Origin of the sequence: Halobacillus salinarum (assembly GCF_022919095.1) — a bacterium.
GTDB lineage: Bacteria > Bacillota > Bacilli > Bacillales > Halobacillaceae > Halobacillus_B > Halobacillus_B salinarum.
The window spans coordinates 115,343-346,028 of sequence record NZ_CP095073.1 but is presented as its reverse complement, the minus strand read 5'-3'; the positions used below and the strand labels follow the sequence as shown (position 1 = coordinate 346,028).

At 43.9% G+C, this 230,686-nt stretch carries 227 protein-coding genes, 25 tRNA genes, 12 rRNA genes, 1 other RNA gene, 12 pseudogenes and 3 other annotated features (2 of these 280 cut by a window edge); of the genes and pseudogenes, 235 read left to right on the top strand and 42 right to left on the bottom strand.

The window, feature by feature from the left end; genetic code table 11:
• The 5 genes from mnmE to rpmH all read right to left on the bottom strand — a co-directional run.
• Positions 1-466, bottom strand: the 5' portion of a protein-coding gene (gene mnmE, locus MUN89_RS01955; protein ID WP_244710948.1) for a tRNA uridine-5-carboxymethylaminomethyl(34) synthesis GTPase MnmE. Its footprint begins 911 nt before the window's first position; only the first 466 of its 1,377 coding nucleotides appear in the window; its start codon is at positions 464-466; its stop codon lies off the left edge, out of view.
• Positions 467-701: 235 nt separating this feature from the next.
• Positions 702-1,316 (bottom strand): RNA-binding cell elongation regulator Jag/EloR, encoded by a 615-nt coding sequence (jag, locus tag MUN89_RS01950; protein WP_244710946.1) that lies wholly within the window; start codon positions 1,314-1,316, stop codon positions 702-704.
• Positions 1,313-2,074, bottom strand: a complete 762-nt coding sequence (spoIIIJ, locus tag MUN89_RS01945; protein ID WP_244710944.1) for a YidC family membrane integrase SpoIIIJ — start codon at positions 2,072-2,074, stop codon at positions 1,313-1,315. Before spoIIIJ ends, jag begins: the two co-directional genes overlap by 4 nt.
• Before the next feature lie 87 nt (positions 2,075-2,161).
• Entirely contained in the window at positions 2,162-2,509 is a 348-nt protein-coding gene (gene rnpA, locus MUN89_RS01940) for a ribonuclease P protein component (RefSeq protein ID WP_244710943.1), read from the bottom strand.
• Positions 2,510-2,588: 79 nt separating this feature from the next.
• Positions 2,589-2,723 (bottom strand): 50S ribosomal protein L34, encoded by a 135-nt coding sequence (gene rpmH, locus MUN89_RS01935; protein WP_244710941.1) that lies wholly within the window; start codon positions 2,721-2,723, stop codon positions 2,589-2,591.
• Between the two features lie 684 nt (positions 2,724-3,407).
• Here rpmH and dnaA point away from each other — a divergent pair.
• The 8 genes from dnaA to MUN89_RS01895 all read left to right on the top strand — a co-directional run bounded on the left by dnaA (position 3,408) and on the right by MUN89_RS01895 (position 13,928).
• Positions 3,408-4,763, top strand: a complete 1,356-nt coding sequence (gene dnaA / locus MUN89_RS01930) for a chromosomal replication initiator protein DnaA (protein ID WP_244710939.1) — start codon at positions 3,408-3,410, stop codon at positions 4,761-4,763.
• 176 nt (positions 4,764-4,939) lie between these two features.
• Positions 4,940-6,073, top strand: coding sequence for a DNA polymerase III subunit beta (gene dnaN, locus MUN89_RS01925; protein WP_244710938.1), 1,134 nt, complete (start codon positions 4,940-4,942; stop codon positions 6,071-6,073).
• Between the two features lie 393 nt (positions 6,074-6,466).
• Positions 6,467-6,688, top strand: coding sequence for a S4 domain-containing protein YaaA (gene yaaA / locus MUN89_RS01920; protein ID WP_244710936.1), 222 nt, complete (start codon positions 6,467-6,469; stop codon positions 6,686-6,688).
• 23 nt (positions 6,689-6,711) lie between these two features.
• Positions 6,712-7,830, top strand: a complete 1,119-nt coding sequence (gene recF / locus MUN89_RS01915; RefSeq protein WP_244710934.1) for a DNA replication/repair protein RecF — start codon at positions 6,712-6,714, stop codon at positions 7,828-7,830.
• Positions 7,831-7,839: 9 nt separating this feature from the next.
• Positions 7,840-8,121 (top strand): extracellular matrix regulator RemB, encoded by a 282-nt coding sequence (remB, locus tag MUN89_RS01910; RefSeq protein ID WP_244710933.1) that lies wholly within the window; start codon positions 7,840-7,842, stop codon positions 8,119-8,121.
• Positions 8,122-8,160: 39 nt separating this feature from the next.
• On the top strand, positions 8,161-10,086 hold the full coding sequence (gene gyrB, locus MUN89_RS01905; protein ID WP_396266071.1) for a DNA topoisomerase (ATP-hydrolyzing) subunit B: 1,926 nt from the start codon (positions 8,161-8,163) through the stop codon (positions 10,084-10,086).
• Positions 10,087-10,184: 98 nt separating this feature from the next.
• Positions 10,185-12,722, top strand: coding sequence for a DNA gyrase subunit A (gyrA, locus tag MUN89_RS01900; protein ID WP_244710931.1), 2,538 nt, complete (start codon positions 10,185-10,187; stop codon positions 12,720-12,722).
• A 108-nt stretch (positions 12,723-12,830) separates the two neighbouring features.
• Positions 12,831-13,928 carry an HD-GYP domain-containing protein gene (locus MUN89_RS01895; RefSeq protein WP_244710929.1) on the top strand — a complete coding sequence of 366 codons (1,098 nt, stop codon included), beginning with the start codon at positions 12,831-12,833 and terminating at the stop codon, positions 13,926-13,928.
• A gap of 8 nt (positions 13,929-13,936) precedes the next feature.
• Here MUN89_RS01895 and MUN89_RS01890 read toward each other — a convergent pair whose 3' ends face one another.
• On the bottom strand, positions 13,937-14,662 hold the full coding sequence (locus MUN89_RS01890; RefSeq protein ID WP_244710927.1) for a YaaC family protein: 726 nt from the start codon (positions 14,660-14,662) through the stop codon (positions 13,937-13,939).
• Positions 14,663-14,832: 170 nt separating this feature from the next.
• Here MUN89_RS01890 and guaB point away from each other — a divergent pair, with 170 nt between their 5' ends.
• The 8 genes and pseudogenes from guaB to MUN89_RS01850 all read left to right on the top strand — a co-directional run bounded on the left by guaB (position 14,833) and on the right by MUN89_RS01850 (position 22,078).
• Positions 14,833-16,302 carry an IMP dehydrogenase gene (gene guaB / locus MUN89_RS01885; RefSeq protein ID WP_244710925.1) on the top strand — a complete coding sequence of 490 codons (1,470 nt, stop codon included), beginning with the start codon at positions 14,833-14,835 and terminating at the stop codon, positions 16,300-16,302.
• Positions 16,303-16,408: 106 nt separating this feature from the next.
• Entirely contained in the window at positions 16,409-17,746 is a 1,338-nt protein-coding gene (locus MUN89_RS01880; RefSeq protein ID WP_305852438.1) for a serine hydrolase, read from the top strand.
• Positions 17,747-17,864: 118 nt separating this feature from the next.
• Positions 17,865-18,748: pseudogene (pdxS, locus tag MUN89_RS01875) on the top strand (pyridoxal 5'-phosphate synthase lyase subunit PdxS).
• 19 nt (positions 18,749-18,767) lie between these two features.
• Positions 18,768-19,357, top strand: a pseudogene (pdxT, locus tag MUN89_RS01870) (pyridoxal 5'-phosphate synthase glutaminase subunit PdxT).
• A gap of 40 nt (positions 19,358-19,397) precedes the next feature.
• Positions 19,398-19,619, top strand: a binding site (T-box leader).
• 50 nt (positions 19,620-19,669) lie between these two features.
• A pseudogene (gene serS / locus MUN89_RS01865) lies at positions 19,670-20,943 on the top strand (serine--tRNA ligase).
• A 171-nt stretch (positions 20,944-21,114) separates the two neighbouring features.
• Positions 21,115-21,207: transfer RNA gene (locus tag MUN89_RS01860), tRNA-Ser, on the top strand.
• A gap of 177 nt (positions 21,208-21,384) precedes the next feature.
• Positions 21,385-21,606 (top strand): hypothetical protein, encoded by a 222-nt coding sequence (locus MUN89_RS01855; protein ID WP_244710923.1) that lies wholly within the window; start codon positions 21,385-21,387, stop codon positions 21,604-21,606.
• Positions 21,578-22,078, top strand: a complete 501-nt coding sequence (locus MUN89_RS01850) for a nuclear transport factor 2 family protein (RefSeq protein ID WP_244710921.1) — start codon at positions 21,578-21,580, stop codon at positions 22,076-22,078. The genes MUN89_RS01855 and MUN89_RS01850 overlap by 29 nt, the downstream gene beginning before the upstream one ends.
• Positions 22,079-22,096: 18 nt before the next feature.
• Here the strand turns inward: MUN89_RS01850 and MUN89_RS01845 are convergent, their stop codons facing one another.
• The 3 genes from MUN89_RS01845 to MUN89_RS01835 form a co-directional block, all read right to left on the bottom strand.
• On the bottom strand, positions 22,097-22,501 hold the full coding sequence (locus MUN89_RS01845; protein ID WP_244710919.1) for a VOC family protein: 405 nt from the start codon (positions 22,499-22,501) through the stop codon (positions 22,097-22,099).
• A gap of 125 nt (positions 22,502-22,626) precedes the next feature.
• A complete protein-coding gene (locus tag MUN89_RS01840; protein ID WP_244710918.1) occupies positions 22,627-23,310 on the bottom strand; it encodes a deoxynucleoside kinase in 684 nt (227 codons plus the stop codon).
• On the bottom strand, positions 23,297-23,947 hold the full coding sequence (locus tag MUN89_RS01835; RefSeq protein WP_244710916.1) for a deoxynucleoside kinase: 651 nt from the start codon (positions 23,945-23,947) through the stop codon (positions 23,297-23,299). Before MUN89_RS01835 ends, MUN89_RS01840 begins: the two co-directional genes overlap by 14 nt.
• Positions 23,948-24,121: 174 nt before the next feature.
• Here MUN89_RS01835 and MUN89_RS01830 point away from each other — a divergent pair.
• The 4 genes from MUN89_RS01830 to MUN89_RS01815 all read left to right on the top strand — a co-directional run bounded on the left by MUN89_RS01830 (position 24,122) and on the right by MUN89_RS01815 (position 27,259).
• A tRNA-Arg gene (locus MUN89_RS01830) sits at positions 24,122-24,194 on the top strand.
• 267 nt (positions 24,195-24,461) lie between these two features.
• Complete coding sequence (locus MUN89_RS01825) at positions 24,462-25,157, top strand: response regulator transcription factor (RefSeq protein ID WP_244713524.1); 696 nt, start codon at positions 24,462-24,464, stop codon at positions 25,155-25,157.
• A complete protein-coding gene (locus MUN89_RS01820) occupies positions 25,150-26,277 on the top strand; it encodes a sensor histidine kinase (protein ID WP_244710914.1) in 1,128 nt (375 codons plus the stop codon). Before MUN89_RS01825 ends, MUN89_RS01820 begins: the two co-directional genes overlap by 8 nt.
• 82 nt (positions 26,278-26,359) lie before the next feature.
• Positions 26,360-27,259 carry a M15 family metallopeptidase gene (locus tag MUN89_RS01815; protein ID WP_244710912.1) on the top strand — a complete coding sequence of 300 codons (900 nt, stop codon included), beginning with the start codon at positions 26,360-26,362 and terminating at the stop codon, positions 27,257-27,259.
• Between the two features lie 134 nt (positions 27,260-27,393).
• Here the strand turns inward: MUN89_RS01815 and MUN89_RS01810 are convergent, their stop codons facing one another.
• The gene (locus tag MUN89_RS01810) at positions 27,394-28,266 is read right to left on the bottom strand and encodes an SDR family oxidoreductase (protein ID WP_244713522.1); all 873 of its coding nucleotides are present in this window, start codon (positions 28,264-28,266) and stop codon (positions 27,394-27,396) included.
• Positions 28,267-28,356: 90 nt separating this feature from the next.
• Here MUN89_RS01810 and MUN89_RS01805 point away from each other — a divergent pair, with 90 nt between their 5' ends.
• Positions 28,357-29,319, top strand: a complete 963-nt coding sequence (locus MUN89_RS01805) for a helix-turn-helix transcriptional regulator (RefSeq protein ID WP_244710910.1) — start codon at positions 28,357-28,359, stop codon at positions 29,317-29,319.
• 319 nt (positions 29,320-29,638) lie between these two features.
• Here MUN89_RS01805 and MUN89_RS01800 read toward each other — a convergent pair whose 3' ends face one another.
• Positions 29,639-30,271, bottom strand: a complete 633-nt coding sequence (locus MUN89_RS01800; RefSeq protein WP_244710908.1) for a DUF4352 domain-containing protein — start codon at positions 30,269-30,271, stop codon at positions 29,639-29,641.
• 36 nt (positions 30,272-30,307) lie between these two features.
• A complete protein-coding gene (locus MUN89_RS01795) occupies positions 30,308-30,709 on the bottom strand; it encodes a helix-turn-helix domain-containing protein (RefSeq protein WP_244710906.1) in 402 nt (133 codons plus the stop codon).
• Positions 30,710-30,863: 154 nt separating this feature from the next.
• Between MUN89_RS01795 and MUN89_RS01790 the strand changes: the two genes are divergently transcribed.
• Positions 30,864-31,097, top strand: coding sequence for a hypothetical protein (locus MUN89_RS01790; RefSeq protein WP_244710905.1), 234 nt, complete (start codon positions 30,864-30,866; stop codon positions 31,095-31,097).
• Between the two features lie 56 nt (positions 31,098-31,153).
• Here MUN89_RS01790 and MUN89_RS01785 read toward each other — a convergent pair.
• The 5 genes and pseudogenes from MUN89_RS01785 to modA form a co-directional block, all read right to left on the bottom strand.
• Positions 31,154-31,408, bottom strand: a pseudogene (locus MUN89_RS01785) (KGG domain-containing protein); the annotation flags it as partial.
• 118 nt (positions 31,409-31,526) lie between these two features.
• A complete protein-coding gene (locus tag MUN89_RS01780) occupies positions 31,527-31,838 on the bottom strand; it encodes a hypothetical protein (RefSeq protein WP_244710903.1) in 312 nt (103 codons plus the stop codon).
• A 49-nt stretch (positions 31,839-31,887) separates the two neighbouring features.
• Positions 31,888-32,526 (bottom strand): ATP-binding cassette domain-containing protein, encoded by a 639-nt coding sequence (locus MUN89_RS01775; protein ID WP_244710901.1) that lies wholly within the window; start codon positions 32,524-32,526, stop codon positions 31,888-31,890.
• Between the two features lie 12 nt (positions 32,527-32,538).
• Positions 32,539-33,216, bottom strand: coding sequence for a molybdate ABC transporter permease subunit (modB, locus tag MUN89_RS01770; RefSeq protein WP_244710899.1), 678 nt, complete (start codon positions 33,214-33,216; stop codon positions 32,539-32,541).
• A gap of 54 nt (positions 33,217-33,270) precedes the next feature.
• Positions 33,271-34,035: a molybdate ABC transporter substrate-binding protein gene (gene modA, locus MUN89_RS01765; RefSeq protein ID WP_244710897.1), complete on the bottom strand. Its 765-nt coding sequence runs from the start codon at positions 34,033-34,035 to the stop codon at positions 33,271-33,273.
• 73 nt (positions 34,036-34,108) lie between these two features.
• On the opposite strand from modA, the gene MUN89_RS01760 reads away from it, so the two are divergent.
• The 3 genes from MUN89_RS01760 to MUN89_RS01750 all read left to right on the top strand — a co-directional run bounded on the left by MUN89_RS01760 (position 34,109) and on the right by MUN89_RS01750 (position 35,367).
• On the top strand, positions 34,109-34,804 hold the full coding sequence (locus MUN89_RS01760; protein WP_244710895.1) for a M50 family metallopeptidase: 696 nt from the start codon (positions 34,109-34,111) through the stop codon (positions 34,802-34,804).
• A 101-nt stretch (positions 34,805-34,905) separates the two neighbouring features.
• Positions 34,906-35,004 (top strand): YjcZ family sporulation protein, encoded by a 99-nt coding sequence (locus MUN89_RS01755; protein ID WP_244710893.1) that lies wholly within the window; start codon positions 34,906-34,908, stop codon positions 35,002-35,004.
• A 111-nt stretch (positions 35,005-35,115) separates the two neighbouring features.
• On the top strand, positions 35,116-35,367 hold the full coding sequence (locus MUN89_RS01750) for a hypothetical protein (RefSeq protein WP_244710891.1): 252 nt from the start codon (positions 35,116-35,118) through the stop codon (positions 35,365-35,367).
• A 48-nt stretch (positions 35,368-35,415) separates the two neighbouring features.
• Here MUN89_RS01750 and MUN89_RS01745 read toward each other — a convergent pair whose 3' ends face one another.
• On the bottom strand, positions 35,416-35,610 hold the full coding sequence (locus tag MUN89_RS01745) for a hypothetical protein (protein WP_244710889.1): 195 nt from the start codon (positions 35,608-35,610) through the stop codon (positions 35,416-35,418).
• Positions 35,611-35,710: 100 nt separating this feature from the next.
• On the opposite strand from MUN89_RS01745, the gene aldA reads away from it, so the two are divergent.
• Positions 35,711-37,162 carry an aldehyde dehydrogenase gene (aldA, locus tag MUN89_RS01740; protein WP_244710887.1) on the top strand — a complete coding sequence of 484 codons (1,452 nt, stop codon included), beginning with the start codon at positions 35,711-35,713 and terminating at the stop codon, positions 37,160-37,162.
• 47 nt (positions 37,163-37,209) lie between these two features.
• Here the strand turns inward: aldA and MUN89_RS01735 are convergent, their stop codons facing one another.
• Both MUN89_RS01735 and queF read right to left on the bottom strand, forming a co-directional pair.
• Positions 37,210-38,010: an AAC(3) family N-acetyltransferase gene (locus tag MUN89_RS01735; protein WP_244710885.1), complete on the bottom strand. Its 801-nt coding sequence runs from the start codon at positions 38,008-38,010 to the stop codon at positions 37,210-37,212.
• 80 nt (positions 38,011-38,090) lie between these two features.
• A complete protein-coding gene (queF, locus tag MUN89_RS01730; RefSeq protein WP_244710884.1) occupies positions 38,091-38,585 on the bottom strand; it encodes a preQ(1) synthase in 495 nt (164 codons plus the stop codon).
• Positions 38,586-38,928: 343 nt separating this feature from the next.
• Here queF and acsA point away from each other — a divergent pair, with 343 nt between their 5' ends.
• The 5 genes from acsA (at position 38,929) to MUN89_RS01705 (ending at position 44,984) form a co-directional block, all read left to right on the top strand.
• Positions 38,929-40,635, top strand: a complete 1,707-nt coding sequence (acsA, locus tag MUN89_RS01725; RefSeq protein WP_244710882.1) for an acetate--CoA ligase — start codon at positions 38,929-38,931, stop codon at positions 40,633-40,635.
• A gap of 195 nt (positions 40,636-40,830) precedes the next feature.
• Positions 40,831-42,126 (top strand): purine/pyrimidine permease, encoded by a 1,296-nt coding sequence (locus MUN89_RS01720; protein WP_244710880.1) that lies wholly within the window; start codon positions 40,831-40,833, stop codon positions 42,124-42,126.
• Positions 42,127-42,137: 11 nt separating this feature from the next.
• On the top strand, positions 42,138-43,454 hold the full coding sequence (locus tag MUN89_RS01715) for a lysine N(6)-hydroxylase/L-ornithine N(5)-oxygenase family protein (protein ID WP_244710879.1): 1,317 nt from the start codon (positions 42,138-42,140) through the stop codon (positions 43,452-43,454).
• Positions 43,455-43,552: 98 nt separating this feature from the next.
• A complete protein-coding gene (locus MUN89_RS01710) occupies positions 43,553-44,065 on the top strand; it encodes a type 1 glutamine amidotransferase domain-containing protein (protein ID WP_244710877.1) in 513 nt (170 codons plus the stop codon).
• A 157-nt stretch (positions 44,066-44,222) separates the two neighbouring features.
• Positions 44,223-44,984, top strand: coding sequence for a DUF3891 family protein (locus MUN89_RS01705; RefSeq protein ID WP_244710875.1), 762 nt, complete (start codon positions 44,223-44,225; stop codon positions 44,982-44,984).
• A 36-nt stretch (positions 44,985-45,020) separates the two neighbouring features.
• On the opposite strand, the gene MUN89_RS01700 is transcribed toward MUN89_RS01705, so the two are convergent.
• A complete protein-coding gene (locus MUN89_RS01700) occupies positions 45,021-46,307 on the bottom strand; it encodes a glycoside hydrolase family 18 protein (protein WP_244710874.1) in 1,287 nt (428 codons plus the stop codon).
• An 82-nt stretch (positions 46,308-46,389) separates the two neighbouring features.
• On the opposite strand from MUN89_RS01700, the gene tadA reads away from it, so the two are divergent.
• From tadA to rsmI, 21 genes are all read left to right on the top strand, one after another.
• On the top strand, positions 46,390-46,872 hold the full coding sequence (gene tadA, locus MUN89_RS01695; protein ID WP_244710872.1) for a tRNA adenosine(34) deaminase TadA: 483 nt from the start codon (positions 46,390-46,392) through the stop codon (positions 46,870-46,872).
• A 50-nt stretch (positions 46,873-46,922) separates the two neighbouring features.
• Positions 46,923-47,188, top strand: an RNA gene (ffs, locus tag MUN89_RS01690) — signal recognition particle sRNA large type.
• Between the two features lie 158 nt (positions 47,189-47,346).
• Entirely contained in the window at positions 47,347-49,056 is a 1,710-nt protein-coding gene (dnaX, locus tag MUN89_RS01685) for a DNA polymerase III subunit gamma/tau (RefSeq protein WP_244710870.1), read from the top strand.
• A 27-nt stretch (positions 49,057-49,083) separates the two neighbouring features.
• Positions 49,084-49,401 carry a YbaB/EbfC family nucleoid-associated protein gene (locus MUN89_RS01680; protein ID WP_244710868.1) on the top strand — a complete coding sequence of 106 codons (318 nt, stop codon included), beginning with the start codon at positions 49,084-49,086 and terminating at the stop codon, positions 49,399-49,401.
• Positions 49,402-49,412: 11 nt separating this feature from the next.
• Positions 49,413-50,009: a recombination mediator RecR gene (recR, locus tag MUN89_RS01675; RefSeq protein WP_244710866.1), complete on the top strand. Its 597-nt coding sequence runs from the start codon at positions 49,413-49,415 to the stop codon at positions 50,007-50,009.
• Positions 50,010-50,015: 6 nt separating this feature from the next.
• Positions 50,016-50,240, top strand: coding sequence for a YaaL family protein (locus MUN89_RS01670; RefSeq protein ID WP_244710864.1), 225 nt, complete (start codon positions 50,016-50,018; stop codon positions 50,238-50,240).
• 76 nt (positions 50,241-50,316) lie between these two features.
• Positions 50,317-50,580, top strand: coding sequence for a pro-sigmaK processing inhibitor BofA family protein (locus MUN89_RS01665; RefSeq protein WP_244710862.1), 264 nt, complete (start codon positions 50,317-50,319; stop codon positions 50,578-50,580).
• Positions 50,581-51,187: 607 nt separating this feature from the next.
• Positions 51,188-52,753: ribosomal RNA gene (locus MUN89_RS01660) — 16S ribosomal RNA — on the top strand.
• A 275-nt stretch (positions 52,754-53,028) separates the two neighbouring features.
• A 23S ribosomal RNA gene (locus MUN89_RS01655) occupies positions 53,029-55,948 on the top strand.
• Between the two features lie 192 nt (positions 55,949-56,140).
• Positions 56,141-56,254, top strand: a 5S ribosomal RNA gene (rrf, locus tag MUN89_RS01650).
• The 16S, 23S and 5S rRNA genes sit together here, the layout of an rRNA operon.
• Positions 56,255-56,392: 138 nt before the next feature.
• Positions 56,393-56,575, top strand: coding sequence for a sigma factor G inhibitor Gin (locus MUN89_RS01645; RefSeq protein WP_244710861.1), 183 nt, complete (start codon positions 56,393-56,395; stop codon positions 56,573-56,575).
• A gap of 116 nt (positions 56,576-56,691) precedes the next feature.
• Positions 56,692-58,110 carry an aminotransferase class I/II-fold pyridoxal phosphate-dependent enzyme gene (locus tag MUN89_RS01640; protein WP_244710859.1) on the top strand — a complete coding sequence of 473 codons (1,419 nt, stop codon included), beginning with the start codon at positions 56,692-56,694 and terminating at the stop codon, positions 58,108-58,110.
• 2 nt (positions 58,111-58,112) lie between these two features.
• Positions 58,113-58,748, top strand: a complete 636-nt coding sequence (gene tmk, locus MUN89_RS01635; RefSeq protein WP_244710857.1) for a dTMP kinase — start codon at positions 58,113-58,115, stop codon at positions 58,746-58,748.
• Between the two features lie 50 nt (positions 58,749-58,798).
• Positions 58,799-59,128, top strand: a complete 330-nt coding sequence (locus tag MUN89_RS01630) for a cyclic-di-AMP receptor (RefSeq protein ID WP_244710855.1) — start codon at positions 58,799-58,801, stop codon at positions 59,126-59,128.
• A 17-nt stretch (positions 59,129-59,145) separates the two neighbouring features.
• Positions 59,146-59,586, top strand: a complete 441-nt coding sequence (locus MUN89_RS01625) for a YaaR family protein (RefSeq protein WP_244710853.1) — start codon at positions 59,146-59,148, stop codon at positions 59,584-59,586.
• A gap of 13 nt (positions 59,587-59,599) precedes the next feature.
• The gene (gene holB / locus MUN89_RS01620; protein ID WP_244710852.1) at positions 59,600-60,586 is read left to right on the top strand and encodes a DNA polymerase III subunit delta'; all 987 of its coding nucleotides are present in this window, start codon (positions 59,600-59,602) and stop codon (positions 60,584-60,586) included.
• Between the two features lie 5 nt (positions 60,587-60,591).
• Positions 60,592-61,419: a PSP1 domain-containing protein gene (locus tag MUN89_RS01615; RefSeq protein ID WP_244713520.1), complete on the top strand. Its 828-nt coding sequence runs from the start codon at positions 60,592-60,594 to the stop codon at positions 61,417-61,419.
• A gap of 16 nt (positions 61,420-61,435) precedes the next feature.
• Positions 61,436-61,774: a DNA replication initiation control protein YabA gene (gene yabA, locus MUN89_RS01610; protein WP_244710850.1), complete on the top strand. Its 339-nt coding sequence runs from the start codon at positions 61,436-61,438 to the stop codon at positions 61,772-61,774.
• A 151-nt stretch (positions 61,775-61,925) separates the two neighbouring features.
• Positions 61,926-62,669 carry a tRNA1(Val) (adenine(37)-N6)-methyltransferase gene (locus tag MUN89_RS01605; RefSeq protein WP_244710848.1) on the top strand — a complete coding sequence of 248 codons (744 nt, stop codon included), beginning with the start codon at positions 61,926-61,928 and terminating at the stop codon, positions 62,667-62,669.
• Complete coding sequence (locus MUN89_RS01600) at positions 62,659-62,952, top strand: GIY-YIG nuclease family protein (protein ID WP_244710846.1); 294 nt, start codon at positions 62,659-62,661, stop codon at positions 62,950-62,952. The genes MUN89_RS01605 and MUN89_RS01600 overlap by 11 nt, the downstream gene beginning before the upstream one ends.
• Entirely contained in the window at positions 62,924-63,799 is an 876-nt protein-coding gene (rsmI, locus tag MUN89_RS01595; protein WP_244710844.1) for a 16S rRNA (cytidine(1402)-2'-O)-methyltransferase, read from the top strand. The genes MUN89_RS01600 and rsmI overlap by 29 nt, the downstream gene beginning before the upstream one ends.
• A 102-nt stretch (positions 63,800-63,901) precedes the next feature.
• Here the strand turns inward: rsmI and MUN89_RS01590 are convergent, their stop codons facing one another.
• The gene (locus MUN89_RS01590; protein WP_244710842.1) at positions 63,902-64,180 is read right to left on the bottom strand and encodes a transition state genes transcriptional regulator AbrB; all 279 of its coding nucleotides are present in this window, start codon (positions 64,178-64,180) and stop codon (positions 63,902-63,904) included.
• Positions 64,181-64,607: 427 nt separating this feature from the next.
• On the opposite strand from MUN89_RS01590, the gene metG reads away from it, so the two are divergent.
• The 25 genes and pseudogenes from metG to MUN89_RS01465 all read left to right on the top strand — a co-directional run bounded on the left by metG (position 64,608) and on the right by MUN89_RS01465 (position 88,596).
• Positions 64,608-66,566, top strand: coding sequence for a methionine--tRNA ligase (gene metG / locus MUN89_RS01585; protein WP_244710840.1), 1,959 nt, complete (start codon positions 64,608-64,610; stop codon positions 66,564-66,566).
• 75 nt (positions 66,567-66,641) lie between these two features.
• Positions 66,642-67,411 (top strand): annotated as a pseudogene (locus tag MUN89_RS01580) (TatD family hydrolase).
• 211 nt (positions 67,412-67,622) lie between these two features.
• Positions 67,623-68,885 carry a G5 and 3D domain-containing protein gene (locus MUN89_RS01575; protein ID WP_244710838.1) on the top strand — a complete coding sequence of 421 codons (1,263 nt, stop codon included), beginning with the start codon at positions 67,623-67,625 and terminating at the stop codon, positions 68,883-68,885.
• Between the two features lie 97 nt (positions 68,886-68,982).
• A complete protein-coding gene (rnmV, locus tag MUN89_RS01570; protein WP_244710836.1) occupies positions 68,983-69,546 on the top strand; it encodes a ribonuclease M5 in 564 nt (187 codons plus the stop codon).
• A complete protein-coding gene (rsmA, locus tag MUN89_RS01565; RefSeq protein ID WP_244710834.1) occupies positions 69,536-70,408 on the top strand; it encodes a 16S rRNA (adenine(1518)-N(6)/adenine(1519)-N(6))-dimethyltransferase RsmA in 873 nt (290 codons plus the stop codon). The genes rnmV and rsmA overlap by 11 nt, the downstream gene beginning before the upstream one ends.
• Positions 70,409-70,476: 68 nt before the next feature.
• Positions 70,477-71,352 (top strand): sporulation peptidase YabG, encoded by an 876-nt coding sequence (gene yabG, locus MUN89_RS01560; protein WP_244710832.1) that lies wholly within the window; start codon positions 70,477-70,479, stop codon positions 71,350-71,352.
• Positions 71,353-71,608: 256 nt separating this feature from the next.
• Positions 71,609-71,869: a biofilm formation stimulator Veg gene (gene veg, locus MUN89_RS01555; RefSeq protein WP_244710831.1), complete on the top strand. Its 261-nt coding sequence runs from the start codon at positions 71,609-71,611 to the stop codon at positions 71,867-71,869.
• Between the two features lie 163 nt (positions 71,870-72,032).
• Positions 72,033-72,212, top strand: a complete 180-nt coding sequence (locus MUN89_RS01550; protein ID WP_244710829.1) for a small, acid-soluble spore protein, alpha/beta type — start codon at positions 72,033-72,035, stop codon at positions 72,210-72,212.
• Between the two features lie 113 nt (positions 72,213-72,325).
• On the top strand, positions 72,326-73,195 hold the full coding sequence (ispE, locus tag MUN89_RS01545) for a 4-(cytidine 5'-diphospho)-2-C-methyl-D-erythritol kinase (RefSeq protein ID WP_244710827.1): 870 nt from the start codon (positions 72,326-72,328) through the stop codon (positions 73,193-73,195).
• Between the two features lie 59 nt (positions 73,196-73,254).
• On the top strand, positions 73,255-74,073 hold the full coding sequence (purR, locus tag MUN89_RS01540; protein WP_244710825.1) for a pur operon repressor: 819 nt from the start codon (positions 73,255-73,257) through the stop codon (positions 74,071-74,073).
• A 202-nt stretch (positions 74,074-74,275) separates the two neighbouring features.
• Positions 74,276-74,572, top strand: a complete 297-nt coding sequence (spoVG, locus tag MUN89_RS01535; protein ID WP_244710823.1) for a septation regulator SpoVG — start codon at positions 74,276-74,278, stop codon at positions 74,570-74,572.
• A 165-nt stretch (positions 74,573-74,737) separates the two neighbouring features.
• Positions 74,738-76,117 (top strand): bifunctional UDP-N-acetylglucosamine diphosphorylase/glucosamine-1-phosphate N-acetyltransferase GlmU, encoded by a 1,380-nt coding sequence (gene glmU, locus MUN89_RS01530; protein ID WP_244710821.1) that lies wholly within the window; start codon positions 74,738-74,740, stop codon positions 76,115-76,117.
• Between the two features lie 17 nt (positions 76,118-76,134).
• Positions 76,135-77,085 (top strand): ribose-phosphate diphosphokinase, encoded by a 951-nt coding sequence (locus MUN89_RS01525; protein WP_244710819.1) that lies wholly within the window; start codon positions 76,135-76,137, stop codon positions 77,083-77,085.
• An 84-nt stretch (positions 77,086-77,169) separates the two neighbouring features.
• Entirely contained in the window at positions 77,170-77,823 is a 654-nt protein-coding gene (locus MUN89_RS01520) for a 50S ribosomal protein L25/general stress protein Ctc (protein ID WP_244710817.1), read from the top strand.
• Positions 77,824-77,973: 150 nt separating this feature from the next.
• Positions 77,974-78,537 carry an aminoacyl-tRNA hydrolase gene (gene pth, locus MUN89_RS01515; RefSeq protein ID WP_244710815.1) on the top strand — a complete coding sequence of 188 codons (564 nt, stop codon included), beginning with the start codon at positions 77,974-77,976 and terminating at the stop codon, positions 78,535-78,537.
• Between the two features lie 73 nt (positions 78,538-78,610).
• On the top strand, positions 78,611-78,841 hold the full coding sequence (locus MUN89_RS01510; protein WP_244710813.1) for an anti-sigma-F factor Fin: 231 nt from the start codon (positions 78,611-78,613) through the stop codon (positions 78,839-78,841).
• 45 nt (positions 78,842-78,886) lie between these two features.
• The gene (gene mfd, locus MUN89_RS01505; RefSeq protein WP_244710811.1) at positions 78,887-82,423 is read left to right on the top strand and encodes a transcription-repair coupling factor; all 3,537 of its coding nucleotides are present in this window, start codon (positions 78,887-78,889) and stop codon (positions 82,421-82,423) included.
• Positions 82,424-82,726: 303 nt separating this feature from the next.
• Positions 82,727-83,263 carry a stage V sporulation protein T gene (gene spoVT / locus MUN89_RS01500; RefSeq protein ID WP_244710809.1) on the top strand — a complete coding sequence of 179 codons (537 nt, stop codon included), beginning with the start codon at positions 82,727-82,729 and terminating at the stop codon, positions 83,261-83,263.
• A 91-nt stretch (positions 83,264-83,354) separates the two neighbouring features.
• Positions 83,355-84,944 (top strand): putative polysaccharide biosynthesis protein, encoded by a 1,590-nt coding sequence (locus tag MUN89_RS01495; RefSeq protein WP_244710807.1) that lies wholly within the window; start codon positions 83,355-83,357, stop codon positions 84,942-84,944.
• Positions 84,945-86,411 carry a bifunctional methyltransferase/pyrophosphohydrolase YabN gene (locus tag MUN89_RS01490; RefSeq protein ID WP_244710806.1) on the top strand — a complete coding sequence of 489 codons (1,467 nt, stop codon included), beginning with the start codon at positions 84,945-84,947 and terminating at the stop codon, positions 86,409-86,411. It abuts the gene before it with no gap.
• A gap of 4 nt (positions 86,412-86,415) precedes the next feature.
• Positions 86,416-86,673, top strand: coding sequence for an RNA-binding S4 domain-containing protein (locus MUN89_RS01485; protein ID WP_244710804.1), 258 nt, complete (start codon positions 86,416-86,418; stop codon positions 86,671-86,673).
• A gap of 171 nt (positions 86,674-86,844) precedes the next feature.
• Entirely contained in the window at positions 86,845-87,147 is a 303-nt protein-coding gene (yabP, locus tag MUN89_RS01480) for a sporulation protein YabP (protein ID WP_244710802.1), read from the top strand.
• The gene (yabQ, locus tag MUN89_RS01475) at positions 87,144-87,734 is read left to right on the top strand and encodes a spore cortex biosynthesis protein YabQ (protein WP_244710800.1); all 591 of its coding nucleotides are present in this window, start codon (positions 87,144-87,146) and stop codon (positions 87,732-87,734) included. The genes yabP and yabQ overlap by 4 nt, the downstream gene beginning before the upstream one ends.
• Before the next feature lie 23 nt (positions 87,735-87,757).
• A complete protein-coding gene (locus MUN89_RS01470; protein ID WP_244710798.1) occupies positions 87,758-88,135 on the top strand; it encodes an FtsB family cell division protein in 378 nt (125 codons plus the stop codon).
• A gap of 74 nt (positions 88,136-88,209) precedes the next feature.
• The gene (locus tag MUN89_RS01465; protein WP_244710796.1) at positions 88,210-88,596 is read left to right on the top strand and encodes a S1 domain-containing RNA-binding protein; all 387 of its coding nucleotides are present in this window, start codon (positions 88,210-88,212) and stop codon (positions 88,594-88,596) included.
• 159 nt (positions 88,597-88,755) lie between these two features.
• Here the strand turns inward: MUN89_RS01465 and MUN89_RS01460 are convergent.
• Both MUN89_RS01460 and MUN89_RS01455 read right to left on the bottom strand, forming a co-directional pair.
• Positions 88,756-88,827: transfer RNA gene (locus tag MUN89_RS01460), tRNA-Glu, on the bottom strand.
• A 95-nt stretch (positions 88,828-88,922) separates the two neighbouring features.
• Positions 88,923-88,996: transfer RNA gene (locus tag MUN89_RS01455), tRNA-Met, on the bottom strand.
• 273 nt (positions 88,997-89,269) lie between these two features.
• On the opposite strand from MUN89_RS01455, the pseudogene spoIIE reads away from it, so the two are divergent.
• From spoIIE to rpsI (MUN89_RS00970), 96 genes and pseudogenes are all read left to right on the top strand, one after another.
• Positions 89,270-91,713 (top strand): annotated as a pseudogene (spoIIE, locus tag MUN89_RS01445) (stage II sporulation protein E).
• Positions 91,714-91,775: 62 nt separating this feature from the next.
• A pseudogene (locus tag MUN89_RS01440) lies at positions 91,776-92,512 on the top strand (VWA domain-containing protein).
• Positions 92,493-93,413, top strand: coding sequence for a serine/threonine protein kinase (locus MUN89_RS01435; protein ID WP_244710792.1), 921 nt, complete (start codon positions 92,493-92,495; stop codon positions 93,411-93,413). Before MUN89_RS01440 ends, MUN89_RS01435 begins: the two are co-directional and overlap by 20 nt.
• A gap of 87 nt (positions 93,414-93,500) precedes the next feature.
• On the top strand, positions 93,501-94,895 hold the full coding sequence (gene tilS / locus MUN89_RS01430; RefSeq protein WP_244710790.1) for a tRNA lysidine(34) synthetase TilS: 1,395 nt from the start codon (positions 93,501-93,503) through the stop codon (positions 94,893-94,895).
• 13 nt (positions 94,896-94,908) lie between these two features.
• Entirely contained in the window at positions 94,909-95,445 is a 537-nt protein-coding gene (gene hpt / locus MUN89_RS01425; protein ID WP_244710788.1) for a hypoxanthine phosphoribosyltransferase, read from the top strand.
• Between the two features lie 119 nt (positions 95,446-95,564).
• Positions 95,565-97,595 carry an ATP-dependent zinc metalloprotease FtsH gene (gene ftsH / locus MUN89_RS01420; protein WP_244710786.1) on the top strand — a complete coding sequence of 677 codons (2,031 nt, stop codon included), beginning with the start codon at positions 95,565-95,567 and terminating at the stop codon, positions 97,593-97,595.
• Positions 97,596-97,751: 156 nt separating this feature from the next.
• Positions 97,752-98,543 carry a type III pantothenate kinase gene (locus MUN89_RS01415; RefSeq protein WP_244710785.1) on the top strand — a complete coding sequence of 264 codons (792 nt, stop codon included), beginning with the start codon at positions 97,752-97,754 and terminating at the stop codon, positions 98,541-98,543.
• Between the two features lie 6 nt (positions 98,544-98,549).
• Positions 98,550-99,428: an Hsp33 family molecular chaperone HslO gene (gene hslO / locus MUN89_RS01410; RefSeq protein WP_244710783.1), complete on the top strand. Its 879-nt coding sequence runs from the start codon at positions 98,550-98,552 to the stop codon at positions 99,426-99,428.
• Between the two features lie 133 nt (positions 99,429-99,561).
• On the top strand, positions 99,562-100,488 hold the full coding sequence (gene cysK, locus MUN89_RS01405) for a cysteine synthase A (protein ID WP_305852448.1): 927 nt from the start codon (positions 99,562-99,564) through the stop codon (positions 100,486-100,488).
• A 111-nt stretch (positions 100,489-100,599) separates the two neighbouring features.
• Positions 100,600-101,424 (top strand): dihydropteroate synthase, encoded by an 825-nt coding sequence (gene folP / locus MUN89_RS01400; protein WP_244710780.1) that lies wholly within the window; start codon positions 100,600-100,602, stop codon positions 101,422-101,424.
• On the top strand, positions 101,424-101,786 hold the full coding sequence (folB, locus tag MUN89_RS01395; protein ID WP_244710778.1) for a dihydroneopterin aldolase: 363 nt from the start codon (positions 101,424-101,426) through the stop codon (positions 101,784-101,786). Before folP ends, folB begins: the two co-directional genes overlap by 1 nt.
• Positions 101,786-102,292: a 2-amino-4-hydroxy-6-hydroxymethyldihydropteridine diphosphokinase gene (folK, locus tag MUN89_RS01390; RefSeq protein ID WP_396266070.1), complete on the top strand. Its 507-nt coding sequence runs from the start codon at positions 101,786-101,788 to the stop codon at positions 102,290-102,292. The genes folB and folK overlap by 1 nt, the downstream gene beginning before the upstream one ends.
• Positions 102,293-102,610: 318 nt before the next feature.
• On the top strand, positions 102,611-104,098 hold the full coding sequence (lysS, locus tag MUN89_RS01385) for a lysine--tRNA ligase (RefSeq protein WP_244710776.1): 1,488 nt from the start codon (positions 102,611-102,613) through the stop codon (positions 104,096-104,098).
• A 394-nt stretch (positions 104,099-104,492) separates the two neighbouring features.
• Positions 104,493-106,059: ribosomal RNA gene (locus MUN89_RS01380) — 16S ribosomal RNA — on the top strand.
• 275 nt (positions 106,060-106,334) lie between these two features.
• Positions 106,335-109,254, top strand: a 23S ribosomal RNA gene (locus tag MUN89_RS01375).
• 145 nt (positions 109,255-109,399) lie between these two features.
• Positions 109,400-109,513: ribosomal RNA gene (rrf, locus tag MUN89_RS01370) — 5S ribosomal RNA — on the top strand.
• A 13-nt stretch (positions 109,514-109,526) separates the two neighbouring features.
• Positions 109,527-109,602 (top strand) — tRNA-Val (locus MUN89_RS01365).
• 17 nt (positions 109,603-109,619) lie between these two features.
• Positions 109,620-109,695, top strand: a tRNA-Thr gene (locus MUN89_RS01360).
• 44 nt (positions 109,696-109,739) lie between these two features.
• Positions 109,740-109,815 (top strand) — tRNA-Lys (locus MUN89_RS01355).
• 7 nt (positions 109,816-109,822) lie between these two features.
• Positions 109,823-109,904: transfer RNA gene (locus MUN89_RS01350), tRNA-Leu, on the top strand.
• Between the two features lie 11 nt (positions 109,905-109,915).
• Positions 109,916-109,990, top strand: a tRNA-Gly gene (locus tag MUN89_RS01345).
• A gap of 31 nt (positions 109,991-110,021) precedes the next feature.
• Positions 110,022-110,110, top strand: a tRNA-Leu gene (locus MUN89_RS01340).
• 11 nt (positions 110,111-110,121) lie between these two features.
• A tRNA-Arg gene (locus tag MUN89_RS01335) sits at positions 110,122-110,198 on the top strand.
• A gap of 3 nt (positions 110,199-110,201) precedes the next feature.
• A tRNA-Pro gene (locus MUN89_RS01330) sits at positions 110,202-110,278 on the top strand.
• A gap of 18 nt (positions 110,279-110,296) precedes the next feature.
• A tRNA-Ala gene (locus MUN89_RS01325) sits at positions 110,297-110,372 on the top strand.
• A 166-nt stretch (positions 110,373-110,538) separates the two neighbouring features.
• A 16S ribosomal RNA gene (locus MUN89_RS01320) occupies positions 110,539-112,104 on the top strand.
• Between the two features lie 293 nt (positions 112,105-112,397).
• Positions 112,398-115,318 (top strand): 23S ribosomal RNA (locus MUN89_RS01315).
• A 192-nt stretch (positions 115,319-115,510) separates the two neighbouring features.
• A 5S ribosomal RNA gene (gene rrf / locus MUN89_RS01310) occupies positions 115,511-115,624 on the top strand.
• Between the two features lie 87 nt (positions 115,625-115,711).
• Complete coding sequence (locus MUN89_RS01305; protein ID WP_244710774.1) at positions 115,712-116,404, top strand: MgtC/SapB family protein; 693 nt, start codon at positions 115,712-115,714, stop codon at positions 116,402-116,404.
• 169 nt (positions 116,405-116,573) lie between these two features.
• Positions 116,574-117,038 carry a CtsR family transcriptional regulator gene (locus MUN89_RS01300; protein WP_244710772.1) on the top strand — a complete coding sequence of 155 codons (465 nt, stop codon included), beginning with the start codon at positions 116,574-116,576 and terminating at the stop codon, positions 117,036-117,038.
• Positions 117,039-117,058: 20 nt separating this feature from the next.
• The gene (locus tag MUN89_RS01295; RefSeq protein ID WP_244710771.1) at positions 117,059-117,604 is read left to right on the top strand and encodes a protein-arginine kinase activator protein McsA; all 546 of its coding nucleotides are present in this window, start codon (positions 117,059-117,061) and stop codon (positions 117,602-117,604) included.
• A 2-nt stretch (positions 117,605-117,606) separates the two neighbouring features.
• Positions 117,607-118,677 carry a protein-arginine kinase McsB gene (locus MUN89_RS01290; protein ID WP_244710769.1) on the top strand — a complete coding sequence of 357 codons (1,071 nt, stop codon included), beginning with the start codon at positions 117,607-117,609 and terminating at the stop codon, positions 118,675-118,677.
• Between the two features lie 18 nt (positions 118,678-118,695).
• Positions 118,696-121,167, top strand: a complete 2,472-nt coding sequence (gene clpC / locus MUN89_RS01285) for an ATP-dependent protease ATP-binding subunit ClpC (protein ID WP_244710767.1) — start codon at positions 118,696-118,698, stop codon at positions 121,165-121,167.
• Positions 121,168-121,400: 233 nt separating this feature from the next.
• Positions 121,401-122,774, top strand: a complete 1,374-nt coding sequence (gene radA, locus MUN89_RS01280; protein WP_244710766.1) for a DNA repair protein RadA — start codon at positions 121,401-121,403, stop codon at positions 122,772-122,774.
• On the top strand, positions 122,775-123,848 hold the full coding sequence (disA, locus tag MUN89_RS01275) for a DNA integrity scanning diadenylate cyclase DisA (protein WP_244710764.1): 1,074 nt from the start codon (positions 122,775-122,777) through the stop codon (positions 123,846-123,848).
• A gap of 156 nt (positions 123,849-124,004) precedes the next feature.
• A complete protein-coding gene (locus tag MUN89_RS01270; protein ID WP_244710762.1) occupies positions 124,005-125,111 on the top strand; it encodes a PIN/TRAM domain-containing protein in 1,107 nt (368 codons plus the stop codon).
• Between the two features lie 68 nt (positions 125,112-125,179).
• Positions 125,180-126,388, top strand: coding sequence for a bifunctional 2-C-methyl-D-erythritol 4-phosphate cytidylyltransferase/2-C-methyl-D-erythritol 2,4-cyclodiphosphate synthase (locus MUN89_RS01265; protein ID WP_318036112.1), 1,209 nt, complete (start codon positions 125,180-125,182; stop codon positions 126,386-126,388).
• 63 nt (positions 126,389-126,451) lie between these two features.
• Entirely contained in the window at positions 126,452-127,915 is a 1,464-nt protein-coding gene (gltX, locus tag MUN89_RS01260; protein WP_244710761.1) for a glutamate--tRNA ligase, read from the top strand.
• A gap of 50 nt (positions 127,916-127,965) precedes the next feature.
• Positions 127,966-128,182 (top strand) — a binding site (T-box leader).
• A gap of 47 nt (positions 128,183-128,229) precedes the next feature.
• Positions 128,230-128,892: a serine O-acetyltransferase gene (gene cysE, locus MUN89_RS01255; RefSeq protein WP_244710759.1), complete on the top strand. Its 663-nt coding sequence runs from the start codon at positions 128,230-128,232 to the stop codon at positions 128,890-128,892.
• Positions 128,882-130,285 (top strand): cysteine--tRNA ligase, encoded by a 1,404-nt coding sequence (gene cysS, locus MUN89_RS01250; RefSeq protein WP_244710758.1) that lies wholly within the window; start codon positions 128,882-128,884, stop codon positions 130,283-130,285. Before cysE ends, cysS begins: the two co-directional genes overlap by 11 nt.
• Positions 130,286-130,317: 32 nt before the next feature.
• Entirely contained in the window at positions 130,318-130,707 is a 390-nt protein-coding gene (locus MUN89_RS01245) for a Mini-ribonuclease 3 (RefSeq protein WP_396266069.1), read from the top strand.
• Positions 130,697-131,440: a 23S rRNA (guanosine(2251)-2'-O)-methyltransferase RlmB gene (gene rlmB / locus MUN89_RS01240; RefSeq protein ID WP_244710754.1), complete on the top strand. Its 744-nt coding sequence runs from the start codon at positions 130,697-130,699 to the stop codon at positions 131,438-131,440. The genes MUN89_RS01245 and rlmB overlap by 11 nt, the downstream gene beginning before the upstream one ends.
• Positions 131,441-131,442: 2 nt before the next feature.
• Complete coding sequence (locus MUN89_RS01235) at positions 131,443-131,952, top strand: NYN domain-containing protein (protein WP_244710753.1); 510 nt, start codon at positions 131,443-131,445, stop codon at positions 131,950-131,952.
• 80 nt (positions 131,953-132,032) lie between these two features.
• The gene (gene sigH / locus MUN89_RS01230) at positions 132,033-132,689 is read left to right on the top strand and encodes an RNA polymerase sporulation sigma factor SigH (protein WP_244710751.1); all 657 of its coding nucleotides are present in this window, start codon (positions 132,033-132,035) and stop codon (positions 132,687-132,689) included.
• Between the two features lie 79 nt (positions 132,690-132,768).
• Complete coding sequence (gene rpmG, locus MUN89_RS01225) at positions 132,769-132,918, top strand: 50S ribosomal protein L33 (RefSeq protein ID WP_244710749.1); 150 nt, start codon at positions 132,769-132,771, stop codon at positions 132,916-132,918.
• Positions 132,919-132,959: 41 nt separating this feature from the next.
• Positions 132,960-133,133, top strand: a complete 174-nt coding sequence (gene secE, locus MUN89_RS01220; RefSeq protein ID WP_244710747.1) for a preprotein translocase subunit SecE — start codon at positions 132,960-132,962, stop codon at positions 133,131-133,133.
• A 133-nt stretch (positions 133,134-133,266) separates the two neighbouring features.
• Positions 133,267-133,803: a transcription termination/antitermination protein NusG gene (gene nusG / locus MUN89_RS01215; RefSeq protein WP_244710745.1), complete on the top strand. Its 537-nt coding sequence runs from the start codon at positions 133,267-133,269 to the stop codon at positions 133,801-133,803.
• Positions 133,804-133,955: 152 nt separating this feature from the next.
• Entirely contained in the window at positions 133,956-134,381 is a 426-nt protein-coding gene (rplK, locus tag MUN89_RS01210; RefSeq protein ID WP_244710743.1) for a 50S ribosomal protein L11, read from the top strand.
• A gap of 112 nt (positions 134,382-134,493) precedes the next feature.
• Positions 134,494-135,189 (top strand): 50S ribosomal protein L1, encoded by a 696-nt coding sequence (rplA, locus tag MUN89_RS01205; protein ID WP_244710741.1) that lies wholly within the window; start codon positions 134,494-134,496, stop codon positions 135,187-135,189.
• 47 nt (positions 135,190-135,236) lie between these two features.
• Positions 135,237-135,387: a sequence feature (ribosomal protein L10 leader region), on the top strand.
• 55 nt (positions 135,388-135,442) lie between these two features.
• Entirely contained in the window at positions 135,443-135,943 is a 501-nt protein-coding gene (rplJ, locus tag MUN89_RS01200; RefSeq protein ID WP_244710739.1) for a 50S ribosomal protein L10, read from the top strand.
• Positions 135,944-135,985: 42 nt separating this feature from the next.
• A complete protein-coding gene (rplL, locus tag MUN89_RS01195; RefSeq protein WP_244710737.1) occupies positions 135,986-136,351 on the top strand; it encodes a 50S ribosomal protein L7/L12 in 366 nt (121 codons plus the stop codon).
• Between the two features lie 92 nt (positions 136,352-136,443).
• Entirely contained in the window at positions 136,444-137,049 is a 606-nt protein-coding gene (locus MUN89_RS01190) for a class I SAM-dependent methyltransferase (protein WP_244710735.1), read from the top strand.
• 314 nt (positions 137,050-137,363) lie between these two features.
• Entirely contained in the window at positions 137,364-140,894 is a 3,531-nt protein-coding gene (rpoB, locus tag MUN89_RS01185) for a DNA-directed RNA polymerase subunit beta (RefSeq protein ID WP_244710733.1), read from the top strand.
• A 68-nt stretch (positions 140,895-140,962) separates the two neighbouring features.
• Positions 140,963-144,571, top strand: coding sequence for a DNA-directed RNA polymerase subunit beta' (gene rpoC / locus MUN89_RS01180; protein ID WP_244710731.1), 3,609 nt, complete (start codon positions 140,963-140,965; stop codon positions 144,569-144,571).
• Positions 144,572-144,712: 141 nt separating this feature from the next.
• Positions 144,713-144,964, top strand: coding sequence for a 50S ribosomal protein L7ae-like protein (locus tag MUN89_RS01175; protein ID WP_244710729.1), 252 nt, complete (start codon positions 144,713-144,715; stop codon positions 144,962-144,964).
• 97 nt (positions 144,965-145,061) lie between these two features.
• Positions 145,062-145,475: a 30S ribosomal protein S12 gene (gene rpsL / locus MUN89_RS01170; protein ID WP_244710727.1), complete on the top strand. Its 414-nt coding sequence runs from the start codon at positions 145,062-145,064 to the stop codon at positions 145,473-145,475.
• A 47-nt stretch (positions 145,476-145,522) separates the two neighbouring features.
• The gene (gene rpsG, locus MUN89_RS01165) at positions 145,523-145,993 is read left to right on the top strand and encodes a 30S ribosomal protein S7 (protein ID WP_244710725.1); all 471 of its coding nucleotides are present in this window, start codon (positions 145,523-145,525) and stop codon (positions 145,991-145,993) included.
• A 41-nt stretch (positions 145,994-146,034) separates the two neighbouring features.
• Positions 146,035-148,113, top strand: a complete 2,079-nt coding sequence (gene fusA / locus MUN89_RS01160; protein ID WP_244710723.1) for an elongation factor G — start codon at positions 146,035-146,037, stop codon at positions 148,111-148,113.
• A gap of 126 nt (positions 148,114-148,239) precedes the next feature.
• The gene (gene tuf, locus MUN89_RS01155) at positions 148,240-149,430 is read left to right on the top strand and encodes an elongation factor Tu (protein ID WP_244710721.1); all 1,191 of its coding nucleotides are present in this window, start codon (positions 148,240-148,242) and stop codon (positions 149,428-149,430) included.
• 351 nt (positions 149,431-149,781) lie between these two features.
• Positions 149,782-150,090 (top strand): 30S ribosomal protein S10, encoded by a 309-nt coding sequence (rpsJ, locus tag MUN89_RS01150; protein WP_079525128.1) that lies wholly within the window; start codon positions 149,782-149,784, stop codon positions 150,088-150,090.
• A 32-nt stretch (positions 150,091-150,122) separates the two neighbouring features.
• Complete coding sequence (gene rplC, locus MUN89_RS01145) at positions 150,123-150,755, top strand: 50S ribosomal protein L3 (protein WP_244710720.1); 633 nt, start codon at positions 150,123-150,125, stop codon at positions 150,753-150,755.
• Positions 150,756-150,777: 22 nt separating this feature from the next.
• A complete protein-coding gene (rplD, locus tag MUN89_RS01140; RefSeq protein ID WP_244710718.1) occupies positions 150,778-151,401 on the top strand; it encodes a 50S ribosomal protein L4 in 624 nt (207 codons plus the stop codon).
• Positions 151,401-151,688, top strand: a complete 288-nt coding sequence (rplW, locus tag MUN89_RS01135) for a 50S ribosomal protein L23 (protein ID WP_244710716.1) — start codon at positions 151,401-151,403, stop codon at positions 151,686-151,688. The genes rplD and rplW overlap by 1 nt, the downstream gene beginning before the upstream one ends.
• Before the next feature lie 35 nt (positions 151,689-151,723).
• Positions 151,724-152,557, top strand: coding sequence for a 50S ribosomal protein L2 (gene rplB, locus MUN89_RS01130; RefSeq protein WP_244710715.1), 834 nt, complete (start codon positions 151,724-151,726; stop codon positions 152,555-152,557).
• A gap of 57 nt (positions 152,558-152,614) precedes the next feature.
• Entirely contained in the window at positions 152,615-152,893 is a 279-nt protein-coding gene (gene rpsS, locus MUN89_RS01125) for a 30S ribosomal protein S19 (RefSeq protein WP_244710714.1), read from the top strand.
• 20 nt (positions 152,894-152,913) lie between these two features.
• Positions 152,914-153,255 (top strand): 50S ribosomal protein L22, encoded by a 342-nt coding sequence (rplV, locus tag MUN89_RS01120; protein WP_244710713.1) that lies wholly within the window; start codon positions 152,914-152,916, stop codon positions 153,253-153,255.
• Between the two features lie 3 nt (positions 153,256-153,258).
• Positions 153,259-153,925, top strand: a pseudogene (rpsC, locus tag MUN89_RS01115) (30S ribosomal protein S3).
• On the top strand, positions 153,919-154,353 hold the full coding sequence (gene rplP / locus MUN89_RS01110; protein ID WP_244710711.1) for a 50S ribosomal protein L16: 435 nt from the start codon (positions 153,919-153,921) through the stop codon (positions 154,351-154,353). The pseudogene rpsC and the gene rplP overlap by 7 nt, the downstream one beginning before the upstream one ends.
• Positions 154,343-154,543: a 50S ribosomal protein L29 gene (rpmC, locus tag MUN89_RS01105; protein WP_008636054.1), complete on the top strand. Its 201-nt coding sequence runs from the start codon at positions 154,343-154,345 to the stop codon at positions 154,541-154,543. The genes rplP and rpmC overlap by 11 nt, the downstream gene beginning before the upstream one ends.
• Before the next feature lie 24 nt (positions 154,544-154,567).
• Positions 154,568-154,831, top strand: a complete 264-nt coding sequence (rpsQ, locus tag MUN89_RS01100; protein WP_244710709.1) for a 30S ribosomal protein S17 — start codon at positions 154,568-154,570, stop codon at positions 154,829-154,831.
• A 43-nt stretch (positions 154,832-154,874) separates the two neighbouring features.
• Positions 154,875-155,243, top strand: a complete 369-nt coding sequence (gene rplN / locus MUN89_RS01095; protein ID WP_244710708.1) for a 50S ribosomal protein L14 — start codon at positions 154,875-154,877, stop codon at positions 155,241-155,243.
• A gap of 40 nt (positions 155,244-155,283) precedes the next feature.
• On the top strand, positions 155,284-155,595 hold the full coding sequence (gene rplX / locus MUN89_RS01090) for a 50S ribosomal protein L24 (protein ID WP_244710706.1): 312 nt from the start codon (positions 155,284-155,286) through the stop codon (positions 155,593-155,595).
• A 26-nt stretch (positions 155,596-155,621) separates the two neighbouring features.
• Positions 155,622-156,161 (top strand): 50S ribosomal protein L5, encoded by a 540-nt coding sequence (rplE, locus tag MUN89_RS01085; RefSeq protein WP_244710704.1) that lies wholly within the window; start codon positions 155,622-155,624, stop codon positions 156,159-156,161.
• Positions 156,162-156,187: 26 nt separating this feature from the next.
• On the top strand, positions 156,188-156,373 hold the full coding sequence (locus MUN89_RS01080; protein ID WP_244710702.1) for a type Z 30S ribosomal protein S14: 186 nt from the start codon (positions 156,188-156,190) through the stop codon (positions 156,371-156,373).
• 29 nt (positions 156,374-156,402) lie between these two features.
• Entirely contained in the window at positions 156,403-156,801 is a 399-nt protein-coding gene (rpsH, locus tag MUN89_RS01075; RefSeq protein WP_244710701.1) for a 30S ribosomal protein S8, read from the top strand.
• A 32-nt stretch (positions 156,802-156,833) separates the two neighbouring features.
• Entirely contained in the window at positions 156,834-157,370 is a 537-nt protein-coding gene (gene rplF, locus MUN89_RS01070) for a 50S ribosomal protein L6 (RefSeq protein ID WP_244710699.1), read from the top strand.
• Positions 157,371-157,404: 34 nt separating this feature from the next.
• The gene (gene rplR, locus MUN89_RS01065; protein WP_244710697.1) at positions 157,405-157,767 is read left to right on the top strand and encodes a 50S ribosomal protein L18; all 363 of its coding nucleotides are present in this window, start codon (positions 157,405-157,407) and stop codon (positions 157,765-157,767) included.
• Between the two features lie 20 nt (positions 157,768-157,787).
• Entirely contained in the window at positions 157,788-158,285 is a 498-nt protein-coding gene (gene rpsE / locus MUN89_RS01060) for a 30S ribosomal protein S5 (protein ID WP_244710696.1), read from the top strand.
• Between the two features lie 19 nt (positions 158,286-158,304).
• Positions 158,305-158,487, top strand: coding sequence for a 50S ribosomal protein L30 (rpmD, locus tag MUN89_RS01055; protein WP_035543766.1), 183 nt, complete (start codon positions 158,305-158,307; stop codon positions 158,485-158,487).
• A 28-nt stretch (positions 158,488-158,515) separates the two neighbouring features.
• On the top strand, positions 158,516-158,956 hold the full coding sequence (gene rplO / locus MUN89_RS01050) for a 50S ribosomal protein L15 (protein ID WP_244710694.1): 441 nt from the start codon (positions 158,516-158,518) through the stop codon (positions 158,954-158,956).
• Positions 158,956-160,248 (top strand): preprotein translocase subunit SecY, encoded by a 1,293-nt coding sequence (secY, locus tag MUN89_RS01045; RefSeq protein ID WP_244710692.1) that lies wholly within the window; start codon positions 158,956-158,958, stop codon positions 160,246-160,248. Before rplO ends, secY begins: the two co-directional genes overlap by 1 nt.
• Before the next feature lie 30 nt (positions 160,249-160,278).
• On the top strand, positions 160,279-160,932 hold the full coding sequence (locus MUN89_RS01040) for an adenylate kinase (protein ID WP_244710690.1): 654 nt from the start codon (positions 160,279-160,281) through the stop codon (positions 160,930-160,932).
• Positions 160,929-161,675 (top strand): type I methionyl aminopeptidase, encoded by a 747-nt coding sequence (gene map, locus MUN89_RS01035; protein ID WP_244710688.1) that lies wholly within the window; start codon positions 160,929-160,931, stop codon positions 161,673-161,675. The genes MUN89_RS01040 and map overlap by 4 nt, the downstream gene beginning before the upstream one ends.
• A 16-nt stretch (positions 161,676-161,691) precedes the next feature.
• Positions 161,692-162,027, top strand: coding sequence for a KOW domain-containing RNA-binding protein (locus tag MUN89_RS01030; RefSeq protein WP_244710686.1), 336 nt, complete (start codon positions 161,692-161,694; stop codon positions 162,025-162,027).
• Positions 162,005-162,223 carry a translation initiation factor IF-1 gene (gene infA, locus MUN89_RS01025; protein ID WP_101846995.1) on the top strand — a complete coding sequence of 73 codons (219 nt, stop codon included), beginning with the start codon at positions 162,005-162,007 and terminating at the stop codon, positions 162,221-162,223. Before MUN89_RS01030 ends, infA begins: the two co-directional genes overlap by 23 nt.
• A gap of 30 nt (positions 162,224-162,253) precedes the next feature.
• Complete coding sequence (rpmJ, locus tag MUN89_RS01020; protein ID WP_244710684.1) at positions 162,254-162,367, top strand: 50S ribosomal protein L36; 114 nt, start codon at positions 162,254-162,256, stop codon at positions 162,365-162,367.
• A 23-nt stretch (positions 162,368-162,390) separates the two neighbouring features.
• Positions 162,391-162,756 carry a 30S ribosomal protein S13 gene (gene rpsM / locus MUN89_RS01015; protein WP_244710682.1) on the top strand — a complete coding sequence of 122 codons (366 nt, stop codon included), beginning with the start codon at positions 162,391-162,393 and terminating at the stop codon, positions 162,754-162,756.
• 28 nt (positions 162,757-162,784) lie between these two features.
• Positions 162,785-163,180, top strand: coding sequence for a 30S ribosomal protein S11 (gene rpsK / locus MUN89_RS01010; RefSeq protein ID WP_244710680.1), 396 nt, complete (start codon positions 162,785-162,787; stop codon positions 163,178-163,180).
• 174 nt (positions 163,181-163,354) lie between these two features.
• Complete coding sequence (locus MUN89_RS01005; protein ID WP_244710678.1) at positions 163,355-164,299, top strand: DNA-directed RNA polymerase subunit alpha; 945 nt, start codon at positions 163,355-163,357, stop codon at positions 164,297-164,299.
• Between the two features lie 39 nt (positions 164,300-164,338).
• Complete coding sequence (gene rplQ / locus MUN89_RS01000) at positions 164,339-164,698, top strand: 50S ribosomal protein L17 (RefSeq protein WP_244710677.1); 360 nt, start codon at positions 164,339-164,341, stop codon at positions 164,696-164,698.
• A 212-nt stretch (positions 164,699-164,910) separates the two neighbouring features.
• Positions 164,911-165,750 (top strand): energy-coupling factor ABC transporter ATP-binding protein, encoded by an 840-nt coding sequence (locus MUN89_RS00995; protein WP_244710675.1) that lies wholly within the window; start codon positions 164,911-164,913, stop codon positions 165,748-165,750.
• Positions 165,726-166,598 (top strand): energy-coupling factor ABC transporter ATP-binding protein, encoded by an 873-nt coding sequence (locus MUN89_RS00990; RefSeq protein WP_244710673.1) that lies wholly within the window; start codon positions 165,726-165,728, stop codon positions 166,596-166,598. Before MUN89_RS00995 ends, MUN89_RS00990 begins: the two co-directional genes overlap by 25 nt.
• On the top strand, positions 166,591-167,388 hold the full coding sequence (locus tag MUN89_RS00985; RefSeq protein ID WP_244710671.1) for an energy-coupling factor transporter transmembrane component T family protein: 798 nt from the start codon (positions 166,591-166,593) through the stop codon (positions 167,386-167,388). Before MUN89_RS00990 ends, MUN89_RS00985 begins: the two co-directional genes overlap by 8 nt.
• A gap of 25 nt (positions 167,389-167,413) precedes the next feature.
• Positions 167,414-168,148: a tRNA pseudouridine(38-40) synthase TruA gene (gene truA / locus MUN89_RS00980; RefSeq protein ID WP_318036111.1), complete on the top strand. Its 735-nt coding sequence runs from the start codon at positions 167,414-167,416 to the stop codon at positions 168,146-168,148.
• Positions 168,149-168,342: 194 nt separating this feature from the next.
• Positions 168,343-168,780 carry a 50S ribosomal protein L13 gene (rplM, locus tag MUN89_RS00975; protein ID WP_244710668.1) on the top strand — a complete coding sequence of 146 codons (438 nt, stop codon included), beginning with the start codon at positions 168,343-168,345 and terminating at the stop codon, positions 168,778-168,780.
• 20 nt (positions 168,781-168,800) lie between these two features.
• Positions 168,801-169,193, top strand: a complete 393-nt coding sequence (gene rpsI / locus MUN89_RS00970) for a 30S ribosomal protein S9 (protein ID WP_244710667.1) — start codon at positions 168,801-168,803, stop codon at positions 169,191-169,193.
• A 108-nt stretch (positions 169,194-169,301) separates the two neighbouring features.
• Here rpsI (MUN89_RS00970) and MUN89_RS00965 read toward each other — a convergent pair whose 3' ends face one another.
• Both MUN89_RS00965 and MUN89_RS00960 read right to left on the bottom strand, forming a co-directional pair.
• Positions 169,302-170,450, bottom strand: coding sequence for a tyrosine-type recombinase/integrase (locus tag MUN89_RS00965; protein ID WP_244710665.1), 1,149 nt, complete (start codon positions 170,448-170,450; stop codon positions 169,302-169,304).
• Positions 170,451-170,518: 68 nt separating this feature from the next.
• Entirely contained in the window at positions 170,519-171,460 is a 942-nt protein-coding gene (locus MUN89_RS00960) for a hypothetical protein (RefSeq protein ID WP_244710664.1), read from the bottom strand.
• Between the two features lie 115 nt (positions 171,461-171,575).
• On the opposite strand from MUN89_RS00960, the gene MUN89_RS00955 reads away from it, so the two are divergent.
• From MUN89_RS00955 to MUN89_RS00895, 13 genes and pseudogenes are all read left to right on the top strand, one after another.
• A complete protein-coding gene (locus MUN89_RS00955; RefSeq protein ID WP_244710662.1) occupies positions 171,576-171,785 on the top strand; it encodes a helix-turn-helix domain-containing protein in 210 nt (69 codons plus the stop codon).
• The gene (locus MUN89_RS00950; protein WP_244710661.1) at positions 171,786-172,064 is read left to right on the top strand and encodes an excisionase family DNA-binding protein; all 279 of its coding nucleotides are present in this window, start codon (positions 171,786-171,788) and stop codon (positions 172,062-172,064) included.
• Between the two features lie 15 nt (positions 172,065-172,079).
• On the top strand, positions 172,080-172,535 hold the full coding sequence (locus tag MUN89_RS00945) for a bifunctional DNA primase/polymerase (RefSeq protein WP_244710659.1): 456 nt from the start codon (positions 172,080-172,082) through the stop codon (positions 172,533-172,535).
• A gap of 101 nt (positions 172,536-172,636) precedes the next feature.
• Entirely contained in the window at positions 172,637-172,918 is a 282-nt protein-coding gene (locus tag MUN89_RS00940) for a primase alpha helix C-terminal domain-containing protein (RefSeq protein ID WP_244710657.1), read from the top strand.
• Positions 172,915-174,447, top strand: a complete 1,533-nt coding sequence (locus tag MUN89_RS00935) for a YfjI family protein (RefSeq protein ID WP_244710655.1) — start codon at positions 172,915-172,917, stop codon at positions 174,445-174,447. The genes MUN89_RS00940 and MUN89_RS00935 overlap by 4 nt, the downstream gene beginning before the upstream one ends.
• A gap of 208 nt (positions 174,448-174,655) precedes the next feature.
• A complete protein-coding gene (locus tag MUN89_RS00930) occupies positions 174,656-175,153 on the top strand; it encodes a hypothetical protein (protein ID WP_244710653.1) in 498 nt (165 codons plus the stop codon).
• Positions 175,154-175,558: 405 nt separating this feature from the next.
• Entirely contained in the window at positions 175,559-175,777 is a 219-nt protein-coding gene (locus MUN89_RS00925; RefSeq protein ID WP_244710651.1) for a hypothetical protein, read from the top strand.
• 428 nt (positions 175,778-176,205) lie between these two features.
• Entirely contained in the window at positions 176,206-176,631 is a 426-nt protein-coding gene (locus MUN89_RS00920) for a hypothetical protein (protein WP_244710649.1), read from the top strand.
• A gap of 10 nt (positions 176,632-176,641) precedes the next feature.
• Positions 176,642-178,066, top strand: a complete 1,425-nt coding sequence (locus MUN89_RS00915) for a hypothetical protein (RefSeq protein WP_244710647.1) — start codon at positions 176,642-176,644, stop codon at positions 178,064-178,066.
• On the top strand, positions 178,038-178,637 hold the full coding sequence (dcd, locus tag MUN89_RS00910) for a dCTP deaminase (protein WP_244710646.1): 600 nt from the start codon (positions 178,038-178,040) through the stop codon (positions 178,635-178,637). The genes MUN89_RS00915 and dcd overlap by 29 nt, the downstream gene beginning before the upstream one ends.
• Before the next feature lie 427 nt (positions 178,638-179,064).
• A pseudogene (rpsI, locus tag MUN89_RS00905) lies at positions 179,065-179,130 on the top strand (30S ribosomal protein S9); the annotation flags it as partial.
• A 147-nt stretch (positions 179,131-179,277) separates the two neighbouring features.
• Positions 179,278-179,997, top strand: coding sequence for an N-acetylmuramoyl-L-alanine amidase CwlD (gene cwlD / locus MUN89_RS00900; protein WP_244710644.1), 720 nt, complete (start codon positions 179,278-179,280; stop codon positions 179,995-179,997).
• A gap of 93 nt (positions 179,998-180,090) precedes the next feature.
• Positions 180,091-181,143 (top strand): Mrp/NBP35 family ATP-binding protein, encoded by a 1,053-nt coding sequence (locus tag MUN89_RS00895; protein WP_244710642.1) that lies wholly within the window; start codon positions 180,091-180,093, stop codon positions 181,141-181,143.
• Between the two features lie 41 nt (positions 181,144-181,184).
• Here the strand turns inward: MUN89_RS00895 and gerD are convergent, their stop codons facing one another.
• Entirely contained in the window at positions 181,185-181,835 is a 651-nt protein-coding gene (gene gerD, locus MUN89_RS00890; RefSeq protein WP_244710640.1) for a spore germination lipoprotein GerD, read from the bottom strand.
• Between the two features lie 141 nt (positions 181,836-181,976).
• Here gerD and MUN89_RS00885 point away from each other — a divergent pair, with 141 nt between their 5' ends.
• On the top strand, positions 181,977-182,594 hold the full coding sequence (locus MUN89_RS00885; protein ID WP_244710638.1) for a KinB-signaling pathway activation protein: 618 nt from the start codon (positions 181,977-181,979) through the stop codon (positions 182,592-182,594).
• A 57-nt stretch (positions 182,595-182,651) separates the two neighbouring features.
• Here MUN89_RS00885 and MUN89_RS00880 read toward each other — a convergent pair whose 3' ends face one another.
• Positions 182,652-183,416 (bottom strand): polysaccharide deacetylase family protein, encoded by a 765-nt coding sequence (locus tag MUN89_RS00880; protein WP_244710636.1) that lies wholly within the window; start codon positions 183,414-183,416, stop codon positions 182,652-182,654.
• 115 nt (positions 183,417-183,531) lie between these two features.
• Here MUN89_RS00880 and MUN89_RS00875 point away from each other — a divergent pair, with 115 nt between their 5' ends.
• The 17 genes and pseudogenes from MUN89_RS00875 (at position 183,532) to rocF (ending at position 192,039) form a co-directional block, all read left to right on the top strand.
• Complete coding sequence (locus MUN89_RS00875; RefSeq protein ID WP_244710634.1) at positions 183,532-183,753, top strand: hypothetical protein; 222 nt, start codon at positions 183,532-183,534, stop codon at positions 183,751-183,753.
• A 571-nt stretch (positions 183,754-184,324) separates the two neighbouring features.
• A 16S ribosomal RNA gene (locus tag MUN89_RS00870) occupies positions 184,325-185,890 on the top strand.
• 208 nt (positions 185,891-186,098) lie between these two features.
• A tRNA-Ile gene (locus MUN89_RS00865) sits at positions 186,099-186,175 on the top strand.
• 8 nt (positions 186,176-186,183) lie between these two features.
• Positions 186,184-186,259 (top strand) — tRNA-Ala (locus tag MUN89_RS00860).
• A gap of 273 nt (positions 186,260-186,532) precedes the next feature.
• A 23S ribosomal RNA gene (locus tag MUN89_RS00855) occupies positions 186,533-189,452 on the top strand.
• Between the two features lie 192 nt (positions 189,453-189,644).
• Positions 189,645-189,758: ribosomal RNA gene (rrf, locus tag MUN89_RS00850) — 5S ribosomal RNA — on the top strand.
• Between the two features lie 34 nt (positions 189,759-189,792).
• A tRNA-Asn gene (locus MUN89_RS00845) sits at positions 189,793-189,867 on the top strand.
• A gap of 6 nt (positions 189,868-189,873) precedes the next feature.
• Positions 189,874-189,945 (top strand) — tRNA-Thr (locus tag MUN89_RS00840).
• 20 nt (positions 189,946-189,965) lie between these two features.
• Positions 189,966-190,040, top strand: a tRNA-Glu gene (locus MUN89_RS00835).
• Between the two features lie 33 nt (positions 190,041-190,073).
• Positions 190,074-190,149, top strand: a tRNA-Val gene (locus MUN89_RS00830).
• Positions 190,150-190,167: 18 nt separating this feature from the next.
• Positions 190,168-190,243: transfer RNA gene (locus MUN89_RS00825), tRNA-Thr, on the top strand.
• A gap of 8 nt (positions 190,244-190,251) precedes the next feature.
• Positions 190,252-190,337, top strand: a tRNA-Tyr gene (locus tag MUN89_RS00820).
• Between the two features lie 87 nt (positions 190,338-190,424).
• Positions 190,425-190,499 (top strand) — tRNA-Gln (locus tag MUN89_RS00815).
• Positions 190,500-190,633: 134 nt separating this feature from the next.
• Positions 190,634-190,706: transfer RNA gene (locus MUN89_RS00810), tRNA-Lys, on the top strand.
• A gap of 57 nt (positions 190,707-190,763) precedes the next feature.
• Positions 190,764-190,838, top strand: a tRNA-Gly gene (locus MUN89_RS00805).
• 1 nt (position 190,839) lies between these two features.
• Positions 190,840-190,915, top strand: a tRNA-Ala gene (locus tag MUN89_RS00800).
• 222 nt (positions 190,916-191,137) lie between these two features.
• A pseudogene (rocF, locus tag MUN89_RS00795) lies at positions 191,138-192,039 on the top strand (arginase).
• A 7-nt stretch (positions 192,040-192,046) separates the two neighbouring features.
• On the opposite strand, the gene MUN89_RS00790 reads toward rocF, so the two are convergent.
• Positions 192,047-192,238, bottom strand: coding sequence for an aspartyl-phosphate phosphatase Spo0E family protein (locus MUN89_RS00790; RefSeq protein WP_244710632.1), 192 nt, complete (start codon positions 192,236-192,238; stop codon positions 192,047-192,049).
• 162 nt (positions 192,239-192,400) lie between these two features.
• On the opposite strand from MUN89_RS00790, the gene sigW reads away from it, so the two are divergent.
• From sigW to MUN89_RS00755, 7 genes and pseudogenes are all read left to right on the top strand, one after another.
• Complete coding sequence (sigW, locus tag MUN89_RS00785; protein WP_244710630.1) at positions 192,401-192,964, top strand: RNA polymerase sigma factor SigW; 564 nt, start codon at positions 192,401-192,403, stop codon at positions 192,962-192,964.
• Positions 192,965-192,979: 15 nt separating this feature from the next.
• Positions 192,980-193,627, top strand: a complete 648-nt coding sequence (locus MUN89_RS00780) for an anti-sigma factor family protein (RefSeq protein ID WP_244710628.1) — start codon at positions 192,980-192,982, stop codon at positions 193,625-193,627.
• 260 nt (positions 193,628-193,887) lie between these two features.
• On the top strand, positions 193,888-194,706 hold the full coding sequence (gene cdaA / locus MUN89_RS00775; RefSeq protein ID WP_244710626.1) for a diadenylate cyclase CdaA: 819 nt from the start codon (positions 193,888-193,890) through the stop codon (positions 194,704-194,706).
• On the top strand, positions 194,699-195,679 hold the full coding sequence (locus MUN89_RS00770) for a CdaR family protein (protein WP_244710624.1): 981 nt from the start codon (positions 194,699-194,701) through the stop codon (positions 195,677-195,679). Before cdaA ends, MUN89_RS00770 begins: the two co-directional genes overlap by 8 nt.
• A gap of 64 nt (positions 195,680-195,743) precedes the next feature.
• Positions 195,744-197,093, top strand: a complete 1,350-nt coding sequence (glmM, locus tag MUN89_RS00765) for a phosphoglucosamine mutase (protein WP_244710622.1) — start codon at positions 195,744-195,746, stop codon at positions 197,091-197,093.
• A 598-nt stretch (positions 197,094-197,691) separates the two neighbouring features.
• Positions 197,692-199,493, top strand: a pseudogene (glmS, locus tag MUN89_RS00760) (glutamine--fructose-6-phosphate transaminase (isomerizing)).
• A 321-nt stretch (positions 199,494-199,814) separates the two neighbouring features.
• Positions 199,815-200,069 (top strand): hypothetical protein, encoded by a 255-nt coding sequence (locus MUN89_RS00755; protein ID WP_244710620.1) that lies wholly within the window; start codon positions 199,815-199,817, stop codon positions 200,067-200,069.
• A gap of 124 nt (positions 200,070-200,193) precedes the next feature.
• On the opposite strand, the gene MUN89_RS00750 is transcribed toward MUN89_RS00755, so the two are convergent.
• The gene (locus tag MUN89_RS00750; protein ID WP_244710618.1) at positions 200,194-200,382 is read right to left on the bottom strand and encodes an H-type small acid-soluble spore protein; all 189 of its coding nucleotides are present in this window, start codon (positions 200,380-200,382) and stop codon (positions 200,194-200,196) included.
• Between the two features lie 304 nt (positions 200,383-200,686).
• Between MUN89_RS00750 and MUN89_RS00745 the strand changes: the two genes are divergently transcribed.
• From MUN89_RS00745 to MUN89_RS00675, 15 genes are all read left to right on the top strand, one after another.
• Entirely contained in the window at positions 200,687-202,354 is a 1,668-nt protein-coding gene (locus MUN89_RS00745; protein ID WP_244710616.1) for a peptide ABC transporter substrate-binding protein, read from the top strand.
• 117 nt (positions 202,355-202,471) lie between these two features.
• Positions 202,472-202,747 (top strand): hypothetical protein, encoded by a 276-nt coding sequence (locus MUN89_RS00740; protein WP_244710614.1) that lies wholly within the window; start codon positions 202,472-202,474, stop codon positions 202,745-202,747.
• The gene (locus MUN89_RS00735) at positions 202,744-203,676 is read left to right on the top strand and encodes an FAD:protein FMN transferase (protein ID WP_244710612.1); all 933 of its coding nucleotides are present in this window, start codon (positions 202,744-202,746) and stop codon (positions 203,674-203,676) included. Before MUN89_RS00740 ends, MUN89_RS00735 begins: the two co-directional genes overlap by 4 nt.
• Complete coding sequence (locus tag MUN89_RS00730; RefSeq protein WP_244710610.1) at positions 203,634-204,188, top strand: ferric reductase-like transmembrane domain-containing protein; 555 nt, start codon at positions 203,634-203,636, stop codon at positions 204,186-204,188. The genes MUN89_RS00735 and MUN89_RS00730 overlap by 43 nt, the downstream gene beginning before the upstream one ends.
• 6 nt (positions 204,189-204,194) lie before the next feature.
• A complete protein-coding gene (locus MUN89_RS00725) occupies positions 204,195-204,860 on the top strand; it encodes a response regulator transcription factor (RefSeq protein WP_244710608.1) in 666 nt (221 codons plus the stop codon).
• Positions 204,857-206,077, top strand: a complete 1,221-nt coding sequence (locus MUN89_RS00720; protein WP_244710606.1) for a sensor histidine kinase — start codon at positions 204,857-204,859, stop codon at positions 206,075-206,077. Before MUN89_RS00725 ends, MUN89_RS00720 begins: the two co-directional genes overlap by 4 nt.
• Positions 206,078-206,309: 232 nt before the next feature.
• Complete coding sequence (locus MUN89_RS00715; RefSeq protein WP_244710604.1) at positions 206,310-206,675, top strand: DUF4870 domain-containing protein; 366 nt, start codon at positions 206,310-206,312, stop codon at positions 206,673-206,675.
• Between the two features lie 149 nt (positions 206,676-206,824).
• Positions 206,825-207,085, top strand: a complete 261-nt coding sequence (locus MUN89_RS00710; RefSeq protein ID WP_244710603.1) for a metal-sensitive transcriptional regulator — start codon at positions 206,825-206,827, stop codon at positions 207,083-207,085.
• 134 nt (positions 207,086-207,219) lie between these two features.
• Complete coding sequence (locus tag MUN89_RS00705) at positions 207,220-207,699, top strand: DsrE/DsrF/DrsH-like family protein (protein WP_244710601.1); 480 nt, start codon at positions 207,220-207,222, stop codon at positions 207,697-207,699.
• Positions 207,700-207,775: 76 nt separating this feature from the next.
• On the top strand, positions 207,776-208,069 hold the full coding sequence (locus MUN89_RS00700) for a rhodanese-like domain-containing protein (protein ID WP_244710599.1): 294 nt from the start codon (positions 207,776-207,778) through the stop codon (positions 208,067-208,069).
• Positions 208,070-208,083: 14 nt separating this feature from the next.
• Positions 208,084-208,659: a sulfurtransferase TusA family protein gene (locus MUN89_RS00695; RefSeq protein ID WP_244710597.1), complete on the top strand. Its 576-nt coding sequence runs from the start codon at positions 208,084-208,086 to the stop codon at positions 208,657-208,659.
• Between the two features lie 22 nt (positions 208,660-208,681).
• Complete coding sequence (locus MUN89_RS00690) at positions 208,682-209,815, top strand: MBL fold metallo-hydrolase (RefSeq protein WP_244710595.1); 1,134 nt, start codon at positions 208,682-208,684, stop codon at positions 209,813-209,815.
• A gap of 24 nt (positions 209,816-209,839) precedes the next feature.
• Complete coding sequence (locus MUN89_RS00685) at positions 209,840-210,070, top strand: sulfurtransferase TusA family protein (protein WP_244710593.1); 231 nt, start codon at positions 209,840-209,842, stop codon at positions 210,068-210,070.
• Between the two features lie 50 nt (positions 210,071-210,120).
• Positions 210,121-210,900: a sulfite exporter TauE/SafE family protein gene (locus tag MUN89_RS00680; RefSeq protein ID WP_244710592.1), complete on the top strand. Its 780-nt coding sequence runs from the start codon at positions 210,121-210,123 to the stop codon at positions 210,898-210,900.
• A 79-nt stretch (positions 210,901-210,979) separates the two neighbouring features.
• On the top strand, positions 210,980-211,276 hold the full coding sequence (locus tag MUN89_RS00675) for a rhodanese-like domain-containing protein (protein ID WP_396266093.1): 297 nt from the start codon (positions 210,980-210,982) through the stop codon (positions 211,274-211,276).
• A gap of 160 nt (positions 211,277-211,436) precedes the next feature.
• Here MUN89_RS00675 and MUN89_RS00670 read toward each other — a convergent pair whose 3' ends face one another.
• The 7 genes from MUN89_RS00670 to MUN89_RS00640 all read right to left on the bottom strand — a co-directional run bounded on the left by MUN89_RS00670 (position 211,437) and on the right by MUN89_RS00640 (position 217,259).
• Complete coding sequence (locus MUN89_RS00670; RefSeq protein WP_244710588.1) at positions 211,437-212,312, bottom strand: SDR family oxidoreductase; 876 nt, start codon at positions 212,310-212,312, stop codon at positions 211,437-211,439.
• A 107-nt stretch (positions 212,313-212,419) separates the two neighbouring features.
• Positions 212,420-213,052 carry a class D sortase gene (locus tag MUN89_RS00665; protein ID WP_244710586.1) on the bottom strand — a complete coding sequence of 211 codons (633 nt, stop codon included), beginning with the start codon at positions 213,050-213,052 and terminating at the stop codon, positions 212,420-212,422.
• 61 nt (positions 213,053-213,113) lie between these two features.
• Positions 213,114-213,698 carry an LPXTG cell wall anchor domain-containing protein gene (locus tag MUN89_RS00660; protein WP_244710585.1) on the bottom strand — a complete coding sequence of 195 codons (585 nt, stop codon included), beginning with the start codon at positions 213,696-213,698 and terminating at the stop codon, positions 213,114-213,116.
• A 183-nt stretch (positions 213,699-213,881) separates the two neighbouring features.
• Entirely contained in the window at positions 213,882-214,691 is an 810-nt protein-coding gene (locus tag MUN89_RS00655; protein ID WP_244710583.1) for a TasA family protein, read from the bottom strand.
• 56 nt (positions 214,692-214,747) lie between these two features.
• Entirely contained in the window at positions 214,748-215,332 is a 585-nt protein-coding gene (gene sipW / locus MUN89_RS00650) for a signal peptidase I SipW (protein WP_244710581.1), read from the bottom strand.
• Between the two features lie 15 nt (positions 215,333-215,347).
• On the bottom strand, positions 215,348-216,451 hold the full coding sequence (locus tag MUN89_RS00645) for a hypothetical protein (protein ID WP_244710579.1): 1,104 nt from the start codon (positions 216,449-216,451) through the stop codon (positions 215,348-215,350).
• A 427-nt stretch (positions 216,452-216,878) separates the two neighbouring features.
• Complete coding sequence (locus MUN89_RS00640; RefSeq protein WP_244710577.1) at positions 216,879-217,259, bottom strand: carbonic anhydrase; 381 nt, start codon at positions 217,257-217,259, stop codon at positions 216,879-216,881.
• 133 nt (positions 217,260-217,392) lie between these two features.
• On the opposite strand from MUN89_RS00640, the gene MUN89_RS00635 reads away from it, so the two are divergent.
• The 5 genes from MUN89_RS00635 to glpK all read left to right on the top strand — a co-directional run bounded on the left by MUN89_RS00635 (position 217,393) and on the right by glpK (position 222,188).
• Positions 217,393-218,403: a serine hydrolase domain-containing protein gene (locus MUN89_RS00635; protein WP_244710575.1), complete on the top strand. Its 1,011-nt coding sequence runs from the start codon at positions 217,393-217,395 to the stop codon at positions 218,401-218,403.
• Between the two features lie 17 nt (positions 218,404-218,420).
• Positions 218,421-218,996, top strand: coding sequence for a GNAT family N-acetyltransferase (locus MUN89_RS00630; protein ID WP_244710573.1), 576 nt, complete (start codon positions 218,421-218,423; stop codon positions 218,994-218,996).
• A gap of 1 nt (position 218,997) precedes the next feature.
• Positions 218,998-219,675: a Dph6-related ATP pyrophosphatase gene (locus MUN89_RS00625; protein WP_244710571.1), complete on the top strand. Its 678-nt coding sequence runs from the start codon at positions 218,998-219,000 to the stop codon at positions 219,673-219,675.
• Between the two features lie 171 nt (positions 219,676-219,846).
• On the top strand, positions 219,847-220,677 hold the full coding sequence (locus MUN89_RS00620) for an MIP/aquaporin family protein (protein WP_244710569.1): 831 nt from the start codon (positions 219,847-219,849) through the stop codon (positions 220,675-220,677).
• A 17-nt stretch (positions 220,678-220,694) separates the two neighbouring features.
• Positions 220,695-222,188 (top strand): glycerol kinase GlpK, encoded by a 1,494-nt coding sequence (gene glpK, locus MUN89_RS00615; RefSeq protein ID WP_244710567.1) that lies wholly within the window; start codon positions 220,695-220,697, stop codon positions 222,186-222,188.
• 152 nt (positions 222,189-222,340) lie between these two features.
• On the opposite strand, the gene MUN89_RS00610 is transcribed toward glpK, so the two are convergent.
• Complete coding sequence (locus MUN89_RS00610) at positions 222,341-222,871, bottom strand: YceI family protein (RefSeq protein ID WP_244710565.1); 531 nt, start codon at positions 222,869-222,871, stop codon at positions 222,341-222,343.
• 311 nt (positions 222,872-223,182) lie between these two features.
• Between MUN89_RS00610 and MUN89_RS00605 the strand changes: the two genes are divergently transcribed.
• Entirely contained in the window at positions 223,183-224,895 is a 1,713-nt protein-coding gene (locus MUN89_RS00605; RefSeq protein WP_244710564.1) for a DNA-binding protein, read from the top strand.
• 109 nt (positions 224,896-225,004) lie between these two features.
• A pseudogene (locus MUN89_RS00600) lies at positions 225,005-226,131 on the top strand (NAD(P)/FAD-dependent oxidoreductase).
• 37 nt (positions 226,132-226,168) lie between these two features.
• Here the strand turns inward: MUN89_RS00600 and MUN89_RS00595 are convergent.
• On the bottom strand, positions 226,169-226,582 hold the full coding sequence (locus MUN89_RS00595; protein WP_244710562.1) for a VOC family protein: 414 nt from the start codon (positions 226,580-226,582) through the stop codon (positions 226,169-226,171).
• A 139-nt stretch (positions 226,583-226,721) separates the two neighbouring features.
• Here MUN89_RS00595 and MUN89_RS00590 point away from each other — a divergent pair, with 139 nt between their 5' ends.
• Positions 226,722-226,931 carry a hypothetical protein gene (locus MUN89_RS00590; RefSeq protein ID WP_244710560.1) on the top strand — a complete coding sequence of 70 codons (210 nt, stop codon included), beginning with the start codon at positions 226,722-226,724 and terminating at the stop codon, positions 226,929-226,931.
• A gap of 114 nt (positions 226,932-227,045) precedes the next feature.
• On the opposite strand, the gene MUN89_RS00585 is transcribed toward MUN89_RS00590, so the two are convergent.
• Genes MUN89_RS00585 through MUN89_RS00575 form a run of 3 tightly spaced genes read right to left on the bottom strand, consistent with a single transcriptional unit; the run spans position 227,046 to position 229,421 of the window.
• Positions 227,046-228,422, bottom strand: coding sequence for a nucleoside recognition domain-containing protein (locus MUN89_RS00585; protein ID WP_244710558.1), 1,377 nt, complete (start codon positions 228,420-228,422; stop codon positions 227,046-227,048).
• Between the two features lie 13 nt (positions 228,423-228,435).
• A complete protein-coding gene (locus MUN89_RS00580) occupies positions 228,436-229,167 on the bottom strand; it encodes a FeoB small GTPase domain-containing protein (RefSeq protein WP_244710556.1) in 732 nt (243 codons plus the stop codon).
• Positions 229,164-229,421, bottom strand: a complete 258-nt coding sequence (locus MUN89_RS00575; protein ID WP_244710554.1) for a FeoA family protein — start codon at positions 229,419-229,421, stop codon at positions 229,164-229,166. The genes MUN89_RS00580 and MUN89_RS00575 overlap by 4 nt, the downstream gene beginning before the upstream one ends.
• Before the next feature lie 272 nt (positions 229,422-229,693).
• Here MUN89_RS00575 and MUN89_RS00570 point away from each other — a divergent pair, with 272 nt between their 5' ends.
• On the top strand, positions 229,694-230,686 hold the beginning of the coding sequence (locus MUN89_RS00570; protein WP_244710552.1) for a heavy metal translocating P-type ATPase. 1,113 nt of this gene lie beyond the right edge of the window; only the first 993 of its 2,106 coding nucleotides appear in the window; its start codon is at positions 229,694-229,696; its stop codon lies off the right edge, out of view.

Sequence of the window (230,686 nt, the reverse complement as noted above, 5' to 3'; positions counted from 1 at the left end):
ATAAACGCCCATCCATTTGTTTTAATGCGACATTCATAGCCCGGTCCGTCTTGGCACGGATCAAGTCCATTACGGCTTCTGCCTGGGACAAATCGATCCGGCCGTTTAAGAAGGCGCGCTTCGTAAATTCTCCGGGCTCTGCCAGACGGGCACCGCTTTCGAGTGCAATTTCAAGCACACGATTCACGGACACAAGCCCGCCGTGGCAATTGATTTCAACGATGTCTTCCCTCGTAAATGTTCTAGGTGCACGCATCACGGAGACCATAACCTCTTCAGCCACTTCGTCCGTTTCAGGATCGATCAATTTCCCGTAATGCATCGTATGCGAATCGACAGCCTGCAAATCTCTCCCTTGAAACAAACGATCGGCTATGGCGACAGCTTCTGATCCGCTTAAACGGACGATCGCGATCGCTCCTTCTCCCATCGGGGTGGAAATCGCCGTAATTGTATCGGTTTCCACTCGCGCTCACCTCCCTCTTTCCAAATTGATTTATAGTTATCCACACTTGAATGTTTGACTGTAGTCACTAATTAACTAGAATACCACATGCCCGGGTGTTTTGAAAAGATATCAACAGCTTTTTTGCTGTCGTTTTTCTATTATCCATTATCCACATGTGTATAACCGCTTATTCCCTATTGGAGCACAAAAAAATACTTCTGCCTAATTCCTTAGACAGAAGTTCTTTTTCTTCTTACAACGGTTGAATGACCACGTAACGTTTCGGATCATTGCCGCTTGAGTCAGTCTTTACCTTTTCATGATCCTGCAGAGCGGTGTGAATGATTTTCCTTTCATAGGAGGGCATCGGTTCAAGCTTTACTTCGTCTCCTATGCGCACCGCTTTTTCAGCCAGGCGGTGGGCAAGAGTTTCAAGCGTTTCTTTACGCCGCTTTCTATACCCTTCCGCATCCAGCATGACGGTGTAATATTGGTCTGATTCACGATTGACTACAAGCTGAACTAAATACTGCAGTGAGTTCAAGGTTTGTCCGCGTTTCCCAATTAACAAGGCGATGCTCTCGCCCAATAACTCCATGGAAATGTCGCGATCGTGGACTTCTGATTTTACTTCTACAGGAGCCCCCATTTTTTCTGCTACGTCTAAGATGAATGTTTCAGCGTCCTGAACCGGATCTTGAATGATCGATACTTTAGCGATTGCCGGCTTTGTGCCAAAGCCTAGAAACCCTTTTTTACCTTCATCAATAATATCGACGTTCACTTTGTCCCTGGAGGTTTGTAATTGCTCCAGGGCTGACTGGATCGCCTCTTCAACTGTAGCACCAGTAGCAGTCATCTGCTTCACTTTTCAGTTCCTCCTGTCACGTCTTTCATCATAGGTTTTCGGATAAAGATGGTCTGCATAATCATGACAAAGTTACCCACGATCCAGTATAACGCAAGGGCGGATGGGAAGAAGAATGCAAACGTCCCGATCATTAACGGCATGACGTAAAGCATCATCTGCATTTGTGGGTTCTGGGCTGTGCCGCCGCCTGCCATCATTAATTTCTGCTGAAGGAACGTAGTCCCTGCAGTCAATATGGCCAGGAAGGGATCTGATTCACCAAGCTGCAGCCATAGAAAGCTGTGCTCCTGGATTTCATGGGTTCTCATGATCGCATGGTAAAACCCGATTAAAATCGGCATTTGTACAATAATCGGCAGACATCCGGCTAAAGGATTCACCCCGTTCTTTTGGAAAAGCTGCATCGTTTCCTGCTGAAGCTTTTGCTGTGTCTGGGCATCCTTTGAGCTGTATTTCGCTCTTAATTCTTTTATTTCAGGCTGAATATCCTGCATGGCTTTTGAACTTTTTAATTGCTTCACGTTTAGAGGAAGCAATAGTACACGAATAATTATAGTAACGACGATAATCGCTAATCCATAACTATTTCCAAATAAATCGGCAAAAAACATTAAGGTTTGTGATAATGGATAAACGATATATTCATTCCAAAATCCCGTACTATCCGCGGTTATGTCCTGGTTCACTTGCGAACACCCGGATAAGAACGTAAGCACCCCTGTAAACACAAGCAGTGCCAATATCTTGTTACGCAACGTCCCTTCCTCCTTATCAATCCACTCTTCGGGGTTTCTACCCAACAGTTTAGCATTATTTCACGTGATAATTCTATATAAATAAGTTCACGATCTTTTTTTTAACAATCGGGAGCGGCTCAACACATGGGTCAAGCTCTTTTTAATCTCTTGAAAATCCATTCGGCTGGCTGGATTTCTCGCGATGATCACAAAATCATAGTCTTGTAAAATCTGCCCTTCCAATTCAAGAAAGGCTTGTCTTAAGTATCTTTTCACCTGGTTACGGACGACCGCCGTCCCAATTCTTTTACTTACAGAGAGACCAAATCTGAAGTGAGGCTGATCCTTCTTCTGCCGATAATAGAGGACAAGCTGTCGATTGGCGAACGACTGACCATGCTGAAATACTTCTTGAAATTCTTTATTCTTTTTAATTCTGTAGGCTTTCTTCATGGATGATCGTCCCTCCATAATTCTCAGTCAGCACACGACTGACAATTAGAAAAAAAGACCACTGATAGTGTTCAGTGGCCTAGGCTGATAAAACTTTTCTCCCTTTGCGACGACGGCGAGCAAGGACTTTACGACCGTTCTTAGTGCTCATGCGTGCACGGAAGCCGTGTACTTTTTTACGCTTACGAGTATTTGGTTGAAATGTGCGTTTCATTATATATACACCTCCTGAGGAAAATTCCCTTAACTAAAACATTCATAACATTTAAAAGGCAGTCCCGATAATTATAAGCAAAGACCTTCCTAACTGTCAATGCTTATTTACGACCTTTTACTAAACCACCACCGTTATATAACAGTTTCTGTTACATAACACCTTGAATAATGAGCGAGAAAAAGTTATAAAAAAATAGAGTCTTTTAGCGAACATCCACAAAAGCTGTTGATAAATTTTCGACCGCTTCTGACTGTCCACAGCAAATATCGACAAGCTAACCACAAATTCTATCTATGTGGACAAAAGATGTCTACACGCTGTTGCTGCTGTGGATAAGTGAGAATGAATCATTGCAACTAAAGACTTTATCTGGTATTATATTTGTGTTTAACCGTGAAATGCTTCTGTGCATAAAATTATTTTTCCACAGTCTGTGGATAAGATGTGGACATTTATTAACACGATTGTTTATGCAGTTATTCACAGATTTGTGGATAATGAAAATAACAATCTATAACCCTATGAAATCAATTCATTTTCATCCACACCGAATTAGAAGCTATTTCTTTCGACATTCTTATACAAAGATGATACGAATGCCTTTCGATCCCTTCGAATCGTTCGAAAAAGTGAACGGAAGGCTTTTTTGTTTTCCATTTATGAAGAAAGGGGTGAAACAATTTGGAAAACATTCACGAACTTTGGGACAACACCTTGGAGAAAATAAAAGAAAAAATAAGTAAACCTAGTTTTGAAACTTGGCTCAAGGCGACAAAAGCAGACTCCCTTAATGAAAATACGTTAACCATTGTTGCACCGAATGAATTTGCCCGGGATTGGCTGGAGAATCAGTACGAAGGATTAATTACGGAAACGCTGCAGGAAGTGACAGGGGTGGGACTGGAAACAAAATTCATCATCCCGGAAACGAAAGATGACTCTTTAGAGGATGTGAAGCTTTCCTCCAAAAAAATTCCTGATGTAAAAAATAACGGCAGCGAAGAATCTCCGCAAAGTATGCTGAATTCCAAATATACGTTTGATACGTTCGTTATTGGATCTGGAAACCGTTTTGCCCACGCAGCCTCGCTCGCTGTAGCGGAAGCGCCGGCGAAAGCTTACAATCCTCTATTTATTTACGGGGGCGTAGGGCTTGGAAAAACCCACTTAATGCATGCCATCGGCCATTATGTATTGGATCATAACCCAAATGCGAAAGTGGTTTATTTGTCATCTGAAAAGTTCACTAACGAATTTATTAATTCGATTCGTGATAACAAAGCCGTCAACTTCCGCAATAAGTATCGAAGCGTAGACGTCCTGTTAATCGACGATATTCAATTCCTGGCAGGTAAAGAACAAACGCAGGAGGAATTTTTCCATACTTTCAATACGCTTCATGAAGAAAGCAAGCAGATTGTCATTTCCAGCGACCGGCCGCCGAAGGAAATTCCGACGCTTGAAGACCGGCTCCGCTCCAGGTTTGAATGGGGCTTAATTACCGACATTACGCCCCCGGATCTTGAAACAAGAATCGCCATCCTGAGGAAAAAAGCAAAAGCAGAAGGGCTCGACATTCCCAATGAAGTCATGCTTTATATCGCCAATCAAATCGACACGAATATTCGAGAGCTTGAAGGAGCGCTGATCCGCGTCGTTGCCTACTCTTCTCTGATTAACAGGGATATTAACGCATCGCTTGCCGCAGAAGCTTTAAAGGATATCATTCCAAGCTCAAAACCACGGGTGATCACGATTGAAGCAATCCAGGAGATGGTTGGAGAGAAATACAATGTAAGATTAGAAGACTTCCCAGCGAAGAAGCGTACGAAATCCATTGCATTTCCGAGACAGATCGCCATGTATTTATCTCGCGAACTGACAGATTATTCCCTGCCGAAAATTGGGGAAGAGTTCGGGGGACGTGACCATACGACCGTCATCCATGCGCATGAAAAAATTTCAAAAATGATCGGTTCGGATCAACAGCTTCAGCGTGAACTGGAAGAAATCAAAGAACAGCTGAAATCGATCTAACCTGAATACTGTGAATAACTGAACCACACGTATCAACAATTTATCCACATGTGGACAGAGTGGGTCCGATGACGTTTATGCAGTTATCCACAAATTCACAGCCTATACTATTACTATTACTAGTTTTTATAAATAAAAAATATATATAATATATGCTCAGTAGGAGGAGTGTATTCATGAAATTTATCATCCAACGGGATCAGCTTATGGAAAGTGTTCAGCATGTAATGAAGGCGATCTCTTCGAGAACCACGATTCCGATTTTGACAGGTATGAAGCTGGAAGCAACACAGGAAGGTGTTAAGCTTACAGGAAGCGATTCCGATATTTCCATCGAATCATTTATTCCTAAAGAAGAAGATGGAATTGTTTATGTAGAACATATCGATCCCGGAAGTGTCGTGCTTCAAGCGAAGTATTTCCCGGACATTGTCCGCAAGCTCCCGCAGAAAACCGTAGAAATCGAAAGTGACAATCATAGAAACGTCACGATTCGCAGTGGAAGTGCTGAGTTCCATTTAAACGGCCAGGATCCGGAAGAATATCCACAGCTGCCACAATTACATACGGAGGATAGTTTTGAACTGCCGATTGATTTGTTGAAAAATCTCATCCGTCAAACCGTATTTGCAGTCTCCACTTCGGAAACACGACCGATTTTAACGGGAGTCAATGTGAGGATTGAAGACGGGGAGCTTCACTTCATAGCGACGGACAGTCACCGGCTTGCTTCTAGAAAAATCCCAATGGATACAAGCAGCGAGCTGCCATCAGTGGTCATTCCCGGGAAGAGCCTGACGGAGCTGAATAAGATTCTCACTGATTCAGAGGATACGATCGAAATCAGCGTGACAGAAAATCAGGTCCTGTTTCGTACGAAGCACCTTTATTTCTTATCACGCCTGCTTGACGGTAATTATCCAGAAACATCAAGGCTCATCCCGGAGCAAAGCAAAACCGTCGTGAAGATTGATACAAAGGAATTGCTGCAATCCGTAGACCGGGCTTCCCTGCTTGCGAAAGAAAACCGCAACAATGTCGTCCGACTGATTACTAAAGAAGACAACCACATCGAAATCAACGGCAACTCTCCGGAAGTTGGAAATGTCACCGAAGAGGTAGTCGCCAATGCTGTTGATGGAGAAGACTTAAAGATTTCCTTTAGTGCGAAATACATGATGGATGCGCTGAAGGCTGTGGATTACGATCAAGTTAAAGTAGAATTCACAGGAGCTATGCGTCCATTTTTAATTCGACCTGTGGATGATGAACAGATTCTGCAGCTCATTCTTCCAGTCAGAACTTACTAGAATAAAAGCGGTAATGATCAGCTTGCAGAGAAACGCCTTCGTTTTTCTGCAAGCTGTTTTTATTCTGATCCGGCGAGGACCTCCGCTACTCTGCATGCGCCAGATCGTTCGATGCTGCTACAGGATGTACCTTATGGAAGCCGATCCCTTAACCAAACAGCTTCTTCGTGCAGTGAACTTGGATCCCCCGTTTTTCTTCAGAGGTCTGAATCGAAGAGTTAGCCGCTACACGGGGCAGGGTATAAACATCACATTTAATGCAAAAATCCCTCGTTTATTAAGAAAAAATCGTTTTTTCCTCCTATTTTCTGTCTTATTCTGCGCTAGACTTTTCTTACGACTCTATCTTTAGTAAAATAAGAAGAAGGCCATTTCATGAAACTAGGTGAACTTATGAGTGAACGTATAGAAATATCCACAGATTTTATTCCGCTCGGTCAATTTCTTAAATTGGCCAACGTAGTAGAATCCGGAGGCATGGTGAAAATTTTTCTATCAGAATTTGAAGTCTATGTGAACGGCGAGCTTGAGAACCGCCGTGGACGGAAGCTGTACCTGGGAGATACCGTAGAGATTGAAGAATTCGGGAGCTATGAGGTCGTCCGGGAAGAATAGCCGGATGTGTAAATTTACAAAATATGTATATTCATGAACTATCGTTACGCACTTACCGGAATTACGACCAGCTGTCCTTAACGTTCGATCACACCATCAATGTCATCATTGGTGAAAACGCCCAGGGAAAGACGAACCTGATGGAGGCTATTTATGTCCTGGCTTTTACAAAATCTCACCGGACTCCCCGCGATAAAGAATTAATACAATGGGATGCAGAGTATGGTAAAATAAAAGGGAGTGTCTATAAACGAAACCGCCGATTTCCCTTAGAAATTATCATTTCCAATAAAGGAAAAAAGGCAAAGCTGAACCATATGGAGCAAAAGCGCCTGAGTGACTATGTAGGAGCTTTGAACGTCGTTATGTTTGCACCTGAGGATTTGAACCTTGTCAAAGGGAGTCCTCAGGTGCGTCGTAGGTTTATTGACATGGAGATCGGTCAAATCCAGCCTACATATATCTTCCATTTAGGCCAATATCAAAAGGTGCTGCGCCAGCGCAACCACTTGCTGAAAGAGCTGCAGAGAAAGCCGGCTGCAGACAGGACGATGCTCGGTGTTTTAACGGACCAGCTGATCGAGCATGCAGCGACCATCGTTGAGCGGAGGTTTAAGTTTCTGCATTTGCTAAGAACGTGGGCGCTCCCCATTCATGAAGGGATCAGCCGCAGCCTTGAAACCTTGGAAATTGCCTATAATCCCAGTGTCAAAGTATCAGAGGATATGAATTTGGAAACAATAAAAGAGAGTTACTCGAATAAATTTAATGAGCTGGAAACGAAGGAAATAGAGCGAGGGACGTCGCTCGCCGGCCCCCATCGGGATGATTTAATTTTCTACGTCAACGGCAAGGACGTGCAGACGTATGGATCTCAAGGCCAGCAGAGAACGACTGCTCTATCTTTGAAACTTGCAGAAATAGAATTGATTCATAGTGAAGTGGGCGAATATCCGATTCTTCTCCTCGACGATGTATTAAGTGAGCTGGATGATCATCGCCAGTCGCATCTGCTTCACACGATTCAAGGAAAAGTACAGACCTTTGTTTCCACTACCAATATAGATGGCATTCAACATGAAGCCCTTGAAAAAGCGGAAATATTTCATGTCAAAGATGGAACGATAGAAGTTCAGAAATGAGGTGGGAGATTGTTCATCCACATTGGTGATGATCACGTCATTCGGTCTAGTGATGTCGTAGCAATTATTGACCATAGTTTAGTCTCTTCATCCTCGATTATTGAAGAGATGATTTTCAATCAACGCAAGAATAAGCAAGTGGTTGAAGCGGAAGAAAACAGTGCAAAAGCCATTGTGATTACTAATGATTTTATCTATTTCAGTCCTTTATCCGTGTACACCTTGAAAAAACGTGCCAATATGATGTCAACGTTAAACAAGCTGGAGGATTTTTCGGAGGAAACGGAATAGATCGTCTTAAAAACCACTTGAGAAATGTAGGTGAGTACCATGAAGGAAGAAATTATCCAGGAAAAAGAGACGTATGATGAAAGCCAGATACAGGTGCTTGAAGGACTTGAAGCCGTACGAAAACGTCCAGGGATGTATATCGGTTCCACAAACGAAAGAGGCCTGCACCATTTAGTGTGGGAAATCGTGGATAACAGTATTGACGAGGCAATGGCCGGTTTTTGCGATCATATTCAAGTACACATTGAAGAGGATAACAGCATTACTGTTATTGATAACGGACGGGGGATCCCTGTCGGCATTCAGGAAAAAACCGGACGGCCGGCAGTCGAGGTAATCATGACCGTGCTTCACGCCGGGGGTAAATTCGGCGGTGGAGGCTACAAAGTCTCAGGCGGTCTGCACGGCGTAGGGGCATCCGTCGTAAATGCTCTTTCCACCCAGCTTGAGGTGTTTGTCCACCGTGACGGCAAGATTCACTATCAAGAATTCAGACGCGGCATTCCTCAAGAAGACTTGAAGGTGATCGGAGAAACTGATATTACCGGAACCCGCACTCACTTTAAGCCGGACCCTGAGATCTTTACCGAAACTGAGGAATATAAATTTGAAACGCTGGCCAACCGTCTGCGTGAGCTTGCTTTTCTCAACCGCGGTTTAACGATTACGATTGAAGATAAACGAAGCGAAGAGAATGAGACGAAGGAATATTTCTATGAAGGCGGTATTGTGTCGTATGTCGAGCACATGAACCGCACGAGGGAAACCATTCATGAACCGTTCTTTGTAGAAGATGAACAAGACGATATTGCCGTAGAGATTGCGCTGCAGTACAATGATGGCTTTGCCAGCAACATCTATTCGTTTACGAACAATATCCATACGTATGAAGGCGGAACCCACGAATCCGGCTTTAAAACCGGGCTCACCCGTGTGATTAATGACTATGCCCGGAAGAATAACATGTTTAAGGAAAACGACCCTAACTTGTCCGGGGATGATGTTCGAGAAGGTTTAACAGCAATCATCTCGATTAAACACCCGAACCCTCAATTTGAAGGACAGACGAAGACGAAGCTTGGAAATAGTGAAGCGCGAACGGTTACCGATTCACTTTTCTCGGAAGCTTTTACGAAATACTTGTTTGAAAATCCGAACATGGCGAGAAATATTGTTGAAAAAGGACTGATGGCTTCAAGAGCGCGTATGGCAGCGAAAAAAGCCCGCGAGCTCACCCGCCGCAAAAGTGCACTCGAGGTGTCCAACCTGCCGGGTAAACTAGCGGACTGTTCTTCTAAGGATGCAAATATTTCTGAACTATACATCGTTGAGGGGGATTCCGCGGGCGGTTCAGCTAAACAAGGCCGTGACCGCCATTTCCAGGCGATTCTTCCCTTGCGCGGAAAAATTATTAACGTGGAGAAAGCCCGTTTGGACAAGATTCTATCCAACAATGAAGTCCGGGCCATCATTACCGCTCTAGGTACAGGGATTGGCGAGGAGTTTGATATCTCCAAGGCCCGCTACCACAAAATCGTCATTATGACGGATGCCGACGTAGACGGAGCCCACATCCGCACGCTGCTGCTCACTTTCTTTTACCGGTACATGCGTCCGTTAATCGAACATGGCTATGTGTATATCGCTCAGCCGCCTCTTTACAAGATCCAGCAAGGAAAAACGGTCTATTACACGTATAGTGATAAGCAGCTGGATAAGATGCTTGCCGAGCTTCCGCAAAACCCAAAGCCCGGCGTACAGCGTTACAAAGGTTTAGGCGAGATGAATCCGGAACAGCTGTGGGAAACAACTATGGATCCGGAGACGAGAACTTTACTACAAGTCAGTCTTGAAGATGCCATCGGTGCGGATGAAACGTTTGACATCCTCATGGGCGATAAAGTAGAGCCACGCCGTAACTTTATTCAGGAAAATGCGCAATACGTGCAGAATTTAGACGTCTAAATCGATGCAGTAACTATAAAAGAACAGGCAACAATGGGATGGAAAGCGCTGTGATAGAGTCTTTCCTTTTCCATTTAAGTAACTAGGAGGTAAAAGGAATGGTGGATCAACCCGAACGCCCACGTGTCCAGGAAGTGAATATCAGCCAGGAAATGCGGACATCTTTTCTTGACTATGCCATGAGCGTCATTGTGGCTCGAGCTCTTCCAGACGTTCGAGACGGATTGAAGCCCGTGCACCGCAGAATTCTCTATGCGATGCATGACCTGGGCATGCATGCCGATAAAGCATACAAAAAATCGGCCCGTATCGTTGGAGAAGTAATTGGTAAGTACCACCCGCACGGGGACTCTGCCGTATACGATACAATGGTGCGGATGGCTCAGGACTTCAACTACCGGTACATGCTGGTAGACGGCCATGGCAACTTCGGTTCTGTCGACGGGGATGCTGCAGCAGCCATGCGTTATACAGAGGCGAGAATGTCTAAGATTTCCATGGAAATATTGAAAGACATCAATAAAGACACCATTGATTATGATGATAACTACGATGGTACGGAAAGAGAGCCGAAAGTGCTGCCAGCGAAGTTTCCGAACCTTCTCGTTAATGGAGGCTCCGGGATCGCTGTTGGTATGGCGACCAATATTCCGCCCCACCAGCTTGGGGAAGTGATCGATGGGGTGCTTGCGCTCAGTAAAGATCCTGATATTACGATTCAGGAGCTTATGGAATCTTATATTTTCGGTCCTGACTTTCCAACAGCCGGAAAAATTCTCGGCCTGAGCGGCATTCGCAAAGCTTATGAAACGGGGAAAGGATCGATTACGGTCCGCGCGAATGTGGAAATTGAAGAATCGGAGAATAGTAAGTCCCGGATTATCGTAACCGAGCTTCCTTACCAGGTTAACAAAGCCCGGCTTGTAGAAAAAATCGCCGAGCTTGCCAGAGACAAGCGGATTGATGGGATTACGGATTTACGAGATGAATCCGACCGTAACGGCATGCGGGTCGTGATCGAATTAAGAAGAGATGCGAACCCGAATGTATTGTTAAACAATCTCTACAAAATGACGGCCCTGCAGACGACGTTCGGCATCAATATGCTGGCGCTTGTTAATGGGCACCCTAAAGTCCTTAATCTTAAACAGTGCCTTGAATTTTATCTTGAACACCAAAAAGAAATCATTCGCCGCAGAACTGCCTACGAGCTTCGCAAAGCAGAAGCACGGGCTCACATTTTGGAAGGCTTGCGGATTGCACTCGATCATTTGGACGAAGTGATCACGCTGATCCGCGAATCCCAAACGACCGATATTGCAAGAAACGGTCTGATGGAGCGGTTCGGACTTTCAGAAAAACAAGCTCAGGCGATTCTTGATATGAGGCTTCAGCGCTTAACCGGTCTGGAAAGAGAAAAGATCGAAAGCGAGTACCAGGATTTAGTCAAGCTGATTGATGAATTGAAAGCGATCCTTGCTGATGAGGAGAAAGTGCTTGAAATCATCCGCGAAGAGCTGCTTGATATTAAAGAACGCTACAACGATGAGCGTCGTACAGAAATCGTTCTTGGCGGAACCGACTTCATTGAAGATGAAGATTTAATCCCGGAAGAGACCGTGATCGTGACCCTTACCCACCAGGGCTACGTGAAGCGTCTGCCGGCGAGCACGTACCGTTCGCAGCGCCGCGGCGGCCGGGGAGTCCAGGGCATGGGCACCCACGAGGAAGATTTTGTGGAGCACCTGCTTTCTACATCGACGCATAACACGCTGCTTTTCTTCTCCAATAAAGGAAAAGTATATAAGGCGAAAGGGTATGAAGTCCCTGAATTCAGCCGGACGGCCAAAGGAATTCCGATCATTAATATGCTGAATATTGAACAGGACGAATGGATTAATGCCGTCATTACGGTCGAAGAATTCGTCGATGACTGGTACTTGATCTTTACAACTAGAAACGGGATTACGAAACGGACGACTCTTTCTCAATTTGCCAATATCCGCCGCGGCGGCCTGATTGCCTTAGGCCTGCGCGAGGATGATGAATTGATCTCTGTCCGCTTAACTGACGGAGCGAAAGACGTCATGATCGGTACGCAGAACGGTTATTTGATCCGCTTTAATGAAGATCAGATTCGAGCAATGGGCCGTACAGCAGCCGGCGTAAAAGGCATTTCCTTACGCGGGGATGATAAGGTCGTCTCTATGGAACTGATCGATGACAGTCTGCAAGTGCTGACCGTTACAGGAAAAGGATTTGGAAAACGGACTCCTGCCAGCGAATATCGAATTACCAACCGCGGCGGGAAAGGAATCATTACCTGTAACTTAACGGAGCGAAATGGACAAGTCGTGGCAACCAAAGCCGTCACCGGGGATGAAGACCTTATGATTATTACAGCGAGCGGTGTATTAATCCGCATGGCTGTGGACAGTATTTCTGAAACCGGCAGAAATACGCAGGGCGTCCGCCTCATCCGTCTTGGTGAAGGAGAAGAAGTGGCGACTGTAGCGAGAATTGAAGCAGAGAAAGTAGACGAAATAGAAGAAGAAATAGAAGAAGGACCAACGGAAATCTCTGAGGCAGAAAGCGAAACCTTAGAGGAAGATCATGAGGGTTCAGAAGAAGAATGATAGAACACTAAATGTTCTCAAACCGCCTGTCGATATAAGAACAGACAGGCGGCTTTTTTTATGCTGCCAAGGCTTTTCACAAGAGATAATAAAGTAAGGAGGCAGGGAATGATGCGGATCCATCCTTCTCAATTAGTCCCTGGCTGTATTCTTACGAAAGAAGTGATGGGCAAGACAAAACGGCCGATCATTCCAAAGAATACAGTGATTCATTCCACTCATATTCACGTATTACATAAATTCAACGTTTCTTCCGTAGAAGTAGCGAACAAGCTGACGAACGGGTCGGCCTTTACTCCAGAGAAGAATCCAGAAATCCCTGAAGAGAAGGTCGTAGAACCAGAGGAAACGGTAGACTCAGCGTCCTTCCAGGACCAGTATTTGGAAGCTGTCGAACAGTATAAGAAATGGTTCCGGAACTGGCAGTCAGGCGCACCGATCGATATTAACGCAGTCCGTACCGTTATGGTGCCTTTACTGGAGCAGGCGGTGGATCTTGACCGGGAAATTTTTTCCCTGCATCATTCATCTTCAGCGAAGGAATATCCCTACCATCACAGCGTTGCCATGGGCGCGATATCCGCGTACCTGGCTTCCAAAATGGGATATAACTACGGAGAATGGATTCAAATCGGCTTAGCCGGATTATTGAGCGACTGCGGCATGGCAAAAATTGATAAGTCTCTGCTGCTAAAAGAAGATTCCTTAACAGAGGCAGAATTTGAAGAAATAAAGAAACATGCAGCCTACTCATACCGGCTTGTAGAGTCCATTCCTTCTTTAAGTACGAATGTAAAATTAGCGATTCTTCAGCACCATGAACGACTCGATGGCAGCGGCTATCCATTGGGTCTGCAAAAAGAGAAACTGCATTCCTTTGGCCAGTTGATCGCTCTCAGCGATATCTACCACGCGATGACTTCCGAGCGGATCTACCGCCAGAAGCAGTCTCCTTTTAAAGTTCTTGAGGAATTGCTGCAGGAGCAATTCGGCCGGTATGACCACACGATGATTCAGCTGTTAGTAAAAGAAATGGCGAATCTTTCAACAGGCAGTCAAGTGGTGCTTTCCAACGGCCAGCGGGCGGAAGTGCTGTTTGTCGAATCGGCTCATCCGACCCGGCCGATGGTTCGGACGGCGGACGATGAAGAAATTATCCTGTTAAAAGAACGGATAGATTTGCATATTGAAGAAATCGTAGATTGATGAAAAGGTCAGTTTTCCAAGCCTGATTGGTGAAACTGGCCTTTTAACCATTCGGCAATCAGCAGAGGAATCCGATTAGAAGATTCTTTAAGAAATTGCGTAATGAATACATAGTCATCCCGGTCTCTCAGCTGTTCCATCTCTCCCCACCATTCTCCTTCATAGCGGACAAGCATGCTTAAATTGTAAAGAATTGCAAAATGGGCAAGCAGCTCCGGCCATGGTTCGCCGGTGGAGTCAGTCTGCAGATTTTTATATTCATAAATCCAGCTCATAAAGGGAAGCGGACGCAGCAGTTCATCCATCGATACCTTCTCCTCGGTTGTCTCAAAAGCAAAGAGGTGACGGGCAGCATAAGGAAACAGCCCGTTCGGCTGAATCCGGATATCATCTTCCAAAAATCGATAGTGCTGCCGCTTTCTTTTTCTCGTGGAAAGGCCGTGCGCCAGCACTTTCGCTGTGGCTGGATAACCGGGATCGACCGTGAGAAGCAAACTTTTTAAATAATGAGTTAAGCTGTAATATAAAAGCAGCGGCTGGACGCTTAAAGGCGTATGGAGGCTGGACTGTAAATACTCATCGCCAAGATTCAATCCATAAATAAACCGTTCCGCGTTGTTGTAGGCGTGCTGGGAGGCTCTGCGATTTTCAATTCGTTCATAACAAGAAGCAAGGAAAGGACGCGTGTGGGCAGTCACTTGTAAATAAGCAAGAATGGTTTGGTTATCTCTCACCAAAATTCAGCTCCTTTCCTTATCATTAGGGGATTTCTGCCATTTTTTTATGCTTGAAAAAGCACAATCATTGTCGTATTGTAATTAACAATAAGAATGTGTTATGGATTCGTTCCCATTTATTCTACCCACTTTTACCTAAAGTATTTTAAATAAAGGAGAGATTAAGCATGCGTGAGGACAAATTTACTAAAGAGGGATTGACGTTTGATGATGTCCTTCTACTACCGGCAAAGTCTGATGTGCTGCCACGTGATGTTTCTTTAGCGACGGAATTGTCACCGACGTTAAAATTGAACATGCCGATTATCAGTGCAGGAATGGACACGGTCACAGAAGCGGAAATGGCTGTTGGAATGGCAAGGCAAGGCGGACTTGGAGTCATTCATAAGAACATGTCGATTGAAGACCAGGCGGAACACGTCGACCGGGTGAAACGATCAGAGAGCGGTGTCATCACCAATCCATTTTTCCTTACTCCGGAGCATCAAGTGTTTGATGCCGAGCATTTAATGGGAAAATTCCGGATTTCAGGTGTGCCGATTGTCAATAATGTTGAGGAGCAGAAGCTGGTCGGAATCCTTACCAACCGCGATCTGCGTTTTATCGAAGATTACTCGATGGCGATTTCTGAAGTCATGACGAGTGAAGATCTTGTAACGGCTCCAGTAGGCACCACCCTTGATGAAGCGGAAAAGATCCTGCAGCGGTACAAAATTGAAAAACTGCCTTTAGTGGACAACCAGGGCGTGTTAAAAGGCTTAATTACGATCAAGGATATCGAAAAAGTCATTGAATTTCCAAACGCCGCCAAAGACGAACAAGGACGCCTGTTAGTGGCTGCAGCTGTCGGCGTTACAGCAGATGCGATGACAAGAATTGATAAACTGGTCGAAGCGCATGTCGATGCGTTAGTTGTCGATACGGCTCACGGCCATTCCCAAGGGGTCATTGAGCAGGTAAAACGCATCCGGGCGAAATACCCTGATATCAATATTATCGCAGGAAATGTGGCAACACCGGAAGCTACCCGCGAGCTTATCGAAGCAGGAGCCGATGTCATTAAGGTCGGGATAGGACCTGGATCGATTTGTACGACACGTGTCGTCGCTGGTGTCGGAGTGCCGCAAATAACGGCTGTGAATGACTGTGCGATGGAAGCGGAAAAAGACAACATTCCTGTCGTTGCTGATGGAGGAATCAAGTATTCGGGAGATATCGTTAAAGCGATCGCTGCCGGGGGACATGCGGTTATGCTCGGTAGTCTTTTAGCGGGGGTTACGGAAAGTCCTGGAGAAACAGAAATTTTCCAAGGACGCCGCTTCAAAGTCTATCGCGGCATGGGTTCTGTCGGCGCCATGGAAGCAGGATCCAAAGACCGTTATTTCCAAAACGAACAAGAATCCAAAAAGCTTGTGCCTGAAGGAATTGAAGGAAGGATGCCTTACAAGGGACCGCTTTCCGATTCCATTCACCAGCTGCTTGGCGGTCTGCGCTCAGGCATGGGCTATTGTGGGACTACGACCATTGAGGCACTTCGAAATGATTCCAAATTCACAAGAATCACGGGCGCGGGGTTAAGAGAAAGCCATCCTCATGACGTTCAAATTACAAAAGAAGCACCAAACTACTCCGTTTGACCCGGTTTATCCTTATAGACAGGGACTTTTCCCTGTCTATTTTTTTGCCTATGGCTGTGGTAGAATAGCAAGAGTGTATAATATTATCCGTGGAGGTTGAGAAAATTTGAAACAGCGTTTTCAAGCTGCAATAGCTGTAATGGCGGCTTTTGTTTTTAGTGTAATGGTCGTTTTTTCTAGTCCGGGCTCTACATATGCCGCTTCTTTTGACTTAGGAGCGAAGTCTGCAATTCTAGTAGATGCAAATACCGGCAAAGTATTGTTTTCGAAAGAACCGGATCTAACCTTGCCCCCAGCAAGCATGACCAAGATGATGACCGAGTACCTTGTCCTCGAGGCGATCGAGAAAGGAACCATCAGCTGGGATACAACGACTCAAATTAGTGATTACCCTTATAGTATTTCTGCAAACCCCTCTTTTTCCGGGGTAGGTTTAAAACAAAATCATGATTATACGGTTCGTGAACTATATGAAGCGATGGCGATTAACTCTGACAATGCGACGACGATCGCACTTGCTGAGTTAGTAGCTGGTTCAGAAAAAGATTTTGTAGATATGATGAATAAAAAGGCCAAGGAAATGGGCCTTCCTGATTACCAATTTGTCAATTCTACAGGCCTTTCCAACAAGGACCTGGGAGAAAATCGTCCAAAAGGAACAGAAGCAGACGCAACCAATTTGCTCTCCGCTCGTTCTACTGCCATGCTTGCCTACCACCTGATCAACGATTATCCAGAATCTCTCGAGGTGACAAGTGTTACCACTACTAAGTTTGATGGACAGACGATTCAGAACTGGAACTGGATGCTTCCCAACATGCCGGGCTATTTAAAACAATTCGGCTATGATGGCGTGGATGGTTTAAAAACAGGCTTTACCGACCTTGCCGGTTATTGCTTTACCGGAACGGCTGAAAGGGACGGACAGCGCCTCATTTCCGTTGTCATGAAAACCGACAGCAAAGAAGCTCGTTTCCAGGAAACGGCGAAGCTCTTTAACTATGGCTTCCAGCAGTTCAGCACTAAGGAACTCTATCCGGCTGGCTACCAAGTCAAGGATCAGTCTGAGCTTAAGGTGACCAAAGGGAAAGAAGACCAGGTTGAAGTCGAAACGAAAAGTGCTTTAAAAACGATGGTGAAAAACGGAGAGGAAAAGCAATACTCTGTGAAATACCATTTTGACAAAGATAAACTGACCAAAGACGGTAAAATTACTGCCCCTGTGAAAAAAGGGGATAAAGTAGGAACAGCTGAGCTGGTCTATAAAGGCGATGAGAAGTACACCAATCTATTATCAGGCAAACCGCAGAAAACGACGGTAGATTTAGTGACAACTTCCTCTGTAGAAAAAGCCAACTGGTTTATGCTTGCCTTAGGCGGCATTGGTGATTTCTTCAGTGATGTCTTCACAGGAGCTGTAGATACGGTAAAAGGCTGGTTCTAGTGATAGCCAATTTATTTAGTAGGAATTGGCCCAATCATGCGTTACAATAGAGGGTAGGAAGTTTTTAGTCAAAACTAGCGTTTTTAAATATATAGCTGAACTAGGGAGGAATTTGACCATGTCACAAACAGGTACTGAACGTGTAAAAAGAGGAATGGCGGAAATGCAAAAAGGTGGCGTCATTATGGACGTCGTCAATGCGGAACAAGCTAAAATTGCAGAAGAAGCTGGCGCGGTAGCCGTAATGGCTCTTGAACGTGTCCCAGCTGATATTCGTGCTGCCGGCGGAGTTGCCCGCATGGCTGATCCAACCATTGTTGAAGACGTGATGAATGCTGTTTCAATTCCAGTCATGGCTAAAGCTCGTATTGGCCATATCACTGAAGCGCGTGTATTGGAAGCTATGGGGTAGACTATATTGATGAAAGTGAAGTACTGACCCCTGCCGATGACATTTATCATATTAAGAAAGATGAATACACGGTACCGTTTGTATGTGGCTGCCGCGACCTTGGCGAAGCGGCCCGCCGTATTCGTGAAGGAGCTTCTATGCTTCGGACGAAAGGCGAGCCTGGTACAGGCAACATCGTGGAAGCCGTAAGTCATATGCGTAAAGTACAAGCGCAGATTCGTCAGCTTCGCGGCATGACGGAAGATGAAGTGATGGTATTTGCCAAAGACCTCGGAGCACCATTCGATCTTCTTATGGAAATCCGTGAAGAAGGACGCCTGCCAGTCGTGAACTTCGCTGCCGGCGGAATCGCCACTCCAGCGGATGCTTCATTGATGATGCAGCTCGGCGCAGACGGAGTGTTTGTTGGATCCGGTATTTTCAAATCCAATAATCCTGAGAAATTCGCACGTGCAATCGTAGAGGCAACGACCCATTACGATGATTACAAACTCATTGGCGAATTATCCAAAGGACTAGGAACAGCTATGAAAGGGATGGAAATGTCCACCCTTACTCAAGAGCAGCGCATGCAGGAGCGCAGCCAATAAGTAAAAGGAGACATGCATCATGACTACGATCGGTGTATTAGGTCTTCAAGGGCTTTCAGGGAGCATGTCCGCTCTGTAGAAGCTTCTGGAGCAAAAGCGATTGTCGTGAAACGTAAGGAACAGCTTGATGAAGTCGATGGTTTAATTATCCCTGGTGGAGAAAGTACGACCATCCGCCGGCTGATCGATAAATATGAATTCTTTGAACCGATTCAGGAATTCGGAAAACAAGGCAAGCCGATCTTTGGAACATGCGCCGGTTTAATTATTCTCGCTTCTGAAATTGATGGATCTTATGACGTCCATTTAGGACTGATGGACATTCGTGTCCGGAGGAACGCATTTGGTCGCCAGAAAGAAAGCTTTGAAGCAGATCTTGATATTGAAGGAGTGGCCGACGGGTATAATGCGGTCTTTATCCGTGCACCCTATATCGAAGGTGTAGGAAACGACACAAAGGTACTTGCTACGTATAACGGCCATATCGTAGCCGCTCAGCAAGGCCATTATCTCGCTTGTTCGTTTCATCCGGAATTAACGGATGACCACCGCATTACCAAGCATTTTGTAAAAATGGTGGAAAATTCTAAAAAATCTCTTGCATCCTAAAGCAAATTAGGCTATTGTTATTTAACAAATAAACGATTTTTAAAAAACGCTGATAGGAAGTAGTAACAGGTGCACGGCTTTTAAGAGAGTCAGTGGCTGGTGAAAACTGATAAGAATGCCCTGTGAATCCATCCTTGAGTGCTCTTCCGAACCTTTAGTAAGAGGAGCCGGCCCTCACCGTTATGAGTTAAAGCAGGAAGGCAATCGTGCCTTCAACCTGGGTGGTATCGCGGGAATCATTTACCAAGCTCTCGTCCCTTTTCATGAAAAGGGGGCGGGAGTTTTTTAATGGACAAAAAAGGAGGAATTTCCATGTTAGACATGAAGTATTTACGTACCCACTTTGATGAAATTAAAGAAAAACTGCAGCACAGAGGGGAAGACCTGTCCGAGCTTGACGCCTTTGGCGAACTGGACAGCAGACGAAGAGAATTAATTCAGGAGACAGAGGAACTGAAGGCGAAGCGGAATGAAGTGTCCAAACAGATTCCTCAGCTGAAAAAAGAAAACAAGAACGCCGATGAGAAAATTAAAGAAATGCGTGAGGTCGGCGACCGGATTAAGGAGCTGGACAGCGAGCTGAAGGACGTGGAGGAACGATTGGATACGATGCTGTTATCTATTCCGAACATCCCCCATGACAGCGTGCCGATCGGCGAGGATGAAGATGATAACGTCGTTGCCCGAACGTGGGGAGAAGCGAAGGATTTCGGCTTTGAAGCGAAGCCGCATTGGGACATTGCCACTGACCTTGATATCATCGACTTCGAACGGGCATCCAAGGTGACCGGAAGCCGCTTCAGCTTTTATAAAGGACTCGGAGCCAGGCTGGAACGTGCGCTCCTCAACTTTATGATGGATCTGCATAGTGATGACCACGGGTATCAGGAAATGCTGCCCCGCAAATGGTCAACCGCACGTCTATGACCGGAACCGGACAGCTGCCAAAATTCGAGGAAGACGCGTTTAAGATCGAGGATTGGGAGTATTTTCTCGTTCCGACTGCAGAAGTGCCTGTGACGAATTATCACCGGGATGAAATCATTTCTGCCGATGAGCTTCCGAAGAAGTTCGTTGCCTTCAGTACGAACTACCGCTCTGAGGCTGGATCTGCCGGCCGGGACACGAGAGGCTTAATCCGTCAGCACCAGTTTAACAAAGTTGAACTCGTTCAGCTGACAAAGCCGGAAGATTCTTATCAAGTTCTTGAGGAGCTCACTGGACATGCAGAAAAAGTCTTGCAGCTGCTCAAGCTCCCATACCGGGTGATGAGCATGTGTACCGGTGATTTAGGCTTCACGGCAGCAAAGAAATACGATATTGAAGTATGGATCCCAAGCTATGAAACCTACCGTGAAATCAGCTCCTGCTCTAATTTTGAAGACTTCCAGGCCCGCCGGGCGGCCATCCGCTTCCGCCGGGAAGAAAAAGGCAAGCCGGAATTTGTGCACACGTTAAACGGCTCTGGTCTTGCGATTGGAAGAACCGTGGCAGCGATTTTAGAAAATTACCAGCAGGAAGACGGCTCTGTCGTCATTCCTGAAGTGCTGCGTCCTTATATGGGCGGCAAAGAAGTGATTCAATAATACGATAAGGGGCCGCTTTATAAGCGGTCCCTTTTGTCATTTGACGAAGCACATGTTACTCGGTATAATTAGTGTTGCTGTGCCAAATGCGCTCGAATTTTGCCGAAAATTTTTTGTCGTTTTTATTGACGGACGCAGACAGGCATGGTATATTATTCATTGTCGTCACACGGAGGAGTACCCAAGTTCGGCTGAAGGGAGCGGTCTTGAAAACCGCCAGGGGGTTTACGCCCCGCGGGGGTTCGAATCCCTCCTCCTCCGCCATATTTTTCAATATTAGCGCATAAAAATTGGAGATTATAGAACATCAAACCGTTACCTTGTGTAACGGTTTTTTTCTTGCGTGCGGGTTTGTCTTAGAAGGAAGCTCGCCTGCTTCTTTTTCATATCGTGCATAATCGCAGCCTAATCACTCACATTAATAAAAAGGAGGCAGACGATATGCCAAAAGAGACAAGTCAAACGCACGCTGAGTCTTCTCCCCATCGGGATGGAGCAAAGGAAGGCTTTTACAACGATGATAAAGGCATACAGATGGGGGTTACAGCCGGGAAAGCCAAGAACCCGGAGCTGAATCTTCAGCCTGATGAAGACATGAAAGAATTCAAAGAGCATATGGAAGAGTTAACGGAGCGTGAACAGAAAGGCCGCCCTGGGAAATGACCCAGGGTTTTTTCATGCAGCGAGCAGAGGCGCAATGCTCTATAATAGAGTCATTAAAGGCGTTAATGGAAAGGGTGGAAGGATGGAGGACACACTGAAAGTGATCTGTACCGAGGATTGCGGCAATGCCCCTCGAAAACAACTGTTGAAAGATGTAAAAACAGCCTGGGCGAAAAAGGACACCTCCTTTGTGCTGGCTTATCTGGCAGAAGACATCCATTGGGAAATCCCCGGGAAAAACAGCATTCATGGCAAAGACCCGTTTGCTTTGGAATTGGAAAAACAGGATCAGAACACGATTACAGAGCTTCACCTGCAAACGATTATTACCCACGGGAAAACCGCTGCGGTCAATGGAACCATCACGGAACAGAACGGAAAGCAGTTGGCTTTTTGTGACGTGTTTCATTTTACGAGTGCAGGCAAAAAAGCACCGATTAAAGAGATAATTTCTTATGTTCTCCCGTTATAATAACCAGCTATAGTTTTTTTAACTGCTGAGCTGCCTCCCAATTTCCCAATGATGGCCAAAAGGATCTTCTATGCGCCCTACACGCCATCCATGCTCATCTTTAAGGGATGAAATTTCAATGGCCCCAGCAGTTAAAGCTCGCTCAAACATGGAGTCTGGATTTTGAACTGTTATGATCATACGAACAGATCCTTGCTTTTCTGAATCAGGACTGGAGACCGGGTCTTCTTGAATCCAAAATTCCGCTCCTCCAAAGGATAATTGGGCAATCACAGGGCTTCCATCATCCCCTCTTAACAAATATTGTTCTGATACCATAAAGGCTTCTTTATAGAAGCTCATGGCTATTGATGCATTGTCCACACTAAGCCAGGGGGCTAGTTTAATCTCATTTGGCTTTTCCATCGGATTGTTTTCAGTCATACATGAACCTCCTCGTAAAAATCAACATGAAAAAACTTTCCTTTGTTTCATTATACTGTCCCGATAGCAGGAATAAAAAGTGAATAAAAAAACTCCAAAGCTTTATGCTTTGGAGTGTAGAATCATTAAGTTAAAAGATGGCTTGAGCGCCATTTACGGGACTGCTGGATAAAGTGGCCGACTTTTTCAAGAATCGGCTCAATGCTTGTTTCATCATTTAAGATGTCATAATCGGCGATATTTAACCGGAGCACAGGACAGGAATTAAAATTGTCGATCCAGTTCTCATAACGATTGAACATTTCCTCCCAATATTCGATCGGCGTCTGCTGCTCCATCGGCCGGCCTCGTTCTTTAATCCGCTTAATAATATCTTCAAACGAACCTTCCAAATAAATAAGCAGGTCTGGGTGAGGAAAATAAGGTGTCATGACCATTGCATCAAACAAATTCCGATACGTCTGATAGTCGATCTCTGACATCGTGCCTTTCTCGTAATGCATTTGGGCGAAAATGCCGGTATCTTCATAAATGGAGCGGTCCTGGATAAAGCCTCCTCCATATTCAAAAATCTTCTTCTGCTCTTTAAAACGCTCGGCAAGAAAATAGATCTGTAAATGAAAACTCCAGCGTTCAAAGTCTTTATAAAATTTATCTAAGTACGGGTTCGTATCCACTTTTTCAAAGGAAGTACGAAACTTCAGGGCTTGTGCGAGAGCACTGGTCATCGTGGACTTGCCAACACCGACCGTCCCGGCAACAGTAATGACACTATCGTGGGGAATTCCGTATCGTTCACGTGCATTCATTAATAACTTCTCCTTTATTCAAGTGATCCTTCACTTGATCCACTATCTTTGCTAAATCATCTTGATATTTCACGAAATCAAGGCTGTCGCCATTTAAACGGATCACAGGAATATCCGGGTGGGCCGCTTCGAAATGGTTCATAAAGTCTTCATAATCCTTCGACAGCTGCTTTAAATACGACGGCTGAATATTGACCTCTGCATCACGATTCCGCATACGGATACGATCCATCAGCGTGTCGAGGCTCGCATTTAAATAGACCATCATATTCGGACGAGGCATGTCGTGGGTGAGGATATCAAAGATCTGCGAGTATTTAGTAAATTGCTCTTCCCTTAGAGTACGGCGAGCAAAGATCATGTTTTTTGAAATGTGATAATCAGCAATGACTGGCTTGCCCAGCTTTAAGTAGTTACGGTCAATGTCCTCCAGCTGCTTGTACCGGTTGCACAAGAAGAACATCTCCGTCTGGAAGCTCCATTCTTCAATGTTTTCATAAAACTTTCCTAAAAATGGATTCTCCTCAACGATTTCCTTCAGCAAATGAAAATCAAACTGGGAGGCGAGTTTCTTCGACAACGAGGTCTTCCCTACCCCGATTGGCCCTTCAACAGCAATGAAAGGTGTTTGTCCCATCCCATTTCCTCCTTATTTACAGTTAAACAGACAAAATTCGCTACGTTCAGACAGACAAATTATATTTTACCACATAAGCAGGTGGGAAGTAACATTTGTAAGCGTATTTTTGAAGATGAAACTCTTTTCAATTGGTGTAGAATTTTGTATAATATTACTCACGTGATTAATTATGCCCCCGTAGCTCAGGGGATAGAGCATCGGTTTCCTAAACCGTGTGCCGCAGGTTCGAATCCTGCCGGGGGCGCTAACTTTAATAGAGATAAGAACACTATCCTTAAGGGTAGTGTTTTTTATTTCTGGAGAAAGTATCAAGAAGATGCTGGGGTTACTGGTTAAAAGCCTTTCATTAAGATCCTTACCTCTAGTATTCGTTTATCATCCATTTTAAATCTCTGTTAATTGTTGAAATTAGCAGACAGCACTCGGGAGACAACGAGGTTGATTAAATTTAATAATCCTGTACTATTGGAATGAAACTTGGCCGAAACTGACTTACAAAGGGGGACTGATGATGAAACAGAGCCAAATTCTTGTAGTGGATGATGAAAAAGAAATTGCAGATCTTATTACGATTCATTTAGACAAGGAAGGCTATCAGGTTTTTAAAGCTTATAATGGGAAGGAAGCAGTCGAAATCGTAGAAACTCAAACCATTGATTTAGTTATTCTGGATATCATGATGCCTGAATTAGATGGCTATGAGGTTACTCGTTATGTTCGGAGTAAGTTTAATATGCCGATCATTTTTTTAAGTGCGAAGACTTCTGACTTTGATAAAGTGCAAGGCCTCGTCATAGGAGCTGATGATTACATGACGAAACCATTTACTCCTATTGAACTGGTAGCACGAGTCAATGCACATCTGAGAAGGTACAAAAAATTAAATCAGCCAAAATCTGAGGTTCAAGCTGAGTTAGAGTTTGGTCCCCTGGTGATTTCGCCGGAGCAGCGCAGAGTAATGATTTATGAAAATGATATTGAGCTCACCCCGAAAGAATTTGATATTTTATATTTGCTGGCAAGCTATCCTAATAAGGTATTCAGTGTAGAAAATATTTTTAAACAAGTGTGGGGAGAAGCTTATCTTGAGGGAACCAATACGGTTATGGTTCACATACGCACCCTAAGGAAAAAGCTTGCTGAGGGTCAAAGTACATCCAAATGGATCAAAACAGTCTGGGGAGTGGGGTATTCATTTAATGGTTAAACTTATGCGAAGCTTTCGTTCAAGAATGATCCTTCTTGTTGCCATGAGTATGATATTTTCCGCTATGATCACCTATGCTGTTTATAAAGCTCTTCAATGGTACTACCGTGCTACGGTCAGCTATGCAGACCCCCTTATGTATGTGCGCAGATGGATGTATAGAATAGGGGATATTAATTTTTTCCTGCTCCTTTTTATCCCACTGGCTATCGTATTTTTCTACTTTTTAACAAAACCGTATTCTACTTATTTTAAAGAAATTTCTACTGGAATCAGACAACTCGCCGAAGGGAATTTTAAACACCGGATAAATGTTGATTCCAATGATGAATTTAAAGAAATTGCTCGAGATATTAATATGGCTGGTGAAAAACTGGAAGAAGCAATAGAAAGAGGAGACTTTTCCGAGAGCAGTAAGGATCAGCTGATTATTAATCTTGCCCATGATTTACGGACGCCATTAACGTCAGTACTGGGATATCTGGATCTCATTCTGTATGAGAAAAACCTGACTCCAGAACAAATGAACCATTATTTAAACATTTCTTACGCAAAATCACAGCGTCTGGAAAGGTTAATTGATAAATTATTTGAAACTACACGTATGAATTATGGCATGTTGGAACTTCATAAAGGCGTGATCAATGTAAGCGACCTTCTTCTGCAAATAAACGAGGAAATGTTCCCTATGTTTGAAAAGAATCATTTGACTACTCGCCTAGACGTGGAACAGGATCTCTATATTTCTGGAGATGGAGAATTATTAGCGAGAGTATTTGAAAACTTACTGACGAATGCTAACCGATATGGCTATGATGGATATTTTATTGATGTGAAAGGGTTCAACGAAGGGAAGGAAGTTGTAGTATGTATTATTAACTATGGAGACCCAATCCCTGAAGAGGACCTCCCTTATGTCTTTGAGGTGTTTTATAAAGGAGATCATGCAAGAACCCATCAAGAAAACAGCACAGGCTTAGGACTTTTTATTGCAAAGAATATAGTTGAGCAGCATCATGGAACACTGTCAGTGGAAAGTGATGTCATCCAAACTGTCTTTAAGGTACGTTTACCTAAAGGGGATATAAATACGGAAGAGGTACCAAAAAAGAATAGTTAAGAAAAATTTTATTTTTATCCCACTCTTTTTTTAAATAGTTTTCCTTATTCTTTAAATGGAATAAAGTTGAGGAGGACTAGTAATGAAGTTGTGGGTTTCTATTTTTGGAATGATATGTGTAGTTTCAATGTTTGCATTCTTTCTTATGAAAAGTGATATCATTAGTAAAGAACCTAGTTTAGGGAGGATAGGAAATAGTTTTTCAGACGTAAAAATTCAGGAACAAGAAAAGATGTTAAAAAGTATAGGCACGTTAAGAAAAGAAGATTTTAAAAAAGCCCAAGTTTTTAAAGGAAATTTAATTTTAATCAATGAAGAGCATCCTGTTCATCAAGCAAGCGTAAAATCGGATGTCATAACTTTAACCGATTATCAAGATTTATTCGACGGGATTGGATTCTATGACAGGAATATTCAGTTATCCAGATCTATTGGGGAGAGTTTTATGGACATGGTCAGGGCAGCTGGAGAAGAAGGTTATACTCATTTTTTGATTACAAGCGGTTATCGGGGATTTGAAGAGCAGAATCAACTTTATAAGGAAATGGGCCCGGACTACGCTCTTCCGGCGGGGTATAGTGAACATAATTCAGGGCTTGCCTTAGATGTTGGCTCGCAACAAGGTGAAATGACCAATGCTCCTGAAGGTAAATGGATTGAGCACAACGCCTGGAAATATGGATTTGTCCTGCGATATCCGAAGAACAAATCCACGATTACAGGGATTGAATACGAACCATGGCATATCCGATATGTTGGGCTTCCTCATAGTGCGGTGATGCATAAGAAAAGAATGGTATTAGAGGAATATCTAGAGTACTTAAAAACAGAAAAAAATCTTGATGTAACCTACGATGGCCAGGAATACTTGATTACTTATTATCCTTTTTCCGAAGGACAACAATTGAAAGTTCCTGATCAAGGAGAATATCAAGTATCCGGAGACAACACGGATGGAGTAATTGTAACGATCCCAAAGTAATTTTGATCCTCACGTGGCGCTGCTTTGAGATTATATAAAATTTAGACATGTTTAGCACTATCCTTAAGGATAGTGCTTTTTACCTGCTAATTCAGCAGAGGGCTGTTAATCACTCATTCACAGCTCCAATCTAACTATTTTTCCACATGATTTTTGTAATAGTTCCCCCAATGCGGCTGTCTTCCATCCGCATCTTTAAAGCCGTAAATCTCTGAAAGTTCCCACGTGCTCAATGTTCTGCCATTAAATCTTTGCACGTCCTTATCGAGAGCCAGTTGTTTAAGAGCTTCGCCGATATAAAAAGGCGTTTCAGAGGCAATGAAATGTTTTTCGACTTTGGCGCCTTCCTGCCAGTTTTCCTCAGTGACTCCGAAAAGATCGAGCATGTATTCTGAACGGATGAAGCCGGGAGTTAAAGCAATGGACGTAATGTTGTATGCTTTCAAGTCTTCAGACATTGCTTTGGCCATATGAATGTTTGAGACCTTTGCTAAACTGTAATAAAAATTGCCTCTGTATTCATAATCGACACCATCCGTGATTTCAACAATTAAACCGGCGTTGTTTTGTTTCATGAGAGGAAGGGCGTAATGGGAAGTGAGGATGTGCGCTTGAACGGCTTGTTTTAGCAATTGCAAGCCTTTTTCTAACTCATGATCTGCCACGTCCTTTCCCCATTCCGTTAAAGGATCTCCTCCCCATATATCATTTACAAGGATGTCTAATTGCCCGTTTTGTTCCTCGGATACTTTGGTGATCAACCTTTTCACTTGGTCTTTGTCTGTGTGATCCACTTGGACTGCGATGCCTTTCCCGCCTGCTTTATTGACGAGTTCAGCTGTCTCTTCAATGGTTTCTTTTCGCCCCATAGGCGAGCGTTCTTCTCTTGTGGTGCGTCCGGTTACATAGACCGTCGCCCCTGCTTCGCCAAGTTTAATGGCCATCGCCCGGCCGGCTCCTCGAGTGGCTCCAGCTACAATCGCTGTTTGATTGGTTAAATTCATCATCATTCATTGCCCCTTTCCAATTGAGTAACCTTATAATAAATTAGATATATGACAAGTCATGTCATGATTAAAAAATAAGGGGTCGAGCTGATGAAGGCTGAACGATTAATTAAGATTCTGCTTCTCCTGCAGCATGGTGAACTTCTGTCTACTCGGGAAATCGCTGAAGAACTGGAGGTGTCAGAGAGGACCATTCATAGAGATATGGAAGCTTTAAGCGCTGCCGGGATCCCGGTTTATGCTGAGAGAGGACAGGCTGGGGGATGGAGATTAGTTGATAACTGGAAGCAACGATTGAGCTGGTTGAAGGAAAAGGAGATGCTCGCTCTGTTTCTGCCTCATGCAGAAAAGATCATCAATGATTTGAATATGGAGATCTCCTCAAAGCAGATCAGAGATAAGCTGCTTTTATCCCTGCCGGAAAAATCCAAGGAAAATGCTGTGAACCTCTGGGAAAGAGTATATGTCGATATGGGCACTTGGAAAAATTCCAATAGCCAGATGCTCCCTGCTATGGAAGTGATGAAGGAAGCTGTGATGAGCAGTAAAAAAGTAACCTTGCTATACAAAAAAGTAAATGGCGAAAGTACCGAATCGATAGTGAAACCGCTAGGACTGGTTGCCAAATCAAGCACCTGGTATGTAGTAGCGTTAAAAACAGACGATGAATTCCGCAGTTATAAGCTCAATCGCATAATAGAATGTGAATTACTGGAGGAATCTTTTACCCGTCCGCGTGATTTCAACCTGGCGGAGCATTGGGAGAGATCCAAACAACAATTTGTGCAAAACCTGCCTGAGTTTCGGGTGCAGGTAAACGTTTCTCCTTCTGCCCATCAGCGGATGAAGTTTACTGGGCGTTTTGTACAGACGGTCCATGAAGGAAAAGTTACAGATAAGGGCTGGGTCGAACAAGAATTAACCTTTCAAACGGAAGAAGAAGCGGTCAATTTCATCGTCGGGTTTGGAAGCCAGGTAAAAATCCTCTCCCCACTGAATTTAATAGAGAAAGTAACAGAGCGGGCAGAGGAGATTATTGATTTGTATAACTAAGTAGGATGAATAGATAAAAAGAAGTTTTATTCTCTTCCTTTATCAAGATACAAAGATTATTAAGTAGTGTTACTTAGTTTTATAATGACTAGGTACTTTTTCCAATTTAATTTTTTTCTTCTCTAGAATAATCACCAATTATCCGAACTTCCAACTAATTGAAATACACCAAACCATTTTCATTTAAGTTTCATGAATTTAATAATTCCAATAAATAAAACCACTATTTTTGTTTAATAGTGGTTTCTTTCATTAAGTCATAGATTTTAAATGAAGTGAGTTTAATTTTATCTAAAAGATCCTTTAAAAGAAGTAATATCTACTTGCCTAAAGATATTTTCTTTGTAACTGAACCAAATATTCCTTCTTGAGCTTGTACAACTAATTCTTTGGAGTTAGCAATATCAGGAGCTACATCGAAAACAACTTTCCCTGACATTTCAGAACCAGGATTTAACTGTTCCATGAAAAAGCTATTTTGGATAGTGCCATCTTCTCCTTGATTCGCTGACATACTTGCACTAGTATCAGCTTCAAAGGTTTTCTCACCTTGCATCAATTTAAAATAGCTACCATCAACGGTCACCGCTTCGTTTCCGTTATTTTTTACAGATACGTTTAAAACGAGGTACTTCCCATTTGCTTGTGTAGGAAGGGCAGAAGGACCGACTTGATCTTTAATGGATGTATCCTTAATCGTATATGTCATTTTTCCTACTTCTACCTTTTCGCCTAACTTTGCAATTTTTTCTTCATTTTTCTTTTCATCAGAACTGTTCTTCTTTTCGGAAGTGTTGCTACTCTTTTCAGAAGCCTGAGCTTCATTATGGTCAGTAGAAGCAGTATCTTCTCCGCCCATATTTCCTGCTACAGCAATAATTACTATAATTGCAAGAACCCAAAACCAAATCCTTTTAAAAAACGGTTTCTTAACTTTTTCTTTTTTAGCCATTTATTTATTTCTCTCCCTATTATTTTAAGCTATAGCTTATTTATTTCGACTATATTCATCATTACTGCAAATTTCATAAATTTTTTTGAGTTTTCTTATTTTCTCCTCTCCATCTTTGGGGAGCTCTTTGAGCCAATTTTCCAATTCCGGATCACTTATTAATGTATTAAATTCTTCGGCTATTTCTTGATTAGAATCAATATGTGCTACATTTGAATTTCCTAGTAAGTAATCTATACTTGTGCAAAAGTATTTGGCCATTTTGATAAGCAAATCATTATCTGGCTCCACGTATTCATTTTCATAATGAGAGTACCTGGATCTTGATATTCCTAAATAATTGGCTACTTCTAGCTGAGTCTTATCGCCTCGAAGAAATTTAAGCCTCTTCCCTATCAAGGTACCGTCACCCTTTCCAATATTTGAGTATAAATACATTAATTTTCATTTTCTACAAAAGATAAATGATTTCTCATAAATTTTTCAAGATAACTTTCTTATCATTTTTAATAGAGAGTCATATTCAGGAATGATTCTTCCTTCTTTCACATATCCTACCAACAATAGACCTTAACAAAGGATGGGATATGCGATGGGGCTGACTTACGGAAAAGTTGAACTCATGCAGGACTTGCAGAAGGTGTTTGCCAAGCATAATGTGCAGGCGATCAAAGTGGACGAGCCTGGTGTGTTGTTTCAAGTGGAAGCAGACGGGTCTTTGAAAATCGGGGTCAAGATGATCGTAAAGCCATTCGAACAGCAGCCGGATTCGAAAAAGCCCTTTAAGTTTCAGTTATTAAATGGAGGCAATCAAAAGGAAAAATAGAAAAAAAGCTGTCCTCTTCGTGGTGGAGTGTAGAGGACAGCTTTTTTTATTTATTTGCGGGTGGATTTTCGGCCGCCTTTTTTACCGATTTTTTCGTAGAAGTCTTCGTCATGGTTTTTGGACGTTGCTTCTCCGCCTTTCTGGCCGATTTCTTCATAGAATTCCTGGTCGTGTTCTCTGGCCGTAGTTTCCCCGCCCTTTTGGCCAATCTCTTCATAAAATTCGTGATCGTGTTCGCGCGCGGTCTTGTTGCCGCCTTTTCTCCCCGCTTCTTCTCTGCTCATTTTTTCATTCTTCTTTTGGTCAGCCATCGTTTCTCCTCCTTCTTAAAATAATTTCAAAGCGGACTTTTGAAAGATGCTGAAAAAAACACAAAAGCCGAAAAGGCTGTGAGAAAGGTCCTTTTCGGCTTATGTCTAGCTCTATTGTCTAGCTCATTTTCACCAAGTATCGATTTGTATGGGATAGGTTGTTCGCTTTACAGCTTAGATATCCGGAATTTGGACTGGATAAACGATAAATTGTTAAATTAGTTCCATCGACCTGGTCGTTGTACACAAGGGAAGACTGCAGGCTTCGCTTTTCATGCGTTGCCGCTTGCTCTTCCGAATGAAAATAATCGGCCACCACTAAATAAACAGCAATGAGACAAAAAAGAATGAAGAGAATGAGTCCGGCCATCAACATGCCGGCCATGAATTTTCGCAGCAGCTTTTTGCTGCCGTTTCTGCTCCGTGTCATAGACTCCCTCCTGGGAAATGAGCCCTCTACTTAAAGGCACAGAGAATCTTCAGCTTTTTATTAATTCTCCTTCGTGAGTGAGTTTGCCTTGCTTGAGGTGAAGGATTCTGTTTCCAAGTTTTCGGGCTTCTGTTTCGTCATGAGTGACTAAGATGACGGGAATTTTCCATAGTTGATGAAGACGTAAGAGCTCTTCGTAGCATTGATGCTTTGTCTTTTCATCGAGGGAGGAGAAGGGCTCGTCCAAAAGCAGCAGGTCCGGTTCAGCGGCGAGCGCTCTGACTAAGGCCACCCGCTGCTTTTCACCGCCGGAAATCTGCCTTGGGTATTTGTCTAATAAGTGATTGATGCCGGTCATTTGTACCAGCTGCTTCGTATGTTCGGTATATGGAGTTTGATAGGTTATGTTTTTTAAGACGGTCATGTGGGGGAAGAGCGCATAATCCTGAAATAAATAGCCGACTCTTCTTTTTTGAATAGGAAGCGGCTTCTGCTCCGTTTCATACAATACCGAGTCATGTAAGGTTATTTTTCCTTGGTCGGGCTGGGTTAAACCGGCAATACAGTTTAACGTCGTCGTTTTCCCCGAACCGGATGGGCCAAACAAAATCACGATCTCATGATCGACTTGAAAGGAAACGTCCAAAGAGATTGTGGCGAGTTGTTTTTGAATGGTTACGGATAACATCGAATTCCTCCGTTATTTTTGTCGTGTGAAAGGCAGTAGATTTCTCTTTGTCCACCAGTTTAGCCATAAGATGGAACAAAAGCCAAGGGCGACAATAACAATGACCCACATTTGGGCTTTTTCCGTATGTCCGGCTTCCACGGCAAAATAAATGGCTAAAGGGATCGTGTCTGTCTTGCCTGGAATGTAGCCGGCGAGCATTAACGTGGCGCCGAATTCCCCAAGCGCGCGGGCGAAGGTCAGGACGAGCCCGGCTAACAATCCCGGCCAGGCGAGCGGAAAGGAAATCGTAAAAAATACTTTCCACTTGGAAGCGCCCATCGTTAAAGCGGCGTTCTCAATGTTCTGGTCATAATTTTGAAAGGCTGCGGATGCACTTTGATACATGAGTGGAAATGAGACGACAACAGCAGCTACAACCGCTCCGACCCACGAAAAGACGACCTGTAGGTGGAACCAGTCCAGCAGCAGCCGGCCGAGCGGACCGCTTTTCCCGAACAAATAAAGCAGTCCAAACCCGACAACCGTTGGCGGAAGAACAAGAGGGAGCAGGAAAAAGGATTCAAGTACGCTGCGTCCTCTAAAGTGTTTACGGGCAAACAGCCGGGCAAGCAGTACGCCGGAGATAAATACGATAATGGTGGCAATCGCTGCGACTTTTAAGGATAGAAATAATGGTGAATAGGTCATGACATGATCAGCCCTCAATGTCCTTGATTTTTACTCTTTTTTATCGAAACCAAACTATTTTTTAAATCCGTATTTCTGTAACGTCTCTTGCGCTGCGTCCGTCTTTAAGTAATCGAGAAAGGATTGGGCTTCTTTCTTTGCTTTGCTGTCTTTTACGATAGCTGCAGGATAAATAATCGGTGAATGCCAGCTGTCTTCCGCCTGATCCATCACTTTTACTTTGTCGGAAATTTTTGCATCACTGCCATAAACGAAGCCTAGTTTGGCATTACCGGATTCTACGTAGGCAAGCACTTGCCGTACATCACTGCCATATACAAATTGTTCTTTTAATTTGTCCCATTTTTGAATCGTTTGCAGGGTTTCTTTCGTATATTTACCAGCTGGGACGCTGTCCGGATCGCCGACGGCCAGCTGCACGCTGGCTTCAGGTTTTAAATCCTGAAAGGACTTTACGTTCGTAGAGTTGTTCTTCAGGCCGATCAGGACGATCGTGTTTTTCGTAAAATTAAACCGGCTGTCCGGATCGATCTTATCGTCGTCTTCGAGCGTATCCATCCAGCGCTGGTTCGCTGACAAATAGACATCGGCCGGAGCTCCTTGCTGGATTTGCTGGGCGAGCTTTCCAGAACTTGCTAAGTTTAATTGAATCGAGACATTCGGATGCTTCTTTTCATATTGGTCTTTCAAATCTTTGACGGCATCCGTTAAGCTTGCTGCGGCTGAAATGGTGAGTTCGGTGTTTTCGTTCGACTTAGCTGGGTTGGAACAGCCTGCGATCATGACGATTATGAGAAGTAGGAAGATACAGCGCTTCATAAAAATCCCTTTCTGATGGAAGTTTTGTTACAGTTGATTATACCGCTTGAAAAAAATGAAGTAAAAAGAAACCATGCTTGAACAAAGGCATAAAGACAAAAGAAAGGAACCGGTTATGAAACTACAAATTATTATTGGACTCATTGCCGCTTTGCTTCTGACACAAATGCCAATTGTGGGGAAATATTTTGCGGTTGTAAATACGATGATTCATGAAAGCGGTCATTCACTAATCGCTTTAATTACAGGCGGGGAAGTCAGACAGATTTCTCTTTTCCCGAATACATCAGGGGTGACGATGACCGGCCATTCCTCGTGGATCAGCCAGTTCTTCACAAGCATCGCCGGCTATGTAACTTCTTCTCTGTTTGCATTTTTGTTTTTCTATCTCATTATGAAAGGCCAGTACAAATGGATGATTTATATTTTGCTTGGCTTTCTCTTTATTAATCTAATCTTTTGGGTCCGTAACTTTTACGGGATCTTTTGGATCGTCACCTTTGGATCGGCCTTCATTTATTTACTGAGAAGCGGCAAGGAAGGTCTCATCCAGTTTGTCCTTGTATTTATCGCCTGCCTCGTTTTAGTCGAATCCGTCACGAGTGCTTTTGAGATTATGTGGATTAGCTTCATTGCCCCTCAACAGGCAGGGGATGCGGCTAATTTAGCGCGGGCGACACGATTTATTCCGGCACCGCTCTTTGGAGCCGGCTTTTTTGCCCAGTCGCTGTATTTTGCCTGGATGGCTTTAAAGCGGGTGTTCGGTTAAGACGATCACCTAGAAAAATCTGCTTTTTCTCCGCTCCTGCCCATCCTCCTTGATCACTTTTGAATAAGGTAGTAAAAGAACACAGAGAAGGAGGAAGAGTAATGAGCAGAGGATATGGCGCTGGTTTTGCGCTTTTAGTTGTATTGTTCATTCTATTAGTGATTATTGGGGCTTCGTATGTAGGCGGGTACGGTTATTAATGAACATCCAAGCGGGGGAATTCCCCGCTTTTTTTTATTACATAGTTTTTACAAATAGAATTCAGGGTAGTAGGTTAGTAAAACAATATGAGGCTTTTGGAGGAATAGCAGATGGACTTAAAAGATCATTTAATTACTCACGGTTATGACCATGTCGATATTCTCTTAATTGATGAGGAACAGAACCAGAATACTGTTGCCGATATTTCACTTCCTAAAGTGACCGATTTGGAGTACAAGCTCTATTTAAAACCTGAATCCGTCACCTATCATCTCGAAGAGGAAGATCCATTCTTTGAAGCAGAGCAGCATCAGGAAAATGGCAAGGGCAGGAAGATCAAGGGATATATTCTGGAATGGTGAGCTCTGTGAAGAAGTCAGAGCCTTTATACATAGGGAAAAGGAAAAAGGTTATTTCGGCCTTTTTCCTTTTTTTCTGCGTTCCCGTCTGTCTGCCCACCCACCAAGGATCAGTAATATGCCGGCTGTAAATAGCACGACAGGAATAACCGGGTTCTGCACTTTTCCTGATGAAAAAAAGGATGCAAGAATGGCACATACGCCAATGATGCCGAGAATGAAGAACATCTGGTTTTGCTTGTTCATATCTTAGACCGCCTTTCTGGTTTTCTTATTACTGGGTTCTTTGTTTATTGTAACGAAAAAGGTGGAACAAGTCTGGTAAATGCTACAAGGAGGAAATATTTTGCAAACCCATCAATTATACATCAATGGCGAATATGTAGATTCCAGCGGCAACGATTGGATAGACATTGTCAATCCGGCGACAGAAGAAGTCATTTCAAAAACTCCCCGCGGCACAAAAGAAGATGTCGACAGGGCCGTGGAGGCAGCTTTCCAGGCACAAAAAGAATGGGAGCTGACGCCTAATAAAGAGCGCGGCGATCTCGTCCGCAGGCTCGGAGATGAAATCGAGAAAAAACGCAGCACGTTTATTGATCTGCTTCAGGAAGAGCAAGGGAAAGATTTCGATTTAGCAAGAGGCGAGGTCGACCTGGCTATCGATTATTTCCGGTATATGGCCGAATGGGCACGTCGTATTGAAGGTGAGATCGTTCCCAGTGACCGGCCGAATGAAAATATTTTTATTCAAAAGAAACCGATCGGTGTGGTAGCAGGAATTGTTCCTTGGAACTTCCCGGTGTTTATCCTCGCCCGGAAAGTTGCGACTGCGCTTGTGACAGGGTGCACCATCGTCCTGAAGCCCAGCCAGCAGACGCCGAATACAGCGATGGAGTTTACGAAAATTGTCCATTCGATTCTTGAAATTCCAAAAGGTGTATACAACGTCGTAACAGGTACAGGTTCAGAAATCGGAAATGCGCTTGCTTCACATGAAAAAGTCCAGATGGTAACGATGACGGGAAGTATCGGCGCAGGTACAAAGGTTATGGAAGCCGCGGCCGAAAATATAACGAAAGTCAATCTGGAGCTTGGCGGAAAAGCCCCTGCCATTGTAACCGCCAATGCCGACCTTGAAGTGGCTGCAGAAAGTATTATGCAGTCACGGCTTGCCAACAACGGACAAGCCTGCACCAATGCCGAAAGAGTACTCGTACATGAAAGTGTTGCCGATGCATTGGTTGAGAAATTAAAGCAGCGCTTTGAAAATACTACCATGGGCGATCCTATCAAGGATAAGGAGGCAGATGTAGGTCCGTTAGTGAGCAAAGAACGGCTCGAGACGGTGGAAGGCATGGTTAAAGAAGCGGTCCAGAACGGTGCCAAAGTAGCGATTGGAGCTGAACGAGGAGATATGGACAGCGGCTACTTTTACAAGCCGACGATCCTGACAGACGTCACCCATGATATGAATATTATGCAGGACGAAATCTTTGGCCCAGTCATCCCTGTCACGACCTATAAAACGCTGGATGAAGCGATAGAAAAAGGAAATGACACGGTTTACGGCTTATCCTCTTCGGTTTATACGGAAAATCTCGATGAAGCGATGCGCGTTGTGAACGAATTGAGATTCGGAGAAACGTTCGTCAATCGTGAAAATTTCGAAGCGGTGCAAGGCTATCACGCCGGCATGCGCCAATCCGGTTTAGGCGGTGCCGACGGCCGTCATGGTATGGAAGACTTCCTCGTGACGCACACCGTTTACATGCAGTACAAAAATGATAAGCAATAAAAAGCGCCCCCGATAACGAAATCGGGGGTTTTTTTCATATAGACCTTCTATTCATTCAGCCAGCCGACAGCAAAATCGACAGCGTCTCTCATGGAAAAAAGCCGTGATTCGGCGAGTCCTACATTTCCGACGGTTACAGGATGGCTAGTTTCAAAGGCTTTTCCGATCTCAGGAAACTGGTCTTCCTGAAATTCAATATCCGGATAAGTTACCCATTTTTGTTTTCCTTCTACATTTAAAGGGGCTCCTCTTGTGATTTCCTTGCGCTTCCGGCTCCTGTATTCGGCGAGGTGAAAGCTCGTGTTGGCCGAATAATCGGTTCCTAACAGCAGAATGTCTGCCTCAGCGGCATACGCCCTGCCTAGCGGGGACTGCTCTCCTAAGGAGAAAGGCAGCGGATGTTCATTGGTGAGTTCATCCGCAAGATTCCCCCAGGCAGCCATGGAAAAAGCAGGATGGTCGCTGCGCTGGACCTGCGGCCATTTTCTGAAAAGTTCCGGCAGGATGCCAAGGTAGGTGGAAGGTGTTTTGGCAGGATCATACCCTGGCATCGTAGCTTTAATTACTTCATGCCATTCTTTTGGGACCGGGGGATTCTCCCAGTTTTTCGGATCAGATAAAGTAGGCGAATGCGTTTGAAAGACGAGGGTTCCTTCATAGGTGAGGACATTCATCAGGGCTTCCAATACTGCCTGCGGGCCACCGCTCACCCAGCCTAACGCATTCATCGATGCGTGCACAAGGAGGACTTGGCCTTTATGAACACCAAGGTTGGTTAATTCCTCGCTAAGGGTGTCAACGGTATTGGGGTGCGTGGTTTTGGCGATGATTTCTAGTTCTCTGCTCATACATGGCCTCTCCTTTAAAAAAAGAAAGCCCTTCCTGGAGGACTTTCTATTTACGTGTTGGCTTTAGTATGACTTATTACTTACCTATTGTCGATAGATTCAGGATACATGTCATGGTTTAAAAGACGGTGCTCGGCCATGTTCTCGAATTTTGTTCCTGGTTTGCCATAATTGCAGTAAGGATCAATGGAAATCCCTCCGCGTGGCGTGAATTTTCCCCATACTTCTATATAACGCGGATCCATAAGCTCAATCAGGTCGTTCATAATCGTGTTGACACTGTCCTCATGAAAATCTCCATGGTTTCGAAAGCTGAATAAATAGAGTTTTAAAGATTTGCTTTCAACCATATTAATATGGGGTATATAGCTGATATACAGGGTAGCAAAATCAGGCTGTCCTGTTTTTGGACAGAGTGTCGTGAATTCAGGACAATTGAATTTTACAAAGTAATCCCGGTTGGGGTGCTGGTTTTCAAAGGTTTCCAGGACTTCAGGATTGTACTCAAACGAATAGCTCGTTTCCTGATTTCCCAGATGGGAGAGGCTTAAGTCTTCTTCCTTGCGGCCAGGCATCTCTCGGCCTCCTTTCGATATAAAAAAATCCGCAATCCTCTAAGGCTGCGGCTTCGTTCCTTAGTTTTTTATAGAGGGCGGGCTAAGAAACCTCTGATTCAATATGCTTCCCTATTATATGAATTGTGTGGAAACCTGTCAATTTTCTTCCTTCCCATGTACTATTTCTGTAAATCTTTTGGCATTTTACTTTAAAAAACTTCGCATATCTTCTAAAATAGAAGTAATTAACGAAATTTTTAGAAAATACCCATTTAAATGAGCTCTGGAAGATCTTTTCTCAGAGCTTTCTTAGCCAAAAGGAAGAAACCGTTTACAAAATTCATTCTAATGAGGTGATTTAATGGACATGCAAACGATCACAGCACGAGCAGGCAACCCTAACATGGAAAACTATGAAGAAACGTACAAGAAATTCAATTGGGATGATGTAAAAGAGAATTTTTCCTGGAGTAAGACCGGGCTTGTGAATATAGCCTATGAAGCCATCGACAAACATGCGGAAAACCCTGACAAAAAAAATCAGGCCGCCCTTATTTATACGGCGCCGGGTCGCGAGGAAAAGCTGACGTTTGAAGATTTAAAACGCACGAGTAATCAGTTTGCGAATGTGTTGAAGGATCATGATGTGGAAAAAGGCGACCGCGTCTTTTTATTCATGCCGAGAAGTCCGGAGTTTTACGCGGCGTTCCTTGGGATTCTAAAGGTTGGCGCGATTGCCGGTCCTTTATTCGAAGCCTTCATGGAGCAGGCCGTCCGGGATCGTTTAGAAGATAGTGAAGCCAGTATGCTCATCACGACTCCTGAGCTTTTGGAAAGAGTTCCTGTCAGCGAGCTGCCGGATCTGGAAAAAATCGTTCTGGTCGGAGGCGACGGCTCTCAGCATATCAGTTTTGAAAAAGAAATGGAAAAAGCATCCGAGGATTTCGAGATTGAATGGGTCGATCTTGAAGACGGAATGCTGCTCCACTATACATCCGGCTCTACGGGTAAACCAAAAGGCGTGTACCACGTTCACAATGCGATGATTCAGCATTACCAGACAGGAAAATGGGTGCTCGATTTAAAAGAGGATGACATCTACTGGTGTACAGCAGATCCAGGCTGGGTCACCGGGACAAGCTACGGCATTTTCGCTCCTTGGCTGAACGGCGTAACCAACGTCATTCGCGGGGGCAGGTTCAGTCCAGATGATTGGTATGGCACGATCGCTGAGCATAACATTTCCGTCTGGTATTCCGCGCCGACGGCCTTCCGTAAACTGTTGAGCGCTGGGGAAGAAGTACCGAAAAAACATGATCTTTCTTCGCTCCGGCATGTGCTGAGCGTCGGGGAGCCTCTCAATCCTGAAGTGATTTCATGGGGTCTGAAAGCCTTTAACCTTCGCATTCACGACACGTGGTGGATGACGGAAACCGGTGCGATGCTCATTTGTAACTATCCTGCGATGGATATGCGTCCAGGTTCTATGGGTAAACCATTCCCTGGTATTGAAGCAGCCATTGTAGATAATGAAGGAAACGAACTTCCAGCGAATCAAATGGGGAATCTGGCCATTAAAGAAGGATGGCCATCTATGATGAGAGCCATTTGGAAGAACCCTGGAAAATTCGAAAGCTATTTCATCAACGGCTGGTACGTCTCCGGCGACAGTGCTTATCAGGATGAAGAGGGATACTTCTGGTTCCAGGGCCGTCTGGATGATGTCATCAATACATCCGGCGAACGTGTCGGACCATTTGAAGTCGAAAGTAAATTAATTGAACATGAAGCAGTCGCAGAGGCAGGGGTCATCGGGAAGCCGGATCCTGAGCGCGGCGAGATCATTAAAGCATTCGTCACGCTTCGTGAAGGCTATACGGAATCGGATGAACTCTTAGAGGATATCCGCCAGTTCGTGAAGAAAGGCCTCAGTGCCCATGCTGCTCCAAGAGAGATTGAGATCAAGGACAGCATACCGAAGACGCGCAGTGGTAAAATCATGCGCCGTCTCTTGAAGTCCTGGGAGCTTGGCCTGCCGACCGGCGACACGTCAACCCTTGAAGAATAACGATGAGGAGAAACGCACAATCCAATCGATTGTGCGTTTTTTTATGGATAAAATGACTCCCGTTTCACGTGAAACGCATCAGCCAAGCCGCTGCATCGGACAGTTTAATCTTCTCCATGTTAGGATATAAGAAATCATGGACTAATAAATGTCAGTAACAATAGATGTCCTCAAGAAGATGCAAGGTGGATGAATATGTCAAGAACAGCAGGAACAAGTTTAGAAATCATTCAATGGTTTGTGTTTTTACTAGCCAGTTCAGTCGCTTTACCGATTGTTATTGGTTCGATTTTTGATTTAAGCTTTCATGAAATTTCAGGATTAATGCAGCGGACGTTTTTCGTCGTCGGCTTAACTTCTTTTTTGCAAGCGATCTTTGGCCACCGTCTTCCGATTATGGAAGGACCGGCGGGGCTGTGGGTCAGTATTTTTTCAGTCATGGCCATTACAGGAGCCCAGGCCGGCCATAATGGGATGGCCTCCTTGCAGACACTTGAAGCAGCGATGATATGGACGGGTGTTTTCCTGGCTTTATTTGGAATCCTCCGCCTGGCTCACCGCGTACTTTTCGTGTTTACTCCTCTTGTAACAGGAGCGTTTTTATTTTTATTAACCGTACAATTGAGCGGCACGTTTTTAAAGGGCATGCTTGGCTTACAGCAGCAGGCAAGCCAAATAGATGGAGGAAAAGCGCTGGTTGCTTTTACGACCTTTTTTCTAGTATTAGGGCTGTCTATCTTTGGAAGAGGATGGATGAAGAGCTATGCTGTCCTGCTTGGGGTAGGGATTGGATGGGTCTTGGATACGATTTTTCTCAGCCCATCTCAAGATTCACAGCCGGTTACGCAGATTTTTTCCATGCCTGAATGGTTTGCCTGGGGCGCTCCTTCTTTCGATTGGAACGTGATTCCCCTCGCTTTTGTAACAGCTGTGATCTTGCTGTCTAATATCGTGGCCTCCGTCGTAGCGGTCAGCCAATCTGTGGAAGGGAAACCCGCTTATTCGAACAGCCAGCTGGATCGGGGGAGTTTGTTTTTAGGGGTGACCCATTTTACCTCTTCCGCCTTTTCTTCGATTGCTAACGTTCCTTTGGCTTCGTCATCAGGATTTATTGAATTGACCGGGCAGAAACGTAAGGAGCCGTTTCTTTATGCTACGCTCCTTTTGATCCTCGTTTCCTTTTTCCCGCCGATCGTCGCGTTTATCTCAAGCATTCCTTCATCGGTTGCGAATGCTGCACTGCTTGCGACTTTTGTTCAATTGATGGGGCTGGGAGTGTCGAATATTGCGAGTGAAGAACTGGATCACAGGAAGCTGACCATTCTCAGCATTTCGTTTTTGCTGGGGATCGGGCTGATGTTCCTCCCTCCGGAAGTGTTTCAAGGGATGCCGTCGATTTTGCAAAATCTATTCAGTAACGGATTGCTGGCGGGCACCATCCTCGTGATTGTATTGGATCAACTTTGGAAAGAACAAGAATACAAGGTATAGCTGTGAAGGATGTGACAAACGAGATGCATGACGTAATAGGAATTGGAATTGGACCTTATAACCTGGGGATGGCTGCTCTGTTGGACCAGACTGACGAAGTGTCAGGAATCTTCTTTGAAAAAACGCCGGAGTTCAACTGGCATCCCGGAATGTTAATAGAAAAAATGGATTTGCAGGTACCGTTTCTGGCAGACTTAACGACGTTTGCTGATCCGAAGAGCCCCTATACTTTTATGAATTATCTTTATGAGCATAATCGCATGTTTCCGTTCTTTTTTCACAAACATTTTAAAGTGCCGAGGCAGGAATATAACCACTATATGCAATGGGTCGCCAGGCAGATTGATGGGCTGTATTTCGGTTATACGGTTGTGGATGTAAAAGACCATTCAAATGCTGAAGAGCCTCATTATGAAGTGATGGTGGAAGAAACGGCTACAGGTACCCTTTCTGCTTATAAAGCTAAGCATGTCGTATTGGGAACAGGCAGTGAGCCGGTCATTCTGGAGGGCATGGATGGGCTGCCGAATGAAGACGTCGTTCATACTTCCCGGTATGTATTTGAAAAAGAACAGTTATTAAAAGCGAAAGATGTTACTGTCGTTGGTTCCGGCCAAAGCGCTCTTGAAGTTTTCCTTGACCTGCTTGAAGAGCAGGAACGAACGGATATGAAGCTCACGCTTTTGACGAGAAGCGGCGGTTTGTTCCAACTGGATCAGGCTAAGTTTGCCCAGGAATTTTTCACTCCGGATTACGTCGATTATTTCCATGGGTTAAGCTTTGAACAGAGAAACAAGGCGCTGGATACACTCGGTCCGCTGCGAAATGGCATCGATCCGGAAACGCTCTCGCGTCTTTACACGAACCTGTATCACAAAACGGCGGCCAATCAAGACAGCAACGTCTTGATTCAGCCGATGACGGAAGTGAAGGGGATTGAAGGGACTGAGGACGGCTATAATCTGCTCTGTACCCAGTGGCAGGAAGAGCGGAGCTACTCGTACCCCACCGGAAAAGTAGTGCTTGCCACCGGTTATAAGCCTCATCTTCCGAAGTGGTTTATCGACCGGTATAAGGAAAAAATCGAATGGGAAGATGAAAAAAGCTACCGGGTCACACGGGACTATCAGCTTGTCTTTCAGGACCGGCGTGATCACCATTTCTTTACGTTGACGAATTTGCTTCATTCTCATGGAGCCGGCGCTACCAATCTTGGGTTAGCCGTCCACCGAAATGTGCATATCATTAATACCATTGCTGGAAAAGAAGTGTACAAAAACCAGCAGGATACGAGTTTTCAAACCTTTTCCGCAAAAGATTTTTCGTAATTTGCCGGCCCGCGTCTCATGTTTAAATTTCCTATATGTGGGAAGATAAACAATGTGTTTTCAATAAAGCTACTATTTCGAGGAGATGTGATGAAGATATGAGTAAGATTGCTTGTGTATTAACATCCATGTTCGAAGACTCAGAATATACGAAACCTGCTGAAGCTTTCTCAAAAGAAGGTCATGAAGTAACTACGATCGAGTGGGAAGCAGGGAAACAAGTAACAGGCAAACAGGGAGAAGCAACCGTCACGATCGATGCTTCTATCGATGACGTGAAGCCGGAGGATTTCGATGCTCTCTTCATTCCTGGAGGATTTTCTCCGGACCAGCTGCGCGGAGACGAGAAATTTGTCCAATTTGCCAAGCATTTTATGGATCAAAAGAAACCGGTCTTTGCGATTTGTCACGGTCCACAGCTGTTAATTACGGCGAAGTCGCTGGAAGGCCGTTCAGCAACAGGCTTTAAGTCCATCGCGGTGGATATGGAATATGCAGGCGTAAGCTTTAAAGACGAGGAAGTAGTCGTCTGCCAGAATCAGCTGGTTACAAGCCGTCAGCCTGGCGATATTCCAGCCTTTAACAAAGAGGCACTTAAACTGTTAGCATAAGAAGATGGTAGAATGATGCTAAGCCACCTGGCTGAAACGAGGCCGGGTGGCTTATTTTTTGGCAGCTGTAGAGGAGAAAGCGGGAATCTTTTATAATAAAAGGAAAGCCTTTGTCATATTGGTGTAAGTAAATGATGAATAGAGCAGGAGGTTACTTATGATTGTTCATGAGCAGGAAAGTCATTTTCTAATGATCACTCAGCATGACCATGCGTTAGTTTCCGGAGAGATTGTTTTACATTGGAAGAGTAATTTTTTATTGCGATCCAAGCTGAGAGAAGAAGCAGACTGGGCCATTGGACAACATGACCGTGCTTGGATTCCTCTTGATGAAAATCCACTGTGGAATGAAGAAGAACAGCGGCCCTATACGTTTGTCGATTATCCCTTGAAAGAAAAATTAGAAGCCTACAGGCGGGGAATTAATGAAGTTGCCAAACGGACACTGTACGGGGCTATGCTTTGCAGCATGCATTATCAGTCTTTCTTTTCCACCGAGACAAGCGACGAAATGGTGAAGGATTTTTTGAATGAACAAGAAGTCCAGCAGCACGATTTTTACAAGCGGATGCGGATGGAAGTGCCAAAAGATATTGTTGACCTGCATTTTAAGCGCCTTCAATTTTGTGATGATTTATCTCTTTATGCGTGCATGAATGCCCCTGGAGTCGATAAAGAAAAAGAACTCCCGTGGTTTAAGAACGGGTTTCCGCAATCCTTTGATTTTGCTCCTGAAGGCATGCTGGCGCACTGGAAAGACGAAAGTCGTGTCGCCGTCGAGCCGTTTCCTTTTGAGAATTCTTTTCAAGTTGTGATTCCCTATAAACAAGTAGCGAAGAAAGAGATCGAATCGATCGGCTTGAAACAAGCCTATTATCACTCGCCAACGAAAGAGCGGGTCGTTTGGTTTGTAAAGTAAAGACAGCCCTTTAGGAAAGGCTGTCTTTTTGCCGTTTTATTTTTTTTCAATATTAAATTGACTACCGAGGAGTACCCAGTTTTGTGGAAAGGAAAGCCCGAGCTTCCAGTAGCTGATGCCCTTTAATCCTAAACGTTTAATTAAGTCAAACTTCGCCTGAATGGAGCGGGCATCTTCAAACCAGACTTCGTGTTTTTTTCCGTCATTATCTGTATAAGTAAAATAAGGAGCCTGGGCTTCTTCATCATAGGAGATCGGAACATTATTTTCTCTCGCAATCTGAATGGCTCGCTGCGGACTGACGGCTTTAGCAAATTCCCCGCCTTCCACATAAGGAAGGGTCCAGTCATAACCATAAAGATTCTGGCCAAGGAGGATTTTGTCAGCCGGCATTTCGGTAAGCGCGTAATTCACCACTTCTGTAACAGGACCGATCGGAGCGACGGCCATCGGCGGCCCTCCGCTGTATCCCCACTCATAGGTCATCAAAACAACAAAATCGACAATTTCCCCGTGGGCTTTATAATCATGGGCTTCATACCAGGCTCCTTCCTGTGTCGCGCTTGTTTTAGGAGCAAGAGCGGTGGACATTAAAAAACCTTCGGCTGATAAACGCTGTTTGGCTTTTCGTAAAAATTGGTTATAGCTTTCCGTAAGCTCAGGCGGAAGAAATTCCATATCAAAATGAACATCCTGAAATCCCTGACTTTTAGCCGTTTGAATGATAGTATCAAGCAGCTTGTTTTGAAAGGCTTGGTCTGTTAAAATCTTTCTGCCAAGCTCGGCGTCAAATCCGTCATCCCCAAGATTGGTGACAACGAGCATTAACGTGACGTTATTGTTGTCGGCGATCGCTTTAAAGTTATCGAGTGGAGGTGCTTTTAAAGAGCCATCCGACTGGATCCGATAACTAAAAGGAGCCATATACGTTAATTGCGGGGCACGATTTTCCGCTGATGCCCGGAGCGTATCCGATACTTGACCGCCTGAAGGTTCAATGTAAGCATTCACAGAAATTGGAGATTTTGGTCTTTCGGGTATATAGAGCCTGAATCCTACAGATAGCGAAGCTGATGGATCGATTCCGTTCACCTCTGCCAATTCCCCGGCCGTCGTCCCAAAACGTTGCGCAATTGAATAAAGGCTATCCCCTGGCTGAACATCATAGTATTGACCGACAATGGGAATGACGAGTGCTTGACCGACTACTAAGCTTCCTGGGGTCTCTAATTCATTGGCTTCCATGATATCACTTGGGGTACTATTAAATTGAGAGGCAATAGAATACACGGAATCGCCTTGTTTGACTACATAAATTTGCATTTCTCACACTCCTTCTTCATCTTTACCAATGTATGAAGCAGGAATTGCGAATTATTCTTATAAATGAAGAAAGGATGATCCTATGGCAACGGATGAATATTATATGGAGCTTGCAATTGATCAAGCAGAAAAAGCTGCTGTTGTGGGGGAAGCACCGATTGGGGCAGTGTTAGTCCACGACGGTCAAGTCATTGCCACCGGTTTTAATAAACGTGAAACCTTGCAATTGACGTCCTCGCATGCAGAGCTTATTGCCATAGAAAAAGCGAACGAGGAGATAGGAAGCTGGAGACTTGAAGATTGTACCCTTTATGTGACACTTGAGCCTTGTCCGATGTGTGCAGGAGCCATTTTACAGTCCCGTATCCCGAGAGTGGTTTATGGAGCTGCCGATCCGAAAGCCGGCTGTGCAGGCTCGATTATGAATTTATTAACCGACTCTCGCTTTAACCACCAATGTGAAGTAACGAGCGGAGTGCTGGAAGAGAAGTGCGGCCAAATGCTGACCCAATTTTTCAAAGCCATCCGGGATAAAAAGAAACTGAATAAACCCACCAACAATTAGCAGAATGAAATCATTGCATTTTTATATAAAAGTCGCTATACTGGAATATGCCGTGCTAAGCGGGGAGGTAGCGGTGCCCTATACTCGCAATCCGCTATAGCGAGGCCGAATCCCCACCCGAGGTGGTAAGATTTCAAGGTCAGCCTTATGGAAGTGGTGTTGACACCCAGGTCCTGCGCAACGGGAACCAGTGAACCCTGTCAGGTCCGGAAGGAAGCAGCAGTAAGCTGTTCCTCCCGTGTGCCGCGGGAGTGCCTGGGTCGAGCCATAACCATAAGTAACGCTTGGGATTTTTCCATCGACGGTGGGTGCACGGCATTACATAGATTAAAAAGCAGCCGTTATGATTGCAAAGTCATAACGGTTTTTTTCATAGAGAGGAAAGAACCGTGAGGCTTTGGAGGCAGGTAAGGTTCACATCACCTCCTTTCTTCAGGTATAATAAAGAGGACACTATTAAGGGAGAACGGTTATATGAGCTATCAGGCTTTGTATCGTGTCTGGAGACCGAAAAATTTTGAAGATGTAGTCGGACAAACTCATATTACACGCACGTTAAAGAATGCGATTGAGAAAAATAAATTTTCGCATGCTTATTTGTTTTCCGGCCCCAGAGGCACGGGAAAAACGAGTGCAGCGAAGATTTTTGCCAAAGCCGTAAACTGTGAACGTTTTCCAGTGAAGGAACCTTGCAATCAATGTGACGCCTGCCTCGGTATTCAGACGGGGTCAATCTCTGATGTGATTGAAATTGACGCCGCTTCAAATAATGGAGTGGAGCAGATTCGTGAAATCAGGGATAAAGTGAAATATGCCCCTACGGCCGTTCCATATAAGGTTTATATTATTGATGAAGTGCATATGCTTTCGATTGGAGCTTTTAATGCGCTGTTAAAAACGTTGGAAGAGCCGCCAAAGCACGTTATCTTTATTTTGGCTACTACAGAGCCGCATAAAATTCCATTGACCATCATATCGAGGTGTCAGCGGTTTGATTTTAAACGGATTTCGCAGACCGCCATGCTTGAGCGGATGGAAGCCATCACTGGTGCTGAAGGCATCAACGTAGCCAGGGAAGCGTTGGAAATCGTCGCCCTTACTGCTGAAGGCGGAATGAGGGATGCACTAAGCTTGCTGGATCAGGCTATTTCCTATAGTGAAGACGAAGTTACCGTTGAGGATGTTCTTGCCGTCACGGGATCTGTCTCCCAGGCCAAGCTCGCTGAAGTCGTCAGCTCCCTTCACGCTAAACAAGTGAAGGAAGCGTTAGAAGCGGTAGACGACTTAATTCAGCGTGGAAAGGATCCTGGACGCTTTGTCTTTGACTTAATTTTTTATTTGCGTGATCTTTTGTTATTTCAGAGCGCACCTGCTCTGGAGCATCATTTAGAACGCGCCATTCCAGACGATGCCTTCCGCTCTTTGTCTGAAGAGCTGTCAGCGCCATGGATCCAAACGGCCATTCGAGAGCTGAACCAATGTCAGCAGGAAATGAAATGGACGACGAGTCCGAAAGTGTTTATTGAAATCGCTCTGCTGAACCTGGTAGAGGTTCCAAAAAGTGAAGGGAGCGGGGACTCTGCAGCCGACTCCGAAGCGGTGAAAAACTTGTCGATGAAGCTTCACGAGCTGGAAAAAGAGGTTACGTTGTTAAAGCAGCGGCCGCAGCCTGCGGAATCGCAGGAAGCTTCACCGAAGAAACAAAAGCGCACGCCTGCAAGATCCGGCCGAAACGGTTATAATGTACCATATGAACGCATACGCCAAGTATTAAACGAAGCTTCAAAAGATCAAATAAAAACGATTCAGAGCCAATGGGCAAACTTTATGGATGCGTTAAAACAGAACAACGCCCCAGCTCATGCCACCTTGCTGAACAGCAAACCAAGGGCAGCTTCTGAAAAAGCGTTGATTTTAGCTTTTCGCTACGATATTCACTGTTCATTAGCTTTAGAACACCAGCAGACGATTGAACCTTTACTGGCGGAGTTCATTGGAAAACAAGTTGCCATCATTCCTATTCCGGAACCTAAATGGCAGGAAGTGAGAAGCGAATACGTCCGTACGCAAAAAAGTTCTTCTGAAGAAGAAGGCGGAGAAGCTTCCGCTGAGGAGGAGGAAGACCCTCTGATTTCGGAAGCCCGGAAGCTGGTAGGCGATGATCTGATTGAGATTCAAGATTAAATGTATACATTATAAGGAGGAATTATCATGCGTGGTGGAGGAAATATGAACAATATGATGAAGCAAATGCAAAAAATGCAAAAGAAAATGATGAAGGCACAGGAAGAGCTTCATGAAATGACCTTCGAATCTACTGCCGGCGGCGGCATGATTAAAGTAGTGGCTAATGGGAAAAAGGAAATTACAGATATTGAAATCGCTGAAGAGGTTGTAGATCCTGATGATGTGGAAATGCTCCAGGATTTAATTTTGACGGCAACGAACGATGTAATTAAGCAGGTTGAAGACAAAACGAACGATACTATGGGACAATTCACGAAAGGGATGCCTGGAGGAATGTTCTAGGAGGAATCACCATGTATTACCCGGAACCAATATCAAAACTGATTGACAGTTTTACAAAGCTGCCAGGGATCGGCCCTAAGACGGCTGTCCGTCTGGCTTTTTTTGTCTTAGAAATGGAAGAAGACGATGTCCTTGAATTTGCAAAATCACTCGTTAATGCCAAAAGGGAACTAACTCATTGCTCCACATGCGGCCATATTACCGATCAGGATCCTTGCTCAATCTGCCAGGATGAATCGCGGGATCAAACGCTCATTTGTGTCGTGCAGGATCCAAAAGATGTAATCGCCATGGAAAAAATGAAAGAATTCAGCGGAAAGTATCATGTTCTCCATGGCGCCATCTCTCCAATGGACGGGATCGGTCCAGAGGATATCAATGTGGCCAGCTTGCTTGACCGGCTGAAGGATGAAGGTGTGGAAGAGCTTATTCTTGCTACCAATCCTAATGTGGAAGGCGAAGCTACAGCCATGTATATTTCCAGACTCGTGAAGCCTTCGGGCATTCGTATGACACGTATTGCTCATGGTTTACCAGTTGGAGGCGACCTGGAATATGCGGACGAAGTTACGTTATCAAAGGCACTTGAAGGCCGCAGAGAACTCTAGAAGTGGGTGGTTGTTATATTTGGGCGGAAGAAAATCAGAAAAAAAGATATCGACCAGAAGCTGTTAACCGATATCAGGTCCTTAAAAGCCGAGTGGGAAACCTTAGATAATATCATTGAGCATAGTGTCGATCCAAGCGAATCAGGCTTGGCAGATTTAGCTCTTGTAAAAGCAAAGTATTTTTATTTATTAAGAGAAGCACGCTTCCGAGGAGTCAGTGCTCTCTCCTAATCCCGTATGTATAACCCTCTGTTTGGAAACATAAACTTCTGTAAATGCAGATAACTATGAACAGGGGGCTTTTTATATGGATCCGGTTTTGGTCATTCTATTATTAGGACTAGCCATTCCCATGCTTTTAATTGTAGGATTGCCTGCTTCACCTTTAAAATGGGTGGGACATGCACTAACCCGTTTAATTGTAGCCGTAATTTTATTGTTCTTTGTGAATCTATTTGGTTCCCAATTTGGTTTACACATTCCTATTAATGGATTTACAGCCGTCGTATCAGCCATCCTAGGGGTGCCGGGAGTATTGTCCATTACGGCTATTCACTTATGGATTTTGTAGTCGTTCTCTATAGAACATAGACCCGCTTATATCATTGCAGGCTTGCAGAAATTGCCTTCTGCAGCCTTTTTTATTTTAATAGATCAGTTCGGGATGCCTTGATGATTTATTCCAACCTGCGGCTGTTGTGGCCTTTGGTCTTATCTTTCTGATTGGGTTGTGCCTTTTATTATTCCCCTTCACGGCCGGTTTTATGGATTTAATAAGCTTCATAAACATCCTAAAGGCAGTTCGCTTCTCATCGATGTAGAAAAAAGATTTTCCTAGTTTTATAGAAAAAATTATTTAAAAGGGTTGCATCACCATGATTACCATGGTATATTATTTCTTGTCGCGTTAATTGCAGGCGACATTACGAAAATCAAATATTAATAAATTATGAAAAAGTTGTTGACGAAAACAACCGGCCATGATATATTAATTAAGTCGCCATTTTGAAGCGGCAAACATTGATCTTTGAAAACTGAACGAACCAACCAGTACGTCAATTCATTCTTTCTATTATATAGAAGGAATTCAAACAAAGCACACACGATGTGCACACGAGCTTTAGGACCTTCAACGGTGTTGAAGGCAAGCGCTGTCAAAAGCGCACAGCTTTTCAATTTTTTTGGAGAGTTTGATCCTGGCTCAGGACGAACGCTGGCGGCGTGCCTAATACATGCAAGTCGAGCGCGGGAAGCGAGCGGATCCTCTTCGGAGGTGACGCTCGTGGAACGAGCGGCGGACGGGTGAGTAACACGTGGGCAACCTGCCTGTAAGACCGGAATAACCCCGGGAAACCGGGGCTAATGCCGGGTAACACCAACCTTCGCATGAAGGATGGTTAAAAGATGGCTTCTCGCTATCGCTTACAGATGGGCCCGCGGCGCATTAGCTAGTTGGTGAGGTAACGGCTCACCAAGGCGACGATGCGTAGCCGACCTGAGAGGGTGATCGGCCACACTGGGACTGAGACACGGCCCAGACTCCTACGGGAGGCAGCAGTAGGGAATCTTCCGCAATGGACGCAAGTCTGACGGAGCAACGCCGCGTGAACGATGAAGGTTTTCGGATCGTAAAGTTCTGTTGTTAGGGAAGAACAAGTACCGTGCGAATAGAGCGGTACCTTGACGGTACCTAACGAGGAAGCCCCGGCTAACTACGTGCCAGCAGCCGCGGTAATACGTAGGGGGCAAGCGTTGTCCGGAATTATTGGGCGTAAAGGGCACGCAGGTGGTTTCTTAAGTCTGATGTGAAAGCCCACGGCTCAACCGTGGAGGGTCATTGGAAACTGGGGAACTTGAGGACAGAAGAGGAGAGTGGAATTCCACGTGTAGCGGTGAAATGCGTAGATATGTGGAGGAACACCAGTGGCGAAGGCGACTCTCTGGTCTGTCTCTGACGCTGAGGTGCGAAAGCGTGGGTAGCAAACAGGATTAGATACCCTGGTAGTCCACGCCGTAAACGATGAGTGCTAGGTGTTAGGGGGCTTCCACCCCTTAGTGCTGAAGTTAACGCATTAAGCACTCCGCCTGGGGAGTACGGCCGCAAGGCTGAAACTCAAAGGAATTGACGGGGCCCGCACAAGCGGTGGAGCATGTGGTTTAATTCGAAGCAACGCGAAGAACCTTACCAGGTCTTGACATCCTTGGCCCACCCTAGAGATAGGGTTTTCCCTTCGGGGACCAAGTGACAGGTGGTGCATGGTTGTCGTCAGCTCGTGTCGTGAGATGTTGGGTTAAGTCCCGCAACGAGCGCAACCCCTGACCTTAGTTGCCAGCATTCAGTTGGGCACTCTAAGGTGACTGCCGGTGACAAACCGGAGGAAGGCGGGGATGACGTCAAATCATCATGCCCCTTATGACCTGGGCTACACACGTGCTACAATGGATGGTACAAAGGGCAGCGAAGCCGCGAGGTGTAGCAAATCCCATAAAACCATTCTCAGTTCGGATTGCAGGCTGCAACTCGCCTGCATGAAGCCGGAATCGCTAGTAATCGCGGATCAGCATGCCGCGGTGAATACGTTCCCGGGCCTTGTACACACCGCCCGTCACACCACGAGAGTTGGCAACACCCGAAGTCGGTGAGGTAACCTTTTTGGAGCCAGCCGCCGAAGGTGGGGCCAATGATTGGGGTGAAGTCGTAACAAGGTAGCCGTATCGGAAGGTGCGGCTGGATCACCTCCTTTCTAAGGAATATATATGGAACGTACTCGGTTGGTTGTTCAGTTTTGAAAGATCAAGTGATCTTTCTTACGTGAACCTTGAAAACTGGATAAGTGATTAAGAAAGTGTAGACGACCGCTTAGATTCACCGAGCTAAGTAAGCTCACGTAAAGACTGTGGTTTTTCAGTCTTGAAGGGAGATGGCTTAGAATCGAGAGAATCTGGGAGTCGAAACTAGACTTGATTGATGACAAGACATTCAACGAACATCGAAAGAAACAAACGTCTTTTCACAGATAGTTAAGTGAACAAGGGCGCACGGTGGATGCCTTGGCACTAGGAGCCGATGAAGGACGGGACTAACACCGATATGCTCCGGCAAGCCGTAAGTAGGCTGTGAACCGGAGATTTCCGAATGGGGAACCCACTATTCGTAATGGAATAGTGTCCATGACTGAATCCATAGGTCATGGACGGCAGACCCGGGGAACTGAAACATCTCAGTACCTGGAGGAAGAGAAAGCAAATGCGATTTCCCGAGTAGCGGCGAGCGAAACGGAAACAGCCCAAACCAGAAAGCTTGCTTTCTGGGGTTGTAGGACACTCCTTTGGAGTTACCAAGAAGAAAGGTAGGCGAATCGATCTGGAACGATCAGCCAGAGCAGGTAACAGCCCTGTAGCCGAAACCTTTCTTCCTCCGGAGTGGATCCTGAGTACGGCGGAACACGAGAAATTCCGTCGGAATCCGGGAGGACCATCTCCCAAGGCTAAATACTCCCTAGTGACCGATAGCGAACCAGTACCGTGAGGGAAAGGTGAAAAGCACCCCGGAAGGGGAGTGAAAGAGATCCTGAAACCGTGTGCCTACAAGTAGTCGGAGCCCGTTAATGGGTGACGGCGTGCCTTTTGTAGAATGAACCGGCGAGTTACGACTGTATGCAAGGTTAAGCCGTGAGCGGCGGAGCCGCAGCGAAAGCGAGTCTGAACAGGGCGAGTGAGTATGCGGTCGTAGACCCGAAACCGTGTGATCTACCCATGTCCAGGGTGAAGGTCAGGTAACACTGACTGGAGGCCCGAACCCACGCAAGTTGAAAATTGCGGGGATGAGGTGTGGGTAGGGGTGAAATGCCAATCGAACACGGAGATAGCTGGTTCTCTCCGAAATAGCTTTAGGGCTAGCCTCAGAATAGAAAGTCTTGGAGGTAGAGCACTGATTGGACGAGGGGCCCCTATCGGGTTACCGAATTCAGTCAAACTCCGAATGCCAGCGACTTTGTTCTGGGAGTCAGACCGTGGGTGATAAGGTTCATGGTCGAGAGGGAAACAGCCCAGACCGCCAGCTAAGGTCCCTAAGTGTGTGTTAAGTGGAAAAGGATGTGGAGTTGCTTAGACAACCAGGATGTTGGCTTAGAAGCAGCCATCATTGAAAGAGTGCGTAATAGCTCACTGGTCGAGTGACTCTGCGCCGAAAATATACCGGGGCTAAACACACCACCGAAGCTGCGGATTGATCTTACGATCAGTGGTAGGAGAGCGTTCTAAGGGCGGTGAAGTCAGACCGTAAGGACTGGTGGAGCGCTTAGAAGTGAGAATGCCGGTATGAGTAGCGAAAAAAGAGTGAGAATCTCTTTCACCGAAAGCCTAAGGGTTCCTGAGGAAGGCTCGTCCTCTCAGGGTTAGTCGGGACCTAAGCCGAGGCCGACAGGCGTAGGCGATGGACAACAGGTGGATATTCCTGTACCACCTCCTTTCCGTTTGAACGACGGGGAGACGCAGGAGGATAGGGAGAGCGCGCCATTGGATGAGCGCGTCCAAGCAGCAAGACGGCCGGATAGGCAAATCCGTCCGGTGGGAACGTCAAGCTGTGATGGGGAGGGAACTAAAGTACCGAAGCTCCTGAGTTCACACTGCCAAGAAAATCCTCTAGTGAGGAAAGAGGTGCCCGTACCGCAAACCAACACAGGTAGGCGAGGAGAGGATCCTAAGGTGAGCGGGAGAACTCTCGTTAAGGAACTCGGCAAAATGACCCCGTAACTTCGGGAGAAGGGGTGCTCCTCTGCCGAGGAGCCGCAGTGAAAAGGCCCAAGCGACTGTTTACCAAAAACACAGGTCTCTGCGAAGCCGTAAGGCGAAGTATAGGGGCTGACACCTGCCCGGTGCTGGAAGGTTAAGGGGATGCGTTAGCTTTTGGCGAAGCGCTGAACCGAAGCCCCAGTAAACGGCGGCCGTAACTATAACGGTCCTAAGGTAGCGAAATTCCTTGTCGGGTAAGTTCCGACCCGCACGAAAGGTGCAACGACTTGGGCACTGTCTCAACGAGAGACCCGGTGAAATTATACTATGCGTGAAGATGCGCATTACCCGCGACAGGACGGAAAGACCCCGTGGAGCTTTACTGTAGCCTGATATTGAATGTTGGTACAGCTTGTACAGGATAGGTAGGAGCCAGAGAAGCCGGAGCGCCAGCTTCGGTGGAGGCGCTGGTGGGATACTACCCTGGCTGTACGGACATTCTAACCCAGGACCGTGATCCGGTCCGGAGACAGTGTCAGGTAGGCAGTTTGACTGGGGCGGTCGCCTCCTAAAAGGTAACGGAGGCGCCCAAAGGTTCCCTCAGAATGGTTGGAAATCATTCGCAGAGTGTAAAGGCACAAGGGAGCTTGACTGCGAGACCTACAAGTCGAGCAGGGACGAAAGTCGGGCTTAGTGATCCGGCGGTTCCGCATGGAAGGGCCGTCGCTCAACGGATAAAAGCTACCCCGGGGATAACAGGCTTATCTCCCCCAAGAGTCCACATCGACGGGGAGGTTTGGCACCTCGATGTCGGCTCATCGCATCCTGGGGCTGTAGTCGGTCCCAAGGGTTGGGCTGTTCGCCCATTAAAGCGGTACGCGAGCTGGGTTCAGAACGTCGTGAGACAGTTCGGTCCCTATCCGTCGTGGGCGTTGGAAATCTGAAAGGAGCTGTCCTTAGTACGAGAGGACCGGGATGGACACACCGCTGGTGTACCAGTTGTTCCGCCAGGAGCATCGCTGGGTAGCTACGTGTGGACGGGATAAGTGCTGAAAGCATCTAAGCATGAAGCCCCCCTTGAGATGAGATTTCCCTTACCTCTAAGGTAATAAGATCCCTCAGAGACGATGAGGTAGATAGGTCCGAGGTGGACGCGTGGTGACACGTGCAGCTGACGGATACTAATCGATCGATGACTTATCTAAATTGAAAAGCGGAAGCGACTGTTCAGATCCGATTGGCTAAGCAAGCTCGCAGGAAGGCTGGGGTTTTTCAGCCTGGATGAGAGATCGCTTAGATCACGAGGATCTAGGAGCTGCAGCTAGACATACAACTATGAGGTTCGTTTGAATGTGCACTTATCCAGTTTTGAGGGTTCATCTCAACAATCCAAATGATGTGGTAGTAACGGCGAAGAGGTCACACCTGTTCCCATGCCGAACACAGCAGTTAAGCTCTTCAGCGCCGATGGTAGTCGGGTCGATCCCCGTGAGAGTAGGACGCTGCCACGTCAAAGAAAAACCTTAGAAATTATTCTAAGGTTTTTTATTATTCTCTGAATAACATTCATAGTTTAGGAGATACTAGAGATAAATAGCTCATCCCATAAGGAAACTATGGGAGTAGAATTCTAGTAGGAGGTATAAACTATGAATCGAAAAGAATGCTGCAGCATCTGTTCCAGAGAAGCCGAGGATGGAATCTACCTATTAAAGCTTTATATCTGCCAGGATTGCGAAAGAGAAATGATAGATACACCAACCAGTGATCCAAAATATGATTTTTTTGTTAAACAGATGAAAAAAGCCCAACGGGCGATGATTCCTTCATAAACCATTTGTACGAGCTTAGCAGCTATGATGAGCCACTTTCTACAGAAGTGGCTTTTTTTATGCTTGTCTATAAATCGTGTAAGATAAAAGAAGCATATTTTTAGGAGGAAAGGTAAATGGACCAGCAGGATACCCCACTTTATGATGCCTTAATGAACCAAAAAAAGAAAAATCCTTTATCGTTTCATGTCCCAGGCCATAAATACGGAAAAGTATTTCCTCATAAAGGAAAAGAGGATTTCCGATCCATCTTGCAATTAGATGCCACGGAGATAGCAGGGCTTGATGATTTACATCATCCTGAAGGAGCGATTGCTGACGCTCAAAGACTGACAAGCCAATTATTTAACAGCCACGAATCTTATTTTTTAGTAAATGGATCAACCAGCGGCAATATATCGATGGTCTTATCGGTATGCGAGCCAGGTGATAAAATCATCGTCCAACGAAACAGCCATAAATCGGTCTTACATGGACTTGAACTAGCCGGAGCTCAGCCCGTATTTTTGACCCCGGATTTTGATGAAGAAACCTCTCGATACAGTGATATGTCCTGCGCGAGCATTCAATCTGCACTGGAAGAGTATCCGGAAGCTAAGGCCGTCGTTTTAACATATCCTGATTATTTTGGCCGGACTTTTGATATGAAAAGTATCATTCATACATGCCACCGTTATCAAATACCCGTGCTTGTCGATGAAGCTCATGGCGTTCACTTTTCAAGAAGCTCTCTCTTTCCGCCTTCTTCATTGGACTTAGGAGCTGATCTCGTTGTGCAATCTGCTCATAAACTGGCTCCTGCTATGACGATGGGTTCTTACTTACATGTGAAGTCAGATTGGATTCATATCCCCAAGCTGGAGCATTATCTGCAGGTCATTCAATCAAGCAGCCCTTCCTATCCAATAATGGCAAGTCTGGACTTAGCCCGGTACTATCTTGCCCATTATCAAACTGCTCACTTAAAGGAGTACATCTACCAAATCAGAGAAGTTTTCCAAAGCTGTAAGGCCTGGAAGATCCTTTCTTTAACCGCTCAGGATGATCCTTTAAAAATTGTAATGGAACCGGCAGCAGCTTTGAATGGCTATGAGACAGCCGAAGCCTTTGAGAGAGAGGGGATTTATCCAGAGCTCGCTACCCATAACCAAGTTTTATTTGTCTTAGGCATGGAGAATTATTTGGAAGATCAGGAGTTTAAGAAGAAAGTACATCGAGTGAATTCACAATTAAAAAACATGACTGAGAGTGCTACAATAGAAAAGGTGCATGTAGAATTTCCTAAAATGCAGACATTGGATAAGACTTACTTGACGATGAGAACGATGTCCTTTGAGTTTAAGAGCTGGCAGGAAGCTGTCGGGAAAATTGCAGCCGTATCTGTCATTCCTTATCCGCCAGGAATTCCCTATCTCTTAAAAGGAGAAGTTATCACGTCTAATCATAGAAAAACGATTGCTGCATTAATGAAAAGTGGAGCAAAGTTTCAAAATAAGAATATTGCAGAAGGTATTCAGGTTTTTAAAGGAGAATGATTGTGAAGGGATTGTTTATTACGTTTGAAGGAGGCGAAGGAGCAGGAAAAACTTCTATCCTTCGTGAAATTGGGGAACAATTGAAAGAGGCAGGGCATCCTGTAGTGACAACGAGAGAACCGGGCGGTGTGAAAATTGCGGAAAGGATTAGAGAAATTATCTTAAATCCTTCCCATACTGAGATGGATGGAAGGACAGAGGCGCTTTTATATGCTGCGGCCAGACGTCAGCATTTAGTAGAAGTGGTTCTGCCTGCCCTCAGAGAGGGGAAACTCGTCCTCTGTGATCGTTTTGTCGATTCCAGTTTGGCCTACCAGGGCTATGCGAGAGGACTTGGGATGGAGGAAGTTTTCAAAATCAACCAGTTTGCCATTGAAGACTGTATGCCGGATCTCACGCTGTTATTCGATGTCTCACCTGAAGTTGGTCTCGAACGAATCGCCACCAATAAAGGCAGGGAAAAAAATCGACTTGATTTAGAAGCGCTCGATTTTCACAGGAGCGTTCAGGAAGCTTATGAGATCCTTGCTAAAGAGCATTCTGATCGTATTCAGCGGATTGAAGCAGACAGGCCACTGCGTGAGGTGATGAAGGAAGCTTATGAAGTGATTATCCAGCGGCTCTCATCAAACGTATGAAGAATTTGTTATAATAAGGATATACACACTTGACAGGAGGATCCATTCTCATGAAAATGATTATTGCTATTATTCAAGATAAGGACAGTAATCGGTTAACGAATGCGTTAACAGAGAATGATTTTAAGGCGACAAAATTGTCGACAACCGGAGGCTTTTTAAGGGAAGGAAATACGACGCTGATGATTGGCTGTGAAGATGACGATGTCGATGATGTGCTCGGCATTCTTAGAAAAAATTGCAGTCAGCGTGAGCAGCTGGTCGCTCCCATCTCGCCAATGGGAGGCAATGCCGATTCCTATATTCCAAAGCCGGTTAAAGTTGAAGTAGGCGGGGCTACCGTTTTTGTATTACCTGTGGATTCGTTTTATAAGTTTTAACTAAAGGAGCTAATATCATGAAGATCAGTCAAGAGATGAGAACCCAGCTGGATTCTGCCAATAAGCAAGCGGCAAAGCAAATGAAGAGCTCGCAGAACTTTGGCAGAATGGTCCAGACTCAATCACGACAGCTCCATGAAACCCAGTTAAACCAGCTCTTCGCAGGCATCGCCCTCCAAGGTGAACGTGTAGCGAAAGTTCGTTCGTTTCGAGACCTGGCCAGATATAAACGGATGATTAAGGAATTTGTCAAAGAGTCTGTCCAATATGGGATGCATCTAAAGCACTCCCACAGTTGGAATATGCAGGGGCAGACGAGAAAATTAACAATAGTGGAATCTGTAGATGATAAGCTGAACGAGCTTACGGAAGCATTGATGGATCAAGAGAGGAAATCAATCGATCTCCTCGGAATCATAGGGGAGATTAAAGGATTGCTCATTAATTTATACACTTAAGGACGGAATCAATATGGAAAGCTGGAAAGAAACGAAGGAGCTGCAGCCTCTTGTGGGGCAGATGCTCAAAAACAGCATCACGAAACAACGTATTTCCCATGCCTACTTATTTCAAGGAGACCGCGGCACAGGAAAGCGGGAGTTGAGTATCCTGTTTGCGAAAAGTATATTCTGCCAACACCGTACAGGTGCTGAGCCTTGTTTGGACTGCCGTGACTGCCACAGAATTGATACCGGCAATCATCCAGATCTTCACTGGATTGAACCAGATGGACAATCAATAAAGAAAGAACAAATCCTTCACTTACAAAAAGAGTTTACCTACACAGGTCTTGAGTCCAATCGAAAAGTTTATATTATCGTAGACGCTGACCGGATGACAGTAAACGCCTCGAACCGGCTGCTCAAATTTCTTGAAGAACCCAGTCAGCAGACTACGGCAATGCTGCTGACAGAGAACGGACAGTCGATACTGGATACGATTCGTTCGCGCTGTCAGGTGCTTGCCTTCCAGCCTTTAAGTCTACATCGTATCGAAAAAAAATTACAAGACGAAGGCGTATCTGAATCAAATGCCAGACTACTTGCTTCCTTGACCAATAACTTGAATGAAGCACTGGCTATGAATCACGATGAGTGGTTTGCTAATGTGAGAAAAATAGTGATACAATTAATTGAAGTGCTTCAAAATAAACCAAATGAAGGACTTTTATTTGTCAATACTCAGTGGATGCCTCATTTTAAAGAAAGAGAGCAGATACAGCGGGGACTGGATGTGCTGATGCTATGGTACCAGGATTTAGTGAACCATTACTTGGACCGGGAAGAAGCAATGGTGTTTATTAAAGAGAGAGAGAAGCGAGAACAAGCGGCCATGCGGTGGTCACGCCAATCTTCTGCGCAATGCTTATCCTTTATTCTTGAGGCGAAACGAAAGATAAATCAGAATGTCCATCCTACTTTAGTGATGGAGCAGCTTACCCTTCAACTACAGAGGTGATGACCATGATTGAGGTTGTAGGTGTTCGGTTTAAAAAAGCGGGGAAAATTTATTATTTTGATCCAGGCGAATTGAGAATGACGACAGAGGATTACGTCATTGTCGAAACGGTCCGCGGCATAGAATTTGGTAAAGTCGTCATAGCAAATAAATCCGTCGATGAAGAAGACATCGTACTCCCATTAAAAAAAGTCATCCGAATTGCAGATGATAAAGATAAAGTGACTGTAGCTGAAAACCATGATAACGCTGAAGAAGCGTACCGTGTCTGTGAGAAAAAAATCCGTGAACATAAATTGGACATGAATCTTGTCGATGTGGAATATACGTTCGATCGAAACAAAGTAATTTTTTATTTTACTGCTGATGGAAGAGTGGATTTCCGTACCTTAGTTAAGGACTTAGCTTCCGTTTTTAAAACACGGATTGAGCTGAGGCAGATCGGAGTGCGGGATGAGGCAAAAATGCTCGGCGGGATCGGCCCGTGCGGCCGGATGCTCTGCTGTTCCACTTTCTTAGGAGACTTTGAGCCTGTATCCATAAAAATGGCAAAGGATCAAAACCTTTCTCTGAATCCAGCGAAAATTTCCGGGCTGTGCGGACGCTTAATGTGCTGCCTTAAATATGAAAATGATGAATATGAGTCGGCTAAACGGGAGCTTCCAGACTTGGGCGAAAGTATGACGACTTCCTTTGGAAAAGGAAAAGTTGTTGGTTTGAACATGCTGGAGCGATTGGTTCAAGTAGAATTCCGTGATAAGGAACGCGTGCTTGAGTATTCCTTGCAAGAACTAATCGACGAAGGAGTCGTTCAAACGGAAGCCACAGAATGATGAGGTGGTATCAAGCGTGAACAAAAAAGCGATTTTTGAACAAGTGTCCCATTTAGAAACACAAATTGGCGAGTTGTATCAGCAATTAGGAGATTTAAAAAAGCAACTGGCTTATCTGCTGGAGGAAAACCAGCACTTATCGCTTGAAAATCATCATTTGCGTGAGCGTCTTAACAGCGAAGATAAGGAAACAGAAGAAGGAAAGAAACAGGAACGCAATCCTGTGGTCGGAGAAGGTTACGATAACCTGGCCAGACTGTATGAAGAAGGCTTTCATATTTGTAATTTACATTTTGGCAGCCCAAGAGATGAAGATTGTTTGTTCTGTCTTTCATTCTTAAATAAGAAGAAATAATCCCGGTTCGGCCTTTCCTTTTTACTAGGAAAGGTTTTTCTTTTCCTGCACAGGGAATGAAATGAGACGTGTTCCGGATAAAACAGGGCAGGTATGATTTCAATGGACCTGCTGCTGTTAAGCAGAAACGGATAGGAAAGGATAAAGAAACATGGTGCAATTACACGGAGATGAACGAATTGATTATTTACTGGCTGAAGAGAAGGTGCGAATTATCCAAAGCCCTTCGGTATTCGCCTTTTCTTTAGATGCTGTGCTGCTTGCCAAATTTACATATGTCCCTTTCACACGTGGAAAAATACTTGACCTCTGTACAGGGAACGGGGTCATTCCCTTGTTTCTTTCCCGACGGTCCAGTGTACCTATAACAGGGGTGGAAATTCAGACGCGACTCCATGATATGGCTGTAAGGAATGTTGAATTAAACAGTCTTGGGAAACAGATTCAAATGATTCAAGGGGATTTAAAGGACATGCCGAAAGAATTGGGGAACGGCAAATTCGATTTAGTTACCTGCAACCCTCCTTATTTCCCTACTCCACAAACAGAAGAATGGAATATCAATGAACATCTGGCGATTGCCCGCCACGAAATCCATTGTTCTCTTGAAGATGTCGTTAAGGCTTGCAGCCGCTTAGTAAAACCAGGAGGAAAAGTGTCCATGGTGCACCGCCCGGGAAGAATGGTGGAAATTATTACGATGTTTAAAAAGTATCGTCTTGAACCAAAGCGGCTGCGCCTTGTATATCCTAAGCAAGGCAAAGAAGCCAATATCTTATTAATTGAAGCAGCAAGAGACGGCAAACCAGACTTAAAAATTCTCCCCCCGTTATACACGTACACGGAAGCTGAGACGTACACAGCCGAAATGGAGGAGATTTTATATGGGAGTTAGTTACTACGTGTATATCCTGCGATGTAAGGATAATACGCTTTATACCGGATATACCAACGATTTGCCAGCCCGGTTGAAAAAACATAGTGAAGGTAATGGAGCAAAATATACAAAGGGGCGCGGTCCGTTCATTCTTGAATACTGCCAGTCTTACGAGACGAAGCGTGAAGCCATGCAGGAAGAATACCGCCTTAAACGATGGAATAAAGGAAAGAAAGAGACGTGGATTGTTCAAGAAAAAGGAGGGTGTGCGGATGATTTCGCAAAAGAGCTTCAGCAGTGATCGCCAAACAGGAACTCTGTATATCGTGCCAACTCCCATTGGAAATTTGGAAGATATGACGTATCGTGCTGTCACCGTATTAAACGAAGTCGATCACATTGCAGCGGAAGACACGAGAAATACGAAAAAGCTGCTTACTCATTTTCAAATCAGCACGCCCTTGATCAGCTATCATGAGCATAACAAACACACGCGTGGCCCGCAGCTCCTGGAACGTATGCAGCACGGGGAAACGTGCGCCGTCGTAAGTGATGCCGGAATGCCGGGAATATCCGACCCTGGAGCTGATCTAGTCAAAGAAGCTGTTGGTGCGGGAATTCCGGTTATTCCTCTTCCGGGAGCCAATGCGGCTCTACCGGCGCTTGCCGCCTCGGGCCTGTCTACAGAGCAGTTTTTCTTTTATGGGTTTTTACCTAGGAAAAAAAAGGACCGTCAGGCAGAACTGGAGCGCTTGGATACTTATCGCTGTACGTTAATTTTTTATGAATCCCCTCACCGCTTAAAGGAAATGCTCAGTCATTTGTTTGAGCATTTCGGTCACCGGCAGGCCGTATTGGCAAGAGAGCTGACGAAGCGCTATGAAGAATTTTTAAGAGGGACTTTGGAGGAGCTTGTGAACTGGGCTCAAGAAAACGAGGTGCGGGGTGAATTCTGCGTACTCGTGGAGGGAACGCAGGAAGAAGAGGTTGAAGACAAGTTTTGGTGGACCCATTTATCTCTAGTGGAACATGTGAACCACTATGTAGAAAAAGAGGGGATGAAAAGCAAGGAAGCCATTAAGCAGACTTCTTTGGATCGTAAGCTTTCCAAACGGGATGTTTATCAGGCCTACCATGTGAATGAGTAAAACAATAAGCCCCTTCTGCCAAGCAGAAAGGGCTTATGACCGAGCATATGTCATTAGGCACAGGTCCTATTAACCAAAAATCGTCTCTTCGTCTTTTTATCTTTATTTGTTAAGGTAGCCTTGAATTTCTTCGAGAAGCTTCTGAGCTCCTTCTTTACTTAGAACTAGATTGCCATTTGCCAGTTTCATATTTTCATCGGAAACTTCACCGGTTACATGGCAAGTCATGTTCGGCTTGTACTTTTTAAGTACAATACGATCGTCATCGACATAAATTTCAAGAGCATCCTTTTCATTAATTCCTAGTGTGCGGCGAAGCTCGATAGGAATAACTACTCGACCAAGCTCGTCTACCTTACGTACAATACCTGTAGATTTCATGATTTTGTCTCCCCTCAATCAAAAAGTTTAGTCGTCATATTTCGACATATGTCTCGACATAATAGTACCAACCATTCCCATTCGTGTCAATTCTTAAAATTTCCAAACCTGTTAGATCTATTATATACCATTAGGCGTATATAAAAAGCCTGAAATGTAGTTTTCATTGCTGATAACAGGCAGCCCATCCTTATTTTGGCTAACCAGAATTGGTTTAATTATCCAGTATCCTGCAAAACATAAATTACTCAAGTCTATACAGGTGTGAATTTTAACAGAGCCAACCTGTTATCTTTGACAGGAATATTGATTATTCGGTATATTTTAATGTTAGGAATGGCAATAAAGAAAATAGATAGAGATACTTATATGAAGCAGTTCGAAAAAAGCCGGCACAAGGCTTGATATACATTAAGGAGGGAAAAGAATGGCTGAGGAAAAAAATACGTTTTACATTACGACTCCCATTTACTATCCAAGCGGCAATTTGCATATTGGTCATGCTTACACAACTGTGGCAGGCGATGCAATGGCGCGTTATAAACGTCTGCAGGGCTATGAGGTCATGTATTTGACCGGCACGGATGAACACGGCCAGAAAATCCAGCGTAAAGCCGAAGAAAAAGGCGTTTCCCCGCAAATATACGTAGACGATATAGTCAGCGGGATCAAAGATTTATGGGACAAGCTCGACATTTCCTATGATGATTTTATTCGAACTACCCAGGAGCGTCATAAAAAAGTAGTAGCGAAGATCTTTGATTATTTAATGGAAAAAGGCGATATTTATCTTGATGAATATGAAGGCTGGTACTGTACCCCTTGTGAATCCTTCTTTACGGAACGCCAATTGGAAGAAGGTCACTGTCCAGATTGCGGTGGACCGGTGGAAAAAGTAAAAGAAGAATCCTACTTCTTTAAAATGAGTAAATACGTAGACCGGCTTTTAGATTTCTATGAGAAGAACCCAACCTTCATCCAGCCGGAAAGCCGTAAAAATGAAATGATCAACAACTTCATTAAGCCCGGCTTGGAGGATTTGGCCGTTTCCCGGACAACCTTTGACTGGGGTGTAGAAGTTCCTGGAAATGAAAAACACGTCATTTACGTATGGATCGACGCCTTGAGTAACTATATTACCGCACTAGGGTTTGACTCAGACAATGATGAACGCTATCAAAAGTTCTGGCCGGCAGATGTTCAGCTGGTCGGAAAAGAAATCGTCCGGTTCCACACGATTTACTGGCCGATTATGCTGATGGCTCTTGATCTTCCGCTGCCAAAGAAAGTATTTGCTCACGGATGGATCTTAATGAAGGATGGAAAAATGTCCAAATCAAAAGGGAATGTCGTCGATCCTGTTCAATTAAGTGACCGTTACGGCCTTGATGCTTTACGTTACTATTTATTGCGCGAAGTACCGTTTGGTTCAGACGGGGTCTTTACTCCGGAAGCGTTTGTCGAGCGTACCAATTACGACCTTGCCAACGATTTAGGGAACCTGCTGAACCGTACGGTCGCGATGATTAGTAAATATTTTGACGGGCAAATTCCTGAACTGACTTTGAAAGAAACAGAATACGAACAAAATCTTGAACAGCTGGCAGAAGACACACGAAAAGCAGTGGAAGACTCCCTCGAAAATATGGAATTTTCCGTTGCGCTTTCAGAGCTTTGGAAGTTTGTAAGCCGTACGAATAAGTACATTGACGAAACGCAGCCATGGGTGCTGGCAAAAGACGAGGCAAATCAGCAGCGTCTGGGTAATGTGATGGCCCATCTGGCAGAGTCACTTCGTCATATTGCAGTCATGCTTCAGCCGTTCTTAACCCAGACTCCGGGTAAGATGTTCACTCAGCTTGGTGTCTCTGACGAAAATTTAAAAAGCTGGGACAGCATAACTGAATTTAAAGGCATTCCTGCAGGAACGAAGGTGGTCAAAGAAGACCCGATTTTCCCTCGTCTGGATGCTGAAGAAGAGATTCAAGCGATTAAAAATATGATGAAAAAACCGGAGCCGAAAGTGGAGCAGGAACAGGAAAAAGAAAAGCAGCAAGCTGAGGAAGTCACGATCGATGATTTTATGAAGCTTGATTTCCGCGTCGCCGAGGTTGTCAAAGTAGAAAAGGTTAAAAAAGCGGACAAGCTGCTTAAGCTTCAGCTTGACCTGGGCTATGAAAAGCGTCAGGTTGTTTCTGGTATTGCTGAACACTATTCGCCGGAGGAATTGCAAGGAAGAAAGGTCATTTGTATTACCAATTTAAAACCTGTGACATTAAAAGGCGAGCTCTCCCAGGGCATGGTTCTTGCCGGGGAGGATGATCAAGGTAAACTTGCCCTTGCCTCCATTGATCAATCTTTACAAAATGGAGCAAAAGTCAAATAAACAAACTAAAATGCGATTAAAAAGGGGAAGCACCAGCTTTCCCTTTTCTCATTACGAATAGAAAGGTGGAGCAGGATGTTATTTGATACGCATGTACACTTAAATGCTGACCAATTTGAAGAGGATTTGGAAGAGACCATTGAACGTGCCAAAGAAGCTGGCGTCCAGTATATGACGGTAGTCGGTTTTGACAGAAAAACGATTCCTAAAGCTATCCACATTGCAGAAACCAATGAGCATATTTACGCTGCTGTCGGCTGGCATCCAGTCGATGCGGTTGATATGACAGAAGAAGACCTCCAATGGATTGAAGAATTGTCCTCTCACCCTAAAGTCGTGGCGCTGGGAGAGATGGGTCTCGACTATCATTGGGATAAATCTCCGAAAGACGTGCAGAAACAAGTCTTCCGCAAACAAATTCAATTAGCCAAAAAAGTAAACATGCCGATCATCATCCACAATCGTGAAGCCACTGAGGATATCGTGGAAATTTTAAAAGAAGAAAAGGCAGGCGAGGTCGGCGGGATTATGCACTGTTACAGCGGTCCCGTTGACATTGCCAAAGAGTGTATAGAGATGAATTTTATGATCTCCCTGGGGGACCTGTCACCTTTAAAAATGCCAAATTACCAAAAGAAGTGGCAGCTGCCATTGACCTTGAGCATCTGCTTGTCGAAACCGACTGTCCATTTTTGGCGCCTCACCCGAATCGTGGAAAGCGCAATGAACCCGCTTATGTCAAGCTTGTAGCCGAGCAAATCGCTCATTTAAAGGAAATTTCTTTTGAAGAAGTAGCGGAAGCCACAACTGCGAATGCTAAGAAGTTTTTTGGGATCGTGTCGTAATATAAGGACTTTTGATCTAATGTTACAAACCAGTGGTCAAATTGTATGGGAATTGTAATCTGTTTGTTATGTTATTTACCTAGGCAAAAATGCATAATGGAGGAGTCAGCGAAACGAGAGCTGGCTCCTTTTTCCATTTATGGGCCAATCGTTGACATGCTTTTGTCTTAAATCTATTCTACTACCGGTTTTTATGAAAGGGGAGGAACACATGAAGTTTATGAATAAGCTGAAATCAGGATTTGGTTTTAAACTTGGTTTGGCTTTCGTAATCTCAGTTCTAAGTATTGCCTTTATAGGAACAGTGACGTATGAAGCGACAAAGGCTTCTGTACGAGTGACTCAAGACGGTAAAACCCAATTAATTCGGACTCATGCTAATACTGTTGAACAATTATTAACCGAGCTTGATATCACCGTAGATCCACATGATCAATTATCGCACAAACTCACAGCACCGATCACATATGGAATGGCTGTCAATTACCAGTCATCCAAAGCCATAAATTTAGCAATCGATCATCAGAAAGCCCAAAAGGTTTACACGACCGCTTCAACTGTCGGAGGTTTCTTAAAGGAGCAGGAAGTAGAGGTGGCCGATCGTGATGAGATTTCCCACGAGCAGGCAGCTTCTGTAAAAGACGGAATGGACATTCAGGTGAACCACGCAAGAGAGGTCGCGATCAATGATGGCGGCGAGAAAAAGAAAGTATGGACAACCGCTTCAACCGTAGCAGACTTTCTTGACAGCCAGGATATTAAGCTGAATAAGCTTGATGAATTAAAGCCGGGCAAGAATGCTGCTTTAGCGGATCATCCGGATGTTACCATTACTCGTATTGAAAAGGTTACTGACATAGTAGAAGATGACCAACCATACACAGTCGTTACCAAGAAAGATCATTCTATTCCTAAAGGGGAAGAACGGGTGCTTTCTTCTGGAGAAAAAGGGAAAGTGACGAAGAAGTATGAAGTGATCATTAAAAACGGCAAAGAAACGTCACGTAAATTAATTGATAAAAAGATAAACAAGAAGAGTGAAAAACGCGTCGTTGCTATCGGGACAAAAGAATCTGCACCAAAGAATACGAACCGAACAGTTGCAACCGCGAGCACGAATCAATCATCCTCTTCTTCAAATAAGATTACCCAAACGGCATCACGTGGAAACACGTCCAGCAGCAAAACGTTATACATGCATGCCACGAAGTACACAGCCAATTGCTCTGGATGCTCCGGGATTACAGCAACTGGCATTAATTTAAAGGCTAACCCAGGAATGAAAGTCGTTGCCGTGGACCCAAGCGTGATTCCATTAGGAAGCCGTGTATGGGTGGAAGGTTATGGTTATGCTGTTGCCGGAGACACGGGCGGAGCGATTCAAGGAAATCGAATTGATCTTTTCGTTTCTTCTCGGGGCGAAGCCTTAAGCTATGGCAGCAGAAATGTAAAAGTGAAAATATTAGGCAAATAAATCATCTAAGCAGAGGAGTCTTTTCCTCTGCTTTTTTTCCGTTATGCAGTCGTGGTATGCTATGTAAAGATTAATGAGCGTAAATGGAGGAACATCATTGAAGATTAAAGAAGTGATTGTTGTCGAAGGCAAGGATGATACGGCAAAAATACACCAGGCCGTTGAAGCGGATACGATTGAAACGAATGGGTCTGCAATTAATGCAGAAATCATTGCACGCATCCAGCATGCGTATGAGAAGCGCGGAGTGATCATTTTTACCGATCCGGACTACCCTGGTGAGCGGATCCGCCATATCGTTTCCCAGCATGTGCCCGGGTGTAAGCATGCTTTTCTCCCTAAGCACCTTGCGCGGGCAAAAAAAGACAAGGGGGTAGGAATAGAACACGCCTCCTTACAGGATATTAAGGAAGCACTGTCTGTGGTCTATGAGCCGGCAGAAGAGGCTGAAGCTGCAATCAGCAAACAAGATCTGATCCAATACGGTTTAATTGGGACAGAAGCAGCAGCAGCCAGGCGTGAAAAATTAGGGATTTCCCTGCATATTGGAAAAACGAATGGTAAGCAGCTGTTGCGACGTTTAAATATGTTTCAAATTACGAAAGACCAATTAAATGAAGCGATGAGACACATCACGCAGGAGGAAGAAAATGAACAATAAAGCTGTAGCAACTCCGACACGTACGAAAGAAATCCTACAAAATTACGGATTTGCTTTTAAGAAGAGCCTGGGGCAGAACTTCTTAATCGATGTCAACATTCTTAAAAATATTATTCGCCATGCGGGAATTGATAAAGAGGCAGGGGCGATCGAAATCGGTCCTGGCATCGGGGCACTTACCGAACAGCTGGGTCAGCATGCGGACAAAGTCGTTGCTTTTGAAATCGACCAACGACTGCTTCCTATACTTAACGAAACGTTAGCTCCCTATGAAAATATCCATATAATAAACGAAGACATATTGAAATCCGATATTCGAAAAGTCATTGGAGCGCATTTTTCGAAAGAACAGCCTGTTCGAGTCGTGGCCAACCTTCCTTATTACATTACGACGCCTATATTAATGAAGCTTTTAATGGATCGGCTGCCGATTGACAGTATCACGGTAATGATCCAAAAAGAGGTAGCTGATCGAATGGCCGCTGAGCCGAATTCAAAAAGCTATGGTTCGTTATCCATCGCCGTTCAATATTATACGACAGCAGAAATCGTCATGAATGTACCTAAGACCGTGTTTATGCCACAGCCTAATGTCGATTCCTCTGTTCTCCATTTACGCATGCGTGCTGAGCCTCCTGTGCAAGTGAAAGATGAAGACTTTTTCTTTGAAGTTGTCAAAGCCTCCTTTGGGCAGAGAAGAAAAACACTCATGAATAACTTAGCTCGTCACTTCAGCGGAAAAATGAACAAGCAGGCGATTCAAGAGCATCTGAATGAAGTCGGAATCGATCCGAAGCGCCGCGGGGAATCCCTATCCATGGAAGAGTTCGCTCTGCTGGCTGATATTTTATATAAAAAATAGCGGAAGCTGGCACATGGTTCTATCTCTCACATACACTACATTAGTGCTTGTTGTGAGGTGGAGAAGACATGATAACCAATGGAGATCTTGTTACCCGTAAGTCTTACCAGCATGACGTTTTATTTCGAGTAAAATCTGCCGGCGGCCCGCTCGTGAAACTGATGGGGGAAGATATTCGATTAGAAGCTGATGCCCCAATCGACGACCTTAGGCAGGTCACGGGAGCGGAATACCGTCAAAGGAAAGCCGAAACAGATAAAAAAGAAGCGTACTCCTACCGGCTTTTTCGCCAGGATTACCGCCTTCTTAAAGAAAAAAGAGAGTCAGGCGCAGGCAGTGGATATACCAAAGAAAACGAAACCAATTACTTTCAAATCCCGCCTCGCATTCTTCACATTGACGGAGATCCTCTCTTCTTAAAAAAATGCATTTACCTTTATGAGCAGCTAGGGCTGCAAGTTCATGGCCAATATTTACACGAACGAGAAATGCCTGAGCAAGTACTCGGCCTTATAGAAAAAGTCCAGCCCGAAATTGTCGTTTTGACCGGGCATGATTCTTATTCAAAAGCAAAGGGGTCCGTACGTGATTTAGAAGCCTACCGCCATTCTCGTTATTTTGTTGAGGCCGTTAGAAACATTAGGCAGCGCTATCCGCATTTTGATCAAATGGTCATATTTGCCGGTGCCTGCCAGTCTCATTTTGAGTCCTTAATAAAAGCAGGGGCAAACTTCGCAAGTTCCCCTGCACGCGTCAATATTCACGCCGTTGACCCTGTGTATGTTGCTGCCCGCGTGGCTTATACGTCCTTTATGGATCATCTCAATATTTGGGAAGTCATACGGAACACAATCAGCGGACAGGAAGGACTCGGAGGAATAGAAACGAGAGGGTTGTTAAGAATCGGCATGCCCTATTCCAAAGAAGCTGAGGAGCTGTCATAAATAAAAAAATGCTGCTTAAAAAAAAGATAGCAGCGTTTTTTTACCCTTTTTTGCACCTGGTGTTGGTATGAAAACCCATATATACCGCCATTTTTCATCTGCTGCACATAATTTTCCTAAGTATGGATAGCCTAATTAAGACATATTTCACAAGTTCTTATGTTGACATTGATTTTAACATATTGTTATAATTAAATATTTTATTTGACTTTGTCCCAAGATTGTGATATATTTTTAAATAGTGAGGTGGAGTGTAGTGGCTAAAACGTTAGTAGAAATTAAGCAGTCCCTTGAAGGACAAATCGGCAAGCGTTTAACTTTAAAAGCGAACGGCGGCCGTCGTAAAACGATTGAACGTTCCGGCGTCCTGGCTGAAACTTATCCAGCCGTTTTTATTGTGGAGCTTGATCAAGATGAAAATGCTTTTGAACGTGTATCTTATAGTTATGCAGACGTACTAACAGAAACAGTAGAGCTAAACTTCGACGATTTACAAACGATAGCAATGGAACAGTAAACTCTTCGGGTTTGCTGTTTTTTTTTATTTTGTACATAATTCTTTTCATTACTCTTGAAAAGCTTTCCATGCTTACATACATATGCCTTAAATGAAATAGAGGTTCCTCCATATACTAAGTTTGTCGTAGCTTACTAAGTGGAAGCGAAAGGAGCTGAAGACGATGGGACGGAGAAGAAGTATGATGTCCGATTCGTTGAAAGAGGAAATCGCGAAGGAACTTGGGTTTTACGACAAGGTCCAAAAAGATGGATGGGGCGGGATCACTACACGTGATGCCGGCAATATGGTAAAGCGTGCCATTCAGATGGCAGAGGAACAAATGGTAAAGGATCAGCATTAAATAAAACTCTCCGGGGACCTCTCCGGAGAGTTTTTGCATAAAGGGAAACTCCCCACCAGCGGTCAATTGTGGTACAATGCTTTAAGATCATTTGTAAGGAGTAGGTTGGAAATATGCAAATTTTTGAAAAGGCTCCAGCCAAAATTAATTTGTCCCTTGATGTGTTACATAAGCGGAATGATGGCTTCCATGAAGTAGAGATGGTGATGACAACAATTGACCTCGCCGATCGAATTGAATTAACCTCTCTAGAAAGCGGAAAGATAACGATTGAATCGGAGAGCCGGTTCGTTCCTAACGATCAGCGTAATCTCGCTTATCGAGCAGCGAAGCTTATGAAAGACCAGTACAAGGTAAATGAAGGCGTAAACATTTTCATTGAAAAAAACATCCCTGTAGCGGCTGGGTTAGCAGGCGGCAGCAGCGACGCAGCTGCTGTGCTTCGAGGTGTGAACCGATTATGGAACATCCACGCGAGTTACGATGAGCTTGCCGAACTCGGAGCAAAGATTGGTTCTGATGTTGCATTTTGCGTTTATGGGGGTACGGCTCTGGCTACGGGACGAGGCGAAAAAATAACTAAGCTTCCATCGCCACCGCCTTGCTGGGTTGTGCTGGCAAAGCCTTCGATTGGTGTCTCGACCCAGACCATTTACCAGGCCCTGTCTTTAGAAAAAGCGGTGCATCCGAACACGGAAGCTATGATAAAGGCGCTTCATATGGGCAATTTTTACGGAATCTGTGCGGAAGTCGGCAATACTTTAGAGAATGTAACGATGAAACTGCACGAGGAAGTCGGGCAAATTAAAGAACAAATGAGGCAGGCCGGTGCGGATGCCGTGCTTATGAGCGGGAGCGGTCCTACTGTATTTTCACTCGTTTCCCAGGATGCCAGGGCGCACAGGATATATAATAGCCTGAAGGGATTTTGTGAAGAGGTTTATATGGTTCGTATGCTTGGTTATCAGGAAAAGACTTGCTAAAATCCGTACAAATTTGTTATATTAAGAGATAATATTCGGATTTTTTGAGGTGTCCTATTATGAAACGAAGTGAACGACTGGTAGCGATGACCTATTATGTACTCGATCGTCCGCGTGAATTGATTTCCCTGCCTTTTTTCTCACAAAAGTATGAAGCGGCTAAGTCTTCGATCAGTGAGGATCTCGGGATTATTAATAAAATGTTTGAGCAGGAAGGAATCGGTTATTTAGAAACGGTGTCGGGAGCGGCCGGCGGTGTGAAATATATCCCAGCCTTTTCTAAAGACTATAGTGAGCAATTTGTTCTCAAGCTGTGTAAGCAGCTGGAGGACCCACAGCGCTTGCTGCCTGGCGGATATTTATTTATGAGTGACATATTAGGCAGTCCGGAAACCACGCGCAATATTGGCAGACTCTTTGCCTCAGCTTTTGCTGATAAAGAAATTGATGCGGTAATGACTGTGGCTACAAAGGGAATTCCGCTGGCTTATTCTGTCGCTTCTTACTTAAACGTACCCGTAGTTATCGCAAGACGTGACCCTAAAGTAACGGAAGGTTCTACAGTGAGCATTAATTATGTCTCAGGATCCACTCGTAAAATCCAGACGATGGTCTTAACGAAACGTTCCTTGGAAGTTGGTTCAAAAGTATGCATTATCGACGATTTTATGAAGGCTGGCGGAACGATCAATGGAATGAGAAACCTGTTGAAGGAATTTAATGCTGAAGTAGCTGGAATCGGTGTCCTTGCTGAAGCAGAAGATGATGAAGAAGACAGGGTGGTCGAGGATTATATTTCGCTCGTCCAGATTATGAACGTAGACGATCGCCATTCTTCAATAGAGGTTCGTCCTGGAAATTTATTGAGACATATTTAATATAGTTTTTACAGCCAATTCAATCTTTTATGCGAAAAGTCCCTCCAATCATTGGTACAGGGGCTTTTTTTGTGCGACTATCGATCGGCAAGTTTTGAAAATTAATCAATAATAAAAATTTTTTTGAAAATAAGCAGGAATTTTTGGTGTTTTGTGGAATTCTTGTACATAAGTTCTTTTGCTGAAAAGGTGGTGAATCATAATGGAAGTAACTGACGTAAGACTGCGACGCGTGGATACCGAAGGAAGAATGCGAGCAATTGCTTCTATTACCTTGGACCAGGAATTTGTTGTCCATGATATTCGGGTGATTGATGGCAATAATGGATTGTTTGTAGCAATGCCTAGTAAACGAACTCCTGATGGGGAATTTCGGGACATTGCACACCCGATTAACTCTGGCACCCGTGGGAAAATCCAGGACGCTGTCCTTGAGGAATATCACCGTGCTGGTGAAGAGGAATCAGAGGTCGAATACGAAGAAGCGGGAGCATCTTAATACTTAGAAAGCAGAAGAGGGCTAGTCTTTCCGAAGGCTAGGCTTCTTTTTTAGTGCAAAAGTTTCATCCTCCACCTGTTCTCTAAGGAAGGGGAGATTGTTGAAATAACCCTGATTTTAAGATATTATTCATAATGGATAAATAGGATGGATGGAGGTTCTTTCATGAGCAATCGTTACGCAGTAGTTCTTGCCGCCGGACAGGGAACTCGAATGAAATCAAAGCTGTATAAGGTGCTGCATCCCGTATGTGGAAAACCGATGGTACAGCATGTCGTAGATCAATTAAAGGGCTTGGATTTAAATGAGTTAATTACTGTAGTTGGATTTGGTGCCGAGCAAGTACAGGAACAGGTTGGCGGGGACAGCCGTTATGTAGTTCAGGAAGAACAGCTCGGTACAGGACACGCTGTTCTTCAAGCGGATGATATGTTAGCGGATAAAGAAGGAACCACTGTTGTGGTGTGTGGAGATACACCGCTTTTAACAAGGGCTACTCTCCAGAAGCTATTGGACCATCATGAAGCGGAACAAGCGAAAGCTACGATTTTAACCGCTCATGCACAGGATCCTTTTGGTTATGGCCGTGTGATTCGCAGCGGTAATGGGCAGGTTGAGCGAATCGTTGAACAGAAGGATGCAAGTGAAGGGGAACAAGCGATTCAGGAGATTAACACTGGGACCTATTGCTTTGACAATGAGGCTCTTTTCAATGCGCTGAAAAACGTCTCCAACGATAACGTTCAAGAGGAATATTATCTTCCAGATGTCATTGAAATCCTGAAAAATGAAGCAGAAACTGTCAGTGCTTACCAGACGGACAATTTTTCAGAGTCTCTAGGTGTCAACGACCGCGTGGCCTTGGCCAAAGCTGAAAAATTAATGAAACAGCGTATTAATGAGCAGCATATGCGTAATGGAGTTACGCTGATTGATCCCGATCAAACTTATATCAGTCCGGATGTTCAGATTGGAGAAGATGTAATCATCTATCCTGGATGTGTGCTGGAAGGGGACACTAAAGTCGAGAACGATGTCATTCTTGGGCCCCACTCCACGATCAAGAATTGCCACATCGGAGCCGAGACGGTCGTGAAACAAAGTGTAGCTGCCGAAAGCCGTATTGGAGAACGAGTACAAATCGGACCGTTTGCCCATATTCGCCCGCAATCAGACTTAAGTGATGATGTGAAAATCGGAAACTTTGTCGAAGTGAAAAAAGCAAGCTTTGGTGAAGGAAGCAAGGCTTCGCATTTAAGTTATATTGGTGATGCGAAGGTTGGGCAGGGTGTGAACATAGGTTGTGGTACAATAACAGTGAATTATGATGGTCAAAATAAATTTTTGACAACCATTGAAGATGACGCTTTTATTGGCTGTAACTCTAATCTCGTCGCTCCGGTTACTGTAGGTAAAGGAGCTTATGTGGCAGCAGGTTCGACGATTAATCAGGATGTGCCCGCGGAGGCTCTGTCGATTGCCAGGTCTCGCCAGACGAATAAAGAAGGCTATGCAAATAAATTAAAAGCGAATAAAAAAGATTAACGGAGGGTGCAATCCAAATGCCAACTGGATATAAGGATTCGAAATTAAAGGTATTCTCATTAAATTCCAACCCTGCTCTTGCCGAGGAAATTGCTGAGAATATCGGAACTGAACTTGGAAAATGTACCGTTACTAATTTTAGTGATGGGGAAATCCAAATCAATATTGAAGAAAGTATACGCGGCTGCGACGTATACGTCGTGCAGTCCACCTGTGAGCCGGTTAATCAGCACATCATGGAACTGCTCATTATGATTGATGCGCTGAAGCGTGCTTCTGCAAGGTCGATCAATATTGTCATGCCTTATTATGGGTATGCCCGTCAAGACCGTAAAGCCCGTGCAAGGGAACCGATTACGGCAAAGTTAGTAGCGAATCTGTTACAGACTGCTGGAGCAAGCAGAGTGTTGATGCTCGACTTGCACGCTCCCCAGATCCAAGGGTTTTTTGATATACCTATTGATCATTTGGTAGGTGTGCCTATTCTTTCGGATTACTTTGAGGAAAAGAATTTTGAGGACATTGTGGTCGTTTCTCCAGATCATGGTGGTGTAACCCGCGCACGTAAAATGGCAGATCGTCTGAAAGCTCCGATTGCAATTATTGATAAGCGGCGTCCGCGTCCAAACGTTTCAGAAGTTATGAATATTGTTGGGAACATCGAAGGAAAAACAGCGATTATTATAGATGATATTATCGATACGGCAGGAACTATTACCCTTGCTGCGAACGCGCTTGTAGAAAACGGGGCGAATGAAGTGTATGCCTGCTGTACCCACCCTGTTTTATCTGGTCCGGCATTGGATCGTATTAATAATTCTAAAATCAAGGAATTGGTAGTTACCAATACGATTCCGCTGCGCGACAAAAAGAATGGAAAGATCACAGCTCTTTCTGTTGCACCGTTGATCAGCGAAGCGATTATCCGCGTACATGAACGTCAATCCATCAGCATTCTATTTGATTAGTTTTTTGTAATAAATAGGTTTACCCCGAGCCAGTTTGGGGAATCACAGTAAGATGAGTGGTTACTTTATTGGAGGTAGATTAACTTGGCTATTACATTGAAAGCAAATCAGAGACAAGATTTAAAACAATCTGTAACTCGTGAATTACGTCAGGAAGGCAATGTCCCAGGCGTAGTTTACGGCAAAGAAAAAGACCCTGTTACTGTATCAGTTAACAGCATAGAACTATTAAAAACAGTGCGTGATGAAGGGAAAAACGCTATCATCTCCCTTGATATTGATGGTGGCTCTACGGTGAATGTCATGCTTCATGAATATCAAATCGATCCTTTGAAGGATGAATTGATTCATGCGGACTTCTATGTTGTCAACATGTCCGAAGAAATGGACGTAGAAGTACCTGTTCACCTTGAGGGTGAATCGATTGGTTCTAAAGAAGGCGGCGTATTGCAGCAGCCTATGTACGAACTTGCGATTCGTGCGAAACCAAGCGACATTCCTGAAGAAATTCTGATCGATGTTTCTGAATTGAATATTGGGGACAGCATCATGGTTAGTGACCTGAAGGCTGCCCGCAATTATGAAATTACAGAAGATGAAAATGCGACGATCGTATCTGTAACTCCTCCGGAAGAAATGCCGGAAGAACCTGAACTTGAGGAAGCAGATCAAGAGCCTGAAGTCATCACAGAGAAAAGTGATGACGAAGAAGAAGAAGAAAAAGAAGAACAGGAATAATAAGATAGAGCTCAGGGCGTGGCCAAAAGGCCCGCTCCTTTCTTTTTTTTTCGCTGTCCATTTAATGGATTCGGGCTGTTTTGACATCATTTTTGCACGGGCTTTGATATAATAAAATAATAGCATCAGCTAAGTAAAGGAAGTTACGGAATGAAATGCATTGTTGGCCTTGGAAATCCAGGGAAAAAGTATGAACAGACACGCCATAATGTTGGCTTTATGATCATCGATGAATTAGTGAAGCAGAACGGCTGGAGCCTGGGACAGGAAAAGTTCCGAGGTTTTTATACTGTGGAACATGTACGAGGGGAAAAGGTGCTGCTTTTAAAACCGCAGACGTACATGAATTTGTCAGGGGAGTCGCTTCGTCCATTTATGGATTATTATGAGATCGATGTAGAAGATGTGCTTGTCGTTTACGATGATTTAGATCTCCCGCCTGGAAAGATTAGATTGCGTAAAAAAGGCGGTCATGGCGGGCATAATGGCATTCGTAATATTATCGATCATTTAGGCACGAAGGAATTTAAACGGCTTAGAATTGGTGTCGGCCGGCCTTCTGTTCCGATGCCGGTCGTGGATTACGTGCTGCATTCATTTGATAAAGAACAGGAAGAATCGATGAACGAAAGTATTCAGCAAGCCGTAAAAGCTTGCGAAGCCTGGATAGAAAAACCTTTTAATGAGGTTATGAATGAATTTAACGCTTCCTAGACGACAGGGATGGTATAAGCTGTGGTGGAGCCGGTAAAACTATATACCATCATCCGTCCAGGAGGTTGGAAAAATGAAAATTCATTATATTTGCCGGCACTGCCGACGTTCGGTGGGAGAGCTTGACGGCCGAGAGGTAAATGTTTCTCAGCTCGGCCTTGAACGATTAAATCATGAAGATCACCAGGAAATGGTGCAGGTATATAAGAATGGGGATATCACCATTCAAACGATTTGTGATTCATGTGAACAGGCTCTTAATGAGAATCCGCACTATCATGAGCTGGATTTTTTTATTCATTAAATCAGGATGTATCGTTAGAGCGTCTTGATGGTGGAGGAATTGTTTATGCAAGGAATAAAGGATTATTTACTTACGAAAGATGATATCCAATCTGTGACGGCCGGGTTTGAGTCAGGTATGAAAGAACAGATGGTTGCTGGCCTCTCAGGGGCCTCACGCAGCCTTCAGGTTGCCCTTCTTAACGAATCCTTAAAGCGGCCTGTTCTGCTCGTCACCCATCAGCTCATTCAAGCACAGCACCTGTATGAGGACTTGCAGGAATTGACAGATCCAAGTCAGGTGCATTTATATCCGGTAAATGAATTGATTGCCTCAGAGATTGCAATTGCGAGTCCTGAGCTTAGGAGTCAGAGAATAGAGGCGCTTAACCAATGGTTAAGACAAGACTCAGGCATTTTGATCGCACCTGTCGCAGCCTTAAAACGAATGATGCCGTCTAAATCCTACTGGGAGCAGAATCAGCTCCCTTTTCGTGTTGGAGAAGATGTGGATTTTGACCGTTATATTGAACAGATGGTGCATATGGGTTATGAAAGAACCCAGATGGTTGCCACCCCTGGAGAATTTTCTATCCGCGGGGGAATCTTGGATATTTATCCTTTAACTGCGGAATTCCCGTATCGCATTGAATTATTTGACACAGAAGTTGATTCCATCCGCACGTTTGACTCTGAGACACAGCGCTCTAAAGAAAAATATAGTGAACTATATGTAGGTCCGGCCACAGAACTGCTGCTCGAGGATGAAGACTTTGCAAGAGCTTCCCATAAGCTTGAAGAGGCATTGAGCCATTCATTAAAGAAATTGGCGAAGTCGGAAGCAAAGGAAACGCTGCAGGCTCACGTGGAAAGAGACTTGGAGCGGTTAAATCATCGCGAACGTTTTCAGGAAATGTATAAATACATCGGGTTCTTCTATGAGCCTTCTATGAGTCTATTAGATTACCTGCCACAACACGGACTCCTCGTACTCGATGAAATGAGCAGAATTCAAGAAACAGCTACCCGTTTGGACCAAGAGGAAGCCGAATGGCACCAAAGCTTATTAGAAGCAAACCAAACGGTTCATGACTTGAAAATATCTTACGACTGGCATGATACGTGGGCTCGTATGAAACAGCCACGACTTTATTTATCCGTATTCATGAGGCATATTCCTCACGCACACCCACAGAACATCGTGAATATTTCCAGCCGTCAGATGCAGCAATTCCACGGCCAGATGAATCTGCTGAAAACAGAAATGGAGAGATGGAAAAAACAGGACTATTCTGTGTTGATCCTGGCTCCTGATGAAAAGCGGAAAGAGAAGGTTCAAGCGGTACTTGAGGATTATGGGATGGAGGCAGTCACAGCTGACGGACTGGTGGAACTGCCTGTACACACGCCTGTAGTTATGCAAGGAAACATCAGCAGCGGGTTTGAATGGCCGATGCATAAGCTTGCTGTACTGACAGAGAAAGAATTGTTTAAGAAACGGACGGCAAAGCCTAAGCGAAAGCAGAAATTGTCTAACGCCGAGCGGATTAAAAATTACCAGGAGCTCAAAGTAGGCGACTATATCGTACACGCCAATCACGGGATTGGTAAGTACCTGGGAATCGAAACCCTGGAGATGAACGGCAGTCATAAAGATTTTCTTATGGTCAAGTATTCTGGAAATGACAAGTTGTTTGTCCCTATTGACCAGATTGACTTAATCCAGAAATATGTAGGCTCAGAAGGCAAAGAGCCTAAGGTCTATAAATTAGGCGGAAGTGAATGGGGAAAAGTCAAACGGCGTGTCCAATCCTCTGTTGAGGATATCGCGGACGATTTAATTGAACTCTATGCCGAGCGTGAGGCCTCTAAAGGCCATGCGTTTGGTGAAGATGGGGAAATGCAGCGCGATTTTGAAGCAGCTTTCGCGTATGAAGAAACCGAGGATCAGCTGCGCTGTATTGAAGAAATTAAAGAAGACATGAAACGGATCCGTCCGATGGACCGTTTGTTGTGCGGAGACGTAGGTTACGGCAAAACGGAAGTAGCTATACGGGCCGCGTTTAAAGCTATTGAAGACGGCAAGCAAGTCGCACTGCTTGTACCTACCACGATTTTAGCTCAGCAGCACTATGAAACACTGCAGGAGAGATTTCAGGATTTCGGGATCAATATCGGCCTCCTCAGCCGTTTTCGTACACGCAAGCAGCAAAAGGAAACCTCAGACCGTCTGCGCAAAGGACTGGTCGATTTAGTCGTTGGGACACACCGTATTTTATCTAAAGACGTGCAATTTAAAGATTTAGGCTTGCTTATTGTAGACGAAGAACAGCGTTTTGGTGTCAAGCACAAGGAAAAAATCAAACAATTGAAAGCTAATGTAGATGTGCTGACGCTGACGGCGACACCAATCCCAAGGACTCTTCATATGTCGATGCTCGGCGTAAGGGACCTTTCAGTCATTGAGACGCCGCCAGAAAATCGTTTTCCTATTCAGACGTATGTCCTTGAATATAACCCCGTGTTTATGCGGGAAGCGATCGAACGGGAAATGGCCAGAGAGGGGCAAGTCTTCTTCTTATTTAACCGCGTGGAAAATATTGAACGGATGTCCCAGGAGATCTCGGCCCTCGTTCCGGAAGCCCGCGTAGCGTTTGCTCATGGCCAGATGAATGAAACGGAGCTTGAAAACGTCATGTTTTCCTTCCTTGAAGGAGAGTTTGATGTTCTTGTCAGCACCACCATTATTGAGACGGGTGTAGATATCCCGAACGTCAATACGTTAATCGTCTATGATGCCGATCGCATGGGCTTAAGCCAGCTTTATCAGCTGCGCGGCCGTGTAGGGCGTTCAAACAGGGTAGCGTATGCCTATTTCACTTATCAAAAGGATAAAGTGCTGACAGAGGTTGCCGAAAAGCGGCTGCAGGCGATCAAAGAATTTACTGAATTAGGGTCTGGTTTCAAAATCGCGATGCGGGACTTATCCATTCGCGGTGCAGGGAATCTGTTAGGAGCCCAGCAGCACGGATTTATTGACTCCGTAGGGTTTGATATGTATTCTCAAATGCTTAAGGATGCCATTGAAGCGAAACGGCAAGGGAAAGAACCTCAAGCTGTTCAGCCTTTTCAGCCTGAGCTTGACTTGCAGATTGATGCTTATATTCCTGAGAGCTACATCCATGATGAGAAACAGAAGATTGATATGTATAAACAGTTCCAGGCTTTAGAGAGTGAAGAAGATATTCACGATCTCCGGGATGAGCTGATTGACAGGTTTGGCGACTATCCTGAAGAAGTCGAGAACCTTTTCCGTGTCTCTGCTATTCGTCTCTATGCCAAAAAAGCAAGAATTGAATCGATCAGTGAGAAGAAAAAGAAAATTGAAATGCTGATGGAGTCAGAGCAGAGCCAGCAAATTGATGGCGCAAAGCTTTTTGAATTCGCCAATAAATACGGACGGATCGTCCAGCTGGGCACCGAAGATAGTAAGCTTAAGGTCACGTTTACGTGGGATAAGAAGTCGCTCTTAAACCGCTATGAAATTGTTGAAGAATTTGTGCATCACCTTCCTGAATTATCAAGGGAGGTCACCACAGCTTAAATGAAATCAAGCTCCTTCTCTTGGAAGGGGCTTCTTTTTTTGCTGACAACCCTTTCTATTCTACTGTCAGACAGGAGTGCACTCCGTATAGTTGACTTTTTTATAGTTAATTTTACATAAAAAGGAAATCATAAGAAAAGAAGCTATCTTTGCAGGGAAAAAACGGAAAAACAACCGTATTTTCAAAAAAAAACCATACCGAGGGTGAATAGGTTTTTTCTGCTGTATCATACTATCCATATCACCAATTTTTTGCAAAGAACTTTTCTAATTAGTTTTTCTCTGAAAGGGAGGCAGCTTAGAATGAAAGCAACGGGAATTGTAAGGCGTATCGATGACCTAGGTCGAGTAGTCATTCCAAAAGAAATTAGAAGAACACTTCGAATTAGAGAGGGGGACCCTTTAGAGATTTTTGTAGACCGTGAAGGAGAAGTGATTTTAAAGAAATATTCTCCGATTAATGAACTTGGTGATTTTGCAAAAGAATACGCGGAAGCCCTGAGTGAATCTTTAGAAGTTCCTATTTTAATCAGTGATAGAGATGAATTCATTGCCGTAGCCGGCGGATCCAAAAAAGAATACTTAAACCAGTCTATTGCTTCTAAAATCGAACAAGTGATGGAGAGCAGAAATTCGGCAGTTGAAAAACATCCGAGCCCTGTAGAGTTTGTCCGAGGAAAAGAAGAAGATGTCATTTCTTATATCGTTCATCCTATCATTGCTCAAGGAGATCCCATTGGCTGTGTCGTAGCTTATAATAAAGAAGGCGCACCTATCGATGAGGGGTCTTTAAAGGCTGTAAAAACAGCCGCCAGCTTTTTAGCAAAACAAATGGAATAGAGGAAAACTTAAGGTCAGGTCTATTACTCAGGTCTGGCCTTTTTATATGATATAATGATGAAGTATTGATTAATTGTAGAAAGGGTCTAAAATGGCCGATAACACACAAACTCATCATTTAGTAAAAGGGGCCATACTGCTTTCGCTAGCCGGACTTTTCAGTAAAGTGTTAAGCGCGGGTTACCGTATTCCTTTGCAGAATATTGCCGGGGATCTTGGCTTCTATATATACCAGCAAGTCTATCCGATTCTTGGGATGGCGTTAACTTTATCCTTGTACGGTTTTCCGGTTGCCATATCAAAGCTTGTATCAGAGATTGAGGAAGAAGGACAACGGTTGTCTTTAAAAAGCTTTTACATACCTGCTCTAACCTGGCTGCTAGGAATATGTTTATCAGTCTTTGCTTTAGGTTATGTTCAAGCAGGAAACATTGCGGCTGTCATGGGAGATCCGAAGCTTACCCCCTCCATAAGAGCGGCTTTTTTTGCATTTTTACTTCTGCCATTTACTTCGCTCATCCGTGGGATCTATCAAGGGCAGAATAACATGCAGCCCACAGCAGTGTCCCAGGTTATTGAGCAAGTCCTCCGGGTGGCTTTGATTATTGCTACGGCTGTATATGCTGTAACGAGCGGACACATTTATCAAATCGGAATCGGTGCTTCTGCAGCAGCGGTTCTAGGGTCTATTGGTGCGGCTGTCTTTTTAGGATACTCTGCACGAAAAGATCATCTGTGGTCCTGCAGTCCGTGGAGTAACTTCTCTGTATCTTTTCCGAAGACGATTCTCTTTTACGGCCTGTTTATTTGTTTAAATTATATGCTTTTGCTGCTTTTCCAGATGGTGGATTCGCTTACGTTAGTTCCCCAGCTGACACATACAGGCATCAGTGATGTGAAGGCTAAAGTGTTAAAAGGTGTTTTTGATCGCGGGCAGCCTCTGGTTCAGCTTGGCACTGTGCTCGCTTCTTCGATCGCCCTTGCCTTGATTCCGTCTGTGACGAAACGAAAGTTCGCGGAGCATAAAGAAGAAGTTCAGCGATATATCTTTTCTGCCGTTAAGTTCAGCCTGCTTCTCGCACTCGGAGCCACGATTGGTCTTATCACATTATTTCCTGAAGTTAACACGTTATTTTTTCAAGATAACAAAGGAACGGGGGCCTTACGTCTCCTCATGTCCGTCATTTTGTTCAGTTCGCTTGCCATCACGCTTTCCTCCGTCCTGCAGGGGCTTGGGAGAGTGACTCATACCGCAGTTTTGGTCCTGGTGGGAGTCTTCTTAAAAAGCATCGGAAATGTATTTCTCATTCCCCATTTTGGTCTTTATGGCGCTGCCCTATCCACGGTCGTGGCAATGGTGGCTGTAATGGCAGGTAATTTCTTCTGGTTAGCCCGTTATTTTCCATTAACAAAATGGCGGACTTTTCCATGGTCGGCTGCGATTTTAGCTGCAGCTGGTATGGCGGCAGTGCTCCAAGCCGTAAGACAGTTGGAAGCTTATGTGCCGGTAGGGGAGGACAGGATCATTTTATTAATTTTTACTTTGGCGCTTGTAGCTTTAGGAGCCTTTATATATGTAGTATTGCTGCTTACTTTTGGAGCATTAACCGAAAGGGAACTGGAGCCGCTCCCAAAGAGCAGGATCTGGATACGATTACTTCCAAAAGGGAGGAAGACATAAATGCACACCATAACGATCATAGGCCTTGGGGCAGGAGAGCTTGATCAGCTGCCACTCGGAATTTACAAAGTACTTCAACAGAACCAAGACCGGCTTTTTGTTCGAACTGAAGAGCATCCGGTATTGAGGGAATTGGCGGAAGAAGGGCTTACATTCCATAGCTTTGATGCCATTTATGAAGCGCATTCCGAATTTGAAGCAGTGTATGAACAAATTATTTCCCAATTAATTAAGGAGGCCCAAACTTCCGGTATTACCTATGCTGTACCCGGACATCCTCTGCTAGCTGAAAGAACCGTTCAATTGCTGCTGAAAGCAGAACAGGAAGGACGCTGTAAACTCACGATAAAAGGCGGCCAAAGTTTTTTGGATGCTTCTTTTAATGCCCTGAAAATAGATCCTGTTGAAGGATTTCAATGCATGGATGCTACCTCCTTCAAGAGAGAAGAAGTACAATATTTAAATCATATACTTTTCTGCCAAGTGTACGATTACAGAGTTGCTTCCGAAGTTAAGCTTGCCCTGCTGGAGGATCTGCCAGCGGACTACCCCGTCACGGTATTAACAGCAGCAGGAAGTAAGGCGGAAGAAATTCTGACGATCCCACTGGAAGAATTGGACCGAAGAGTCGAGCTTAATAACTTAACGAGTGTCTATGTACCTCCTGCAGTGAAAGAAATGCTCAATCACCAATTTTTCAGGCTCAGAGAGGTGATCAGGGTCTTAAGAGGTCCTGATGGGTGTCCTTGGGATAAAAAACAAACCCACGAATCATTAAGAAAGTATTTAATAGAAGAAGCTTATGAGTTTATTGATGCTGTCGATCAGGAAGATGACGAGCATATGGTTGAAGAGCTTGGCGATGTGCTGCTGCAAATTATGCTGCACAGCCAAATTGGAGAAGATGAAGGATTTTTTACAATCGATGACGTAATCTTAACGGTAACCGATAAAATGATCCGCCGCCATCCTCATGTATTTAAAGATGTCCAAGTGGACAGTACCGAGGAAGTGTTAACGAACTGGGAGGCGATTAAACAAGAAGAAAAAGGGGCAGCTCCTGTTACCCTGCTCGATGATGTTCCTAAAAGCTTCCCTGCGTTATTGCAGGCAGAAGAACTGCAGAAAAAAGCAGCAAAGGTAGGCTTTGATTGGGACAACGTTCAGCCGGTATTGGATAAAGTAGAAGAAGAGTGGCAGGAATTTGAAGAAGCAAGAGAGAATCAAAACAAGGAAGAGATGGAAAAGGAATTCGGGGACTGGCTGTTTGCGATTGCAAACTTAGCGAGGCATTACAAGATAAATGGAGAAGCTGCTCTGCAGCGGACAAACCGGAAGTTCCGTACGAGAATGAAAGCGATGGAAAAAGCCGCCGGTTTGCAAGACAAGACTTTACACGATTATGATTTAGAAGAGATGGAAATGCTTTGGATAAAAGCCAAGGAACAACATAAAGGAGAGGAATAGCTGCATGCGTTTAGATAAATTTTTAAAGATTTCCCGGTTAATTAAACGCCGTACCCTGGCAAAAGAGGTCGCTGATCAAGGACGAATCAGCATCAATGGAGCTCAAAGCAAGGCAGCGAGCCATGTGGAAGTCGGAGATGAGTTGACCATTCAATTCGGTCAGAAAGTGCTGACCATTGAAGTCAAATCCTTGAAGGAAAATGTAACGAAAAACGAAGCGGCCACACTCTATGAGATTAAAAAAGAAGAGCCTGTAAAGTAAACGCATTACTTTGTGGTTGAAGAGTCCTACAGATTTTGATAAGAAATAAAGGATCATGGAAATGGGTCCACTACTAATCAAACCACGTGTACACGTGGTTTTTCTTTTTTCACTGATGTTCTAAACGGCCTCTTTTTCTCATAGCTTGTACTAGAGAAGGAGGCTGTGAAAATGGACGTTTATGATAAAAATCAAAGCATGCGCACTCAACAAGCCGAACATAATGTGAAAGTCTGGAATAGACGCAACCTTGAAATTTCGGGTGTGAAAGAAGTGGACAGCTTCGATAGTGAGGAATTCCTGCTGCAGACAACTATGGGGTATCTCGTGATTAGAGGACAGAATTTGCAAATGAAAAATTTGGACCTCGAAGCAAGTATGGTATCCATTAAAGGCAAGGTCTTTGAGATGTCGTACTTGGACGAGCACCAGGGGGAGAAAGCTAAAGGACTATTTAGCAAGCTGTTTAAATGACGCTGACCACGCAATTTCTAACCATCCTATCCATGTTGGCAGGAGGGGTTTATGTAGGAGCTTCTATCGATACGTTCGAGAGGCTTTTTTACAAGCGGAATAAGAAAAGCTGGCTTGAGCTCTTCCGGCAGCTTTTCTTTTGGCTTTTTCAGTCTGCCATTATCTTCTTTTTTTTATATCAAGCGAACTATGGTGAACTGCGGGTGTATGTGTTTATTGCGCTTGCATGCGGGTTTTCAGCTTACCAGGCCCTGTTTAAAAAAATGTTTGTTCAATTATTGGAGGTTGTCATCCGTGTGGTGACGGCGATCATTAGAGGCTTGATTACAACGGTGGAAAAATTAATCATTTTTCCTATAAAAACCATTCTTCTCTTAATTATTTCTTTACTATTTTGGGTTTATAAGGTACTTTTAAAGGGTATATTCATAGTGCTTCTTGTCGGATTTTATCCAATCAAGTTAATTTTTAAGATAATTTGGCGGCTACTGCCACAAAAATGGAAAATTTACCTTAGAAAAGCAGCAGGGTTTTGGATGAAAATCAAGAATACTATGATTAATTGGAAAAAGAGAATCCGAAAGTAAAGAGTAAAGGAGGACTGGCATACGTGGCAAAGAAAGAGGCGGTAACGCGCTTAGATTCTACATACATGAAGCATTACGATGCTTACATGGAACGCAGCCAAAAGAAGAAAAAGCGTTTAGTCCGACGTCTCGTTATGTTTGTCGTGCTGGTAATGGTGGTTGCAGGAGCCATGGTCATGTATCATATGAAGCAGCAGTCATTATATGCGGAAAAGAAGGAGCATTATGAGAACCTTCAAAAGCAGATGAGCTCACTTAAAGATCAGGAGAACCACTTGAAGGAAGAGATTGAACTTCTCAACGATGAGGATTACGTTCTTCAAATTGCCAGAAGTAATTATTTCTTTTCAAAAAAAGGTGAGATTATCTTTAAGTTGCCAAATGAAGACCCTTCATATTGACACTCTTTTCAAAGCTTATATATAATAGTAATGAGGATATTTTTATCGAATTTTTAAGGAGGAGCATTTTTTTTATGTCAATTGAAGTAGGCAGCAAGCTGCAGGGTAAGGTAACAGGTATCACTAATTTCGGAGCTTTTGTTGAGCTTCCAGATGGGCAGACTGGCCTGGTCCACATTAGTGAAGTTGCCGATAACTACGTAAAAGATATTAATGAACACCTCAGCCAGGGCGATCAGGTAGAGGTTAAAGTCATTAATGTTGGAGATGATGGAAAGATCGGCCTATCCATCAAAAAAGCAAAAGAAAACCACGGTCGTCGCCCGCAAAAACCTCGTAAACCGACTGAATCTTTTGAGCAGAAGATGAACCGTTTTATGAAGGATAGTGAAGACCGTTTAGCATCACTGAAGAAGCACACCGAATCCAAACGTGGAGGTCGAGGTGCTAAAAGAGGATAGCTTGCTGTCTATGACAATGAGTAAAAGATGCGCATTTAAATAAAAACAGACCCGCCGGAAAAGCGGGTCTGTTTTTTTGTGCTTTATTTGAAATAAAAAAGAATGCTGAGAAAAACTCTCAGCATTCTTAAACGGCTTCTGCCGGAAAATGATATCGGATGACCCGTACGGGATTCGAACCCGTGTTACCGCCGTGAAAGGGCGGTGTCTTAACCACTTGACCAACGGGCCCAGTTCCTGCTTGTTATGTAAGCATAAGAATAGAAGAAAACGTTTCAGCCATCTGAAATTTTAGAAAAAAGATCAAAGGCCATAAATAAATGAAATAGCGGCGGAGGGGATCGAACCCCCGACCTCACGGGTATGAACCGTACGCTCTAGCCAGCTGAGCTACACCGCCAAGATGTGGTTTTCAAAGTCACAAGCATTATAGTACACCATCAAAAAAAACATGTCAACGAAAAAATAAATGTTAAGACTAATCTGTCAATTCGATAGAGAATGCACGGGGAATTTGAAAAACCCTTCTATGTGGAGGGGGTGATTTTGTAGAAATGGAATTATTATGTAAGAAAAGGATCGAAGTTTTTGTTACTGCACTCCTGTTGTTTTGACAAAAAGCTTGTCCTGGTCTGTGATTTAATAGGTTCTAACAAAGAAGGAGTGGTGTTTAATGTTAGGAACCGTATTAAAAAGAGGCGAGCGTCAAGCTCAATTAAAGGGGTCTTCCTTGAGCAGAGGGATCCAAAACTCTTCCTTAGCACTTATTACATTTATGGCGAACAAAGGAATTTTCCATATGATGCTATCCCTCTTATTAGGAAGAGCTATTATTCTCTCATCGATGGCGCCGTTTGGGGTAGCATTCCTGGCAGTACTATGGTGGCTTCGTCGTCCACTTGTCATACCGGCTACTGTCATGATGGCAGCAGGAGCATCTACATACAGCTTTGGGCATGGGGGTTTATTCTCGGGGCTTCCGTTACCTTTCTACTGCTCAGTGCAGTTTTATATAAGATCAAAGAGCCCCAGCGGTGGCTCCCCACCATGGCATTTATCGCCAGTGTCATTCCGAGGACCGCCAGTCTCGCCTTCCTGGACAGGTGGCATCTATACGAAATTATCCTCATGGCAGCCGAGGGGATCTTAAGTTTTATTCTTGTCCTTATTTTTATGCAGAGCCTTCCGCTTTTATCACCACAAAGATATCATCCATCTTTAAAGAATGAAGAGATTGTCTGTTTAATCATTTTACTGGCTTCGGTATTGACCGGCATGATCGGCTGGGAAATCCAAGGTGTGGCCATGGTCGATATATTTTCCCGTTATTTAGTAATTTTGCTTGCTTATATTGCGGGAGCAGCTATAGGGTCTACGGTGGGGGTCGTAGCCGGGCTGGTCCTAAGTTTATCTAGTGTAGATCATTTATATCAAATGAGCCTGCTCGCATTTGCAGGTTTACTAGGAGGGCTGCTTAAAGAAGGAAAAAAAATCGGAGTAAGCTCAGGGCTGATTGTCGGAACGCTGTTAATCGGGTTTTATATGGACAATGGAGGGAGTTTACCTGAATCCATGTGGGCATCCGTATGGGCGGTAGCTTTATTTGTGCTTACTCCCAATCACTGGGTGAAAAAGCTCTCCAGATATGTCCCGGGCACAGATGAACATCACCAGGAACAACAGAAATACCTGCAGAAGGTCCGGGATGTAACAGCAGTAAGAGTAGGGAAGTTTTCGGATGTGTTTCAGGCGCTCTCCAAAAGCTTTAACCATTTTGATCTTATAAAGGAGGAAGATAGCGATTCCCAGGAAATCGATTATTTCTTAAGCCATGTGACAGAGAAAACCTGTCAAGCTTGCTTTAAAAAAGAAAAATGCTGGGTGAATCAATTCGATGAGACCCATGATCTCATGACAGACTTGATGTTTGAACTGGATGAAAAGGATGAGCCCAGCCGGATTCTGCGCAAGAGTCTGGACCAGTACTGTGTGAAATCGCAAAAGGTCGTAGACACCATGAAGCATGAGTTATCCTTTTATCATGCGAACAAGCAGCTGAAGAAACAGGTCCTTGAAAGCCGCCGGTTCGTTGCAGAACAGCTTCAGGGTGTTTCGGAAGTGATGGATAATTTTGCGAAAGAAATCGTGAAAGAGCGCGAGCATCATGAACAAAAGGAACAGGTCATCCATAATGCGCTCGACCGGATGGGCTTGACCGTACAAAAATTAGAGATCTACACTTTGGATGCTGGAAATATAGATTTAGAGCTTATCATAGAGATTGATAATTACCGAGGGGAAGGAGCGAAGGTCATCGCGCCTGTATTATCGGATATTTTAGGTGAAACCATTGTCGTAACCATGGAGGAAATTTCACCTTATCCCCAGGCAAGATGTTACTTAACATTTGGCTCGGCCAAGCATTATTCCATCGAAGCAGGAGTGGCACATGCTGCTAAAGGAGGAGGTTTTGTATCAGGGGACAGCTATTCCATGATGGAACTTGGAAGAGGAAAATATGCGCTGGCGATCAGCGATGGAATGGGAAACGGACAAAGGGCCCACGAGGAGAGTATGGAAACATTGCGTCTGCTTAAGCAGATTCTCCAATCAGGCATACAGGAATCAGTAGCGATTCAGTCGATTAATTCCATTCTATCGTTAAGAACGAGCGATGAAATTTTCTCTACGCTTGACCTGGCGGTTATTGATTTACATCAGGCTACTTCAAAATTCATTAAAATTGGGAGCACGCCAAGCTTTATTAAAAGGGGGTCGCAAATCTTTGCAGTAGAGGCTGGCAATCTGCCAATGGGCATCATTACGGATGCAGAAGTAGACACGACAAGTGAGCAGCTTAAAGAGGGAGACTTGCTCATTATGATCAGCGATGGGATCCTGGAAGGTCCTAAACATATCGAAAACGTGGAGGTGTGGCTGAAAAGAAAAATTCGTGAGGTCAACAGTGATGATCCTCAGGAGGTGGCTGATCTATTATTAGAAGAATCGATTAGGACCCAGGGTTCTATCGATGATGACATGACGGTATTGGTTGCGCGGATTGACCGATATATGCCGGAATGGTCATCGATTCCTACAGAGAAAAAACAAGCCTAGCAAGCGTATATTATTCCTCTGTTTCGGCGAAGATGGAGACAACGAAACAGGAGGGATAAACGATGAAATTAGGGCGACTAAAGCAAATTTTATTGATTACCGATGGATGCTCCAACCATGGAGAAGATCCAATAGCGGTGGCTGCTCTTGCTAGAAACCAGGGGGTAACTGTGAATGTCATTGGGGTTCTTGATGATCGACAAAATGGCCAGCCTCAAGGACTAGAAGAAGTGGAGGCTATTGCGGAGGCTGGGGCGGGGTTAGTCAGATTGTTTATCAAAAAAGTTTGTCCCAAACCGTACAAATGGTTACCCGGCAGGCCATGACGCAGACGATTCAGGATTTAGTGAATAAAGAACTGCAGCAAATCCTGGGAAAGGAACAGACCATTGAGGAGCTGCCACCTGAAAAGCGCGGAGAGGTCGTAGAGGTGGTAGACGACTTAGGGGAAAAATGCGAATTAGAAGTGCTTGTTCTCGTGGATACGAGCGCAAGCATGCATCATAAGCTTCCAACGGTGAAGGAAGCCTTGTTTGATCTTTCGTTGAGTTTGAATGCAAGAACAGGCTCTAATCAATTTAGTGTGTATGTATTTCCTGATACAAAAACGACCATTCGAAAGATGATTGAGTGGACACCGGAATTAGGATCCATAAACAATATCTTTTCGAAGTTATCAAGCGGAGGCTATACACCGACAGGCCCTGCTTTAAAAGAGGCTTTATACGCGTTTACAAAGAAACCTTTACTCCGGGGCATACAGGAAGTAGAAGACCCATATGAAGAAACCGGATTTTAATATACGTGAAGGAGCGGTCCTGAAAGGGAAATGGAACAGCCGGGAATACCAAATCATTAGAAAACTTGGATCGGGCGCATGCGGCACTGTTTATTTATGCCAGTCTAAAGGTGTGAAGTACGCATTGAAGGTTGGTTTGGACAGCTCGCGAATGATGCTTGAAGTCAATATGTTAAAAAAATTCAGCAAGGTCCAAGGCGTGAAGCTTGGGCCTTATTTTGTTGACGTTGATGACTGGGTGGAGCGTTCAGGGAAGACTCTCCCCTTTTATGTAATGGAATATGTCCATGGCGTGAGTCTCCATTCTTTTTTACAAGGGAAGACAAAAGAATGGATTGGTCTATGTGCCGTTCAACTGCTTGTCGATCTCGAGCATTTGCACAAGGCAGGGTTTATATTCGGGGATTTAAAGACAGATAATCTACTTGTTTCAGGCTCTCGATTACGCTGGATTGATGTGGGTGGAGTAACCAGCTTCGACCGGGCAATTAAAGAATACACGGAGTTTTATGATCGGGGCTACTGGGATCATGGATCGAGACGGGCTGAGCCAGGCTATGACTTATTTGCATTAACTATGATTATGCTTGAAATGGCTTACCCGAAAAGATTTGAAAAAGGCAAGGATCCGAAGAAGACCCTCGAGGCGAAGCTGGGCCATTCAGTTTTATTAAAACCCTATCAGAAAATCATCCAAAAATGCTGGCAGGGGAAATACCAGTCAGCTTCCGAAATGAAAGATGAACTGGCTGCTATGCTGATGAAAACAAATAAGAAGACAGCTACGAACAGAGCGTCCAGACATAATAAGAAGGAATCTTTTGCATGGGGTGAAATCACGGCGGTGTCGGTGGTTGTAGGGGTAATATACGGAATGTCCATTTGGAGCGGATTGATGTAAGTGTAACCCTTTGCAGAAGACATTCTTACAATGGTAGGATGGAAGAAGATAGAAAAGCAGCAAGTCCAACGGACAGGAGTGCCCCTCATGATTCACAATGTCGACTCATTTGTGGAAAAACATCAGCTTATTCAACCTAAATCAACCGTAGTAGTAGCTGTATCGGGAGGGCCGGATTCTATGGCTCTTTTACACTATTTTCTACAAAAAAAGGAGCAGTGGCAGCTCTCCATCATTGCTGCTTCTGTAGACCATGGGCTGAGAGGGGAGCATTCGCTGGCGGATCTAAACTATGTAAAGAAAACTGCGGAACAATGGAATATTAATTTTTTTGGAACCTCTGTAGATGTTCAATCGTATAAGCAGCAGCAGGGTGTGGGGACCCAGGAAGCTGCAAGAGTTCTTCGTTATCAATATTTTCATCAAGTTATGACAGAAGTGAATGCGGATGTGCTGGCTTTTGCCCACCATGGTGATGATCAGGCTGAAACTCTCTTTATGCAGATGGTTCGCAGTGCAAGACCTGAAGCTGTGCAAGGCATGCCGATTAAGCGACCTTTTGGTACAGGGAGTATCATCCGGCCCTTCTTATGTGTAGCGAAACAAGAGTTGTTACATTATTGTGAACAGCACCAAATTGGTTTTAAGCTGGATGCCTCCAATGAGGAAACCAACTATACACGCAATGCGTTCCGCAAACACATCATGCCTTTATTAAAAGAACAGAACCCGAAGATCCATCTGCATATGCAGGCGATGAGTGAACGGGTGAGAGATGATTATTCTTACATAACGAAGCAGGCCGAAGAAGTCCTGAAACCGATGCGTTTTTCTTCTGAAAAAGGAAAACGTGTGGAATTTTCCATTTCCACTTTTAAATCGCATCCGCCTGCTTTACAAAGGAGTGCCTTTCATCTAATATTGAACTATCTGTACGATAACCAAACGGAGGATATTTCCTATTTGCATGAGGAAATGTTCATGAACCTATTAAAGGAACAAAAACCGAATGCTGAACTGGATTTACCACACGAACTAAAAGTGGTTCGTGCTTATGATGAGCTTACGTTTTCTTTTCATTCATCGGAGGACATCTGTCCTTATTCTCATTTGATTGATATAGGAGAGCGTTTGGAGCTGAAGGATGGACATGTACTTACCTTAGAACAGTGTCCCGCCCGCTCTGACGAAAACCGCTATGAATTTATTTGTGATTCCCATCACGTAAAGCTGCCTCTAATCGTTCGCAGCAGAAAGCAGGGGGATCGCATGAAACTTAGAGGAATGAACGGCTCAAAAAAAGTAAAAGATATTTTTATTGATAAAAAAATTCCTGCGCAGCTTCGAAAATCATGGCCTCTTGTAACAGATAGTGATGGGCGGATTCTCTGGGTAATTGGTTTGAAAAAAGGAGAAGGATGTGCCGGCGAGGGCTCAGGCACATGGCTTCGGTTACGGTATACAAAAAAAGAAGACACGTAGGAGGAGCACATTCATGCACAGCGAAATTAAAGAGGTCTTAATCTCTGAAAAACAAATCCAGGAAAAATGCAAAGAGATTGGGGCGCAGCTATCGGAAGAGTACAAGGGGCGCTTTCCGCTGGCGATTGGAGTTCTTAAAGGCGCAATGCCTTTTATGGCCGATGTTTTAAAAAGAGTGGACACTCATCTGGAAATGGATTTTATGGATGTTTCCAGTTATAGTGGGATGAAGTCCTCAGGTGAGGTAAAGATTGTGAAGGACCTTGATACGCAGGTGGAAGGGCGGGACATCCTGATCATCGAAGACATCATTGACAGCGGTCTTACACTCAGCTACCTTGTGGATTTATTCAAATACCGTCAAGCAAACTCCATCAAAATCGTAACGCTGCTTGATAAGCCGGCCGGCCGTAAATCGGCCATCAAAGCTGATACAATTGGTTTTGAAGTTCCGGATGAATTCGTTGTCGGCTATGGTCTGGATTACAATGAAAAGTATCGGAATCTCCCCTACATCGGCATCCTGAAGCCGGAAGTCTATGGGGGTTAAACAAGGATCTCAATATGGTGATTAATCAATTGTTAAAGGATAAGGGTAATTAGTTGTGAAGTCTGTTTTTTTTATGATACTATTTACTATAGTTTTTCTCGCTTGGGAGGAGGTAGGCAATGAACCGAATATTTCGTAATACTATATTTTATTTACTTATCTTCCTCGTAGTAATCGGCGTCGTCGGTCTATTTAGAGGTCAAGGTGAGCCACAGAAAACATTAAATGTTAACGAATTTTACGATAAATTAAATAATGGTCAAATTGAAAAAATGACCATTCAGCCTGTCAATGGAGTGATACGGGTGTCAGGTACACTCGCCGACAGCGCTGAGGGTGAAGGGTCATTTACTGCTAAGCTGCCTGAAAATGATCAGGTGATTGCAAATGTAACCCAAAAAGCCCAGGACCAAAGCATATTATCTGTAGAAGAAGAAGAGCAGCCGAGTGCGTGGGTGACGTTTTTAACTTCAATCATCCCCTTCGTGATTATCTTCATCTTATTCTTCTTCCTTCTTAACCAGGCCCAAGGCGGAGGAAGCCGGGTCATGAACTTTGGTAAAAGTAAAGCCAAAATGTACAGTGAAGATAAGAAGAAAGTCCGTTTTAAAGACGTAGCCGGAGCCGATGAAGAGAAGCAGGAACTTGTAGAAGTCGTAGACTTTCTTAAAGATCCTCGTAAATTCTCTCAAGTAGGTGCACGTATTCCTAAGGGTGTGCTGCTTGTCGGACCTCCAGGTACCGGTAAAACATTGCTTGCACGTGCTGTTGCAGGTGAAGCAGGCGTACCATTCTTTTCGATCAGTGGTTCTGATTTCGTTGAGATGTTCGTAGGGGTAGGGGCATCCCGTGTCCGCGACCTATTTGAAAATGCGAAGAAAAATGCTCCCGGCATTATCTTCATCGATGAAATCGATGCCGTTGGGCGTCAGCGTGGAGCCGGCTTAGGCGGCGGTCACGATGAACGTGAACAAACGCTGAATCAGCTCTTAGTTGAAATGGACGGTTTTGGTGTCAATGAAGGAATCATTATTATTGCAGCCACCAACCGCCCGGACATTCTTGACCCGGCCTTGCTCCGTCCTGGACGTTTTGACCGGCAAATTACAGTTGATCGTCCTGATGTTAAAGGCCGTGAAGCGGTACTTGCCGTTCACGCCAGAAATAAACCACTGGCAGAGAATGTTGACTTGAAAACCATTGCACTCAGAACTCCTGGATTCTCAGGTGCTGACTTAGAGAACCTGCTCAATGAAGCAGCGCTTGTAGCTGCTCGTGGAGATAAAAAGAAAGTGGATATGGATGACGTGGATGAAGCAATTGACCGCGTGATCGCCGGACCGGCTAAGAAGAGCCGTGTCATTTCTCAAAAAGAGCGGAATATCGTGGCCCATCACGAAAGTGGACATACCGTTATCGGTATGGTACTTGACGATGCGGACATGGTTCACAAGGTAACGATTGTTCCCCGGGGACAAGCGGGCGGATATGCCGTTATGCTTCCTCGTGAAGACCGCTACTTTATGACAAAACCTGAACTGTTTGATAAGATCACAGGGCTGTTAGGCGGACGTGTGGCGGAAGAGATTATTTTTGGTGAGGTTAGTACCGGAGCTCATAATGACTTCCAGCGGGCCACTAATATCGCCCGTAAAATGGTTACAGAATACGGCATGAGTGAAAAGCTTGGACCACTTCAATTTGGTTCCAACCAAGGCGGACAGGTCTTCCTGGGCCGCGATATCCAAAATGAACAAAACTATTCTGATCAAATCGCTTATGATATTGATAAAGAAGTACAAAACTTTATTAATCACTGCTATGCTCGTGCGAAGAAAATCCTTACAGAAAACCAGGATAAGCTTGAACTGATTGCGAAGACTCTCTTGGATGTAGAGACCCTCGACGCTACTCAGATCAAATCGCTGTTTGAAAAAGGCCGTCTTCCTAGTGATGAGGAATTGGAAGAGCTTGCTCGAGCGAACAACGCAAAAATTAAAAACAACACCTCATCCGGTTCAGAGTCTGATCAAAAAGATCGTACTCGCGTCAATATCCTTTCTAAAGAGGATGAAGCGAATGAACCTGAATCAAAGTCTTCTGAAGATGAGGAAAATCAAACAGATTCTGATGATAATGAACGTTCCTAATCGCTTAAATAAAAGCCACTCCGGTCTCATGGGCTGGGTGGCTTTTCGTTTGAGCATGATTAGAAATGCACAAAAATCACAAGCTAGGAATCAGGAAAAAGGGCATGAATCTGTGGTATGATGGGAGCCGAAGTCAATGGGACTGGAGGAAGTGAAATGAACTTCGTACTTGATGTTGGAAATACGAACACGGTACTAGGTGTATTCGAAGAGGATACGTTGAAATATCAATGGAGAATTAAAACGGATCGTCATAAAACAGAAGACGAATTCGGTATGCTGATTAAGTCTTTACTGGATCATGAAGGACTTCATTTTGAAGATATGCATGGAATCATTATTTCTTCCGTTGTACCACCGATTATGTTTGCTCTTGAACGCATGGCGCAGATCTATTTTAAGAAAAAGCCAATGATCATTGGGGACAAAGATGTAGAACATGGCCTGGAGATGAACTATCCTCATCCTGAAGAAATTGGAGCAGACCGTGTTGTTAATGCTGTAGGAGCGGTGAAAGAATACGGCGGGCCGTTAATCATTATCGATTTTGGGACAGCGACGACGTACTGTTATATTAATGAAAACGAAGCCTATGTTGGGGGAGCTATTGCCCCGGGAATAAATATCTCAATGGAAGCGTTGTATGCGAAGGCGGCTAAACTTCCTAAAATTGAAATTAAGCCTCCTGGGCATGTGATCGGACAGAGCACTGTAGAAGCCATGCAGTCAGGAGTATTCTACGGGTATGTCGGCCAAGTGGATGAAGTGGTTAGTCAAATGAAAGCAACGGCGGATACCACTCCTAAGGTCGTGGCAACTGGCGGCCTGGCCACATTAATTGCTGACCAGTCGAAAACCATAGATGTGGTGGATCCTTACTTAACTTTGAAGGGTCTTCATTTAATATACCAGCGAAACAAAGGGAAAAAAGTTTTCAAAGGAGTATGATGAATCATGTCTGATTATTTAGTACGTGCGACAGCATTTGCCGGTCAAGTTCGCGCTTATGCCATTCAGTCTACAGATACTGTAGAAGAGGCGAGGCGCAGGCAGGATACTTGGGCAACGACTTCTGCAGCTCTGGGACGTACCTTAACGATTTCAGCTATGATGGGTACGATGCTGAAAGGTGAAGATAAGATCACTGTTAAAGTCGAAGGTGACGGCCCTGCTGGAGCGATCATTGCTGATGCTACTTCTAAAGGGGAAGTACGGGGTTATATTAAAAATCCTCACGTAGATTTTGATTTAAATGATCGCGGTAAGCTTGATGTAGCGAGGGCAGTAGGGACGCAAGGGACGATCAGCGTTGTTAAAGACCTTGGTATGAAGGATCATTTTACAGGACAAGTCCCGATTATTTCCGGAGAAATAAGTGAAGATTTCACATACTATTTTGCTAACTCAGAACAGGTACCTTCAGCAGTGGGGGCCGGGGTGCTGGTGGACACCGATTACTCGATTCTTGCTGCTGGCGGATTTATTATCCAAATGCTCCCTGGAGCAGAAGAGGAAACGACTACCATTATTGAGCAAAGGCTCAGTGAAATGAAGCCGATCTCCACATTAATCCGTGAAGGGAAATCGCCAGAAGAAATTCTTTGCATCATCTTAGGTGAGGAAAACGTCAAAGTATTAGACTCCATGCCGGTTACATTCAAATGTCGCTGTTCCAGAGAACGGGTGGAAGTGGCTATCGCCAGTTTAGGAAATGAAGAAATTCAGCGCATGATCGATGAAGATCATGGGGCGGAGGCAAAGTGCCATTTTTGTAATGAAGATTATCAGTTTTCAGAGTCTCAGCTCAAGGAACTTCAGTCTAACGACGCTTAAAAAGAGGATTTTGTTTTGTGACTTCTCACTAGTCAAAAAAACTCATATAAATAGATTGAAATGTTTGACAACAAACAGGGACTCCCGTACATTAGAGTTAAATCCTATTTAAATACTTGGTATTAGGAGTGAGCTGATGAGAATTGCAAACAATGTAAGTGAATTAGTTGGCCAGACACCAATGGTTAAACTGAATGGCAGTGCTGATGAAAACAGTGCGGATATTTATTTGAAGCTTGAATACATGAACCCGGGAAGTTCTGTAAAAGACAGAATTGCCCTGTCCATGATTGAAGCTGCTGAGAAGGCAAATGAACTAAAAGCCGGCGATACAATCATTGAACCAACCAGTGGGAATACCGGCATTGGACTTGCGATGATTGCAGCAGCCAAAGGGTATAAGTCCATCCTGGTCATGCCTGATACGATGAGTCAGGAACGCCGGAATCTGCTTCGTGCTTATGGGGCTGAATTAGTTTTGACTCCTGGAGCAGAAGGCATGAAGGGAGCCATTAAAAAGGCAACAGAACTTCAAGAACAGCATGGCTATTTTATGCCTCAGCAATTCAACAATGAAGCCAATCCTGAAATTCATGAAAAAACGACTGGACCTGAAATTGTGGAACAAATGGGTGATCAACTGGATGCTTTCGTCTCCGGAATTGGAACAGGCGGAACCATAACCGGTGCAGGAAAAGTACTTAAGAAGCATTATCCGGATATTAAGATCTATGCGATTGAGCCGGACACTTCCCCTATACTCTCAGGTGGAGACCCAGGACCTCATAAAATCCAGGGAATCGGCGCTGGATTTGTTCCTGAAATTTTAAACACGGATATCTATGATGAAGTGCATCAAGTCTCTACAGAGGAAGCCTATGCGGCTGCACGGGAAGCGGCCAGAAAAGATGGAATTCTCGGCGGTGTTTCTTCTGGAGCTGCGATACACGTGGCAAAACAAGTTGCCAAGAAGCTCGGCAAAGGCAAAAAAGTGGTAGCAGTTATTCCTAGTAACGGAGAACGCTATTTATCCACTCCACTTTATCAATTTGAAGATTAATTTTGATACCAACCGCGTCTTTTTAAAAGGCGCGGTTTTTTGTCGTTTATGAATTTTTCTTGAAATATTGTAGAATGGAGTAAGAATTTATAAAAAGGGAGGGAATGTTCGATGGGCTTTACCATAAAGACGAAGAAAAAACAGTACAATCTTTCTGAAGAGACGCTGATCATGGGCATTCTAAATATTACTCCGGATTCTTTTTCTGACGGTGGACTATTTAATGAACTCGATGCTGCTATTCAACAAGCAATTGAATTGGAGCAGTCCGGTGCTCACATTCTTGACATCGGCGGTGAATCGACAAGACCAGGACATGAGCGGGTCTCAGAAGAAGAAGAATTGGAGAGGGTACTGCCCGTGATCAAGGCGGTAAAGGACCATATCACCATTCCTATCTCTATTGATACGTATAAAGCAGAAGTTGCTAAGCAAGCCATTGAAGCAGGAGCAGACATCATCAATGATGTATGGGGAGCAAAACGGGAGCCTGAGATAGCAAAAGTTGCTGCAGAGGCGGAAGTTCCCATTATCCTTATGCACAACCGGCATGATAAAAGTTATATTTCTCTAATTGAAGATATGAAGAAGGATCTAAGGGAAAGCATCACTCTTGCTTTGGAGGCAGGTGTGCAGGAAGAAAACATCATTATCGATCCAGGTATTGGATTTGCCAAAACGCCGGAACACAATTTTTTGGTCATGCGGAACTTGATTGAATTTATGGAGCTTGGCTATCCAGTACTTCTAGGAAGCTCTCGTAAATCGTTTATTGGGATGACGTTAGACCTTCCGCCAGAGGAAAGAATGGAAGGCACAGGTGCAACGGTTTGTTACGGCATCAGCCAGGGAATTCATATTGTCCGTGTTCACGATGTAAAACCAATTGCCCGGATGACTAAAATGATGGACGCGTTGATAGGGAGGAGTAAATAATGGACAAGATCTACGTAAATCAAATGGAATTTTGGGGTTATCACGGCCTTTTTCCAGAAGAAAATAAGCTTGGCCAGCGTTTTTACGTTGACCTCGAATTGGAATTGGATTTGAAGCCTGCGGCAGAGTCAGATGATATGACAAAATCGATTGACTATGGAGCGATTTATGAGCTTACAAAATCAGTCGTTGAAGGAGAAGCCAAAAAGTTAGTAGAAACGGTAGCCGAACAGCTGTCACGGGAATTATTAGCGGCCTTTGAACGATTACAGGCTTGCAAGGTGAAAGTGATAAAGCCCGATCCTCCTATCCCTGGCCACTATAAATCTGTAGCGATCGAAATTTACCGGAGCCGGTTCTGATGGTAACGGCTTATATAGCACTCGGCTCCAATATTTCGAAGAGAGAGGATTTTTTAAAGGATGCGGTCAGGATGCTTACTGAACATGAAAGCATCGCTAATGTCCACACCTCGACGATTTATGAAACAAAGCCTGTCGGGTACACAGAGCAGAATGATTTTCTAAACATGGTTGTCAAAGTTGATACCTCCCTTTCCGCTTTTGCATTACTTGACTTGTGCCAGGGAATTGAGCAGGAACTAGGAAGAAAAAGAGTGGTGAAATGGGGACCGCGTACTATAGATCTTGACATCCTGCTGTATAATCAAGAAAATATAAAATCGGAGCATTTAATGATACCGCACCCTTCTATGCACGAACGAGCCTTTGTCATGGTTCCGCTTGTTGATCTGTCTCGAGAAGTGTATATCCCAACTATTGGCTTGACGGCTCAGGAAGCGCTGAGCTTACTAGCTCAAGAAGAAGTAGAAGAAGTTCGTGTATGGGGAGAATTGGATCTAAGCTGAAATTTTTGTCATGCTGTTATATAGAGTGTTTAGCTTGGGAGGATGCTGAGCAAACACACACCCAGGTACTTAGGAAGACTAAAAGGGAAAGGCCGTATTTGTGATAATATCAACCATGTTGAAACCCGGGGAAAGTTTCTGAATATCTTCTTTAGATTCACAAATGATTTAGAAGATGAACGTTTCCTAACTCACTCAGCGTTGACACACAAGAAGGTCTTTTCTATACTAAACTTTAGTTGCAGCACTGCCAGTACCTTGCTGGCAGTTTTTATTATTGAATCGGTCAGAAAAAATGAGAAGAATGGAGTGATTATAATGTCTGAAGAACTGAATGAACACATGCGGGTGCGCCGGGATAAGATGAATGCTTACCGTGAACAAGGGATTGACCCTTTTGGAAATAAATTTGAACGCACAGATTTAGCGGAAGATTTAAGACAGAAATATGATCAGTTCAGTAAAGAAGAATTAGAAGAACAACAGAGCTCCACTACTGTTGCTGGTCGTATAATGACAAAACGCGGCAAAGGTAAAGCGGGTTTTGCCCATATCCAGGATTTGAGCGGGCAGATTCAATTGTATATACGTAAGGACCGTGTAGGAGATGAGGCGTATGAACTCTTTAACTCCGCTGATCTCGGAGATGTAGTAGGAATTTCAGGGATTATGTTCAAGACAAAGGTCGGGGAGCTGTCAGTGAAAGCTGATGAATTTCATATGCTGACGAAGTCTTTGCGTCCTCTACCGGAAAAATTCCATGGACTTCAGGACGTAGAGCAGCGTTATCGTCAGCGCTATTTGGATTTGATTACGAATCCAGACAGCCGTGAAACTTTTGTTACCCGCAGTAAAATTATCCAGTCCATGCGCCGTTACTTAGACGGACTGGGATTTTTGGAAGTTGAAACCCCGTTAATGCATGGGATTGCTGGTGGTGCTTCCGCACGTCCGTTCATTACTCACCACAATGCCTTAGATATGCAGCTGTACATGAGGATTGCTATTGAGCTCCATTTGAAAAGGTTAATTGTCGGCGGTATGGAAAAGGTTTATGAAATCGGCCGGGTCTTCCGTAATGAAGGTGTTTCCACGCGTCACAATCCAGAGTTTACGATGCTTGAGTTGTATGAAGCCTATGCAGATTACCATGATGTGATGGCCTTGACTGAACAGATGGTGGCTCACATAGCTAAAGACGTCCTCGGTACAACAAAGGTTATTTATAATGAACAGGAAATCGACTTAGAGCCGGAATGGACAAGGCTTCACATGGTCGATGCGATTAAAGAATATACTGGTGTAGACTTCTGGCAGCAAATGACGGATGATGAGGCGAAGGCTTTGGCTCATGAGCATAATATTGAAATTCAAGAAACGATGACTTTTGGTCACGTTGTGAATGAATTCTTTGAGCAAAGAGTAGAAGATAAATTAATTCAGCCAACGTTTGTCTATGGTCATCCAATTGAAATTTCTCCGCTAGCTAAGAAAAATCCAGAAGACGAGCGGTTTACCGATCGTTTCGAACTGTTTATTGTTGGACGCGAGCATGCCAACGCCTTTTCTGAATTAAACGATCCAATCGACCAGCGTCAAAGATTTGAAGCTCAATTGAAAGAAAGAGAAGAAGGAAATGATGAAGCCCATATGATGGATGAAGACTTCCTGGAAGCTCTGGAATATGGCATGCCTCCAACTGGCGGGCTGGGCATCGGAATTGATCGGCTTGTCATGCTTTTGACAGATTCTCCATCGATACGAGACGTACTGCTTTTCCCGCAAATGCGTAATCGAGAATCTTAATTTTGAAGAACCCGGCCTTTATGGACGGGTTCTTTAATTTTCTAAGCCAATCTTCAGAAAATATTTTTATTTACATTTCCTCTTGCCTAACTCTATAAATCGTGGTAAATTATTAAACGTTGCGTTAAGAAAAGCAGCAAATGAAAAACAAAAATTGAAAAAATGTCACGAAAAGTGTTGACGAAAACAACCGGCCATGATATATTAATTAAGTCGCCATTTTGAAGCGGCAAACATTGATCTTTGAAAACTGAACGAACCAACCAGTACGTCAATTCATTCTTTCTATCATATAGAAGGAATTCAAACAAAGCACACACGATGTGCACACGAGCTTTAGGACCTTCAACGGTGTTGAAGGCAAGCGCTGTCAAAAGCGCACAGCTTTTCAAATTTTTTGGAGAGTTTGATCCTGGCTCAGGACGAACGCTGGCGGCGTGCCTAATACATGCAAGTCGAGCGCGGGAAGCGAGCGGATCCTCTTCGGAGGTGACGCTCGTGGAACGAGCGGCGGACGGGTGAGTAACACGTGGGCAACCTGCCTGTAAGACCGGAATAACCCCGGGAAACCGGGGCTAATGCCGGGTAACACCAACCTTCGCATGAAGGATGGTTAAAAGATGGCTTCTCGCTATCGCTTACAGATGGGCCCGCGGCGCATTAGCTAGTTGGTGAGGTAACGGCTCACCAAGGCGACGATGCGTAGCCGACCTGAGAGGGTGATCGGCCACACTGGGACTGAGACACGGCCCAGACTCCTACGGGAGGCAGCAGTAGGGAATCTTCCGCAATGGACGCAAGTCTGACGGAGCAACGCCGCGTGAACGATGAAGGTTTTCGGATCGTAAAGTTCTGTTGTTAGGGAAGAACAAGTACCGTGCGAATAGAGCGGTACCTTGACGGTACCTAACGAGGAAGCCCCGGCTAACTACGTGCCAGCAGCCGCGGTAATACGTAGGGGGCAAGCGTTGTCCGGAATTATTGGGCGTAAAGGGCACGCAGGTGGTTTCTTAAGTCTGATGTGAAAGCCCACGGCTCAACCGTGGAGGGTCATTGGAAACTGGGGAACTTGAGGACAGAAGAGGAGAGTGGAATTCCACGTGTAGCGGTGAAATGCGTAGATATGTGGAGGAACACCAGTGGCGAAGGCGACTCTCTGGTCTGTCTCTGACGCTGAGGTGCGAAAGCGTGGGTAGCAAACAGGATTAGATACCCTGGTAGTCCACGCCGTAAACGATGAGTGCTAGGTGTTAGGGGGCTTCCACCCCTTAGTGCTGAAGTTAACGCATTAAGCACTCCGCCTGGGGAGTACGGCCGCAAGGCTGAAACTCAAAGGAATTGACGGGGGCCCGCACAAGCGGTGGAGCATGTGGTTTAATTCGAAGCAACGCGAAGAACCTTACCAGGTCTTGACATCCTTGGCCCACCCTAGAGATAGGGTTTTCCCTTCGGGGACCAAGTGACAGGTGGTGCATGGTTGTCGTCAGCTCGTGTCGTGAGATGTTGGGTTAAGTCCCGCAACGAGCGCAACCCCTGACCTTAGTTGCCAGCATTCAGTTGGGCACTCTAAGGTGACTGCCGGTGACAAACCGGAGGAAGGCGGGGATGACGTCAAATCATCATGCCCCTTATGACCTGGGCTACACACGTGCTACAATGGATGGTACAAAGGGCAGCGAAGCCGCGAGGTGTAGCAAATCCCATAAAACCATTCTCAGTTCGGATTGCAGGCTGCAACTCGCCTGCATGAAGCCGGAATCGCTAGTAATCGCGGATCAGCATGCCGCGGTGAATACGTTCCCGGGCCTTGTACACACCGCCCGTCACACCACGAGAGTTGGCAACACCCGAAGTCGGTGAGGTAACCTTTTTGGAGCCAGCCGCCGAAGGTGGGGCCAATGATTGGGGTGAAGTCGTAACAAGGTAGCCGTATCGGAAGGTGCGGCTGGATCACCTCCTTTCTAAGGAATATATATGGAACGTACTCGGTTGGTTGTTCAGTTTTGAAAGATCAAGTGATCTTTCTTACGTGAACCTTGAAAACTGGATAAGTGATTAAGAAAGTGTAGACGACCGCTTAGATTCACCGAGCTAAGTAAGCTCACGTAAAGACTGTGGTTTTTCAGTCTTGAAGGGAGATGGCTTAGAATCGAGAGAATCTGGGAGTCGAAACTAGACTTGATTGATGACAAGACATTCAACGAACATCGAAAGAAACAAACGTCTTTTCACAGATAGTTAAGTGAACAAGGGCGCACGGTGGATGCCTTGGCACTAGGAGCCGATGAAGGACGGGACTAACACCGATATGCTCCGGCAAGCCGTAAGTAGGCTGTGAACCGGAGATTTCCGAATGGGGGAACCCACTATTCGTAATGGAATAGTGTCCATGACTGAATCCATAGGTCATGGACGGCAGACCCGGGGAACTGAAACATCTCAGTACCTGGAGGAAGAGAAAGCAAATGCGATTTCCCGAGTAGCGGCGAGCGAAACGGAAACAGCCCAAACCAGAAAGCTTGCTTTCTGGGGTTGTAGGACACTCCTTTGGAGTTACCAAGAAGAAAGGTAGGCGAATCGATCTGGAACGATCAGCCAGAGCAGGTAACAGCCCTGTAGCCGAAACCTTTCTTCCTCCGGAGTGGATCCTGAGTACGGCGGAACACGAGAAATTCCGTCGGAATCCGGGAGGACCATCTCCCAAGGCTAAATACTCCCTAGTGACCGATAGCGAACCAGTACCGTGAGGGAAAGGTGAAAAGCACCCCGGAAGGGGAGTGAAAGAGATCCTGAAACCGTGTGCCTACAAGTAGTCGGAGCCCGTTAATGGGTGACGGCGTGCCTTTTGTAGAATGAACCGGCGAGTTACGACTGTATGCAAGGTTAAGCCGTGAGCGGCGGAGCCGCAGCGAAAGCGAGTCTGAACAGGGCGAGTGAGTATGCGGTCGTAGACCCGAAACCGTGTGATCTACCCATGTCCAGGGTGAAGGTCAGGTAACACTGACTGGAGGCCCGAACCCACGCAAGTTGAAAATTGCGGGGATGAGGTGTGGGTAGGGGTGAAATGCCAATCGAACACGGAGATAGCTGGTTCTCTCCGAAATAGCTTTAGGGCTAGCCTCAGAATAGAAAGTCTTGGAGGTAGAGCACTGATTGGACGAGGGGCCCCTATCGGGTTACCGAATTCAGTCAAACTCCGAATGCCAGCGACTTTGTTCTGGGAGTCAGACCGTGGGTGATAAGGTTCATGGTCGAGAGGGAAACAGCCCAGACCGCCAGCTAAGGTCCCTAAGTGTGTGTTAAGTGGAAAAGGATGTGGAGTTGCTTAGACAACCAGGATGTTGGCTTAGAAGCAGCCATCATTGAAAGAGTGCGTAATAGCTCACTGGTCGAGTGACTCTGCGCCGAAAATATACCGGGGCTAAACACACCACCGAAGCTGCGGATTGATCTTACGATCAGTGGTAGGAGAGCGTTCTAAGGGCGGTGAAGTCAGACCGTAAGGACTGGTGGAGCGCTTAGAAGTGAGAATGCCGGTATGAGTAGCGAAAAAAGAGTGAGAATCTCTTTCACCGAAAGCCTAAGGGTTCCTGAGGAAGGCTCGTCCTCTCAGGGTTAGTCGGGACCTAAGCCGAGGCCGACAGGCGTAGGCGATGGACAACAGGTGGATATTCCTGTACCACCTCCTTTCCGTTTGAACGACGGGGAGACGCAGGAGGATAGGGAGAGCGCGCCATTGGATGAGCGCGTCCAAGCAGCAAGACGGCCGGATAGGCAAATCCGTCCGGTGGGAACGTCAAGCTGTGATGGGGAGGGAACTAAAGTACCGAAGCTCCTGAGTTCACACTGCCAAGAAAATCCTCTAGTGAGGAAAGAGGTGCCCGTACCGCAAACCAACACAGGTAGGCGAGGAGAGGATCCTAAGGTGAGCGGGAGAACTCTCGTTAAGGAACTCGGCAAAATGACCCCGTAACTTCGGGAGAAGGGGTGCTCCTCTGCCGAGGAGCCGCAGTGAAAAGGCCCAAGCGACTGTTTACCAAAAACACAGGTCTCTGCGAAGCCGTAAGGCGAAGTATAGGGGCTGACACCTGCCCGGTGCTGGAAGGTTAAGGGGATGCGTTAGCTTTTGGCGAAGCGCTGAACCGAAGCCCCAGTAAACGGCGGCCGTAACTATAACGGTCCTAAGGTAGCGAAATTCCTTGTCGGGTAAGTTCCGACCCGCACGAAAGGTGCAACGACTTGGGCACTGTCTCAACGAGAGACCCGGTGAAATTATACTATGCGTGAAGATGCGCATTACCCGCGACAGGACGGAAAGACCCCGTGGAGCTTTACTGTAGCCTGATATTGAATGTTGGTACAGCTTGTACAGGATAGGTAGGAGCCAGAGAAGCCGGAGCGCCAGCTTCGGTGGAGGCGCTGGTGGGATACTACCCTGGCTGTACGGACATTCTAACCCAGGACCGTGATCCGGTCCGGAGACAGTGTCAGGTGGGCAGTTTGACTGGGGCGGTCGCCTCCTAAAAGGTAACGGAGGCGCCCAAAGGTTCCCTCAGAATGGTTGGAAATCATTCGCAGAGTGTAAAGGCACAAGGGAGCTTGACTGCGAGACCTACAAGTCGAGCAGGGACGAAAGTCGGGCTTAGTGATCCGGCGGTTCCGCATGGAAGGGCCGTCGCTCAACGGATAAAAGCTACCCCGGGGATAACAGGCTTATCTCCCCCAAGAGTCCACATCGACGGGGAGGTTTGGCACCTCGATGTCGGCTCATCGCATCCTGGGGCTGTAGTCGGTCCCAAGGGTTGGGCTGTTCGCCCATTAAAGCGGTACGCGAGCTGGGTTCAGAACGTCGTGAGACAGTTCGGTCCCTATCCGTCGTGGGCGTTGGAAATCTGAAAGGAGCTGTCCTTAGTACGAGAGGACCGGGATGGACACACCGCTGGTGTACCAGTTGTTCCGCCAGGAGCATCGCTGGGTAGCTACGTGTGGACGGGATAAGTGCTGAAAGCATCTAAGCATGAAGCCCCCTTGAGATGAGATTTCCCTTACCTCTAAGGTAATAAGATCCCTCAGAGACGATGAGGTAGATAGGTCCGAGGTGGACGCGTGGTGACACGTGCAGCTGACGGATACTAATCGATCGATGACTTATCTAAATTGAAAAGCGGAAGCTAGACATACAACTATGATGTTTCGAGTTCGTTTGAATGTGCACTTATCCAGTTTTGAAGATTTATTAAAAAAACCCTTGAAATTTATTCAACGGGGTCATATAATATATCTTGTCCTTAAAAATAAAGGTTTGGTAGTAACGGCGAAGAGGTCACACCTGTTCCCATGCCGAACACAGCAGTTAAGCTCTTCAGCGCCGATGGTAGTCGGGTCGATCCCCGTGAGAGTAGGACGCTGCCAAACCTTTACATAATCCGGAGGATTAGCTCAGCTGGGAGAGCACTTGCCTTACAAGCAAGGGGTCGCAGGTTCGAGCCCTGCATCCTCCACCATTTTCATTCAATAACCAGCCGGCCTAGCTCAACTGGCAGAGCAACTGATTTGTAATCAGTAGGTTGGGGGTTCAAGTCCTCTGGCCGGCACCATCTTATTGAGTGAATTCGTTTTTTGTGAGTGAAACATATTTTTTGAGCCATTAGCTCAGTTGGTAGAGCATCTGACTTTTAATCAGAGGGTCGGAGGTTCGAATCCTCCATGGCTCACCAGTTACTTGCGGGTGTGGTGGAATTGGCAGACACGCTAGATTTAGGATCTAGTGCTTCACGGCGTGGGGGTTCAAGTCCCTCCACCCGCACTTATACTTATGCGGAAGTAGTTCAGTGGTAGAACACCACCTTGCCAAGGTGGGGGTCGCGGGTTCGAATCCCGTCTTCCGCTCCATAGATCAATCAGTGAGAACCTTATTTGCCGTGCCGGGGTGGCGGAATTGGCAGACGCACAGGACTTAAAATCCTGCGGTGGGTTTCCACCGTGCCGGTTCGAGTCCGGCCCTCGGCACCATATAGTTTTTTGCGCCCGTAGCTCAATTGGATAGAGCGTCTGACTACGGATCAGAAGGTTAGGGGTTCGACTCCTCTCGGGCGCGCCATTACGGGAAGTAGCTCAGCTTGGTAGAGCACTTGGTTTGGGACCAAGGGGTCGCAGGTTCGAATCCTGTCTTCCCGACCATTTTACTTTATATTTATTGGGGCCTTAGCTCAGCTGGGAGAGCGCCTGCTTTGCACGCAGGAGGTCAGCGGTTCGATCCCGCTAGGCTCCACCATGATTAATTTGATCTTTGAAAACTGAACGAACCAACCAGTACGTCAATTCATTCTTTCTATCATATAGAAGGAATTCAAACAAAGCACACACGATGTGCACACGAGCTTTAGGACCTTCAACGGTGTTGAAGGCAAGCGCTGTCAAAAGCGCACAGCTTTTCAATTTTTTTGGAGAGTTTGATCCTGGCTCAGGACGAACGCTGGCGGCGTGCCTAATACATGCAAGTCGAGCGCGGGAAGCGAGCGGATCCTCTTCGGAGGTGACGCTCGTGGAACGAGCGGCGGACGGGTGAGTAACACGTGGGCAACCTGCCTGTAAGACCGGAATAACCCGGGAAACCGGGGCTAATGCCGGGTAACACCAACCTTCGCATGAAGGATGGTTAAAAGATGGCTTCTCGCTATCGCTTACAGATGGGCCCGCGGCGCATTAGCTAGTTGGTGAGGTAACGGCTCACCAAGGCGACGATGCGTAGCCGACCTGAGAGGGTGATCGGCCACACTGGGACTGAGACACGGCCCAGACTCCTACGGGAGGCAGCAGTAGGGAATCTTCCGCAATGGACGCAAGTCTGACGGAGCAACGCCGCGTGAACGATGAAGGTTTTCGGATCGTAAAGTTCTGTTGTTAGGGAAGAACAAGTACCGTGCGAATAGAGCGGTACCTTGACGGTACCTAACGAGGAAGCCCCGGCTAACTACGTGCCAGCAGCCGCGGTAATACGTAGGGGGCAAGCGTTGTCCGGAATTATTGGGCGTAAAGGGCACGCAGGTGGTTTCTTAAGTCTGATGTGAAAGCCCACGGCTCAACCGTGGAGGGTCATTGGAAACTGGGGAACTTGAGGACAGAAGAGGAGAGTGGAATTCCACGTGTAGCGGTGAAATGCGTAGATATGTGGAGGAACACCAGTGGCGAAGGCGACTCTCTGGTCTGTCTCTGACGCTGAGGTGCGAAAGCGTGGGTAGCAAACAGGATTAGATACCCTGGTAGTCCACGCCGTAAACGATGAGTGCTAGGTGTTAGGGGGCTTCCACCCCTTAGTGCTGAAGTTAACGCATTAAGCACTCCGCCTGGGGAGTACGGCCGCAAGGCTGAAACTCAAAGGAATTGACGGGGGCCCGCACAAGCGGTGGAGCATGTGGTTTAATTCGAAGCAACGCGAAGAACCTTACCAGGTCTTGACATCCTTGGCCCACCCTAGAGATAGGGTTTTCCCTTCGGGGACCAAGTGACAGGTGGTGCATGGTTGTCGTCAGCTCGTGTCGTGAGATGTTGGGTTAAGTCCCGCAACGAGCGCAACCCCTGACCTTAGTTGCCAGCATTCAGTTGGGCACTCTAAGGTGACTGCCGGTGACAAACCGGAGGAAGGCGGGGATGACGTCAAATCATCATGCCCCTTATGACCTGGGCTACACACGTGCTACAATGGATGGTACAAAGGGCAGCGAAGCCGCGAGGTGTAGCAAATCCCATAAAACCATTCTCAGTTCGGATTGCAGGCTGCAACTCGCCTGCATGAAGCCGGAATCGCTAGTAATCGCGGATCAGCATGCCGCGGTGAATACGTTCCCGGGCCTTGTACACACCGCCCGTCACACCACGAGAGTTGGCAACACCCGAAGTCGGTGAGGTAACCTTTTTGGAGCCAGCCGCCGAAGGTGGGGCCAATGATTGGGGTGAAGTCGTAACAAGGTAGCCGTATCGGAAGGTGCGGCTGGATCACCTCCTTTCTAAGGATACACGAAAGGCGGAAGCGACCGTTCAGACCCGACGAACGAAGCGAGCATACCGAAGAGGCTTTACAGCCTCGGAGTAGGATCGCTTCGGGCGCCAGGGTCTGGGAGCTGAAGCTGGATCGTAAGGAGGCGTACTCGGTTGGTTGTTCAGTTTTGAAAGATCAAGTGATCTTTCTTACGTGAACCTTGAAAACTGGATAAGAAATCAATAGTTTCATCAAGTGATGGAGCTAGTGATGACAAGACATTCAACGAACATCGAAAGAAACAAACGTCTTTTCACAGATAGTTAAGTGAACAAGGGCGCACGGTGGATGCCTTGGCACTAGGAGCCGATGAAGGACGGGACTAACACCGATATGCTCCGGCAAGCCGTAAGTAGGCTGTGAACCGGAGATTTCCGAATGGGGGAACCCACTATTCGTAATGGAATAGTGTCCATGACTGAATCCATAGGTCATGGACGGCAGACCCGGGGAACTGAAACATCTCAGTACCTGGAGGAAGAGAAAGCAAATGCGATTTCCCGAGTAGCGGCGAGCGAAACGGAAACAGCCCAAACCAGAAAGCTTGCTTTCTGGGGTTGTAGGACACTCCTTTGGAGTTACCAAGAAGAAAGGTAGGCGAATCGATCTGGAACGATCAGCCAGAGCAGGTAACAGCCCTGTAGCCGAAACCTTTCTTCCTCCGGAGTGGATCCTGAGTACGGCGGAACACGAGAAATTCCGTCGGAATCCGGGAGGACCATCTCCCAAGGCTAAATACTCCCTAGTGACCGATAGCGAACCAGTACCGTGAGGGAAAGGTGAAAAGCACCCCGGAAGGGGAGTGAAAGAGATCCTGAAACCGTGTGCCTACAAGTAGTCGGAGCCCGTTAATGGGTGACGGCGTGCCTTTTGTAGAATGAACCGGCGAGTTACGACTGTATGCAAGGTTAAGCCGTGAGCGGCGGAGCCGCAGCGAAAGCGAGTCTGAACAGGGCGAGTGAGTATGCGGTCGTAGACCCGAAACCGTGTGATCTACCCATGTCCAGGGTGAAGGTCAGGTAACACTGACTGGAGGCCCGAACCCACGCAAGTTGAAAATTGCGGGGATGAGGTGTGGGTAGGGGTGAAATGCCAATCGAACACGGAGATAGCTGGTTCTCTCCGAAATAGCTTTAGGGCTAGCCTCAGAATAGAAAGTCTTGGAGGTAGAGCACTGATTGGACGAGGGGCCCCTATCGGGTTACCGAATTCAGTCAAACTCCGAATGCCAGCGACTTTGTTCTGGGAGTCAGACCGTGGGTGATAAGGTTCATGGTCGAGAGGGAAACAGCCCAGACCGCCAGCTAAGGTCCCTAAGTGTGTGTTAAGTGGAAAAGGATGTGGAGTTGCTTAGACAACCAGGATGTTGGCTTAGAAGCAGCCATCATTGAAAGAGTGCGTAATAGCTCACTGGTCGAGTGACTCTGCGCCGAAAATATACCGGGGCTAAACACACCACCGAAGCTGCGGATTGATCTTACGATCAGTGGTAGGAGAGCGTTCTAAGGGCGGTGAAGTCAGACCGTAAGGACTGGTGGAGCGCTTAGAAGTGAGAATGCCGGTATGAGTAGCGAAAAAAGAGTGAGAATCTCTTTCACCGAAAGCCTAAGGGTTCCTGAGGAAGGCTCGTCCTCTCAGGGTTAGTCGGGACCTAAGCCGAGGCCGACAGGCGTAGGCGATGGACAACAGGTGGATATTCCTGTACCACCTCCTTTCCGTTTGAACGACGGGGAGACGCAGGAGGATAGGGAGAGCGCGCCATTGGATGAGCGCGTCCAAGCAGCAAGACGGCCGGATAGGCAAATCCGTCCGGTGGGAACGTCAAGCTGTGATGGGGAGGGAACTAAAGTACCGAAGCTCCTGAGTTCACACTGCCAAGAAAATCCTCTAGTGAGGAAAGAGGTGCCCGTACCGCAAACCAACACAGGTAGGCGAGGAGAGGATCCTAAGGTGAGCGGGAGAACTCTCGTTAAGGAACTCGGCAAAATGACCCCGTAACTTCGGGAGAAGGGGTGCTCCTCTGCCGAGGAGCCGCAGTGAAAAGGCCCAAGCGACTGTTTACCAAAAACACAGGTCTCTGCGAAGCCGTAAGGCGAAGTATAGGGGCTGACACCTGCCCGGTGCTGGAAGGTTAAGGGGATGCGTTAGCTTTTGGCGAAGCGCTGAACCGAAGCCCCAGTAAACGGCGGCCGTAACTATAACGGTCCTAAGGTAGCGAAATTCCTTGTCGGGTAAGTTCCGACCCGCACGAAAGGTGCAACGACTTGGGCACTGTCTCAACGAGAGACCCGGTGAAATTATACTATGCGTGAAGATGCGCATTACCCGCGACAGGACGGAAAGACCCCGTGGAGCTTTACTGTAGCCTGATATTGAATGTTGGTACAGCTTGTACAGGATAGGTAGGAGCCAGAGAAGCCGGAGCGCCAGCTTCGGTGGAGGCGCTGGTGGGATACTACCCTGGCTGTACGGACATTCTAACCCAGGACCGTGATCCGGTCCGGAGACAGTGTCAGGTGGGCAGTTTGACTGGGGCGGTCGCCTCCTAAAAGGTAACGGAGGCGCCCAAAGGTTCCCTCAGAATGGTTGGAAATCATTCGCAGAGTGTAAAGGCACAAGGGAGCTTGACTGCGAGACCTACAAGTCGAGCAGGGACGAAAGTCGGGCTTAGTGATCCGGCGGTTCCGCATGGAAGGGCCGTCGCTCAACGGATAAAAGCTACCCCGGGGATAACAGGCTTATCTCCCCCAAGAGTCCACATCGACGGGGAGGTTTGGCACCTCGATGTCGGCTCATCGCATCCTGGGGCTGTAGTCGGTCCCAAGGGTTGGGCTGTTCGCCCATTAAAGCGGTACGCGAGCTGGGTTCAGAACGTCGTGAGACAGTTCGGTCCCTATCCGTCGTGGGCGTTGGAAATCTGAAAGGAGCTGTCCTTAGTACGAGAGGACCGGGATGGACACACCGCTGGTGTACCAGTTGTTCCGCCAGGAGCATCGCTGGGTAGCTACGTGTGGACGGGATAAGTGCTGAAAGCATCTAAGCATGAAGCCCCCCTTGAGATGAGATTTCCCTTACCTCTAAGGTAATAAGATCCCTCAGAGACGATGAGGTAGATAGGTCCGAGGTGGACGCGTGGTGACACGTGCAGCTGACGGATACTAATCGATCGATGACTTATCTAAAATGAAAAGCGGAAGCGACTGTTCAGATCCGATTGGCTAAGCAAACTCGCAGGAAGGCTGGGGTTTTTCAGCCTGGATGAGAGATCGCTTCGATCACGAGGATCTAGGAGCTGCAGCTAGACATACAACCATGACGTTCGTTTGAATGTGCACTTATCCAGTTTTGAGGGTTCACCTCAACAATCCAAATGATGTGGTAGTAACGGCGAAGAGGTCACACCTGTTCCCATGCCGAACACAGCAGTTAAGCTCTTCAGCGCCGATGGTAGTCGGGTCGATCCCCGTGAGAGTAGGACGCTGCCACGTCAAATAACAACCAGAAGCTATTGCTTCTGGTTTTTTTGTATAGGAAACTATTCGCTGCATAAAGTGATAAATAGGGAGGAAATCGTAATGGAGTGGACAGAGATGATAAATGAACATGTAACAATTTTTTTGAGTCGTCTTCTCGTTGCATTAGTCCTTTCAGGGCTGATTGGTTTTGAAAGGGAATTAAAAAACCATTCCGCGGGATTCAGAACTCATATTATGGTAGGTGTAGGCGCGTGTCTTATGATGCTGTTATCTTTATATGGTTTTCAAGATTTCATTGAAGAGTACGACAATGTAAGGTTTGACCCTGCACGCATCCCATCTTATGTGATCAGCGGCATCGGTTTTCTCGGTGCGGGTTCAATTATTGTCCACGGGAGTACAATCCGCGGTTTAACTACGGCTGCTTCAATTTGGACTATGGCTGGCATTGGTTTAGTAGTTGGCGCAGGGATGTATGGTTTAGCGGTATTAACTACCGTTCTTGTGCTGCTTAGTTTGATATTCCTTAACAAGCTTGAAAAACAATATTTTGGTAATCATATGAAAAATCATTTTCTCGTCATTGGTGAACGTTCTATACAAATTAATGAATTACTATCTATATTCGACCATTATCAATTAAGTACCCGGAGAGTCGAAATCCAGCAGGAGCAGGATGGAAACCGCAGGATTGTGATTGAATTAGAGAAGCATCAAGAATTTAATGATCATCTCCTTGTTGACCAATTATCACAAATCGATCATGTTGTTAGCGTGAAACACCGCTCCTAAAGAGGACTGCACAAGAATTTTTGTGTAGTCTTTTTCTATGTTTTAAGAAAAAGAAATTAAGGGAAAGATGAGTGATGTACTTAAAACATTTTAGTTGCGAATAAGAAAAAATTGAGTATAATGAAATTAAGGTCAAAGATAGTCAAAGTCAAAAGAGGGGGAGGGGAAGATGCGGAATATTTCCGACATCATTGAAGAATATCTAAAAAATATTCTTGATAAAGACCAGGAAAAGACCATTGAAATTAAACGTAGTGAAATTGCCGACCATTTTCAATGTGTGCCTTCTCAAATTAATTATGTGATTAAAACAAGGTTTACTGTGGAAAAAGGATATATAGTAGAAAGTAAACGGGGAGGCGGTGGATATATCCGTATTACACGGATTCAACACCGCACCGAGGCTCAATTAATCGATGATATTATTGAAATTATTCAGCCGAGAGCTACCCAATCTGCTTCCGTAGATATTGTGGAAAGATTACTGGAAGACAACATCATTACGACACGAGAAGCCAACTTAATGTTGAGTGTTCTGGATCGTGAAGTTTTAGCTTTTCCTCTTCCTTTAAGAGATGAAGTCCGCTCAAGAATCATGACAGCCATGCTTCTCACGTTAAAATATAAAAGCTAATCCAGGAGGGAGAGAATGGTATGGAATGCCAAGAATGTAACCAACGTCCTGCTACGGTTCATTTAACTCAGGTTATTAATGGTCAAAAAACTGAAGTCCATGTCTGTGAACAATGTGCAAAAGAAAAAGGATATATGAACTATGGTGAAGAAGCTTTTACATTAAACGATCTTTTATCTGGACTTTTTAATACAGAAGGTACTCATCCTATCAGTGGTCAAAAATCTCAGTCCTATTCACATTCTCAGCAGCTGAAGTGCCCTACCTGTGGATTGACGTACAAAGAATTTGCCAGATTAGGTAAATTTGGTTGTGCTGACTGCTATAAAACTTTTGATGATAAATTAAATCCTATCTTTAGAAGAGTTCACAGCGGAAACACTCAGCACGATGGTAAAATTCCGCATCGGCAAGGCGGTGATCTTCATTTGAAAAAAGAAGCCGAAGATCTTAAAGCCACTTTGCAAAAGCTAATAGAACAAGAGGAATTCGAAGAAGCTGCCAAAGTCAGAGATAAAATTCGCTCCTTAGATAGCCAGCTTCATCGAGGAGAGGATGGTGAATAAAAATGTCCTTGCAGCAATTTATGAACGAAGCAATCAGCCCCTGGATGAAGCAGGATGGTCCAGACAGCGATATTGTATTAAGCAGCAGAATAAGGTTTGCTAGGAATTTTTCACAATATCCGTTTCCGATTGTAGCCGGTGAGGAAACGTTAGAAAAAGTATTAGAAGTTTTTAAAAATGAGTTTAAGCATCAGTCTTTCCGAGACTATAAGGATTTTGAAATTGTTCAAATGAACGATCTACAGTCTATTGAAAAGCGGGTTTTAGTAGAAAAGCATTTAATCAGCCCGCATTTGGCAGATCATTCAAAGCACTCTGCGGCAATGGTTTCTCAAAACGAACAAGTTTCCATTATGATTAATGAAGAGGACCACATCCGCATACAATTATACTTCCCAGGATTTCAGCTGGACCGTGCTCTTGAGCAGGCTTCGCAGCTCGATGACTGGCTGGAAGAAAAGATTGATTATGCATTTGATGAACACCGCGGTTATTTAACCGCCTGCCCTACCAATGTAGGTACGGGGATGAGAGCTTCTGTAATGATGCATTTACCTGCTTTAGCAATGACGCAGCAGATCAACCGGATGACACCGGCGATTAATCAGCTCGGCTTGGTCGTTCGAGGGATTTATGGAGAAGGAAGCGAAGCTCTTGGCAACATTTTCCAAATTTCCAACCAAATTACACTGGGTAAATCAGAAGAGGATATTGTTGAGGATTTACACAGTGTAGTAAAACAATTGATTGATCAGGAAAGACGGGCAAGGCAGGCGATTATGAACAGGTCGGCTGTGCAGCTTGAAGATCGGATCTTCCGTTCTTACGGGGTGTTAAAAAACAGCCGCATTATTGAATCTAAAGAAGCAGCAAAATGTTTATCCGACTTACGCTTAGGCATAGACCTTGGCTTTATCGATCATATACCGAAAACGATACTAAATGAGCTGATGGTTTTAACTCAGCCAGGATTTTTGCAACAATATGCAAAAGCTACTCTTAACCCTGATGAAAGAGATATCAGGAGAGCATCATTAATTCGAGAACGACTTCATTTAGAAAATAAAGAATAACGCTAGGAGGAATTTTCCATGATGTTTGGGCGTTTTACAGAAAGAGCACAAAAAGTACTCGCACTAGCACAAGAAGAGGCTGTTCGTTTAGGGCATAACAATATTGGAACAGAGCATATTCTTCTCGGTTTAGTAAGTGAAGGCGAAGGCATCGCTGCCAAAGCATTAACAGCGCTGGGCTTAGAGTCTTCAAAAATCCAGCAGGAAGTTGAAAAGTTGATCGGGAAAGGGGAAAAGGTGTCTCAAACGATTCACTATACCCCACGTGCTAAAAAGGTCATCGAACTTTCCATGGATGAAGCCCGCAAGCTGGGACATTCTTACGTAGGAACAGAGCATATTCTTCTCGGGCTAATTCGTGAAGGTGAAGGCGTGGCAGCAAGAGTTCTAAACAACCTTGGTGTAAGCCTGAATAAGGCTCGTCAGCAGGTTCTTCAGCTTCTTGGAAACAACGAATCTACCGGTGGGCAAAACCGCCGTGGAGGAGGTAGTGGCCAAGCTACAAACGCTAATACACCAACACTTGATTCTTTAGCACGCGACTTAACTGCGATTGCCAAAGAAGGAAACATTGACCCTGTCATTGGCAGAAGTAAAGAAATACAACGTGTCATCCAAGTTTTAAGCCGGCGTACTAAGAACAATCCTGTTCTCGTAGGTGAACCAGGTGTAGGTAAAACGGCAATTGCTGAAGGCTTAGCGCAGCAGATAATGAATAATGAAGTTCCGGAAATTCTGCGGGATAAACGTGTGATGACGCTGGATATGGGAACAGTCGTTGCTGGTACGAAGTACCGCGGGGAATTCGAAGACCGCCTGAAAAAAGTAATGGAAGAAATTCGTCAGGCCGGCAATATCATTCTATTTATTGATGAATTGCATACGCTTATTGGAGCCGGCGGAGCAGAAGGCGCTATCGATGCTTCCAACATTCTCAAGCCTTCTCTTGCACGTGGCGAATTACAATGTATCGGGGCAACGACCCTAGATGAATACCGAAAATATATCGAAAAAGATGCTGCCTTAGAGCGTCGTTTCCAGCCTATTCAAGTTGATGAACCAAACCTTGAGGAATCTGTCCAGATTCTGCAAGGACTCAGGGATCGGTATGAAGCGCACCATCGCGTAACTATTACTGATGATGCCATTGATTCTGCTGTACGGTTCTCTGACCGCTATATCACGGACCGCTTCCTTCCAGATAAAGCGATTGACCTTATCGACGAAGCAGCGTCTAAAGTTCGACTTCGTTCTTATACCGCTCCGCCAAACTTAAAGGAGCTTGAGCAAAAGCTTGAAGAAGTTCGCAAGGAAAAAGATGCGGCTGTTCAAAGTCAGGAGTTTGAAAAAGCTGCTTCTCTAAGAGATACAGAACAGCACTTGCGTGATGAACTTGACCAAACGAAAGACGAGTGGAAAGAGAAGCAAGGCCAGGAGGATTCTGAGGTTACCGTAGAAGACATTGCATCAGTTGTATCTACGTGGACCGGAGTTCCGGTTTCAAAAATGACAAAAGACGAAACGGAACGTCTGCTTCAGCTTGAGGATACGCTTCACAACCGGGTCATCGGGCAGGAAGAAGCGGTCAAAGCCATTTCAAAAGCCATTCGACGTGCCCGTGCCGGCTTGAAAGATCCGAAACGTCCGATTGGTTCCTTTATCTTCCTTGGACCAACTGGTGTAGGTAAGACGGAATTGGCACGCGCTTTAGCTGAGAGTATGTTCGGAGATGAAGATGCTATGATTCGCATCGACATGTCTGAATATATGGAAAAACACAGCACCTCTCGTCTCGTGGGTTCTCCTCCAGGCTATGTCGGCTATGATGAAGGCGGCCAGCTGACGGAGAAAGTCCGCAATAAGCCATATTCTGTCGTCTTACTGGATGAAGTAGAAAAAGCCCACCCGGAAGTCTTTAATATTCTATTGCAAGTTCTGGAAGATGGGCGTTTGACTGACTCTAAAGGGCGGGTCGTCGACTTTAGAAACACCGTGCTCATCATGACTTCCAACGTTGGGGCACAAGAACTTAAGAGCAATAAATATGTAGGCTTCTCCATGGATGAAGCAGGTCAGGATTATAAAGATATGAAATCAAAAGTGACGGATGAATTGAAGAAAGCTTTCCGTCCCGAGTTCTTAAACCGTATAGACGAAACGATCGTATTCCATTCCTTGGAGAAAAAGCACATGAAGGATATTGTGACCTTGATGGCAGAGCAGTTGAAAAAACGTCTGCTAGAACAGGAAATAGACTTCACCTTATCTGACAGAGCTATCGAACACATTGCAGAGCAAGGCTTTGATCCGGAGTATGGGGCAAGACCGCTTCGCCGTTCAATCCAGAAGAACGTAGAGGATCTGCTTTCAGAAGAATTGCTGAAAGAAAATATTCAAAAAGGTCAAAAAGTTAAAATAGACCTTGATGAAAATAATGAATTCGTTGTAGAAAAGCTGGAAGAAGCCAGCTCTTTAAGCAAAAATGATTAATCCATCTAGTTAATTACCGGAAGGCGGCCAGCCTTCCGATTTTTTTTGAGTAAATGGATTCAGATTGGGACAAATCAGTTAAAAGGATTTATGATAGGGGTAATAGGATTTTTAAAAGGCTTTCAAAACGAATAATTTCAAAAAAATGGTAAGATAAATTTAATACAATTGATATCACTATGAAACTTTTTCACAAGTTATATCGTATAAAATAGAGAGAAGGAGAGAGTCACTTGGCAAAGAGAAAAACAAAATTTGTTTGCCAGGAATGTGGTTATGAAACACCTAAATGGATGGGGAAATGTCCTGGATGTCATCAATGGAATACGCTGGTCGAAGAAATGAGCGCACCGGCTGTATCCAGGCATGTGTTTCAAACAAATTCCTCAACTCAAGCAAAGCCGGAAAAAATTAATTCAATCCAATCGCAGAAAGAACCGCGTCTCCCGACAGATATGCCTGAATTAAACCGGGTACTCGGAGGCGGAATTGTGGCAGGCTCCTTAGTGTTAATAGGCGGGGACCCTGGTATTGGAAAGTCGACCTTACTCCTTCAGGTTTCCGCGCAAATTGCCAACAAACAATTGCCGGTGCTTTATATTTCCGGTGAGGAATCTTCAAGACAGACCAAGCTCCGAGCAGAGAGGCTCAACATTACCTCTGAAGAACTGTATGTATTATCAGAAACAAATTTACAAGATGTCATTACCCAGATCGATTCGATCAATCCAAGCTTTGTGGTGATTGATTCGATTCAAACGATTTTTAAAGAGGACGTCACCTCTGCACCTGGAAGTGTCTCCCAAGTAAGGGAATGTACAAGCCAGCTGATGAGAATCGCTAAGAGTAAAGGTATTCCGATTTTCATTGTGGGGCATGTTACAAAAGAAGGGTCCATTGCAGGACCGCGGCTGCTTGAACATATGGTCGATGCGGTACTTTATTTTGAAGGGGAGCGCCACCACACCTTCCGGATATTAAGAAGTGTGAAGAACCGTTTTGGCAGCACTCATGAGATGGGAATTTTTGAAATGAAGGAAAAAGGGCTGGAAGAAGTTCTCAATCCTTCAGAAATCTTTTTGGAAGAGCGTTCCCAAGGAGCAGCAGGTTCAATTGTTGTGGCTTCCATGGAAGGTACTCGACCAGTCCTGGTAGAAATACAGGCGCTTATTTCCCCGACGGCATTTGGGAATCCGCGACGAATGGCCACCGGTTTGGATCATAACCGGGTCCCGCTGTTAATGGCCGTTTTAGAAAAACGTGCGGGTTTGCTTTTGCAAAATCAAGACGCCTATGTGAAGGTTGCCGGCGGGGTGAAGCTTGACGAACCTGCCGTAGATCTTGCCGTGGCGATTAGTATCGCTTCCAGCTTCCGTGACCAGGCATCCAATCCACATGATGTCGTTGTAGGAGAAGTGGGATTGACAGGAGAGGTCAGAAGAGTCGCGAGAATTGAACAGCGTGTCCAGGAAGCAGCTAAACTTGGGTTCAAAAGGGTAATCATCCCCAATAAGAATTTAGACGGCTGGACCCCTCCTTCTTCCATCGAGGTCATAGGGGTTAACACCGTTCAGGAAGCCATGAACTTAACGTTGGGAGATAGGTAAATGGAAGGGCATGAAATGAAAGAGAACGGTATTGGCGAGATTTTAAAGTTTGTGGCTCCGGGCACTCCGATCAGGGATGGAATTGACAATGTCCTCAGGGCGAATACTGGAGGATTGATTGTAGTCGGTTATGGAGAGGGAATACGGGAGATGGTTGATGGTGGTTTTCATATTCAATCAGATTTCACACCGGCGCATTTATACGAACTCGCAAAAATGGATGGCGCGTTAATTCTTAACGATGAAGGCTCGAAAATTTTATATGCTAATGCTCAATTAATGCCTGACCCGGATATCTTATCATCAGAAACGGGGATGAGACACCGCACGGCTGAACGTGTGGCAAAGCAGACGAGCCACTTAGTCATTGCCATTTCACAGCGCAGAAATGTCATAACGCTTTATAAAGGCCATTTGCGTTACTCCCTGAAAGATATTGGTGTCATCCTGACTAAAGCGAACCAGGCGATCCAAACCTTAGAGAAATATAAAAACGTCCTTGATCAAAGCATCACTAATCTCGGGGCTATGGAATTTGAAAATATGGTTTCTTTTGCAGAAGTCATTCAAGTTGTCCACCGCGTCGAGATGGTTTTAAGAATAAAAACCGAAATTTTAAATTATGTAAACGAATTAGGGAATGAAGGACGCCTGATTCAGCTCCAGCTGACAGAACTGGTTTCTGATATTGAACAAGAAGCCTCGCTGTTATTAAAGGATTACAGCAAACGTCCGGATTATGAGCCCTATTATATTTTGAAAAAGATGCAGGAAATTTCAAACACAGAGCTGTTAACGGATGAACAGATTCTTAAACTGCTGGGCTACTCACAAAATACGAAAATGGCGGAACCGGTCCACCCGAGAGGGTATCGTATCCTCAGCCGGATCCCAAGACTGCCTACTTTAATTATCGAGCATTTGATTGAACAGTTCGGTACCCTGGATGATATGATCCAGGCTTCTACAAAAGAATTAGTCGAAGTGGACGGGGTGGGCGAAATAAGAGCAATGAAGATAAGAGATGGACTTGAAAGAATCCAGGAGCAGCTATTTGTAGATCGGCATATTTAGCAGGACTATTGACTTAAGTTGTGAAGGTATGATAACATATTTTATTTACAAATTGACTATTTTTGGAACCTGTGCTACTTTAATAACCATCATTCCTTTTTATACGGTTAGGTGTACGTTATTTTGGTCATACTGTGATCAGAGGAGGTGATTCAAGTGCTTAAACGAATTGTACAATTATTTATTGTTATAACTGGGGGAACACTTGGTTATCTTTATATCCCGGAATTATTTGATATGATGAACCTTAACTGGCAGGGTTGGATCCAATCAATAGTGGGAGCTGTAATTGGAGCACTTATTTTATATTTATTGACGTTCTGGCTGGTCGATTATATTGTGGATTTTCTGAGGTGGGTCGAAGATACACTTGTCCGGGCTCCGGTCGCTGATCTGTTGTTTGGAAGCCTTGGACTGATTGTCGGATTGACGATCGCGTATCTCATCAATAACCTGCTTTTGGATATTCAAATTCAAGTGGTAAACCAAATTCTCCCGATCTTTTTAACCATTATTTTAGGTTACTTTGGGTTTCAAGTAGGATTTAAACGAAAAGATGAGTTTTTGAATCTGCTTACCATTGCCAGAAAAGACAAAAAAGCAAATGAAGAAAATGTGGCAGAAGCAAAAAACATGGTAGATGCCTCTCTTATTCCAAAAGAAAAAATCTTGGATACAAGTGTCATTATTGATGGACGTATTGCAGATATTTGTGAAACTCATTTTCTTGAAGGAACCGTTGTTATTCCACAATTCGTACTGGAAGAGCTGCAGCATATCGCCGATTCTTCTGATGGATTGAAACGAAACCGGGGACGCAGAGGTCTCGATATTCTTAACCGTCTTCAAAAGGATCTGCCTGTAAATGTAGAGATTTACGAGGGGGATTTTGAAGATGTGCAGGAAGTAGACAGCAAACTCGTGAAGCTTGCCAAAGTGATGGATGGGATTGTTGTAACGAACGACTTTAACTTGAACAAAGTCTGTGAGTTTCAAAATGTACAAGTATTGAATATCAATGATCTGGCCAATGCGGTCAAGCCGGTCGTCCTTCCAGGGGAAGAAATGACGATCCAAGTGATTAAAGATGGAAAAGAGCAAAATCAGGGCGTCGCTTATTTAGATGACGGCACGATGATTGTCGTTGAGGAAGGAAAAGACTATATTGGAAAAACAATTGAAGTGATTGTGACCAGTGTTCTTCAAACCTCAGCCGGCCGTATGATCTTTGCCAAGCCAAAATCACTTGAAAAAGCATTGTAAAAACGGTATAAACGAATAGAGAACAACAAAAGTGATAACAGGAGTGTTATCGCTTTTGTTTTTTCAATATGTTTAGGATGGTTACTATGACAAAATATACGGCAATTGTGTTAGCAGCCGGGCAGGGAAGACGGATGCTGGCCGGTTTAAATAAGCAATTTTTGATGATTGATAAGAAGCCTTTAATTATACATACAATGGAAGTTTTTGACGCAGATGAATGGTGTGAGGAAATCATCCTTGTCACCAATACGCTGGAAGATAAAAAAATGAAACAAGTTTTGCAAAGCTATACGTTTCAAAAACCAATTCGACTAGTCAATGGAGGAAGAGAACGCCAGGATAGCGTATTTGAAGGGTTGAAAGCTGTCGAGGCTAAAGAACTTCCTGTGTTCATTCATGACGGAGCCAGGCCGTTTGTTTCCGAAAAACAGCTTCATGAACTGGCCATCGTCGTTCGGGACAAAAAGGCGGCCTTACTTGCTGTCCCTGTTACAGATACGATTAAACAAAAAGAAGGAGAACAGCTCACGACGCTGGATCGAAGCAGCTTATGGGCAGCACAAACGCCTCAAGGCTTTGAGTTTTCCTTAATATATAAGGCGCATCAACAGGCTGAGGAAAGTGGATACTATGGAACAGATGATGCTTCTTTAGTCGAACGTTTAGGTCGGGAAGTGGCAATTGTCAAAAGCAGCTACGATAATTTTAAAATTACGACTCCAGAGGATCTACAAAAAGCGGAATCTTTTCTTATGAACCTAAGAAGTGATGAGGGGGAGAATGCTCCAATGTTCAAAATCGGTCAAGGCTTTGATGTCCATCAATTTGCAGAAGGACGTAAATGCATCATAGGGGGTGTAGAGATCCCTTATGAGAAAGGGCTGCTCGGACACTCTGATGCAGATGTGCTGCTGCACACGATTGCAGATGCTTGTTTAGGAGCGATCGGAAGTGGAGACATCGGCAAGCATTTTCCAGATACGGATCCAGGATTTAAGGATGCAGACTCAGGTGAATTGCTCAAGCACGTTTGGAAAGACGTCCAGGCCCAAGGGTATGAACTTGGCAACCTTGATTGTACAGTTATTGCCCAGGCTCCTAAAATGGCGCCTTATATTGAAGCGATTAGAGAGAACGTTGCTTCTTTACTGAATGCGGAGGTAAGCCGTATTAACATCAAAGCGACTACGACGGAAAAACTAGGCTTTACCGGGCGTAAGGAAGGGATTGCTGCTCAGGCGGTTGTTCTCCTGCAAAATAGTCCCCAAGGATAAAAGAAAAATGATAAAATAGGGAAAGTAAAAAAAAGAACGGCAGGTACGAAAGGAGAAGCAAAAATGACAAATGAAGTAAGGGTACGTTATGCCCCTAGCCCAACAGGAAATCTCCATATAGGAAATGCACGAACAGCATTGTTTAACTATTTGTATGCCAGGCATGCTGGAGGTAAGTTTATTATCCGGATTGAGGATACGGATGAGAAGCGGAATATTGCTGGTGGAGAGCAAAGCCAGCTCACGTATTTAAAATGGCTGGGAATTGAATGGGATGAAGGTGCCGACGTCGGCGGCAATTATGGTCCATACCGCCAAATGGAAAGAATTGAACTATATAAGGAATATGTCGATGAACTGCTCAATCGCGGCCTTGCTTACAAGTGTTATATGACGGAGGAAGAGCTCGAGAAAGAGAGAGAAGCGCAGCTTGCTCGTGGCGAAGCCCCTAAATATTCCGGTGCCCATCGCGACTTAACGCCGGAGCAGGTAGAGAAGTTTAAAGAAGAAGGACGTAATCCAAGCATCCGTCTGCGCGTACCGGAAACTCACACGTACACGTTTAACGATATTGTCCGTGGGGATATTTCCTTTGAATCCAGCGACTTTGGCGACTGGGTCATCGTGAAGAAAAATGGTACACCTACGTATAATTTTGCTGTAGCCATCGATGACCATTTGATGAAGATCTCTCACGTTCTCCGTGGGGAAGAACACATTTCCAATACGCCTAAGCAAATGATGGTTTATGAAGCGTTTGGGTGGGAAGCGCCGAAGTTTGGCCACATGACGCTTATTTTAAATGAGGAACGAAAAAAACTGAGTAAACGTGATGAGCATATTTTGCAATTCATCGAACAGTACAAAAATCTCGGCTATCTGCCGGAAGCCTTGTTTAATTTCATCACACTGCTTGGCTGGTCTCCGGTAGGCGAGGAGGAAATTTTTACGAAGGATCAACTGATTGATATCTTTGATCCGGATCGTTTGACGACTTCACCAGCTGTCTTTGACCCTGCGAAGCTGAAATGGATGAACAACCAATACATTAAGGCAGCAGATTTCGACCGTGTGATAGACCTTACTCTTCCTCATTTAATTGACGCAGGACGTTTATCTGAAGACTTGAATGATGAAGATCGTAAATGGGCTCATGAGCTGATCTCCCTTTATCAGGAGCAGCTTAGTTATGGGGCAGAAATCGTTGAATTGACCGAACTGTTCTTTAAAAAAGAAATCCAGTATGATGAAGAAGCTATGGAGGTCCTTAAAGGGGAACAAGTGCCTGAGGTACTGTCCACATTTAAGCAGAACCTTCAAGAGCTTGAAGATTTCACGCCGGAAAATATTAAATCACAGATTAAGGCTGTCCAAAAGCAAACGGGCCATAAAGGTAAAAAACTATTTATGCCGATCCGGGTGGCGACTACTGGGCAGATGCATGGCCCTGAACTGCCAAATGCCATTCACCTGCTTGGTATAGATACAGTTACTGCGCGTCTCGATGATGCTTTAAATCAGCTGTAAAACAAAATAATTCACAAAGCTATCCATTTATCATATAGTAAAGATACCAATAAGAAGCGTTGATAAGGAGAAGTAGAAGGTGGGAACTTATCCAGAGAGGATCGCCTGAGGCTGGGAGCGATCTTAAGGAAAACCTTTGAAATGCACCTTTGAGCCTTCAGCTGAACACAGTAGGCTGAAGCGGAACCTCCCGTTACCGAGGGTCATGAGAGTGGGGAATTCAACTTTTCCCAAACAGAGTGGAACCGCGCGAAACGCGTCTCTGTGCCAAGGAGCACAGAGGCGCGTTTTTTAATTATAAAGGAGGAGTGAGTATGGGGCTGATTAAAATGTTTAAGGAAGATGTCGATGTCGTTTTTGACCAAGATCCGGCTGCAAGATCCTATTTTGAAGTCATCTTAACTTATTCAGGATTGCATGCGACTTGGGCACATCGGGTGGCCCATGCTTGTTTCAAACGAAAGTTCTTTTTTCTGGCGCGGGTGATCTCGCAGATCAGTCGTTTTTTAACTGGAATAGAGATTCATCCAGGTGCAAAAATAGGGAGACGGTTTTTCATTGACCACGGCATGGGAGTTGTAATCGGGGAAACTTGTGAGATCGGTGATAACGTAACTCTGTTCCAGGGAGTGACGCTTGGCGGTACTGGGAAAGAAAAGGGTAAACGCCATCCAACCTTAATGAACAATTCCCTCGTGGCTACCGGAGCTAAAGTGCTGGGATCGATCACCATTGGGGAAAATTCAAAAGTAGGAGCAGGGTCCGTCGTATTACACGATGTACCGGACAATTCCACTGTTGTAGGCATTCCAGGACACGTCGTTGTCCAGGACGGAAAAAAAGTCCGCCAAAAAGATTTGGATCACCACAAACTGCCTGATCCTGTTTACGACCGGCTGAACGAGCTGGAAACACAAATCGAACAGTTAAAGAAAGAACTTCAGGAAGCTAAAGGAGTGAAACAGAGTGGCCATTAACATTTACAATACGTTAACAAGAACAAAAGAACCATTCGAACCGTTAGAAGACGGCAAAGTAAAAATGTATGTGTGCGGGCCAACCGTATATAATTATATTCATATAGGAAACGCTCGTCCTGCCATCGTTTTTGATGCGGTTCGCAGATACTTTGAATACCGTGGCTACGATGTGGAATACGTATTAAATTTTACCGATGTCGACGACAAACTCATTAAAGCTGCAAATGAAATGGGCGAGGAAGTACCGGATATAGCGAACCGATTTATCGACGCTTATCTGGAAGACGTAGGGGCACTTGGTGTGAAAAAAGCGGTTCACCATCCTAGAGTTACAGAAAATATGGACGAAATTATTTCTTTTATCCAAGGTCTGGTAGATAAAGGTTTTGCCTATGAAGCTGAAGGGGATGTATATTTTCGAACGAGAAAATTCGATTCCTACGGAAAGCTTTCCCACCAGTCCATCGACGAATTAAGGACAGGAGCCAGAATTGAAGTCGGTGAGAAAAAGGAGGATCCGCTCGATTTTACTTTGTGGAAAGAAGCAAAGCCCGGCGAGATTTCTTGGAAAAGCCCATGGGGAGAGGGACGTCCCGGCTGGCACATTGAATGCTCAACCATGGCAAAAAAATACTTGGGAGATACGATTGATATCCACGCCGGAGGCCAGGATTTAACTTTCCCTCATCACGAGAATGAAATCGCCCAATCGGAAGCTCATAACGGATCTGCGTTTGCCCGGTACTGGATGCACAATGGATATATTAATATTGAAAATGAAAAGATGTCCAAATCCTTAGGCAACTTTGTATTGGCTCATGACCTTGTCAAGAAACACGATCCTCAAGTGATCCGCTTTTTTATGCTCAGTGTTCAATACCGCCATCCCATTAACTTTAGCGATGAGCTTCTCAAAGGGGCAAAAAGCAGTTTCGAGCGAATTCAAAATGCTTTTCAAAATATTAAATACCGAAAACAGGCGAGTATGGATCTGGTGAAAAATGGCCAAGGCCAGTGGCTGGAAGAAATCATCCGATTCAAGCAGCAATTTATTCAGGAAATGGACGATGATTTTAATACAGCGAATGCCATCTCCGTGTTATTTGACCTGACAAAATCGGCCAATTTGTATTTGCAATCCGAGCAGACGACAACGAAGGTGCTGGATGCTTATTTAGAACTATTTACTGAACTCACGAGTGTGCTTGGCCTTGAATTGGAACAACAGACCGAACTGTTGGATGAAGAAATAGAAGCATTAATCGCTGAACGAAAACAAGCGAGGAAAGATCGCAATTTTGAAAGAGCTGACCAAATTCGCGACGAATTAAAAGACCGGAATATTATTTTAGAAGATACGTCTCAAGGAACGCGTTGGAAAAGAGGGTAAAGAAAGAAATGCTTCTTACAGATGTCAAGCAAATGAAACCATTAGCCCTCGCTTATATGGGTGATTCGGTGTATGAATTGTATGTGCGAGAACATTTATTGGCTGCAGGGAAGATTAAGCCTCAGCTTCTTCACGAGACAGCTGTGAAATTCGTTTCCGCTGTCTCGCAGGCGGCTGTCAGCAAGTGGTGGCAGGAGAAAGAGCTGCTAACGGATGAAGAAGAAGCCATATTTAGACGTGGGAGAAACGCTAAGTCCGGGTCTGTTCCAAAGAACACGAATGTCCAAACTTACCGCTCCTCCACAGGGTTTGAAGCAGTGCTGGGTTTTCTTTATTTATCGCAGCAGCAGGAGCGGCTGGAGACATTGATATACCATGCTATTGATTTCGTCGAAGAAGGGAGTGGACAAGATGAAGGATGAATGGATTATCGGCAAAAACCCTGTACAGGAAGCGCTGAAGTCCGGCAGGGCCATCAATAAAGTATTTACCTCCGATCAGCTTCAGCACCAGGCTTTTAAAAAGCTTGAACAGCTGGCGAAAGAAAGCGGAGTCATGGTTCAGAAAGTACCGAGGAAGAAAATTGATCAACTGGTAGATGGAAATCACCAGGGAGTCGCTGCCTCCGTTGCTGCCTATGAATATAGCGATATCGATGACTTATTTACGAAAGCTGAAGAAAAAGGAGAGGCTCCTTTTTTTATTATTTGTGATGAGATTGAGGACCCTCACAACCTGGGGTCTATTTTAAGGACAGCGGATGCAAGCGGAGCTCACGGTGTCATCATTCCTAAAAGACGGTCTGTGGCGCTCACAGCAACGGTAGCAAAAACGTCTACAGGAGCAATCGAATATATTCCAGTTGCCCGGGTGACTAACTTGGCGAGAACCATTGAAGAATTGAAAGAACGGTTCGTTTGGGTAGTGGGCACGGACGCAGATGGAACGGAAGACTACCGGAATCTGGACGGTAAGATGCCGATTGCATTAGTAATTGGCAGCGAAGGACGGGGGATGAGTCGGCTCACAAAAGAGAAATGCGATTGGACTGTCAGTCTTCCGATGGCTGGACATGTGACTTCGCTGAATGCTTCCGTCGCAGCGGCTCTTCTGATGTATGAAGTACATCGTAAACGGCACCCGCTCGGGGAATAAGGATGATTGTCTTAATTGTTGACGGGTATAACATGATTGGATCATGGCCGGAGCTCAAGCGATTAAAGGAAAAAGATCTCAGTCAGGCGAGGGATTTATTGGTCCAAATGCTTGCTGAATATCAATCCTATACAGGCGGTCGAATCATCGTTGTGTTTGATGCCTATCATGTCAGAGGGTTAGTTAAGAAACAGCTGACTAATAAAATCGAGATCATTTATACGAAAGAAAATGAAACCGCCGATGAAAGAATTGAAAAACTCGCTGGCGAATTAAATGACGTACGGACCCAGGTTTATGTAGCTACGTCCGATTATGCAGAACAAAGGACGATTTTTGCCCAGGGAGCTTTTCGAAAATCGGCAAGAGAATTGTACATTGAAGTGAAGAATATTGAACAGCAAATAAAAAAAGATGTAGAATCGAGAAATCAGGTTCAATATCAGCCGAAAATACCGATAAAAAAAGAAGTGAGGGACATCTTTGAAAAGTGGAGAAGAGGGGATAAATAACAAAACAGCTTGTTGACGCTTCTGAAACGCTTACTGTATAATATTGCTATATTTAGGTAGCACGGTCGGGGGGATCCTGAGTGAGCATCGGTCAAACTGAGAATAGCATCAAAGAGGCGGATCTTAGCAAACTTGACGATGAAGCGATCGTCGAAAAGATTAATCAAGGGCAGATCCAGGCTCTGGATTATTTAATCAATAAGTACAAAAATTTTGTGCGGGCTAAAGCTCGGACTTATTTTCTTATTGGTGCAGATCGAGAAGATATTGTTCAAGAAGGAATGATCGGACTTTATAAAGCTATTCGTGATTATCAGGAGGACAAGCTGTCTTCATTTAAAGCCTTCGCAGAATTGTGTGTCACCCGTCAAATTATAACCGCTATTAAAACCGCCACTAGACAGAAACATATCCCATTGAATTCTTACGTTTCCTTGGATAAACCAATTTATGATGAAGAATCGGACCGGACTCTGCTGGATGTCATCGCGGGGTCAAAAGCGATCGATCCGCAAGAACTGATAGTTAACAAAGAAAAGTTTGGCGACATGGAAGAAAAAATTTCAGAATTGCTGAGCGATTTGGAGAAAAAAGTGCTTGCGCTTTATTTAGACGGACAATCCTATCAAGAGATTTCAGAAGAATTAAAAAGGCATGTGAAGTCTATTGATAATGCCCTGCAAAGAGTAAAACGGAAGCTTGAGAAATACTTGGAAGTGAGCGAAATTACTTTATAAATGCCGGATTGACAGGTACATGGAAGAGTGCTACATTAATGTGGGTGAATAAACCTCGGATTATGAGAGGGACAAGCGTATGCGAAAAAAAGTGATCCTGGCCTGCACAGAGTGTTTAAGCAGGAATTACAGTTCTTATATAAACCGAACGAACCAATCTGAACGGCTGGAAGTTCGTAAATATTGCAAACAATGCGGTACTCATACACTCCATCGGGAAACAAAATAGAGCATGAAGCCGACAGGCACAAGTTTGGGGGTTAGTTTTGTATGTTTAAGTTTTTCAAAAATGTAGCACGGGAGATGCGTAAAGTAAGTTGGCCAAAAGGGCAGGAGCTTACGCGTTACACCATTACCGTTATAGCTACTGTAGCATTCGTTGCTGTATTCTTTGCAATCATTGATCTTGGAATAACAGAAGTACTTGAACTCATTTCTAAGTAATAGTAGAGTGTATTTTGTGCTATACTGGTAAATAGACTTACTAAAAAACCCGTCGTACGGGTTTTTTCATGTTGGGCGAATTTTTAAATTTTGATCACAAGGGAGGGAAGGGCAAGCCACTTGTCCTGTGTAAATGGAAAAAAGATGGTATGTTGTTCACACCTATTCAGGTTATGAAAACAAAGTTAGAGCCAATTTAGAAAAGCGCGTGGAATCCATGGGCATGGAAGATAAGATCTTCCGCGTATTGGTGCCTGAAGATGAAGAAACAGAAATTAAGAACGGGAAGCGAAAGATTGCAAAGAAAAAGGTGTTCCCTGGTTACGTTTTGGCTGAAATGATCATGACGGATGATTCTTGGTATGTAGTCCGAAACACGCCGGGAGTGACTGGGTTTGTTGGGTCAACAGGTTCCGGTTCCAAACCTATCCCTCTCTTACCTGAAGAAGTGGACACGGTATTGAAACGTATGGGAATGAACGAACAGCCGAAAACTGAGGTTGACTTTGAAGTGAAGGAAAGTGTTAAGGTTGTTGATGGTCCTTTTGCGAATTTCACTGGAACTATCGAGCATATTGACCTTGATAAACAGAAAGTGAAAGTCCACGTGAATATGTTTGGCCGGGAAACTCCGGTAGAATTGGATTTTTCACAAATAGAAAAATTGTGAATTATAATCTCTCCCCTTGCATTGAAACAATAAAGATGATAGAATTCTTATGTTCTTTATGTGCCTCAGGCAAATGTGCTTGAGGGATATTGCGATGAGTGGGAGGGTTTAACCCCTATTACCACATCACGGACTTTAAGGAGGTGTGTCTCGTGGCTAAAAAAGTTATTAAATTAGTAAAACTTCAGATTCCTGCAGGTAAAGCGAACCCAGCACCACCAGTAGGACCGGCACTAGGTCAAGCTGGAATTAACATCATGGGCTTCTGTAAGGAGTTTAATGCTCGTACGCAAGATCAAGCTGGTATGATTATTCCGGTTGAAATTACGGTATTTGAAGACCGTTCATTTACATTTGTGACGAAAACTCCGCCAGCTGCAGTTCTACTTAAGAAAGCAGCAGGTATTGAAACAGCGTCAGGTGAACCGAACCGTAACAAGGTTGCTTCTGTTAAACGCGACCAAGTACGTGAAATCGCCGAAACAAAAATGCCTGACTTAAACGCTGCTGACGTTGAGGCTGCTATGCGCATGGTTGAAGGTACAGCGCGCAGCATGGGTATTACAGTTGAAGACTAATCCCACAGCGTCACTCTAAGGAGTCAAAGGTTGCGAAACAGGAGAATTCCTTCGTTCGCAACCTTTATTCGTGGGAGGTAAATCCGTTAAAACCACAAAGGAGGAAATTTAAATGGCTAAAAAAAGCAAAAAGCAACAAGAAGTATTAGCACTTGTTGATCGTACGAAAGCTTATGATGTACAAGAAGCAATTAAGCTTGTTAAGGAAACAGCAAAAGCAAATTTTGATGAAACGGTAGAAGCTGCCTTTCGTCTAGGGGTGGACCCGAAGAAAGCTGACCAGCAAATCCGTGGAGCAATGGTACTTCCACACGGTACTGGTAAAACCCAGAGTGTTCTTGTATTTGCTAAAGGGGATAAAGCGAAAGAAGCAGAGGCAGCAGGTGCTGACTTTGTTGGCGATCAGGATCTTATCAATAAAATCAACCAAGGCTGGTTTGATTTCGACGTTGTCGTTGCCACGCCAGATATGATGGCTGAAGTTGGTAAGCTTGGCCGTGTCTTAGGACCAAAAGGTCTTATGCCTAACCCTAAAACAGGGACGGTAACGTTTGAAGTAGAAAAGGCTGTTAATGAAATCAAAGCGGGTAAAGTCGAATACCGTGTAGATAAAGCGGCTAACATTCACGTTCCTATTGGGAAATCTTCGTTTGATGAAGGAAAACTAGTTGAGAATTTCGAAGCAATTACAGACGCTTTAGTCAAAGCGAAACCTCAAGCATCTAAAGGGGTTTACATGCGTAATGCTGCCGTTTCCTCAACAATGGGACCTGGAATCAAAGTAGACGTTTCTAATTTTGTTAAATAAAAATTGTTGACTTCTCATTGCTGGTTTTATATAATTAGTAATGCTGAATAAATGAATACGTTATACCGTAGACAGTAGGTGCGTCCAACGCTTAATTTCCTACCGAGGTGTGTGAATAAACAGAACAGCGTGCTTACACCCTGTTCTGACAACATACGTACCTCCATGTCTGCATGGAGGTACTTTTATTTTGGGTCATTCACTTAAGCATGACACCGGGCGGTATGATGAAAGGTCAATAGGAGGTGGAACAATGAGCAAAATTATTGAGCAGAAAAAGCAGGTTGTAGACGAGATCGCAGAAAAGTTCCGTAACAGTAAATCTGCTGTATTGGTAGATTACCGTGGTCTTAATGTTGCTGAAGTTACTGAACTTCGTAAACAGCTTCGTGAAGCTGGTGTTGACTTCAAAGTGTACAAAAACACGATGACTCGCCGTGCAACGGAGCAAGCGGAATTAAGTGAACTTAATGAAGTCCTTGTAGGACCGACTGCCCTTGCCTTCCACGAAGAAGATGCGGTAGCTCCTGCGAAGATCCTCGGCAGCTTTGCTAAAGAACATGAAAGCCTTGAAATTAAAGGTGGAGTAGTTGAAGGACAAGTGGCAACACTTGAGCAAATCAACGAACTTGCGACCCTTCCAAACTACGAAGGGCTTGTATCTATGTTCCTCAGCGTACTACAAGCACCAATCCGCAACTTTGCTTATGCAACAAAAGCAATTGCAGACAAAAAAGAGGAAGAAAGCGCGTAAGTCAGCGATTTAAAATTAAAATATTTAAGGAGGAAATTTCTCATGTCTAATGAACAAATTATTGAAGCGATTAAAGAGATGTCCGTTCTTGAGCTTAACGACTTAGTAAAAGCAATTGAAGAAGAGTTTGGTGTATCTGCTGCAGCACCTGTAGCTGCTGGCGGCGGTGCAGGCGGTGGAGAAGAAGCTGCTGAGCAAACTGAATTTGACGTAGTACTTGAATCTGCTGGAAGCTCTAAAATTAAAGTAGTTAAAGCAGTCCGCGAAATCACTGGTCTTGGTCTTAAAGACGCAAAAGAACTAGTTGATAACGCTCCTGGCGCTGTTAAAGAAGGCATTGCAAAAGAAGAAGCAGAAGAATTGAAAGCTAAGCTTGAAGAAGCAGGCGCTTCTGTAGAACTTAAGTAATCCACTTTTCCAAAGTAAAGCTCGCTGATTATCGGCGGGCTTTCTTTTTCCTTCAATAGTCGAGGCTATTAATCAGTGAAGAAGGTGTTCGAATGTCAGAACATTATTATTCAAAAAAAACGGAAGCAAAAAGTGAACAAAGAAGCTGGCCCTTTACTTTGAGAGGGAATGAATTTACGTTTACAACGGACCACGCTGTTTTTTCTAAAAAAGAAGTAGATTATGGTTCGCGGCTTCTCATTGATTCCTTTACTGAACCTGCGGTGACAGGGGAATTGTTGGATTTAGGGTGCGGTTATGGCCCGATCGGCCTTGCGCTGGCTGCAGCTTTCCCGGAACGCCAGGTTCAAATGGTTGATGTAAATGAAAGAGCATTGGAGCTTGCTCGGCACAATGCGCTGCAAAATAGTATAACCAATGTAAGGATAAATGAAAGTGACCGGTTTCAAGCAATTGAAGATCGAGTGTTTGCTGCTATAGTGACCAATCCTCCTATTCGCGCCGGAAAGCAAGTGGTGCACGCTATGTTTACAGAAGCGAAGAGTCATTTAATAGAGGGCGGCGAAATATGGGTGGTCATTCAAAAGAAGCAGGGAGCTCCTTCGGCGAAGAAGAAGCTTGAAGAAGTGTACGGCGAATGTGAAGTGATAGCTAAGGAAAAAGGCTATTATATTTTGAAAGCTAAAACTATTGACTAGTTCATTGTATTGTGCTAGTATTGAAAAATGCCAATATGACCATCGTGTGTCAAGTCCTTTTTTCAGAAATTATGTATAAAAATTTTGCTAGAGGGCTAGAATGGTAAAATCGAACATGCAAAGCAAATGAGGTTTTTAATAGATGAAAACCCTTTTTCTTTTTTGTCTAACGTTAGAGAGAAATGAAGAATCACCATTCGCTAACCAGCGAATGTTTATATAGTGCTTGTGGTAAGATCAACCCCAAGCCTGTTCGGCATGTCTTGCCGGACTCTTTTTAGTTATTAAAATGCTTGATTTGAGGGGTGAATCAGTTGACAGGTCAACTAGTTCAATATGGACGACACCGCCAACGCAGAAGTTATGCTCGCATCAATGAAGTTTTGGAGTTGCCGAATTTAATTGAAATTCAAACGGCTTCCTACCAGTGGTTCCTTGAGGAAGGTTTGAAGGAAATGTTTCAGGACATTTCGCCAATTGAAGATTTCACTGGTAACTTATCACTCGAGTTTGTAGACTATAGCCTTGGCGAGCCAAAGTATCCAGTCGATGAATCTAAGGATCGTGACGTAACATATAACGCTCCACTTCGTGTGAAGGTTCGTCTGTTAAATAACGAGACAGGTGAAGTGAAAGAGCAAGAAGTGTTTATGGGAGACTTCCCGCTTATGACTGACACAGGTACCTTTGTTATTAATGGTGCAGAACGTGTCATTGTATCGCAGCTTGTTCGCTCTCCAAGCGTTTATTTCAATAAGAAGATTGATAAGAATGGTAAGAAAGGCCATACAGCCACGGTGATTCCAAACCGCGGCGCGTGGTTAGAATTCGAGACCGATGCCAAAGACGTTGTTCACGTCCGCATTGATCGTACTCGTAAATTGCCTATTACTGTACTATTACGTGCTCTAGGGTTCGGCACGGATCAGGAGATTATTGATCTGATCGGGGAAAACGAATACCTTAAGAACACGCTTGAAAAAGACAATACTGAGAACAGCGAAAAAGCTTTGTTGGAAATCTATGAGCGTCTTCGCCCTGGCGAACCGCCAACAGTGGAAAACGCGAAAAGCTTACTCGTTTCTCGTTTCTTTGATCCTAAACGCTATGATTTAGCGCGTGTAGGTCGTTATAAAATTAACAAAAAGCTTCATATTAAAGATCGCTTGTTTAATCAAGTGCTGGCAGAAACGCTGGTAGATGAAGAAACAGGTGAAGTGATAGCAGAAAAAGGGGACAAGATTGACCGCCGCCTCTTAAATAGATTGATTCCTCATTTTGATAATGAAGAAGCTAATTTAAGTGAGCAGACGCTTGACCCTGTGGATGGTGTACTTGAAGAGCCGATTCAAGTCCAATCCGTGAAGATTGTGGATCCTACAGATCCTGAAGGAGAACGCTCGATCAACGTAATCGGCAATGCGAACATTGATCGCAATGTAAAAAATATAACACCAGCTGATATATTATCAGCGATCAGTTATTTCTTTAATCTGCTTCACAGCGTAGGCGGAACGGATGACATTGACCACCTTGGAAACCGCCGTTTACGTTCAGTAGGGGAATTGCTGCAAAATCAATTCCGTATCGGTTTGTCCCGTATGGAGCGTGTAGTTCGTGAACGGATGTCCATCCAGGATACTTCATCGATTACACCGCAGCAGCTGATCAACATTCGACCAGTTATTGCGTCGATTAAAGAATTCTTCGGAAGCTCTCAGCTTTCCCAGTTCATGGACCAAACGAACCCGCTTGCCGAATTGACGCACAAACGCCGTCTTTCAGCGCTTGGACCGGGTGGTTTGACTCGTGAGCGTGCCGGGTTTGAAGTTCGAGACGTTCACTATTCACACTACGGCCGTATGTGTCCAATTGAGACACCTGAGGGTCCGAATATTGGTTTAATTAACTCACTGTCTTCCTATGCGAAAGTAAACGAGTTTGGTTTTATTGAAACTCCTTACCGCCGTGTAGATCCAGATACAAATAAAGTTACAGAACAAATCGACTACTTGACTGCAGACGAAGAAGATAATTACGTAGTAGCCCAGGCCAACGCGAAGCTTGGAGACGACGGTTCCTTCCTGGACCCTGAAGTTATTTCCCGGTTCCGCGGGGAAAACACTGTCGTTGCCCGTGATCGTCTTGATTACATGGACGTTTCACCTAAGCAGGTAGTATCAGCCGCTACGGCTTGTATTCCTTTCTTGGAAAACGATGACTCCAACCGGTCTCTTATGGGTGCGAACATGCAGCGTCAGGCAGTACCATTGCTGAAACCTGATGCGCCGATAGTAGGTACAGGCATGGAATATGTCTCCGGTAAGGATTCAGGTGCTGCTGTAATCTGTCGTCATGAAGGTGTTGTTGAGCGTGTAGAAGCAAAAGAAGTTCTCGTTCGCAGAATTTCCGAAGTGGATGGCAGGGAAGTGGAAGGCGATCTGGACCGCTACCGCTTACAGAAATTTATCCGCTCCAATCAGGGAAGCTGCTACAACCAGCGTCCAATCGTTTCTAAAGGCGACCGGGTCGTTAAAGGAGAAATTCTTGCCGACGGTCCATCCATGGATATGGGTGAGCTTGCCTTAGGCCAAAACCCACTCGTTGCCTTTATGACATGGGACGGATATAACTACGAGGATGCGATCATTATGAGTGAGCGCCTTGTAAAAGACGATGTCTACACTTCTATTCATATAGAAGAATATGAATCTGAAGCCCGTGATACGAAACTAGGACCAGAAGAAATTACCCGCGACATTCCGAACGTTGGGGAGGATGCTCTTCGTGATTTGGATGAACGTGGAATTATCCGCGTAGGTGCTGAAGTAAGTGACGGAGATCTTCTTGTAGGGAAAGTAACACCTAAAGGGGTTACTGAATTATCCGCAGAAGAACGCTTGCTTCACGCGATCTTTGGTGAAAAAGCTCGTGAAGTGCGTGATACGTCGCTAAGGGTACCACACGGTGCAGGAGGCATCGTGCTGGATGTAAAGATCTTTAACCGCGAAGACGGTGATGAGCTTCCACCAGGAGTTAATCAGCTGATTCGTGCTTATATCGTTCAGAAGCGTAAGATTTCTGAAGGGGATAAAATGGCCGGCCGTCACGGGAACAAAGGTGTAATTTCGAAAATTCTTCCAGAAGAAGATATGCCTTTCCTTCCAGACGGAACACCGGTAGATATCATGTTAAACCCTCTTGGTGTACCATCACGTATGAATATTGGACAGGTGCTTGAGCTTCACTTAGGTATGGCTGCCCGTCAGCTCGGACTTCGTGTCGCTACGCCGGTCTTTGATGGTGCCCGCGAGGAAGATGTCTGGGAAACACTCGAAGAAGCAGGCATGTCACGCGATGCTAAAACCATTCTGTATGACGGACGTACAGGAGAACCATTCGATAACCGGGTATCCGTGGGGGTCATGTATATGATCAAACTGGCTCACATGGTTGATGATAAACTTCACGCTCGTTCGACCGGACCATATTCACTGGTTACTCAGCAGCCGTTAGGCGGTAAAGCCCAGTTCGGTGGACAGCGTTTCGGTGAGATGGAAGTATGGGCACTGGAAGCTTATGGTGCTGCTTATACTCTGCAGGAAATCCTTACTGTTAAATCAGACGATGTGGTCGGCCGTGTCAAAACGTACGAAGCCATCGTTAAAGGTGATAATGTTCCAGAACCGGGAGTGCCGGAATCCTTTAAAGTTCTTATTAAAGAGCTTCAAAGTCTTGGCATGGATGTGAAAATTCTCTCCGGGGACGAACAGGAAATAGAAATGCGTGACATTGAAGAAGATCAAACCAAAGAATCCGAAAACTTAAACTTAGAAGAGCATTAATCGCTCGGCCACAGTTCTTAGTTCTATGCTTAGGGTAAAACCTGGATACTAAAAGGGAGGTAGGCCCCTTGCTAGATGTAAATAATTTTGAATATATGAAAATAGGCTTGGCTTCACCAGATAAGATTCGTTCTTGGTCGTATGGTGAGGTGAAGAAGCCGGAGACAATTAACTATCGTACGTTAAAGCCTGAGAAAGACGGGTTGTTTTGTGAAAGAATCTTCGGGCCTCAGAAAGACTGGGAATGTCATTGCGGAAAATACAAGCGTGTCCGTTACAAAGGTGTCGTTTGTGACCGCTGTGGGGTAGAAGTAACGAAAGCAAAAGTACGTCGTGAGCGGATGGGGCACTTAGAATTAGCTGCCCCTGTCTCTCACATTTGGTATTTCAAAGGTATACCGAGCCGCATGGGGTTAGTACTCGATATGTCCCCGCGTGCCTTGGAGGAAGTCATTTATTTTGCTGCGTATATCGTGACCGATCCAGGGGAAACTGCGCTTGAGCGCAAGCAGCTTCTTTCAGAAAAAGAGTATCGCTCTTACCGGGAGAAGTATGGCCAAGGTTTTCAGGCAGCTATGGGAGCAGAAGCAATCCGTAAACTGCTTTTTGACATCGATCTCGATGGCGAAGTGGATGCACTTAAAGAGGAATTGAAAGTAGCCCAAGGTCAGCGCCGTACCCGTGCGATTAAGCGTCTTGAGGTACTTGAATCCTTCCGTAACTCTGGAAATGACCCATCTTGGATGATCCTGGATGTACTGCCTGTCATCCCTCCAGAGCTTCGCCCGATGGTTCAGCTGGATGGTGGACGTTTTGCCACCTCTGATTTAAATGACTTGTACCGTCGAGTCATTAATCGGAACAATCGTCTGAAGCGTCTTCTTGACTTAGGAGCGCCCACGATTATCGTCCAGAACGAGAAGCGTATGCTTCAGGAAGCTGTCGACGCTCTTATCGATAACGGCCGCCGCGGTCGTCCGGTTACAGGACCAGGAAATCGTCCTCTTAAGTCTCTTTCTCATATGCTGAAAGGGAAGCAAGGACGTTTCCGTCAAAACTTGCTCGGTAAACGTGTAGACTATTCTGGTCGTTCCGTTATCGTAGTAGGACCGTCCCTCAAGATGTACCAATGTGGTCTTCCTAAAGAAATGGCGCTTGAATTATTTAAGCCGTTTGTTATGAAAGAACTCGTTTCCCGCGGTTTAGCTCATAATATTAAGTCAGCGAAGCGCAAAATTGAACGTGTACACCCCGAAGTCTGGGACGTACTTGAAGATGTAATCAAAGAACACCCTGTTCTTTTAAATCGTGCACCAACACTGCACCGTTTAGGGATTCAAGCCTTTGAACCAACACTTGTTGAGGGAAGGGCAATCCGTCTTCACCCGCTCGTATGTACAGCTTATAATGCCGACTTTGATGGTGACCAAATGGCTGTGCACGTGCCGTTGTCTTCTGAAGCACAAGCGGAAGCAAGAATCCTGATGCTGGCTGCGCAGAACATCCTAAACCCTAAAGATGGTAAACCAGTTGTTACTCCATCACAGGATATGGTTCTTGGTAACTACTACCTTACTCTTGAGCGTGTAGACGCAGTCGGAGAAGGAATGAGCTTTAAGGATCTTAACGAGGCTCTTATGGCTTACCAGAATGGATATGTCCACTTGCATACACGTGTTGCTGTACAGGCAAGCTCTTTAGATAACGAAACGTTTACTGAAAAACAAAACCAGCAGTTGCTGTTAACGACGGTTGGAAAGCTGATCTTTAACGAAATGCTTCCAAACTCGTTCCCTTATATTAATGAGCCTACGCAAGAGAACCTTGAGATTAAAACGCCTGACCAGTATTTTGTCGAGCCAGGTACGAATATTAGGGAAACAATTGCTGAAAGAGATGAAGTTTCACCATTCAAGAAAGGCATCTTAGGAGACATTATTGCAGAAGTGTTTAAGCGTTTCTCTATTAGTGAAACTTCTAAAATGCTCGATAGAATGAAAGACCTTGGCTTTGCTTATTCTACGAAAGCAGGTATCACCGTTGGGGTATCCGACGTTGTCGTACTTCCTGAAAAGCAGGAGATTCTAGATGAAGCACAAGGTAAGGTTGATAAAGTATTGAAACAGTTCCGTCGTGGACTTATCACGGAAGAAGAGCGTTATGATCGTGTTATTGAAGTTTGGTCCAGTGCCAAAGATGATATTCAGGATCGCTTGATGAAATCTCTTGATCCGCGGAACCCAATCTTTATGATGAGTGACTCTGGTGCGCGTGGTAACGCCTCTAACTTCACTCAGCTAGCTGGTATGCGTGGTCTTATGGCCAACCCGGCCGGCCGGATCATCGAACTTCCGATCAAATCCAGCTTCCGTGAAGGTTTAACCGTACTAGAATACTTTATTTCTACGCACGGTGCACGTAAAGGTCTTGCTGATACCGCCTTGAAAACAGCGGACTCTGGTTACTTGACTCGTCGTCTTGTAGACGTAGCGCAGGATGTCATTGTACGTGAAGATGACTGCGGAACGGATAGAGGCCTGCCTGTAAGTGCCCTTTCTGAAGGTTCCGAAGTTATTGAGCCTTTAATCGACCGATTAATCGGCCGTACAGCGTTCCAAACGATCAAGCATCCAGAAACCGGTCAAGTACTGGCCACTCGTAACGAAGTAATCTTCGAGGATGCAGCGAAGCAGATTGTGGATGCAGGGATTGAAGAAGTAGTCATCCGTTCTGCCTTCACATGTAATACTAAACATGGCGTTTGTAAGAAGTGTTACGGACGCAACCTGGCAACAGGGGATGAAGTCGAAGTGGGTGAAGCAGTCGGTATTATTGCTGCACAATCCATCGGTGAGCCAGGTACTCAGCTAACGATGCGTACATTCCACACCGGCGGGGTAGCAGGAGACGATATCACTCAAGGTCTACCGCGTATCCAGGAAATTGTGGAAGCACGTAATCCTAAAGGTCAAGCCGTTATCACAGAGATTGACGGTACCGTGCAGGAAGTTAATGAAGTGAAAGAAAAACAAGAGATTGTCGTGCAAGGAAGCGTGGAAACACGTTCTTACACCGCCCCTTATGGAGCGCGTCTGAAAGTCTCTGTCGGAGATGAAGTCGTTGCAGGAGCTCCATTAACAGAAGGTTCCATCGATCCTAAAGAACTATTAACTGTTCAAGGACTTGATGGAGTCCAGGAATACCTCCTTAAAGAAGTACAGAAGGTATACCGTATGCAAGGGGTTGAAATCTCTGATAAACACGTAGAAGTTATGGTTCGCCAAATGCTTCGTAAGATCCGAGTGCTTGACTCTGGAGATACCGATGTTCTTCCTGGTTCACTGCTTGAGATCCATCAATTTAAAGAAGCAAACCAGAAAGCTCTTATGGAAGGCGGACAGCCCGCTGTTGGACGTCCGGTTATCCTCGGAATTACGAAAGCATCCCTTGAAACAGACAGCTTCTTGTCAGCAGCATCCTTCCAGGAGACGACTCGTGTCCTGACAGATGCAGCAATCAAGGGTAAACGCGATGAACTGCTTGGACTCAAAGAAAATGTTATCATTGGTAAGCTTGTCCCAGCTGGAACAGGCATGACTAGATATCGTAAAATTCAAGCCAAGTCAGAGCAGACCGACGATGTTATCGAGCCTGCAGAACAAGTAACCCAGCCTTAAGAAGTTATATCAATGTTAACAGAGGGTAAAATTGAAGAAGCACCTTGAAATCTATTTAAAATGCAGTTGACATGGATTTTAGCTAGTGATAATATAATCAAGGTGCTTCCATTTATCCCTGTTACTTTGGAGGATATGTAGATGTCTTATGAAAAAGTAGCAGAGGCTAAATCTGATATAGTCATAGGGACTAAACAAACACTTAAAGCCATGAAAAATGGAGAAGTGACTGAAGTCATTACGGCTGAAGATGCTGATCAGTCAATGACAGAGAAAGTAGCCCGACTGGCCAAACAGCTCGGAATCCCGCATGCACGAGTGACATCAATGAGGGAGCTAGGAAGAGCGTGCGGCATAGATGTAGGTGCTGCTACTGTGGCGATAAAGCAATAAAGTTTTGGCGGTAAATCGCGAAAACTTTGTTTTTTGCCTTTTTATGAACCACCTGGATGTGTGGTATTAAAAATGACAAGAAGGGAGGATATCTACGATGCCAACAATTAATCAATTAGTACGTAAAGGACGCGTAAGCAAAGGTAAGAAGTCTGACTCTCCAGCTTTAAACAAAGGATTTAACAGCTACAAAAAGCGTATGACAGATCAGTCTTCTCCACAAAAACGTGGGGTTTGCACACGTGTAGGTACTATGACGCCTAAGAAACCGAACTCTGCACTTCGTAAGTATGCACGTGTTCGTCTTACTAACCAGATTGAGGTAAATGCCTATATTCCTGGGATTGGTCACAACCTTCAAGAGCACAGTGTTGTTCTTATCCGTGGAGGACGTGTTAAAGACTTGCCAGGTGTGCGTTACCACATCGTTCGTGGTGCACTGGATACTGCAAGTGTAGAAGGACGTATGCAAGGCCGTTCTAAATACGGTACGAAAAAACCTAAAAAATAAGTCGATGACAAGGATCGGCTTAACCATTAAGGAAGGGAGGGGAACATATGCCACGTAAAGGTCCAGTAGCAAAACGTGATGTGTTACCAGATCCGATTTACAACTCTAAGCTTGTTACTCGTTTGATCAACCAAATCATGGTCGATGGTCAACGCGGAAAAGCTCAAAAGATTCTTTATAAAGCATTTGAACTTGTTCAGGAGCGTAGCGGAAATGACGCTATGGAAACTTTTGAACAAGCAATGAAAAATGTAATGCCAGTACTAGAAGTACGCGCTCGTCGTGTTGGGGGTTCCAACTATCAAGTACCTGTTGAGGTACGTCCTGAGCGCCGCCAAGCTCTAGGTCTGCGTTTCATTGTGAACTATGCGCGTCTACGCGGAGAGAAAACAATGGAAGAACGTCTGGCTAATGAAATCCTGGATGCAGGAAACAATACCGGTGCAGCTGTGAAGCGCCGCGAAGATATGCATAAAATGGCAGAAGCAAACAAAGCGTTTGCTCACTACCGTTGGTAATCAACCTCAAATAAATTTTCTTTTAGGAAGGAGAAAGATTCATGCCTAGAGAGTTCTCCTTAGAAAAGACACGTAATATCGGCATCATGGCTCACATTGATGCCGGTAAAACTACTGCTACCGAGCGTATTCTTTTCTACACAGGACGTATCCACAAAATTGGTGAAACCCACGAAGGGGCTTCCCAAATGGACTGGATGGAACAAGAGCAGGAACGCGGAATTACAATCACTTCCGCAGCGACAACTGCTCAGTGGAAAGGTCACCGTATCAACATTATCGATACCCCTGGACACGTAGACTTCACCGTTGAGGTTGAACGTTCTTTACGTGTACTTGACGGCTCAGTAGCTGTACTTGATGCTCAGTCAGGGGTAGAACCACAGACTGAGACTGTATGGCGACAAGCGACCACTTACGGAGTTCCGCGTATTGTGTTTGTAAACAAAATGGATAAAATAGGTGCAGATTTCATTTACTCCTTAGGGACTTTGAAAGACCGTCTTGGAGCAAATGCTGCAGCTGTCCAACTTCCTATCGGGGCAGAAGATGATTTCGAAGGAATTATCGACCTGGTAACGATGGAAGCTTACTATTACATGGATGACTTAGGAACGCGTGCGGAAGCTCGTCCAATTCCTGATGAGTACAAAGATCAAGCTGAAGAGTACCGTACGAAGCTTATTGAAGCTGTTGCAGAACTTGATGAAGACTTGATGATGCAATACCTTGAAGGGGAAGAAATCACAAATGACCAGCTGAAAGCGGGCATCCGCGCAGCGACTCTAAGCGTAGATTTCTATCCTGTATTCTGTGGATCAGCCTTCAAAAACAAAGGAGTTCAGCTTCTGATTGACGGAGTTATCGACTATCTTCCGTCTCCACTGGATGTACCTCCAATTGAAGGACACGTTCCTCAAACTGAAGAAGAGATTGTTCGTAAAGCGGACGATAAAGAGCCATTCTCTGCATTGGCCTTTAAAGTTGCTACAGACCCATACGTAGGAAAACTGACCTTCTTCCGGGTGTATTCCGGTACATTGAGTGCTGGCTCATACGTGAAGAACTCTACGAAGGATAAGCGTGAGCGTGTAGGACGTATCCTGCAAATGCACGCCAACTCCCGTGAAGAGATTTCCACCGTGTATGCTGGTGATATTGCTGGTGCTGTTGGACTTAAAGATACAGGTACGGGTGATACTCTATGTGATGAAAAGAGCCTTGTTATTCTTGAATCCATGGAATTTCCTGAGCCAGTTATCTCTGTTGCGATTGAGCCTAAGTCCAAAGCGGACCAGGATAAGATGTCTATCGCACTTGGTAAGTTAGCAGAAGAGGATCCGACTTTCCAAACAGAAACAAACGTAGAGACTGGGCAGACGATTATTGCCGGTATGGGTGAGCTTCACCTTGACATCATCGTTGACCGTCTTCGCCGTGAGTTTAAAGTGGAAGCAAACATCGGAGCTCCACAAGTAGCTTACCGTGAGACTTTCCGTGGAAGCGCGGAAGTTGAAGGTAAATTCGTTCGTCAATCCGGTGGCCGTGGACAATTCGGTCACGTTTGGGTTAAATTTGAACCAAACGATGAAGGTGCTGGATTCGAATTCGTAAATAAAATCGTTGGCGGGGTTGTTCCTCGTGAATACATTCCTTCTGTAGAGCATGGAATTAAAGAATCTATGGAGAATGGTGTCCTTGCCGGCTATCCAATGGTTGACATTAAAGCCACTCTTTATGATGGTTCTTACCACGATGTCGACTCCAACGAAATGGCCTTTAAAGTTGCTGCTTCCATGGCACTTAAAGAAGCTAAAAACAAGTGTAAACCAGTTCTTTTGGAACCAATGATGAAAGTTGAAGTTGTAATTCCTGAAGAATACATGGGAGATATCATGGGTGACGTTACTTCCCGCCGTGGACGCGTGGAAGGTATGGAAACCCGCGGTACAGCACAAGTTGTAAAAGCATTTGTTCCACTTTCTGAAATGTTTGGTTATGCGACAGCGTTGCGTTCCAACACACAAGGACGCGGAACATACACGATGCATTTTGACCACTATGAAGAAGTTCCGAAGAGCATTTCTGAGGAAATCATCAAGAAAAATGCTGGTGAGTAATTGATTTTTTTGACGAGTTAAAGTATAACTTGTATTGTAAGCTTGGGAGCAGTAGAAGCTGCTCTCATGCTTCAAATAAACTATCAATTTTAAACTATGGTATTTACTTAAAGGAGGAAATATATAATGGGTAAAGAAAAATTTGACCGGTCCAAGTCCCACGTTAACATCGGTACTATTGGACACGTTGACCACGGTAAAACTACACTAACTGCAGCTATTACTACAGTTCTTCACAAGCGCTCTGGATCAGGTACTGCAATGGCATACGACATGATCGATGGTGCGCCAGAAGAACGCGAACGCGGAATCACAATCTCAACTGCCCACGTTGAGTACGAAACTGAAACTCGCCACTATGCACACGTAGACTGCCCTGGACACGCTGACTATGTTAAAAACATGATCACTGGTGCAGCTCAAATGGATGGTGCGATCTTAGTTGTATCTGCAGCTGACGGTCCGATGCCGCAAACTCGTGAGCACATCCTTCTTTCTAAAAACGTAGGTGTTCCTGCGATTGTAGTATTCTTAAACAAAACTGACATGGTAGATGACGAAGAACTTCTTGAACTAGTAGAAATGGAAGTTCGCGATCTTCTAACTGAGTACGACTTCGATGGAGATGACGTACCAGTAATCAGCGGTTCTGCTCTTAAAGCGCTTGAAGGCGATGCAGAGTATGAGCAAAGAATCTTCGACCTAATGGATGCAGTTGATGAGCACATTCCAACTCCGGACCGTGACACTGACAAACCATTCATGATGCCGGTTGAGGACGTATTCTCTATCACTGGTCGTGGTACAGTTGCTACTGGTCGTGTTGAGCGTGGACAAGTTAAAGTCGGTGACGAAGTAGAAATCATCGGTCTTGCTCCAGATGCTCGCAAAACTACCATTACTGGTGTTGAAATGTTCCGTAAGCTTCTTGACTATGCTGAAGCTGGAGACAACATCGGTGCCCTTCTTCGTGGTGTAAACCGTGAAGACATCAACCGTGGACAAGTACTAGCGAAGCCTGGTTCCATCACTCCACACACAAACTTCAAAGCTGAGGTTTATGTGTTATCTAAAGATGAAGGTGGACGTCATACTCCATTCTTCTCTAACTACCGTCCACAGTTCTACTTCCGTACTACGGACGTAACTGGTGTTATCCAACTTCCTGAAGGCGTAGAAATGGTTATGCCTGGAGATAATGTTGAAATGACAGTTGAACTTATCTCTCCAATTGCGATTGAGGACGGAACTCGTTTCTCTATCCGTGAAGGTGGACGCACAGTAGGATCTGGCGTTGTAACTCAAATCACTAAATAATTTCAGCACAATAAAAAGAAAAGAAGCGGCATGCTATGCTGCTTCTTTTTTTGTATAAAAAAAAGTCCCTGCTAGAGAGTGGTAAGTTAAAAAATCAAATTAAAAATGCTGAACAAAGCTTGAAAATCACGTCAAACCCTAGTATAATTCCTTGAGGTGTCCATAAAAGAAAAAATTATGGATTTCTTCTTGCATTGGCCAAAATTCTTCTATATAATGAATAATGTTGGTCATAAAAGGCGATGAAGCGAAAGGTTGTTGACACACCCGGCCCCTTTGCCATGGCTGGTGAGTCAAGTTTTTTCGCGGAGAATGTCTATTTGAAAAATGGGCGAAGAAGGAGGGAAAATAATGGCAAAAGAAAAAATTCGTATTCGTTTAAAAGCGTATGATCACCGTGTGCTTGATCAATCTGCTGAAAAAATCGTGGACACAGCGAAGCGTTCCGGAGCTAATGTATCTGGTCCGATCCCGCTTCCAACTGAAAAGTCAATTTACACAGTACTTCGTGCGACTCACAAGTATAAAGATGCTCGTGAACAGTTCGAAATGCGTACGCACAAACGTCTTATCGACATTGTTAATCCAACGCCGCAGACAGTAGATTCATTAATGCGTTTGGATCTGCCATCTGGTGTGGATATCGAAATCAAACTATAAATACTATGCAATTAAATTAGGAGGTGTAACGGATGACGAAAGGAATCTTAGGACGTAAAGTCGGCATGACTCAAATCTTCTCTGAAGATGGAGAGTTGATCCCAGTAACTGTTGTACAGGCTGAGCCAAACGTTGTACTTCAGAAGAAAACTTCTGAAAACGACGGCTATGAAGCGATTCAACTAGGTTTTGCTGATCAGAAATCAAACCGTTTGAAAAAAGCTGAAAAAGGCCATGCTGAAAAAGCCAATACAACACCTAAGCGCTACATTCGTGAATTCCGTAATACAAACCTCGATGACTACGAAATCGGTCAAGAGGTTAAAGTGGATATTTTCGAAGCTGGGGAAGTAATTGATGTAACTGGAACATCTAAAGGTAAAGGATTCGCAGGATCTATTAAACGTCACAACCAATCCCGCGGACCAATGAGCCACGGTTCCAGATATCACCGCCGTCCGGGAGCAATGGGTCCAATCGATCCTATGCACGTATTTAAAGGTAAAAACCTTCCTGGGCAAATGGGTCATGAAAAAGTGACTCTTCAAAACCTTGAAATAGTGAAAGTGGACGCAGAACGTAACTTGCTATTAATCAAAGGTAACGTACCTGGTGCGAAAAAATCGTACGTAAAAATTACGAGTGCAATTAAGGCTATTAAATAATTAACGGAAGGGAGGATATGTCATGCCTAAAGTAGCACTATTAAACCAAAGCGGTTCAAACGTAGGCGATATCGAGCTTAATGATGCCGTTTTCGGTATTGAACCTAATACTCACGTATTAAATGAAACTGTGTTGATGCAGCGCGCTTCTATGCGCCAAGGCACACACAAAGTTAAAGGTCGTTCTGAAGTCAGCGGCGGTGGACGCAAACCATGGCGCCAAAAAGGTACTGGACGTGCGCGTCAAGGATCTATTCGTGCTCCGCAATGGGTAGGTGGTGGAACGGTATTTGGACCTACTCCACGTAAATACAGCTATTCCATGCCAAAGAAAGTACGTCGTTTAGCTCTAAAATCTGCGTACTCTTCTAAAGTGAAAGAAGACAACATCGTTGTTCTTGAAAGCCTTTCTTTAGATGCTCCAAAAACTAAAGAAGTGGTTAACATTCTTAAAGCGTTAGATGTAAACGAAAAAGCACTTATTGTTACGGCAGAGAAAGATGAAAATGTCATTCTTTCCTCTAACAATCTTCCTACGGTTAAGACATTGACTGTAGACCAAGTAAGTGTGTTAGATTTGTTGACGCATGACAAGCTGATCCTTACCAAGGACGCAGCTGAAAAAGTAGGGGAGGTGCTCTCATAATGAAAGAACCACGCGATATCATTAAGCGCCCCGTCATTACTGAGCATTCTGCTGACCTTATGGGAGAAAAGAAATATACGTTTGAAGTTAGCCCGAAAGCTAACAAAACAGAGATCAAAAAAGCTGTTGAAGAAATCTTTGGCGTTCAAGTTGCTTCTGTCAACACAATGAACCTTAAAGGTAAATTCAAGCGTATGGGCCGTTACGGCGGTTATCGTTCTGACCGTAAGAAAGCAATTGTTACATTGACACAAGACAGTGAAGAACTAGAATTCTTTGAAGTATAAAACGAAAATTCTGAATCGAGAAGGAGGGAAAACAGATGGCGATTAAAAAGTTTCGACCTATTACAAATGGTCGCAGACACATGACAGTTTCTGATTTCAGCGAAATCACAACTGACAAACCTGAACGCTCCCTTGTCACTCCGCTTCATAAACGTGGTGGACGTAACAACCAAGGTAAGCTGACAGTTCGTCATCAAGGCGGAGGTCACAAGCGTCAATACCGCATCATTGACTTTAAGCGTGATAAAGATGGAATACCAGGACGCGTTGCTACGATCGAATACGATCCGAACCGTTCCGCTAACATTGCACTAATTAACTATGCTGATGGTGAAAAACGTTATATCCTTGCTCCTAAAGGAGTAAAAGTCGGCACTGAAATTATTTCTGGTGAAGGTGCAGATATCAAAACAGGAAATGCACTTCAGCTTAAAAATATTCCAGTTGGTACAATCGTACACAACGTAGAATTAAAACCAGGACGCGGCGGACAGCTTGTACGCTCTGCAGGTGCTTCTGCACAAATCCTTGGCCGTGAAGAAAAATACACTCTTGTACGTTTAACTTCCGGTGAAGTTCGTCTTGTTCTAAGTACTTGCCGTGCAACAATCGGTCAAGTAGGAAACCTTGAGCACGAACTAATCAGTATCGGTAAAGCAGGACGCTCCCGCTGGCAAGGCAAGCGCCCTACAGTACGTGGTTCTGTAATGAACCCTAGCGATCACCCTCACGGTGGTGGTGAAGGACGCGCTCCAATCGGTAGACCTTCTCCAGTTACTCCATGGGGTCAGCCAACTCTTGGGTACAAAACAAGAAAACGCAACAAGCCGTCTGATAAATATATCGTTCGTAGAAGAGGCAAAAAATAACGGGATTGTCAGGCGGGCAATTGAACCCGTCTCTCAATCACGAAGGGAGGTTTACGTATGGGTCGCAGCCTAAAAAAGGGACCTTTTGTAGATGATCATTTGATGAATAAAGTTGAAAAACTAAACGAAGATGACAAAAAACAGGTGATCAAAACTTGGTCACGCCGTTCTACAATCTTCCCGAACTTTGTTGGACACACAATTGCTGTTTATGATGGACGCAAACATGTACCAGTTTACGTTACAGAGGACATGGTTGGTCATAAACTCGGTGAATTCGCACCAACACGTACGTTCAGAGGACACTCTGGAGACGACAAGAAAACAAAACGCTAAGGTAGAGAGGAGGCACTCTAATGCAAGCTAAAGCAGTTGCTAAAACCGTTCGTATCGCTCCTCGTAAAGCTCGTCTAGTTATTGATTTGATTCGAGGAAAAGACGTAGGTGAAGCGATCGCAACGTTGCGCTTAAAGCAACGCGGCGCATCTCCGATTATCGAGAAAGTACTCAATTCAGCGATCGCAAATGCTGAACACAACTATGAAATGGACCCTGAAAACTTGTACGTTTCCGAAGCATTTGTTAACGAAGGCGTAACACTCAAACGTTTCCGCCCGCGTGCAATGGGACGCGCAAGTCAAATTAATAAACGCACCAGCCACATCACAGTGGTTGTATCCGAAAAAAAGGAGGGATAATCAGTGGGTCAAAAAATTAATCCGGTAGGTCTTCGTATTGGCGTCATCCGTGATTGGGAATCCAAATGGTACGCTGGCACCGACTACGCAGATCTATTACATGAAGACATTAAGATTCGTGATTATGTTGAAAACCGTCTGAAAGATGCTTCCGTATCTACTATTGAGATCGAGCGTGCTGCAAACCGTGTCAACATTACCATTCATACAGCTAAACCAGGTATGGTTATCGGTAAAGGCGGCTCAGAAGTAGAAGCACTTCGTAAAGCACTTAATGAATTAACTGGCAAACGTGTTCACATCAACATCGTTGAAGTGAAAAAGCCTGACTTGGATGCTGCGCTTGTAGCTGACAACATTGCACGTCAATTGGAAAACCGTATTTCTTTCCGTCGTGCACAAAAACAAACGATCCAACGCTCAATGCGTGCAGGAGCGAAAGGTATCCGTACTCAAGTATCCGGACGCCTGGGCGGTGCCGATATCGCTCGTGCTGAATATTACAGTGAAGGAACAGTACCACTACACACACTTCGTGCAGACATCGATTATGGAACTGCAGAAGCTGACACTACTTACGGTAAACTTGGTGTTAAAGTGTGGATCTATCGTGGGGAAATCCTTCCAACTAAAAACGATAAGTAAGGAAGGGGGAAAAGCATTATGTTAATGCCTAAACGTGTTAAATATCGTCGTCAACACCGTACTAGCTTGAGAGGTCGTGCTAAAGGCGGTACTACCGTTTCTTTCGGTGAGTACGGCTTGCAAGCCGTAGATCCAGCATGGATCACAGCCCGCCAAATTGAGGCAGCGCGTATCGCGATGACTCGTTATATGAAACGTGGCGGTAAAGTTTGGATTAAAATCTTCCCTGATAAACCATATACTGCTAAGCCCCTAGAAGTACGTATGGGTTCCGGTAAAGGTGCCCCAGAAGGGTTTGTCGCTGTAGTAAAACCAGGGAAAATCATGTTCGAGATCGCAGGGGTACCTGAAGAAGTTGCCCGCGAAGCGCTTCGTCTTGCTTCACACAAACTGCCGATCCGCACTAAATTTGTAAAACGTGAAGAAATTGGTGGTGAAATCAATGAAGGCTAATGAAATCCGTGAATTAACCACTGCCGAAATTGAACAAAAAGTTAAGTCTCTTAAAGAAGAACTTTTCAACCTGCGTTTTCAGCTAGCAACAGGTCAACTTGAGAATACAGCTCGCATTCGCGAAGTTCGCAAGTCTATCGCTCGTATGAAAACTGTTGCACGTGAACGTGAACTAGGCGTAAATAATTAATAGATGAGAGGAGGTCACCCTCACATGAGTGAACGTAACAATCGTAAAGTTTATACTGGCCGTGTTGTATCTGACAAAATGGATAAAACGATCACAGTATTAGTAGAAACTTATAAATTCCACAAGCTTTACGGCAAACGCGTAAAGTATTCTAAAAAATTCAAGACTCACGATGAGAACAACCAAGCTAAAAACGGAGATATTGTTCGCATTATGGAGACTCGTCCATTATCCGCAACCAAGCGTTTCCGTCTATTAGAGGTCGTTGAAGAGTCTGTTATTATCTAATTAAAGTTCGCTCGGATTTATTCCGAAGGGAGGTTACAGTGGTATGATCCAACAGGAGACTCGATTAAAAGTTGCAGACAACTCTGGTGCTCGTGAAATTCAAGCGATTAAAGTCCTCGGCGGCTCAGGTCGTAAAACAGCTAATATTGGTGATATCATCACCGCAACTGTAAAACAAGCAACACCAGGGGGCGTTGTTAAAAAAGGTGAAGTAGTAAAAGCCGTTATCGTCCGTTCTAAGAGCGGAATGCGCCGTAAAGATGGTTCCTATATTCGTTTCGATGAGAACGCAGCGGTCATTGTACGTGATGATAAAGGACCTCGCGGAACTCGTATCTTCGGACCGGTAGCTCGCGAACTTCGTGATGCTAAATTCATGAAGATCGTTTCTCTAGCTCCAGAAGTATTATAAAAGTTAATTGAAATGCCTTGTTAAGGAGGTGCGCGAAGCTATGCACGTAAAAAAAGGTGACAAAGTAATGGTTATTTCTGGCAAGGATAAAGGCAAGCAGGGTACAATCCTTGAAGCTTATCCTAAGAAAGACCGTGTTCTTGTAGAAGGAGTAAACGAAGTGAAAAAGCACTCTAAGCCTTCTCAGGAAAACCCGCAGGGCGGTATCCTTACTCAGGAAGCGCCGATTCACGTCTCTAACGTATTGCCGATTGACCCTAAATCCGGCGAGCCAACTCGTGTTGGTTACAAAGTAGAAGACGGAAAGAAAGTTCGTATCGCGAAAAAATCTGGTGAAGCTTTAGATAAATAGTACAGTGATGAAAGGAGGGCCACACGATGAACGAACTAAAAACACGTTATAAAGAAGAGATTGTTCCATCTCTAATGAACAAGTTTGAATATGACTCTGTAATGCAGACACCTAAGATTGAAAAAATCGTGATTAACATGGGTGTTGGTGATGCAGTTCAAAACGCGAAAGCTCTTGATGCAGCTGTAGAAGAGCTGACAGCGATCTCCGGCCAAAAGCCAATGATCACAAAAGCAAAGAAATCAATTGCAGGATTCCGTCTGCGTGAAGGTATGCCAATCGGTGCGAAAGTTACCCTTCGCGGAGAGCGTATGTATGAATTCTTCCAAAAGCTTATTGCTGTATCTTTACCACGTGTGCGTGACTTCCGTGGAATTTCCAAAAAAGCTTTTGACGGTCGAGGAAATTATACTCTTGGTGTAAAAGAACAATTGATTTTCCCAGAAATTAATTATGACAAAGTCAATAAAGTGCGTGGAATGGATATCGTTATTGTGACAACTGCTGACACTGACGAAGAAGCACGTGAATTACTAGCTCAATTTGGTATGCCGTTCCAAAAATAATTGAGCTCCAATAAGGAGGGAAAATTGTGGCTAAAAAATCAATGGTCGCGAAACAACAGCGCAATCAGAAATATAAAGTACGCGAATACACTCGTTGTGAACGTTGCGGACGTCCTCACTCCGTATTGCGTAAATTTAAGCTTTGCCGAATTTGTTTCCGTGAGCTTGCATATAAAGGACAAATCCCTGGTGTCAAAAAAGCCAGCTGGTAAACCCGAGACAGGGAAGGAGGTAAATAGTTATGACAATGACAGATCCAATTGCTGATATGCTAACGCGTATTCGTAACGCTAACATGGTTCGTCACGAGAAGCTTGAACTTCCAGCTTCCAACGTGAAAAAAGAAATCGCTGAAATCCTTAAACGTGAAGGTTTTGTACGTGACTTTGAATTTGTAGAAGACAGTAAGCAAGGTGTTCTACGTATTTTCCTTAAATACGGTCAAAACAATGAGCGCGTCATTTCTGGTGTGAAACGTATTAGTAAACCAGGACTTCGTGTTTACGCTAAAGCTGAAGAGCTTCCGAAAGTTCTTAACGGCCTTGGGGTAGCAGTCGTATCCACTTCTAAAGGTGTATTGACAGATAAAGAAGCAAGAGAACAAGCCATCGGCGGCGAAGTTCTAGCTTACGTCTGGTAAAAAAACAGTTAAAGATAGGAGGTGCCTAAGTTATGTCTCGTGTAGGCTTAAAAGCATTAGAAATTCCTGAAGGTGTTGAAATCAAGCAGGAAAACAATACAATTACAGTGAAAGGTCCTAAAGGGGAACTTACACGCACATTCCACCCAGACATCACAGTGAAGATTGAAGATAATGTTCTTTCAGTTGAGCGTCCTAGCGATAACAAAGAACATCGTGCTCTTCACGGTACTACCCGCAGCCTGATCGGTAACATGGTTGATGGGGTATCTAAAGGTTTTGAAAAAAGCCTTGAAATCATTGGTGTCGGTTACCGTGCTCAAAAACAGGGCCAAAAAGTTATCATTAACGCTGGATACTCTCACCCTGTTGAATTAGAAAACCGTGAAGGCATTGAAATCGAAGTTCCTTCAAACACAAAAGTAATTGTAAAAGGTATCGATAAAGAATTAGTTGGAGCTGTTGCAGCTAACATTCGTGCTATTCGTCCTCCAGAACCTTATAAAGGCAAAGGAATTCGTTACGAAAACGAACATGTTCGCAGAAAAGAAGGTAAAACAGCTAAATAAGTTCTAAGGTAATGAATAGAAAGGAGTGACCCTAATGATCACGAAGGCTGATAAAAATGTTGTACGTAAAAAACGTCACGCACGTGTGCGCACAAACGTATTCGGCACAGCTGAACGTCCGCGTTTAAACGTATATCGTTCAAACAAGCACATTTATGCTCAATTGATCAATGATGAAAGCCAGGTAACTGTAGCCAGCGCTTCTACCATGGATAACGGATTTGATCTTGACAGCACTGGAAATGTGGAAGCGGCGCAAAAAGTCGGTGAATTGGTCGCAAAACGTGCAATTGAAAATGGTTATAAAGTCGTTGTATTCGACCGTGGAGGTTACTTGTACCATGGACGTGTAAAAGCTTTAGCAGATGCCGCTCGCGAAGCCGGCCTCGAATTTTAATCGTTAAAGGAGGGACATATATGCAAACAAACATTGACCCTAGTAAACTAGATCTTGAAGAACGCGTAGTTACGATCAACCGTGTTGCAAAAGTAGTTAAAGGTGGACGCCGTTTTCGTTTTGCTGCATTAGTGGTTGTAGGTGACAAAAATGGTCATGTCGGTTTTGGTACTGGGAAAGCTCAGGAAGTACCAGAAGCGATCAAAAAAGCTATCGATGATGCTAAGAAAAATCTGATTACAGTACCAATCAAGGATACGACGATCCCACACGAAATCACAGGACGTTTTGGTGCAGGAAGCATTCTGATGAAGCCGGCAGCAGAAGGTACCGGAGTTATCGCTGGTGGTCCAGTCCGTGCGGTGCTTGAGCTTGCAGGTGTTCAAGATATCCTGTCTAAGTCTCTTGGATCCAACACGCCAATCAATATGGTGCGTGCGACAATCACAGGACTTAGCGAGCTTAAACGCGCAGAAGACGTTGCAAGACTACGTGGGAAGACCGTAGAAGAACTGTAGGATAAGGAGGGAAAAAATAATGGCTAAAAAATTAGAAATTACCCTCACGCGCAGTGTTATTGGCAGACCACAAGATCAGCGTTCTACAGTAAAAGCGCTTGGTCTGAACAAGATTCGTCAAACTGTCGTACTTGAAGATAACCCGGCGATCCGAGGTATGGCTAATAAGGTATCTCACCTTGTATCGGTTAAAGAAGTATAATTAACGTATAAAATAAGGAGGTGCTCGCATGAAATTGCATGAACTAAAGTCTGCAAAAGGTGCTCGTAAAGAACGCAACCGTGTTGGACGTGGAATGGCATCCGGCAATGGTAAAACTTCAGGACGTGGACACAAAGGTCAAGGTCAACGTTCCGGAAGCAAAACACGCCCAGGTTTCGAGGGTGGCCAAATGCCTCTTTTCCAACGCTTGCCAAAGCGCGGCTTTACGAACATTCACCGTAAGGAATTTGCGATCATTAACCTTGAAGCCCTTAACCGTTTTGAAGAGGGTACAGAGGTTACACCGGAGCTGCTTCTAGAAACTGGAGTTGTCAGCAAGCAAAAAGCTGGCATTAAAGTTCTAGGCAAAGGTTCCGTAGAGAAAAAACTTACTGTGAAAGCTCATAAGTTCTCTGCTTCCGCGAAAGAAGCGATTGAAGCAGCGGGCGGTCAAACTGAGGTGATTTAATGTTCCGGACAATCTCCAATTTTATGCGCGTGGGTGACATTCGACGGAAGCTTATATTCACTTTGTTGATGCTCGTAGTCTTTCGTTTAGGAACTTTTATTCCCGTACCCTTCACGAATAGAGAAGCCATTAACTTCATGGACTCCCAGAATGCTTTTGGCTTCTTGAATACGTTTGGGGGAGGAGCACTAAAGAACTTCTCCATCTTCGCAATGGGGATCATGCCTTACATTACAGCATCGATTATCATGCAGTTATTGCAAATGGATGTTGTACCAAAATTTGCGGAATGGAAAAAACAGGGTGAAGTCGGCCGTCGAAAATTAGCTCAGTTTACCCGCTATGGAACGATTGTTCTTGCTTTTATTCAGGCAATTGGAATGTCGATTGGCTTCAACGCTTTAGCTGGAGGTCAGTTGATTACGGATCCCGGCGTGCTGAAATTTGGGGTCATTGCTCTTGTGCTGACAGGGGGAACAGCTTTCCTGATGTGGCTTGGGGAGCAAATTACTTCTAACGGCGTTGGAAACGGCATTTCCATTATCATTTTTGGCGGAATCGTTTCTAGGATCCCGACAGGGGCAAACCAATTGTATGATCAGTATATTTCTGGAGCCCAGGATCAATTGTTCATCAACTTAGTTATCATTGCTTTGATCATGCTCGTAATCGTTGCAGTAGTCGTGGGTGTTATCTTCATCCAACAGGCGCTGAGGAAGATTCCGATTCAATATGCTAAACGGCTCGTAAACCGTTCACCAGTGGGCGGCCATTCCACGCATTTACCTCTTAAAGTAAATGCTGCAGGGGTTATCCCGGTAATCTTTGCGATTTCGTTTATCATTGCTCCTAGAACCATTGCTGGTTTCTTTGAAGGAAATAAAGCAGCTTCAATCATTCAGTATATTTTCGATTACCAGAATTGGCCGGGAATGGTCATCTATGTCGCGTTAATTATTGCCTTTACCTATTTCTATACCTTTGTCCAGGTTAACCCTGAACAAATGGCAGAAAACCTGCAGAAGCAGGGTGGTTATATCCCAGGGATCCGTCCTGGTAAGAACACCGAAGAATATTTAACGCGTGTGATGTATCGGCTGACTGTAGTAGGCTCACTATTCCTTGCTGCTGTTGCTATTCTGCCGATTCTATTAGGATCCATTGCTAAATTGCCACCATCCATACAAATCGGTGGTACTAGTCTGCTCATCGTAATTGGTGTAGCGCTTGAGGTAATGAAACAACTGGAAAGCCAATTGGTAAAACGCCACTACAAAGGCTTTATAAAATAATTAATGAATGATGAGAGCGAGGGGAACACGTTGAATTTAATTCTGATGGGTCTCCCTGGGGCTGGAAAAGGTACTCAGGCTGAGAAGATAGTAGAAAAATATAACATCCCTCATATCTCAACAGGAGATATGTTCCGGTTAGCAATCAAAGAAGGAACAGAACTTGGTAAAGAAGCGAAATCTTTTATGGATAAAGGCGAGCTTGTACCTGATGAGGTAACCATCGGAATTGTACGTGAACGCCTGAATAAGCCGGATTGTGAATCAGGATTTCTGCTTGATGGGTTCCCTAGAACAATTGCTCAAGCAGAAGCTCTTGAAAATCTGCTGCAAGATATGAATGATTCCTTAGATTATGTTCTTCATATCGATGTTCCAAAAGAAAAGCTCATCGAGCGTCTTACTGGACGACGCGTTTGTCCTACATGTGGGGCAACTTATCACGTTGTATTTAATCCTCCGAAAGTGGAGGGGAAATGTGATCGAGATGGCTCTGAATTGATCCAACGTGAAGACGATCAGCCTGAAACCGTAAAAAAACGCTTGGAAGTGAATGTGGAGCAAGCACAGCCGCTTCTAGATTTTTACCATGAAAAGGGATATTTAGTAACCTTTAATGGAGATAATGATATCGATGAAGTATTTCATGACATTGATCAAAAGCTTGGAGACCTTTCCAAATGATTAACATCAAAACACCACGGGAATTAGAAATTATGCGTGAAGCAGGGAAAATCGTTGCTTTGACGCACCAAGAGCTTAAGCGTTACATTCAGCCTGGGGTAACAACCGGGGAACTGGATGAAATTGCAGAGCAATTCATACGCAGTAAGGATGCAATCCCATCCTTTAAAGGTTATAATGGATTTCGTGGTAGTATTTGTGCTTCAGTCAATGAAGAGCTTGTTCATGGTATTCCGGGAAACCGGAAATTAAATGAAGGCGATATTATTAGTATCGATATTGGTGCAAAATATCAGGGCTATCATGGTGACTCGGCGTGGACTTATCCAGTCGGGATCACTGATGAAACCACCGATAAGCTGCTGGAAGTCACTGAAGAATCTTTATATAAAGGACTTGCAGAAGCAAAGCCAGGTGAACGCCTTTCAAATATATCCCATGCTATTCAAACGTATGTGGAAGAACAAGGTTTCTCCATTGTACGTGAATATGTCGGACACGGAGTTGGGAAAGAGCTGCATGAGGCACCTCAAATTCCTCATTACGGCCCTCCTGATAAAGGTCCACGGTTGAAGCCGGGCATGGTGTTGGCTATAGAGCCCATGGTCAACGCAGGGTCTAGATATGTTAAGACTCTTGCAGATCGCTGGACTGTAGTCACTCAAGATGGTAAAATGTGTGCGCATTTCGAACACACCATTGCGATTACGGAAGAGGGTTACGAAATATTAACAAAATCCTAAGTGAAGGTGATCGTGTTTGAACGAATCTGAGTCGAGTCCACGGATAGGTCAAGTTGTTCGTATTGTACAGGGACGAGAGGCAGGACAGTACGCGGTCGTGATCGATGTACTGGATGGCCGATTTGTGCTGCTTGCCGACGGAGATAAGCGGAAGTATGATCGACCGAAGAAAAAGAATTTACAGCATATTGAGCTTATGGATTTCATCTCTCCGGAAGTCCAGAACAGCCTTCTAGAAACGGGTCGCGTCACAAATGGCAAGCTTAGATTTGCCGTATCGAAGTATGAAAATGAAGTAGTGACTGATTTGAAGAAGGGAGATCAACTCGATGGCGAAAGACGATGTAATTGAAGTAGAAGGTACCGTCGTAGAGACCTTGCCTAATGCACAATTCAAGGTAGAGCTTGAGAACGGTCATACCGTTTTAGCTCACGTTTCCGGAAAGATTCGTATGCACTTCATTCGAATTCTGCCTGGAGACAAAGTGACGGTTGAACTTTCTCCTTATGATTTGACAAGAGGACGTATTACGTATCGTTATAAATAAAATACTCCGGTCTTAAAGGAGGTATGGATCATGAAGGTAAGACCTTCTGTAAAACCAATTTGCGAGAATTGCAAAGTTATCCGTCGTAAAGGAAAAGTTATGGTAATTTGCGATAACCCTAAGCATAAACAAAAACAAGGTTAATCTGAAGGAGGTGCACGTATCGTATGGCACGTATTGCAGGTGTAGATGTTCCTCGCGATAAACGCGTGGTAATTTCTTTAACTTATATCTATGGTGTTGGTAAATCACTCGCTGCTGAGATTCTTGCAGAAGCTGGCGTTTCTGAAAATACTCGTGTTCGTGATCTAACAGAAGATGAATTAACAAAGATCCGTTCAGCAGTGGATAACCACAACGTCGAAGGTGACCTTCGCCGTGAGAACTCTTTAAACATCAAACGTTTGATTGAAATTGGTTCTTACCGTGGTATTCGCCACCGTCGCGGACTTCCGCTTCGTGGTCAAAAAACCAAAAACAACTCTCGTACGCGTAAAGGTCCACGTCGTACCGTGGCTAATAAACGTAAGTAATTAAGAATAAAGGAGGTAAGCATACTATATGGCACGTAAAGGAAACACTCGTAGTCGTAAACGTCGTGTGAAAAAGAATATAGAGAGCGGTGTTGCTCACATTCGCTCTACGTTTAACAATACAATTGTAACCGTCACCGATGTTCAAGGGAATGTTATCGGCTGGAGCAGTGCAGGATCTCTTGGATTTAAAGGATCCCGTAAATCTACTCCATTTGCTGCGCAAATGGCCGCAGAATCTGCAGCTAAAGATGCAATGGACAACGGAATGAAAACTCTTGAAGTAACGGTTAAAGGCCCAGGAGCTGGTCGTGAAGCTGCGATCCGATCTCTGCAAGCAGCAGGATTGGAAATCACAGCAATTCGTGACGTAACTCCAGTTCCCCACAATGGCTGCCGTCCGCCAAAACGTCGTCGTGTATAATAGTTCTGAATAGAATTTGTCACCCTGTCTATAATGGGTTATGATAGCTTTTTATAAACAGCACCGCATTAGACAGCAAAATGCAGTTTTAAAAACGGGACTGCTTACCTGAGGAATTTCGGTTAGACTGGAGTCTAACCGGGGTTTCGACGTTTTGAAGGAGGTTTTTGTGTAATGATCGAAATTGAAAAGCCAAAAATTGAAACGGTTGAGATCAGCGATGAGTCCACATTTGGTAAGTTCGTCGTCGAACCGCTTGAACGTGGGTATGGTACAACTCTAGGGAACTCCTTGCGTCGTATCCTATTATCCTCACTTCCTGGCGCTGCTGTAACATCTGTTCAAATTGATGGTGTGCTTCACGAGTTTTCTACAATCGAAGGTGTAGTTGAAGACGTTACAACAATCATTTTGAACCTGAAGAAACTGGCCCTTAAGATATATTCAGAAGAGGAAAAGACTTTAGAGATTGATGTTCAGGGTGAAGGAAAAGTCACTGCTGCCGATATTACCCACGACAGTGATGTAGAAGTTCTGAATCCGGATCTTCACATTGCTACTTTGGATAGCAATACAAGTCTGCGGATGCGTATTACAGCTGAGCGTGGCCGAGGATATCGTCCGGCTGAAGGCAACAATCACGAAGATTTACCAATTGGTGTGATTCCCGTTGATTCTATTTTCACTCCAGTTTCCCGCGTCACTTATCAAGTAGAGAACACTAGAATTGGTCAAACCTCAAACTTTGATAAATTAACACTGGATGTATGGACTGACGGTAGTATTCGTCCTGAAGAAGCAATCTCTCTAGGTGCTAAGATCTATATGGAACATCTCAACATCTTTGTCAGCCTGACTGATGAAGCTCAAAAAGCAGAAATCATGGTTGAAAAAGAAGAAGACCAAAAAGAAAAAGTCCTGGAGATGACGATCGAAGAACTTGACCTATCCGTTCGTTCATATAATTGTTTGAAACGCGCTGGTATAAATACAGTTCAAGAGCTTGCGAATAAGTCTGAAGACGACATGATGAAGGTACGTAACCTTGGCCGCAAGTCTCTGGAAGAAGTTAAACACAAACTTGATGAGCTTGGTTTAGGTTTGAGAAAAGAAGATTAATTGGTCATCTAAGAGTTTCAGATAAGGGAGGGATAATCTATGGCTAGAAAACTAGGACGTACAACAGATCAGCGAATGGCGCTGCTTCGTAATTTAGCGACTGACCTGATCGTTCATGAACGTTTAGAAACTACAGAAGCAAAAGCGAAAGAACTTCGCTCTGTAGTAGAGAAGATGATTACACTAGGTAAACGAGGCGATCTCCACGCCCGTCGTCAAGCTGAGTCATTTCTTTATAAAGCGGATGCCAATGAAGAAGGAGATCAGACAGCTCTTCAAAAATTGTTCTCTGAGATTGGCCCGCGTTACGAGGACCGTCAAGGCGGATATACTCGCGTGCTTAAATTAGGCGAGCGTAAAGGTGATGGAGCTAAAATGGCGATCATTGAATTAGTTTAATGCCACCGCTTGCGCTTGGTGTGAAAGGGCAGGAAGAGATCTCGTAAGAGGTTTACTCCAGCCCTTTTTTTGTTTTTTGCGGTCTTTTTAATGGAATGTGCTTGCATAAAAAACAAAGAATTATGACTATTTCCTGCTGGGAGCACTAACGAAGAGGAAATGCTGTCGTATTTCCCGGGAAATAGTCGAAGCGGCAAGAGAAGGAGCCTTTTATGAGTCAGAAAAGAATAGAATTTAAGAACGTATCTTTCCGTTATCAGGAAAACATGCCATGGGTCCTGAAAAATGTGAACTTCGTGATCGAAGCAAACGAGTGGGTAGCGATAATCGGCCATAATGGATCCGGAAAGTCGACCATAGCGAAATTAATGAATGGTTTGTTATTTCCTCAGGAAGGTGAAGTTCTTGTAAATGGGGAGCTTGTAAACGAGGAAAACGTCTGGAATGTGAGAAAAAACGTGGGAATGGTTTTTCAAAATCCTGACAATCAATTTGTCGGTACTACGGTTCGTGACGATGTAGCTTTTGGGATGGAAAATCAAGGCATGCCTCGTGAACTGATGGTAGAAAGGATCAAAGAAAGCCTGCAAGCCGTAGGTATGAGTGAGTTTGAAAGACAGGAACCACACCGTCTGTCAGGAGGACAGAAGCAGCGCGTCGCCATTGCCAGCGTGCTGGCAGTTTCTCCGCAATACATGATACTTGATGAAGCAACAGCTATGCTCGATCCGAAAGGGCGAAAAGAGATCCTGCAAACGATACGTCATTTGCAAGATAAACGGCATGTATCATTAATTACTATTACACATGATTTGAAAGAAGTTACCCAGGCTGAACGTGTCATTGTAATGAATCAAGGGGAAGTCTGGATGGAAGATACTCCAAGAGCAATTTTTGCAAAAAAAGAGAAGTTAATCGAAATTGGCTTAGATACTCCTTTTGTCACAAAACTGGCAGATGAGATGAAAGCTGCCGGCATTCATGTGCAACGTGAGCCACTTAATCACCAGGAGTTACTGGAGGAATTATGGACATCTCATTCAACGATGTAAGCTATATTTATCAGCCTAATACTCCGTTTGAACATAAGGCTCTTAACCATATTTCTTTCTCGATTCCATCAGGATCCTTTACTGCGATTATCGGACATACCGGCTCTGGGAAATCTACATTAATCCAGCACCTTAACGGATTGCTTCAACCTACAGAGGGAGAAGTAAAGATCGGTGATTTTCATCTTAAAGCAGGCTCCAAAAACAAACAATTGCGAAGCTTGAGAGAGAAAGTCGGGGTCGTTTTTCAATACCCTGAACACCAGCTGTTTGAAGAGACGGTTGAAAAAGATATCGCTTTCGGTCCATCTAATTTTGGGGTGCGGGAAAATGAAATTAATCGAAGAATTTCTCAGGCTGTGGCCGCAGTGCAGCTGCCTGACGAGATGCTGCAGCGTTCCCCGTTTGACTTAAGCGGAGGACAGATGCGCAGAGTTGCCATCGCAGGGGTGTTAGCAATGGACCCTGAAGTACTGGTGCTTGATGAACCGACCGCCGGCCTGGATCCTAATGGCCAGCATGAAATTATGGAAATGTTCAAAGCTCTGCATCAGGACAAGTCCTTGACCACCGTACTCGTTACCCACAGTATGGAGGATGCCCTGAAGTACGCCGACCAAATTATCATTCTCAATCATGGTGAAGTGTACAGTCAAGGAGAGCCATTAGCCATTTTTAATGAGAGAGACGCGTTAAATGAAGTGCAGCTTGACGTGCCAGAAGTCATTGAATTCTTAACGAAGGCTGAGGAACGATTGGGGATATCTCTGCCCTACAATGGTCAATCGATAACAGAATTAGCAAAAGAGCTGGCGCTTGTAGTTAGCGGGGGGCAGGATAATGAGTAGTTCTATGGTGATCGGCCAGTATATTCCAGGAAATTCGGTAGTTCATAAGCTCGATCCCCGTTCTAAAATAGCGATAATCTTTTTTTATGTAGTGATTGTGTTTTTTGCTAATTCTGTTATGAGTTACGGACTTTTGACGATCTTTGCGGTCGGGAGCGCCTTAATAACTAGAATTCCGCTCACCTATATTGTGAAAGGTCTTAAGCCCGTTTGGTTTCTGATTTTATTTACTTTCCTGCTTCATTTAATCGTGACGAAACAAGGTGAAGTGGTGTTTACTTTATTCGGGTGGAAGGTCTATGATGAAGCCCTGATTCAAGGCGCAGCTATATCCTTACGTTTCTTTCTCTTGATTATGGTGACTTCACTCCTGACCCTGACGACGACACCTATCGAAATTACAGACGCGATTGAGGAATTGTTAGGCCCGTTAAAAAAGGTTCGTTTCCCCGTGCATGAACTTGCATTGATGATGTCGATCTCCTTGCGATTTATCCCTACTTTAATGCAGGAAACAGAAAAAATTTCTAAAGCACAGGCTTCCCGAGGAGTAGACTTCCGCACAGGCTCATTTAAAGACCGTGTGAAAGCAATTATTCCTCTTTTAGTGCCGTTGTTTGTCAGCGCTTTTAAACGCGCTGAGGAGCTTGCTATGGCCATGGAGGCACGTGGTTATCGAGGTGGAGAGGGCAGGACGAAGCTAAGGGAATTACAAATAGGAAAGCGGGATATCGGCTTGTACTTTCTCTTTTCAGCCTTAATCCTCGGATTATTCCTGACTAGAAGTTAAGCTGGAGGGAAGTGGCGAGATGCGAATGAAATGCAGAGTAGAGTACGATGGTACTAAGTTTGCCGGTTATCAAATTCAGCCTAATGGGAGAACAGTGCAGGAAGAATTGGAAAACGCCTTAACAAAAATGCATAAAGGAACAACTATTAAAGTGACAGCTTCGGGCCGAACGGATGCGGGGGTACATGCAAAAGGGCAGATTATTCATTTTGATACCTTTCTAGAGCTGCCTGAATTCAATTGGAAACGCGCCTTAAGCACTCTCCTTCCTGCCGATATTCAAATCGCTGAAGTGAACGAGGCTGAGGCCGATTTTCATGCGCGCTATGATACTTCTGGAAAGGAATATCGTTATTTTATCTGGAATGCGGTTGACCCTAATTTATTCAGGAGGAATTACACCTGTCATATTCGCCGAAAACTGGATGTTGCAGCTATGCAGCAAGCCTGCAGCTATATAAAAGGGGAACACGATTTTACGTCCTTCTGTTCAACTCGTACAGATATTAAAGGCAGTAAGGTCCGGACAATTACGAAAGCTGAGCTCATTCAGGATGAGGAAGAACTCTGTTTCGTATTTGAAGGCACAGGCTTTTTATACAATATGGTTCGTATTCTTGTTGGTACGCTTATTGAAATTGGGATGGGAGAAAGAAAACCAGAAGTTATTCCATCCATGATTGAAGCTGAAAACAGGGAAGCTGCAGGGAAAACAGCTCCGGCCCAAGGCTTGTTCCTTTGGAAGGTCCATTACGCTTAGCTGTCATTTATGTCCAAGTTTTTCAAAAAAACAACGAATCCAGGTGTACATTCTCTTGACATGGGGATATGGCGTGTTATATTATAATCTATGGCATTTTATTTCTATACCACGATTAGCCCCGGAAACTAATCGTATTTGAGATAAATTTGAATCAGTTTTATGAAAATGAACAATTCAGGAGGGAAACCGACATGCGCACAACTTTCATGGCAAATGAAAACAACGTGGAACGCAAATGGTTTGTTGTCGACGCTGCAGGACAGACACTTGGCCGTTTAGCAAGCGAAGTTGCTGCGATCCTTCGCGGTAAAAATAAACCAACGTACACACCACATGTTGATACTGGTGATCATGTAATCATTATTAACGCAGGTGAAATCGAACTAACGGGCAACAAGATCAATGATAAAATCTATTATCGTCATTCTAACCACCCAGGTGGTTTGAAATCTCGTACGGCTCACGAAATGCGTACAAAATACCCTGAGCAAATGCTTGAGCTTGCTGTAAAAGGGATGCTTCCTAAAGGAAGCCTGGGACGCAAAATGGGTAAGAAACTTCATGTCTACGCTGGTTCAGAGCACAAGCATGAAGCACAACAACCGGAAGTTTACGAACTTCGCGGATAATTTAAAGGAGGTAATCGAGAGTGGCACAAGTACAATACTCCGGTACTGGACGTCGTAAGAAGTCAACAGCTCGTGTACGTCTTGTTCCAGGAACTGGTCGTGTAATTGTTAATAAACGTGATGCTGAAGACTTTTTCCCATATGAAACACTTCGTGTAATTCTGAAACAGCCGCTAGCTGTTACAGAAACAGAAGGCAACTATGATGTTTATGTAAACGTTGATGGTGGTGGATTCACAGGACAAGCGGGAGCCATTCGTCATGGAATCGCTCGTGCATTGCTTGAAGCGGATCCAGAATACCGTACACCGCTTAAACGCGCAGGACTACTTACTCGCGACGCACGTATGAAAGAGCGTAAGAAATACGGTCTTAAAGGTGCTCGTCGTGCTCCACAGTTCTCTAAACGTTAAGATACCAACGTTTCAAAGGCTCTCAACCATTTTGGTTGGGGGTCTTTTTTATGCTTAAAAATGGCTTTTGACCACATTTTGACCACAAAAAGTTTTTGTGACCATATTTCATAGCTCAAGATACCTGTGAAATTTTTCGGCTGTCTGCTCTTTTAAATAATCCGTAACGTGTGTATAAATGTTCATAGTCATTTTAATGTCTGAATGTCCCAGCCGTTCTTGAACTTCTTTGATAGTAGCATCCGCTTCAAATAAAAGGGAAGCGTGTGTATGTCGTAACCCATGTATCGTAATTCTGTGAAGGTTATGTTTCTTAATAATAATATTGAGTTTTTCGTTTAGGTAAGCGGATCGTAATGGTGTTCCTTCTGCACGAGTAAAGACAATATCATCTCTATTGCGGTTTCCCAAAGCTAAATTCTCTTCCTTCTGCTGTATCTGCCATTTTTTTAGCAAGGAAAGGGTTTGGGTGCCTAAACTAATTAAACGCTTAGATTCCTTGGTTTTAGAGGTTTGAAAGAGATGTTGTCCCTCAGAATAGAAAAGCGTCTTAGATAAACGAAGAGAACCCGCTTCAAAGTCGATATCATTCCATATAAGAGCCAATAATTCACCTTTTCGGGCCCCCGTGTAAATTAAAAGATGAAAGAGTACATGGTCACGTAATGACAACTCTTGATTTGTAATAGTGAGGAATTTCTTTATTTCTTCTTTCTTCCAATAATTACGCTCGTCCTTCTCACTAGAATCATGTATTAATTCATTCTTCTGTTTTGGTATAGTAACGTACTCTAAGGGGTTCTTTAATATGATGTCCATCTTCATGGCATATTTGAAAACCTGATTTACTTGAATCTTGATGTCGTTGACTGATGAAATTGAACTAGCGATATCATTAATCATTTCTTGGCAGTAGGAACGTGTAATATCTTTAATTTTTAATTTGCCGAAGCGGGGCAGTATATGCTTTTTAAACATCGACTCAATCCGCTTCTTAGTGCTTACCTTAATAGTTTTCGAATGGTTTTCATACCACTGGTTGAATACTTCCTTGTAAGTGAGATTATCGTTTTGCAAAAATAAACCGCTTGCTATTTCTTGTTCGAGTTTAGAAGCGGCTAGTTGTGCTTCCTTTTTTGTTTTAAACCCTCTCCGTGTAGTTGTTCGTCTTTTTCCTGTTTTCGGATCAACTCCCGTATCCGTTTTGAATAACCACTTCTGTCCCTGTTGGGTTAGATATCTTTGAAATGATGCCATTTTTTCACCTCATTAATGTTATAGACTTACTTTAAAGATACATACTACAATTTATTTTATTAACTTATTTAAAACCACCCCCTAACTTCTTTAGCTGGTCTACCTATTGACTGAGCTACATCCTCCACAGTTCTCCCTTTCTCCTTAACTGCTTTTCTAGCTCTGCTCTTCATTTGGTTGTAGCTGTTTTGACAGGAGCTATGCTTTCCGAAATGGAGCGGGGGGCAAAACTTAGCATTAGGCGTTCTAGGGATAAAAAGTGAGTTACAGTGTAAGCAACGCCGAAATTGCTTCTCCTGAGTTATTGCTTCATAAAGTTGGTAAAATGCAGCTCCTAACATTGTAGTGGATGTAAAAGAGGGCAATAATTTTCCGTTGTCAAAATTGAGGCCTGGTGAGACAAGTTTTAATCCTCTATTCAGTAAACGAGAACTTCCTCTTCTAAGTTCATTTAGTTCATTAATCTTCTTAAAATCTTCTTTGCCTCTAACTTCTTTTTGGACTTTAGGAATTTCAATAAAGAAATTCCTAATAAGTTCTTGGAGTACCCTTGTATGATTCTTAAAGCCTTCAAGCTCTTCATATAAATTTACAAATGCTTTTTCCTTTATTTCTACCTCCTCTGGGGGAGACGTCAATGACTTAGGGCCTCCAGTATCGATATTGAAACCAAATAATCCGTACTTATTACAAAAATCTAAAATGGTTTGTTCATCTTTTATATTAACGTTTGCAAGGTCTTCTAACAGGTTTTCTTCTGAAAAAGGATTAATATGGGAAGCTACTCCTGCTTTGCTCTGTAACTTCTCTACAGTCGTCATTTCTTCCAAACTAGCGTGTATAAGCCCAGTAGCCATTATTAAAGGGTTTCCTTTATATTCGTAAATTTGATATGGCGGATAAATTGGAAGTTTGGAAAAAAATAATTCATCTTCTTCATTAGGGGGATGAATTATTTTTTTCTTTAAATCCTCTCCATAAACATGCTTTGCAGGTTTTACTCTCTTCAAAAGACCAACTCCTTAAAATAAATAAGAGGGATAGTAAGCGGCTAAATTATTTATTCCTCTTACTATATAATTTACTCTATAGCTGTAGCATTAGCAACAGTAAAGGAGGAGGAAAATGAATAGATTAGAGTTAGTTCGCCGGCGTAGAGGTTTAACCCAAACGCAACTTGGCCTTCGCTTAGGTATTCACCCTACCAATATAACAATGGTTGAACGCGAGCACAGAAGGGCATGGCCAAAACTTAGAATAAAACTCGCTGAGGAACTTGGCGTATCAGTAGATGAGCTATTCAATGAAAATGGAACTCTAATAGGAGGGGATTAAGTGAGTCTTAAATTGGAACTACCTGAAGGTACTCTACTCGTAAGCAAAAAGGAATTAAAAAATGTAATACAAGAGGTTTTGGAAGAGGTAGAGGCAGAGAGCACAGAGCAAGACATAATGACTATTCAAGAAACAGCTGAATATTTGAAAGTAAGTGTTCCTACAGTTAGATCTATGATTACAAATAATGAAATTCCTTATTTTCAGAGAGGGCAAATTTATCGATTAAATCGATTGGATGTAAAAGGGTGGATTAGGCAAAAATCTAAATGGGACTAAAAAGAGAGGGATAAAATGATTAAAAAAAATGGCAGAGGACAAGTTTATCCTCAGCCACAAGTAGATGTTGATACTATTTTAAAAGCCGCCTTAGCCTATGTCAATGAGTTAGGCTGGAGTGTATTTCCTTTAAAGCCTGGGAGTAAGAAGCCCTTGTACAAAGGTGGATTTCATGGAGCGACTAGAGATGTCAATCAGATAGTGAAATGGTGGAGTGAGACACCAGATGCGAACATCGGTGTACCTACTGGATATATAAACAATTTTTTTGTTATTGACGTTGATGTTAAGTGTGGCGATGGAATAGAGACTTTATCCAATTTAACAGATCACTATGGAGAGTTACCTGAGACTGTACAAGGGATAACTGCAAGTAAAGGGTTTCATTACTTATTCAAGTATCATAAAGGAGTAAGAAATGAAGTGAATATTCGTCCTTCAATCGATGTAAGGGGGCAAGGGGGTATATAGTTGTTCCTCCTTCTACTATTTCAAGCGAAAGGTATGAATGGGAATTATCAAGTCATCCGTTACAATGTGAAATTAATTATGCCCCTCAATGGTTATTACAAATGCTTATTAAGTCAAAGTGTGATAAATTTCAACCTAAAACGAAAGGTGAATGGAAAAGAATAATGATAGGAGTGGAAAAAGGACGAAGAAATAATACTGCCGCTTCAATCTCCGGTCATTTGCTTAGGAAAAATGTGGCTACTGAAGTAGCTTTAGAACTCCTGAAATCATGGAATAAAACAAACGCTCATCCACCTCTAACCGAGAAAGAGTTAGTGAAAATTTATAATTCTATCGCTAATAAAGAGTCAATTCGCAGAAGAGGGGGAGGAGGTATTTGAGAATTATAGAGGATTTATCTGATGGGCAAAAAGAAGAGATCTCAGATTGGCAAGAACCTATACACTTTAAAGAAAATGAATTACCCGATTTCAATACAGATATATTTCCTGAATGGCTAAGAAATTATATTGAAGAGGTTGCTGAAGCAACACAAACACCTACTGATGCTTCAGGTATGGTCACCATCTCAATATTATCTTCAATACTTTCAAAAAAATTCTATATCAAAATTACACCTCAGTGGAGTGAACCTTTGAATTCCTATGTGATATTGGCTCTCCCTCCGGGGAATAGAAAATCAGCTGTTTTTAAACTTTTGACAGCTCCTGTAACCAATTTTGAAAAAGAAGAACAAGATAAAATTTTAGTAGAGTTGAGGGAGAAGGAAGCAATATTGAAGGCTAAAAAGAAACGGTTAGAATTACTGCAAAAAAAATTTGGAGACACAGGTGACCGTTCAATGTTAAATGAAATTTCGTGCCTTGAGAAAGAAATTAGGGCGGATAGATTGCCCACTATCCCACGATATATCACAGGGGATATAACAGCTGAAAAACTGGGTGTTTTACTTTCGGAAAATAAAGAAAAAATTGCTGTATTATCAGCTGAAGGTGGCGGGGTTTTTAACAATATGGCTGGTCGATATTCAAGTGACGGGAAGACAAATTTGGAAATCTACCTAAATGGTCACACAGGTGATTATACTCCTATTGATCGAATAGGGAGAGAACCAATCTTATTACACTCTCCGTGTTTAACTATAGGGTTATTCGTCCAGCCTTCAGTGGTTAGAGATTTTCCATGTGCTTTTAAAGACAGAGGCCTAATGCAACGCTTTATATATTCATTCCCTGAATCTCTTGTAGGTTATAGGAAAGTTAACCCAGAACCCATCAATGAGGGGGTGAAAGAGGAATATCAAATGAATTTAAAGAAGATGTTAGCATTCAACCCTAAGGCAGAAATAGAACTTACTTTTTCTAAGGAAGCCATGCTTTTTGAGCAGGATATGAGAATGGAAATTGAGGAAATGTTAAAAGAAAGTGGAACTTTACACGAAATGAAAGAATGGGGGAGTAAATTGGCTGGCCAAATTATTCGTATAGCCGGTTTACTCCATGTGGCAACTTATATTAACGGAGATTTAAGCAATCTACCTAAAAAGGTGAATTTAGATACTATTAGAAGAGCAAAAAAACTTATGAATTACTTTGTTGAACACGCTAGGCTAGCATATGGCTTGATGGGGAAAGATCAAGGATTGGAAGATGCGAAATATTTACTCAAGTTCTTATTGAACCATGGTAAAGAAGTATATTCCAAACGAGAAGTTTTCCAAGGAACTAAAGGCACTTTTAAGTATGTAGCACGTTTCGAATCGGCGGTCATTGAATTAGAGGAAAGAAACTTGATTAAAAGACAAATTACAAACTCTAGTGGTAAGGGGAGAAAAAGTTACAAAATATTTGTAAACCCCAAGGTCACTATTCCTAATATCCACAATAATTACAAAAGCCAACTTTCGTAAGAGGATTAAAAAAACTGAAATATTTTTTTAGAGCCCACTATTCTCAATTACTAAGGAGTGGGATTAGTGGGTGAAGCTTAATAACATTCCATAAATAAATTAATAAAGGTACACCAAGAGAAGTAGTTTACTGGGGTTTTGGGAATAGTGGCCATTAATTAAAGAATTCAATTTTTTTCAGTCCATCAAACAAAGGAGGTTTAAAATAATGACGAGAGCTACAAAAGGCTACAAAAGAGAACAGGGATTAACTCTAGTGCAATTAAATGCGATTGATTTATTAATTACAGGAAAAACAGATCAAGGTGTTGCTGAGGAAATTGATGTAAACAGGGTCACTATAACAAAATGGCGTAATTATGACGTTCACTTTAGGGCAGAATTAAATAAAAGAAGAAAAGAGTTATTGGGTTCCTCAATGGACAGAATGAGAGCATTAATACCAAAGGCTGTGCAGCGATTAGAAAAAGAAGTGGATAATGAAAATGGCTGGAAAATAGCGCTAGAAATTTTGAAGATTACTGGTATTAATAGCAGAGATTTAATGGGTATTGGCCATGATGAAGTCGATAAAATATTGACAACTGAAGCAAAAATAAAACTTGATGAAGAGTTATTTAATCAGGTATCTGATCATTCAAAGCAAGAGTTATTAAATGAGTACCAAGAAAAATTAAACCAATGTAAGGAAATTAAGCGTCCATAGAAATATGGACGCTCTTCTATTTGTCATTAGCTCAAAGTGTGTAAATAATGTTATTTCCGCTTATATAGAAAGAAAAATATTGCTGTAGCTTCCTATTTCCTTATGTTAAAATAAAGTGTTAAAACCATATTAAAATAAGTAATAAAATTATTTGTAGATCTTAATTCGACAAAATATTATTCAAGATTACCTGTTTTTAATCACCAGTAATTAATGAGGGAGAATTAATAGCTATGCTTTATAGCATTATTAAAGAAAAGAAAAATCAGTGGTTACATTCAAAAGATTGTACTATTAAAGATTTAATTAACTACATAAATACTATAGGGCAATTGAGGGACGCACAAGTCTCAGAAGGGTTTTGAACCACTAACAATAAGTGATACGGGGCTGGAGTTAATTGAAATGGTTAGTGTAGACTCTACTAACGAGGATGGAATATGGAATAGCGATACTGAAATAAAAATAGATAAGTATGGCTATGTTATTAAAAACGGAGTGAAAACCAAAGAGTTTTGGGACGGAAAGATCCTAAGTGAATTATCGCCTAAACGTATGAAAGTTCGTAATATAAGTGGTGATGAATTAGTAGTCAAAATTGATAGTAAAAAAACAACCATGTAAACAATAATTTCGATCATAAATTCATAATACTGTCCTTTTCTCTTTTGATACAGTATTTGCCAAAAACAATATATTTCATTAGAAACCGTTGGATTTAACTCTACGGTTTTTTATAGAGTAGAAACTTTAAATTGATGAAAGCATAATATAGGTTATTCCATATATACCAAAATAACCTTTATGTAATAAAATGAAAATGATGTAGTTGTCATGCTGTATACTCAATAGTTTTTTCGATTGGTACAATTTTCGTAATTTATGTAGTTATCCAACATAAATGTGAGATATAGAAATATTATTACATTAAAACAGTATGAAAAAGTGTACAATACTTTTGTTGGGGAAATAAATAAAGTAATACAGGCAGGATTTTTAATCATTTAATTGAATGTATTTAGAATAAACCTATAATAACAGGAGGAGTGATTATGCTGTACACAATACCAAAAGTTGAGCTTTCTAAATCCAATAAACAGATTGAACTTACGTTGTTCGCTAAAGAATTTTCAGAAATGATTTCAAATATTGAAAAAGAAGAAGTTAATTTGGATTTATTTACTAAAGCCATTTCGTTCCTTAAAGAAGCTAAAAGATATGCTGAAGGCCAAGAAAGTTACGGAACTGATTTTATGCCTTCAGATGCTTTTAATTTCACATTGAGGGCTGTTGATTTTAATTTGCTCCATGATAATGACATCACGGATATTATTGAAGAAATTATTGATGCTTTACATGAGATTTCCAATGGTGATTTTGATAAGAGAGAATTTGTTTTAGGCTTCTTCTTTAATATTACGAGGGTAATATCTTCAGAAATTGAGCGCCCAAATAAATTGACTAATACTTTATTGTAGTGGTGTTAATATGAGTGATTTGAATCGAAATCTTGTACGAATAATGTGGGAACAGTGTTATGCTTTATCAAAACAAATAGACAAATATAAAATAAATACCTATCCTAACCAAGAAACAACAGAGGTTATCGATCACATTTCAGTAATTAATAATAATTTATTGGATATTTTCTCTCAACACCAAGATGAAATCATTAATAATAGAGAGTTAAAACTTTATAAACAAATATTAGACCCTTTCCAAAGAGTAATAGTGAAAATTGTGGATCAATCCAATACTACCAATCATCCATTGGAGGTAATGATCCCTGTTAGAGAGATTGTGAACAGAATTGACGGGGATATTAAAAACTTTATCACAGAACCGAGTTGGGAATTGAATTATGCTATTGGAGATTTTTGGTCTGTGTTTGCACGATTTATAAATAAATTAGGTGTTTCAGATGTTGATGAAGAAAAACGTATAAGAGTTATTTTTCCAATTCTACACAAAGACAATGTATTATTAGGGAGCATAATGGGACACGAATTAGGTCATTATTTAGATTTACATCATGGGTTAAATATTTCAGAACAGCTAATGCCAAAGATATTAAAGCATCAGGACATTAGTAAACTGGAACCCTTCTTACATGGTGAAATTATAGATAAGTTACCACAACCAATCAGAATTGCTGTAATTAAGTCGGTGCTTTCAAATGCTTTCTTGATCGACTGGCTTAAAGAGTTTGTTGCAGACATATCAGGTATAGTGTTATATGGTCCCGCTTCTCATTTTTCATGTGAGCAAATATTTATGTTTTATGGTATATCTGACGGATCTACCCTTGCAGACAGATTTTCACAAACTCATCCTAGGAAGATTATTAGAAGTATTGTAAGAAGAGAAACAATGTCTCATTTCTCTTATGAAAATCATTTACCTGAAAAGATTCAAGAAATAATTGATTCTCTTCATAATGGTTGGAAAAACGCTTCTCATAATGACATCTACTCAGTTTTTACAGATACAATTATGAATAATAATCGAATTGAGTTCGTGTTTAATAATGATAGTTGCAAAATCATAGAGGACATACTTATGGATAATCTAGATTTGATAATAGACAAAGTTGTCAAAAGTATACCTGAAGAGGTTCATTACACATCTGAAAAAATAGATGAATGGGTGAATCCTTTAGCAGATAAATTGTCGAAACTTACTCCGCCTAATGAATTGAATAGGGTACCAGCGGATAGTGTGAGTATTTTAAATGCAGGTTGGTTTGCATATTATTTATTTGGAGACTCTATTAAGGAGGAGCGAGGACTTAGTGCTTTAGAAGGAGAGTTAGAACTTAGGAATATCATTAACAACTTAACTAGAAAGGCCTTAGTTTCTGCAGATGTTCATAGGAGGTGGAGTAATGTCGGTTCTCTCGGGGAAACAAATTGAGTCTCTAATGCAAGAAGAGAAAAAAGATTCCTTAGTGATTACTCCTATATTGGACGATGCTCAGTTAGGTCCTGCCAGCGTCGACTTACGATTAAGCACAGAGTTTAAGGTATCTGTCCAAACCCGATCTCCTATCCTGGGTGTAGTCGAAGAGCCGGTGGAAACATTCTTTCAAGAAACATATAGGGAAGTTGGAGAAGATTTTATACTATATCCTAACCAGTTAGTCTTGGCAAGTACATTTGAATACATACGTCTCCCTCAGAATATAACTGGTTTTGTAATTACTCGCTCTTCTTTAACTAGATTAGGACTGAACATATCTTCTATTATACAACCCGGTTTTGCTGGAACTCTAACTTTACAACTATCTAACTTGGGAGAAAATGCAATTAAATTAAGAACTGGGATGAGGTTAGTTCAATTAGTGTTATATAACGTAGAGGAACCTGCAATGTCTTATAGAACTAATTCAGCATCAAAATATGTAAGTGATATTGAACCTGTTCTTTCGGGTATAAGCAAAGATAAAGACTTGGAAATGTTAAGGAAATTGAAACAAAACAACTAAATAGTTTTTCAAAAACCTTTTGATTAGAAAGTGACAGGGTGAAGGGATTAGCCTTCATCCTTTTTTTAGTTAACCATTAGCTGTTAACTGAAAGTGTATAAATATATATATTTTAGTAAACATAATGATCTTCATTACTAAGGAAGAGTGTCAGGGGTTTAAGATGAAGAAAATTTTGAAGAAGCGACTATATGAGAAGTGTGCGAGTAAACAGGCAACCTTATAGGGGTTATCACTAAAATCCATGAATTGAAAAATGAGATTACCTATGTAGAATGAAGAACGGATTATTATTTTTGACCACCTTCTGACCACAAAACATATATTAATGTACATAAACAATTTTTCATAAAAAAAGAAAAAGCCTTATTTTATAAGGCTAAAAATGAATCACTTTGTTTTGTGTTTCTTCATTATATTTATTTAAATAAAAGAGCGTAAGAAATACGGTCTTAAAGGTGCTCGTCGTGCACCACAGTTCTCTAAGCGTTAATATTTTTCTTTATCAAATCTCCGGCCAATTTCGGCCGGAGATTTTTTTGTGATTTTTTCTTCCTTCACTTTCCTTTTAGCACCTGTTCATATTTCGTTTACTTGTCCCATATAGTGAAGTAGCGAGTATGAGGGAGTGTGGGGATGGATGATACGACGATTAAAAACGTTTGGTTGGCTGACAGGGATCATCATTCTTGTCTGGCTTGTTTCCTATCCCATCCAAGAAGCTAAGGAAGCCTGGATGGGCTGGTCTTCCCCTCTATCAGGAAAAGTAATCGTTATTGATCCTGGACATGGAGGACCTGATGGAGGTGCAGTTGGAAAGGATGGTACGGAAGAAAAGGACATTACGTTACAAATATCCAATTATTTGCAAGATTATCTTCAGGAAGCGGGAGCATTGGTGTACTTAACGAGGTACGAGGACAAGGATCTATCCTCAGACGAAGCGGGGAGCCTATCGAGGAGAAAGTCAGAAGATATTCGTAACCGTGTCCAATACATTAAGGAGAAAAAAGCGGATTTTTACTTAAGTATTCATTTAAACGCTATTCCTTCAACTAAATGGAGAGGCGCACAGACTTTTTATTATCCAAAAAGTGAAGGCAGCCAGAACCTCGCCAAATTTATTCAATCGGAGATTAAAACAAACCTTGAAAACACTACGAGAGAAGCGCTGGGTTTGACCAATATATATTTGCTTAAGCATGCAGATGTCCCCGGTGCATTAGTGGAAGCTGGTTTTTTGTCTAATGTTGAGGAAAGAGGCCTTTTAAAAAGCGATGATTACCAAAGAAAAATGGCTGCGGCCGTTTATCAGGGAATTCTCCGTTATGTAACGGAAAGAGAATATCCTGAGAAATAATCAAATTTTTTCTCTCTAAGCAGATCTCTTAGAAAGCGTTTCATGTATGTTATACTGGCAATGGTGAAACATTTCTAAGGATGGTGAAACGTAGTGCTAACACAAGAAGAAGTGCTTAATATTCTTCATTCCATCGAGGATCCGTTTTTACATAAAACGTTAGAAGAGACCGGTGGGGTTGAGGAAATAAAAATCAAGGAAGAGAAAAATCACGTAAGTGTAAAAGTTCTCATTGCAAAAACTAATACAGCTGAGCAGATGGAGCTTCAGCAGACGATAGTCAATGCTATAAAAGAAGCTGGGGCGGCTACAGTTGGGCTGCGATTTGATCAATTGCCGGAAGACGTTATTAATAAATATCAACCCGCTGCTGAACAGGAGCAGCAGGATTCGCTTCTTGAAGGAAGCACAGGAACGAAATTCATTACGGTTGCCAGCGGTAAAGGCGGAGTAGGAAAATCAACGGTCACCGTCAACTTAGCCGTTGCGCTTACACGATTAGGCAAAAAAGTTGGCATTATTGATGCGGACATTTACGGATTTAGTGTACCTGATATGATGGGAGTGGAAGAACGCCCAGTTGTAAGAGGGGAGAAAATTATCCCTGTGGAACGCTTTGGTGTTAAACTCATTTCCATGGGCTTCTTTGTAGAGGATAACTCACCTATTATATGGCGGGGGCCTATGCTTGGCAAAATGTTGACAAGCTTCTTTAAAGAAGTAGAATGGGGCGAGCTTGATTATCTTCTGCTGGACTTGCCTCCAGGAACTGGAGATGTTGCTCTTGATGTTCACTCTATGCTTCCAGCTTCCAAAGAAATTATCGTGACAACTCCTCACCCTACGGCAGCTTTTGTTGCGGCAAGAGCAGGTCAGATGGCGATTAAGACCGAGCATGAGATCCTTGGGATCGTTGAGAACATGGCGTATTTCGAAAGTAAAGAAACCGGAAACAGGGAATATGTATTCGGCCGAGGCGGCGGTACAAAGCTAGCCGAAGAGCTAAAAACCGATATTCTTGGGCACATCCCGCTTGAGCAGCCCTATGAGGATGAAGACGTATTCGCTCCGTCTGTTTACCAGGAGGACCATCCAATAGGTGTGGCATATCGCAATATGGCAGCTAAAGTTATTGATAAATATTAAGATAAAAACACGCTTTCCCAGGATAGGGGAAGCGTGTTTTTTTAAGAGGCAGAAGTGGAAGATTCCTCACCTTGTCCGCCCGACTGACCTCCACCTTGCTGTCCGCCTTGTCCTTGTTGTCCTCCGGACGAACCTTGACCTTGCTTAGACTGTATTTTTTCGGCTGCTTTAAGGAGAGATTCACTCATCTTCGCTTGGAAGACCGGGCTGTTTATCGTTTCTTCAATAGTGGATTGAAGATGAGAACGAAATTTCTGTCCCTGCATAACAGTTACCATTTCGTTCATCATTTCTGGATTTTTATATAACTCAATTAGGGATTTTTGATATTCGGGATCTTTCATAAGCCCTTTCATTAAATCCTTTTGTTCTTTTTCAATCACTTTACTGAAGCCCTGAACAAACGTCGGATCAGAAAAAAGCTTGCTCCAAAATTCTTTTCCCTCTTCAGATATTAAGGTTTTGTTGATAGCCTGTGAAACGGCTTCCGAATCCAAAGCCATGGCTTCCTGCATTTTTTTATCGGCAAGTACTTCCGTCATGGCTTTCTTTCCGTCATCCGTTTTCAGAATATCTACAATCATTTTTTTGGTTGTATCATAATCCGCCTGCTGGCTTGCTCCTGAGCTGCCACTACAAGCTGCCAGGAAAACAAGAAGAAGGACTGGACATAACATGTATAATCTGGACATTGGAGATTGTCCCCTTTCTTTAGTTCTCCTAGGCTTACTATTCGTCATTACGTAAAAAATTATGCGGTCATGAGGAAAATTAAAGCGCTTCATGATAAAATACGAAGGATACATTTTTTAACGCAACAGGGGGAAAAAGTCGTGAATAGTCGCAAGTGGGTGCGCATGTTTTTAACAACGCTGCTTTTAGGCGGAGTATTAACGCTAATATCAAGCTTTTTTATAAAACAAGATGCTTATGCAAGAGTATTTCATCCTTTTCAGGGTTTAGAATTTCTTGGTGTCTTGTTATTTTTTGCAGGTCTCGGTTTTATATTTAGTGTCATCAGCCAAATGGGTTTTTTTGCCTATCTAACGATTCATCAATTCGGCCTCGGTTTTTTCAGATCATTATGGATGCCGATTCAAGTAGGGTTGATTGGTTTTGCTTTGTTTGATCTCGTCTACTTTCGTTATCAGTCGGCGGATGGGGAATCGTTCTGGGGATATTTTTTCACCGCTCTTGTACTATTCGTCATTGCTTTATTGACCGCCGCTCAAAAAGCTAAGGAAACGAACCGCAAGGCGTTTATTCCTGCACTTTTTTTTATGGTAGTAGTGACAACAATTGAGTGGGTCCCTGCATTAAGAACCCAGGGGTTTGATTATGTCACCTTAATGATCATTCCATTAGTTGCCTGCAACATTTACCAATTACTCTTGCTTCATAGGTTAACGGGAAATCGTAATTCTTCAGCAAAAAAAGCCTCAACATCGTGAAAATGAGGCTTTTTTGATGTGAATAGTTAAGTTCAAAATGACCGATCCTAACAAAAATTATTGAACTTGAGTCGTTTTACTTTTTCCACCGTTTACAAGTTCAGTAATACTTACGAATTCTAATCCTTTCTGTTTTAACCCGGGAATAATGACATCCAGTGCTTTCGATGTTTGTTTTACGGAATCCGATGCATGAAGAAGGATAATATCTCCCTTGGACCCTTCCTCCATGATCTGATCGATGATTTTATTTGTGCCGGGGTTCTCCCAATCATGTGGATTAATACTCCATTGTACGGTTTGCAGCCCTTTTTTATCGATTTGTTTGAGAACTGCTTTATCAAAATGGCCGTGAGGGGGACGAATCCATTTCAAGTCTTTATATCCTAATTTTTCAAAAACAGCCTTTGCCTCTCTCAAATCAGTGTCAACTTCAGCGGGTTCCTGCTCTAAGTAGCTTTCATATTTGTATCCCATCATTCCAATTTCATGCTTGCCTTTATGAATATCTTCAAGAATATCTGGATGTCTTTCTGCCCATTCTCCGCTTACAAAAAACGTAGCATGCGCATTATAAGCGTCCAGTTTTTTTAAGATTTCATGAACTTTCTCGCTTCCCCAGCTGATGTTAAAAGTTAATGCCACATAAGGAGTTTCTGCGCTTCCTTGGCTGAGCGCTCGTGGTTCCCCTTTATTTGAAAACACGGGCAGCTGGCTCCATTGGCCGATCCATAATAAGAGGGCACAAAATAATGCTAATATCACTACAAGTCCATACCGCTTTATTTTATCCGCTTTCCAGGAATAAAATGTCACTCTCATGCATCTCCTTCCTCCATTATGTTTAATACATATGAGAAAAAGGACAACCTATGCTATAAAAATGCAAAAACGGGTAAAAATATAATGAGTTGTTTTTTCTAGGAGGGTCTATCGTATGTATGGATTAATGGTAAATGAGCAGGAAAGAAGAGAAATCGAATATTTACTGAAAAGAGAGATGGAAGAAATCACCTTTGATTTAGGCGATAAAAGAATAGATACGAACATTAAATGCGCTATGGAAGAAAGATACGAAGTGCTCTTTCAGATTTTCAGAAGATTCGCCACTAGAGAAGATTGTCTTCAGTATATGCCGAGGAAGAAAAAACATAATTAGTAAGGGACTTATCTATTAATAAGCGGAATGACTACAGGAATGATATCAAGAAGCTGGTCTCCAACGTGTAGAGAAATCTGTTGAATTTCTGTACACGTTTTTTTATGCACAGTTTTATTGACCGTCTATCTAATTTTGGAGGGAGTCGCTCACAGCCAGCTCCTGACTATTATCTTTTTCATTCATAGTTATTGAGGGACCATCTTAAACAAACCGGGTTTAGAAAAAAAGAAAAAAGTTCCTAAAAAATCATTGCAATCTGTTTTTAATCTATGCTATATTATTAATCGTTGTCGGGAAATGCTTTATAGAGAAGCGGCAGACAGAAATTAATAATCTCACAAAAAAGTGTTGACGAAATATCGCATCCATGATATATTAATTCTTGTCGCCAAAACGACATTGAATCATCTTTGATCTTTGAAAACTGAACGAACCAACCAGTACGTCAATTCATTCTTTCTATTATATAGAAGGAATTCAAACAAAGCACACACGATGTGCACACGAGCTTTAGGACCTTCAACGGTGTTGAAGGCAAGCGCTGTCAAAAGCGCACAGCTTTTCAATTTTTTTGGAGAGTTTGATCCTGGCTCAGGACGAACGCTGGCGGCGTGCCTAATACATGCAAGTCGAGCGCGGGAAGCGAGCGGATCCTCTTCGGAGGTGACGCTCGTGGAACGAGCGGCGGACGGGTGAGTAACACGTGGGCAACCTGCCTGTAAGACCGGAATAACCCCGGGAAACCGGGGCTAATGCCGGGTAACACCAACCTTCGCATGAAGGATGGTTAAAAGATGGCTTCTCGCTATCGCTTACAGATGGGCCCGCGGCGCATTAGCTAGTTGGTGAGGTAACGGCTCACCAAGGCGACGATGCGTAGCCGACCTGAGAGGGTGATCGGCCACACTGGGACTGAGACACGGCCCAGACTCCTACGGGAGGCAGCAGTAGGGAATCTTCCGCAATGGACGCAAGTCTGACGGAGCAACGCCGCGTGAACGATGAAGGTTTTCGGATCGTAAAGTTCTGTTGTTAGGGAAGAACAAGTACCGTGCGAATAGAACGGTACCTTGACGGTACCTAACGAGGAAGCCCCGGCTAACTACGTGCCAGCAGCCGCGGTAATACGTAGGGGGCAAGCGTTGTCCGGAATTATTGGGCGTAAAGGGCACGCAGGTGGTTTCTTAAGTCTGATGTGAAAGCCCACGGCTCAACCGTGGAGGGTCATTGGAAACTGGGGAACTTGAGGACAGAAGAGGAGAGTGGAATTCCACGTGTAGCGGTGAAATGCGTAGATATGTGGAGGAACACCAGTGGCGAAGGCGACTCTCTGGTCTGTCTCTGACGCTGAGGTGCGAAAGCGTGGGTAGCAAACAGGATTAGATACCCTGGTAGTCCACGCCGTAAACGATGAGTGCTAGGTGTTAGGGGGCTTCCACCCTTAGTGCTGAAGTTAACGCATTAAGCACTCCGCCTGGGGAGTACGGCCGCAAGGCTGAAACTCAAAGGAATTGACGGGGGCCCGCACAAGCGGTGGAGCATGTGGTTTAATTCGAAGCAACGCGAAGAACCTTACCAGGTCTTGACATCCTTGGCCCACCCTAGAGATAGGGTTTTCCCTTCGGGGACCAAGTGACAGGTGGTGCATGGTTGTCGTCAGCTCGTGTCGTGAGATGTTGGGTTAAGTCCCGCAACGAGCGCAACCCCTGACCTTAGTTGCCAGCATTCAGTTGGGCACTCTAAGGTGACTGCCGGTGACAAACCGGAGGAAGGCGGGGATGACGTCAAATCATCATGCCCCTTATGACCTGGGCTACACACGTGCTACAATGGATGGTACAAAGGGCAGCGAAGCCGCGAGGTGTAGCAAATCCCATAAAACCATTCTCAGTTCGGATTGCAGGCTGCAACTCGCCTGCATGAAGCCGGAATCGCTAGTAATCGCGGATCAGCATGCCGCGGTGAATACGTTCCCGGGCCTTGTACACACCGCCCGTCACACCACGAGAGTTGGCAACACCCGAAGTCGGTGAGGTAACCTTTTTGGAGCCAGCCGCCGAAGGTGGGGCCAATGATTGGGGTGAAGTCGTAACAAGGTAGCCGTATCGGAAGGTGCGGCTGGATCACCTCCTTTCTAAGGATACACGAAAGGCGGAAGCGACCGTTCAGACCCGATGAACGAAGCGAGCATACCGAAGAGGCTTTACAGCCTCGGAGTAGGATCGCTTCGGGCGTCAGGGTCTGGGAGCTGAAGCTGGATCGTAAGGAGGCGTACTCGGTTGGTTGTTCAGTTTTGAAAGATCAAAACTATGAAAATATAATTAACTTCCTAGTAATAGAATGGGCCTGTAGCTCAGTTGGTTAGAGCGCACGCCTGATAAGCGTGAGGTCGGTGGTTCAAGTCCACTCAGGCCCACCATTCTTACTGGGGCCTTAGCTCAGCTGGGAGAGCGCCTGCTTTGCACGCAGGAGGTCAGCGGTTCGATCCCGCTAGGCTCCACCAATTAAATCGCTTTAAATTAAAACACAAGTATACTGTTGTGTTTTAAAATCAACTCTAAATAAGAGTGTGAACCTTGAAAACTGGATAAGTGATTAAGAAAGTGTAGACGACCGGTTAGATTCACCGAGCCAAGTAAGCTCACGTAAAGACTGTGGTTTTTCAGTCTTGAAGGGAGATGGCTTAGGATCGAGAGAATCTGGGAGTCGAAACTAGACTTGATTGATGACAAGACATTCAACGAACATCGAAAGAAACAAACGTCTTTTCACAGATAGTTAAGTGAACAAGGGCGCACGGTGGATGCCTTGGCACTAGGAGCCGATGAAGGACGGGACTAACACCGATATGCTCCGGCAAGCCGTAAGTAGGCTGTGAACCGGAGATTTCCGAATGGGGGAACCCACTATTCGTAATGGAATAGTGTCCATGACTGAATCCATAGGTCATGGACGGCAGACCCGGGGAACTGAAACATCTCAGTACCTGGAGGAAGAGAAAGCAAATGCGATTTCCCGAGTAGCGGCGAGCGAAACGGAAACAGCCCAAACCAGAAAGCTTGCTTTCTGGGGTTGTAGGACACTCCTTTGGAGTTACCAAGAAGAAAGGTAGGCGAATCGATCTGGAACGATCAGCCAGAGCAGGTAACAGCCCTGTAGCCGAAACCTTTCTTCCTCCGGAGTGGATCCTGAGTACGGCGGAACACGAGAAATTCCGTCGGAATCCGGGAGGACCATCTCCCAAGGCTAAATACTCCCTAGTGACCGATAGCGAACCAGTACCGTGAGGGAAAGGTGAAAAGCACCCCGGAAGGGGAGTGAAAGAGATCCTGAAACCGTGTGCCTACAAGTAGTCGGAGCCCGTTAATGGGTGACGGCGTGCCTTTTGTAGAATGAACCGGCGAGTTACGACTGTATGCAAGGTTAAGCCGTGAGCGGCGGAGCCGCAGCGAAAGCGAGTCTGAACAGGGCGAGTGAGTATGCGGTCGTAGACCCGAAACCGTGTGATCTACCCATGTCCAGGGTGAAGGTCAGGTAACACTGACTGGAGGCCCGAACCCACGCAAGTTGAAAATTGCGGGGATGAGGTGTGGGTAGGGGTGAAATGCCAATCGAACACGGAGATAGCTGGTTCTCTCCGAAATAGCTTTAGGGCTAGCCTCAGAATAGAAAGTCTTGGAGGTAGAGCACTGATTGGACGAGGGGCCCCTATCGGGTTACCGAATTCAGTCAAACTCCGAATGCCAGCGACTTTGTTCTGGGAGTCAGACCGTGGGTGATAAGGTTCATGGTCGAGAGGGAAACAGCCCAGACCGCCAGCTAAGGTCCCTAAGTGTGTGTTAAGTGGAAAAGGATGTGGAGTTGCTTAGACAACCAGGATGTTGGCTTAGAAGCAGCCATCATTGAAAGAGTGCGTAATAGCTCACTGGTCGAGTGACTCTGCGCCGAAAATATACCGGGGCTAAACACACCACCGAAGCTGCGGATTGATCTTACGATCAGTGGTAGGAGAGCGTTCTAAGGGCGGTGAAGTCAGACCGTAAGGACTGGTGGAGCGCTTAGAAGTGAGAATGCCGGTATGAGTAGCGAAAAAAGAGTGAGAATCTCTTTCACCGAAAGCCTAAGGGTTCCTGAGGAAGGCTCGTCCTCTCAGGGTTAGTCGGGACCTAAGCCGAGGCCGACAGGCGTAGGCGATGGACAACAGGTGGATATTCCTGTACCACCTCCTTTCCGTTTGAACGACGGGGAGACGCAGGAGGATAGGGAGAGCGCGCCATTGGATGAGCGCGTCCAAGCAGCAAGACGGCCGGATAGGCAAATCCGTCCGGTGGGAACGTCAAGCTGTGATGGGGAGGGAACTAAAGTACCGAAGCTCCTGAGTTCACACTGCCAAGAAAATCCTCTAGTGAGGAAAGAGGTGCCCGTACCGCAAACCAACACAGGTAGGCGAGGAGAGGATCCTAAGGTGAGCGGGAGAACTCTCGTTAAGGAACTCGGCAAAATGACCCCGTAACTTCGGGAGAAGGGGTGCTCCTCTGCCGAGGAGCCGCAGTGAAAAGGCCCAAGCGACTGTTTACCAAAAACACAGGTCTCTGCGAAGCCGTAAGGCGAAGTATAGGGGCTGACACCTGCCCGGTGCTGGAAGGTTAAGGGGATGCGTTAGCTTTTGGCGAAGCGCTGAACCGAAGCCCCAGTAAACGGCGGCCGTAACTATAACGGTCCTAAGGTAGCGAAATTCCTTGTCGGGTAAGTTCCGACCCGCACGAAAGGTGCAACGACTTGGGCACTGTCTCAACGAGAGACCCGGTGAAATTATACTATGCGTGAAGATGCGCATTACCCGCGACAGGACGGAAAGACCCCGTGGAGCTTTACTGTAGCCTGATATTGAATGTTGGTACAGCTTGTACAGGATAGGTAGGAGCCAGAGAAGCCGGAGCGCCAGCTTCGGTGGAGGCGCTGGTGGGATACTACCCTGGCTGTACGGACATTCTAACCCAGGACCGTGATCCGGTCCGGAGACAGTGTCAGGTGGGCAGTTTGACTGGGGCGGTCGCCTCCTAAAAGGTAACGGAGGCGCCCAAAGGTTCCCTCAGAATGGTTGGAAATCATTCGCAGAGTGTAAAGGCACAAGGGAGCTTGACTGCGAGACCTACAAGTCGAGCAGGGACGAAAGTCGGGCTTAGTGATCCGGCGGTTCCGCATGGAAGGGCCGTCGCTCAACGGATAAAAGCTACCCCGGGGATAACAGGCTTATCTCCCCAAGAGTCCACATCGACGGGGAGGTTTGGCACCTCGATGTCGGCTCATCGCATCCTGGGGCTGTAGTCGGTCCCAAGGGTTGGGCTGTTCGCCCATTAAAGCGGTACGCGAGCTGGGTTCAGAACGTCGTGAGACAGTTCGGTCCCTATCCGTCGTGGGCGTTGGAAATCTGAAAGGAGCTGTCCTTAGTACGAGAGGACCGGGATGGACACACCGCTGGTGTACCAGTTGTTCCGCCAGGAGCATCGCTGGGTAGCTACGTGTGGACGGGATAAGTGCTGAAAGCATCTAAGCATGAAGCCCCCCTTGAGATGAGATTTCCCTTACCTCTAAGGTAATAAGATCCCTCAGAGACGATGAGGTAGATAGGTCCGAGGTGGACGCGTGGTGACACGTGCAGCTGACGGATACTAATCGATCGATGACTTATCTAAATTGAAAAGCGGAAGCGACTGTTCAGATCCGATTGGCTAAGCAAGCTCGCAGGAAGGCTGGGGTTTTTCAGCCTGGATGAGAGATCGCTTCGATCACGAGGATCTAGGAGCTGCAGCTAGACATACAACCATGACGTTCGTTTGAATGTGTACTTATCCAGTTTTGAGGGTTCACCTCAACAATCCAAATGATGTGGTAGTAACGGCGAAGAGGTCACACCTGTTCCCATGCCGAACACAGCAGTTAAGCTCTTCAGCGCCGATGGTAGTCGGGTCGATCCCCGTGAGAGTAGGACGCTGCCACGTCATCTATTGGATTTATTTCAAAACTAATTCTTATTCCACCGTAGCTCAGTGGTAGAGCAATCGGCTGTTAACCGATCGGTCGTAGGTTCGAATCCTACCGGTGGAGCCACCACTTGCTTCCATAGCTCAGTGGTAGAGCACTTCCATGGTAAGGAAGGGGTCGCCGGTTCAAATCCGGCTGGAAGCTCTCAGTAGTCATGATTAACTGGCCCGTTGGTCAAGTGGTTAAGACACCGCCCTTTCACGGCGGTAACACGGGTTCGAATCCCGTACGGGTCACCATTTTCTTATAGTTATCCAGCAGCATCACAATCCGGAGGATTAGCTCAGCTGGGAGAGCACTTGCCTTACAAGCAAGGGGTCGCAGGTTCGAGCCCTGCATCCTCCACCATTTCTGTTTTAATATCAAGCCGGCCTAGCTCAACTGGCAGAGCAACTGATTTGTAATCAGTAGGTTGGGGGTTCAAGTCCTCTGGCCGGCACCATTCAATATGGAGGGATAGCGAAGTTGGCCAAACGCGGCGGACTGTAAATCCGCTCCCATCGGGTTCGTAGGTTCGAGTCCTACTCCCTCCACCATTTTTATACTTAATTAAATAAAATTACCCAAGATTAGAAAAATCAGTATAAGATCCGTTTTATAGGTCATACTATACTTACAAATGTTGGGCCATAGCCAAGCGGTAAGGCAACGGTTTTTGGTACCGTCATGCGCTGGTTCGAATCCAGCTGGCCCAGCCATTTTTTCAGTTAGTTAACAAATAGTTCAAGATGATTGAATTTCGTGTGTACGTAAGCTTTTGAAAAATTGACGGCTTGCAGCACAAAGATTTGTGTTTATTCTGACTGATCGATGGGTACGTAATTTCTATTACGAGCCATTAGCTCAGTTGGTAGAGCATCTGACTTTTAATCAGAGGGTCGGAGGTTCGAATCCTCCATGGCTCATTTCCATTTCATGCGGATGTTGCAGATGCAAGATCCGTATTTTTATATGAGTTTGTTGCGGGAGTAGTTCAGTGGTAGAACATCACCTTGCCAAGGTGGGGGTCGCGGGTTCGAATCCCGTCTCCCGCTCCAAGGGGCCTTAGCTCAGCTGGGAGAGCGCCTGCTTTGCACGCAGGAGGTCAGCGGTTCGATCCCGCTAGGCTCCACCATACATAATTATTGAAAGCTGATATCCTTAGGATATCAGCTTTTTTATATGTTCCAGGAGAACTCTATCACAGCTTTTGGCGGTTCAAAGAGTATTCATGCACTTATTACAGACGGAACGCGGTAAAGATCGTATATATATGCATCTGATTGTCCAGTTGAGTCACCTGTATGAAAACGGATACAATATAATTGGCAATCTATAAAGGAGGAATTTCATTATGATGAATAAGAAACTTTCTGTGATCGGGGTACCTATGGATTTAGGGCAGCTGCGTCGAGGTGTAGACATGGGCCCAAGTGCGATCCGTTATGCAGGAATGCTTCAGCGGTTAGAACAACTGCGTTTCGATATAGAAGATTTGGGGATATAGATATTCCTCGACCTGAGCGAAATGATTCAGAGAAAATGGATAATTTAAGAAATTTAAATGAGGTGGCAGAAGGAAGTCACCGCCTTGCTGTAGAAGTGGATAAAGTGGTTGAAAATGGCAATTTCCCTTTAGTACTCGGTGGAGATCACAGCATTGCTATGGGGACTTTGGCTGGGATCGCAAAACACTACCAAAACCTGGGAGTCATTTGGTATGATGCCCATGGTGATTTAAACACTGGTGATAGTTCCCCGTCTGGCAACATTCACGGAATGCCTCTTGCTGTTAGCTTAGGGATTGGGCATGAAAAGCTTACTTCCATGCTGGGCTATCAGCCAAAGATCAAGCCGGAAAATGTGGTCATTATAGGGGCGCGGTCTTTGGATGAAGGAGAACGAGAACTTATTCGGGAAAAAGGAATAAAAGTATATACGATGCATGAAGTAGACCGAATGGGCATGACGAAGATAATGGAAGAAACAATTGAGTATTTGAAAGATCGGACAGATGGTGTACACTTAAGCTTAGACTTGGATGGTTTAGATCCTAATGAAGCCCCGGGAGTGGGGACGCCTGTAATGGGAGGATTAAGTTACAGAGAATCTCACCTGGCGATGGAGATGCTATACGAATCGGAAATGATTACCTCTGCTGAATTTGTGGAAGTCAATCCTATTCTAGATGAAAAAAATAAAACCGCCAGCGTAGCTGTCGGCTTGATGGGATCTCTGTTTGGCGAGAAACTAAAATAAAAAGAAATTAACAGTAGCTTGCCTCTTTCAAGGCAGGTTGCTGTTCTCTTTGTTTCAACTCCTCATATTCATTTAAAAGGTGATCAAGCCTTACGCTCATATATACAACTTCTTTAGAAGTTAACGAGTGTAACTTGGCTAGACGCTGCATTTCTAACCTACAAGCCTCTATTTCCTTTAACATGAGTTTATTCTTCATCCATCTGAGTCCTCCCATGCAGTATTTGCCAGTTAGCAACCTATAACCTAAAATTACTGTCTATAAACATATTTTTTTAAAAAAATATAATTATTTTTGAAACCCTGGGGTGCATCTATCCGTAAAGGATATTGACCGCAACTATAGCGGAGGTATAAGCAAATGGAATCCATGATCAAACAGAAAATTAGAGAGGTTAAAAAAGGCGACCAATCATCCTTTGAAGATGTTGTGTCTTTTTACCAGAATAAAGTTTTTCATATATGCTTTCGTATGATTGGCAACGCCTATGAAGCAGAAGATCTTGCACAAGAAGCCTTTATCCGTGCATATACCAACATCCATACGTTTGATGAAAAACGTAAATTCTCGACCTGGCTGTATCGTATAGCGACGAATTTAACGATCGACCGTATACGAAAGAAAAAACCGGACTACTATCTTGACGCTGAAGTGAAAGGTACGGAAGGTCTTGATATGTATTCCCAGCTTGCGGCTGATCAAGCGTTACCGGAAGAAGAGGTAGAGAGCCTGGAGCTTCAAACCTATATTCACCGGGAGATCCTTGCCTTACCACCAAAATACCGCAGTGTAATTGTACTCAGGTATCTCGATGAACTTTCGCTGCAGGAAATCGCAGAAGTTTTAGATATTCCCGTAGGTACAGTCAAGACAAGAGTTCATCGCGGCAGGGAAGCGTTACGCAAAAGGCTTCGTCATGTGTAAAGGAGTTGAGAGGGAATGAAATGCAACCAAGAAGCGGTTGGCTTAATGCATAAATATCTGGATGGCGACTTAAATAAAGAAGAAGAGAGACGACTGCGCGACCACTTACAATCCTGCCCATCCTGCCAAAATCATTTTCATGAGTTAAAACGTTCGATTACATTAGTGAAAAATGCCGGACCGGTTACCGCTCCAAGTAATTTCACAGCTAATGTAATGGCAAATCTTCCAAAAGAGAAAAAACGAAAAAACTATACTCGCTGGCTTCAAAGGCACCCACTGATTACTGCTGCTGCCGTTTTTTTCATATTAATGTTCGGAGGGATTTTTTCCGAGTGGAACCAGGACCAGCAAGTAACGGTATCTAAGCAGAAGAATTTAGTGATTCAGGATAATACAGTAATCGTGCCTGACGGAGTTACGGTGGATGGGGATTTAGTTGTTCGAAATGGAGATTTAAAAATTGAAGGTAAAATTGATGGAGATATCACCATTATCAACGGAGATATTCTTACAGATAAACATGATGAATTTTATCAGGACAGCGGACATTACCAGGCTTACGTAAGTGGTGAAGTAAATGAAGTGAACCAGGTTTTTGAGTGGATCTGGTATAACGCGAAAAATACGGTGAAAGATATCTTTTCTTTCGGGACTAATTAACAAAGACTCCTGCATGTTTTTACGCAGCAGTCTTTTTTTTTTGAAGAATAAAGTGAATCTGGTCGCAGATAGATGAAGGGGAAAGGTTCCAATAGTCATATGAAAACTTGCCAGCGGAGTCTTTATCCTTAATTCAGGTTTTCTAATATTCGTAAAAATGGAAGTGTGATATAATGAGACCGGCTTAACTTTTGCCACAGGTTAGTGGAATTAGGATTTCCATGTCCTTTTCGTAATTTTCAATTAAAGGAAGTGTAGGCATGCTTGATGGGGGACGTGATTTTTTAGATTATCTATTAATTGCTATTGATATTGCCCTTGTCTGGTTTGTTTTATATAAATTAATGATGCTGATTCAAGGTACAAAGGCGGTCCAGTTGTTAAAAGGAATCTTTGTGGTCCTTGGGATCTATCTGTTAAGTAATTTATTTGGACTAACCACACTTAGATGGCTGATGTCGCAAGCACTCACCTGGGGTTTTCTCGGGATTATTATTTTGTTTCAGCCTGAGCTTAGAAGAGCGCTGGAGCAGCTGGGAAGAGGCAGTTTTTTCAGTCGGAATACCCCTGAGGAAGAAGACATTGAAAAGTCGATCCAGGCAATTATTAAATCGTGTAATTATATGGCCAAACGAAGAATCGGGGCCTTAATCACTATAGAACGGGAAACTGGGATGGGAGATTATGTGGAAACAGGTATTGGTATAGGGGGTAATCTTACCAGTGAATTACTGACCAATATTTTTATCCCGAACACGCCGCTCCATGATGGAGCCGTTATACTTAAAGACAATCAAATTATTGCGGCAGCTTGTTACCTGCCCTTATCGGAAAGCCCTTTTATCTCAAAAGAGTTAGGAACCCGCCACAGGGCAGCTATGGGAATAAGCGAAGTTACTGATGCTTTGACTATCGTCGTATCTGAAGAAACCGGTGGAATTTCTTGTACAAAAAATGGTGAGCTTCATCGGAATTTAGACCAAGAGAAGCTGGAAGAAATCCTGCGTAACGAGCTTGATATCTCTCTTAAAGTTTCCTCGGGAAAATCATGGGGATGGAGGGGGAATAAGGATGGATAAATTATTAAAGAGTCCATGGTTTATCCGGATTATCTCATTAATATTGGCTGTCCTCCTTTGGGTGTCTGTGAATTTAGAGAATAACAACCAGCCGGATTCCCAGTCTTTATGGTTCAATGATAATTCTTCAGAAACTCAAGTCATGAACAATATTCCATTAGATGTTGAATTTGACAGCGATCAATATGTCGTCAGCGGGCTGCCTCAAGACGTCAGCGTAACGGTTCAGGGGCCAAAGAGTGTCATTGCTCCAGTTGTAAGACAAAAGAATTTTACAGTGTACGTTGATCTAAATGGACTTAAACCAGGGACCCATAATGTCCCTGTTCAACATACAGGCATATCCAACAGAATTACCACAACAATTGAGCCCAAAACGGTAGACGTTACCATTGAGAAAAAAATAAGCAAAGAATTTCAAGTTGGTGTAGACTACATTAATGGAAGCCAGATCAGCAATGATTTTGATTTGGGAGAAGCTGAGATGAGTCCTGAAAAAGTCACCGTTACAGGAGCAGAATCTGTAATGGATAAAGTGGAAGTAGTAAAAGCTATTGTGAACATAACCAATACGGAAGACTCTGTAGAAAAAATGGAAGCTCCCGTAAAGGTTTATGATGGTCAGGGGAACGAATTGAATGTGCTCGTCGATCCTCCATCAGTGGATGTAAATGTACCAGTAAGCAAACCGAAAAAGAAAGTTCCAATTGAACTTAAACCTGAAGGAGGCGCTCCTGAAGGAGTAGTGGTCAATTCTATGACTCCTCAGATTGAGGAAGTAACAATTTATGGTCCTCATGATGTGATTGATTCAATAAATGAAATCACTGATATTCCTATCGACATATCGAAAATCAATAAAGACCAAACTGTAGAAGTGACCATACCTAAACCTGAAGGAGTGACTTCCATTAATCCAGAGAAGGTTAAGGTTGATATCGATGTCGAGAATTCAGAAGAAAACCAATCGTAATGAGAAGGTATAGACTGGAACAGAACTACAAATAGGGGAAGATAGGAAAGAGAGGTCAAGTATAATGGGAAAATATTTTGGTACGGATGGTGTCCGAGGGATTGCCAACAAAGAATTAACACCTGAACTGGCTTTTAAGCTGGGGCGTTACGGAGGCTATGTCCTTACGAAGAATGTAAATAAGCCCAAGATTTTAATTGGTCGTGACACGCGTATTTCAGGAGAAATGCTGGAGGGTGCGTTATATGCAGGGCTTTTATCCATAGGAGCTGAAGTTATGCGTCTTGGCGTGATTTCTACTCCAGGGGTGGCTTACTTGACAAAGGCTCTTGAAGCAGAGGCTGGAATCATGATCTCTGCTTCTCATAATCCTGTTGAAGATAACGGGATAAAGTTCTTTGGTCCTGATGGGTTTAAATTGACAGATCAACAGGAAGAAGAAGTGGAAGCACTCATTGATGCGGAGGAGGATAAACTTCTTCGTCCGGCAGGAGCTGATCTCGGCCAAATCAATGATTATTTTGAAGGCGGACAGAAATACATTCAGCATTTGAAACAAACGGTTGACTATGATTTTGAAGGTCTTCATATTGCTTTGGATTGTGCCCATGGCGCAACTTCCTCCTTAGCTTCCCATTTATTCGCAGATCTGGAGGCGGATATTTCGTCCATAGGTTCTTCTCCCGACGGACTCAATATTAATAAAGGAGTAGGTTCCACCCATCCAGAAGCCCTTCAAGAGCTAGTGAAGGAAAAAGGCGCAGATATTGGACTTGCGTTCGATGGAGATGGAGACCGCCTGATTGCGGTTGATGAAAAAGGCGAAATTGTAGATGGCGACCAGATCATGTACATATGCGCTAAACATATGAATCAGCATGGAACCTTGAATCATTCTACAGTCGTTTCAACAGTAATGAGTAACTTAGGCTTTTATAAAGCCATTGAAGCTGAAGGAATGAAAAGTGATAAAACCGCAGTAGGCGACCGTTATGTGATGGAAGAAATGCGCAGAGGCGGATATAATTTAGGCGGGGAACAATCCGGTCATATTATCTTCCTTGACCACAACACGACAGGGGACGGAATGCTTTCAGCTCTGCAGCTTGTCAATGTGATGAAAGAAACAGGTAAACCATTATCTGAACTTGCAGGAGAAATGAGGAAGTTCCCTCAGGTGTTAAAAAACGTACGCGTAACCGATAAACAAGAGGTACAAACCCATCCGCGTATTCAAGATACCATTCAACAGGTTGAAGAAGAGATGGGAGACAGCGGCCGTGTTCTAGTACGCCCTTCTGGTACAGAACCGCTTGTTCGAATTATGGTGGAAGCTCCGACCGCAGAAGAGTGTGAAACCTATGTCGACCGGGTGGTACAAGTAGTCCAGGAAGAGTTAGGCATGGTGGAATAAATGAGGTGCGCAGGCTACACAGCGATGTGAGCCTGCGCATACTATATTACAGCTCAATAACATTTTTATGAAACAGGCAAATTTAGGATTGACCAGATGAAATAAATTCAGATAAAATGAAAGATGTGCTTGAAAAACCTGCCTGTTACGTTTAAGATTAATGAAATCAGGAAAGGTAATTCAAGAGATGTGATTTTGGAATGGAAAAGGAGGATCGTGGTTTAGCAGGATCTAAAAGCGCCAGGACTGTGTGATGTACACAGTTGACGAGGAGGAGGTTCATCGACTGTTTCGGCGGATGCCTCCCGGTTGTCCCACTTCAATCGTTAGTTCTGCAGAGAAAACATAGAGGCGACTCTTTGTACAAAACTTCAGAACAAAGTGTAAAAGGTTAAAAATAACGGGAAAGGGCAGACGATGCCCCGTTTTATCCATAAAGAGGCTTCGGCTTTTTCCTTTGGCATTCTTTTGCTGCCTGGCTGACTGAATCACTCAGTCTGCGCTTCGCGGTACGGAACCGAAGTTAAAGCTGCCAAATTATGAAGAATGGGTGTTGCTCTGCCCTTTTCTCTGAAGAGAATATGAGGAGGACAACACAATGTGTGGAATAGTAGGATATATTGGGCAAAAGGATACAAAAGAAATTTTATTAACAGGTCTTGAGAAATTGGAATATCGCGGATATGATTCGGCTGGAATCGCTACGTTAAATGACGATGGAGTCACCGTTTCTAAAGTAAAAGGACGTATAGCCGCTTTGCGTAAAGCCGTTGACCCGTCTGTATCGGCAACGATGGGAATCGGCCACACGCGCTGGGCAACTCACGGTGCACCAAGTGAAGAAAATGCGCACCCGCACCAAAGTGCATCAGAACGATTTACAATCGTTCACAACGGTGTTATTGAGAACTACATGGATATTCGTGACGAATATCTGGATGGGGTTTCTTTAAAGAGTGAGACGGATACCGAGATTGTAGTACAGCTGATCGAAGTCCTTTTTAATGAAATGAAGGATGTAGAAGCGGCTTTTCGTAAGGCTGTGCAGCTATTGACGGGATCCTATGCTCTTGCTCTTATTGATCGTGAAGATGCAGAGAAAATTTATGTAGCTAAAAATAAGAGTCCGCTGCTCGTTGGTCTCGGAGAAGACTTTAATGTAGTAGCCAGTGATTCTATGGCAGCACTTCATGTCACCGATCAGTTCCTGGAGCTGATGGATAAAGAGACGGTTATTTTAACGCGCAGTGCCGTTAAAATTCACAATACGAATGGTGATGTTGTGGAACGTGAGCCGTTTACAGCTGAACTTGATTCTACAGATATTGAAAAAGGAACGTATCCTCATTTCATGCTGAAGGAAATCGACGAGCAGCCGTTTGTCATCCGTAGAATTATTCAAAAGTATCAGGATGAAAAAGATCAAATTAAACTGGATCCGAAAGTCCGCCAGGCGATGAAAGATTGTGACCGCATCTATATCATTGCTGCAGGTACCAGCTATCACGCGGGACTATTAGGAAAGCAGTTTATTGAAAGATTAGCCCAAATTCCAGTGGAAGTTCATGTGGCCAGTGAGTTTTCTTATAACATGCCGCTTCTATCTGAAAAGCCTTTATTTATCTATATCTCTCAAAGCGGCGAAACAGCAGACAGCCGTTCAGTACTTGTGCAAACAAAGAAATTAGGTCATCCTGCACTAACAATCACAAATGTGCCAGGATCCACCCTTTCCCGGGAAGCAGACTATACGCTCCATTTACATGCAGGACCAGAAATCGCAGTAGCTTCTACAAAAGCGTACACTGCGCAAATGGCTGTACTCGCCATCCTGGCGGTAGATACAGCGCGTGCAAAGGGCTTAGTCTTGATTTTGACCCTATGCAGGAGCTTGCCATTGTAGCGAATGCCATGGAGGCTCTAACCGACCAGAAAGAAGAGCTTGAGAAGCTTGCCAGCGATTACTTGACGATCACGCGCAACTGCTTCTTTATAGGGCGCGGTAATGACTATTATGTTGGTCTTGAAGGTTCTTTGAAACTAAAAGAAATCTCCTATATCCAGGCAGAAGGTTTTGCTGGAGGAGAATTGAAACATGGGACAATTGCTTTAATAGAAGAAGGTACTCCTGTTGTAGCTCTTGCCACACAGGAAAATGTTAATTATTCCATCCGAGGTAATGTCCAGGAAGTGGAAGCACGAGGGGCGCATAGTATGATTATCAGTATGAAGGGATTAGACAAAGAAGGTGATGCGTTTGTAATTCCGCAAGTTCATGAATTACTGACGCCATTGGTTTCAGTGATCCCCATGCAGCTGATTTCTTATTACGCGGCACTTCATCGTGACTGTGACGTGGATAAACCTAGAAATTTGGCAAAGAGTGTGACGGTAGAATAAGGGTTAATATAAGCATTTTATGAAGGGTTCAGAAAAGAAATGGAAGACGAACTCTGAATTCTTCATCAGGAGGCCTCTAACTTGGACACAGTCTGTTAGAGGCTTTCTTTGCTCTCTATTTGGTTAATCTTACTTATGATTCAAAAGAAGCAGTTCATAAGTGTAAAAATCTAAGAAAAAGGTAATAGCAATTATAGAAGGTTTTTATAGAAATTTGGCGATTAATTTTCTCTGAAAACCTGTTGAATTTCCAAGGTAGGTCTTATATTATAAGAAAGAGTTTCAAGCTACAGGCTCTTATTTCCGTAAAGGAGTGACTCTATGTTAAAAGAATCAGATTTCCCTACAGATGAATTAAAAGAGCAATGGATTAAAGTCCGCAACAAAAAGCTGGAAGAGATGGCACAATATATTCAAAGGTATTTCCATCTTACTAAAGTGAGAGAAAACGATCGAAGCTATGAAGTTCAGGGCTATGTTTATCAACCTGGGTACGGGGAGATAAGGATGGCATTTGAATTCACTTATGAGAATGTGGCTAAGCTAACAGATCTTTTCGATGAGGCCATTGAATAACTTAATGGAGTGATCATCAATCAATAGAGGAACGAACGCTTAAGAGGGCGCAAAGCAGGAACTGGCTTAGCGCCCTCTTCTTCTTTAATTTTTAATACCTTGAAAAGCGGTTGTCCTCCATAGCTTAGTGGAGTTTCTGTTCAATCAATTCATGCAATGAAACTTCCAATTCGTTCTCAGGCTGATCCAGTGGGTAAATTCTAACCTTTTCTGTTTTTTCATCTACGTGTTGAATATAGACAGGCGCCTCGTTGTAAGTAACAGCGGCCATAACAGGAGAAGCAGCTATTTCCTGGGCCCGTTGCATCTTCATAGAAATCCTCCTTGCGTCGTAATAGTTCTACTATTTGTTATCCCACGTAATTTATACTTTTTTCCTATATGTGAAAAAACAGTAGGAATTCAAGCTTGAATGAGCAGCTGTGCTGAACCTTATTACCTAAAATGGTAGCGTTTTCCTAGTCCTTGAGGTTCATCCTGGTCCGAGGTAACCTGAAAAAGTAATACGTGCTGCTGATTTTATCGGATTCAGTTCGATTTGCGCAAAAGTAGGCCGAACGATATAATACGGATGGTTAAATATACATAAAATTCTAAATCTTTAGGAGGTTAAATTGATGAAGAAAGAACGCTACATACTTATTGTGCTATCCTTCATTTTTACCTTTGTACTTGCGGCGTGTTCAGGAGGAGATAGTGAATCCACTTCCTCAGACAGCAGTAAGGAGCAGAGTGGAGAGTCAAAAGAGCAAGTGCTTCATCTAACAGATTCTGCTGAAATACCCACAATGGATTCGTCCATGACGATTGATGCCCTGGCAGCTCAGTGGCTTGGTTCCACAAAAGATGGTTTATATAGACTAGGAAAGAATGGGGAACCTGAACCCGGCATTGCCAAAAAACACGACGTCAGTGATGATGGATTAACATGGACTTTCCATTTAAGAGAGGATGCCGTCTGGTCGAATGGTGATCCTGTCACCGCCCACGATTTTGTCTTCGCCTGGCAGCGGGCGATTGATCCTGATACAGGTTCAGAATATGGTCCATATATGATGGATGGCGTCATTAAAAATGCCGAATCAATTTCCCAAGGGGACAAGTCGGTAGATCAGCTCGGAGTCAAAGCTGTCGATGATTATACGTTTGAAGTTCAATTGGAAAAGCCCATTCCCTATTTTGAATCAATGACGACCTTTGGCACCTTCCTGCCTATGAATAAGAAATTTGTTGAGGAGAAAGGTGAGCAGTATGCGATGGATGCAGATAAGCTGTTAGCCAACGGTCCGTTTAAGATGACAGAATGGAATCATGGAGAAGGCTGGACACTTGAAAAAAATCCAGACTACTGGGATGCGGATAAGGTGAAATTGGACAAAATCAATGTCAAGGTGGTCAAGGATACCGCTTCAGCCGTGAATTTATACGAAACCGATGAAACGGACCGGGTAAATTTGTCCTCTGAGTTTGTCGATGAATACCGGTCCTCTGATGAATTTAAGGTAGAAGAAGAGCCAACGGTTTTCTTTTTAAAAATGAATCAGAAGAACAAGCTGCTTTCTAATCTCAATGCCCGTAAAGCGGTCCAAATGGTGATTGATCGACAAAGCATGGCCGATGTTATTTTAAACAATGGTTCTCTCCCGATCGGAGGTTACGTGCCGGGAAATTTTGTGAAACATCCAGAAACAGACAAAGATTTTCGAGAGATCAATGGGAAGCTTGTAGAGTATGACCTGGACAAGGCACAAGAGCTTTGGTCTAAAGCGAAGGAAGAAACCGGCGTCGATACCGTAGAGCTCCGTTACTTAGGCGGGGATACAGAGGTCGCAAAAAACCTCGATGCTTATATTAAAGATCAGCTTGAACAACTGGACGGGTTAAGCATTAAAGTAGAAAGCGTTCCTTTCAAAGTCCGGCTGGAACGTGATTCGAAAATGGATTATGACATCGAAAATTATGGATGGGGACCAGATTATATTGATCCGAATACTTTCCTTAATTTATGGGTCACGGACGGAGGAAACAATAAAACCGGCTATTCCAATGAAGAGTATGATCAGTTGATTAAAAAGGCAGGCAGTGAATTAGCACAGAAACCTGTTGAACGATTCGAAACCTTTTTGAAAGCTGAGAAAAAGCTAGTTCAAGACGATGCAGTGATTGCGCCTCTCTACCAGCGCGCAAAAGCACAGCTTTGGAAGCCTTATGTCAAAGGGGTTACCGCAAATCCAATGGGTCCTGATTACACATACAAATATGCTTATATTGAAGGAAATGAATAGCATTAAGCGGATGTCAGTATCTTTTAGATGCTGACATTTTTTTATGAATCAATTTCAGTTGATTTTCATTTTAGGCTGCTATAGTCGAAGAAAGAGTTGAGAATGGAGGGTAAATATATGAAAAAAAGAAAGACAGTGAAGTGGTTTACAGGTATAACAGCTGCTGTGACAGCAGCATCTTTTATTGGGTTCGTTCAAAACCATAATGTGGTAGGACAAAGTACTCCCGAATCAGGGTTTGAGCAGCAAAAATCTCAAGACTCCATTCCTTTTGGAGATGGGGATGACGGTGATGAATTCAATAATGGAGACCCAAATGGCATGTTTGAACAAGAAGAAGATCGAGGTTTTCAAGGGATGGAGCCATCGGACAGGAGAACGGGACACTCATGAGCAGGCGAATGGAATTTCCTTGCATGGGGACAGTTTTCAGCATCGAAGCTGATAATCCAGAAGCATTGGAAAAGTGGTTTCACCGTGCTGAAGCAAAATATTCACGGTTTATCAAAAGTAGTGAGGTTTCTCATCTAAATGATCAAACCGTGTCCAATACATGGTTGGACGTTTCAGAAGAATTTTATTTCATTTTAAAAGAGATGGACAAGTATAAAAGTCTTACCCAGTCATTGTTCAACCCTTACTTAGGAGCCCATATCAAAGCATTGGGGTATGAGCATTCCTTTTCCAGAATTAAAAACAGCTCTTTTCAGCCTTATACACCTTTTGTCCATGGGGAATCAATCCTTTTCCACCCCAGTCAACCAAAAGTAAAGAAAATAGCGAACATGGAAATTGATCCAGGCGGATTCGTAAAAGGCTGGAGTGCTGATCAAGGGTTTTTACTGGCTCAAGGGGAAGAGTGTGTTATTAATGCAGGCGGTGACATGCGTTTTCGTTTTCTTAAACCACAGGTCATCGGGATCACAAATCCGTTCGATTTCGAAACAGATATTGCCCGGATCACTTTGCAGGCTGGAGCTTTAGCAACTTCCAGCGTAAAGTACAGGCGCTGGAAAACTTTAGACGGTGAGAAACATCATCTATTAAATGGACAAACCGGGAAAAATCCAGTTTCTGACGTAGTACAGACGACAGTGTTCGCACCTTCAGCACCAGAAGCCGAGGTGTTCGCGAAAGTACTATGTATGATGAATGCCACAGAAAGTATGGAATGGTTAAAAAAACATAGACCTGCTCTAGCCTGCATCCTTATAGCGAATGACTATTCTATTTTTACCAGTGATACTATAGACAACTATTGTGAAGGAGTGGAAACCGCATGGACATCACAACCTGGGAATGGACAAGAATTTCAGGGCTGACTTCGTTTTGTTTATTGTTTTTCTCCATTTTTGCAGGCTTGCTTCATCGCAGCTCATTCATAGCTCAGAAATGGAAAAGCTATTTGTATCCCTTTCATCAATATGCGGGCTGGATTGGCTTTTTAGTGATTATTTTTCACGCCACGATTTTACTCTTTGATCACTATGTAAGCTATCATTGGTATGAAGTCTTCATTCCCTTTATGTCCAAAAGCCATAGGTTATTAAATGGAATAGGTACGACAGGGTTGTATGGTGTCTTCCTCATTTTACTTTCATCCGATATGATGAAGAGAGTGGGGCGGTCCATTTGGAAGAAAATCCATCTTTTTGCACTGCCTGCCTATTTATTAGCGCTTGTCCATGGACTATTTCTTGGTTCGGATCACACTTCAAGCTCCATAATAGGGATGTACATTGTAACGTCCTTGCTTCTAGTAGCAGCTTTTATTATGAAAAGAAGAAGCTTTGTCTTACCACAAAAGGGGAGTCATGCAGTAAAGGAAGGTTGATCGATCATGAATTTGTTACTGGCAGAAGACGACCAGAAGCTAGGCCGGCTTCTCGTTCATATGTTAAGAAAAGAATTTCATCAAGTAGATTGGGTTACAGACGGCCAATCCGCTTATGATTATGCGGTTTCCCAGATGTATGATGTACTTATTTTAGATTGGATGATGCCTGAAATGACTGGACGAGAAGTCTGTGCGTCGCTTAGAAAAGCAGGCTGTAGTTCACCGATTCTTATGCTGACAGCACGGGATAGTGTCGATGATAGTGTATTAGGACTTGATTCAGGTGCGGATGATTATGTCGTGAAACCCTGTGAATTTGAAGCGTTATTTGCCAGGATTCGCGCGCTTTCGAGAAGAACTGCCAAATGGAATGAGGATACGGTCGCCATTGGCCCGCTTTTATTAAATAAAACAGCACATTCATTACAAGTAAATGGTGAACCCCTCCCGCTTACATTTAAAGAGTATCAGCTGATGGAGCTGTTAATGACAAATGCGGGGAGAGTACTTACAAGAGAGCAGTTAATTCAAAGAATTTGGGGGCTGGATGCTGATGTTACGGATAATAACCTTGATGCACTCATTAAACTGACACGGAAAAAATTACGAACTTTAGAATCGGAGCAATTAATTAAAAGCGTACGGAATGTAGGGTATCAATTCGGATGAACCCTATTATAAAAAAGACCAAGCAGCGGCTCATGTGGTTATTTGCGCTTTTAACTATGCTCTTCCTGTTTTTATTTGTTGTAATCGCTTATATTACAGTTTCCCGCTCAGTTCTAAGCGATCAAAAAGAGAAAGTAAAGGAAATGGTTTCAGATGAATCGATCGCCCACGTCCTTCATGAAAGGGAAGAGCCTCGTGAACGAGTGATGAATGGAAATGCGATGCTGTTTGTCACTAAGGATGGTGAGGTTATTCAGCAGCGTGGTCAAAACATTGAACCTTTAATCAATGAATGGATGCCTTCTTCCTTGGAAATTAAAGAAATGGACGGTACAAACGGGGAATTCCTGATTGCTGCAAAACCAATTGGTGAAGCAGGTTATGCTTACGGAGGGGTCAACATTTCCCAGCAAAAGGATGTTTTGAAACGCTTGTTTATAGTTTTAGTGTTATTGACGCTAGTGTTTACTGGTGTTTCCATGCTGCTTGCCTTTTTTATTTCTGGTCGAGCGATACAGCCAATCATCCGTTCCACAAAACGACAACGAGAATTTGTTAACGATGCTTCTCATGAGTTGAGGACGCCTCTTAGTATTTTATCTGCAGGCTTTGAAGTTCTCGAGTCGGAAAATAAGGAGCAATTAACTCCATTTTCTAAAGATACTCTTCAAGACATGGAGGGGGAAGTTAAACGCATGACAGCTTTAGTTAATGATTTGTTATTTTTAGCACGTTCCGACTCAGGAAAACTTCCTATGAATAAGCAGACATTTAATCTGTCAGAACTTGTTATTCAGTCGGTCCGTTCATTCTCAAGAGTAGCGGACGAAAATAAGGTGAACATAACGACAGATGTACAACAAGACGTGCTGTTTTATGGTGACGAAACTAAAATTCAACAACTGTTATATGTATTTTTGGACAATGGTGTGAAGTATAATCAAGCAGGTGGAAGCATTAAAGTTGAATTAAATACCTCTAATAAAAATTTGACGCTTAAAGTGATCGATACAGGAATTGGGATTGCCGTAGAGCATCGGAGCAAAATATTTGAACGATTTTATCGCGTAGACAAAGCCCGGGCAAGAGAAAAAGGAAGCAATGGCATAGGCTTATCCATCGCTGCTTTTATTGTAAAAGCGCATGAAGGGATTATTCAGGTGGAAAGCGAAGAGGGGGAAGGAACGTGTTTTACACTGATTTTTCCGGATACTTGAGAAATCGTCAAAGGAACTAAATTTATAATCCTTTAACAGCTAATTAATTAGTAAATAAGTCAGCAGAAAAAAGATTGCTCCGTTAATCTGTTCCAAAAGACTTGTGAATATTGACGGAGTTTGTCAATGGTAAGTATAATGAAGGTACATCGAAGTCCGGCATCTTTGTTACTTATCCCGCTTCATCTCGAAATTAGACATTTTCTAAGCATACAAAAAGGAGGAGTAAGCAATGGATCAGAAGCCGAACAACCAAGGCTCATCGAATCCTTCTTCAACCGGCTTGGAGGAAAACATCGGCGGGCTGCTTGCCTATCTATTAGGGTTTGTTACAGGGATTGTCTTTTTAATCATTGAAAAAAAGAATGAGACGATTCGTTTTCACGCTTGGCAGTCGACCATTGTTTTTGGTGGACTTGCATTAGTTACGATCGTGTTAAACTTCATCCCTGTGATTGGGTTTTTATGGAATCTGATTATCGGCCCACTGAATTTAATTTTATGGATTGTACTTATGGTCATGGCTTATCAAGGCAAGCGGTATCACTTACCGGTTTGCGGTGATCTCGCAGACCAGCAGCTTAGAAAAATGGGTTGACATAGAGGGTGAGCAATAATCAATGGCTCACCCTATTTTTTGAGTTGACAAAATACCTTGTGGGGTATATTATATTCTCATGTTGTTTTTAAAAAAGAGCTCTTTGATGAGCATTTGATAAATATGCTATTCAGAAAGGAGGACCAGTGATGAATTATGATCCTAGAGTGAAAAACCGTATGAAACGAATTGAAGGCCAGGTGAAAGGCCTGATGAAAATGATGGAGGAAGAGAAAGACTGCCGGGATGTCATTACTCAAATGAGTGCTGTCAGAAGTGCGCTTGATCGAGCAGCGGCTGTTATCGTAAGCGCCAATTTAGAAAGGTGCATCAGGGAAGAGCAGGAATCTGACCAAAGCTCTGAGGAATTGATCCAGGAAGCGGTGAATTTGCTGGTGAAAAGCCGTTAAATCAACCGGGTTGACAAACTAGCAAATGTCTTTTAAGCTTCTATTGGAATCTTAGATTTGCGATGCGTTTTTATTTTTTTATTCATTTGAATACCCATACACGTATATGTATATACGGTGAAAGGAGAATATTTATGTCAGAAACGAAAAAGACAACCATTGTTTTATTCAGTGGGGATTACGACAAAGCTATGGCAGCGTACATTATTGCGAATGGGGCCGCAGCTTACGATCATGAAGTAACAATTTTTCATACCTTCTGGGGTTTGAATGCGTTACGCAAAGATGCACAGACGCCGGTGAAAAAAGGTTTTATGGAAAAAATGTTTGGTAAAATGATGCCTCGTGGAGCAGATAAGATGGGCTTATCCAAAATGAACTATTTAGGCATGGGTCCTAAAATGATAAAAAATGTTATGAAAAAACACAACGCCATGCCACTTCCTCAATTAGTGGAGATGGCTCAGGAGCAGGATGTAAAACTCATCGCCTGCACAATGACAATGGACTTACTAGGCCTGCAGAAAGAAGAACTGCTGGAGGAAATAGAGTACGCAGGAGTCGCCGCTTATATTGGCGATGCTGAAGATGGAAATGTGAACTTATTTATATAAAAAACAAATGTTTATACCCTTACACGTATAGGAATATCAGTATTGTAATACCCCTTAGGGAATAGGAGGATTTACTATGAAAGAGATTACTGCAACTGAACTAGCTGAAAATTTAAAAAAGGAGAACATCAGCGTTATTGACGTTCGCGAAGATGAAGAGGTTGCCCAAGGGAAAATCCCAGGAGCGCGCCATATTCCATTAGGACAGATTACGGAGAGATTAAACGAGCTGGACAAATCTAAGCCTCATTATATGGTGTGCAGATCCGGTGGACGCAGCAGCCAGGCTTGCGCTTTTTTAAGCTCCCAGGGCTTTGATGTGATTAATATGGAAGGCGGAATGCTCGCCTGGACAGACGAGACTGAATAATAAGGAGGAAGACTATGAGTATTAAAGCTAACGAAATTTTGGATGCGAAAGGGCTTGCCTGCCCCATGCCGATCGTGAAAACGAAAAAAGCGTTGAAAGACTTAGCTCCCGGGCAGGTAATAGAAGTTCAAGCTACCGATAAAGGCTCTACAGCAGATATTAAAGCCTGGGCACAGAGTACTGGACATCAGTATCTCGGGACCGTTGAAGAAGGAGAAGTGCTTCACCACTACTTGCGTAAAGCAAATGAAGAGGAAACAAAGGAAGAAACGAAGCATGACGATGTCATCGGACTTGAGGAATTTCAAAAAAAGGTGGAGGACGGAGAAGCGGTCTCGATTGTCGACGTACGTGAACCTGCAGAGTATGCGTTTGGGCATATCCCTGGGTCTGTGAACATTCCGCTTGGGGAGTTTGATGACCGTTTAGAAGAAATCAATAAGGATTCAGATGTGTATCTCATTTGCAGAACAGGCAGCCGAAGTGATTTAGCGGCACAAAAACTAAGCAGTAAAGGTTATGAACAAGTAAAGAATGTCGTACCTGGCATGTCCGAATGGCAAGGACCAACTGAACAGACTAATCAATGACATTCTAAAAGGAGGATCGGAAATGGCAATGAAAAATATTTCACCAGCCGAACTGGCTGAAAAAATCGTTCATAATGAAAAAACGATTATTTTAGACGTACGAAACGAAGATGAATTTAAAGATTGGAAAATTGAAGGCGCGCAGGTAGAGTCTTATAACGAGCCGTATTTTAATTTGCTCGATGGAGTAGAGGAATTGGAAGACCGACTTCCAAAGGATGAAGAGATTGTGGTCGTATGTGCCAAAGGCGGATCCTCCCAAATGGTAGGCGAAATGCTTGCTGAAGCAGAATTTAAGCACGTGTATTCATTGGATGGCGGTATGAAAGCGTGGAGTGAACACTTAGAGCCGGTGAAAGTCGCTGACTTAACAGGTGGAGGTTCCCTCTACCAATTTGTCCGTTTAGGCAAAGGCTGCCTCTCTTATATGATTGCATCTAATGGAGAAGCGGCGGTGGTGGATGCCGCCCGCATGACAGAGGTGTATGAAAACTTTGCTGAAGACATCGGGGTCACCATTACTCACACTGTCGATACGCATTTACATGCTGACCATATTTCCGGCGGACTGAAGCTTGCTGAGCAGGCAAATGGTACGTACCATCTGCCTCCAAAAGATGCAGAGGAAGTCACTTTCCAGTATGAACCACTTACGGAAGGCCATGACCTTGTAGTCGGTAAGACAACGGTTAAAGTCCAGCCTGTCTATTCACCTGGGCACACGATTGGAAGTACTTCTCTTATTATCGATGATCGTTACTTGCTCACGGGGGATATTCTATTCGTGGAATCCATCGGGCGTCCGGATTTAGCGGGTAAAGCAGAAGACTGGGTAAGCGATCTCCGTGAAACGCTGTACAGCCGTTATAAAGAGCTTTCAAACGAGCTAATCGTTCTCCCTGCACACTTTTCCTTTGTCCAGGAACTCGGCAAAGGTGGTCTTGTATCTGCACGCTTAGGCGACCTCTATCAAAAGAACGCCGGACTAAATGTGGATGATGAGCATGAATTTAGAAAAATGGTGACAGACCAGCTGCCGCCGCAGCCGAATGCGTATCAAGAAATCCGTAAAACAAATATGGGAAAAATCACTCCGGAACAAGAAGAACAGCGCGAGATGGAAATTGGTCCAAACCGCTGTGCCGTTCACGGATAAAACGAATCATAAAGGAGCGTTATTATGCAAGTAAGTAAAGTATTAGATGCAAAAGGCTTGGCTTGCCCAATGCCAATCGTAAAAACAAAGAAAGCCATGGGAGAGATTGAATCAGGAGAGGTTCTGGAAATCCATGCTACCGATAAAGGAGCAAAAAGCGACCTGACTGCATGGGCGAAATCAGGAGGACACACACTCCTTGACAGCACGGAAGAAGACGGAGTCCTGAAATTCTGGATGGAAAAAGCAAAATAATCTGAGAGAGGGGCTCGATCATTGAGCCCCTTCATAAAGGGTGTAAAAAGATGGACCTAGCACTTATACTCACTATTTTTATACTTGGGTTTATCGGTTCCCTTTTGTCCGGAATGCTCGGCATCGGCGGGGCTATTATTAATTATCCCATGCTTCTGTATGTGCCGGTGATGCTTGGTTTTAACGGGTACAGCTCTTATGAAGTATCTGGAATTGTAGCTGTGCAGGTTTTCTTTGCCACACTGACCGGGGTTTGGGCTTATCGTAAAGGGGGCTATCTCAACAAAGACTTGATCATCATTATGGGGGCGTCTGTTTTAGCAGGAAGCTTTATTGGAGGATTTGGTTCCCATTATCTTTCTGAAGCAGCCATTAATTTCGTCTATGGAGTCCTTGCCCTTATTGCCGCCGTTATGATGCTTATCCCGAAAAAACAAGTGGCTGGAAACGCTGCAGAACAGCTTAGCTTTAATAAGCCGCTTGCTGCAGGATTAACCTTTGCCGTAGGAATTGCTGCAGGCATCGTCGGAGCTGGCGGGGCATTTCTGCTCGTGCCCATTATGCTCGTCATTCTGAGAATACCGACGAGGATAACCATTGCTACTTCGCTTGCCGTAACCTTTATCTCTTCGATCGGTGCGACTGCAGGCAAAGTGTTTACAGGGCAGGTTCCATTTACTCCCGCACTTATAGTGGTTGCTGCGAGCTTAATCGCTGCTCCATTAGGCGCTCATTTTGGCAAAAAAATGAACACAAAAGTGCTGCAATGGATTTTAGTCGTTTTAATCTTAGGAACAGCCATTAAAATCTGGGTGGATATTTTAAGCTGAAAAGGAAGTGGATCGTATGGGAACAATCATCATGTGGGTAGTTATCATCGCTTTCGTGTGGTTGATGATCCGGCAGTTTATGCCGGTGAAAGGCATGGATAACATCACCGCTTCACAAGCTAAAGCACGGACGAATGAAAAAGATGTGCAGTTTGTGGATGTGCGTACGCCTCATGAATACAAAGCCAATCACAGCAAAAAATTCAAGAACATTCCTTTAGGAGAACTGCCTAAGCGTATGAATGATCTGGATAAAAATAAAGAAGTTGTAGTCATCTGTCAAAGTGGAATGAGAAGTGCCAAAGCAGCTAAGCTTTTGAAAAAACAGGGCTTTGAGAAGGTGACGAACATCAAGGGCGGCATGAACGCCTGGTGATCAAGAAGCTTGCAGATATGCCCTGCAAGCTTCTTTGGCAGCTTTTATGATGTTCGAGTAAAAAGAAGAATAGATCGCATGGTTTTTCAAGAATTTCATACAGTTATTCTTAATAAGTCCAAGCACTTTTTCATAATTACGCACCCAAATCAAGAATTATCTAACGAACCCTGTTTACGTACTCTTTAAAAAAAGACTCAAGCGATTGGTCTCCATATCTAGGAGCGAGCAGCTCGGTTGTCATCACGTTTAAAAAAAACATCCCTAGTGCGTAATAGGAGGGGCTGATCCTCTTAATCAGCCGCACGAGTTTTTTAAGAATAGAAGCGGGCAGCGGAGTGATCTTAGACTTCTTTCCGGCTGTCTGGAAGGCGAGCTCAGCAATTTCCCGATGAGAATAAGCGTCCGGTCCCCCTACCTCCAGGGTGACTTTCGTTCTAGACAGGGCATTCACGCAGTAATGAGCCAGATCCTCGCCATGAATCGGGTTGATCGATTCGCTGCCTTTTCCAATCAAGTAAACACGTCCTTTCAAAGCCATTTTTAAGTACTCCGCCATGTCAGAATAGTAGCCGGTTGGTTTAATAACAGCATAAGGAACAGCAGATTCGGTCAATTGATCGACAAACCTCTGCTTAGCTTCCGTTGCAGGGCCTTCAATCTTCTCTCCCCGGAATACATGAATATACATAAAGTTTTTCACGTGCGCTATTTCTGCTTCCTTTAATAAATTCAAATTTCCTTGATAATCCACATCCATAAAAGACAGCTTCCCGCTGGGTTTTGTGATCCCCACGGAAGTAAATACGTAGTCCATTCCTTTACAACAGTCTTTAAGAGCAGCTGCATCCGTAATATCCGCTTTAAAAACTTCATCTGCGTCCTGGTCAATCGCAGGTTCAAGATGCTCTCCTTGCTGCTTCATTTTTTCAGGGCTGCGGACGAGAACACGGACGTAATAGCCTTGTTCTTTTAAAGCTTTGACCACATAGCGCCCGAGATAACCAGTTGCTCCAGCTACCAACACTTTTTCCATTCACAATCACTCCTGGCTTTATCATCTCTCTTTACTTATTATTTCGACTTTTATGTAAGAATATAAACGTAAAAAGAGAATACACAAAGGAAGTGCATTCTCTAAAGTTATCCATTTTTCGATGGAATTAATGCCGCCCTGACGATCAAGCGGTGCGTAGGATGCTCAGCTGTATTACAAGTAATCAATGTAATCACCGGTTTTGTATAGGATTGAGATAATACAGATCTATCATTCGGCTTGACTAAAAAAGTATCTGTTACCTTATAAGTTAGTTTCTTATGCGTCAGAGTAACGGTAAGCACGTCGCCTTTTTTTACCTCACTTAGACGGTTAAAAAGTTTGCCAGATTGATAGGAGTGGTGCCCGGCAAGAGCGGCATTCCCTTTTTCTCCAAGTGAAGCGGTGTTTGTCAGATGTCCGACGCCATACTTGAGATTTTGGCTGGTGGCCCCTTCAAGAATGGGCTGTTTTACCTCAATACTGGGTATTTCTAAAATGCCGAGTACATAAGAGCTTGAAGGCGAAGAGACGGATATGGAAGAATCCCCTTCCTCTAATACCTGTTGCAAGGCTTGAAAGCTGTCTTTTGTCATGGAACCAGGAGGGGGAGGAGAGTTTCCGTTTTCAAACTGTTCCATCAACTGGTTCTTTTTATACGAGGCATAATAATTTTCTGCACTAGGAAAGATGAGTATGCCAATCCCCGCTAACATAATCAATAGAGCCAGCCATTTCATACAGCTACCACCTCTGTAAAAAAGCAAAGAGCTGAATCATCAAGGGATTCTGCTCTCTGCTTTATAATTTTTGGACGAACCGGCTCTTTATAAAAAGGGAACCGCCAGCTGCCAGCAGCAATCCTCCAATTATATAGTAGAGATAAGGAACTCCCTGACCGGTCTGTGGAAGAAGACCACCGCTTGCAAATACCGGCTGTACTTGCGGTGTCTCTGCATGACCGCTGGATACAGGTGTACTGCCTGGGTTTGTATCCTGATCTGGTGTTGTGCCAGGTGCAGGATCTGCTTCAGCGAGAAATTGGAAGACAACATCTGTCCCTAAACCTTGGAATTCATTCCCGGATTCATAGGGGAACTTAACTTCGAAATCAAGTGTTTCGGTTTCAGATGCGGAAAGACTTCTGTTATCAAAACCATTAAACTGGCTGAGCTTTCCATCATAAATGGTGCTGGACGAATCTTTTATCGTTAAATGTAATTGGTTAAAAAGTAATTCTGAACCGGAATTCTGTTTTACGAACATCGTATATTTCCGGGTACTCTGTTGGCTGTTTTTAATAATTAATTGGCTTGTCGTCCAGTCTCCCGGCTTAAGGTTATCTACATTAAAAAATAATTTCGTTGAGTGATTGCTGATGTCCACAACGGTGTTATTTTCTAAAGCTAAGGTAGAGCCGAAAGGCCTAAATATGAATATAAAGCAAAGGAGTAAGCAATAAAAAGCAGAGCCTTTAAAAAGGAGTTTCATTGATTCACCTCATTTAACTTTGGAATGACAAAAGGTGGGAAGCCCACCTTTTGTCTGCCAATCTATGAGATTCTGAAATTAGTCTGTAACTTCTTCAGAATGTGTGCCGCCAGCGCTGTCTGTTTTAGGATCCGGTGTTCCTGTGCCATCTGATGAGCTTTGGACACCATTATTTACTGCTCCATTTCCGTTATGGGAGTCTACATCGACTCCATCCCATTGAGTAGCTTCTAGGTTAAAGTAGAAGTCGACACTAGCATTCATAAACTTGTTCTGTACATATTCATTATTACCATTTTTTGTTGGATCATCTTTAAAGGTAATTTGAATAAATACATCATCCGTGTCAGGTGGATCGACAGGAATACCTCTAGTATCTCCCGTAGCGATAGAAGCGAGATTGATTTTTCCATCTACTAAATGTCCTGGTTTAATTTTGGAAGAAACACTATTATTTACTAAATCTGCTAAAGTTAATGTTGCATTATCCATAATTACATCTTCTCTTGGCTGCCATTGGGAAGTTTCTCCATCAGTGTTCATGAAATTCACTTCAAATTGGGATAGGAATGCATTTTTACCAGAATCACCATCGGTATCACTGAAATTACTTGCTGTAGCGGTAAGTAGAACATCTTTAATAGCAAGAGTGCCGCCGTTACTTAACTTAAAGATCCTTTGTACATTGTCGCCAGGCTTCATGTTTGTGAGATCAAAGCTAATCGGTTTGTTTGCACTTTTTCCTACTACCAAATCAAGTTCGCCAGAAGCAAAATGGTTATTAATTGTCGCTGTGTCGTTAAAAGCCGCATATGTTCCTCCACCAACTAAAGATAGTCCAAGTGCACCTGTCATCACGCCCATTGCCAATTTCTTTTTTACACTCATTTTGTTACCTCCCATTAATCCTATTTTTTATTTTGAACCCCTTAAGGGTTAACAAACTATTGTGCTTCCTGTTTAGTGGTTTGGTTCTTAACCTCTTTATTGTCCACAAATTGTCCGAGAGTTTTCCAGATCGTAAAGGCTGAATACAGAATGAGAAGGACTCCTGGTACAATGAGAAGGAAAACTGCTCCAAGCTGTGAATTTGCAAAAGTTATCATTTTTCCTAAATAAGGAATGGTGATTCCTGTATATTCTCCAACCACATTTTCAGCAAGGAGAGGATCCATATCTGGACCATCATTGTTGTCCCCTTTAGTGTGGTAGATTACGTTGTTTCCAGTCTTCTGGACGTCGATAATTCTATGGGTGACAAGTGTATCCTTATCTTTCATGAAGGTTACAATGTCTCCTTTTTGAAAGGTTTTATTATCAATGTCGGGATTGACAGCTATGACGGACCCAGTTTTAAATGTAGGCTCCATAGATCCTGAGAGAACCGTTTTTATTTGGTATCCAAAGATATTGGGTTCTCCTCCCGAAGCTTTTGCCGAGATAACTAAAAAGATCATACTTACTAACACGGCAAACAACAGAATATTTAAAAGGGTACTGAGCACACTCAGTATTTTCTTGCCACTCATTAGGTAAATACCTCCTTAGGTAGTAGAATCGCTCGAAGCTGCAGGGTCGGGTTCCTTCGTTTGATGGTCAGACTGCTTGCTTGGCTCTGTTTTTGACTTTTCCAATGGCTGCTGTTTTTCAGTCTGCTCAGGTGGCTCTGGCTGTGGTTCTGCACTGGGTTCTTTTTCTTTCGGTGGTGCAGGGGAATCCTTTGGCTTCTCCGGAGCGGGTTCTTTGTCTTTAACTGGCTGACTTTCCTTTTTTGGTTGTTGTTTTTTCTCGGACTGATCCTTATTACTATTAGTTGAATCATTATTTTTCTCTTGATCTGCTTTTTGCTGTTCGGCTTTAGCTTTTTCTTCCGCTTGTTGCTTTTTAAGTTCTTCCTCAGCCTTTTGTTTTTCAGCTTCTGCTTGTTTTTGTTTAGATACTTTTTCAACCTCTGTTTTCAATTGCTCAAGCTTCGTAAGCTCTGTATTTACTTGTTCCTCATCGGTTTTCAAATTTGTGAGGAATTCGTCAAAATAATCATCCACTGCTTGATCGATATTGAAATCTTGAGAAGAGGGTACTGCTGATTTAGCTGCAAAGCCTTTGATATGCTTTCCATTTTTTGAAGGGAACTCATTTAAAAGATGGATAACAGCATATCGAAAGGTAAGGGTTAGAATACCGCATTCATTTAGTTTCTTATTCAGTTCGTACGTTATAGCGGATTTATTAATTGCTGTACATTTTGAATCATAGTTTTTGTATTGCTTCAATTGATTTAAAATCTCACAAATTTTGTCGAGTTCTTCGAGAATTTTTTTCTTTTTCTCTAAGTAGTAGTCATGTTTGTGATGCATCGTTGTAATCTCTTTGTGATAGGTTTTGGTTTGAATATCAATCTCGCCTGCGAGCTTGTCTAATTGATCTTGAGAATAGTGCTCCGGCTTGTTAAAATCCTGAAAGTTATATTTTTTCTTTTCATAAGGAGTGATAGAGTTGACGATTTCTGTTAGTTGGTCGAGATGACGGATAAGCTCTTCAAACTTTCCTTCAATCGCGCTAGGAAAAACTTCACACATTTTGATATGGCCGTTTACAGATTCGATATCATTAAACGCACCATAAGTACTGCCGGTTACATGGGACAATCCAGTAATTAATAAAGATGAAGCAGCTAATCCAGAGGTTAATGATTTGCCAATTTTAAATTTTTTTCTACGTCGCTTTTTTCGCTCTCTTTTAATTTTGTCCGACCTTTTCTCCAGAGGAACACACCCCTTTCCTGCACACGGATGTTCTTTTTGATCTTTCGTTTGTTCTTTATTAAGAATGGTACGAGTTGAGTATATATCGAAGTGGAAGATGAGGAAAGTCTCAAAAATGAGGTATTTTCGTTATAAAGAACAATTTATCTGTTATTTTCTTCTTTTTCCTTTAATTTACTTAATAATTCAATTTTTTAAAAATAATGTTCTTTAAATAGAACAAATGTCTAATAAAGGTTGGCTTCTTATTGAATTAGAGGAGGGCAGGGTAAAGGAGGACATAAAAAAATGGCCGGAGAATGGCCATTTTTCAGGATGCAGATTCAACTTCCCAGTTTTCATTCACATACAATCCAAGTACTTCTACGTTTAAATCCCAGGATTTGATTTTATCGACGGCTTTTTGGATTTGGGCAACTTTTTCTTCTTTATCCACCGGATTTCCGGCGCAATCGTGGTGGCCGATAATCGCTATGACTTCAGAGCCGTGGGCTTCATAGGAGATCATTACCTTTGATTTAATAGCATTGACTTCCTCATCAGACCCTTCTAAGAGAACCTTATTCGGGCCGGCTTCGGTGATCATATCTACATAGGGAGCTGAGAAGCGCTCTTTCATCCAGTTGAAGACGGGCTGCTGGACTCGTCCATCCATACAATTAATGGCCGTCACAAATTTTCCTTCAGACATTGTTTTTCCCTCCATAACATTTTAATAAGTATATAATGATTCTATCGAAATCCTGCATTGAAATCCACTCTGGCAAAGATGGAAAATGCTGAGATCTTTTAGTATGGTAGGTTCATAGAGGGGAGGAGTAAAGGTGAACGATGTAGACATTGAAAAGAAAATGAGAGAATTTCAAGTCCCAGGGTTAAGTTTTTCCACGGTAAGAAACGCAATGATCCAAGAAACAGTTGTTAAAGGTGTGCTGGAAGCAGGAACCGATAGAAACGTGAATGAATCTTCCTTGTTTAATGCTTGTTCTATGAGCAAATGGACGGCTGCTATGCTGGTATTAAAGCTGGTCGGTGAAGGGACTCTATCTCTGGATGAGGAAGTGAACTATTATTTGCAAGGGGACGATCACGAGGATTATTCTCCGATCACCCTTCGTTCTCTTTTATCTCACCAGGCAGGATTTATAGATCCTCCGAAAAGTTTCGGCGAATATGAAAGCCGTTATGGACGGCCTGCTATAGATGACTTATTAGCTGGAAAAACGGTTTATTGCCAGGAGCAAATTTATCCCAAGGTATCCCCAGGAGAGAAATTTATCTATACTGATGCGGGGTTCTGCTTCCTGCAGTACATGATTGAGAAGATAACTGGGGAATCCTTTGAGACAGTGGTTGAGCAGAAGATCTTTACACCTCTCCAAATGAACCATAGCCAAATTACCAGTTCCCCTGAACAATGCACGGACAAGATGGCTTGCGGCCACGATTCATCAGGCAAGAGGCTGGAAGAAAAGTTCTCTATTTATCCTTATCCAGCTGCTGCGGGACTCTGGTCGAGTTCTGACGATTTAGCGAAGCTGTTAGTAGAGGTTATGAAGGCTGTCAGTGGTAAAGGAAAACTAGGAATTCCTCAAGAATCGGCTAAAGAGATGGTGACCTCTCAAGGATGTTCTGAATGGACAGGACTAGGTGTATTTATTGATCCATCAGGAGATCTTCTCGAAATCTCGTCTTTAGGATGGGGGGCGGGGTATCAATCGCTTATGGCCGCCTATCCTTTTGCGGGCCGTGGTGCTATAGTAATGACAAATGCCGATCTAGGTGTCCACCAGCTGGAAGGGCTGATCGGAGAAATTCTTCCTCATATTCTATGAACAAGGAGTCGAAGTCTATGAATCCCATATTGCTGGATTTTCCTCATGAATTTGAAACAGAACGCTTACATATCCGTATGCCGAGACCTGGAGATGGAAAAATCGTATATCATGCGATCCAGGCTTCTATTAAGGAACTGAGGCCGTGGCTCCCGTTTGCTCAAAAGGACCAGACAGAAGAAGAAACGGAAATCAACATTCGTGAATCACATATTCGTTTTCTAAAACGGGAAGATTTGCGGCTGCTTGTCTTTCACAAAGAAACCGGAGACCTTGTGTGTTCTACAGGACTTCACCGCATGGATTGGAATGTCCGAAAATTTGAGATCGGCTATTGGGCCAACACTCTTTGGAGTGGCAAAGGGTATGTGACGGAGGCCGTGGATGGAGTGACCAAGTTTGCTTTTAATGAACTTGCAGCTCGTCGAGTGGAGGTCCGCTGTGATGCCAAAAATGTAAGAAGCAAGGCAGTTCCAGAAAGGCTCGGGTTTGAATTGGAAGGTATCTTCAAAAATGAAGACCTTTCTGTCGATGGTGAGGAAGTGCGCGATACGTGCGTGTATGCCAAGATCAATGGTAAACAGGAGGGATAATTTGAAAAAAGTAATCGTTTCATGGAGCGGGGGCAAGGACAGTGCGCTTGCATTACATCGGCTTTTGAATCACCCGGAGTATGAAGTGAAAGGGTTGCTGTCAACGACTTCTGAAGCAAGCGGACGTCTGCCGATGCACGAAGTAAAAAGAGAACTCATCCAGGAGCAGGCAGAGTCTCTTGGTCTACCACTCTATGAAGTTAAGCTCCCGGCAAATGCAGATAATTCTACTTATGAACAGAGATTGAAAGAGCAATTTGGTCATTTTAAAGAGCAGGACATCCATACGATTGTCCATGCGGACCTCTTCTTAGAAGATATTAAAGCCTATCGGGTGAAGCATTTAAAAAAAGCGGGAATGGAAGGGATCTTTCCTTTATGGAAAGAAGATACCGGGAAAATAGCCAATGAGTTTATCAACGAAGGGTTCGAGGCCATTGTCACTTCTATAGATGCGTACAAACTTTCTGAGGAATTTGCCGGGAAATTGTTCAACCAGGATTTTTTGAATACGCTGCCTCCTGGGATTGATCCGTGCGGGGAAAATGGTGAATTCCACAGCTTTGTTTTTAACGGTCCACCGTTTAAAAAGAAAATGGCTGTTCGGCCTGGACGGCGGTTTGAAACGACATCTGGAAGCTTCCTGCATGTCGAATTGGAAAAAATAAACGAATATTAAAGTTGACAGCGTTTACAAATTGGGTTAGTCTATTTACAACAAGTTAACAATGTGACGGAGAATTAGAGACTCACACGTAAAATTGGTACTTTTCTTAGAGAAGGGTGCTGATGATTCGTGTGGGTCTCTTTTTTGTTCTCGACTCTCGTTAACAAAAAGGAGTGAACACACATGTCAGAGTTTGCTGCAGAGTTAATTGGCACGATGATTCTCATCATCTTAGGAGGCGGTGTTGTTGGAGGCGTAGTGCTTAAAGGAACGAAGGCGGAAGGGTCAGGCTGGGTCGTCATTACGATTGCCTGGGGTCTGGCGGTAACGATGGGGGTTTATGCAGTTGGAAATTTCACAGGCGCCCATATTAATCCAGCGGTGACTATAGGTTTTGCTATTGCCGGCGAGTTTCCCTGGTCGAAAGTGCCTTTGTATATCAGTGCTCAAATGCTTGGGGCCATCGCGGGCGCTGCAATCGTGTTTTTAAACTATTTGCCGCACTGGCGTAAGACGGAAGACAAAGCGGTGAAGCTTGGGGTTTTTGCGACAGATCCGGCGATCAGGAGCCCGTTTTCTAATTTAGTCAGTGAAATAATCGGGACATTCGTTCTGCTCATGGGACTGATGTTTATAGGGGCGAACGATTTTACAGAAGGATTAAACCCGCTCATTGTCGGTGCGCTGATTGTGGCTATTGGAATGTCCCTCGGCGGAGCGACAGGTTATGCGATCAACCCGGCGCGGGATCTAGGTCCGCGGATCGCTCACGCCTTACTGCCGATCCCGGGCAAAGGAGGGTCGGACTGGAGCTATGCGTGGATACCGGTCGTTGGCCCGATCCTGGGAGGGGCATACGGCGCCGTCTTTTACCGGGCTTTATTTTTAGGGGAGTACTCCATTTTGTTTTGGGTGCTGAGCGTAGTCATGCTGTTTATTGTAGTCGCAGCTGCGAAATCTGAAATTGAAAAAGGGGAAACAGCAGCTGATCACATAGAAGAAAAAATAAGCTAAATTGGAGGAGATGGAACATGCCAGAACAATTTATTTTATCTTTAGACCAGGGAACTACGAGCTCGAGAGCTATTTTATTTAATCAGGCGGGTGAAATTGTCGCTACCGGACAGAAGGAGTTTGAACAGTTTTTTCCAAAGCCGGGCTGGGTTGAACATGATGCTAATGAAATTTGGACATCGGTGCTTGCCTGCATAGCGGATGTGCTTAGAAAAGCGGATGTTGAACCAAGTCAAATCGCTGGGATTGGGATTACCAATCAGCGGGAGACAGCGATCGTCTGGGACAAGAACACAGGAAAACCGATCTATAAAGCGGTCGTCTGGCAATCGCGTCAAACGGAAGGAATCTGCAAGGAACTGAGAGGTCAGGGCTACAATGACTTATTCCGCGAGAAAACGGGATTGTTACTCGATCCATATTTCTCGGGTACGAAAGTAAAATGGATTCTAGATAACGTTGATGGCGCCCGGGAAAAAGCGGACAAAGGCGGGCTTCTCTTCGGTACAGTAGATACGTGGCTAGTGTATAAGCTTTCTGGTGGACAAGCCCATATCACCGATTACTCCAATGCTTCACGAACGTTAATGTTTAACATTTATGATCTTCAATGGGACGATGAGCTGTTGGATATTTTAGGCGTGCCAAAAAGTATGCTGCCTGAAGTTAAGCAGTCTTCAGAGGTTTATGCAAAGACTGTGGACTATCATTTCTTCGGGGAAGAAGTGCCGATCGCAGGAATTGCAGGCGACCAGCAGGCCGCTTTATTCGGTCAGGCTTGTTTTGACAAAGGGATGGCTAAAAATACTTACGGTACGGGCTGTTTTATGCTGATGAACACAGGAGAAGAGGGCGTGAGCTCAGAAAACGGCCTGCTTACTACGCTTGCCTGGGGTGTAGATGGAAAAGTGGAATATGCATTAGAAGGGAGTATTTTCGTAGCCGGCTCTGCGATTCAATGGCTCAGAGATGGCATGAAATTAATTGAAAGCGCTCCAGATAGTGAAAATGATGCCTTAGCAGTTGATTCAACAGAAGGAGTTTACATGGTGCCTGCTTTCGTTGGACTGGGAACTCCTTATTGGGATAGTGATGCCCGCGGAGCTATGTTCGGCCTTACACGGGGGACAACGAAGCAGCACATCGTCAGGGCTACGCTTGAATCTCTTGCGTATCAAACGAAGGATGTGCTCGATGCCATGATTGCGGATTCCGGAATCGACTTGAAAACGTTGCGCGTAGATGGTGGAGCTGTGAAAAATAACTTCTTAATGCAATTTCAAAGTGACATGTTGAATGTTCCAGTGGAGCGGCCTGTCATTCAAGAAACGACAGCACTAGGTGCCGCTTATTTAGCGGGTCTTGCCGTCGGCTATTGGAAAGACAAGAACGAAATTGCCACCCAGTGGAAAAATGAAAAAACGTTTACGGTCGACATGGATCCTTCTGAACGCGAACAGCTGTATCATGGCTGGAAAAAAGCCGTTACAGCAACACGTGAATTTAAATAATATAGAAGCTTGCAGAGGATTTTCTCTCCTTCTGCAAGCTTTTCTCTGTTCAGAGCACAATCAAATTTATTTATCCCTCTATTTCCTGCCTGACTAAAAAAGCTGCCGAGTGAGATCTCGGCAGCTTCATTTCTTCTTTAAAGAAGAAACGTTTATTCTTCTACAATGAATTCAAGGTTTGCATCAAATTTAACTTCTTTACCAATTAGAACTCCGCCTGTTTCAAGCGCAGCATTATAGGTGAGTCCATAATCCTCACGATTTAGTTTACCAGTGACATCAAATCCGGCAACAGTACTGCCATCTAGCGGGCTTTTAGACGTGCCGTTGTATTCAGCTGTAAAGGTTTCCTTGTTTGTTACGCCTTTAATAGTGAAGTCGCCTGTAATTTCATATTCTTCATCCGCTGTTTTTTTAATGGATGTGCTTTCAAACACAAAGTTTGGATATTTTTCTGCTTCGAAGAAATCGCCGGTTCTTAAATGATTGTCACGATCCTCGTTACCAGTGTCAATGGATGCTGCTGCAATCCTCACTTTGACAGAAGCAGATTCAAGGTTGGATAAGTCGCCGCTGAAGTCCACGTCAAAATCTTCGAATTCTCCTTTTGCTTTCGAAACCATCATGTGCTTGATTTGAAAATTAATACTGCTGTGTGCTTTGTCTAACTTTAAAGTACTCATACGTTGCCTCCTAAAATAATCATTTAATTTCATTTATTAATCAACTTACTTTATGTAAGTAACTATACAATGAATGTTTTTATCCGTCAAGAGGAATATCTTAAATTCGAAATAATTAGGCTTTACATGTATAGTAAGTCCTTTCCCGCTTCTCTGTCTAATAAAAACAATATTCTGGAAATGGGCATAAAACCCCCACTCAAGATCATAGGAATCGTGAGGGGCAGATAAGTTTGTTAAAATTTGAAACCATCACGCTTCAGCATCCGTAAAGAGTAGTAAATCCAATCATATTATTAGGAGAGAAGAAAATGCCAGGTATATTACTTACTGCTATTATGTCCCATTTGTTATTTTTTCTACTCGCGCTCCTTGCCGTTTTGACAAAAAGAAATAAAAAGCAGCTGCTGCAAACAGCTCTTGGGTTGTTTGTTGCTAGTTTCATTCTTGTTGTCATCGGGGTCTATGCATTCCTGCCGCCTATGACAATTGCCAATTTAATTATTTTAAATGCTGTTGATGCCGTGATTTTAACTCCACTCTTATATTTAGGTGCAAGGAGCCAGATTCAGTACAGAGGTTTGCATAAATCTATTACTGGACTCGTGTTTTTGGTGATGGCTCTTGCGATTGTTGGAATTTTTATCGCAGGCATTGTGTCACTCGACGATGTCTACCAGTCGATTGATAAACAAGAGGAAAGTGAAGCCAAACCATTAAATGAAAACAACACCCCGATTTCGGTGGCGCCGGAATCGGCAAGAAACAAAATTCAAAAAGCAATGAGTGTAGTCCCCAATACACAATTCTATGACTTAGGCAAGCTGCAAGCCCAGCAGGTGGATGGAAACATCGTCTATATTGCTCCAGTAGAATTTACAAGCTTCTGGAAATATGTCAGAGGGAAAGAAACAGAAGGTTACTTTTCCATTCCTGCTACCAATGTGAATGCCCAGCCTGAATTCCAAAAAAGCAAGATGAGTTATACGAATTCCAGTTATTTTAACCACAACGTTCAGCGGGCGATTTACAGTAAATACCCTCGTTATATACAAAGCGGGGAGGCCCAAATTGAAGTGGATGATAAAGGCAAGCCCTGGTATGTTCAAACGCTCTATAAACCGATTCCTTTAACCAACCGTCCCGATTTGAATGAGGTGAAAGTGGCCGTTGTTGATCCGGTAACCGGTGAGGTGCAGAATTATGATACGGACAAATCTCCCTCCTTTATTGACGGGCCGATTAGTTCAGAGATGGCAGCTGATGAGAATAGCTATTTCGGTAAATATGTACACGGCTGGCTGAATTCCATATTCGGTAAAAAAGATGTGAAGATTCCGAATGAGTCTGGAACAGAGAGCAGTGTTACCCCGATTTTTAATGAAAACGGGGAGATGTATTACTTTACGGATATGGCTTCACCGAAAGAAAATATCGATTCAGCGTTAGGCTATACGCTTGTGCATGCCCGTACAGGAAAACTGGTTTATTATAACGGGCAGAAAAACAATGGCATCATGGACAGTAAAGGTGCCAAACAAATCGTTAATAAAGAGTTTCCAGAAAAGAATTGGAAAGGCTCGATGCCGATCCTATATAACATCGATGGAAATCCGACGTGGATTGTCAATGTCCTCGACCCGAATGGTTTGTTTAAGCAATATGCGTATATAAAAGCATCCGATTCTGATTTTGCCGTGTTTGGTGATACGGCTAAGCAAACGTTAAATGCCTACCGTCTTCAGCTGGCCCAGGATCCAAGCAATGTGGAAGGCAGTGAAGGGGTAGAGGCTACTACTAAGACAGGGACGGTTAGCCGCGTACTGGTCACTTCGACAGAAAAAAGGCAGGCCGTGCAGTTCCTGCTGGAAGGCGATACGACGATCTATACCGTCACGGTCAGCAAAGCACCATTGTCCATTTTCCTGCAAAAAGGAGACCAAGTGGAAATGCAGGTGCAGGTAAGAGGCAATCAAACAGCGACTGTTGATAAAATGACTATTCAAGCACTCGAAAACGAATAAAGCTGGACCCCGCTGATCTTTAGCGGGGTTATTTTTTTGCACATTTGTGAGCGGCCAGGTAATCTTGTAAAATAATCAGCATGAGTCTTATTTAGAAGAGGAGCTTCATATGACATCCTTTATTGTAATCGGCGGAGGAGTATTAGGAGCCTCGGCCGCCTTTCATTTGGCTAAATCAGGTGCGGACGTAACGATTATTGATCATCACGAGCCCGGTCAGGCGACAGATGCAGCAGCTGGTATTGTGTGTCCGTGGCTTTCCCAGCGTAGAAATAAAATTTGGTACCGGCTTGCAAGCGGAGGAGCAGCTTTTTATCCAAAGCTTGTTGAAGAACTTGAGTCTTTGGGAGAGACGGAAACGGGCTATAAGCAGGTCGGAGCGCTTAGTCTTCATACGGAAGATAAAAAGCTTGACCAAATGGTGGAACGGGCGGTTAAGCGGCGGGAAGCGGCCCCGGAAATTGGGGAAATTACGAGACTGTCTCCTGAGGAAACAAGACAGCTGTTTCCTCCCTTGGCAGAGGAGTATGGTTCCGTTCATGTAAGCGGAGCAGCCCGGGTCAATGGGCGAGCTTTGAGAGGGGCACTGCTCAGGTCCGCAATAAAATATGGGGCGCAAGTCATTCGAGCGAAAGCTGAACTGCTTGTGGAAAATAAGCGGGTGCTTGGGGCAAAAGCGGCTGGAGAAGTGTACTATGCTGACCAAACTATTGCTGCTGCAGGCGTATGGGGAGCCGGACTTTTCAAACCTTTAGGTATGAAATTTTTAATTTCTTCTCAAAAAGCGCAGATTGTTCACCTGGAACTTCCTGAAACAGATACACAATCGTGGCCAGTGGTCATGCCGCCTAATGACCAGTATTTACTATCTTTTGACGGCGGCAGGATTATTGCTGGAGCAACGCATGAGAACGATTCAGACGGAGATCGAAGAATTACAGCAGGTGGGATTTTCGAAATTTTTCATAAAGCTCTGGCGATCGCTCCTGGGTTGGCAGAGAGCACCTTCGTAGAAGCACGGGTTGGCTTTCGACCTTTTACCCCGGGTTTCTTCCTATGTTTGGTACGATTGAAAATTATAAAGGATTACTAGCCGCTAATGGTTTGGGAGCTTCTGGTTTAACCTCAGGTCCATTTTTAGGGGCGGAGGTTGCCAGGCTTGCTTTAGGGCAGGAAACGGAGCTTAACTCTGCGGATTATGATATTAATCAGGCAATCGAATCCTTCACCGATTAAGGAAAAACCCTTTGCACTTTTTACATGCAAAGGGTTTTTATTTTGGATAATCACAGTATTCGATGATCGTACCTTCAGTATCTGCGGGATTTAAATAGATGAGCCGTCTTCCATGCTTGTTCACGCGACGTGTGTCTTCCAGTGTCCGGATCCCTTTGCTCTCGAGCTCTTTTAAAGCTTCCTCTAAATCTTCAACGTGATACGCCACGTGATGGACACCTTTGCCTTTTTGTCTAATAAAACGTGCGATAGGGGAGGTGGTGTTGTTGGTCGGCATCAACAGTTCTGTACGTTCCCCTTTGATATCAATGATCGCGATTTCGCTTTCCACTCCTTTTGCTTCACTGCGATATCGGTCGATTAATGATCCACCCAGGACTTCGGTATAGAAATGGATGCTGTCTTCCAGGTTCCGGACAGCAATCCCGATGTGGTCCAATTTCTTTTCCACTGAAAACACTCCTTTCCTTCCTCCATTCTAGCATATGGCTATGAAATCTCTATTAGGTTGCCTCTTTATTGGTGTTCTAGATAGTAGTACAGGATGTTCTGCTTTCCATTCATACAATGATAGAAGGAGGTGAGGATCTATGGAAACGTTAGTAAGAGGACTAAAATTTGCAGTATTCACATCGGTCTTTGTTCCTGTATCCCTTGCAGCTGTAGCGGTTGCCGCAATTGTTACGCATACGGCTGTCATTCCTATCTTAATCGTACTAGCTTTCTTTTTTTTATTATGGCTGTTTCTCTATTATATTTTAGTTTCTCGACTAATTGATGAACTAGACGATCCAGCTTAGGGTTAAATTCCATCCATCCCTGACATCTCTTCAGGAAGCGTCGTTTTCGGTGCTTCCTGCTCTACATAAAAAAGAGACAGAAACCAAATGTGGTTCCTGTCTCAGCCTCGTGTTTTACACTAAACCAAATCCTCTCACCACTTGGGCGATGATGAAAGTGACAATGATGGCAATAGCGGTAGGAAGGGCAAAGGCTGTAAAAGTCCATTTTGCACTTTTCGTTTCTTTATAAATATTAATCATTGTCGTTCCACAAGGGTAATGAAGCAGTGAGAACAGCATCATATTTAATGCTGTGAGCCAAGTCCATCCGTGATCAAGGAAAATCTGCTTAAGCTCAGATAAGTTACTGACCTCGATCATCGATGTAGTTGAAAGATAACTCATTAACAGAATCGGCAGGACAATTTCATTTGCCGGCAAGCCGAGAATGAAAGCGAGCAGGATGTAACCATCAAGGCCGATAGCATGTGCGAACGGGTCCAGAAAACCCGCAGCATGGTTCAAAATACTAGCATCTCCTACGGTGATATTGGCAAGAATCCAGGTAAATAACGAAGCGGGGGCTGCGATTACGACGGCCCTTTTTAATACGAACCAGGATTTGTCTAATGTGGCTCTAACGATGGTATTCCATATTTTTGGCTTCCGGTAAGGAGGAAGCTCAAGCGTATAATGGGTCGGTACTCCTTTCAGCATTGTTTTGGAAAGTCCCCACGAGACGAATAAAGTCATGGCAACTCCGAACAAAACGATTCCTACGACTACAGCTGAAGTAATAAAAGTCTGCATACCTCCGGAATATCCGGCGGCCATAAACAGTCCGGCCAATAGAATGAGTAATGGCCAGCGCCCATTACATGGGACAAAGTTATTTGTGAGTACCGCAAGCATTCGTTCACGAGGCGATTCAACAATTCTGGTCGACATTACAGCTGCCGCATTACATCCAAAGCCCATGGCCATCGTTAAGGATTGTTTTCCGTGGGCGCCTGATTTTTTAAACAGGCGATCCATGTTGAACGCAACTCTTGGCAAATATCCAAAGTTCTCTAATAGAGCAAAAAGAGGGAAGAAAATCGCCATCGGCGGAAGCATAACGCTGACCACCCAGGAAGTTCCTCTGTACAAGCCTTCCACCAACAGTCCGTAAAGCCAGTCAGGAGAATGAGCCCAAGTAAACAATACGCTCAGCCATTCTTCTCCTTTAGCAAAGGCGGCAGCAATAAATGTCCCCGGGTAGTTGGCACCGGCAATTGTTAAATAAATGACGACCCCTAGCATTAAGAACATAATTGGAAAACCAAACGTTTTCGACGTTAAGATTTTGTCTAAATTTTCATCCATCCACGATATTTTTGTTTTGGTTGATGTAATCGAAGATTGGCAGATGCTCCGCGAAGACTGATAAATATTGGAGACGATATCATCACGTAAATCATCTTGCTCCAAAGAAGCGGCTTCCGCTGCAAGGTTATCTAATTGTTTCATTCGATCTAGAGCATCAAGCGCCATGACAGCATTCTCCTTCTTCTTTATTTGGGACAGCCACCGGGGCTTTCGTATTGTTCATGTAATCTTTTAGAGCCTTAATTAACTGAGTGTCCCCGTCCAGTAACCTTAGAGCCAGCCAGCGGCTTGGCATGATATCGCCGCAAAGCTCCTCTACTTTAGGAAGTAGTGCCTCAATTTTTTCTTCCAGCTCGTCATTATATTTTATTTGGTAAGGGGAAGTGCTGATTTTCCCGTCAATCATTTTATCCATTGTTTTTAATAATTGAATAATGCCGGTTTTTTCTCTTGCGGACATGAGGATGACAGGTACACCCAGCTTTTCAGAAAGGGAATTCTTGTCAATTTCAATCCCTTTTCGTCTTGCTTCATCAATAAGATTGACACAAACAATTACGGAGGAAGTCATCTCCAATACTTGCAAAGCGATATTTAAGTTTCTCTCTAAGGAAGTTGCATCAACGACAACTAAAGTAATCGCAGGCTTTTCAAAAATGATGTAATCTCTGGCTACTTCTTCATCCTCGGAGTTTGAATAAAGCGAATAAGTACCCGGTAAATCCACAATGTGGTAGTCATGATTTCCTGTGGTCAAGCTGCCTTCCGCGCGCATGACCGTCTTTCCCGGCCAGTTTCCTGTGTGCTGGTTCATGCCGGTTAATACGTTAAACAGGGTGCTCTTCCCTGTGTTAGGGTTCCCGGCTAGTGCTACTGTGTGTTTCATTGCTCATCATCCTCTCCATCTAGTAATTCAGCAAAGATCAGGGAGCTTTCTTCCGTTCTCAGGGCAATTTTCGTATGGCTGACCTGAAAAGCTACCGGATCTCCGAGCGGGCTTTTATCCACCATTTTAATGACTGCTCCAGGTACAAAGCCTAAATCAAGCAGGCGGCGGCGCATGACATCCTTTAATGCTATAGAAGTAATTTTCATTTGATCTCCAGGTTTAAATGTATTGATTGGAAGTGGACTTGTCATCTTTTCAACTCCTTTTTGTATTAGGGATAAAAAGTTTCCCTAAGGCAAAATTTACGGTAAAAAAATTTATATGCATTGCCGATATTCCACTATATTGATTATAACCGAAAATGTTTCCTCAATTCAACAAAAATATATAAGGGAAAAAATAAAAGTAATATTCAAGTTTTGGTTGACAATAAACAAAGAGTTGCATACCATAAATGTATATATGAGTATATGTGCATATAACTAATTTTGAACCGATGTAAGATAACTTTGGGGAGGATCATATGAAGGAATATAAAATTCAGGGGCTGTCCTGCGCCAACTGTGCAGCTGATATGGAAAGACAAGTTAGACAGCTGACCAATGGAGGAACGGCTGAATTAAAGTTTAATACCAGCAAGCTGGTCGTCCATGAAGATGTGAATCTTGATGAAGTGAAGAGTATATTAAAGGCAGATGGAGCGGCTTTAGTGGAAGATGATCACGACCACGATCATTCCCCTCGTGTCCCGTACATGGTAATCGTTTCTGCTATTCTGTTCGGCTGCACATTTTTTGTCCGGGATCTACTCCCATATTATGCGGTCATTCTTTTGTACGTGTCAGCGATGCTGATCAGTGGCTATTCTACATTTGTAAAAGGAGCCAAAAATTTATTCCGGTTTAAGTTCACTATAGAAACTTTAATGACTGTAGCACTCATTGGAGCAGTAGCAATTGGGGAATGGCGGGAAGCAACGATCGTAGCCATTCTGTTCGGCTTGAATGAATTTTTAGAAGGGATGGGAATGGAAAAAGCGAGGCATTCCATGGAAAAGCTTTTGCAAATTGCTCCAAAACAAGCCACTTTGCTCATGCCTGACGGGGAACATAGAGTGGTGGCAATTGATTCATTGAAGACAGGAGACATGGTTCTCGTAAAGGCAGGGGAGAAAATTCCCTCTGATGGGGTAGTGGTCAGTGGAGTCAGTTCCGTGAATGAAGCGGCGATCACAGGAGAATCGCTGCCTGTTGAAAAATTTACTGGCGATTCCCTATTTGGAGGAAGCCTGAATAATGAGGGGACATTGGAAGTCAAAATAACGAAAGCTTATAAGGATTCTTCTTTGGCCAGAATTCTCCACTTAGTGGAGGAAGCTCAAGAGACAAAGACACCAACGGAGTTATTCATCAATCGCTTTTCGAAATACTATACCCCATTCATTATGCTGGTCTCAATTATGGTGATGCTTCTTCCGCCACTTTTGTTTAATGGCGGATGGGAAGCGTGGCTTTAT

Coding starts and splice junctions, on each gene's coding strand:
- rnpA (WP_244710943.1), bottom strand. CDS start 2,509: ATGAAGAAAGCCTACAGAATTAAAAAGAATAAAGAATTTCAAGAAGTA.
- rpmH (WP_244710941.1), bottom strand. CDS start 2,723: ATGAAACGCACATTTCAACCAAATACTCGTAAGCGTAAAAAAGTACAC.
- dnaN (WP_244710938.1), top strand. CDS start 4,940: ATGAAATTTATCATCCAACGGGATCAGCTTATGGAAAGTGTTCAGCAT.
- yaaA (WP_244710936.1), top strand. CDS start 6,467: ATGAGTGAACGTATAGAAATATCCACAGATTTTATTCCGCTCGGTCAA.
- recF (WP_244710934.1), top strand. CDS start 6,712: ATGTATATTCATGAACTATCGTTACGCACTTACCGGAATTACGACCAG.
- gyrB (WP_396266071.1), top strand. CDS start 8,161: ATGAAGGAAGAAATTATCCAGGAAAAAGAGACGTATGATGAAAGCCAG.
- gyrA (WP_244710931.1), top strand. CDS start 10,185: ATGGTGGATCAACCCGAACGCCCACGTGTCCAGGAAGTGAATATCAGC.
- MUN89_RS01895 (WP_244710929.1), top strand. CDS start 12,831: ATGATGCGGATCCATCCTTCTCAATTAGTCCCTGGCTGTATTCTTACG.
- guaB (WP_244710925.1), top strand. CDS start 14,833: ATGCGTGAGGACAAATTTACTAAAGAGGGATTGACGTTTGATGATGTC.
- MUN89_RS01855 (WP_244710923.1), top strand. CDS start 21,385: ATGCCAAAAGAGACAAGTCAAACGCACGCTGAGTCTTCTCCCCATCGG.
- MUN89_RS01845 (WP_244710919.1), bottom strand. CDS start 22,501: ATGACTGAAAACAATCCGATGGAAAAGCCAAATGAGATTAAACTAGCC.
- MUN89_RS01840 (WP_244710918.1), bottom strand. CDS start 23,310: ATGAATGCACGTGAACGATACGGAATTCCCCACGATAGTGTCATTACT.
- MUN89_RS01835 (WP_244710916.1), bottom strand. CDS start 23,947: ATGGGACAAACACCTTTCATTGCTGTTGAAGGGCCAATCGGGGTAGGG.
- MUN89_RS01825 (WP_244713524.1), top strand. CDS start 24,462: ATGAAACAGAGCCAAATTCTTGTAGTGGATGATGAAAAAGAAATTGCA.
- MUN89_RS01820 (WP_244710914.1), top strand. CDS start 25,150: ATGGTTAAACTTATGCGAAGCTTTCGTTCAAGAATGATCCTTCTTGTT.
- MUN89_RS01815 (WP_244710912.1), top strand. CDS start 26,360: ATGAAGTTGTGGGTTTCTATTTTTGGAATGATATGTGTAGTTTCAATG.
- MUN89_RS01810 (WP_244713522.1), bottom strand. CDS start 28,266: ATGATGAATTTAACCAATCAAACAGCGATTGTAGCTGGAGCCACTCGA.
- MUN89_RS01805 (WP_244710910.1), top strand. CDS start 28,357: ATGAAGGCTGAACGATTAATTAAGATTCTGCTTCTCCTGCAGCATGGT.
- MUN89_RS01800 (WP_244710908.1), bottom strand. CDS start 30,271: ATGGCTAAAAAAGAAAAAGTTAAGAAACCGTTTTTTAAAAGGATTTGG.
- MUN89_RS01795 (WP_244710906.1), bottom strand. CDS start 30,709: ATGTATTTATACTCAAATATTGGAAAGGGTGACGGTACCTTGATAGGG.
- MUN89_RS01790 (WP_244710905.1), top strand. CDS start 30,864: ATGGGGCTGACTTACGGAAAAGTTGAACTCATGCAGGACTTGCAGAAG.
- MUN89_RS01780 (WP_244710903.1), bottom strand. CDS start 31,838: ATGACACGGAGCAGAAACGGCAGCAAAAAGCTGCTGCGAAAATTCATG.
- MUN89_RS01775 (WP_244710901.1), bottom strand. CDS start 32,526: ATGTTATCCGTAACCATTCAAAAACAACTCGCCACAATCTCTTTGGAC.
- modB (WP_244710899.1), bottom strand. CDS start 33,216: ATGACCTATTCACCATTATTTCTATCCTTAAAAGTCGCAGCGATTGCC.
- modA (WP_244710897.1), bottom strand. CDS start 34,035: ATGAAGCGCTGTATCTTCCTACTTCTCATAATCGTCATGATCGCAGGC.
- MUN89_RS01760 (WP_244710895.1), top strand. CDS start 34,109: ATGCTTGAACAAAGGCATAAAGACAAAAGAAAGGAACCGGTTATGAAA.
- MUN89_RS01755 (WP_244710893.1), top strand. CDS start 34,906: ATGAGCAGAGGATATGGCGCTGGTTTTGCGCTTTTAGTTGTATTGTTC.
- MUN89_RS01750 (WP_244710891.1), top strand. CDS start 35,116: ATGGACTTAAAAGATCATTTAATTACTCACGGTTATGACCATGTCGAT.
- MUN89_RS01745 (WP_244710889.1), bottom strand. CDS start 35,610: ATGAACAAGCAAAACCAGATGTTCTTCATTCTCGGCATCATTGGCGTA.
- MUN89_RS01735 (WP_244710885.1), bottom strand. CDS start 38,010: ATGAGCAGAGAACTAGAAATCATCGCCAAAACCACGCACCCCAATACC.
- queF (WP_244710884.1), bottom strand. CDS start 38,585: ATGCCTGGCCGCAAGGAAGAAGACTTAAGCCTCTCCCATCTGGGAAAT.
- acsA (WP_244710882.1), top strand. CDS start 38,929: ATGGACATGCAAACGATCACAGCACGAGCAGGCAACCCTAACATGGAA.
- MUN89_RS01720 (WP_244710880.1), top strand. CDS start 40,831: ATGTCAAGAACAGCAGGAACAAGTTTAGAAATCATTCAATGGTTTGTG.
- MUN89_RS01710 (WP_244710877.1), top strand. CDS start 43,553: ATGAGTAAGATTGCTTGTGTATTAACATCCATGTTCGAAGACTCAGAA.
- MUN89_RS01705 (WP_244710875.1), top strand. CDS start 44,223: ATGATTGTTCATGAGCAGGAAAGTCATTTTCTAATGATCACTCAGCAT.
- MUN89_RS01700 (WP_244710874.1), bottom strand. CDS start 46,307: ATGCAAATTTATGTAGTCAAACAAGGCGATTCCGTGTATTCTATTGCC.
- tadA (WP_244710872.1), top strand. CDS start 46,390: ATGGCAACGGATGAATATTATATGGAGCTTGCAATTGATCAAGCAGAA.
- dnaX (WP_244710870.1), top strand. CDS start 47,347: ATGAGCTATCAGGCTTTGTATCGTGTCTGGAGACCGAAAAATTTTGAA.
- MUN89_RS01680 (WP_244710868.1), top strand. CDS start 49,084: ATGCGTGGTGGAGGAAATATGAACAATATGATGAAGCAAATGCAAAAA.
- recR (WP_244710866.1), top strand. CDS start 49,413: ATGTATTACCCGGAACCAATATCAAAACTGATTGACAGTTTTACAAAG.
- MUN89_RS01665 (WP_244710862.1), top strand. CDS start 50,317: ATGGATCCGGTTTTGGTCATTCTATTATTAGGACTAGCCATTCCCATG.
- MUN89_RS01645 (WP_244710861.1), top strand. CDS start 56,393: ATGAATCGAAAAGAATGCTGCAGCATCTGTTCCAGAGAAGCCGAGGAT.
- MUN89_RS01640 (WP_244710859.1), top strand. CDS start 56,692: ATGGACCAGCAGGATACCCCACTTTATGATGCCTTAATGAACCAAAAA.
- MUN89_RS01630 (WP_244710855.1), top strand. CDS start 58,799: ATGAAAATGATTATTGCTATTATTCAAGATAAGGACAGTAATCGGTTA.
- MUN89_RS01625 (WP_244710853.1), top strand. CDS start 59,146: ATGAAGATCAGTCAAGAGATGAGAACCCAGCTGGATTCTGCCAATAAG.
- holB (WP_244710852.1), top strand. CDS start 59,600: ATGGAAAGCTGGAAAGAAACGAAGGAGCTGCAGCCTCTTGTGGGGCAG.
- MUN89_RS01615 (WP_244713520.1), top strand. CDS start 60,592: ATGATTGAGGTTGTAGGTGTTCGGTTTAAAAAAGCGGGGAAAATTTAT.
- MUN89_RS01605 (WP_244710848.1), top strand. CDS start 61,926: ATGGTGCAATTACACGGAGATGAACGAATTGATTATTTACTGGCTGAA.
- MUN89_RS01600 (WP_244710846.1), top strand. CDS start 62,659: ATGGGAGTTAGTTACTACGTGTATATCCTGCGATGTAAGGATAATACG.
- rsmI (WP_244710844.1), top strand. CDS start 62,924: ATGATTTCGCAAAAGAGCTTCAGCAGTGATCGCCAAACAGGAACTCTG.
- MUN89_RS01590 (WP_244710842.1), bottom strand. CDS start 64,180: ATGAAATCTACAGGTATTGTACGTAAGGTAGACGAGCTTGGTCGAGTA.
- metG (WP_244710840.1), top strand. CDS start 64,608: ATGGCTGAGGAAAAAAATACGTTTTACATTACGACTCCCATTTACTAT.
- MUN89_RS01575 (WP_244710838.1), top strand. CDS start 67,623: ATGAAGTTTATGAATAAGCTGAAATCAGGATTTGGTTTTAAACTTGGT.
- rsmA (WP_244710834.1), top strand. CDS start 69,536: ATGAACAATAAAGCTGTAGCAACTCCGACACGTACGAAAGAAATCCTA.
- yabG (WP_244710832.1), top strand. CDS start 70,477: ATGATAACCAATGGAGATCTTGTTACCCGTAAGTCTTACCAGCATGAC.
- MUN89_RS01550 (WP_244710829.1), top strand. CDS start 72,033: ATGGGACGGAGAAGAAGTATGATGTCCGATTCGTTGAAAGAGGAAATC.
- ispE (WP_244710827.1), top strand. CDS start 72,326: ATGCAAATTTTTGAAAAGGCTCCAGCCAAAATTAATTTGTCCCTTGAT.
- purR (WP_244710825.1), top strand. CDS start 73,255: ATGAAACGAAGTGAACGACTGGTAGCGATGACCTATTATGTACTCGAT.
- spoVG (WP_244710823.1), top strand. CDS start 74,276: ATGGAAGTAACTGACGTAAGACTGCGACGCGTGGATACCGAAGGAAGA.
- glmU (WP_244710821.1), top strand. CDS start 74,738: ATGAGCAATCGTTACGCAGTAGTTCTTGCCGCCGGACAGGGAACTCGA.
- MUN89_RS01525 (WP_244710819.1), top strand. CDS start 76,135: ATGCCAACTGGATATAAGGATTCGAAATTAAAGGTATTCTCATTAAAT.
- pth (WP_244710815.1), top strand. CDS start 77,974: ATGAAATGCATTGTTGGCCTTGGAAATCCAGGGAAAAAGTATGAACAG.
- MUN89_RS01510 (WP_244710813.1), top strand. CDS start 78,611: ATGAAAATTCATTATATTTGCCGGCACTGCCGACGTTCGGTGGGAGAG.
- mfd (WP_244710811.1), top strand. CDS start 78,887: ATGCAAGGAATAAAGGATTATTTACTTACGAAAGATGATATCCAATCT.
- spoVT (WP_244710809.1), top strand. CDS start 82,727: ATGAAAGCAACGGGAATTGTAAGGCGTATCGATGACCTAGGTCGAGTA.
- MUN89_RS01495 (WP_244710807.1), top strand. CDS start 83,355: ATGGCCGATAACACACAAACTCATCATTTAGTAAAAGGGGCCATACTG.
- MUN89_RS01490 (WP_244710806.1), top strand. CDS start 84,945: ATGCACACCATAACGATCATAGGCCTTGGGGCAGGAGAGCTTGATCAG.
- MUN89_RS01485 (WP_244710804.1), top strand. CDS start 86,416: ATGCGTTTAGATAAATTTTTAAAGATTTCCCGGTTAATTAAACGCCGT.
- yabP (WP_244710802.1), top strand. CDS start 86,845: ATGGACGTTTATGATAAAAATCAAAGCATGCGCACTCAACAAGCCGAA.
- yabQ (WP_244710800.1), top strand. CDS start 87,144: ATGACGCTGACCACGCAATTTCTAACCATCCTATCCATGTTGGCAGGA.
- MUN89_RS01465 (WP_244710796.1), top strand. CDS start 88,210: ATGTCAATTGAAGTAGGCAGCAAGCTGCAGGGTAAGGTAACAGGTATC.
- MUN89_RS01435 (WP_244710792.1), top strand. CDS start 92,493: ATGAAGAAACCGGATTTTAATATACGTGAAGGAGCGGTCCTGAAAGGG.
- tilS (WP_244710790.1), top strand. CDS start 93,501: ATGATTCACAATGTCGACTCATTTGTGGAAAAACATCAGCTTATTCAA.
- hpt (WP_244710788.1), top strand. CDS start 94,909: ATGCACAGCGAAATTAAAGAGGTCTTAATCTCTGAAAAACAAATCCAG.
- ftsH (WP_244710786.1), top strand. CDS start 95,565: ATGAACCGAATATTTCGTAATACTATATTTTATTTACTTATCTTCCTC.
- MUN89_RS01415 (WP_244710785.1), top strand. CDS start 97,752: ATGAACTTCGTACTTGATGTTGGAAATACGAACACGGTACTAGGTGTA.
- hslO (WP_244710783.1), top strand. CDS start 98,550: ATGTCTGATTATTTAGTACGTGCGACAGCATTTGCCGGTCAAGTTCGC.
- folP (WP_244710780.1), top strand. CDS start 100,600: ATGGGCTTTACCATAAAGACGAAGAAAAAACAGTACAATCTTTCTGAA.
- folB (WP_244710778.1), top strand. CDS start 101,424: ATGGACAAGATCTACGTAAATCAAATGGAATTTTGGGGTTATCACGGC.
- folK (WP_396266070.1), top strand. CDS start 101,786: ATGGTAACGGCTTATATAGCACTCGGCTCCAATATTTCGAAGAGAGAG.
- lysS (WP_244710776.1), top strand. CDS start 102,611: ATGTCTGAAGAACTGAATGAACACATGCGGGTGCGCCGGGATAAGATG.
- MUN89_RS01305 (WP_244710774.1), top strand. CDS start 115,712: ATGGAGTGGACAGAGATGATAAATGAACATGTAACAATTTTTTTGAGT.
- MUN89_RS01300 (WP_244710772.1), top strand. CDS start 116,574: ATGCGGAATATTTCCGACATCATTGAAGAATATCTAAAAAATATTCTT.
- MUN89_RS01295 (WP_244710771.1), top strand. CDS start 117,059: ATGGAATGCCAAGAATGTAACCAACGTCCTGCTACGGTTCATTTAACT.
- MUN89_RS01290 (WP_244710769.1), top strand. CDS start 117,607: ATGTCCTTGCAGCAATTTATGAACGAAGCAATCAGCCCCTGGATGAAG.
- clpC (WP_244710767.1), top strand. CDS start 118,696: ATGATGTTTGGGCGTTTTACAGAAAGAGCACAAAAAGTACTCGCACTA.
- disA (WP_244710764.1), top strand. CDS start 122,775: ATGGAAGGGCATGAAATGAAAGAGAACGGTATTGGCGAGATTTTAAAG.
- MUN89_RS01265 (WP_318036112.1), top strand. CDS start 125,180: ATGTTTAGGATGGTTACTATGACAAAATATACGGCAATTGTGTTAGCA.
- gltX (WP_244710761.1), top strand. CDS start 126,452: ATGACAAATGAAGTAAGGGTACGTTATGCCCCTAGCCCAACAGGAAAT.
- cysE (WP_244710759.1), top strand. CDS start 128,230: ATGGGGCTGATTAAAATGTTTAAGGAAGATGTCGATGTCGTTTTTGAC.
- MUN89_RS01245 (WP_396266069.1), top strand. CDS start 130,318: ATGAAACCATTAGCCCTCGCTTATATGGGTGATTCGGTGTATGAATTG.
- rlmB (WP_244710754.1), top strand. CDS start 130,697: ATGAAGGATGAATGGATTATCGGCAAAAACCCTGTACAGGAAGCGCTG.
- MUN89_RS01235 (WP_244710753.1), top strand. CDS start 131,443: ATGATTGTCTTAATTGTTGACGGGTATAACATGATTGGATCATGGCCG.
- rpmG (WP_244710749.1), top strand. CDS start 132,769: ATGCGAAAAAAAGTGATCCTGGCCTGCACAGAGTGTTTAAGCAGGAAT.
- secE (WP_244710747.1), top strand. CDS start 132,960: ATGTTTAAGTTTTTCAAAAATGTAGCACGGGAGATGCGTAAAGTAAGT.
- nusG (WP_244710745.1), top strand. CDS start 133,267: ATGGAAAAAAGATGGTATGTTGTTCACACCTATTCAGGTTATGAAAAC.
- rplA (WP_244710741.1), top strand. CDS start 134,494: ATGGCTAAAAAAAGCAAAAAGCAACAAGAAGTATTAGCACTTGTTGAT.
- rplJ (WP_244710739.1), top strand. CDS start 135,443: ATGAGCAAAATTATTGAGCAGAAAAAGCAGGTTGTAGACGAGATCGCA.
- rplL (WP_244710737.1), top strand. CDS start 135,986: ATGTCTAATGAACAAATTATTGAAGCGATTAAAGAGATGTCCGTTCTT.
- MUN89_RS01190 (WP_244710735.1), top strand. CDS start 136,444: ATGTCAGAACATTATTATTCAAAAAAAACGGAAGCAAAAAGTGAACAA.
- MUN89_RS01175 (WP_244710729.1), top strand. CDS start 144,713: ATGTCTTATGAAAAAGTAGCAGAGGCTAAATCTGATATAGTCATAGGG.
- rpsL (WP_244710727.1), top strand. CDS start 145,062: ATGCCAACAATTAATCAATTAGTACGTAAAGGACGCGTAAGCAAAGGT.
- rpsG (WP_244710725.1), top strand. CDS start 145,523: ATGCCACGTAAAGGTCCAGTAGCAAAACGTGATGTGTTACCAGATCCG.
- fusA (WP_244710723.1), top strand. CDS start 146,035: ATGCCTAGAGAGTTCTCCTTAGAAAAGACACGTAATATCGGCATCATG.
- tuf (WP_244710721.1), top strand. CDS start 148,240: ATGGGTAAAGAAAAATTTGACCGGTCCAAGTCCCACGTTAACATCGGT.
- rpsJ (WP_079525128.1), top strand. CDS start 149,782: ATGGCAAAAGAAAAAATTCGTATTCGTTTAAAAGCGTATGATCACCGT.
- rplC (WP_244710720.1), top strand. CDS start 150,123: ATGACGAAAGGAATCTTAGGACGTAAAGTCGGCATGACTCAAATCTTC.
- rplD (WP_244710718.1), top strand. CDS start 150,778: ATGCCTAAAGTAGCACTATTAAACCAAAGCGGTTCAAACGTAGGCGAT.
- rplW (WP_244710716.1), top strand. CDS start 151,401: ATGAAAGAACCACGCGATATCATTAAGCGCCCCGTCATTACTGAGCAT.
- rplB (WP_244710715.1), top strand. CDS start 151,724: ATGGCGATTAAAAAGTTTCGACCTATTACAAATGGTCGCAGACACATG.
- rpsS (WP_244710714.1), top strand. CDS start 152,615: ATGGGTCGCAGCCTAAAAAAGGGACCTTTTGTAGATGATCATTTGATG.
- rplV (WP_244710713.1), top strand. CDS start 152,914: ATGCAAGCTAAAGCAGTTGCTAAAACCGTTCGTATCGCTCCTCGTAAA.
- rplP (WP_244710711.1), top strand. CDS start 153,919: ATGTTAATGCCTAAACGTGTTAAATATCGTCGTCAACACCGTACTAGC.
- rpmC (WP_008636054.1), top strand. CDS start 154,343: ATGAAGGCTAATGAAATCCGTGAATTAACCACTGCCGAAATTGAACAA.
- rpsQ (WP_244710709.1), top strand. CDS start 154,568: ATGAGTGAACGTAACAATCGTAAAGTTTATACTGGCCGTGTTGTATCT.
- rplN (WP_244710708.1), top strand. CDS start 154,875: ATGATCCAACAGGAGACTCGATTAAAAGTTGCAGACAACTCTGGTGCT.
- rplX (WP_244710706.1), top strand. CDS start 155,284: ATGCACGTAAAAAAAGGTGACAAAGTAATGGTTATTTCTGGCAAGGAT.
- rplE (WP_244710704.1), top strand. CDS start 155,622: ATGAACGAACTAAAAACACGTTATAAAGAAGAGATTGTTCCATCTCTA.
- rpsH (WP_244710701.1), top strand. CDS start 156,403: ATGACAATGACAGATCCAATTGCTGATATGCTAACGCGTATTCGTAAC.
- rplF (WP_244710699.1), top strand. CDS start 156,834: ATGTCTCGTGTAGGCTTAAAAGCATTAGAAATTCCTGAAGGTGTTGAA.
- rplR (WP_244710697.1), top strand. CDS start 157,405: ATGATCACGAAGGCTGATAAAAATGTTGTACGTAAAAAACGTCACGCA.
- rpsE (WP_244710696.1), top strand. CDS start 157,788: ATGCAAACAAACATTGACCCTAGTAAACTAGATCTTGAAGAACGCGTA.
- rpmD (WP_035543766.1), top strand. CDS start 158,305: ATGGCTAAAAAATTAGAAATTACCCTCACGCGCAGTGTTATTGGCAGA.
- rplO (WP_244710694.1), top strand. CDS start 158,516: ATGAAATTGCATGAACTAAAGTCTGCAAAAGGTGCTCGTAAAGAACGC.
- secY (WP_244710692.1), top strand. CDS start 158,956: ATGTTCCGGACAATCTCCAATTTTATGCGCGTGGGTGACATTCGACGG.
- map (WP_244710688.1), top strand. CDS start 160,929: ATGATTAACATCAAAACACCACGGGAATTAGAAATTATGCGTGAAGCA.
- infA (WP_101846995.1), top strand. CDS start 162,005: ATGGCGAAAGACGATGTAATTGAAGTAGAAGGTACCGTCGTAGAGACC.
- rpmJ (WP_244710684.1), top strand. CDS start 162,254: ATGAAGGTAAGACCTTCTGTAAAACCAATTTGCGAGAATTGCAAAGTT.
- rpsM (WP_244710682.1), top strand. CDS start 162,391: ATGGCACGTATTGCAGGTGTAGATGTTCCTCGCGATAAACGCGTGGTA.
- rpsK (WP_244710680.1), top strand. CDS start 162,785: ATGGCACGTAAAGGAAACACTCGTAGTCGTAAACGTCGTGTGAAAAAG.
- MUN89_RS01005 (WP_244710678.1), top strand. CDS start 163,355: ATGATCGAAATTGAAAAGCCAAAAATTGAAACGGTTGAGATCAGCGAT.
- rplQ (WP_244710677.1), top strand. CDS start 164,339: ATGGCTAGAAAACTAGGACGTACAACAGATCAGCGAATGGCGCTGCTT.
- MUN89_RS00995 (WP_244710675.1), top strand. CDS start 164,911: ATGAGTCAGAAAAGAATAGAATTTAAGAACGTATCTTTCCGTTATCAG.
- MUN89_RS00990 (WP_244710673.1), top strand. CDS start 165,726: ATGGACATCTCATTCAACGATGTAAGCTATATTTATCAGCCTAATACT.
- MUN89_RS00985 (WP_244710671.1), top strand. CDS start 166,591: ATGAGTAGTTCTATGGTGATCGGCCAGTATATTCCAGGAAATTCGGTA.
- truA (WP_318036111.1), top strand. CDS start 167,414: ATGAAATGCAGAGTAGAGTACGATGGTACTAAGTTTGCCGGTTATCAA.
- rplM (WP_244710668.1), top strand. CDS start 168,343: ATGCGCACAACTTTCATGGCAAATGAAAACAACGTGGAACGCAAATGG.
- MUN89_RS00965 (WP_244710665.1), bottom strand. CDS start 170,450: ATGGCATCATTTCAAAGATATCTAACCCAACAGGGACAGAAGTGGTTA.
- MUN89_RS00955 (WP_244710662.1), top strand. CDS start 171,576: ATGAATAGATTAGAGTTAGTTCGCCGGCGTAGAGGTTTAACCCAAACG.
- MUN89_RS00945 (WP_244710659.1), top strand. CDS start 172,080: ATGATTAAAAAAAATGGCAGAGGACAAGTTTATCCTCAGCCACAAGTA.
- MUN89_RS00940 (WP_244710657.1), top strand. CDS start 172,637: ATGCTTATTAAGTCAAAGTGTGATAAATTTCAACCTAAAACGAAAGGT.
- MUN89_RS00930 (WP_244710653.1), top strand. CDS start 174,656: ATGACGAGAGCTACAAAAGGCTACAAAAGAGAACAGGGATTAACTCTA.
- MUN89_RS00925 (WP_244710651.1), top strand. CDS start 175,559: ATGGTTAGTGTAGACTCTACTAACGAGGATGGAATATGGAATAGCGAT.
- MUN89_RS00920 (WP_244710649.1), top strand. CDS start 176,206: ATGCTGTACACAATACCAAAAGTTGAGCTTTCTAAATCCAATAAACAG.
- MUN89_RS00915 (WP_244710647.1), top strand. CDS start 176,642: ATGAGTGATTTGAATCGAAATCTTGTACGAATAATGTGGGAACAGTGT.
- dcd (WP_244710646.1), top strand. CDS start 178,038: ATGTCGGTTCTCTCGGGGAAACAAATTGAGTCTCTAATGCAAGAAGAG.
- cwlD (WP_244710644.1), top strand. CDS start 179,278: ATGATACGACGATTAAAAACGTTTGGTTGGCTGACAGGGATCATCATT.
- gerD (WP_244710640.1), bottom strand. CDS start 181,835: ATGTCCAGATTATACATGTTATGTCCAGTCCTTCTTCTTGTTTTCCTG.
- MUN89_RS00880 (WP_244710636.1), bottom strand. CDS start 183,416: ATGAGAGTGACATTTTATTCCTGGAAAGCGGATAAAATAAAGCGGTAT.
- MUN89_RS00875 (WP_244710634.1), top strand. CDS start 183,532: ATGTATGGATTAATGGTAAATGAGCAGGAAAGAAGAGAAATCGAATAT.
- MUN89_RS00790 (WP_244710632.1), bottom strand. CDS start 192,238: ATGAAGAATAAACTCATGTTAAAGGAAATAGAGGCTTGTAGGTTAGAA.
- sigW (WP_244710630.1), top strand. CDS start 192,401: ATGGAATCCATGATCAAACAGAAAATTAGAGAGGTTAAAAAAGGCGAC.
- MUN89_RS00780 (WP_244710628.1), top strand. CDS start 192,980: ATGAAATGCAACCAAGAAGCGGTTGGCTTAATGCATAAATATCTGGAT.
- cdaA (WP_244710626.1), top strand. CDS start 193,888: ATGCTTGATGGGGGACGTGATTTTTTAGATTATCTATTAATTGCTATT.
- MUN89_RS00770 (WP_244710624.1), top strand. CDS start 194,699: ATGGATAAATTATTAAAGAGTCCATGGTTTATCCGGATTATCTCATTA.
- glmM (WP_244710622.1), top strand. CDS start 195,744: ATGGGAAAATATTTTGGTACGGATGGTGTCCGAGGGATTGCCAACAAA.
- MUN89_RS00755 (WP_244710620.1), top strand. CDS start 199,815: ATGTTAAAAGAATCAGATTTCCCTACAGATGAATTAAAAGAGCAATGG.
- MUN89_RS00750 (WP_244710618.1), bottom strand. CDS start 200,382: ATGAAGATGCAACGGGCCCAGGAAATAGCTGCTTCTCCTGTTATGGCC.
- MUN89_RS00745 (WP_244710616.1), top strand. CDS start 200,687: ATGAAGAAAGAACGCTACATACTTATTGTGCTATCCTTCATTTTTACC.
- MUN89_RS00740 (WP_244710614.1), top strand. CDS start 202,472: ATGAAAAAAAGAAAGACAGTGAAGTGGTTTACAGGTATAACAGCTGCT.
- MUN89_RS00735 (WP_244710612.1), top strand. CDS start 202,744: ATGAGCAGGCGAATGGAATTTCCTTGCATGGGGACAGTTTTCAGCATC.
- MUN89_RS00730 (WP_244710610.1), top strand. CDS start 203,634: ATGGACATCACAACCTGGGAATGGACAAGAATTTCAGGGCTGACTTCG.
- MUN89_RS00725 (WP_244710608.1), top strand. CDS start 204,195: ATGAATTTGTTACTGGCAGAAGACGACCAGAAGCTAGGCCGGCTTCTC.
- MUN89_RS00720 (WP_244710606.1), top strand. CDS start 204,857: ATGAACCCTATTATAAAAAAGACCAAGCAGCGGCTCATGTGGTTATTT.
- MUN89_RS00715 (WP_244710604.1), top strand. CDS start 206,310: ATGGATCAGAAGCCGAACAACCAAGGCTCATCGAATCCTTCTTCAACC.
- MUN89_RS00710 (WP_244710603.1), top strand. CDS start 206,825: ATGAATTATGATCCTAGAGTGAAAAACCGTATGAAACGAATTGAAGGC.
- MUN89_RS00705 (WP_244710601.1), top strand. CDS start 207,220: ATGTCAGAAACGAAAAAGACAACCATTGTTTTATTCAGTGGGGATTAC.
- MUN89_RS00700 (WP_244710599.1), top strand. CDS start 207,776: ATGAAAGAGATTACTGCAACTGAACTAGCTGAAAATTTAAAAAAGGAG.
- MUN89_RS00695 (WP_244710597.1), top strand. CDS start 208,084: ATGAGTATTAAAGCTAACGAAATTTTGGATGCGAAAGGGCTTGCCTGC.
- MUN89_RS00690 (WP_244710595.1), top strand. CDS start 208,682: ATGGCAATGAAAAATATTTCACCAGCCGAACTGGCTGAAAAAATCGTT.
- MUN89_RS00685 (WP_244710593.1), top strand. CDS start 209,840: ATGCAAGTAAGTAAAGTATTAGATGCAAAAGGCTTGGCTTGCCCAATG.
- MUN89_RS00680 (WP_244710592.1), top strand. CDS start 210,121: ATGGACCTAGCACTTATACTCACTATTTTTATACTTGGGTTTATCGGT.
- MUN89_RS00675 (WP_396266093.1), top strand. CDS start 210,980: ATGCCGGTGAAAGGCATGGATAACATCACCGCTTCACAAGCTAAAGCA.
- MUN89_RS00670 (WP_244710588.1), bottom strand. CDS start 212,312: ATGGAAAAAGTGTTGGTAGCTGGAGCAACTGGTTATCTCGGGCGCTAT.
- MUN89_RS00665 (WP_244710586.1), bottom strand. CDS start 213,052: ATGAAATGGCTGGCTCTATTGATTATGTTAGCGGGGATTGGCATACTC.
- MUN89_RS00655 (WP_244710583.1), bottom strand. CDS start 214,691: ATGAGTGTAAAAAAGAAATTGGCAATGGGCGTGATGACAGGTGCACTT.
- sipW (WP_244710581.1), bottom strand. CDS start 215,332: ATGAGTGGCAAGAAAATACTGAGTGTGCTCAGTACCCTTTTAAATATT.
- MUN89_RS00640 (WP_244710577.1), bottom strand. CDS start 217,259: ATGTCTGAAGGAAAATTTGTGACGGCCATTAATTGTATGGATGGACGA.
- MUN89_RS00630 (WP_244710573.1), top strand. CDS start 218,421: ATGAATCCCATATTGCTGGATTTTCCTCATGAATTTGAAACAGAACGC.
- MUN89_RS00620 (WP_244710569.1), top strand. CDS start 219,847: ATGTCAGAGTTTGCTGCAGAGTTAATTGGCACGATGATTCTCATCATC.
- glpK (WP_244710567.1), top strand. CDS start 220,695: ATGCCAGAACAATTTATTTTATCTTTAGACCAGGGAACTACGAGCTCG.
- MUN89_RS00610 (WP_244710565.1), bottom strand. CDS start 222,871: ATGAGTACTTTAAAGTTAGACAAAGCACACAGCAGTATTAATTTTCAA.
- MUN89_RS00605 (WP_244710564.1), top strand. CDS start 223,183: ATGCCAGGTATATTACTTACTGCTATTATGTCCCATTTGTTATTTTTT.
- MUN89_RS00590 (WP_244710560.1), top strand. CDS start 226,722: ATGGAAACGTTAGTAAGAGGACTAAAATTTGCAGTATTCACATCGGTC.
- MUN89_RS00585 (WP_244710558.1), bottom strand. CDS start 228,422: ATGAAACAATTAGATAACCTTGCAGCGGAAGCCGCTTCTTTGGAGCAA.
- MUN89_RS00580 (WP_244710556.1), bottom strand. CDS start 229,167: ATGAAACACACAGTAGCACTAGCCGGGAACCCTAACACAGGGAAGAGC.
- MUN89_RS00575 (WP_244710554.1), bottom strand. CDS start 229,421: ATGACAAGTCCACTTCCAATCAATACATTTAAACCTGGAGATCAAATG.